208 protein-coding genes, 2 tRNA genes and 2 pseudogenes (1 of these 212 cut by a window edge) are annotated in these 230,686 nt (G+C 37.6%); 82 read left to right on the plus strand and 130 right to left on the minus strand.

What is annotated here, in order from left to right:
• The first annotated feature begins 513 nt into the window (after window positions 1–513).
• The 4 genes from thrS to rplT all read left to right on the plus strand — a co-directional run bounded on the left by thrS (window position 514) and on the right by rplT (window position 3,749).
• Entirely contained in the window at window positions 514–2,466 is a 1,953-nt protein-coding gene (gene thrS / locus ML462_RS00005; RefSeq protein WP_240711684.1) for a threonine--tRNA ligase, read from the plus strand.
• Between the two features lie 15 nt (window positions 2,467–2,481).
• Entirely contained in the window at window positions 2,482–3,039 is a 558-nt protein-coding gene (infC, locus tag ML462_RS00010) for a translation initiation factor IF-3 (protein WP_341481572.1), read from the plus strand.
• Window positions 3,040–3,075: 36 nt separating this feature from the next.
• The gene (rpmI, locus tag ML462_RS00015) at window positions 3,076–3,273 is read left to right on the plus strand and encodes a 50S ribosomal protein L35 (RefSeq protein WP_011708523.1); all 198 of its coding nucleotides are present in this window, start codon (window positions 3,076–3,078) and stop codon (window positions 3,271–3,273) included.
• A 131-nt stretch (window positions 3,274–3,404) separates the two neighbouring features.
• A complete protein-coding gene (gene rplT / locus ML462_RS00020) occupies window positions 3,405–3,749 on the plus strand; it encodes a 50S ribosomal protein L20 (protein WP_108170017.1) in 345 nt (114 codons plus the stop codon).
• Between the two features lie 55 nt (window positions 3,750–3,804).
• On the opposite strand, the gene ML462_RS00025 is transcribed toward rplT, so the two are convergent.
• The 6 genes from ML462_RS00025 to tgt form a co-directional block, all read right to left on the minus strand.
• Window positions 3,805–4,227, minus strand: coding sequence for a secondary thiamine-phosphate synthase enzyme YjbQ (locus ML462_RS00025; protein ID WP_240711685.1), 423 nt, complete (start codon window positions 4,225–4,227; stop codon window positions 3,805–3,807).
• Window positions 4,228–4,235: 8 nt separating this feature from the next.
• On the minus strand, window positions 4,236–5,447 hold the full coding sequence (locus tag ML462_RS00030) for an asparagine synthetase B (protein ID WP_240712895.1): 1,212 nt from the start codon (window positions 5,445–5,447) through the stop codon (window positions 4,236–4,238).
• A gap of 112 nt (window positions 5,448–5,559) precedes the next feature.
• A complete protein-coding gene (dnaB, locus tag ML462_RS00035; RefSeq protein ID WP_240711686.1) occupies window positions 5,560–7,119 on the minus strand; it encodes a replicative DNA helicase in 1,560 nt (519 codons plus the stop codon).
• 167 nt (window positions 7,120–7,286) lie between these two features.
• Entirely contained in the window at window positions 7,287–8,240 is a 954-nt protein-coding gene (locus tag ML462_RS00040; RefSeq protein WP_240711687.1) for an acetyl-CoA carboxylase carboxyltransferase subunit alpha, read from the minus strand.
• 98 nt (window positions 8,241–8,338) lie between these two features.
• Entirely contained in the window at window positions 8,339–9,415 is a 1,077-nt protein-coding gene (locus ML462_RS00045) for an LptF/LptG family permease (RefSeq protein ID WP_240711688.1), read from the minus strand.
• A gap of 9 nt (window positions 9,416–9,424) precedes the next feature.
• Window positions 9,425–10,555 (minus strand): tRNA guanosine(34) transglycosylase Tgt, encoded by a 1,131-nt coding sequence (gene tgt, locus ML462_RS00050; RefSeq protein WP_240711689.1) that lies wholly within the window; start codon window positions 10,553–10,555, stop codon window positions 9,425–9,427.
• Between the two features lie 167 nt (window positions 10,556–10,722).
• On the opposite strand from tgt, the gene ML462_RS00055 reads away from it, so the two are divergent.
• The 3 genes from ML462_RS00055 to ML462_RS00065 all read left to right on the plus strand — a co-directional run bounded on the left by ML462_RS00055 (window position 10,723) and on the right by ML462_RS00065 (window position 13,284).
• A complete protein-coding gene (locus ML462_RS00055) occupies window positions 10,723–11,568 on the plus strand; it encodes a transketolase (RefSeq protein ID WP_240711690.1) in 846 nt (281 codons plus the stop codon).
• A gap of 39 nt (window positions 11,569–11,607) precedes the next feature.
• Window positions 11,608–12,561 (plus strand): transketolase family protein, encoded by a 954-nt coding sequence (locus ML462_RS00060; RefSeq protein WP_240711691.1) that lies wholly within the window; start codon window positions 11,608–11,610, stop codon window positions 12,559–12,561.
• 120 nt (window positions 12,562–12,681) lie between these two features.
• Window positions 12,682–13,284 carry a porin family protein gene (locus ML462_RS00065; protein ID WP_240711692.1) on the plus strand — a complete coding sequence of 201 codons (603 nt, stop codon included), beginning with the start codon at window positions 12,682–12,684 and terminating at the stop codon, window positions 13,282–13,284.
• Window positions 13,285–13,333: 49 nt separating this feature from the next.
• On the opposite strand, the gene recQ is transcribed toward ML462_RS00065, so the two are convergent.
• The gene (gene recQ, locus ML462_RS00070) at window positions 13,334–15,529 is read right to left on the minus strand and encodes a DNA helicase RecQ (protein WP_240711693.1); all 2,196 of its coding nucleotides are present in this window, start codon (window positions 15,527–15,529) and stop codon (window positions 13,334–13,336) included.
• Window positions 15,530–15,613: 84 nt separating this feature from the next.
• Between recQ and ML462_RS00075 the strand changes: the two genes are divergently transcribed.
• Genes ML462_RS00075 through lptB form a run of 4 tightly spaced genes read left to right on the plus strand, consistent with a single transcriptional unit; the run spans window position 15,614 to window position 18,549 of the window.
• Complete coding sequence (locus tag ML462_RS00075) at window positions 15,614–16,579, plus strand: KpsF/GutQ family sugar-phosphate isomerase (RefSeq protein ID WP_240711694.1); 966 nt, start codon at window positions 15,614–15,616, stop codon at window positions 16,577–16,579.
• Window positions 16,579–17,412 (plus strand): twin-arginine translocase subunit TatC, encoded by an 834-nt coding sequence (tatC, locus tag ML462_RS00080; RefSeq protein WP_240711695.1) that lies wholly within the window; start codon window positions 16,579–16,581, stop codon window positions 17,410–17,412. Before ML462_RS00075 ends, tatC begins: the two co-directional genes overlap by 1 nt.
• Before the next feature lie 3 nt (window positions 17,413–17,415).
• Entirely contained in the window at window positions 17,416–17,763 is a 348-nt protein-coding gene (locus ML462_RS00085; protein WP_240711696.1) for a carboxymuconolactone decarboxylase family protein, read from the plus strand.
• A 45-nt stretch (window positions 17,764–17,808) separates the two neighbouring features.
• Window positions 17,809–18,549, plus strand: a complete 741-nt coding sequence (gene lptB, locus ML462_RS00090) for an LPS export ABC transporter ATP-binding protein (RefSeq protein ID WP_240711697.1) — start codon at window positions 17,809–17,811, stop codon at window positions 18,547–18,549.
• Here the strand turns inward: lptB and ML462_RS00095 are convergent.
• Complete coding sequence (locus tag ML462_RS00095; RefSeq protein WP_240711698.1) at window positions 18,546–19,298, minus strand: CDP-alcohol phosphatidyltransferase family protein; 753 nt, start codon at window positions 19,296–19,298, stop codon at window positions 18,546–18,548. The genes lptB and ML462_RS00095 overlap by 4 nt on opposite strands.
• Window positions 19,299–19,446: 148 nt before the next feature.
• On the opposite strand from ML462_RS00095, the gene lnt reads away from it, so the two are divergent.
• Window positions 19,447–21,045: an apolipoprotein N-acyltransferase gene (gene lnt, locus ML462_RS00100; RefSeq protein WP_240711699.1), complete on the plus strand. Its 1,599-nt coding sequence runs from the start codon at window positions 19,447–19,449 to the stop codon at window positions 21,043–21,045.
• Window positions 21,046–21,112: 67 nt separating this feature from the next.
• On the opposite strand, the gene ML462_RS00105 is transcribed toward lnt, so the two are convergent.
• The 42 genes from ML462_RS00105 to gmd all read right to left on the minus strand — a co-directional run bounded on the left by ML462_RS00105 (window position 21,113) and on the right by gmd (window position 66,330).
• Complete coding sequence (locus ML462_RS00105) at window positions 21,113–22,507, minus strand: sugar transferase (protein WP_240711700.1); 1,395 nt, start codon at window positions 22,505–22,507, stop codon at window positions 21,113–21,115.
• A gap of 37 nt (window positions 22,508–22,544) precedes the next feature.
• Complete coding sequence (locus ML462_RS00110; RefSeq protein WP_240711701.1) at window positions 22,545–23,555, minus strand: glycosyltransferase family 4 protein; 1,011 nt, start codon at window positions 23,553–23,555, stop codon at window positions 22,545–22,547.
• Window positions 23,555–24,568: a glycosyltransferase family 4 protein gene (locus ML462_RS00115; protein ID WP_240711702.1), complete on the minus strand. Its 1,014-nt coding sequence runs from the start codon at window positions 24,566–24,568 to the stop codon at window positions 23,555–23,557. Before ML462_RS00115 ends, ML462_RS00110 begins: the two co-directional genes overlap by 1 nt.
• Window positions 24,525–25,889, minus strand: coding sequence for an O-antigen ligase family protein (locus tag ML462_RS00120; RefSeq protein ID WP_240711703.1), 1,365 nt, complete (start codon window positions 25,887–25,889; stop codon window positions 24,525–24,527). The genes ML462_RS00115 and ML462_RS00120 overlap by 44 nt, the downstream gene beginning before the upstream one ends.
• Window positions 25,886–26,929 (minus strand): glycosyltransferase, encoded by a 1,044-nt coding sequence (locus ML462_RS00125; protein ID WP_240711704.1) that lies wholly within the window; start codon window positions 26,927–26,929, stop codon window positions 25,886–25,888. The genes ML462_RS00120 and ML462_RS00125 overlap by 4 nt, the downstream gene beginning before the upstream one ends.
• Window positions 26,926–28,032, minus strand: a complete 1,107-nt coding sequence (locus ML462_RS00130; protein WP_240711705.1) for a glycosyltransferase — start codon at window positions 28,030–28,032, stop codon at window positions 26,926–26,928. The genes ML462_RS00125 and ML462_RS00130 overlap by 4 nt, the downstream gene beginning before the upstream one ends.
• The gene (locus ML462_RS00135; RefSeq protein ID WP_240711706.1) at window positions 28,032–28,835 is read right to left on the minus strand and encodes a class I SAM-dependent methyltransferase; all 804 of its coding nucleotides are present in this window, start codon (window positions 28,833–28,835) and stop codon (window positions 28,032–28,034) included. Before ML462_RS00135 ends, ML462_RS00130 begins: the two co-directional genes overlap by 1 nt.
• A gap of 20 nt (window positions 28,836–28,855) precedes the next feature.
• A complete protein-coding gene (locus ML462_RS00140; RefSeq protein ID WP_240711707.1) occupies window positions 28,856–29,842 on the minus strand; it encodes a glucosamine inositolphosphorylceramide transferase family protein in 987 nt (328 codons plus the stop codon).
• On the minus strand, window positions 29,839–30,855 hold the full coding sequence (locus ML462_RS00145; protein ID WP_240711708.1) for a glycosyltransferase family 2 protein: 1,017 nt from the start codon (window positions 30,853–30,855) through the stop codon (window positions 29,839–29,841). Before ML462_RS00145 ends, ML462_RS00140 begins: the two co-directional genes overlap by 4 nt.
• Window positions 30,852–32,393, minus strand: coding sequence for a glycosyltransferase family 2 protein (locus ML462_RS00150; protein WP_240711709.1), 1,542 nt, complete (start codon window positions 32,391–32,393; stop codon window positions 30,852–30,854). Before ML462_RS00150 ends, ML462_RS00145 begins: the two co-directional genes overlap by 4 nt.
• A 21-nt stretch (window positions 32,394–32,414) precedes the next feature.
• Complete coding sequence (locus tag ML462_RS00155; protein WP_240711710.1) at window positions 32,415–33,563, minus strand: glycosyltransferase family 4 protein; 1,149 nt, start codon at window positions 33,561–33,563, stop codon at window positions 32,415–32,417.
• Between the two features lie 4 nt (window positions 33,564–33,567).
• A complete protein-coding gene (locus tag ML462_RS00160; RefSeq protein ID WP_240711711.1) occupies window positions 33,568–34,437 on the minus strand; it encodes a hypothetical protein in 870 nt (289 codons plus the stop codon).
• Window positions 34,437–35,756, minus strand: coding sequence for an MBOAT family O-acyltransferase (locus ML462_RS00165; RefSeq protein ID WP_341481560.1), 1,320 nt, complete (start codon window positions 35,754–35,756; stop codon window positions 34,437–34,439). The genes ML462_RS00160 and ML462_RS00165 overlap by 1 nt, the downstream gene beginning before the upstream one ends.
• Before the next feature lie 102 nt (window positions 35,757–35,858).
• Window positions 35,859–37,277: a glycosyltransferase family protein gene (locus ML462_RS00170; protein WP_240711713.1), complete on the minus strand. Its 1,419-nt coding sequence runs from the start codon at window positions 37,275–37,277 to the stop codon at window positions 35,859–35,861.
• A gap of 40 nt (window positions 37,278–37,317) precedes the next feature.
• A complete protein-coding gene (gene asnB, locus ML462_RS00175) occupies window positions 37,318–39,039 on the minus strand; it encodes an asparagine synthase (glutamine-hydrolyzing) (protein WP_240711714.1) in 1,722 nt (573 codons plus the stop codon).
• Window positions 39,039–39,731 carry an acylneuraminate cytidylyltransferase family protein gene (locus ML462_RS00180; RefSeq protein ID WP_240711715.1) on the minus strand — a complete coding sequence of 231 codons (693 nt, stop codon included), beginning with the start codon at window positions 39,729–39,731 and terminating at the stop codon, window positions 39,039–39,041. Before ML462_RS00180 ends, asnB begins: the two co-directional genes overlap by 1 nt.
• A complete protein-coding gene (gene neuC / locus ML462_RS00185; RefSeq protein ID WP_240711716.1) occupies window positions 39,731–40,888 on the minus strand; it encodes a UDP-N-acetylglucosamine 2-epimerase in 1,158 nt (385 codons plus the stop codon). The genes ML462_RS00180 and neuC overlap by 1 nt, the downstream gene beginning before the upstream one ends.
• A 30-nt stretch (window positions 40,889–40,918) precedes the next feature.
• The gene (locus ML462_RS00190; RefSeq protein WP_240711717.1) at window positions 40,919–41,911 is read right to left on the minus strand and encodes an N-acetylneuraminate synthase family protein; all 993 of its coding nucleotides are present in this window, start codon (window positions 41,909–41,911) and stop codon (window positions 40,919–40,921) included.
• 3 nt (window positions 41,912–41,914) lie between these two features.
• Window positions 41,915–42,790 carry a hypothetical protein gene (locus tag ML462_RS00195; protein ID WP_240711718.1) on the minus strand — a complete coding sequence of 292 codons (876 nt, stop codon included), beginning with the start codon at window positions 42,788–42,790 and terminating at the stop codon, window positions 41,915–41,917.
• 8 nt (window positions 42,791–42,798) lie between these two features.
• Entirely contained in the window at window positions 42,799–43,875 is a 1,077-nt protein-coding gene (locus tag ML462_RS00200) for a glycosyltransferase family 2 protein (protein WP_240711719.1), read from the minus strand.
• Window position 43,876: 1 nt separating this feature from the next.
• The gene (locus tag ML462_RS00205) at window positions 43,877–45,028 is read right to left on the minus strand and encodes a glycosyltransferase (RefSeq protein WP_240711720.1); all 1,152 of its coding nucleotides are present in this window, start codon (window positions 45,026–45,028) and stop codon (window positions 43,877–43,879) included.
• Between the two features lie 6 nt (window positions 45,029–45,034).
• Window positions 45,035–46,057 (minus strand): glycosyltransferase family protein, encoded by a 1,023-nt coding sequence (locus ML462_RS00210; protein WP_240711721.1) that lies wholly within the window; start codon window positions 46,055–46,057, stop codon window positions 45,035–45,037.
• A 1-nt stretch (window position 46,058) separates the two neighbouring features.
• On the minus strand, window positions 46,059–46,763 hold the full coding sequence (locus ML462_RS00215; RefSeq protein ID WP_240711722.1) for an FkbM family methyltransferase: 705 nt from the start codon (window positions 46,761–46,763) through the stop codon (window positions 46,059–46,061).
• The gene (locus ML462_RS00220) at window positions 46,736–47,950 is read right to left on the minus strand and encodes a glycosyltransferase family protein (protein ID WP_240711723.1); all 1,215 of its coding nucleotides are present in this window, start codon (window positions 47,948–47,950) and stop codon (window positions 46,736–46,738) included. Before ML462_RS00220 ends, ML462_RS00215 begins: the two co-directional genes overlap by 28 nt.
• The gene (locus ML462_RS00225; RefSeq protein ID WP_240711724.1) at window positions 47,947–48,852 is read right to left on the minus strand and encodes a glycosyltransferase family 2 protein; all 906 of its coding nucleotides are present in this window, start codon (window positions 48,850–48,852) and stop codon (window positions 47,947–47,949) included. The genes ML462_RS00220 and ML462_RS00225 overlap by 4 nt, the downstream gene beginning before the upstream one ends.
• A 2-nt stretch (window positions 48,853–48,854) precedes the next feature.
• The gene (locus ML462_RS00230) at window positions 48,855–49,712 is read right to left on the minus strand and encodes a glycosyltransferase family 2 protein (protein ID WP_240711725.1); all 858 of its coding nucleotides are present in this window, start codon (window positions 49,710–49,712) and stop codon (window positions 48,855–48,857) included.
• A 1-nt stretch (window position 49,713) separates the two neighbouring features.
• Entirely contained in the window at window positions 49,714–50,688 is a 975-nt protein-coding gene (locus ML462_RS00235; RefSeq protein WP_240711726.1) for a glycosyltransferase family 2 protein, read from the minus strand.
• Window positions 50,689–50,837: 149 nt separating this feature from the next.
• A complete protein-coding gene (locus ML462_RS00240; protein WP_240711727.1) occupies window positions 50,838–51,731 on the minus strand; it encodes a sulfotransferase domain-containing protein in 894 nt (297 codons plus the stop codon).
• 3 nt (window positions 51,732–51,734) lie between these two features.
• A complete protein-coding gene (locus tag ML462_RS00245; protein ID WP_240711728.1) occupies window positions 51,735–52,862 on the minus strand; it encodes a glycosyltransferase family 4 protein in 1,128 nt (375 codons plus the stop codon).
• Window positions 52,859–53,800 (minus strand): glycosyltransferase family 2 protein, encoded by a 942-nt coding sequence (locus ML462_RS00250; RefSeq protein WP_240711729.1) that lies wholly within the window; start codon window positions 53,798–53,800, stop codon window positions 52,859–52,861. Before ML462_RS00250 ends, ML462_RS00245 begins: the two co-directional genes overlap by 4 nt.
• Window positions 53,797–54,555, minus strand: coding sequence for a sulfotransferase (locus tag ML462_RS00255; RefSeq protein ID WP_240711730.1), 759 nt, complete (start codon window positions 54,553–54,555; stop codon window positions 53,797–53,799). The genes ML462_RS00250 and ML462_RS00255 overlap by 4 nt, the downstream gene beginning before the upstream one ends.
• On the minus strand, window positions 54,548–55,780 hold the full coding sequence (locus ML462_RS00260) for an ABC transporter ATP-binding protein (RefSeq protein ID WP_240711731.1): 1,233 nt from the start codon (window positions 55,778–55,780) through the stop codon (window positions 54,548–54,550). Before ML462_RS00260 ends, ML462_RS00255 begins: the two co-directional genes overlap by 8 nt.
• Complete coding sequence (locus ML462_RS00265) at window positions 55,780–56,628, minus strand: ABC transporter permease (protein ID WP_341481561.1); 849 nt, start codon at window positions 56,626–56,628, stop codon at window positions 55,780–55,782. Before ML462_RS00265 ends, ML462_RS00260 begins: the two co-directional genes overlap by 1 nt.
• Window positions 56,629–56,675: 47 nt before the next feature.
• Window positions 56,676–57,539: a beta-1,6-N-acetylglucosaminyltransferase gene (locus ML462_RS00270; protein ID WP_240711732.1), complete on the minus strand. Its 864-nt coding sequence runs from the start codon at window positions 57,537–57,539 to the stop codon at window positions 56,676–56,678.
• Between the two features lie 4 nt (window positions 57,540–57,543).
• On the minus strand, window positions 57,544–58,263 hold the full coding sequence (locus ML462_RS00275) for a class I SAM-dependent methyltransferase (RefSeq protein ID WP_240711733.1): 720 nt from the start codon (window positions 58,261–58,263) through the stop codon (window positions 57,544–57,546).
• A gap of 6 nt (window positions 58,264–58,269) precedes the next feature.
• Window positions 58,270–58,998 (minus strand): sulfotransferase family 2 domain-containing protein, encoded by a 729-nt coding sequence (locus ML462_RS00280; RefSeq protein ID WP_262914715.1) that lies wholly within the window; start codon window positions 58,996–58,998, stop codon window positions 58,270–58,272.
• A gap of 5 nt (window positions 58,999–59,003) precedes the next feature.
• Window positions 59,004–59,849 carry a class I SAM-dependent methyltransferase gene (locus ML462_RS00285; protein ID WP_240711735.1) on the minus strand — a complete coding sequence of 282 codons (846 nt, stop codon included), beginning with the start codon at window positions 59,847–59,849 and terminating at the stop codon, window positions 59,004–59,006.
• Window positions 59,833–60,705, minus strand: a complete 873-nt coding sequence (locus ML462_RS00290) for a polysaccharide pyruvyl transferase family protein (RefSeq protein ID WP_240712897.1) — start codon at window positions 60,703–60,705, stop codon at window positions 59,833–59,835. Before ML462_RS00290 ends, ML462_RS00285 begins: the two co-directional genes overlap by 17 nt.
• 20 nt (window positions 60,706–60,725) lie before the next feature.
• Window positions 60,726–63,194, minus strand: a complete 2,469-nt coding sequence (locus ML462_RS00295) for a polysaccharide biosynthesis tyrosine autokinase (RefSeq protein WP_240711736.1) — start codon at window positions 63,192–63,194, stop codon at window positions 60,726–60,728.
• The gene (locus ML462_RS00300; RefSeq protein WP_240711737.1) at window positions 63,194–63,982 is read right to left on the minus strand and encodes a polysaccharide biosynthesis/export family protein; all 789 of its coding nucleotides are present in this window, start codon (window positions 63,980–63,982) and stop codon (window positions 63,194–63,196) included. Before ML462_RS00300 ends, ML462_RS00295 begins: the two co-directional genes overlap by 1 nt.
• A gap of 301 nt (window positions 63,983–64,283) precedes the next feature.
• Window positions 64,284–65,207 (minus strand): GDP-L-fucose synthase family protein, encoded by a 924-nt coding sequence (locus ML462_RS00305; protein WP_240711738.1) that lies wholly within the window; start codon window positions 65,205–65,207, stop codon window positions 64,284–64,286.
• A gap of 10 nt (window positions 65,208–65,217) precedes the next feature.
• Window positions 65,218–66,330 carry a GDP-mannose 4,6-dehydratase gene (gmd, locus tag ML462_RS00310; protein WP_240711739.1) on the minus strand — a complete coding sequence of 371 codons (1,113 nt, stop codon included), beginning with the start codon at window positions 66,328–66,330 and terminating at the stop codon, window positions 65,218–65,220.
• Window positions 66,331–66,821: 491 nt separating this feature from the next.
• On the opposite strand from gmd, the gene ML462_RS00315 reads away from it, so the two are divergent.
• The 7 genes from ML462_RS00315 to secA all read left to right on the plus strand — a co-directional run bounded on the left by ML462_RS00315 (window position 66,822) and on the right by secA (window position 75,497).
• A complete protein-coding gene (locus ML462_RS00315; RefSeq protein WP_240711740.1) occupies window positions 66,822–68,684 on the plus strand; it encodes an ABC-F family ATP-binding cassette domain-containing protein in 1,863 nt (620 codons plus the stop codon).
• Window positions 68,685–68,824: 140 nt separating this feature from the next.
• Window positions 68,825–69,601, plus strand: a complete 777-nt coding sequence (locus ML462_RS00320; RefSeq protein ID WP_240711741.1) for an O-methyltransferase — start codon at window positions 68,825–68,827, stop codon at window positions 69,599–69,601.
• A 364-nt stretch (window positions 69,602–69,965) separates the two neighbouring features.
• On the plus strand, window positions 69,966–70,664 hold the full coding sequence (locus ML462_RS00325) for an ABC transporter ATP-binding protein (RefSeq protein WP_240711742.1): 699 nt from the start codon (window positions 69,966–69,968) through the stop codon (window positions 70,662–70,664).
• Between the two features lie 136 nt (window positions 70,665–70,800).
• Window positions 70,801–70,980: a hypothetical protein gene (locus ML462_RS00330; RefSeq protein ID WP_240711743.1), complete on the plus strand. Its 180-nt coding sequence runs from the start codon at window positions 70,801–70,803 to the stop codon at window positions 70,978–70,980.
• A gap of 124 nt (window positions 70,981–71,104) precedes the next feature.
• On the plus strand, window positions 71,105–71,677 hold the full coding sequence (locus tag ML462_RS00335) for a cob(I)yrinic acid a,c-diamide adenosyltransferase (protein WP_240711744.1): 573 nt from the start codon (window positions 71,105–71,107) through the stop codon (window positions 71,675–71,677).
• A gap of 152 nt (window positions 71,678–71,829) precedes the next feature.
• A complete protein-coding gene (locus ML462_RS00340; RefSeq protein WP_008272287.1) occupies window positions 71,830–72,051 on the plus strand; it encodes a DUF2795 domain-containing protein in 222 nt (73 codons plus the stop codon).
• Window positions 72,052–72,140: 89 nt separating this feature from the next.
• Window positions 72,141–75,497 carry a preprotein translocase subunit SecA gene (gene secA, locus ML462_RS00345; RefSeq protein ID WP_240711745.1) on the plus strand — a complete coding sequence of 1,119 codons (3,357 nt, stop codon included), beginning with the start codon at window positions 72,141–72,143 and terminating at the stop codon, window positions 75,495–75,497.
• Between the two features lie 106 nt (window positions 75,498–75,603).
• Here the strand turns inward: secA and ML462_RS00350 are convergent, their stop codons facing one another.
• A complete protein-coding gene (locus ML462_RS00350; RefSeq protein ID WP_240711746.1) occupies window positions 75,604–75,990 on the minus strand; it encodes a hypothetical protein in 387 nt (128 codons plus the stop codon).
• A complete protein-coding gene (locus ML462_RS00355) occupies window positions 75,974–76,561 on the minus strand; it encodes an RNA polymerase sigma factor (protein WP_240711747.1) in 588 nt (195 codons plus the stop codon). The genes ML462_RS00350 and ML462_RS00355 overlap by 17 nt, the downstream gene beginning before the upstream one ends.
• A 139-nt stretch (window positions 76,562–76,700) precedes the next feature.
• Between ML462_RS00355 and ML462_RS00360 the strand changes: the two genes are divergently transcribed.
• The 3 genes from ML462_RS00360 to ML462_RS00370 all read left to right on the plus strand — a co-directional run bounded on the left by ML462_RS00360 (window position 76,701) and on the right by ML462_RS00370 (window position 78,041).
• Window positions 76,701–77,051, plus strand: a complete 351-nt coding sequence (locus ML462_RS00360) for a DUF6249 domain-containing protein (RefSeq protein ID WP_240711748.1) — start codon at window positions 76,701–76,703, stop codon at window positions 77,049–77,051.
• Window positions 77,052–77,165: 114 nt separating this feature from the next.
• Entirely contained in the window at window positions 77,166–77,642 is a 477-nt protein-coding gene (locus ML462_RS00365) for a DUF4199 domain-containing protein (RefSeq protein ID WP_240711749.1), read from the plus strand.
• A 102-nt stretch (window positions 77,643–77,744) separates the two neighbouring features.
• A complete protein-coding gene (locus ML462_RS00370) occupies window positions 77,745–78,041 on the plus strand; it encodes a GIY-YIG nuclease family protein (protein ID WP_240711750.1) in 297 nt (98 codons plus the stop codon).
• A gap of 86 nt (window positions 78,042–78,127) precedes the next feature.
• On the opposite strand, the gene ML462_RS00375 is transcribed toward ML462_RS00370, so the two are convergent.
• The 4 genes from ML462_RS00375 to ML462_RS00390 are packed head-to-tail and all read right to left on the minus strand — an operon-like array spanning window position 78,128 to window position 81,369.
• On the minus strand, window positions 78,128–78,805 hold the full coding sequence (locus ML462_RS00375) for a peptidoglycan DD-metalloendopeptidase family protein (protein WP_240711751.1): 678 nt from the start codon (window positions 78,803–78,805) through the stop codon (window positions 78,128–78,130).
• Window positions 78,806–78,847: 42 nt separating this feature from the next.
• Complete coding sequence (locus ML462_RS00380) at window positions 78,848–80,245, minus strand: hypothetical protein (protein ID WP_240711752.1); 1,398 nt, start codon at window positions 80,243–80,245, stop codon at window positions 78,848–78,850.
• A complete protein-coding gene (locus tag ML462_RS00385; protein WP_240711753.1) occupies window positions 80,226–80,840 on the minus strand; it encodes a hypothetical protein in 615 nt (204 codons plus the stop codon). The genes ML462_RS00380 and ML462_RS00385 overlap by 20 nt, the downstream gene beginning before the upstream one ends.
• Complete coding sequence (locus tag ML462_RS00390; RefSeq protein ID WP_240711754.1) at window positions 80,824–81,369, minus strand: RNA polymerase sigma factor; 546 nt, start codon at window positions 81,367–81,369, stop codon at window positions 80,824–80,826. The genes ML462_RS00385 and ML462_RS00390 overlap by 17 nt, the downstream gene beginning before the upstream one ends.
• A gap of 162 nt (window positions 81,370–81,531) precedes the next feature.
• On the opposite strand from ML462_RS00390, the gene ML462_RS00395 reads away from it, so the two are divergent.
• Entirely contained in the window at window positions 81,532–82,119 is a 588-nt protein-coding gene (locus ML462_RS00395; protein WP_240711755.1) for a DUF2911 domain-containing protein, read from the plus strand.
• 11 nt (window positions 82,120–82,130) lie between these two features.
• On the opposite strand, the gene ML462_RS00400 is transcribed toward ML462_RS00395, so the two are convergent.
• Window positions 82,131–82,556, minus strand: a complete 426-nt coding sequence (locus ML462_RS00400; protein ID WP_240711756.1) for an organic hydroperoxide resistance protein — start codon at window positions 82,554–82,556, stop codon at window positions 82,131–82,133.
• 103 nt (window positions 82,557–82,659) lie between these two features.
• On the opposite strand from ML462_RS00400, the gene meaB reads away from it, so the two are divergent.
• Complete coding sequence (gene meaB, locus ML462_RS00405) at window positions 82,660–83,736, plus strand: methylmalonyl Co-A mutase-associated GTPase MeaB (RefSeq protein ID WP_240711757.1); 1,077 nt, start codon at window positions 82,660–82,662, stop codon at window positions 83,734–83,736.
• On the opposite strand, the gene ML462_RS00410 is transcribed toward meaB, so the two are convergent.
• The 5 genes from ML462_RS00410 to ML462_RS00430 form a co-directional block, all read right to left on the minus strand.
• Window positions 83,722–84,303: a phosphatase PAP2 family protein gene (locus ML462_RS00410; RefSeq protein ID WP_240711758.1), complete on the minus strand. Its 582-nt coding sequence runs from the start codon at window positions 84,301–84,303 to the stop codon at window positions 83,722–83,724. The two genes, meaB and ML462_RS00410, sit on opposite strands and share 15 nt — an antisense overlap.
• A 2-nt stretch (window positions 84,304–84,305) precedes the next feature.
• A complete protein-coding gene (locus ML462_RS00415; RefSeq protein WP_240711759.1) occupies window positions 84,306–84,536 on the minus strand; it encodes a hypothetical protein in 231 nt (76 codons plus the stop codon).
• Between the two features lie 4 nt (window positions 84,537–84,540).
• A complete protein-coding gene (locus tag ML462_RS00420) occupies window positions 84,541–85,902 on the minus strand; it encodes an MATE family efflux transporter (RefSeq protein ID WP_240711760.1) in 1,362 nt (453 codons plus the stop codon).
• Between the two features lie 84 nt (window positions 85,903–85,986).
• Window positions 85,987–87,408, minus strand: coding sequence for a M20/M25/M40 family metallo-hydrolase (locus tag ML462_RS00425; RefSeq protein WP_423738462.1), 1,422 nt, complete (start codon window positions 87,406–87,408; stop codon window positions 85,987–85,989).
• Between the two features lie 57 nt (window positions 87,409–87,465).
• Window positions 87,466–88,350 carry a PPK2 family polyphosphate kinase gene (locus tag ML462_RS00430; RefSeq protein WP_240711761.1) on the minus strand — a complete coding sequence of 295 codons (885 nt, stop codon included), beginning with the start codon at window positions 88,348–88,350 and terminating at the stop codon, window positions 87,466–87,468.
• Between the two features lie 75 nt (window positions 88,351–88,425).
• Between ML462_RS00430 and ML462_RS00435 the strand changes: the two genes are divergently transcribed.
• Entirely contained in the window at window positions 88,426–89,031 is a 606-nt protein-coding gene (locus ML462_RS00435) for a hypothetical protein (protein WP_240711762.1), read from the plus strand.
• Here ML462_RS00435 and ML462_RS00440 read toward each other — a convergent pair.
• The 7 genes from ML462_RS00440 to ML462_RS00470 form a co-directional block, all read right to left on the minus strand.
• Window positions 89,028–90,194 (minus strand): sigma-54-dependent transcriptional regulator, encoded by a 1,167-nt coding sequence (locus ML462_RS00440; RefSeq protein WP_240711763.1) that lies wholly within the window; start codon window positions 90,192–90,194, stop codon window positions 89,028–89,030. The two genes, ML462_RS00435 and ML462_RS00440, sit on opposite strands and share 4 nt — an antisense overlap.
• Complete coding sequence (locus tag ML462_RS00445; protein WP_341481562.1) at window positions 90,194–91,096, minus strand: DUF6268 family outer membrane beta-barrel protein; 903 nt, start codon at window positions 91,094–91,096, stop codon at window positions 90,194–90,196. Before ML462_RS00445 ends, ML462_RS00440 begins: the two co-directional genes overlap by 1 nt.
• Complete coding sequence (locus tag ML462_RS00450) at window positions 91,083–92,018, minus strand: mechanosensitive ion channel family protein (protein ID WP_240711764.1); 936 nt, start codon at window positions 92,016–92,018, stop codon at window positions 91,083–91,085. The genes ML462_RS00445 and ML462_RS00450 overlap by 14 nt, the downstream gene beginning before the upstream one ends.
• Window positions 92,019–92,020: 2 nt before the next feature.
• Entirely contained in the window at window positions 92,021–93,316 is a 1,296-nt protein-coding gene (locus tag ML462_RS00455) for an ABC transporter permease (protein ID WP_240711765.1), read from the minus strand.
• Complete coding sequence (locus ML462_RS00460; RefSeq protein WP_240711766.1) at window positions 93,309–94,238, minus strand: ABC transporter ATP-binding protein; 930 nt, start codon at window positions 94,236–94,238, stop codon at window positions 93,309–93,311. Before ML462_RS00460 ends, ML462_RS00455 begins: the two co-directional genes overlap by 8 nt.
• A gap of 208 nt (window positions 94,239–94,446) precedes the next feature.
• Window positions 94,447–95,559: a molecular chaperone DnaJ gene (gene dnaJ, locus ML462_RS00465; protein ID WP_240711767.1), complete on the minus strand. Its 1,113-nt coding sequence runs from the start codon at window positions 95,557–95,559 to the stop codon at window positions 94,447–94,449.
• A gap of 32 nt (window positions 95,560–95,591) precedes the next feature.
• Window positions 95,592–96,185, minus strand: a complete 594-nt coding sequence (locus ML462_RS00470) for a nucleotide exchange factor GrpE (RefSeq protein ID WP_240711768.1) — start codon at window positions 96,183–96,185, stop codon at window positions 95,592–95,594.
• Between the two features lie 153 nt (window positions 96,186–96,338).
• Here ML462_RS00470 and ML462_RS00475 point away from each other — a divergent pair, with 153 nt between their 5' ends.
• The gene (locus ML462_RS00475) at window positions 96,339–97,007 is read left to right on the plus strand and encodes a YceI family protein (RefSeq protein WP_240711769.1); all 669 of its coding nucleotides are present in this window, start codon (window positions 96,339–96,341) and stop codon (window positions 97,005–97,007) included.
• Between the two features lie 48 nt (window positions 97,008–97,055).
• Here ML462_RS00475 and ML462_RS00480 read toward each other — a convergent pair whose 3' ends face one another.
• The 3 genes from ML462_RS00480 to ML462_RS00490 all read right to left on the minus strand — a co-directional run bounded on the left by ML462_RS00480 (window position 97,056) and on the right by ML462_RS00490 (window position 99,222).
• Window positions 97,056–97,961, minus strand: a complete 906-nt coding sequence (locus ML462_RS00480; protein ID WP_240711770.1) for a TIGR01777 family oxidoreductase — start codon at window positions 97,959–97,961, stop codon at window positions 97,056–97,058.
• 72 nt (window positions 97,962–98,033) lie between these two features.
• The gene (mnmC2, locus tag ML462_RS00485) at window positions 98,034–98,708 is read right to left on the minus strand and encodes a tRNA (5-methylaminomethyl-2-thiouridine)(34)-methyltransferase MnmC2 (RefSeq protein WP_240711771.1); all 675 of its coding nucleotides are present in this window, start codon (window positions 98,706–98,708) and stop codon (window positions 98,034–98,036) included.
• 1 nt (window position 98,709) lies between these two features.
• The gene (locus ML462_RS00490) at window positions 98,710–99,222 is read right to left on the minus strand and encodes a DUF4920 domain-containing protein (RefSeq protein ID WP_240711772.1); all 513 of its coding nucleotides are present in this window, start codon (window positions 99,220–99,222) and stop codon (window positions 98,710–98,712) included.
• A gap of 99 nt (window positions 99,223–99,321) precedes the next feature.
• On the opposite strand from ML462_RS00490, the gene ML462_RS00495 reads away from it, so the two are divergent.
• Window positions 99,322–100,389 carry a branched-chain amino acid aminotransferase gene (locus tag ML462_RS00495; RefSeq protein ID WP_240711773.1) on the plus strand — a complete coding sequence of 356 codons (1,068 nt, stop codon included), beginning with the start codon at window positions 99,322–99,324 and terminating at the stop codon, window positions 100,387–100,389.
• 77 nt (window positions 100,390–100,466) lie between these two features.
• Here ML462_RS00495 and ML462_RS00500 read toward each other — a convergent pair whose 3' ends face one another.
• Window positions 100,467–100,853 carry a nucleoside triphosphate pyrophosphohydrolase family protein gene (locus ML462_RS00500; protein ID WP_240711774.1) on the minus strand — a complete coding sequence of 129 codons (387 nt, stop codon included), beginning with the start codon at window positions 100,851–100,853 and terminating at the stop codon, window positions 100,467–100,469.
• A 306-nt stretch (window positions 100,854–101,159) separates the two neighbouring features.
• On the opposite strand from ML462_RS00500, the gene ML462_RS00510 reads away from it, so the two are divergent.
• The 4 genes from ML462_RS00510 to ML462_RS00525 all read left to right on the plus strand — a co-directional run bounded on the left by ML462_RS00510 (window position 101,160) and on the right by ML462_RS00525 (window position 104,343).
• On the plus strand, window positions 101,160–102,215 hold the full coding sequence (locus ML462_RS00510) for an SRPBCC family protein (RefSeq protein WP_240711776.1): 1,056 nt from the start codon (window positions 101,160–101,162) through the stop codon (window positions 102,213–102,215).
• Window positions 102,211–102,579: a fluoride efflux transporter CrcB gene (gene crcB, locus ML462_RS00515; protein WP_240712900.1), complete on the plus strand. Its 369-nt coding sequence runs from the start codon at window positions 102,211–102,213 to the stop codon at window positions 102,577–102,579. The genes ML462_RS00510 and crcB overlap by 5 nt, the downstream gene beginning before the upstream one ends.
• 166 nt (window positions 102,580–102,745) lie before the next feature.
• Window positions 102,746–103,084 (plus strand): P-II family nitrogen regulator, encoded by a 339-nt coding sequence (locus tag ML462_RS00520; RefSeq protein ID WP_240711777.1) that lies wholly within the window; start codon window positions 102,746–102,748, stop codon window positions 103,082–103,084.
• Between the two features lie 32 nt (window positions 103,085–103,116).
• Window positions 103,117–104,343 carry an ammonium transporter gene (locus ML462_RS00525; RefSeq protein ID WP_240711778.1) on the plus strand — a complete coding sequence of 409 codons (1,227 nt, stop codon included), beginning with the start codon at window positions 103,117–103,119 and terminating at the stop codon, window positions 104,341–104,343.
• A 269-nt stretch (window positions 104,344–104,612) separates the two neighbouring features.
• Here the strand turns inward: ML462_RS00525 and ML462_RS00530 are convergent, their stop codons facing one another.
• Window positions 104,613–105,275, minus strand: coding sequence for a DUF1684 domain-containing protein (locus tag ML462_RS00530; protein WP_341481563.1), 663 nt, complete (start codon window positions 105,273–105,275; stop codon window positions 104,613–104,615).
• Window positions 105,276–105,309: 34 nt separating this feature from the next.
• On the opposite strand from ML462_RS00530, the gene ML462_RS00535 reads away from it, so the two are divergent.
• The gene (locus ML462_RS00535; RefSeq protein ID WP_240711779.1) at window positions 105,310–106,515 is read left to right on the plus strand and encodes an MDR family MFS transporter; all 1,206 of its coding nucleotides are present in this window, start codon (window positions 105,310–105,312) and stop codon (window positions 106,513–106,515) included.
• Here the strand turns inward: ML462_RS00535 and ML462_RS00540 are convergent.
• From ML462_RS00540 to ML462_RS00550, 3 genes are all read right to left on the minus strand, one after another.
• On the minus strand, window positions 106,512–107,930 hold the full coding sequence (locus tag ML462_RS00540) for a hypothetical protein (RefSeq protein ID WP_240711780.1): 1,419 nt from the start codon (window positions 107,928–107,930) through the stop codon (window positions 106,512–106,514). The genes ML462_RS00535 and ML462_RS00540 overlap by 4 nt on opposite strands.
• Before the next feature lie 105 nt (window positions 107,931–108,035).
• On the minus strand, window positions 108,036–108,236 hold the full coding sequence (locus ML462_RS00545; protein WP_240711781.1) for a DUF1328 domain-containing protein: 201 nt from the start codon (window positions 108,234–108,236) through the stop codon (window positions 108,036–108,038).
• 230 nt (window positions 108,237–108,466) lie between these two features.
• On the minus strand, window positions 108,467–108,904 hold the full coding sequence (locus tag ML462_RS00550; protein WP_240711782.1) for an Lrp/AsnC family transcriptional regulator: 438 nt from the start codon (window positions 108,902–108,904) through the stop codon (window positions 108,467–108,469).
• 117 nt (window positions 108,905–109,021) lie between these two features.
• Between ML462_RS00550 and ML462_RS00555 the strand changes: the two genes are divergently transcribed.
• On the plus strand, window positions 109,022–109,420 hold the full coding sequence (locus ML462_RS00555) for a hypothetical protein (RefSeq protein ID WP_240711783.1): 399 nt from the start codon (window positions 109,022–109,024) through the stop codon (window positions 109,418–109,420).
• 112 nt (window positions 109,421–109,532) lie between these two features.
• Here the strand turns inward: ML462_RS00555 and ML462_RS00560 are convergent, their stop codons facing one another.
• Window positions 109,533–112,988 carry a methylmalonyl-CoA mutase family protein gene (locus ML462_RS00560; RefSeq protein ID WP_240711784.1) on the minus strand — a complete coding sequence of 1,152 codons (3,456 nt, stop codon included), beginning with the start codon at window positions 112,986–112,988 and terminating at the stop codon, window positions 109,533–109,535.
• Window positions 112,989–113,123: 135 nt separating this feature from the next.
• Window positions 113,124–114,617 carry a catalase gene (locus ML462_RS00565; RefSeq protein WP_240711785.1) on the minus strand — a complete coding sequence of 498 codons (1,494 nt, stop codon included), beginning with the start codon at window positions 114,615–114,617 and terminating at the stop codon, window positions 113,124–113,126.
• Window positions 114,618–114,757: 140 nt separating this feature from the next.
• Here ML462_RS00565 and ML462_RS00570 point away from each other — a divergent pair, with 140 nt between their 5' ends.
• Both ML462_RS00570 and ML462_RS00575 read left to right on the plus strand, forming a co-directional pair.
• Window positions 114,758–115,486, plus strand: a complete 729-nt coding sequence (locus ML462_RS00570) for a DUF4197 domain-containing protein (RefSeq protein WP_240711786.1) — start codon at window positions 114,758–114,760, stop codon at window positions 115,484–115,486.
• A 138-nt stretch (window positions 115,487–115,624) separates the two neighbouring features.
• Window positions 115,625–115,822: a Lacal_2735 family protein gene (locus ML462_RS00575; RefSeq protein WP_240711787.1), complete on the plus strand. Its 198-nt coding sequence runs from the start codon at window positions 115,625–115,627 to the stop codon at window positions 115,820–115,822.
• Here the strand turns inward: ML462_RS00575 and ML462_RS00580 are convergent.
• From ML462_RS00580 to ML462_RS16035, 5 genes are all read right to left on the minus strand, one after another.
• Window positions 115,803–116,582: an ABC transporter substrate-binding protein gene (locus tag ML462_RS00580; RefSeq protein WP_262914717.1), complete on the minus strand. Its 780-nt coding sequence runs from the start codon at window positions 116,580–116,582 to the stop codon at window positions 115,803–115,805. The two genes, ML462_RS00575 and ML462_RS00580, sit on opposite strands and share 20 nt — an antisense overlap.
• Before the next feature lie 3 nt (window positions 116,583–116,585).
• Window positions 116,586–117,404 carry an orotidine-5'-phosphate decarboxylase gene (gene pyrF / locus ML462_RS00585; RefSeq protein WP_240711788.1) on the minus strand — a complete coding sequence of 273 codons (819 nt, stop codon included), beginning with the start codon at window positions 117,402–117,404 and terminating at the stop codon, window positions 116,586–116,588.
• A 216-nt stretch (window positions 117,405–117,620) separates the two neighbouring features.
• Entirely contained in the window at window positions 117,621–118,697 is a 1,077-nt protein-coding gene (gene prfA, locus ML462_RS00590; protein ID WP_240711789.1) for a peptide chain release factor 1, read from the minus strand.
• A gap of 63 nt (window positions 118,698–118,760) precedes the next feature.
• Window positions 118,761–119,459: a lysoplasmalogenase family protein gene (locus ML462_RS00595; protein ID WP_240711790.1), complete on the minus strand. Its 699-nt coding sequence runs from the start codon at window positions 119,457–119,459 to the stop codon at window positions 118,761–118,763.
• A 102-nt stretch (window positions 119,460–119,561) separates the two neighbouring features.
• Window positions 119,562–119,693, minus strand: coding sequence for a hypothetical protein (locus ML462_RS16035; protein ID WP_262914718.1), 132 nt, complete (start codon window positions 119,691–119,693; stop codon window positions 119,562–119,564).
• 187 nt (window positions 119,694–119,880) lie between these two features.
• Here ML462_RS16035 and ML462_RS00600 point away from each other — a divergent pair, with 187 nt between their 5' ends.
• Complete coding sequence (locus ML462_RS00600; RefSeq protein ID WP_240711791.1) at window positions 119,881–120,531, plus strand: ATP-binding cassette domain-containing protein; 651 nt, start codon at window positions 119,881–119,883, stop codon at window positions 120,529–120,531.
• On the opposite strand, the gene ML462_RS00605 is transcribed toward ML462_RS00600, so the two are convergent.
• The 3 genes from ML462_RS00605 to ML462_RS00615 form a co-directional block, all read right to left on the minus strand.
• Entirely contained in the window at window positions 120,528–121,706 is a 1,179-nt protein-coding gene (locus ML462_RS00605; RefSeq protein ID WP_240711792.1) for an AIR synthase related protein, read from the minus strand. The genes ML462_RS00600 and ML462_RS00605 overlap by 4 nt on opposite strands.
• Before the next feature lie 122 nt (window positions 121,707–121,828).
• Entirely contained in the window at window positions 121,829–124,015 is a 2,187-nt protein-coding gene (locus tag ML462_RS00610; protein ID WP_240711793.1) for a glutamine synthetase III family protein, read from the minus strand.
• A gap of 527 nt (window positions 124,016–124,542) precedes the next feature.
• Window positions 124,543–125,487, minus strand: a complete 945-nt coding sequence (locus tag ML462_RS00615) for a calcium/sodium antiporter (protein ID WP_240711794.1) — start codon at window positions 125,485–125,487, stop codon at window positions 124,543–124,545.
• A 129-nt stretch (window positions 125,488–125,616) separates the two neighbouring features.
• On the opposite strand from ML462_RS00615, the gene ML462_RS00620 reads away from it, so the two are divergent.
• Together ML462_RS00620 and ML462_RS00625 are read left to right on the plus strand one after the other, a co-directional pair.
• Window positions 125,617–125,979 carry a BlaI/MecI/CopY family transcriptional regulator gene (locus tag ML462_RS00620; RefSeq protein ID WP_240711795.1) on the plus strand — a complete coding sequence of 121 codons (363 nt, stop codon included), beginning with the start codon at window positions 125,617–125,619 and terminating at the stop codon, window positions 125,977–125,979.
• Window positions 125,980–126,218: 239 nt separating this feature from the next.
• A complete protein-coding gene (locus tag ML462_RS00625; RefSeq protein WP_240711796.1) occupies window positions 126,219–128,009 on the plus strand; it encodes a M56 family metallopeptidase in 1,791 nt (596 codons plus the stop codon).
• 241 nt (window positions 128,010–128,250) lie between these two features.
• Here ML462_RS00625 and ML462_RS00635 read toward each other — a convergent pair whose 3' ends face one another.
• Window positions 128,251–128,766 carry an adenine phosphoribosyltransferase gene (locus ML462_RS00635; RefSeq protein ID WP_240711798.1) on the minus strand — a complete coding sequence of 172 codons (516 nt, stop codon included), beginning with the start codon at window positions 128,764–128,766 and terminating at the stop codon, window positions 128,251–128,253.
• Between the two features lie 9 nt (window positions 128,767–128,775).
• On the minus strand, window positions 128,776–129,429 hold the full coding sequence (locus ML462_RS00640; protein WP_240711799.1) for a DUF2461 domain-containing protein: 654 nt from the start codon (window positions 129,427–129,429) through the stop codon (window positions 128,776–128,778).
• Window positions 129,430–129,619: 190 nt separating this feature from the next.
• Here ML462_RS00640 and ML462_RS00645 point away from each other — a divergent pair, with 190 nt between their 5' ends.
• The 4 genes from ML462_RS00645 to ML462_RS00660 all read left to right on the plus strand — a co-directional run bounded on the left by ML462_RS00645 (window position 129,620) and on the right by ML462_RS00660 (window position 134,560).
• Window positions 129,620–129,958, plus strand: a complete 339-nt coding sequence (locus ML462_RS00645; RefSeq protein WP_240711800.1) for a hypothetical protein — start codon at window positions 129,620–129,622, stop codon at window positions 129,956–129,958.
• A 232-nt stretch (window positions 129,959–130,190) separates the two neighbouring features.
• Window positions 130,191–133,394, plus strand: a complete 3,204-nt coding sequence (locus tag ML462_RS00650; RefSeq protein WP_240711801.1) for a TonB-dependent receptor — start codon at window positions 130,191–130,193, stop codon at window positions 133,392–133,394.
• Window positions 133,395–133,482: 88 nt separating this feature from the next.
• Window positions 133,483–134,031, plus strand: a complete 549-nt coding sequence (locus tag ML462_RS00655; protein WP_240711802.1) for a DinB family protein — start codon at window positions 133,483–133,485, stop codon at window positions 134,029–134,031.
• 22 nt (window positions 134,032–134,053) lie between these two features.
• Window positions 134,054–134,560 carry a RidA family protein gene (locus tag ML462_RS00660; protein ID WP_240711803.1) on the plus strand — a complete coding sequence of 169 codons (507 nt, stop codon included), beginning with the start codon at window positions 134,054–134,056 and terminating at the stop codon, window positions 134,558–134,560.
• Between the two features lie 5 nt (window positions 134,561–134,565).
• Here the strand turns inward: ML462_RS00660 and ML462_RS00665 are convergent.
• The 20 genes and pseudogenes from ML462_RS00665 to ML462_RS00755 form a co-directional block, all read right to left on the minus strand.
• A pseudogene (locus ML462_RS00665) lies at window positions 134,566–135,899 on the minus strand (serine hydrolase domain-containing protein).
• A gap of 105 nt (window positions 135,900–136,004) precedes the next feature.
• Window positions 136,005–137,387 (minus strand): S41 family peptidase, encoded by a 1,383-nt coding sequence (locus ML462_RS00670; protein WP_240711804.1) that lies wholly within the window; start codon window positions 137,385–137,387, stop codon window positions 136,005–136,007.
• Between the two features lie 281 nt (window positions 137,388–137,668).
• The gene (locus ML462_RS00675) at window positions 137,669–139,018 is read right to left on the minus strand and encodes a DGQHR domain-containing protein (RefSeq protein ID WP_240711805.1); all 1,350 of its coding nucleotides are present in this window, start codon (window positions 139,016–139,018) and stop codon (window positions 137,669–137,671) included.
• Window positions 139,018–139,581 (minus strand): hypothetical protein, encoded by a 564-nt coding sequence (locus tag ML462_RS00680; protein ID WP_240711806.1) that lies wholly within the window; start codon window positions 139,579–139,581, stop codon window positions 139,018–139,020. Before ML462_RS00680 ends, ML462_RS00675 begins: the two co-directional genes overlap by 1 nt.
• A 5-nt stretch (window positions 139,582–139,586) precedes the next feature.
• Window positions 139,587–141,140: a DndE family protein gene (locus ML462_RS00685; protein ID WP_240711807.1), complete on the minus strand. Its 1,554-nt coding sequence runs from the start codon at window positions 141,138–141,140 to the stop codon at window positions 139,587–139,589.
• A complete protein-coding gene (gene dndD / locus ML462_RS00690; RefSeq protein ID WP_240711808.1) occupies window positions 141,130–143,226 on the minus strand; it encodes a DNA sulfur modification protein DndD in 2,097 nt (698 codons plus the stop codon). The genes ML462_RS00685 and dndD overlap by 11 nt, the downstream gene beginning before the upstream one ends.
• Window positions 143,226–144,551, minus strand: a complete 1,326-nt coding sequence (gene dndC, locus ML462_RS00695) for a DNA phosphorothioation system sulfurtransferase DndC (protein WP_240711809.1) — start codon at window positions 144,549–144,551, stop codon at window positions 143,226–143,228. Before dndC ends, dndD begins: the two co-directional genes overlap by 1 nt.
• Before the next feature lie 354 nt (window positions 144,552–144,905).
• Window positions 144,906–145,892, minus strand: coding sequence for a hypothetical protein (locus ML462_RS00700; RefSeq protein WP_240711810.1), 987 nt, complete (start codon window positions 145,890–145,892; stop codon window positions 144,906–144,908).
• Window positions 145,864–146,241 carry a helix-turn-helix domain-containing protein gene (locus tag ML462_RS00705; protein WP_240711811.1) on the minus strand — a complete coding sequence of 126 codons (378 nt, stop codon included), beginning with the start codon at window positions 146,239–146,241 and terminating at the stop codon, window positions 145,864–145,866. Before ML462_RS00705 ends, ML462_RS00700 begins: the two co-directional genes overlap by 29 nt.
• Window positions 146,242–146,416: 175 nt before the next feature.
• The gene (locus tag ML462_RS00710; protein WP_240711812.1) at window positions 146,417–147,175 is read right to left on the minus strand and encodes a hypothetical protein; all 759 of its coding nucleotides are present in this window, start codon (window positions 147,173–147,175) and stop codon (window positions 146,417–146,419) included.
• A gap of 219 nt (window positions 147,176–147,394) precedes the next feature.
• Window positions 147,395–147,862 (minus strand): site-specific integrase, encoded by a 468-nt coding sequence (locus ML462_RS00715; RefSeq protein WP_262914730.1) that lies wholly within the window; start codon window positions 147,860–147,862, stop codon window positions 147,395–147,397.
• A 111-nt stretch (window positions 147,863–147,973) separates the two neighbouring features.
• A pseudogene (locus ML462_RS16040) lies at window positions 147,974–148,132 on the minus strand (hypothetical protein); the annotation flags it as partial.
• Window positions 148,133–148,150: 18 nt separating this feature from the next.
• Window positions 148,151–148,540 carry an Arm DNA-binding domain-containing protein gene (locus ML462_RS00720; protein ID WP_240711814.1) on the minus strand — a complete coding sequence of 130 codons (390 nt, stop codon included), beginning with the start codon at window positions 148,538–148,540 and terminating at the stop codon, window positions 148,151–148,153.
• Window positions 148,541–148,830: 290 nt separating this feature from the next.
• Window positions 148,831–148,904, minus strand: a tRNA-Arg gene (locus ML462_RS00725).
• A 143-nt stretch (window positions 148,905–149,047) separates the two neighbouring features.
• Complete coding sequence (locus tag ML462_RS00730) at window positions 149,048–149,881, minus strand: M57 family metalloprotease (protein ID WP_240711815.1); 834 nt, start codon at window positions 149,879–149,881, stop codon at window positions 149,048–149,050.
• 109 nt (window positions 149,882–149,990) lie between these two features.
• Window positions 149,991–150,266, minus strand: coding sequence for an ATP-dependent Clp protease adaptor ClpS (locus tag ML462_RS00735; RefSeq protein WP_240711816.1), 276 nt, complete (start codon window positions 150,264–150,266; stop codon window positions 149,991–149,993).
• Between the two features lie 56 nt (window positions 150,267–150,322).
• Window positions 150,323–151,156 (minus strand): 50S ribosomal protein L11 methyltransferase, encoded by an 834-nt coding sequence (gene prmA, locus ML462_RS00740; RefSeq protein WP_240711817.1) that lies wholly within the window; start codon window positions 151,154–151,156, stop codon window positions 150,323–150,325.
• Between the two features lie 2 nt (window positions 151,157–151,158).
• Window positions 151,159–151,911 (minus strand): triose-phosphate isomerase, encoded by a 753-nt coding sequence (tpiA, locus tag ML462_RS00745; RefSeq protein WP_240711818.1) that lies wholly within the window; start codon window positions 151,909–151,911, stop codon window positions 151,159–151,161.
• 144 nt (window positions 151,912–152,055) lie between these two features.
• Window positions 152,056–153,150: a BT_3928 family protein gene (locus ML462_RS00750; RefSeq protein WP_240711819.1), complete on the minus strand. Its 1,095-nt coding sequence runs from the start codon at window positions 153,148–153,150 to the stop codon at window positions 152,056–152,058.
• Window positions 153,151–153,155: 5 nt separating this feature from the next.
• The gene (locus ML462_RS00755) at window positions 153,156–153,719 is read right to left on the minus strand and encodes a DUF1599 domain-containing protein (protein WP_240711820.1); all 564 of its coding nucleotides are present in this window, start codon (window positions 153,717–153,719) and stop codon (window positions 153,156–153,158) included.
• An 89-nt stretch (window positions 153,720–153,808) separates the two neighbouring features.
• Between ML462_RS00755 and folP the strand changes: the two genes are divergently transcribed.
• Both folP and cdaA read left to right on the plus strand, forming a co-directional pair.
• Window positions 153,809–154,633, plus strand: coding sequence for a dihydropteroate synthase (folP, locus tag ML462_RS00760; protein WP_240711821.1), 825 nt, complete (start codon window positions 153,809–153,811; stop codon window positions 154,631–154,633).
• A gap of 37 nt (window positions 154,634–154,670) precedes the next feature.
• The gene (cdaA, locus tag ML462_RS00765) at window positions 154,671–155,444 is read left to right on the plus strand and encodes a diadenylate cyclase CdaA (RefSeq protein WP_240711822.1); all 774 of its coding nucleotides are present in this window, start codon (window positions 154,671–154,673) and stop codon (window positions 155,442–155,444) included.
• Between the two features lie 6 nt (window positions 155,445–155,450).
• Here cdaA and ML462_RS00770 read toward each other — a convergent pair whose 3' ends face one another.
• Window positions 155,451–157,217: an ABC transporter ATP-binding protein gene (locus ML462_RS00770; RefSeq protein ID WP_240711823.1), complete on the minus strand. Its 1,767-nt coding sequence runs from the start codon at window positions 157,215–157,217 to the stop codon at window positions 155,451–155,453.
• 3 nt (window positions 157,218–157,220) lie between these two features.
• Window positions 157,221–157,964 (minus strand): tRNA pseudouridine(38-40) synthase TruA, encoded by a 744-nt coding sequence (truA, locus tag ML462_RS00775; protein WP_240711824.1) that lies wholly within the window; start codon window positions 157,962–157,964, stop codon window positions 157,221–157,223.
• 110 nt (window positions 157,965–158,074) lie between these two features.
• Here truA and ML462_RS00780 point away from each other — a divergent pair, with 110 nt between their 5' ends.
• Window positions 158,075–158,563, plus strand: a complete 489-nt coding sequence (locus ML462_RS00780; RefSeq protein ID WP_240711825.1) for a metallophosphoesterase family protein — start codon at window positions 158,075–158,077, stop codon at window positions 158,561–158,563.
• Window positions 158,564–158,666: 103 nt separating this feature from the next.
• Here the strand turns inward: ML462_RS00780 and ML462_RS00785 are convergent, their stop codons facing one another.
• Window positions 158,667–159,077 (minus strand): DUF4293 domain-containing protein, encoded by a 411-nt coding sequence (locus ML462_RS00785; protein ID WP_240711826.1) that lies wholly within the window; start codon window positions 159,075–159,077, stop codon window positions 158,667–158,669.
• 191 nt (window positions 159,078–159,268) lie between these two features.
• Between ML462_RS00785 and rho the strand changes: the two genes are divergently transcribed.
• Complete coding sequence (gene rho, locus ML462_RS00790) at window positions 159,269–160,906, plus strand: transcription termination factor Rho (RefSeq protein ID WP_240711827.1); 1,638 nt, start codon at window positions 159,269–159,271, stop codon at window positions 160,904–160,906.
• A 401-nt stretch (window positions 160,907–161,307) separates the two neighbouring features.
• On the opposite strand, the gene ML462_RS00795 is transcribed toward rho, so the two are convergent.
• Window positions 161,308–161,380, minus strand: a tRNA-Gly gene (locus ML462_RS00795).
• Between the two features lie 47 nt (window positions 161,381–161,427).
• A complete protein-coding gene (locus tag ML462_RS00800; RefSeq protein WP_240711828.1) occupies window positions 161,428–161,880 on the minus strand; it encodes a GNAT family N-acetyltransferase in 453 nt (150 codons plus the stop codon).
• A gap of 49 nt (window positions 161,881–161,929) precedes the next feature.
• Here ML462_RS00800 and ML462_RS00805 point away from each other — a divergent pair, with 49 nt between their 5' ends.
• The 3 genes from ML462_RS00805 (at window position 161,930) to ML462_RS00815 (ending at window position 164,430) form a co-directional block, all read left to right on the plus strand.
• Complete coding sequence (locus ML462_RS00805; protein WP_240711829.1) at window positions 161,930–162,481, plus strand: ClpP family protease; 552 nt, start codon at window positions 161,930–161,932, stop codon at window positions 162,479–162,481.
• Between the two features lie 2 nt (window positions 162,482–162,483).
• Window positions 162,484–162,765 carry a GNAT family N-acetyltransferase gene (locus ML462_RS00810; protein ID WP_240711830.1) on the plus strand — a complete coding sequence of 94 codons (282 nt, stop codon included), beginning with the start codon at window positions 162,484–162,486 and terminating at the stop codon, window positions 162,763–162,765.
• A gap of 132 nt (window positions 162,766–162,897) precedes the next feature.
• On the plus strand, window positions 162,898–164,430 hold the full coding sequence (locus ML462_RS00815) for a L,D-transpeptidase family protein (RefSeq protein WP_240711831.1): 1,533 nt from the start codon (window positions 162,898–162,900) through the stop codon (window positions 164,428–164,430).
• Here ML462_RS00815 and ML462_RS00820 read toward each other — a convergent pair whose 3' ends face one another.
• Complete coding sequence (locus ML462_RS00820; protein WP_240711832.1) at window positions 164,431–165,168, minus strand: murein L,D-transpeptidase catalytic domain family protein; 738 nt, start codon at window positions 165,166–165,168, stop codon at window positions 164,431–164,433.
• A 418-nt stretch (window positions 165,169–165,586) separates the two neighbouring features.
• On the opposite strand from ML462_RS00820, the gene gpmI reads away from it, so the two are divergent.
• From gpmI to ML462_RS00850, 6 genes are read left to right on the plus strand one after another with little or no spacing between them, the layout of a single operon-like run.
• Window positions 165,587–167,104, plus strand: coding sequence for a 2,3-bisphosphoglycerate-independent phosphoglycerate mutase (gpmI, locus tag ML462_RS00825; RefSeq protein WP_240711833.1), 1,518 nt, complete (start codon window positions 165,587–165,589; stop codon window positions 167,102–167,104).
• 5 nt (window positions 167,105–167,109) lie between these two features.
• On the plus strand, window positions 167,110–167,664 hold the full coding sequence (locus ML462_RS00830; RefSeq protein WP_240711834.1) for a TlpA family protein disulfide reductase: 555 nt from the start codon (window positions 167,110–167,112) through the stop codon (window positions 167,662–167,664).
• Window positions 167,665–167,716: 52 nt separating this feature from the next.
• The gene (locus ML462_RS00835) at window positions 167,717–168,124 is read left to right on the plus strand and encodes a BT0820 family HAD-type phosphatase (protein ID WP_240711835.1); all 408 of its coding nucleotides are present in this window, start codon (window positions 167,717–167,719) and stop codon (window positions 168,122–168,124) included.
• 4 nt (window positions 168,125–168,128) lie between these two features.
• A complete protein-coding gene (map, locus tag ML462_RS00840; RefSeq protein ID WP_240711836.1) occupies window positions 168,129–168,944 on the plus strand; it encodes a type I methionyl aminopeptidase in 816 nt (271 codons plus the stop codon).
• Entirely contained in the window at window positions 168,937–169,500 is a 564-nt protein-coding gene (locus ML462_RS00845) for an HNH endonuclease (protein WP_240711837.1), read from the plus strand. Before map ends, ML462_RS00845 begins: the two co-directional genes overlap by 8 nt.
• 5 nt (window positions 169,501–169,505) lie before the next feature.
• Entirely contained in the window at window positions 169,506–170,270 is a 765-nt protein-coding gene (locus tag ML462_RS00850) for a class I SAM-dependent methyltransferase (RefSeq protein WP_240711838.1), read from the plus strand.
• On the opposite strand, the gene ML462_RS00855 is transcribed toward ML462_RS00850, so the two are convergent.
• The 8 genes from ML462_RS00855 to ML462_RS00890 all read right to left on the minus strand — a co-directional run bounded on the left by ML462_RS00855 (window position 170,271) and on the right by ML462_RS00890 (window position 177,800).
• Window positions 170,271–171,284 carry an FAD:protein FMN transferase gene (locus tag ML462_RS00855; protein WP_240711839.1) on the minus strand — a complete coding sequence of 338 codons (1,014 nt, stop codon included), beginning with the start codon at window positions 171,282–171,284 and terminating at the stop codon, window positions 170,271–170,273. It abuts the gene before it with no gap.
• Window position 171,285: 1 nt separating this feature from the next.
• Window positions 171,286–171,642, minus strand: coding sequence for a Na(+)-translocating NADH-quinone reductase subunit F (locus tag ML462_RS00860; protein WP_240711840.1), 357 nt, complete (start codon window positions 171,640–171,642; stop codon window positions 171,286–171,288).
• Between the two features lie 173 nt (window positions 171,643–171,815).
• A complete protein-coding gene (gene nqrF / locus ML462_RS00865) occupies window positions 171,816–173,102 on the minus strand; it encodes an NADH:ubiquinone reductase (Na(+)-transporting) subunit F (RefSeq protein ID WP_240711841.1) in 1,287 nt (428 codons plus the stop codon).
• 15 nt (window positions 173,103–173,117) lie between these two features.
• Window positions 173,118–173,732, minus strand: coding sequence for an NADH:ubiquinone reductase (Na(+)-transporting) subunit E (gene nqrE, locus ML462_RS00870; RefSeq protein WP_240711842.1), 615 nt, complete (start codon window positions 173,730–173,732; stop codon window positions 173,118–173,120).
• A gap of 27 nt (window positions 173,733–173,759) precedes the next feature.
• Window positions 173,760–174,506, minus strand: coding sequence for an NADH:ubiquinone reductase (Na(+)-transporting) subunit D (locus ML462_RS00875; protein ID WP_240711843.1), 747 nt, complete (start codon window positions 174,504–174,506; stop codon window positions 173,760–173,762).
• A gap of 2 nt (window positions 174,507–174,508) precedes the next feature.
• On the minus strand, window positions 174,509–175,252 hold the full coding sequence (locus ML462_RS00880; protein WP_240711844.1) for a Na(+)-translocating NADH-quinone reductase subunit C: 744 nt from the start codon (window positions 175,250–175,252) through the stop codon (window positions 174,509–174,511).
• 2 nt (window positions 175,253–175,254) lie between these two features.
• Complete coding sequence (locus ML462_RS00885) at window positions 175,255–176,442, minus strand: NADH:ubiquinone reductase (Na(+)-transporting) subunit B (RefSeq protein WP_240711845.1); 1,188 nt, start codon at window positions 176,440–176,442, stop codon at window positions 175,255–175,257.
• Window positions 176,443–176,456: 14 nt separating this feature from the next.
• Window positions 176,457–177,800, minus strand: coding sequence for a Na(+)-translocating NADH-quinone reductase subunit A (locus ML462_RS00890; RefSeq protein ID WP_240711846.1), 1,344 nt, complete (start codon window positions 177,798–177,800; stop codon window positions 176,457–176,459).
• A gap of 161 nt (window positions 177,801–177,961) precedes the next feature.
• On the opposite strand from ML462_RS00890, the gene ML462_RS00895 reads away from it, so the two are divergent.
• The 3 genes from ML462_RS00895 to apaG are packed head-to-tail and all read left to right on the plus strand — an operon-like array spanning window position 177,962 to window position 180,735.
• The gene (locus ML462_RS00895; RefSeq protein WP_240711847.1) at window positions 177,962–179,215 is read left to right on the plus strand and encodes a type IX secretion system plug protein; all 1,254 of its coding nucleotides are present in this window, start codon (window positions 177,962–177,964) and stop codon (window positions 179,213–179,215) included.
• Between the two features lie 12 nt (window positions 179,216–179,227).
• Window positions 179,228–180,346: a DUF3667 domain-containing protein gene (locus ML462_RS00900; protein ID WP_240711848.1), complete on the plus strand. Its 1,119-nt coding sequence runs from the start codon at window positions 179,228–179,230 to the stop codon at window positions 180,344–180,346.
• A 2-nt stretch (window positions 180,347–180,348) separates the two neighbouring features.
• Window positions 180,349–180,735, plus strand: a complete 387-nt coding sequence (gene apaG / locus ML462_RS00905) for a Co2+/Mg2+ efflux protein ApaG (protein ID WP_240711849.1) — start codon at window positions 180,349–180,351, stop codon at window positions 180,733–180,735.
• Here apaG and ML462_RS00910 read toward each other — a convergent pair.
• Window positions 180,720–181,439 (minus strand): NRDE family protein, encoded by a 720-nt coding sequence (locus ML462_RS00910; protein ID WP_240711850.1) that lies wholly within the window; start codon window positions 181,437–181,439, stop codon window positions 180,720–180,722. The genes apaG and ML462_RS00910 overlap by 16 nt on opposite strands.
• 139 nt (window positions 181,440–181,578) lie before the next feature.
• Here ML462_RS00910 and pruA point away from each other — a divergent pair, with 139 nt between their 5' ends.
• From pruA to ML462_RS00925, 3 genes are all read left to right on the plus strand, one after another.
• Window positions 181,579–183,222: an L-glutamate gamma-semialdehyde dehydrogenase gene (pruA, locus tag ML462_RS00915; protein WP_240711851.1), complete on the plus strand. Its 1,644-nt coding sequence runs from the start codon at window positions 181,579–181,581 to the stop codon at window positions 183,220–183,222.
• Between the two features lie 287 nt (window positions 183,223–183,509).
• The gene (locus ML462_RS00920; RefSeq protein ID WP_240711852.1) at window positions 183,510–193,616 is read left to right on the plus strand and encodes an Ig-like domain-containing protein; all 10,107 of its coding nucleotides are present in this window, start codon (window positions 183,510–183,512) and stop codon (window positions 193,614–193,616) included.
• Window positions 193,617–193,768: 152 nt separating this feature from the next.
• On the plus strand, window positions 193,769–200,791 hold the full coding sequence (locus ML462_RS00925) for a LamG-like jellyroll fold domain-containing protein (protein WP_240711853.1): 7,023 nt from the start codon (window positions 193,769–193,771) through the stop codon (window positions 200,789–200,791).
• A gap of 1 nt (window position 200,792) precedes the next feature.
• Here the strand turns inward: ML462_RS00925 and rsmG are convergent, their stop codons facing one another.
• Window positions 200,793–201,422 carry a 16S rRNA (guanine(527)-N(7))-methyltransferase RsmG gene (rsmG, locus tag ML462_RS00930; RefSeq protein WP_240711854.1) on the minus strand — a complete coding sequence of 210 codons (630 nt, stop codon included), beginning with the start codon at window positions 201,420–201,422 and terminating at the stop codon, window positions 200,793–200,795.
• A gap of 158 nt (window positions 201,423–201,580) precedes the next feature.
• Here rsmG and ML462_RS00935 point away from each other — a divergent pair, with 158 nt between their 5' ends.
• Window positions 201,581–202,768, plus strand: a complete 1,188-nt coding sequence (locus tag ML462_RS00935) for a pyridoxal phosphate-dependent aminotransferase (protein WP_240711855.1) — start codon at window positions 201,581–201,583, stop codon at window positions 202,766–202,768.
• Between the two features lie 55 nt (window positions 202,769–202,823).
• On the opposite strand, the gene ML462_RS00940 is transcribed toward ML462_RS00935, so the two are convergent.
• Entirely contained in the window at window positions 202,824–204,320 is a 1,497-nt protein-coding gene (locus ML462_RS00940; protein ID WP_240711856.1) for a TrkH family potassium uptake protein, read from the minus strand.
• On the minus strand, window positions 204,320–205,669 hold the full coding sequence (trkA, locus tag ML462_RS00945) for a Trk system potassium transporter TrkA (protein ID WP_240711857.1): 1,350 nt from the start codon (window positions 205,667–205,669) through the stop codon (window positions 204,320–204,322). The genes ML462_RS00940 and trkA overlap by 1 nt, the downstream gene beginning before the upstream one ends.
• Before the next feature lie 133 nt (window positions 205,670–205,802).
• Here trkA and ubiE point away from each other — a divergent pair, with 133 nt between their 5' ends.
• Complete coding sequence (gene ubiE, locus ML462_RS00950; protein ID WP_240711858.1) at window positions 205,803–206,531, plus strand: bifunctional demethylmenaquinone methyltransferase/2-methoxy-6-polyprenyl-1,4-benzoquinol methylase UbiE; 729 nt, start codon at window positions 205,803–205,805, stop codon at window positions 206,529–206,531.
• Between the two features lie 4 nt (window positions 206,532–206,535).
• Window positions 206,536–207,243: a type IX secretion/gliding motility protein PorT/SprT gene (gene porT / locus ML462_RS00955; RefSeq protein WP_240711859.1), complete on the plus strand. Its 708-nt coding sequence runs from the start codon at window positions 206,536–206,538 to the stop codon at window positions 207,241–207,243.
• Here the strand turns inward: porT and ML462_RS00960 are convergent.
• Window positions 207,224–207,970 (minus strand): TrmH family RNA methyltransferase, encoded by a 747-nt coding sequence (locus ML462_RS00960; RefSeq protein WP_240711860.1) that lies wholly within the window; start codon window positions 207,968–207,970, stop codon window positions 207,224–207,226. The two genes, porT and ML462_RS00960, sit on opposite strands and share 20 nt — an antisense overlap.
• A 37-nt stretch (window positions 207,971–208,007) precedes the next feature.
• On the opposite strand from ML462_RS00960, the gene tamL reads away from it, so the two are divergent.
• The 9 genes from tamL to ML462_RS01005 all read left to right on the plus strand — a co-directional run bounded on the left by tamL (window position 208,008) and on the right by ML462_RS01005 (window position 219,358).
• Complete coding sequence (tamL, locus tag ML462_RS00965; RefSeq protein WP_240711861.1) at window positions 208,008–210,572, plus strand: translocation and assembly module lipoprotein TamL; 2,565 nt, start codon at window positions 208,008–208,010, stop codon at window positions 210,570–210,572.
• Window positions 210,573–210,616: 44 nt separating this feature from the next.
• Window positions 210,617–211,684, plus strand: a complete 1,068-nt coding sequence (gene fbaA / locus ML462_RS00970) for a class II fructose-bisphosphate aldolase (RefSeq protein ID WP_240711862.1) — start codon at window positions 210,617–210,619, stop codon at window positions 211,682–211,684.
• Window positions 211,685–211,765: 81 nt separating this feature from the next.
• Window positions 211,766–212,623 carry an acetyl-CoA carboxylase, carboxyltransferase subunit beta gene (gene accD, locus ML462_RS00975; protein WP_240711863.1) on the plus strand — a complete coding sequence of 286 codons (858 nt, stop codon included), beginning with the start codon at window positions 211,766–211,768 and terminating at the stop codon, window positions 212,621–212,623.
• A gap of 111 nt (window positions 212,624–212,734) precedes the next feature.
• Entirely contained in the window at window positions 212,735–213,004 is a 270-nt protein-coding gene (rpsO, locus tag ML462_RS00980; RefSeq protein WP_240099172.1) for a 30S ribosomal protein S15, read from the plus strand.
• Window positions 213,005–213,205: 201 nt separating this feature from the next.
• On the plus strand, window positions 213,206–215,425 hold the full coding sequence (locus ML462_RS00985) for a polyribonucleotide nucleotidyltransferase (protein ID WP_240711864.1): 2,220 nt from the start codon (window positions 213,206–213,208) through the stop codon (window positions 215,423–215,425).
• Between the two features lie 330 nt (window positions 215,426–215,755).
• Window positions 215,756–216,619, plus strand: a complete 864-nt coding sequence (locus tag ML462_RS00990) for a sigma-70 family RNA polymerase sigma factor (protein WP_072552879.1) — start codon at window positions 215,756–215,758, stop codon at window positions 216,617–216,619.
• Window positions 216,620–216,846: 227 nt separating this feature from the next.
• A complete protein-coding gene (rpe, locus tag ML462_RS00995) occupies window positions 216,847–217,509 on the plus strand; it encodes a ribulose-phosphate 3-epimerase (RefSeq protein WP_240711865.1) in 663 nt (220 codons plus the stop codon).
• Window positions 217,496–218,482 (plus strand): YpdA family putative bacillithiol disulfide reductase, encoded by a 987-nt coding sequence (locus ML462_RS01000; protein WP_240711866.1) that lies wholly within the window; start codon window positions 217,496–217,498, stop codon window positions 218,480–218,482. Before rpe ends, ML462_RS01000 begins: the two co-directional genes overlap by 14 nt.
• Window positions 218,483–218,674: 192 nt before the next feature.
• Complete coding sequence (locus ML462_RS01005) at window positions 218,675–219,358, plus strand: hypothetical protein (RefSeq protein ID WP_240711867.1); 684 nt, start codon at window positions 218,675–218,677, stop codon at window positions 219,356–219,358.
• 167 nt (window positions 219,359–219,525) lie between these two features.
• On the opposite strand, the gene ML462_RS01010 is transcribed toward ML462_RS01005, so the two are convergent.
• The gene (locus tag ML462_RS01010) at window positions 219,526–219,888 is read right to left on the minus strand and encodes a hypothetical protein (protein WP_240711868.1); all 363 of its coding nucleotides are present in this window, start codon (window positions 219,886–219,888) and stop codon (window positions 219,526–219,528) included.
• A gap of 784 nt (window positions 219,889–220,672) precedes the next feature.
• Complete coding sequence (locus ML462_RS01015) at window positions 220,673–221,152, minus strand: YqhA family protein (protein WP_240711869.1); 480 nt, start codon at window positions 221,150–221,152, stop codon at window positions 220,673–220,675.
• 93 nt (window positions 221,153–221,245) lie between these two features.
• Between ML462_RS01015 and ML462_RS01020 the strand changes: the two genes are divergently transcribed.
• The 9 genes from ML462_RS01020 to ML462_RS01060 form a co-directional block, all read left to right on the plus strand.
• Window positions 221,246–222,022 carry a bestrophin-like domain gene (locus ML462_RS01020; RefSeq protein WP_240711870.1) on the plus strand — a complete coding sequence of 259 codons (777 nt, stop codon included), beginning with the start codon at window positions 221,246–221,248 and terminating at the stop codon, window positions 222,020–222,022.
• Between the two features lie 305 nt (window positions 222,023–222,327).
• Window positions 222,328–222,966: a hypothetical protein gene (locus tag ML462_RS01025; protein ID WP_240711871.1), complete on the plus strand. Its 639-nt coding sequence runs from the start codon at window positions 222,328–222,330 to the stop codon at window positions 222,964–222,966.
• Between the two features lie 114 nt (window positions 222,967–223,080).
• Entirely contained in the window at window positions 223,081–223,731 is a 651-nt protein-coding gene (locus tag ML462_RS01030) for a DUF4136 domain-containing protein (RefSeq protein WP_240711872.1), read from the plus strand.
• Between the two features lie 8 nt (window positions 223,732–223,739).
• On the plus strand, window positions 223,740–224,327 hold the full coding sequence (locus ML462_RS01035; RefSeq protein ID WP_240711873.1) for an outer membrane beta-barrel protein: 588 nt from the start codon (window positions 223,740–223,742) through the stop codon (window positions 224,325–224,327).
• A gap of 220 nt (window positions 224,328–224,547) precedes the next feature.
• Window positions 224,548–226,068, plus strand: coding sequence for an arylsulfatase (locus tag ML462_RS01040; RefSeq protein ID WP_240711874.1), 1,521 nt, complete (start codon window positions 224,548–224,550; stop codon window positions 226,066–226,068).
• A gap of 113 nt (window positions 226,069–226,181) precedes the next feature.
• Window positions 226,182–227,603: an arylsulfatase gene (locus ML462_RS01045; protein WP_240711875.1), complete on the plus strand. Its 1,422-nt coding sequence runs from the start codon at window positions 226,182–226,184 to the stop codon at window positions 227,601–227,603.
• A 5-nt stretch (window positions 227,604–227,608) separates the two neighbouring features.
• Window positions 227,609–228,310, plus strand: coding sequence for a hypothetical protein (locus ML462_RS01050; protein ID WP_240711876.1), 702 nt, complete (start codon window positions 227,609–227,611; stop codon window positions 228,308–228,310).
• Window positions 228,311–228,320: 10 nt separating this feature from the next.
• Window positions 228,321–229,355 (plus strand): HAD family hydrolase, encoded by a 1,035-nt coding sequence (locus ML462_RS01055; RefSeq protein WP_240711877.1) that lies wholly within the window; start codon window positions 228,321–228,323, stop codon window positions 229,353–229,355.
• Between the two features lie 31 nt (window positions 229,356–229,386).
• Window positions 229,387–230,686, plus strand: the 5' portion of a protein-coding gene (locus ML462_RS01060) for an MltF family protein (RefSeq protein ID WP_240711878.1). The gene runs 134 nt beyond the window's last position; the window shows 1,300 of its 1,434 coding nt (coding positions 1–1,300); the start codon lies at window positions 229,387–229,389; the stop codon falls past the right edge of the window.

Consider the following 230,686-nt stretch of genomic DNA (forward strand, 5'->3'; position numbering starts at 1 on the left):
CTCCAAAGCCGGTGCAAATATAAAACGACTTTTCTTCGCAAACCAAATAAATTCAGAAAAAAATTTATTTAATTTTTGATAGCTAATAACTCGCTATACCCCATTCCCAGTACTTTCAGTGAACTTCTCACCTCCTCTCGAAAGCGGCTGCAAACATACAACGACTTTTGCTCTCCAACCAAATAAAATTTAAAAAAAATTTTATTTAATTCTTAAGACCCTTTATCGCTTCGCAACCCTTACTATCTCTCGTGTCAGTGAACATCGCCTTGCCCTCAAAGCGGCTGCAAATATACGTCAACTTCTTTCTTTCAGCCAAACAAAATCTTTGGTTTTTTTGGAAAAATTTAAGATTTAAACATAACTCGCTATATTTCACCACTTTCAGAGATCATTTTATTCCATTCTTTCAAAATTCAGAAAACAAATTATTCAATACCTATATATATGTATATGTATTGTGCAACCAAACTCAACACCTTATCTTTGTGCCTTCGCAAAAATTAAAAACAAATGATCAAGATCACTCTGCCGGACGGTAGTATTAAAGAGTTTGAAAAAGGTAGCACTCCAATGGACGTTGCCAGAAGTATTAGTGAGGGTTTAGCCAGGAATGTAATTTCAGCTAAATTCAATGACGAAACCGTAGAAACCGTCACACCTTTAAATACTGACGGAGATCTTGTACTATACACCTGGAAAGACGATGAAGGAAAAAAGGCTTTCTGGCATTCCACTTCTCACATAATGGCCCAGGCTATCCAGGATCTTTATCCTGGTGCAAAGCTGACTATTGGGCCGGCTATCGAAAGAGGCTTCTATTATGATGTAGATTTCGGCGAAAATAAAATATCTGATAACGATTTCAAGAAGATCGAAAACAGAATGCTGGAAATTGCCCGCGGAAAGCATAATTTCCAAATGAGAGATGTATCAAAACAGGATGCTCTTGATTTTTATAAAAATGAGAACAACCAGTTCAAGGTTGAACTGATCGAAAATCTTCAGGACGGAGATATCACCTTCTGCGACCACGACACCTTTACAGATCTCTGCCGCGGAGGACACATTCCAAACACCGGTATTATCAAAGCAGTTAAATTGATGAGCGTTGCGGGCGCCTATTGGAGAGGCGATGAAAACAATCCACAGCTTACGAGAGTATATGGGATCTCCTTTCCGAAGCAAAAAGAACTGAAAGAATATCTCGAGTTACTGGAAGAGGCTAAGAAAAGAGACCACAGGAAATTAGGCAAGGAATTAGAACTTTTCACTTTCTCCCAAAAAGTTGGCCAGGGATTACCACTTTGGTTACCTAAAGGAGCCGCGTTAAGAGAGCGTCTTGAGAACTTCCTGAAAAAAGCACAGAAAAAGGCAGGTTACGAAATGGTAGTGAGTCCACATATTGGTCATAAGGATCTATATGTAACCTCAGGTCATTACGCCAAATATGGAGAAGACAGTTTTCAGCCAATCACCACACCAAATGAAGGTGAAGAGTTTATGCTGAAACCAATGAATTGCCCCCACCACTGCGAAATGTATAATGCATCTTCCTGGAGTTATCGAGATCTACCTAAAAGATTCGCGGAATTTGGTACCGTTTATAGATATGAACAAAGTGGAGAGCTACATGGTTTAACCCGAGTTCGTGGATTCACACAGGATGACGCGCATATTTTTTGTACACCAGAACAACTTGATGAAGAATTCAAAAAAGTAATTGATCTTACCTTATATGTATTCTCTTCTTTAGGTTTTGAAGATTTTACTGCCCAGGTCTCGCTAAGAGATCCGGAAAATAAAGAAAAATACATCGGCTCTGATGATGTTTGGGATAAGGCTGAAAATGCTATTATGAATGCTGCCGAAGAAAAAGGTCTTAATTATGTAGTTGAAAAAGGAGAAGCAGCATTCTACGGACCAAAACTTGATTTTATGGTTAAGGATGCCCTTGGAAGAAGCTGGCAGCTAGGTACCATTCAGGTAGATTATAACCTGCCAGAACGTTTTGACCTGACATATAAAGGAAGTGACAATGAGTCACACCGTCCGGTAATGATTCATAGGGCGCCATTCGGAAGTATGGAAAGATTTGTAGCTATACTACTGGAACATACAGGTGGAAATTTTCCTCTGTGGTTGATGCCTGAGCAGGCTATTATTCTCTCACTCAGTGAGAAATATGAAAATTACTCACAAAAAGTTTTAAGTTTGCTTGAAAATCACGAAATTCGCGCCCTTGTAGACAACAGAAACGAGACTATAGGTAAGAAAATTAGGGAAGCAGAAGTTAATAAATTCCCTTATATGCTTATAGTTGGGGAGCAGGAAGCCAATGATGGTACGATTTCTGTTCGTAAGCATAGTGAAGGTGATATAGGAACTATGAAGGTTGAAGAATTCGCAGATTTGATAAATTCAGAAATCAATAGTACCTTAAAGCCTTTTAAAACTGAAGTTTAATTTAAATTTTAAGCCATAGCAATACGTAGAAGAAAACCGAACCGATTCGGAAGACAGAAAGAAGAACAACACCGAATCAACGAGAAGATTAAAGCAGACGAAGTTCGCCTGGTGGGTGATAACGTTGAGATGGATGTTTATCCAACCAAAAAAGCTCTTTCCATTGCTCAGGAAATGGGTCTTGATCTGGTAGAGATTTCTCCAAATGCAAAACCACCGGTTGTGAAAGCCATGGATTACAAGAAGTTTCTTTATGAGCAAAAGAAACGTGAAAAAGCCATGAAAGCCAAAGCCAGTAAGGTGGTGGTAAAAGAAATTCGTTTTGGTCCGAATACAGACGATCATGATTACGAATTCAAGAAGAGAAATGCTGAGAAATTCTTAAAAGACGGTGCAAAGCTAAAGGCTTTTGTATTTTTCAAGGGTCGTTCAATTGTCTTTAAAGATAAAGGAGAAATTCTTCTTTTAAGACTTGCGCAGGATCTTGAAGAACACGGTAAAGTAGAACAAATGCCGAAATTGGAAGGTAAGCGTATGACGATGTTCATGGCACCAACCAAGAAATCGAAATAAAGAAAATAGGAGAGTTAATTATAAAAAAGGACAGCAATGCCTAAGATGAAAACAAAATCCAGTGCCAAGAAGCGTTTTAAGCTTACCGGAACTGGTAAAATCAAAAGAAAGCACGCGTTTAAGAGTCACATCTTAACAAAGAAGTCTAAGAAACGTAAGCTAGCCTTAACTCACAGTACTTTAGTACATGATGCGGATAAGGACAATGTCAAACTTCAATTACGTTTAAAGTAAATTGAAGCTCTTGAGGTTTAATTAATTTATTTAACCATGGAGTCGGGCAACACTTCGACTGCGCTCAGTGTGACAGTAGAAGCAAGTTAAAAGAGTCTTTTTAGACCGCCTGCTACAAAAAAATGTAAAATATGCCAAGATCAGTAAACTCAGTTGCCAAAAGGGCACGTAGAAAAAAAGTTTTAAAGCAAGCAAAAGGATATTTCGGACGTCGTAAAAACGTTTGGACCGTTGCTAAAAATGCGGTTGATAAAGCGATGCTTTATGCATACAGAGACCGTAAAGCTAAGAAACGTAACTTCCGTTCTTTATGGATTATGCGTATTAACGCTGCTGCCAGACAAGAAGGATTATCTTATTCTCAATTCATGGGGAAACTTAAAGCCAGTGAAATTGGATTGAACCGTAAGGTTCTTGCCGATTTGGCGATGAACAACCCAGAAGCTTTTAAAGCAATTGTAGAAAAAGTAAAATAAAACGATTACACTCTCTTATAGAAAAATCCCGCTTCTGGCGGGATTTTTTATTTTATTACTCTCCATAAGCTGTTAAGACAAGTCTTCTTGAACACCCGCGATTGCGATGCTCGCAAAGGTAGATGCCCTGCCAGGTACCTAAATTAAGTTTTCCGTTGGTGATGGGGATCTGAACAGATGTTCCGGTTAAAGAAGATTTTATATGCGCTGGCATGTCGTCAGATCCTTCCAGGGTATGTTTAAAATAAGGTTGATCCTCAGGAACCATTTCATTAAAATGGCTCTCGAAATCTTCCCTAACTGTAGGATCGGCATTTTCATTAATAGCGAGTCCGGCCGAAGTATGTTTGATAAATACATGAAGAAAACCAAAATCTATATCTTCAATTTCATCAAATTGCCCAATAATTTCATCAGTTATCAAATGAAAACCACGCTCGCGTGGTCTCAATCTTATTTCAGTCTGGTAAATTTCCATGATGAATTTTAAGTTTTCTGCTCTTTTTTCTTAGCGGCAGGAAATAAAACGTTATTCAGGATCAACCTGTACCCTGGAGAATTTGGGTGTAACTCCAATTCGGTCTTTGGATCTCCTACCCTATGCTGATAATCTTCAGGATCATGCCCCCCGTAAAAGGTAAAAAATCCCTTTCCTTTAATCCCATGAATATACCGGGCTTCACCGTTCAGTTTACTTTCTCCCATAATTAGTACTTCAGGTTTAACTGTATTAGGATCGTAACTGGTTGTTTGCCCCATAAAGCCTTTGACCAATCGGGTGTGATTTTGCGTTAACATTGTAGGAACCACATCCCATTTCGCTGAATATTCCATAAGGCTGAAATAATCATTTTCACGTTGGATCTGCCTTTTTGAGGTCATATCTATACTTGAAAACTCATAAATCATTGGGTTTCGCTCCAACTCAAAATCGGTAAAAGCAAAAGTATTCTCAAAATCTATTTTTGCCTGGTAACCTGGTTCACTTGGATCTCCGTCGAACATGGCTTCAGCAATATCTACTCCTTCTGCCGCTAGGGCAATGTCAAAACTATCGGTAGCGCTACACATAGCGAACATAAAACCTCCACCAACCACATAATCCCTGATCTTTAAGGCCACCGCAAGTTTCTCTTCTGAAACCTTGGAATAACCTAATTCTGCCGCTAATTGTTCCGCGTCTTTCTTTTCCTGAATATACCAGGGAGCAGTCCTGAAGGCTCTATAAAATTTACCATACTGGCCGGTAAAGTCTTCATGGTGAAGATGCAACCAGTCATAAAGAAGCAGGGCATCGTTTAACACTTCTTTATCATAAATAGTTTTATATGGAATTTCCGCATAAGTCAGAGCCATAGTTACAGCATCATCCCAGGGTTTATTTCCCGTGGGGCTATAAACTGCAATTTTTGGAGCTTTCTCTAAAGCTACAGATTCCTTATTTTTCGACGGACTGCTTATTTCTTCCAGAATGGAAGCGGCCATGTTATCACTTATTAGTTCAAAATCTACCCCCCTTATCTGGCATTCCTTTCTTAGTTTTTCTGTGTCGTCAATTAAAAAAGATCCACCCCGGTAATTCAAAAGCCAGTTTACACTTAACTGATTTTCCAGTGAATAATATACAATCCCATAGGCTTTTAAGTGATTGCTCTGGGTGTCGGCATCCATAGGAACCAGGATCTTCGAAGCCGACATTTTAAAACTGAAGAGTATAAAAAAAGAAAGCAACAAAGCATTTTTAAATACTTTGCTGCTTTTAAATTTATAGAAAATAGAAGTTCCCGCAGCTGTTACCAGCTTATTCATTTTAGAATGGAACATCATTATCATCATCATCAAAATTACTGTTCATAGAACTTCCAAAGGCCTCGTCGGCACTTGGGTTAGGCAAATTAAAGTTCCCAAAATCATTATCTCCTTCTCCACTATTCATACTTGAAGGAATCTCAGATGGGAAATTAAAGTCTTCTAAATTATCAAATTTACCGAGTTCTCCAATGAATTTCAACCTAATATTTTCCAATCCACCATTACGGTGTTTTGCTACAATAAATTCACCCTGACCCTGAGTTGGGCTTCTCTCTTCATCATCCCACTCCTCTATCTTGTAGTATTCGGGACGGTAGATAAAGGATACAATATCGGCATCCTGCTCGATAGCTCCAGATTCCCTAAGGTCGGAAAGAAGAGGTCTTTTACTTCCTCCACGGGTTTCCACCGCACGAGATAACTGGGATAGTGCGATTACCGGCACATTCAATTCCTTCGCCAATGCTTTAAGGTTACGCGAAATCGTTGAAATTTCCTGCTCCCTGTTTCCGCCACCTTTCTGGCTTCCACCAGCGGTCATCAGCTGAAGGTAATCAATAACAATCATTCTAATACCATGCTGTGATGCCAATCTACGTGCCTTCGCCCTCAGGTCGAAAATAGAAAGTGAAGGTGTATCATCAATGAACAATGGCGCTTTTTCAAGGTCTTTAACCTTAACGTTTAATTGTTCCCACTCATGTTGCTCCAGCTTTCCGGTTCTAAGTTTTTCCGAAGAAAGGCCGGTTTCAGAAGATATCAAACGAGTAATCAACTGTACCGAGGACATCTCCAGAGAGAAGAAAGCCACTGGTATTCCCTGGTCTACGGCAATATTTCGAGCCATAGATAATGTTAATGCTGTTTTACCCATACCAGGACGTGCAGCAACGATAATTAAATCTGAAGGCTGCCAGCCCGAGGTAAGTTCATCAAGTTTGTCAAATCCGGAAGGAACTCCACTAAGCCCTTCTTTATTTGATATTTCCTGGATCTTTTTCTTCGCCTGAATAACCAAACTCTGTGCGGTTTCAGTGGAACTTTTAATATTTCCCTGAGTAACCTCGTAGAGTTTTGCTTCTGCATTATCCAGTAGATCGAAAACGTCGGCTCCTTCGTCGAAGGCTTCTTCTATGATCTCATTTGAAATTTTGATCAAACTTCGTTGAATATATTTCTGAAGTATGATCCTTGCGTGAAATTCTATATGCGCTGAACTAGAAACTTTTTGTGTAAGCTGGATCAGGTAATAGTCGCCTCCTGCCTTATCAAATGCACCGTCTTTCTTTAATTGATTGGAAACGGTTAATAAGTCAATTGCCTCTGAACTATCGAATAATTTCTTAATTGCGCCATAGATTAGTTTATGCGCGTTCTTATAAAAAGCTTCGGGATGTAAAATATCAATGATTTCATCTACTCCTTTCTTATCGATCATCATAGCTCCAAGCACAACTTCCTCTAAATCAACTGCTTGCGGCGGAACTTTTCCTTTCTCCAAACTTACAACATTCGTTTTTTTATATGTAACGCTTTGAGGTGAGGTGGTTTTTTCCATAGCTCTAAAGTAAAAAATTTGTTAAGACATTCTTAATAAAACTGCCCTAAGTTACTTAACAGGTAATGAACAATTTACCTGTTGATAAGTATTATTTTCTGTTAATAAGATAAAAAAATCCGGGAATTAATTCCCCGGATTTTTATGATGTTGTATAAACAAAGAACTTATCCTTTAAACACACCCATGTCTAAATATTTATCCATCCTTTTTTCGACCAAAGTCTCTGGTGATAAGTTTTTGAATTCGGAATATGCTTTGGAAATCGAAGTTTTTACCGTATTGAAGATCTCTTCTTTATTACCATGTGCACCTCCCAGGGGCTCTTTTACAATTTCATCGATAAGTTTCTGCTTTTTCATATCAGAAGCAGTAAGTTTCAAGGCTTCAGCAGCGATCTCCTTATATTCCCAGCTTCTCCATAAGATCGAAGAACAGGACTCTGGAGAGATCACAGAATACCAGGTATTCTCAAGCATTAAAACCTTATCTCCTACACCAATTCCTAAAGCTCCACCGCTGGCTCCTTCACCAATTATAACAACGATAATTGGAACTTTAAGCCTGGTCATTTCGAGGATGTTCCTGGCAATCGCCTCTCCCTGTCCTCTTTCTTCTGCTTCAAGTCCTGGATACGCTCCCGGAGTATCTACAAAACATACTACAGGAACACCGAATTTCTCGGCAGACTTCATTAACCTTAAAGCCTTTCTGTATCCTTCAGGATTAGCCATCCCGAAATTTCGATATTGTCTTGTCTTTGTATTGTATCCTTTCTGTTGCCCGATAAACATGTAGCTCTGGTCATCTATCTTTCCAAGACCACCGATCATAGCTTTATCATCCTTCACATTTCTATCTCCGTGAAGCTCTAGAAATGTATCTCCGCAAATAGCGTTAATGTAATCCAGAGTATAAGGTCTGTTAGGATGTCTGGACAGCTGAACACGCTGCCAAGGTGTTAAGTTCTTATAGATCTCTTTCTTCTTTTCTATAAGTTTCTTCTCTATCTGCTTGCAGGTTGCAGTAACATCAACTTCACTTTCTTCACCAATATTACATGCTTTAGCATACTGATCTTCAAGTTCTTTGATGGGTTGTTCAAAATCTAAATACTCCATACTGGTTATGGTAATTATATTTTATAGCTTACAAATATAACAACTTTGAAAGGATAGAATTCCCCGAAAAACCTTAAATTTTGAATAGAAATCCTAAGCTAGCGTTTGGCGCGGAATAACAAGACGACTGCCAGCACACCGAATACTATGTTGGGAAACCAAACTGCAATAAGTGGTGAGAATGTAGATTGCTCCGCCATGGTGCCAAATACCTTATCAAAGAAAATAAAGATAAAGGCCAAGGTTATCCCTACAGCAAGGTTAACCCCCATTCCTCCTCTTCTTTTAAAGGAAGCTACGGCAACGGCGATAATAGTAAGAATAAAGGCCGAAATTGGAATACTCCATCTTTTATAGGCAACAACAAGGTATCTGTTGATATTCCCCGAACCTCTCCTGCTTTCCTTATCAATAAAGTCATTAAGCTCAGTATAATTTAGAGTTTCAGCGATATAAGATTCAGGGGTTAGTTCATCGAATTCAAAAGGCAGAATGGTATCCAGGGTTCTAAAGTACATGATACTGTCTTCATCCTTTCCTATGATCCTCTTATCTACTCTTGTAAGATTGTACAAACTATCCTCTTCACTATACCTGAGATTGGAAGCGCTTATCTTAAATTTCAATTCATTTCCTTCAAAATGCTCCAGGGTAAAATTCCTGGCCGACTTAGTTTTAGGTTGAAAATGGCTCGCATAGATAAATTCATTATCGTTGATCTGCCGGTAAACATCGCTGGTCTCCTGGGTTTTTTCCCCGCGTTTTAAATACTGATACTTAAATTCATTAAATCCCTTGCTGGCTTGAGGAGCAAGATACATCGCCAGGATTAGCGCTCCTATACATACTATGGTCGCTCCAATTAGATAAGGTCTTAGAAATCTATAAAAAGATACGCCACTACTCAAAATAGCTATGATCTCAGTATTCATGGCCAGTTTAGAAGTAAACCAGATCACAGATAGAAAAAGGAAGATCGGAAATAAAAGGTTAGCGAAATAGATCGTAAAATCAAGATAATAATTGGCTACCTCAATAAATGGTACTTCATTTTCCAGGATCTTATCGATCTTTTCAGCCAGGTTGATCGTAATTCCTATAGGAATGAACAATACCAGCATCATGATGAAGGTTCCTAAATACCTTTTAAGTATGTACCAGTCAAGAATTTTCAAATTCCGGAATTATAGACGTTTATCCATTTGCTTTACCATTTTATCTTTCCACTGTGGAAAATCTCCGGCTAAGATATGCTTTCTTGCCTCTCTTACCAACCAAAGATAAAAGCTCAGGTTATGAATACTAGCAATTTGCCTGCCAAGCATTTCATTTACCGAAAACAAATGACGAACATAGGCCTTGGAATACATCGAATCAACAAAACTTACTCCTTCAGGATCTATCGGTGAAAAATCGGCTTCCCACTTTTTGTTCTTGATATTGATAGTTCCATGCGAGGTAAAAAGCATTCCGTTTCTTCCATTCCTGGTAGGCATCACACAATCGAACATATCTACTCCTAACGCGATATTTTCCAGAATATTGATTGGTGTTCCCACTCCCATCAAATACCTTGGTTTATCTTCAGGAAGAATTTCAGTCACGACTTCAGTCATGGCATACATTTCTTCCGCAGGCTCTCCTACTGAAAGGCCACCGATAGCATTTCCTTCTGCGCCGGCATTGGCAATATATTCCGCAGACTGTTTTCTCAGATCTTTATAAGTACTTCCCTGAACGATTGGAAAAAGGGTTTGTTTATAATCGTAGATTTCAGGAGTTTTCGCAAGATGATTTATACACCTGTCCAGCCAGCGATGCGTCATGTGCATCGATCTTTTTGCATAGTTATAATCGCATGGATATGGGGTACATTCATCGAAAGCCATGATAATATCGGCTCCAATGGCACGCTGAATCTCCATGACATTTTCCGGAGTAAAGGTATGATACGAACCATCTATATGAGATTTGAACTTTACCCCTTCTTCTTTGATCTTTCTTCTAGCGGAAAGTGAGTAGACCTGGTAACCACCGCTATCGGTTAGAATATTTCTATCCCAGTTCATGAATTTATGAAGTCCCCCGGCCTTTTGCAGAATATCGGTTTGAGGTCTTAAATATAAATGATAAGTATTTCCTAAGATAATATCAGGATTTATATCCTCTTTCAGTTCCTTCTGATGTACTCCTTTTACCGAGGCAACTGTACCAACCGGCATAAAAATAGGGGTTTCTATCTCCCCGTGATCTGTAGTAATTTTTCCCGCACGTGCTTTGCTACCTGCATCGGTAGCTAAAAGTTCAAATTTCATAGTTCAGTTTAATCGCTGCAAAGATACTCATCTAAAATTCAATTGAAATACTTAATTAGAGAGAGCTTTTTAGCATTTTCAATAAAAAGTTAAAAACTGAGCATTTCTTACTTTGTAAAAGCCTTTTAAAAAGTTATTTTTGCGCCAATTAAACAACACAATTTAAAATGCCAGACATCAACGAATTACAAGATTTTGCTACCCAGGTTCGCAGGGACATCTTAAGGCAGGTTCATAAGGTAAATTCCGGGCACCCGGGAGGATCTTTAGGCTGTACTGAATTCTTCACTGCACTATATCAGGTTGTAATGGATCACAACAACGACTTTAATATGGACGGAAAAGAAGAAGATCTTTTCTTCCTTTCCAATGGTCATATTTCCCCGGTTTATTATAGTGTACTTGCCCGAAGCGGATATTTTCCGGTAGACGAATTGAATACTTTCAGATTGATAGATTCCAGACTTCAGGGTCATCCAACAACACATGAAGGACTTCCAGGAGTAAGAATTGCTTCAGGTTCACTTGGCCAGGGAATGAGTGTAGCACTTGGTTCAGCTCAAACTAAAAAATTGAACAATGATGACCATATCGTTTACTCACTACATGGTGATGGGGAACTTCAAGAAGGTCAGAACTGGGAAGCTATTATGTATGCTGCAGGTAATGGCATAGATAACATCATTTCAACTATTGATCTTAATGGTCAGCAAATTGATGGTAGCACGGAAACTGTTCTACCTCTAGGTAACTTAAAAGCAAAATTTGAAGCATTTGGATGGGATGTTTTGGAAATTGAAGATGGAAATGACCTGCAACAGGTTATTGATGGTCTAAATGATGCAAAAACGAGGACAGGAAAAGGAAAACCGGTTTGCGTATTGATGAATACTGTAATGGGTAACGGTGTAGACTTTATGATGCACACACACGCGTGGCATGGTAAAGCACCAAATGATGAGCAACTGGAGACAGGACTTGCTCAAAACCCTGAAACTCTTGGAGATTATTAATCGACGGGAAAATTCATTAATATCAAAATTTTAAAGACCATGAAAGAATATAAAAATACAGGAAGTAAAGATACACGTTCAGGATTTGGAGCTGGTTTAACTGAATTAGGAAAGACCAATGAAAATGTGGTAGCCCTTTGTGCCGACCTTACCGGATCATTAAAAATGGACGAATTTAAAGCAAATCACCCGGAGCGTTTTTTCCAGGTTGGTATTGCTGAAGCGAACATGATAGGAATGGCTGCCGGAATGACTATTGGAGGTAAAATTCCTTTCACCGGGACTTTCGCAAATTTTTCCACAGGAAGGGTTTATGATCAGATCCGTCAGAGTGTAGCATATTCAGGAAAAAATGTAAAGATTTGTGCTTCTCATGCCGGGGTAACTTTAGGTGAAGACGGAGCAACTCACCAGATCCTTGAAGATCTGGGATTAATGAAAATGCTTCCTGGAATGACCGTGATCAATACCTGTGATTATAACCAGACGAAAGCCGCTACCTTGGCCATCGCTGAGCATGACGGCCCGGTTTACTTAAGATTCGGAAGACCGAAAGTGGCTAATTTTACTCCTGAAGATCAGAAGTTCGAAATTGGGAAAGCTGTAAAATTATATGAGGGAACCGATGTAACTATTATTGCAACCGGTCACCTGGTATGGGAAGCCATTCAGGCGGCTGTTGAGCTTAATGAAAAAGGGATCAGCGCTGAAGTGATCGACATTCATACCATTAAACCACTTGATGAGGAAGCGATCATTGAGTCTGCTAAAAAGACTGGATGCGTGGTAACCGCAGAGGAGCATAACTTCCTTGGAGGATTAGGAGAAAGTGTTGCCAGAACCCTGGCCTTAAATCATCCAACTCCACAGGAATTAGTGGCTACTCAGGATACTTTCGGGGAAAGTGGAACTCCTGCTCAATTGATGGATAAATACGGTTTAAATGCAGCAGCTATAATCAAAGCTTCTGAAAAAGTTTTAAAACGTAAATAATATTCTGAACCTCAGAATTACAAAGGCCTTTCAGCTTACATACTGAAAGGCTTTTTTCATTTAATGGAAATAAACATTCGTTAAACCACGTTATATTAGCCTGAATTAAACATGAAAAATATGAAAAAGTTAATGTTACTGGCCTTTGTTCTTATAAGTGCAAACCTATCTGCACAAAATGCCAGTTTTGGGATTAAAGGTGGTTTGAATTTTGGAGCTACCGGAGAATATGAATCGGTAGGTGATGCATCCGGAGATTTTATGTCGTCATTTGAAGATGGAGAATCTAAAACAGGTTTTCATGCTGGTCTTTTTGCCCAATTCGAATTACTGGGAATTTTTATTCAACCTGAATTGATGTACACCGAATTGAATACTTCTTATTCTGATTTCGATTACAAATTAAGTAAAATAGATGCACCGGTTCTTGTAGGACTGAATATCCTTGGTCCATTGAATATTAAGGCCGGACCTTCTTTCCAGTATGTTCTGGACAATAAGATCAAAGGAGCCGATCTTGATATCGAAGATGTGGAGAAAGAAATCTCTATGGGTTATCAGCTTGGTGCTGGTCTGGACCTGGGAAGACTTGGGTTTGATGTACGTTATGAAGGAGCTTTTACAGATAATACAGCTTTCGGACTTGGTGAAACTGCGGAAGAGAACTTCTCTATAGATTCCAGACCTTCACAATGGATCCTTAGTGTTTCCTATGCGCTATAAAATTTAAAGTTTATAATAAAAAAGCCCCGTTCAAACGGGGCTTTTTTATTTAGTTCGCTACCTGACTAATAAATTTGATACGGTATAACCGAAGTTCTTCATCGTCATAATCTCCATCGAACTCTTCCATAGCCTCATCAATCTTGTCTGATTCAGCTTCCAGGAAATATTCATGGATCTCTTCCTGCTGGTCTTCATCAAGAATGTCGTCCAGGTAATAATCGATATTCAACTTTGTACCACTATAAACAATGGCCTCCATTTCCTTAATGAATTCAGGCATTTCCATGCCCTTTGCCGAAGCTATATCTGGCAATGGTAATTTCCTGTCTACACTTTGAATAATGAATAATTTGAGTCCGCTGTTTGCCCCTGTAGATTTTACCACAAAATCATCTGGACGCACAATATCATTATCCTCTACATATCTTTCTATTAGCTCAACGAATTCCTTTCCGTATTTTTTTGCTTTTCCTTCTCCTACTCCATGAATATTACTAAGTTCATCGATAGTCACTGGATATTTCAAAGCCATATCTTCCAGGGATGGGTCCTGGAATATCACAAATGGCGGAAGGTCTTTTTTCTTTGCTACTTTTTTCCGAAGCTCTTTCAGCATTTTGATCAGCTGTTCATCTGCAGCAGCACCTTTTTTGTTGGATTTAATGGTATCCTCTGAGGCTTCAGTATAAATATGATCCTCTGTCATCATAAAAGAAACCGGATTTTTAAGATATTCCCTTCCTTTTTCGGTGAGTTTTACAACTCCGTAAGTCTCTATATCTTTTTTCAGAAAACCGGCTACAAGAGCCTGCCTGGTTAAAGCCATCCAGTAATTCGAATCCTGATGACTTCCCTTACCAAACAAAGGATGTTCATCTGTTTTATGGGATAAGATCACTGCATTTGATTTTCCTATCAGGGTCTTTACGACCTCTTTGGATTTATATAATTCGTTGGTTTCTTTTACAGTTTTCAGTAAAAGTTCAAGGTCTTCTTTCGCTTCATGCTGCTTTTTAGGATTTCGAACATTGTCGTCCATACTTGCCCCTTCACCGCTTTCAGAATCGAATTCTTCTCCAAAATAATGTAGAATGAATTTCCTCCTGGAAACTGAAGTTTCAGCATAAGCCACCACCTCCTGCAGTAACGCATGACCAATTTCCTGCTCAGCCACAGGCTTCCCACTCATGAACTTTTCCAGTTTCTCTATATCCTTATAAGAATAGAATGCGAGGCAATGCCCTTCTCCTCCATCTCTCCCAGCCCTACCGGTTTCCTGATAATAACTTTCGATGCTTTTTGGAATATCATGATGTATCACAAAACGAACATCAGGTTTATCTATTCCCATTCCGAAAGCAATTGTTGCTACTACCACGTCTATGTCTTCCATAAGGAACATATCCTGGTGTTTAGATCTCGTTTTAGCATCTAAACCAGCATGATACGGAACAGCTTTAATGCCATTAACCTGAAGGGTTTGGGCAAGTTCCTCTACTTTCTTTCGGCTCAAACAATAGATAATCCCCGACTTACCGTCATTTTGTTTTACAAAACGGGTTATATCGGCTTCAATATTCTTAGTCTTCGGCCTTACCTCATAATAAAGATTAGGCCTGTTAAAACTCGCCTTGAAGGTTTTAGCATTCGTTATCCCCAGGTTTTTCAGAATATCTTCCTGTACTTTGGGAGTTGCCGTAGCGGTTAAGCCTATAACCGGAATATCATCGCCTATCCTTTTCAGAATATGACGCAAATTCCTGTATTCAGGACGAAAATCATGTCCCCACTCACTAATACAGTGAGCTTCATCTACAGCCAGGAATGAGATCGTCTGATCCTTCAAAAAGTCTACGTAATCTTCCTTGGTAAGGGATTCCGGAGCCACATATAGTAATTTACAGACACCGTTTCTGATGTCATCTTTTACCCGGGCAACCTCGGTTTTATTTAGAGAGGAATTTAGAACATGAGCCACGCCATGCTCTGAGGAGATGCTTCTAATTGCATCTACCTGATTTTTCATTAATGCTATAAGGGGCGATACTACAATCGCAGTACCGTCTGATATTAGTGCAGGGAGCTGGTAACATAGTGATTTACCTCCGCCAGTTGGCATTACCACAAAAGTATTATTTCCTTTTACAATGCTGGTAATTACTTCTTCCTGAAGCCCCTTAAACTGACTAAATCCAAAGTACCTCTTCAGTTCTTTGTGTAAATCAATTTCGGTCAAAGCCATTCAATTGTGTTACAATTTTACATACATTTGCATTACTAAATATACATATTTCTTTAGTACCTGCAATTCTTAATTTAATCAAATTTGAAACTTAGCGATCAAATCATTTCCTCTGCAAAAGAAACCATTTCCAACGAAGCGAATGCCATTGCGAACCTCGAAAATTTTATCGACGAAGATTTCATCAAAGCGGTCGAGATCATTTATAATTCTGAAGGCCGGGTAATAGTTACCGGAATTGGAAAAAGTGCTATTATCGCTAATAAAATTGTAGCCACCTTAAATTCTACCGGCACTCCTTCTATCTTTATGCATGCTGCAGATGCCATTCATGGGGACCTGGGAATCGTGCAGGAAAACGATGTGGTGATCTGTATCTCTAAGAGTGGGAACAGTCCGGAAATTAAGGTTTTGGTTCCGCTTATAAAGAATTTCAAAAATACCCTAATTGGCTTAACCGCAAATAAAGATTCTTTTTTGGGAAAGGAAGCAGATTATATTCTGAATTGTTACGTTGAAAAGGAGGCTTGCCCTAATAATCTTGCCCCCACCACAAGTACCACCGCACAAATGGTTATTGGAGATGCGGTGGCAGTTTGCTTGCTTAATCTGAAAGGTTTTAGCAGCAGGGATTTTGCAAAATATCATCCAGGAGGATCTCTTGGAAAAAAGCTTTATTTAAGAGTTAGCGATATTACTGCTCAAAATATGGTACCAAAGGTCTCTCCGGAAAACAATATAGCTAATACACTTGTTGAAATTTCTGAAAAGATGCTTGGCGTTACAGCCGTGATCGAGGATGAAAAGATCATAGGTATAATCACCGACGGGGACATTCGAAGAATGTTAAAGGATCATTCAGATATATCGGGATTAACAGCCCGGGATATCATGAGTAAAAATCCAAAAACCATTGATCAGGATACATTAGCAGTAGAGGCTTTGGAAGTTTTGGAAAAGAATCAGATTTCGCAATTACTGGCTACAGAGAATGGGAAATATATAGGCGTTGTGCATTTGCACAACCTAATTAGAGAAGGAATTTTATAATGGAAAAAATAGCCCCCCAGGAAGAGCCAGGAAATGAAATGTCTTTTTTAGACCATCTTGAAGAACTAAGGTGGCATTTAATCAGGGCAGTATTAGCGGTTGTGATTGCTGGAGCAATTGCGTTTGTTCTTAAAAGTTTCATATTTGATGTATTGCTTTTCGGACCCGCAAATGGCGATTTCTTATCCTATAGAGTACTATGTAAGTTTTCAGGATTATTTGGAATAGATGGAGGGTTTTGTGACCCGGAAATGCCTTTCAGGATTCAGAGTAGAACCATGGGAGGTCAATTTTCAGCCCACGTATGGACCTCGATAACTGCCGGATTCATAATTGCTTTTCCTTATGTTATTTATGAATTCTGGAAATTCGTAGCCCCGGCTATGCACAGCGACGAAAGAAAGTATGCCAAAGGTTTTATTTTCGTTACCTCACTCCTTTTCTTTCTGGGAGTATTGTTTGGTTACTATGTGGTAACTCCGTTATCTATTAACTTCCTTGGAAAGTATCAGGTAAGTGATACTGTTTTTAATGATTTTGACCTTAGCAGTTATATAAGTCTGGTAAGAGCTTCGGTTCTGGCTAGCGGACTAATTTTTGAACTACCCATCGTTATTTATTTCCTAACTAAAGTTGGGCTGGTAACTCCTCAATTTCTTAGAACTTATAGAAAATATGCATTGGTGATTGTTTTGATTCTTTCAGCAATTATCACTCCTCCAGATATTGTTAGTCAGATAATAGTTGCTATACCCGTATTGATCCTTTATGAGGTTAGTATAGTTATTTCAAGGATCATGTACCGAAAAGAAAAAGAAAAAATAAAAAATTAAGCTATGATAGATCAGGTAGATGAATTTAATTCCTACAGGGCCAGAATGAACGATAAGATCCTGGCTGAAAATAATAAAGTTCTAAAACGAATTTTTAACCTGGATACAAATGCCTTTGCTGAAGGAGCCCTGGATAAAAAAACGAAGGAACTATTAGGATTGGTTGCCTCGGTAGTCCTACGATGTGATGATTGTGTGAAATACCACCTCGAATCAAGCCACAAATCTGGTGTTAAAAGAGAAGAAGTGATGGAAACTTTGAGTATTGGAACTCTAATTGGAGGTACTATTGTGATTCCTCATTTACGAAGAGCTTTTGAATATTGGGAGGCACTTGAAGACAAAAAATAAGAAAACGGTATAATTTCTGTATTTTCAGAGTTATAAAAATGAAAAATGAAATTACGTGCTGAGAAACTTGTAAAGACCTATAAGGGTCGGGATGTGGTAAAAGGAATTTCTGTGGAAGTGAACCAGGGAGAAATTGTTGGTTTGCTTGGTCCCAATGGTGCAGGAAAGACCACATCCTTCTACATGATCGTGGGCTTGATCAAACCGAATTCAGGAAACATAATTCTGGACAAGGTAAATATCACCAAATATCCCATGTATAAAAGGGCTCAGCACGGAATTGGATATCTTGCTCAGGAAGCTTCTGTCTTCAGAAAGCTGAGCATTGAAGATAATATCATGAGCGTTCTGGAACTTACCGATCTTTCCAAAAAAGAGCGCCAGATGAAAATGGAATCTCTTATCGAAGAATTCGGTTTGAATCATATCCGAAAAAATCGTGGAGATCTTTTAAGTGGTGGAGAACGAAGACGAACCGAGATCGCCCGTGCTTTGGCTACAGATCCCAGTTTTATCCTATTGGATGAACCTTTCGCAGGAGTTGATCCTGTAGCAGTGGAAGATATTCAAAGGATTGTTGCCCAGCTAAAAAACAAGAATATCGGTATACTTATCACCGACCACAACGTACAGGAAACCCTTGCCATTACAGACAGGACTTACCTGATGTTCGAAGGAAGCATCCTTAAACACGGAATCCCTGAGGAACTTGCTGAGGACGAAATGGTTCGAAAAGTATATTTAGGTCAGAACTTCGAACTCAGAAAAAAGAAGCTTTTTGATTAGGCATTAGCAACTTTCCTATTAGAAATCATCGAAAGAACTACATAAAGTAAAAGGATTACCGGAATAGCTATAAACTTCAGGAATATTATTAGAACAATACAACTGATAATAAAAAAGTATCGCAACTTATTTTCTTTAAATCCCCAGTCTGAAAATTTCAGAGCGAATAAAGGTAATTCCGCATTTAGCAGGTAACAGCTAACCAATGTAAGCCCTACCAGAAACCACTCATTCAGTAATAATCCCGAGATAAAGGGTCCCGGCTGATAGGTTAGAATTAACGGCAAACTCAGAATTAACAGGGCATTTGCGGGTGTGGGTAATCCAATAAACGAATCTGTTTGTCTTTCGTCTACATTAAATTTTGCCAGTCTGTACGCAGAAGCCAGGATGATGAATAATCCTATTAGGGCAAATGGTTTAATCTGAATATCGAAAACTGAGGAATTCCAGTCTGCTCCCAGTCCGCCACTTGCCGGAAGTGCTTTTGTTATAAGCTGGTACATCACAATCCCGGGAACTACCCCACTGGTTACCACATCTGCCAGGGAATCCAGCTGAAGTCCAACTTCGCTTTTTACATCCAGCAATCTTGCAGCCATTCCGTCAAAAAAATCAAAAAATATTCCAGCAGCTACTAAAATTGCTGCCAGGACCAGGTTTCCCTTGACTGCGAATATTACCGCCAGGCTACCACTAAAAAGATTTAACCCTGTTATTATATTGGGGATGTGTCGTTTAATTCCCATAGATTGGTTTTAATTAGATTTTACTAATCTACTATTTTGAATTTAAAATGATTTAAAAATAATGTTATTGTAAGCCTGCCGGTCTATAATTGAATTTTGTTCAGCCGTTCAGGCAGAAGTTTCCTATTTTTGAACAGACCTAAGAACTATGAAGAACAGCTTTCTTGTAATTTTGAGCGGACTCCTCCTCGCAGTCTCCTGGCCCACTTACGGTTTTCCACTTTTTATCTTTTTCGCTTTTGTGCCATTATTACTGGCCGAGTTCAATATTAGAAATTACTCGAAGAATCAGGTCAGGTTAAAGGTGTTTGGCCTGTCCTACCTCAGCTTTTTTATCTGGAATCTTACAACCACTTACTGGATCTACTTTTCTACTCCTTTTGGTGGAATATTTGCCATTTTGGCTAATTCCCTCCTGATGTCCCTCGTTTTTTTACTTTATCATCTGGTGGCCAAAAGAACTGGATTTAGCGCAGCCTCGGCATTCTTAGTTAGTATCTGGATGGTCTTCGAAAAAATTCATCTAAACTGGGATTTCTCATGGCCCTGGTTAAATCTGGGTAATGTCTTTTCTGAATATATCAGCTGGGTTCAGTGGTATGAATACACTGGAACTTTTGGTGGCACTCTATGGATTTGGTTAGTTAATATTGCTGTTTTTAAGGCTGTCCTTCAATTTCTACAGTTTAAGGAAAAACCTATACTTTACCGTGCGGCTTTAAAGATCTCTGCCCTCATCTTTCTTCCCTTAGGAATTTCCCTATTCATTTATTATGATTATCAGGAGCCAGATAAGGGCCTGGAGGTCGTAATTCTGCAACCCAATATTAATCCCTATACTCAAAAATATACTACCAACGATTCCATTATTGGGGAACTATTATTAAAGCTTAGCCAAGAATCACTTTCAGATTCTACAGATCTCGTCCTCGCACCTGAAACGGTTTTTGCAGATGGCACGAGGCTCTCAGCCTTCAGCAATTCTGAAGCTGTATTTTATGGCGAACAGATTAGCCGGTTAAATCCTGACATGAGTTTCCTCGGTGGAATTAGCATGATTGACATATTTCAGGATCCATCTAAGGTAGCCAAACAGAGCAATAGAATACCAGATAGCAATGCCTGGTATGATGATTATAACTCTGCCTTTATCACTCGAAATAATTCCAACAATATTCAATTATATCATAAATCGAAGCTGGTGGTAGGTGTCGAGAACTTTCCCTATCAGAGCATTTTAAAACCACTTCTTGGTAATATTATGATAGACCTTGGCGGTACGGTAGCTATGAAGACCACCCAGGAAGACCGGGAAGTACTCTGGTTAAACAATGGCTTTGGCACTGCCCCCATTATCTGCTATGAATCGGTTTACGGGGAATATGTGACCGGCTATGTAAAGAATGGAGCCGGCTTTCTAAGTATTATCACCAATGATGCCTGGTGGGGAAATACTCAAGGCCATAAACAACATCTAAGCTATGCAAAATTGCGAGCTGTGGAAACCAGGAGATTTGTAGCCAGAAGTGCAAATACCGGTATCTCCGCAATAATCAATTCCAGGGGAAATGTCGAAAAACAATTAGGCTATGAAAAACAGGGAAGCTTCAGAGGAAAAGTCGGTATTAATAGGGAAAAGACCTTTTATGTAAAATACGGAGATTATCTGGCTAGAATTGCCCAGTTCCTGGCTCTGTTTATTTTCCTGTTCTCTATGGTAAAATTCAAAAGGAAAAGACCAGCTTAGCCAATGCTAAATGGATAATGGATAATCAATTTAAATTAATAATTGGGAATTTTCAACTATCAATTAATCATTGTCCTCTGAAAAATATTACCGTACTTAAAGTTTTCAGTATAATACTAAGGTCCAGGAAAATCCCCCGGTGCTTGATATAATAAAGATCATACTGAAGTTTTTCCAGGCTATCATCATGACAATCACCATAATTTGCCATCACCTGTGCCCAACCGGTTAGACCAGGTTTTATCACGTGCCTGGTTTCATAAAATGGTATAAGTTCTGATAGTTTTTTTACAAATACAGGGCGCTCTGGCCTGGGGCCTATCATACTCATGTCTCCCATAAGCACGTTGTAGAACTGAGGTATCTCATCCAGCCTGGAACGTCTTAGGAATTTACCAAATTTGGTGACACGGTAATCATTCTTTTGAGCGAATTGAGGACCTGAAGCTTCAGCATCTTTTCTCATTGTTCTGAACTTCACTATATTGAAAATCTTTCCGTTCTTCCCTACCCGCTCCTGTTTATAAAACAACTTCCCGCGATTTCCGTAAAGATTGGATATAAGAATGAAGGGAGTAACAAGAAATCCAAAGGTAATTCCCAGGATCGCCACGATAATATCAAATACCCTGAAAATAAGTAAGTAGAACTTATTTTGATTACTTCTGCTAAAAGGGAAATACCTGTAAAAATCTTTATCCACATTCTGTACCGGTATCCGCATGGTGATCTCTTCATACACCTGGGTATAATCCCTAATAGGGAAGCCCTTTTTAAGCAATTCACTTAATTGATTATAAAGCGACAACATAAGTCCCTTTTGGTACCCACTTGCTACAACTATTTCATTGATATGATGGTCTATTATAGCTTGCTGCAGATCTTCCACTTCGAAACGCAACAATTCCGACCTGTCGAATTCCGTCTTAAATTTCTGATCTGTATTGATATAACCGGCAATAATATAATTAGGATCTGTCTTTTGAAGGGACTCTGCTATCAATTTAATATCGAAGGAATCACCAACCACCAGAACTCTTTTATAAAACCTAGGAGAGGATATCAAACTGATATAAAGAGACCTCCAGACCAATAATGCCCCTGCTACCGAAAGAAAAAAGAACAGGATTTGCAATCTGTTCTCAGGCAAACTCGGAGTAAAAAATGGCGTGAGCATGTAGAAAAGTACTGTTAGGCTAGTAGTTAACAGTACATTCTTTAAAACACTGTCAAACCGATCGGCCTTCTGCAGGTCGTATAGCTCAAATATATTTCCGAAGAGGTTCAGGTAAATAAGAAATACCAATGTCCAGACCCAGTTATCACTGTCTATCCTGAAATAATCAAAATTAAAAATGATTCCTACCACTGCCAGGGCAAGCAAAACTGAGACCATATCGAATAACCTCAGTAAGACTTTACGTTCAGATATTTCGAAATGGAATAGGGGCTTCTTAGACATTTCTGATCAGCTTATCGGTACGGCTAATATAAAATTTTTAACCTAGCAATTCTATCCATTCAGCTTTCACTTTATCCCAGTCGAATTTTTCAACCGATTTTCTCCCATTCCGGCTCAAACCTTCTGCAAGCTTGGCATTACCCAATAACCTTTCAATAGCTATCCTCATGGCTTCAGAATTCTTAGGTTCGACTAGTAATCCATTTTCTCCATCATCAATAAGGAAAGGTATGCCACCAACATTTGTGGAAACTATAGGAAGGCCAAGGGCCATGGCTTCCATTACACTAACCGGGGTATTGTCGATATTGGTAGTATTGATGAAAATATCGTAATCTTTGGACAGCCGGATCCAGTCTTCTTTATCGAGTTTTCCGGTAAATACAACGGGAAGGTTTTTCTTTTCCACAAGTTCTTTAACCTCCCTGAAACTACGATCCTTTTCAGGACCTACCATATACAATTCTGCTTCCGGATAATTCTTTAATAATCCCTCTAGTACCTCAACCGCCAGTATTGGATTATAGATTTCGGCAAAGGACCGCACCCAAAAAAGTTTTGGAGACACAGAATTCCTTAATTTAAAATCATATTTAGAAAGCTCAATAGTATTGGGAATATGCTGAAGATTTTGAAGATTAAGGACTTCCAAATGATTCATCAGAAAATGAGAAGGTACCACACAAGCCTGAGCATTTTGAAATATTTTAAGGATTGATTTAGATGCTTTTTCCAATCTGAACTTAAGGTTTCCTCCGTGTAATATAAAAATATAGGGGATGGATAGCCTTCTGCAAAGGAGTCCGCTCAAAACGGCATACCAGAAATTGCTTGTACTATAGGTATCTATTAGAACTATATCCCTGGAAGAATAGTTTTTAAGTATATTCCAGAGCATATCAAGTAATCTTCGCGGTTTATTCTTTATTGAGGACACTGCTTTCAACTTAAAACCTTCTGATTCTAATGCCGGGCTTAGGGTGTCTATACTGGTTGGAGAAAACCCATGTTTTTCAAGTTTATTACCAATATAAAGTATCCTGCTCATTACCTAAGCACCTTATTCCATTCATCTTTTACTACCTCCCAGTCAAAAAGTTCTACCTTCTTCCTGGCGTTCTGGCATATTTCTGTTCCCTGGCCTGGATTCTCAATGATATTTATAATAGCATTGGCCATCGCCTTATCATCGGTCTCCCCTACCAGAATTCCGTCATGACCATTTTCAATAAGGAACGGCATTCCACCTACATTGGTACTTACCACACCAAGTCCAAGGCTCATCGCCTCAATTACACTTATAGGGGTATTATCCACTGAAGTTGTATTGATAAAAAAATCATAATTCTTTGAAAGATCGGCCCAGTGTTTTTTCCTCAATTTCCCCGTAAACCTAACCTCCAGGTTATACTTTTCAGCCAGCTTTTTACAGCTTTTCATCGTCCCGTCTTTTTCCGGGCCAACCATGCATAAACTTGCATTTGGATAGGATTGTTTAAGGATCCGCAAAACTTTCAAAGCCATAAACGGATTATACCTTTTCTGAAAGCGTCTTACCCAAAGCAGCTTAGGCCTGAATTCTGTTCGCTTTTTGAATGGATAATTTTCTGCCTTGATCGCATTGGGAATGATCTGGGTATTTTCAAAACCGTTTGATCTGAAAATATCAAATAAGAACCTGGAGGGTGCTATATTCACTTTTGAATTTCCAAAAAGACTCCGACTCAATTTCCTCGAATTCTCCAGCCTTTCCGGTAGATTTCCTCCGTGCAGAATAGGGATATATTCCAGGCCGAAAAGATCACAGGTTTTTCCAACCAGGTATGCATAATAGAAATTCATCGCTCCGTAGGTATCAATAAGCACGATATCAGTCTCATTTTTATGCTTTGCGATCAATCCTAACATTTCCGCTAGCCTTAAGGCCTTATTGTTTCTGGTGGAGGCAGTTTTGACTTTATAGCCCTCTTTCCTAAGCATCTTACTAAAAAAGGAAATATAGGTTACCGTAAAGCTATCAACCTGTAAGTCGTTTCCTATGTACAGGATTCTTTTTTTCATCTACTATATATAATAAGGCTAACCCATATACAAATGCCGGTAAAGCAATACGCATCGCTGAGTGATTAATGGTCATAAACCAGAATGTAACAAAAGCCAGGAAATAATAATTATTTTTAAATTTGAACCAAAAGGTTATTGGAACTATTACAATTATGCACAATGCTATAATTCCCAGGACACCATGTTCTGCAAGCAATCTGCTTAATTCATTATGGGTTGCTATTCCAATTCCCAAATTTTCTTCCCGGTATTCTTTTCCCTTACCCACTCCTATTCCTGTAATAGGATGATGGTAAAATGCGCTTAATTCTGTTTCAATTAATTCTACCCGCCCAGTTGTAATATCATCTTCTACCTGTCCTAGAGCGTTTCGATTGGTGTATCTGTTGCCAATTAATCCTCCTGTCTCCAAGGAGGTGAAAATCCATACTATCGTAAATATTACTACAACCCCTATAATTTTTAAATTCGTTTTTCGAACAGCTTTTAGATTTTGTTTAGTATAAAAGAAAATCAGAAAAGCAATAATACAAAGAATTGCAGTTACAATCCCCCCCCTAGAAAAAGATACTACCCCTCGATAGCCCACCATAATTAATAAAAGTGAATCTATAATATTAATTCTAAAGGATTTTATTGTGAAAAGTCTTGTCGCCAATAAAAATACCGCAAGTCCCATTACCGTTGAGATTTGATTCGGTCCAAATCCCCCTGTAGACGCGTAATTTCCCGAAAAACTAATTCGAACCTCATCTAAACTTGGGGTGTAGAAAAGAAGATAAACTGCTTGTGCAATTATGGGCATAAGCAACATTAAAAAAACCCTTTGAAAATCCTCCTTTTTAATTTTTTTATAATAGCAATATAATGCAGACACACCCAAACATACCGGTCCGGCTAGATTAAAAGCTACCTGTTTCCTAAATTCAAAATCATAACTCATTGTAAAAGTTACCATAACTACTCCAGGAAAAAGGATCAATAAATATATCCAGAAAGGCACAGTTTTAGAACTTGCACCCTTAAAAAACATTCCTATTACCAAGAAAACAATTACAGCATATTTGCCTGTTTCATAAAATATAACAGCACTTGTTTGTCGAAAAAAAACTTCCCCACCTGCAATATATGCTGCAGCCATAAGTGCTTCGTTACCTTTATTTTTTCGATCGATGATAACAAAAAGAAATGAACTAATTATACCTAATAAAACAAATTTAGCTAGGGACGGAACAAGATAAATCAATAAACCGTATCCAAAATGTAGTATTAACATTTTGAGATAAAATTGATTATTTATTTTATCAAATTTGGTCATAAATTCAAACAGAATTCTAAATAGGTCGGAATAACTTTTTCTGACGAATAATGATCAAAAATTCCATTTTTGAAATTTAAGGAATCTCTTAGATATCTTTCTTTATTAGTTAAGTATACTTTAATCGAATTCGCTAAAGCTCTATAATCATTAGTGGAAACAACTTGTCCATTATCACCTATGACATCACTACAGGCACCAACATTGGTTGAAATCACGCTAAGTCCCGCTACACCGTATTCCAATAAAGCTAAAGGTAAACCTTCCGATTTCGAACATAGTATACCAATGTTCATCTTACTTAGTATTGGTTGTGGGTCTATAATCCCACCATGAAAAATCACATACTGCCTTTTTTCAAACTCTTTTATTAAAAATGATGAATATGAATCATTTAAATCAACTCCTATTATATGTAATTTTATTCCTATTTCCTCGTATACGAGATCACAGGCTTTCAGTAGGATTGGATGATTTTTTACCGGTTTGAGATTAGCTAAACAAACCAGATTATTAAATTCCCTAGCCTTAGATTGTTTTCCTTCTGTAAAAACCACAAAATTAGGAAGATTCAAAGACTTACTACAATTTAGATGACGGTCTGCCCAAATACTCAAATCATGATTTACTGAAATAATACCATTAAAATTAGATGAGAATAATTTTAAAATACTTAAGCGATATAGAGGCATATTTTGAGAATCACCAAAGTGATTATGCCATATTATTTTTATTCTGGCTCCAGCTAGTTTAGATAGAACTGCAAAAAACCAAGATGTACCGTGTGCATGTATTATTTCTATTTTATTTTCCCTGATATAGGTCCGAAGTTTATGTAAAGCCACGAGATCTAAAGTATTCTTCTTTTTAATGTGTTTATAGAAAACCCTTGATTTTAATAGATCTACAAAATCTCCTTTTTCACGGGTAGTTACCAAAAAGGATTCATGACCAAATTCAACTAAAGAATTAGCGAAGTTAACTGCAGTCCTTTCTGCTCCACCTATGCGAAGTGTATCAATTAACTGAAGAATCCTCATAGTAAACCTTTAATTTCTGAACTCAATTTTTCCAAAGTATATTTCTGTGACCATGCCTGAGCCTTGTAAGACATTTTACTTAATTTATGAGATGCTCTTAAATATCCAGCTATTTTTTCAGTAGCAATTACAACTTCTGGCTCAATTAGAATTCCTCTTTCACCATTACCTAACATCCAAGGAACGCAGGAAATAGGTGTTCCTATTGGCACGCAACCAAAAAACATTGCTTCGGCTAAGGCTTTAGGCCAGCCTTCGCTTTTGGATGGTAGTATAGAAAAATGTGCTTTTCTATATGCCTCTTTAATTATTTCAAAGTTTTGATTACCATGAAGAATGATCTCATTTTCAAGATCATTTTTTGTAATATAATCGTTGACCTCATTAAACATTTCTCCATCACCATAGATATCTAAGCTTAGTTCATGACCTTTGTTTAGCAGTGCTTGAACAATCTTCACTGCTAATAGAGGCCTTTTCCCCTTAGTAAGAGCACCTAAAAACAAAAAATTGAATGGAGCATTAAAATCTTTTTTAAAATTTCCAATGCTGGAATTGGAAAAACTAGATGTGAAAAAGGAGGATACATTTCTGCCCTGATCCGGCCAATCTCCATAAACCAGAACCCGGGCATTCCGAGTGAGGAATTCGTTAGCTAAAATTAACTTCTGTAACTTATAGCTCCAAGGTTGAAGAGACTCATTATCCCAATTACCTGCATACTTTACGGTTTTTGATTTACCAGGAAAAAAAATCTGTAAAAAACAGGCTAAAAGTCCAATATTTCCTGGACAACGAATATGCAAATGATCGGCCTTCAACATTATTTTGAATATTCTAAATATTATGCCAGGCAATTTGATCACTGAATTTAAACTATTCGTGAAGCTCGTGAAATTTAAGGTTTTAAGAGCTAAAAATTGAATATCAGATCTCTCATACGCCTTATCAATTCTATCATACGAATCTTTGACCGGGGCAATAACAGTAATATTTTCAACATGTTCGAACCAAAGATTCATTTCTCTAACATATGGTGAATATGAAGAAAGAGTTCCTTCCTGAAGATAATGTTCAGCATGTGTAAATACTGCCAGTCGCATTAATTGGTTTTGAATTGCATTAGCATAGTTAACTGCATGCACTGAAACATATGCCTATCACTATCTTTTGAAAAACTGATATCCTCTTGATGCCATTTTTTGCTTATAGCTGATTTTTTTTCGGCTGATATTGGCAGACCATTTATTAAGAAAAGCCACTTTGTCTTTCCTAAAACCGCTTTTCTCTCCAGAATTTCAAAGTTTTCAGCATATTTATAATATACCTTTTTAGAAAATGGCCACTCCCAGTCCTTATCGCTTTGAAAAGGTCGGTATAACTTGCGTACCGTTTTTACTGGAAGACTCGTACTCAAAGGATCATAACTAATAATTTGACCATTGGGTTTCATTTTTTCCTTCAGCTTAATGATCAAATCATCAGTATCCTTAAAATGATGCAGAACCCCATAGGCATAGATCAGGTCGAAGTCCTTTTCCTTGAAATCCTCTGATAAAAAGTCAACTGCATAAACCCTGGCATGAGGAAATTTATTTAAACGCTTGCTAAGGTGATCTATGGCTCTTTCACTAAGATCAATGCCAACATATTCTTTCGAATTTTCAGCTAAGTGAAAAGAGAGTGAATTACCTTCATAACATCCGAGATCCAATACCTTCTTTTCCTTAAGTTCCCCCAGCCACTTTAAGTGAAGCTGGTGTATCTCTTCCTCAAGACCAAGCTCTTTCCGGAAAGAATTAAGTGTCCTGTTCCTTATAAAATACCAGAATCTGGTGACAAGGTTTTTTTCCTTATTCTCATAGAAAGCCTTCTGCCTCTTTATCATTTCATTACCTGCTTTCATGGAAATAGCTTCAAAATAATTTATCTGAATAAATAGTTATAAAGATCGCTTAAATTATACTTTATAGAGGAGATAATTGTAATATCAAATTCGTCATCATATCCTTCATCACCATCATACACCAGATAAAATCCTCCATTCAAAGAATTCACATTCAAATGATGCATCCCCCTATCAAACCACCTAATTGAATCAGATCTAAATAATTGGTTTTCTATTAATTTCTCGAATTTATCAAAATCTAATTTATACAATGAAACGCCTGAGCCATAACCTTCCGTATTATTCTGAAAAGGCAAATACCATTCTCCTTCCACAGAAAAAAAATTTCCCGCTGGCCTGATTTCATTCCCTTTTTGAATATTAAATGAGAGGTCTTCCTCCCAATCACCAAAAAGACTATCACTTTTAAATACCCGTTGTTTGTAGTTATCGTCGATTCCTACGATCAGGTTTAAATTATCCGAAACTAAAAGGGCCGGATCTTTTAAACTTATATTGGAGATAAGAGTATCTCTTAATTCCCATTTTTCAGGAAAATCAACCGATTCATACAAAACTACGTTATTGATAGATGCCGATTCGGGTAAAATATATTTTTTATTTCTATACTCAAAAACCTGCGGAAAAGAAAGATGGAAGGGCTCTTCAATTACAATTCCTTCAAATTCATAATTGTACCCGTCATTGGAATGAAACAAACCTATTTTCGCAGGTCCTTTCTTTTCTTGATGTTCAAAAAAAATATAAAAATTATTTTCCTCAAAATATAGAAATGGATCAGCAATAAACCGTGTATTACCGATGGTTATGGAGTTCAAAGTGTCTCTTTTTAAGATATTCGATCTTGATGGAACAAGCTTTTTTAGTGGATCATCGGTTTTCATAAAACCAATTGACCAGCCTTTGCTTTTTGAAACGAGAAAAGGATATCTGTAATTAAAGATTAGCAAAACCCCTAAAATAAAAAGGAAGAATAAGACAATATATTTTTTCCTTATAGTCATTTTTTAATTTTAGGCTTCGAAAAAATAAGACTTACAAGTCCTGCACTTCTGCCCAATGATTCATTAAATGATCGTTTGTGATCTTTTGAATTTAATATATTGCTGAATCTTATAATTAAAAGCAGTAAATTTATGATATTCCATTTAAAACTAGCCTTTAAACCTGGTTTAGGATTTTTTACCTTCCAAACATAAAACCCATTCCTTATCATCATTTTCCCGTATTTAAAATGATCAGGCCTTCCTGATGCCTCATGTAAATGATTAACTTGAGCGGCTGTGTTTACATATAACTGACCGATCCTGGATGCCCGTAGGCAAAAATCCATATCTTCATACAAACCATATCCTTCAAAGTATGCTGAAAAACCTATTTGTTGAAATAGTTCCTTCTTATATGACCCAACTCCGCCCATAAAGAATTCAACTTTATAAGATTTACCGGAAGGAGGTAAAAAACTGGTGGAAAGACCATGGGAAAATTCAGGCATATAGCCCGGTGGGTGATCAGATAATAGACCTAATCGCTTTCTTAGGTAATTCCGCTGTCCCAGTTTTCGAATATACTCATCCATTTCAAATTCATCGGCACTCAGAGTATAAGTTTCCGAAACTTTTCTCCATTGAGTTTCATCCTTTATCCAACCTCCTACTGCGATCGCATCCTGCTTTTCTAAATAAGTCTTTATCAATTCCCGAAAATACTCCCGTCCCAAAACAATATCGTCATCCAGGAAACAGATAACATCCACATTTCCACTATTGGTTATCCCGAAATTCCGTTGCCTGGTTAATCCTCGATCTTTATCCTCAACCTGGAAATACTGTAGATTAGGAAATTTCCTGTTCTCCAGCATTTCTTTGGTTTCAGATCCAATAGAACCATCTACAATAATTATCTCGTCCGGATAATGGCTCTGAACTTCAACAGATTCCAACAGTCTTTTTAAGGAATCAGCCCTTTCAAAAGTGCAAACAACCAGACTAAAAGTAAGTTTATTTTCATTTTTCATGAACCAATGACATCAACCCGCAATTCATCGCACAATTCTTCACTCTTTTTCCATCGTTTCTGCATAAGCCTGTAATACCTTAAAGGGTTTTTGATCGACTGTTTTCTATAGAATTTCAGGAATAAAGCAGCTTTATAGCCTCTTATCATTTCCTTTGTATAATGTTTTTTAATAAGATACATCATAGTTGGAGATGGTTTAGGTTCCACAACTTCTTTGTCCCATTCATTGATCCCGGTTGACCTGAATCCCCCTCGCTCAGCTTTTAGATGTGTAAAACTCAACCTCGGATGGAATATTATATCACATCCTTTTTCCCTTAATTGTAATCCAAAATCAAGATCTTCCCCAAACCCAAATTCCAGCACTTCATCAAATTTACATTGCCTGGCCAGGCGGGATTTGACTATGGATGTACCTGAACCGAAGGCGCCCCATTGTTTTATTTTTCGGAAAACCACTTCTTCTCCTGGCTGTAAACATGCCAGGTTAAGTGCATCAACCTGAAGCCTTCGCAATTCTATCACTGATTGCTCCAATAGGTTATTTGGAAGCCTGATATCATCGTCCGCTAGAAAAACCCATTTTGAACTAACCTCTTTTAATGCCATGTTTCTCGCATTACAGGCTCCGGTTTGATGTATGAATTGGTGTATAACAATGAAGGGCCAATCTTCCTGTAAAAAATCAAGTTCCGATTCTGAGGATGTATCAGGATTTTGCTCGATCAGGATCACTTTTGCTGGAGGAAGAGTCTGTTCCTTTAGATCCTGGAGCACTTGTTGAACATACTCTGGTCTCCCCAATGTAGGGATCACAACATCTAAATCTTCCTTAAGGACATTCTTTGTTTTTTTAATTTCGATCTCGCCAAGTTCAAGCTGAGCCTGAAAATAATTGGTCTTCAATAGTCCAGAAACCAATTTCTTAAGCGGTATTTCCTTTCGGTATTTTTTAAAACAATACGATAATACCCATAACCATTCTTTCTTGTAATGCTGGCCAACAAAAGCGAACAAATCAGAATTACTGGCCTGAAACTCGAGTTCCTCTCTATTTTCTAGATTTACTAGTCCGGGATCGGAATAACACAAAAGCGAGTTTTGCTGTCCAATTTTAGCTATTGAATTGATTAGATACCCAAAACCCCTTTGATCTTTTAAAAGCTGCTGAAATTTTATTGCTGTTTTTCCAAAGATTCCACCAACGTCTGTACTCATTAACCAGGTAGGATACTTTGCACCTAAATGAGGATTGATGAATGGAAGTTGATCTATATAACCTATTTCATCTGAAAAATATCGTGACCTGATAGCATAAGAGGTCATGATATTCTGATGCTCGAAGTGTTGCTTGAAATAAGGTCTATTCAGCTTTTCGAAGTGGCTTTTTTCAACCCATACTAGTATTTCACCTGAATAATTCTGTGCAAGCTCCCAGAATGCTTCCACAAGTGAATTGCTTCTTATCGGCAACTCTTGCTCTTCCCGAAAAACTTTGTCAAAAATTTTACCTTCCTGGTGTATCAAATAGATCATCTGGGACCGAATTAATTCAATCTAATTTTTCTTCTTTTCAATAAGTTCCTGATAGAACTGAATATTTTTTTCCGCTACCAACCTACTTGCAAATTTCTTTAGAACCTGTTCTCTGGCTGCTCGCCCCATTTCTTCTGAAAGCTCGGCATCTTCAAGTAATTCCAAGATCCTGCTTGCATAAAGCTTGTGATTTCGAGGATCTACCATATAACCGGTTTTCTGATCTAACATTACTTCAGGTGCCCATCCGATATTTGAGGTAACTAAAGCTTTCTCCATAGCCATAGCCTCAATCCAGGTCATAGGAAGAGCTTCGGCAAAACTGGGTAAAACAATTACACTTGCTTTTTCTATTTCTTTTCGAACCATTGAATAGTCCAACGATCCAACATATTCAGTTCGTTTTAAAGCCTCCTCGCTTAGCTTTCTCTTAAGTAGTTCCAGTGTAGAAATTTTTTCAAAAATATCAATTACATCTCTACCGGCCAGTATCAATTGTGCATCTGGTTTTTCCTGAATCAGGTTATTGAAGATCTCTGCCAATTCCAGCACACCCTTTTTCTGTATGAGGCTGCCAAAATATAATATTCTGCCTGTCTCCGGTTTTTTAGTAGAGGGCCGAAAATTTTCTACTTTAATACTATTTGGAATTACTTTATAAGATCTTTCCAGATCAAAGAGCTGCATGGTTTTTTTCCCGGTAAAATCGCTAACGGATAGAATTGAGTCTGCATTTTTAAGAGCGTTCTTTTCGAAAAGTCGGTTTTTGTACTTCTGTTGTCTCTCCTCCAGCTCGCAGAAATAGCCGTCACTACCGTTCAACCTGATCACATGTGGAATACAAAACTTCATAAAAGCTGTAATTCCGGTCCAATCAGGGGTTTCCAAGATATCAATTTGTTTCTCTTCAGTAAGCTCATTGATTATCTTTTCAAGATGTTTCCGGTAAAAATACCAGCCACCAAAAGGATATTTTCGCTGTTTTATAAGGTAGAATTGAATACCATTTTCAGAAAAATTCCGGTCGATTTCCTGGCCAAAAATTAGAACACTTACCTTTTCATCTTTTTCAACCAATGTTTCAGCCAAATTACGAATACTGGTGCCCAATCCTCCGGAAGGAGTACTTCGTTCATGTGGATATTCAGGAGTTAAGAAAGCGATGTGCATTACTCTAAAAATTATAATCAAATATTAACTGCTCTGTAAAGGCTTCGGCACCTTTATCATTCAAATGTCCACAATCATAAAAATATTCCGCATTGTTATCAAAAAGGTCATGATAATTTCTATAATTTTTAATCTTTCCGGCTAGACCCAAAGATATTTCTCTATTTTGAATATTTTGACAATAAGGAGCGGTAAAAAAATAAAGCATTCCACTTGGATATAATTTTTCCAAACCTATAACCTTGGAATTTTGATGTTTTAATGAATCGGGAAATTTGCCCCTTACAGCCAGTCCTACACCTTTAAGTGGCCTATAACCAATATTAGTATTCCTTCCATTTTTTGTTTGAAGCAATACACTAATCAATTCTCTTACTCCTAAGACTTTTTCGTTCCTCATATACTTATAAAATGGGATCCATTTATAGTAGCCATATTCATCTCTCTTCGAAAACACATGTTCAACGAATGCTTCATCCAAATAAGGAGCTAAATTTGCTAAAAAATAAGGGCTATAGTTTTCAAAATTGTAATTGTAGTCAATTTGAAAAAAAATAGTATCAAAAGTAACTCCGTTTGATTTATTGATTTCAGCCAACATTTTCATGTCCGCTAAATTTGCACCAGCAAAACCTAGGTTTACACAAGTTTTTCCAGTTAACTTTTCTATTAATTCACAATTTATATGTCTTTCGATTCTCGAAGATCCATAAAATCCAATATCATAATGTTGGTCCTTCAATTTGAGTTCATTCTGCAATTTATTCCGGGGATGCCCATTTCTATATAATTCAGTATAAATCAAATCCAAGAAATACATTAACCCATATGTAAATAGAATTATTAAAATTAAATATTTTAAAAATCTTTTCATTAAAATTGAAAATATATGAATTGCTTATAATCAAAAAACTTACCCATTACAAGCGTAATAAAAATTATGAATAGGATTTTTAGGATTCTGAATTTACCAGAGAATGGATGTTCACTATTTTTATGAAACCATTCAAATATCACAAAAAATAATATTAGACCAATTAGCTCAATATTATACCTCTCAATAGAAAGATAAGTGATTTTAAATTCCTGGTTTTGAAAAATTCTCATGAGATAATCAATCGCCTCATAAACATTTTTTGATCTGAAAAATACCCATGCCATGCAAACCATCGAAAATGTAAAACAAATCTTGAGAATGTTGGAGATATTAAGTACCAGAGGACCTGAAACTTTACTATTACTAGGTTTTAGAAAAAAAACGGGTAAAAATAAAAATGCATGTATACCTCCCCATAGAATAAAAGTCCAATTGGCTCCATGCCATAATCCACTTACTAAAAATACAATTAAGATATTTCTTATAGTGAATATCATGTTCATCTTGGAACCACCCAGCGGAATATAAAGGTAATCGCGAAACCAGGTTGAAAGGGAAATATGCCATCGTTTCCAAAATTCACTGATATTCCTAGAAAAATAGGGATAATTAAAATTTCTCATCAACCTGAAACCAAATAGTCTTCCCGTTCCTATTGCGATATCAGAATAACCCGAAAAATCGCAATATATTTGAAAAGCGAAATAAACGGTTCCAAGTATAAGAGTTAAACTATTGCTGTTATCGTAGTTTTCAAAAATTACATTTGTATAGACTGCAGCATTATCAGCAATCACAACCTTTTTAAAAAGCCCCCAGATCATTAAGTTAATTCCGGAAATGGCCAATTCGCTATTAAATTTCCTTGGAATTTCAAATTGTGGTAAAAGACTTGAAGCCCTTTCAATTGGCCCTGCAACTAATTGCGGAAAGAAGGAAACAAATCCGGCAAAGTTTATAAAATTTCTTGTTGGTTTTAATCCTCCCTTCCAGATATCAATAGTATAACTTAAGGTTTGGAAGGTATAGAAAGAGATCCCAACCGGTAGAATGATATTTAGGGTTTCAAAATTGACATTGAGTCCAATTTCTAAAAAGGATGAAGTTATTGCTGAAATGAAAAAGTTATAGTACTTAAATATTGCAAGAACTCCAAGATTGAAAAATATACTTAAACCAAGAAAAAAATTTCTGGTTTTCCTCGATTTACATTTTTCAATATGGATTCCTGTAAAAAAATCCACCAGGGTGCTAAGAAGAATTAAAAACAAAAACCTGTAATCCCACCAGCCATAGAATACATAACTGGCTAACAAAATTAGAATATTCTGATACTCTTTTGAGGACTTGAAAAAGAACCAATAAAAGATAAATACTATTGGCAGAAATATGAAGAAAGTTATGGAATTGAATAGCATTTAATCCTGTTTTTTACTAAGATTTTTATGCTGTCGTTTTAAAAGCACCTCAATTTTCCGAACAATTGTTCTCGAAGAGGAATTTATATTATTAACTTGATAAAACCACTTTTGAGAATTTTCAATTACAGTTGATCCACCATACTTCATCTGGGAGTAAATTATTTTCCCAATATCGGTTTTTTCATTGATCCAGTAAACTGATTCTTTATTTGGCATTGACTTAAAATGGGTATAAGAATATACTTCCCTTATATCCTTTTTTAAATTTTCAATTTGTGGTAAATAATTAATATATGCGCATGGTTTTCCTTTGGCTGCATAATCAAATACCATTGAAGACCCTACATTTATGACCATGAATGTATGTTCAACTATATTGGTTTGTAAAAAAAGATCTTCTTTTTTTGGTATTGCCTGATTCCAATAATCCCCCCTTGTTTCCCATTTTGGTTCAATACTTACAATCAGATTTTTATACTTCGTCAATATTCGGTTATAACGATTAGTAAAATCTACTGGACATCTTCTGAAGACGATACCAATATTAGTTCCTTTCTTATTTAACCTTTCTACTGCTTCGGCAACATCATTTAGAAATAATTCATCATGGGGGGAAGTAGTAATATCATCACCAGAAAAACACAAATATTTTTTATCAATGTCTAATCCATATTCTTTAAAAAAATGATTTTTGGCTATTATTCCTGACTTATCGTAATGTATTTCAAATTGAGGGGTCCCAGTAATTTCCACCTGGTCCTCTGTTATATGTGGATAATACTTTAACAACTCATCCTTCATATAATCGCTCCAGACGAAATAATAATCAGTTTCCAGCACCTTAGTGGCTTTGGGAAGATTATCCCATGAAAAAATGAAACATGAAGTAGGTACTTCTAGATCCTGGGCAGCAGTAATAATTGAAACAGCATTTACCGGCCTTTGACTAGTGCAGAAAACCATATCAGGCTTTTCCGCACATAATATCTGCTTGCAGTAATTGTAATAGGTAGTTCCCCTCTCCGATTCCTTCATCATTGCCCTAATTCTGGTTAATCCCTTTTCAGAATTATATATACTTATAAGCAGATCGACCAAAAGATTCTTTATCTTATTCTTCAAACCCACACTTGCCGGAGAAAACTTGAACTTCTCAAATACAGTATCATTGAATTTTCTTTGGAAAAGATCCAATTCAATATTTATTTTAGCTCTTTTAAGGAGATCTGTTTTGAAAGAAGGTTTTGGATCTAATATTATTTCCTTCAAACCTAAATCCTTCAGGACCAAAGGGGTCATATTAAGAAATATAAGCTCCCAGCCTGAATTTCTCACTTCCTCGGGGAATCGGGAATAAATAAAATTTCGTAAGCCAACTCCATCTGGAATGACTACTAAAAGTTTTTTTGAACTCAAATTCAGATTAGATTAATTAAGACTCTCCAAATATAAAAAACTAAACATCTTCCTTAATATTGGTAGCTATTAGACTTGCATTAATCCACTGCCATAGAAAAAAGCTATTACTTTTTTCTCCCGCCTGATATTTTCTTAATTCACCCATGATCTTATCATGATCAAACCATGAACTAAAAGTAGAAGTTTTCAAACTACTGAGGCTTCCTTGCACAAACCCTGAGAGCTCATTTCCTAACCATTCTCGCTGTGGGGTTTGCAAAGCTCTTTTTGGGGCCGCTGAAATCTTATCGGGAACATAATCTTTTATTATCTCACGTAAAAGATATTTTTGGACTCCTCCCTTTATCTTTAAAGATACAGGCAGTGAGAAGGCTAGTTCTACCAGCCTATAATCCAGAAAAGGTTCTCTAAGTTCTGTGCTATAGGCCATGGAAATACGATCGTTAAATCTTAATGCTCGAGGTAATTTGGTATAGAAAAGATCTCGGAATTGTAAATTTTGCAACTTATCAGTGAAAGGCTCAGGATAATGCGGTTTCTCTGAGAATTCCTGAAATTCCTTTTCCAAAACATATGATTTAAAACTTTTTGATTTTCCTGTTCCCTGCACTAGGGAAAAATCCTTTTTATTATAATAATCATATCCAGCCCACTGTTCATCCATTCCCTGGCCGTCTAGCAATACTTTAACCCCAAGGTCCCTGGCCTTTTCAAATATTTTTGCATATGCTATTGTGGGAACCCCTCCAAAAGGTTCTTCCTGGAAATTAGCAATTAGTTGTGCGTATTCGGGCACTTCTTCGGGTAAAAGCTTTACTTTTTCTAAAGGATTACCTGTTTGAGAGATCATTTTTTCTACCCACGGCAATTCATCATAACGTTGGTCTCCAGTGTAAAAGCTAAATGCCGTTATTTTTATATTTTTATGATGAGCATTAACTAGAGATAACAGTAAAGAACTGTCTATTCCTCCACTGATATTAAATCCAACCTCAACATCCGCTCTGAATCGTAATCTAAGAGATTCTTTAAGTATCGACAGGTATTGTTCCTTTATGTCCGATTTGCAAAATTCTGGAGCCAAGCTCTTTATACGATCTGGAAAATCGTACCATTTTCTGATAGATAATTGTCCTTCTATATATTCTATGAAATGCCCCGCTGGCAATTGTTCTATTCCCTCAAAAAAAGTCTCCCAAGGGAGTCCATTTGATCCAAAACAAAAGTAGTTTGCCCATACCCTTTTATTGGGATCTGCGGGTTTTACCGTCCTTATTGCCTTTATCTCACTTGCAAAAACAAATTTAGAAGATCCTTTGTGGTAGTAGAAAGGTTTGACTCCGAAACGATCTCTGGCCGCGAACATTTTTTTATCCAGACTGTCCCATATAGCGAAGGAAAACATACCATTTAATTTATTTAAGCAATCCTTACCATAGATAATGAATGCGGCAAGTAATACTTCGGTATCTGAATTGGTCCTGAAAGAATATTTCGTCCCTATTTCAGATTTCAATTCCTTATAATTATAGATCTCTCCATTAAAACTCAGGTGATACCTTCCAGAGTTATCTGAAAAAGGCTGGTTGGCATGCTTGTTAAGGTCGATAATAGAAAGACGATTGTGGCCTAGTACTGCAAATCCTTTATCCCTATAAATTCCTGAGGAATCTGGTCCACGATGTTGAATGGTTTTTAGCATTAGATTCATCTCATGTTCCTTAATTCCAGCACCTAATATTCCTGCGATCCCACACATTATTTTAACTTCCTAATAATTTTTTCTGCTCTCTCCCAGTCCGCCTGGGTATCGAGATTAACATGCTCCTGACCCATATTTTCTATAAAACCAATTCTTTCACCGTAGAGCGAATTTTCCTTTAGTATGACCTCCGTCCTAGTTAGGTAAATTGCTCCATCCCTATAATATGACTTTGGCAGGTCCTGTCTTCGAGTAATGATATTTTTCTCACCGGTAGCAATCTGAAGTTTTCCTTTCTTTTCCTCAAACACCCAGTGCGGGTTGAATTCGTGAGGGACTTCTCGTACGCTTATTAGAGAATCGTACTCTCCCGATTCAAATTCCCTGATCGCTTTATCTATAAGTCCGTAAGTTCTAAAAGGTGTGGTTGGTTGTAAAAGGCACACTGCCTCAAAATGTTCATTAAACTTTGTGTAATATGAAAGAGCGTGTTTCACCACATCTAAGGAAGGTGTATCATCTTCACTAAATTCGGCTGGACGGATAAAAGGAATTTCTATACCCAGGATTTCACCTTTTCTTATGATCTCATCAGAATCTGAACTTAAAACACAACGAGTTATTAAATTGGATTTTAGCGCTGAATCTATGGTGTATTTAATAAGTGGCTCACCTCCAAGCTTTTTAATGTTCTTACCGGGAATGCCTTTACTTCCACCCCTTGCTGGTATAATCCCAAGAATTCTCATTAATAACTAATGGTTTTGCTAAAACTAAGTTCAGAATTCGCCAGGATTTCTGCAATTTTCTTTCCAGCCTCCCCATTACCGTAAATCGATGATCCCGGATATTTATCTGAATATATTGCATCCTTCATCGCCTTATAAATTTCCTCCCTGTGATGGGGTACATCATTCACATTTTCGCCACGTATCCTTCGATTTTGACGTTTCCCTATATTAACTACCGGTACTCCAAGATAAGAGCATTCTCTTATTCCTGCGCTCGAGTTTCCAATAAGGGCTTTAGAATGTTTCAGTAACCTGAGAAAATCGAGAGGATCCATATTCTTAAAAAAATGAATATTCTTAGGTTTTCTCATTTCCCTGTAACTCCTGATCCCATTCGAGGTGCCATCTGATCCCGCATCAACATTGGGCCAGAACCAGAAGACCGGATAGCCTAAATTATCCACTGCTTCAAGGGTTTCGATAATATGCTCTCTAGCTTTCTGATATTCAGTGGTCACGGGATGTTGCATTACAACTACGTAGCCCTTCTTCCAATCCAGTTCTTCTCCAACCCCACCGTATTTTTCAATGGGATCAAAATTGAGTTTGTCTTCACTGCATATCTCTTTTACCAGATCAATGGAAGGACAACCTGTATTGATAACTTTCTCAGGATCTTCACCAAGTTTAATCACTCTTGCTCTTGCATCCTCGCTTGAAACCAAGTGAAGGTCGGCTAATTTGGTATTGGCATGCCTTACTTTCTCGTCTATGCTTCCTGTAACCTCTCCTCCCTGAATATGTACTAAAGGAATATTCTGATAGGCCGCGGCAATGGATGTTGCTATAGTTTCGAACCTGTCCGCAATTGTTACTACCGCATCAGGTTTAAGGTTATAAAAGACGTTGGTTAACTCCATCACCCCTATGCCGGTAGTTTTTGCCATGGTAGTGGGATTTTCCCCTTCTAATACCATAAATACCTTTGCTGCTGCACTAAAACCGTCCCTTTCTATGAAATCTGCAGCGTTTCCGTACCTGTCCAGCAATGCAGACCCGGCAATTACAAGCTGAAGATCCAAAGAGGGATGAACTTGAATTGCAGCAAGTGCCGACTTAATGCGACTATAAGAAGGCCGGGCAGTTACAACAATACAGATCTTACGCTTTTTCATAATCCTTGAGATATGGAACAATGTAAAAATTTAAATATGATCATGTTTTAAAAAAGACCATTTTTTAATGTCCTTGGTCAATGCCTTCCCTATAACGTTTCGGAATTCAGCCGCATTGATACCATAATTTTTAGGCTTTTTTGCCTCCAGGTCTTCAAATTTTATTTTATCCCCCTTTTTCAAACTCTTATTTACTGCCAGAGATTTTTCAAATATTTTCTTTAAGTCTGTAAATTGAGAATTATCAGTTTTATCTATAGGATTTTTTAATGCTTTATCTATATTCTTCACAGCTTCTACCAAATTTTTCACTTCGTCAATCTCTAATGACGAAGTTGCATCGGGACCAAAACTCTTTCGGCTAAAAACGGCATGAAATTCCAGAATCTCAGCACCCAAGGCCGCAGCTGCTATACAGGTTTCAGGTCTAGCAGAATGATCCGAATAACCAATGGGAACCATATACCTTTCCCTAAGTTCCTTAATAACATTCAAGCCATAATTCTCTGGCTTTGTTGGATATGAGGTAACGCATTGAAGTATGGAAAAATCAACACCTTTTTCCATTAGGAAATTCACCGTATCATCCAGCTCCGTAAAGGAACTCATGCCTGAAGACAAAATCAAAGTTCTACCGGTAGCAGCAATTTTTTCAAGAAGTAGAAAATTATTCACCTCTCCAGATCCAATTTTATAACGCTTAACTCCAATTTCCTCCAATAAATCTACCGCGGCATTGCTAAATGGTGATGCTAAGAACTCAACTTCATTTTCATCACAGGTATTTTTGATGATTTTCCATTCTTCAAGATTAAATTCCATTCTTTTCCAATAATCGAATCGTGTTTTATCCTGTTTTGAAAATTTTATTCGAAAAGGTTCATGTACACTGCTTTCTGCCTCTGCGATATGCACCTGGAATTTTATGGCATTTATGCCAGTATTCGCCAGTGCTTTTATATATGCTAATGCCATCCCAAGACTGCCTTCATGAGCCTGACCTATTTCAGCGATTATAAACATAAATTAGACTTTTAAAATAATATTGATTGCTCCTGCCATTAATTCCTCGTCCTTATAGGCTTTAAAATCATGATGCAAATTCAGATTTTTGAACTTTCTATAATATTCTGAATTTATATCGGGCACCTCATAACCAACATGAATAATCTCTAAATTCAATTTATTAAAGATATTTAAATATTGAGGCAACCTCAACCTGTTATGATAATCAAATCTAGTGTGCTTCTTTTTCCATTCATGTTCTGAATACTTTAAAAAATCCTGAAGGGATAACTCTTTGTCTACATATGCTCTGTGGTCTCCTGGGGAAATCATGTGGATAATAAAAGAACCGGCTTTTAGTTCGTTTTTAAACTTGAGATGCATGGCTTCTATAACCTCTGGTCTTACATGCTCAAGCACAAAGCGTGAAAAAATAAGGTTGCGGTCGGTTAAATCATGATCCAGAATATTGCTATTAGGAAAATATCTGATTGAGGATGGTAGCGCATACTTTGAATTTTTATCCGGATTAAGCTTTACTTCAAATTCTTTAGAAAAAACCTCATTAAGCTGTTCAATATTCTTCTTTTGATAATGGCAATGTAGATCAAATGTTTCAATGCTTTTGGCATTAGATAGAAAACTAAAAAAATAAGGCATTAATGGCAGCCAACCTGACCCTATCTCAGCAACATGCCTATTCTCAATAGATATTCCTTTTTTTTGAGTTATTTCTAGAAATGTCCTGAATGAATTATGGGAAGACCTGACCTTAAATTCAAGACTTTCCTTACTCAAAAACTCCTGTACAAAATGGTAGATCTCATTTCCCGATCTTTCAGGAAGAAAACCTAGTAGTTGAAAAAAGAGGTTTTTGAATCTGAGTTTTAAAGACATATGAAAAACTAAGAAAATTTTATAGCTACCTCTATGTCCCTACCATTATCAACTTTTATAGTATAGGGTACATTCCTATAAAAAGAAATAAGGTGCAACAATATCATATCTTTCACTTCCCTTAAGGTGTAATATTCCGGAACTTTCTTTCCCAGCATTCTTTTTACTTTATACTTTTTTGAATTTTCAAATAGATCAGGTTTAAAACTAATTTTAATGATTCCCTCATTTTTTACCGGTAACATTCCATATAAAACATCTTCCACCTGTCGTTTTTCGTTAGTGATTTCCATTGAAACTTCAGAATTTTCAAGAAGCTGGAAATCTTCCCTGCCCATTATTTCACCCCAGCCGGAAATATTAACTTTTGTAGCCTTATTTGAAATAGCATTTTTAAGATGCTGATGATTCAAAGGTAGAATTCCAGAAAGTTGTAAGTCTGCAATTGATTCATTATTCTCTAGCTTCTGAAATGATTTGTGCCACTGGTGCAAGAGTAATAATTTCTCATCATAATATTCAACCTCATTACCAGCATTTTTTAATCTAATATGCATATCGGTATCTTCCCCTCCCCAGAAATGATAAAACTCGTCAAACCCATTTAAATCCTTTAACTGAGCAACTGGAAAAAGACTTAACCCGGTTGCTTCATTAGTACTTGACCTGTAATCTGAATATTCACTAAAGGCTTTGACTTTCCTGCTTTCTGAAGAACTTAAATAACCTACCTGAAAATAAGTGGTCTGGCCTGTTTTTGTCAAATTATTAGCAATTTCCAGGAATTCAGGATGAAAAATAATATCTACATCTGCTACAAAACAATATTCTGTATCCAAATATCTAATTACTGAATTCAGGGTCCTGCTTTTATTCCAGGGTTGATGCCTGGTATAGTGATATTGATAGTGAACAAACGAATAATCCAAACATAATTCTTTTACGATCTCAGAATTAATTTTGGAAGAACCATAATCAATGAAGTAAACCTTAAAGTTCTTATGAGTCTGCCCTTCGAGGGATCGAAATAAAATTTTTATTCTTTCCGGGTCTCGATTACGATATGGAATTAATATTGAAATCAAATTATTCTGCTAATTCTTTTTCGATGTAATTATACTTTTCCAGAACAGAAGCCCTAATAAGGTCCCTATCAAACTTTGGCCTTAAGAACTCAATATTATAATTTTCAGCCTTTTCTAATAGCAGTGCATCACCTATAGCTTCTTCAATTAACAAAGTTATTTCCAAAACATATTCCGGGTCATTGATTAAAAAACCGTTTTTTCCATCTATAATAAGTTCTTCTGTGGCGCCCCCAGGATTGGACTGAATTGGAAAAGCGCCCATAATGATTGATTCGATCAAGGTATTTGGAATCCCATCTGATGCGCTATTACCAATATATATAAGTGAATCCCCCATAAGAGTTAAAACTCTGTCGTTATCAATCTTTCCCAAAACGGTAAAATTACTCCAGGTACCCAATTCAGATGTTGATATGAATTCAACTACCTCTTCATCTGCCCCAAAAACAATTAAATCAAAAAGATTTAATTTATCCTTCAATTTCATTATTGCCATTAATACTTCAATACACCTCCCATGTTTCCCTTGATACCCCTTGATAAGGATCTTTTTACGTGTGTTACGAGGCCTCAATAATTTATTTGTTTTTTCAAGATCGTATCCTCCCCTTCCCGGAAATACTCCTAAAAATTCACCGTTAAAACCAAAATTAAGTGCCAAAGAATAATCCCTCTGACAATCTGTGAACAAATAGTCCAGATGAGGAAATACCTCCATCATTTCTCGTTTTTCTTTTTCAAACCTGCTGTAGTAGTATATATCACTGCCCCATGAAGAATATATCCATTTAATCTCTTTATAGTTTTTCATTACTTGAAAAATTGGAACCGCAGATAAATACATTACAAAACTATGAACGACATCTGGCTGAATTTGTCGCACTAATTTTTCGAAGATATTACTTAAAGATCGTTCATTATATGTATTTATGAACTTGTTTAAGCCCGGTAATTTTTTTTTAATAAAATACCGTCCCGGATAATCAGCCTTATATCTCCATCCAACAATTTGCTCAACAAAATCTATGTTATTTACAATAGTTCTTGAGTCCTTCACATCTAACCAGAAAACTTCATGGCCTGCTCCTTCTAACTGGTTAACCCAATTAAAGAAATGACTGGAAAAAATAGATACCATTAATATTTTCATTGTAGGCTAATAATAAATTCTGGGATATTTTTTCATCAATCGCTTAGGAAGCCTGCAATAATGCAAAAACAACCTGTTTATCAAATAAAGTCTAAGGATCTTTTTGAATAATTTATTCTTTAAGAAATATTGAAATCGGCTTTCTTCATTAAATGATATTTTCTCAGGAATAACAGGACTGGGCTCATGTACTCTCCTATTATCACTTTGCATCCAGTCTTCCCAGACATTGCCCATATGATAAGCATAATTATTAAAGGTGGTTAATTTCCATAAACCATGTTTCATCGCCGCAGCATCCAGATATTTCTCACTGGTACCACCTAACCGAAATGGCAAATACCTGATAATATTCTTAAAAAGTTCTTTTCTGTAAGTAGCAACAAAATGGCCCGAGCCAATACAAGCTTTTAAACCATTATTTTCAATACAGAGTATAGAATCAAAATAGAAATGATCTTTATTAATATTCCATCCAATGCTTTTATAAAATTTCCACATATCCTCAGGATCTGCCACTTTCATAAATTTCAAATTACGGTTCAGGATGTTATCAAAAATTGTATTAGTACAATAATTGGAAAACATATTGAATTGTGGCACCAGACCAACTGTTCCTGCTTTAGGGAATGCATTGAAGACCTTACCAGTTTCTTCCTGCCAGCCCTGGCAAAAAAACACATCACTATCAGCTACTGTTACCAGTGGGACATCATAACCCGTCAGGCCTTTCAGAATAGCATTTAATTTACCAATATTAACCGTGTTGATCAACTCATGAATTACCCCTTTATCTAAACATTTTTCCAGAAACTTTTTAACTTCTATACAACTGCCATTGTTGATTATGGAAATAAAGGTTTTATCGTCAACTGTCTGACATAAAGAATCCAGGCATATTTTGAAAATCCTGAAACTGTCCTTATAGTAATCCTGAAAATGAGGTATATGCACAGGGATTACCACATGATGCATATAATCAGGTTTTTCTAATTCTTTATCTTTTTCGGGATTAAGTCCTACACGCATATCAGGCTGAGGTGTCCATTAAAAAGAGATTTCCTAAATCAGCATTAATTACAGATTTAGCGATCAATCTATATCCCTTACTTTCGAGGTATAATACATTTTCAGAATTAAGATCATTTTTTAAACTCAAGTCTGTTTCAATAAGAATTAATTTTGGCCTGTACCTTTCCCAGTTATTTGATTTTAAGACCTTTAGATCGTTTCCTTCAACATCTATATCAAAAAAGTCCAGGTTTTCACCCTTTGAGATATTCTGATTCAGAATCTCTTCAAGCCTCAGGCAATCAATCACCTTCTCATCAACTACCATATGCTCAACTTTCTGCTCCTTTAAAAACTGGTAATTCATCGAATTCATAGAGGTATATGGATCTTTAAGGATATAGTATTTTTCCTTTGAATTTACCTCACTAACGGCCGTATTCAGGAATGTATCCGAATTTCTATACCTTCTAAAAAGTGGTGCAATATTAGGATTCGGATCTATACAAATTCCTTTCCAACCTCTAAGATAAAAATAATATGAATTTGAAGCTTTAAAAGGATGCCAGCAACCAATATCTATGTATGTACCTGGTTTTTTATTTTTTAATAATTTATATAATTGAATATCATCTCCAGATTGAGAAAAGCTAATGTTATATCTTTTATAGAATTGTTTTTTAAGATTATAGAGCATTATTCTAATATTTTCTTCAGATGGCATTTAAAATTTTCAGGTTCAAAATAATCTTTAAAGGGACTTTCAAACACTGATCGTTCCAGACACCTGTCAATAAGGTTCTTAAGTTTGAGGCAAATTTCCTCTTTATCTGAGCAATTTGCGGCATATTCTTCAGTTCTAAGTATTCGTCTCATTTCACTTCTCTCGGGAGATAATGATAATACGGGTTTATTTAACGAAGATATAAAGGGTGCTTTACCAACCAGTATGTTACTGTGCGTGGCACAGTTTTCAAGCACGATTATGATATCCGATTCCAATTTCTGCTCCAAGGAAGACTCTGCAAAATCTACAGGTTTCAAAAATAAGATATTGTCACCGTTATATTTGTCTCTTAATTCTTTAATATTACCACCTCGCAATCTCAATATCAACTCAGTCTTAGCCTTAAGATATGAATTTTCATTTATTAGGTTCTGATAAGCATCAAGCAGAATTTGTAAATTTCTTCCTAGTTGAAGTGCCCCATGGTAAGAGATACTAATTTCTTTTTCCTTCTTCCTGATCCTTTCTTGATCTCCCTTTTCAAAAACATCTGCCCGGTATTGATGCGGAAGGGTATAAAATTTCTTTGACGATCCATATAGATGTTCAAGGTCATGGGAGAGCAACCTGGATGGGGAGATACAGACTCTGGCAGATTCCACAATATCCCATATTTCTTTAAACTGGCCGAATTCTGTCTTTCTGGGTAACCTATTAGATCCCGTGTCCCACACTATGGGATATGGATCGTGAAAGTTAACAATAGATCTTTCCAAAATTGGCAGGCCTCTTGCAGCTCGAATTACTTCAAATTCCTGACCGGAGCTTCTTATAAAAATATGATCATATTCCTTAAAATCTATTTTAGAGATTATCCTGCGGTAATTTTTTAAATGGTAAGAATCATTAAGGGAGGTACCCACAAGTCTCCACCACATTTTATTTACCAATATTACGTAAGAAGGAATCTTTTTCTCCAGGTAAAAACTTTTTATGGAATCAACAGGTAGGAGATCGAGCCTATCCTCATTATTATGGTTCCTCAAATAAACTACATCAATCCTGGATTGAGGGTATACCTGGGATAAACCTGCAAGGAAAGATCTGGATACTATGCCCTCGCTTGTTCCTGATATCCTTAGGTCCTGTGCTATGACCAAAAACTTTAATTCATCTGATCTCAATTCTGAAATGATTTTAAAAGTTTCAATCTAAAAAAGTTTATGTACTCCCCTAAAAACCCATTTCGCAACATCGTTTTAGTGAATTTGATAAAGAACAAATAGTTTTTTTTGTCATTGTTATAGCATGCTTCAAGTTTTCGAACTAGGTAATTTAATTGAAAGTGATTAAAATATTCTTTTTTATCATTGAGAAGGTAGTAATAAAACTGAAAGGAGGCTTTATTCTTTAAGGTATTCAGGTTTGAGGTACTAGTAATATTATCACCACTATTACGAAAACAAACTTTGGCATCGTTGATGGAATAGATCTTTTCTGCATTAGAAAACTCCAGAAGTGCAAGATCATCGGTATGCCAGGCCAATGGAAAATCTTTAAATTGGTTTCTTCTTACTGCTGAAATTCTAAAAACATATTCACTTAAAGAACTTCGGGTCTCCCCATTGAGTTTCCTAAATAAAAAATCTACACTGTCTTCCAATTCTGGATGCAGGAATCTCTTAGAAATTGGTTCACCAGACTTATTGATTACTACCGTCGAAAATCTAACCACATTAATTTTATTCTTTTCAATAAGATTCTGGTTTTCATAGAACTTCTCAACACAATTTGGTCCTAATAGATCATCATCCCCCAAAAACATCAACCACCTTTCGCTCCTCAAAGGTTTAAGACATCTTTCCCAGTGTGCTACCAGAGAACTGTTACCCAGATTATTTTTAAAATACCGATACTCTATATTTAGTGATCTGGAAAATTCCTTTATCAACATTCCAGGATCATCTGGACTGCCATCATTTCCAATATATACCTTAAAATCTTTATTAGTTTGATTTTCCAGGGACTGAAGACATTCCCTAAAGTATTTAATTTTATAGTAAGGTATTACAATAGCCAGGCTCATATCTATCTTTTAAGGATCTTACCAAGCTTATTGAAAAACCTCCATCCAAGATTGGATCTTAGATCTTTAATCTGATCCCTGAGACTAAAAATGGTATTAGAAGATCTTTCCACCTTAAGTTCAAGCATTCTTATATAATCTTCATCAGGTATCTCTTTACGAATATATCTTAAAGCTCCTACATAATCAATGGTCATATTCACTTTATTGGTCATATTAGAATCATGCCTCCGGTAATATGCCAGTGCTTCGGCAATGAATTGGACTGTTATATCCTTTTGAAAAAATTTGATCCACATTAACCAGTCTTCTTTTGCTTTAAGATTCTCGGGAAAACGAAATTCGTTAAAGAGATCAGAGGAAAATAAGCCACAGTGAATTGGGATCGCGAAATTATTATCCCAATTAAAAATAATATTATCATAGGTTAAAATATCTCGGCTGATCTTAAAATGTGGTTTTACAGCTTTGCCGGCAAAATCATTGTATTGTAGATAGTTTGAAATTACAACTTGAAATGTGTTCGCGTGTTGCAATAATTCAAGTGAATGACCTAGTTTATACTTATGCAAGAAATCATCTGAATCCAGAAACTGAATAAAATTACCTGAAGCCTTATCCAGGCCTAAATTTCTCGCAGAGGCCAGCCCCCCATTTTCCTTATAAAAATATTTAAAACGATTATCTTCTGAAGTCCAGGTTTGAGCGATTCTGGATGTAGAATCATTTGAACCATCATCTACCACAAGGCACTCCCAATTTTCATAAGACTGATCATACACAGACTGTAAGGCCTTATTTAGAAATGAACCCTGATTGTAACAGGGCACAATAACCGAAACCAGGGGATTGTGATTCATATTAGATTTTCAGGGAAGAAATATGTTTTCGAAGTCTATAACTTCTACCGGTAAGTTTAAATAAAATAAGTAAAAAAACTAATTTAATCTTCCATAAATTAAAAGAAGTACTTAGCTCAAGCCTTTTGCCCAGGCTATTAAATTGAGTGTAAATCTCTTTAAAATATTTAAAATGAATCAGCTGCATTATTCCAGGAAGGTATAAATTGAATGCACGTTCTTTTTCAACAGTCCTCCCCTGGAAACCACTTAAATATTCCAATATTTTTGCTCTAACCAGAAGATCAGATCTAATGGCCTCCAGATTTCCCCGGCTAAATTCCCCGGAAATAGATTCTCTGTGATCTCTTATAAAGACCAGGTTTTCGGGTAAGAAAATCACCTCCAGTTCTTTATCCCGGAGTATCCTAAAATGAAAGTCAAGTTCCTGTGCTCTTTTTAGGTTAGGATCAAATTGATGGTCCTTGATAGCTTTTTTCCTCCACAAACAGGACTGGGCATTTATATTTATCTGGCCACTTACATAGTCTGATAGCAAATCTTTACTGTTAGAACTATTATTGAAGGGTCGAGACTTGAAACCATTATCTCTAAATAACAGGTAATTACAAACGACCAGATCTACTGAAGGATCTTTAAAGACCTTAACTTTCTTTTCCAGGTAATTTTTAGTCAAAAGGTCATCACTATCCAGGCACTTGACGAATACCCCGTTACTATTTTCCAGGCCCAGGTTCCGGCAGGCATTTGCTCCTGCCGGCAGAGATTTAGGCCGGCCTATATATTTTATCCGAGAATCGACCTCGCAGTAAAAAGAAAGTAATTCTTGGGTATAATCATTAGAACCATCATCAACTACAATGCATTCCCAGTACTCATAGGTTTGAGCTAATATCGAATCTAAAGATTCACCGATAAGATGAACCCTGTTAAAGGTCGGGATAATGATACTAACCAGTGGCTTAAATTGCTGCATTATCATTTAATAAAGGACGAGAGACCTAAGTAAATCCCCTATCTCAAATTAATTGTTGTTATTCCTTGCGAATTTATAATTAATTATACATAAACCTGTCACCATCAGTGTAATTGGAAGAACAGGAAAATACCTTTAATTTCAATAAGTCACCAATCCTCTTCTTTATAAAAATAAGGCCAGATTTCAGAGGTCCCTTTCTTTATTAAGTCTATTTGGTCTGCCCTGAGATTTTCTTTCCAGTCCTTTATATTCTTCTTAGAATCCCTGGTCAGGAACTTCTTCTGAGAACCAGTAGTTGTCCTGTTTATCTTTTCCTTTACCTCCTGTGTAAAATCCAGGTCGAGTCTATCAAATAAAATCCTGAAATTATTCTCAGGATCACTAGATAGATCTTCATGTTTAACAAACAACCATTCTTCTTTATAGCGTTTTTTATAGTTGAATATCATTAAATGAAGGCAGTTCCATAATAATATTCCCTGCTCCAGGACACTGGTTTCTATAGAAGCATGCAATTCAATTTGTTTTACATACCGGGAAAGATATTTATCCATTAAAACCTCTTGGTCGAGAAAATTTTTAAAATCAAAGTTCCAGTCCTTCTTCATCAGGCTGTAAATAAAGGCGGCGGGATGCCTTACCAGGACAACAACCTCGAGATCATATTTTTCACTAAGCCAGGCTGCTGAAAATAGCGCCAGAGGATCCTTAATTACCAGGTCTTTTTTCCCTTTTAAGGTGAGGCTTAACTCACCAAGGACTGGGAATTTCTGGAATAGCCCTGCTAAAAAAGGATATTTGGTACGATAAATAAACTTATTCAAATAAACTTCTACTTTATTCCTTTGGATCTCCGGAAGGTCTTCAGATGTATATTGAAACCAGAATTTTAAAGGGGTATTATAAACCGGAATCTTGAGATTGAAGGGTTCATGAAAATATAACATTCCAGGGGAAGTTGCTATTATGTTGCCTACCCAGGTTGAACCGGACCTATGTGCACCGGTAACCAGTATTTTTTTTATTCGGCGCTTTTTCATGGATCAGGAAAGGGGCTTACTTTCTATTGCCTCATCAAATAATTCATCAAGTCTTCCAATGTGGTGGGCTAAAGTAAAATTATCAGAAATATTTATTTTACCCGCTGCTCCAAGTTCCCTTGCTGCAGACTCCTCATTTAAAATTTTCAACATGTTTCCGGCCATAGAGGCAACATCGTGCTCCGCGCTTAATAATCCGGTCTTTTGATCTATGATCACATCTGGTATACCTGCATGCCTGGTCGCTATGACCGGAAGACCAGCAGCACTTGCCTCCAGGATTGTTAGCGGTGTCCCTTCTGAATCTCCGTGTTCCGCAGTAATGGAATGCTGAACAAAAGCAATCGACTCTGTGAAATAATCTCTTAAATCCTCTGAACTTATTACACCGGGAAGGCTGATATTATTTTCTAAACCAAAAAATTTTATAAGATTTTTACAGGTTTGGAAAAGATTTCCATCTCCTGCAATAATGAGTTTAGCACGGGGAAATTCTTTCACCACTTCTTTGAAGGCTAAAATTAAATAGTACGGAGCTTTCTTGTCTACAAATCTACCTGCTGCCATAAACTGCTTCTTAGAAAAGCGGGGGGTTACTTTTAAAAACTCATCTCGAGGCCCATAGACATTATAAATCAACTTCTTTTCAGGACAACCAATTTTTATTATATCCTTTCTCATTTTCGTAGAAACAACCACTACATAAGATGCATATTCGAAAATCTCTTTATAGTTATTCGTCAATTCAAACATCTTATGGATCGAGGCATCGTAACCATGAAAATGAACTATCAAGGGTAAGTTGAGTCTTTTTAAAACTGGAAGATATGGAATAGCCGTATCCCCATATTCTGCAAGAACAACATCTATTTTTTTATCTCTGAAAGATTCTTCAATAAACCTTTCTAAAAACCGGGTATGACTTTCCCGTTTAATAAGTCTTCTTAGACGATGTTTAATTTCATCATGACCGCGAAGTTGTCCATATCCATCTAAGTGCTGATTTTCAATGCTGCCGTAATAATGGTAAACTTTTCCATTTAATAACTTTTTATGAGCCTGTATAAAGGTTTCTGAATAAGAAATGTTTGTAGGTGTTAATAATGCTATATTCAGTACATTTTTGCTCATATAAAACTCTGCTTCACAGTGTTATATATAAAGTTTAAATAAGAAGTTTTCCTTAATTTCACTTTATAAAAATTCCGGTTAAATACCGATCTCAATTTATGGATTCTAAGCCAGGTTTCATATAAATGCCCCACTTCTTCTTTCTGGTCTACCTGAAAATTATCATCCAGGTAATCTCTCACTATCCTTTCTTCATAAAGTCGCGAAAGTAATCTATATATCTCCCGATGATTCCTACTGGAATCTGTATGACCCCTAAAATAATTTAATTCCTGTGATAAAAAGCAAACTTGTGTCTTCGAGCTTAACCTGATCCAAAATAACCAGTCCCCACAGAATTTCATGTTCAGTAATTCTTTAGTTAAAACTTCAGAATCTACCAGTGTTTTTTTAAATACTACTGCGCTTGCATTTGGAATTACATTTTTAACTTTCAAATATTTATGCACAAATTGATTTCCAGGCAAACAAAAACTTTCCTTCCAGATATTGGGATTAAAACTAGCAGTATATTCCAGCCTGGAAGATATTACCGATCCCTTTTCATCGACATCCTTACTTTGAGCGTAGATAAGCCCGGGTATATTTTTATTCTCTTTTAAGAAGGCAACTATTTTCTCCAGAAAATCAGGTTTACAATAATCGTCACTTTCTGCTATCCAGATATAATCACCTCGAGCCAATTCTATTCCTTTCTTCCATTGTTTAAATGGACTTCCGGAATTGCTTTTATTCAAAAGCAATTTAGATAGTTTTGGGTGAGTACTAAATTCATCAATTACTTTCCTGCTGGCATCTGTAGAAGCATCATCAAGGATAATAACTTCAATATTTAGATAAGTTTGATTGAAAACACTTTCCAGCCGTTGTCTTAAAAATCGAGCGTGATTGTAATTAGGAACTATTACTGATATTCTGGGCCTTAAACGGAGATTCATGAATTTTGATTAACAAGTGTTAATTGCTTCTCCAATTTTGGAATGCCTAAAAATAAGGATATTAAACTAGTTATGATTCTATTCTTATTCTTGGAAAATAAACTTTCTTCTACAACTTGTTCTAATGGAATGTATTCTAGTTTTCCATCTAACATTTCATTTATTTTAGAAAAAATGGACTTATCATTATTTATGATATCGTCTATATTTACTAACAAACAATGATTGGGATTGTTTTTATAAAATGCCAAAATTCTAGAATTATAAATTTTCCAGGTTTTTAACGATCTAATAAATCCAATTTTATCAGTTTTATTTTGAGATTTAGAATATCTACGAAGTAAAGAATTTACAACCTCATTTGAACTCCTCCACACAAATAAAAATTTCAAATCAGGAATTTCCTTTTGCCAATCTTTTAGGAATAATACTGTTCTGGGATCTTTCCATCCCCAAACTTCATCCCATTTATCTTTTTTATCAATAATAAGTTTAGCTTCTGCCCTGTCTTTCTCATTGAATTGTAATTTTAAAGGTTTATTTACAATCCAACCTTTTGAGTTTGGATCATTTCTAGTTATAATTTCAGAATGTAAATTAAAAAAATCAAGATCTTCAAAATGTCCCAGTTTATTTCCTGCGCTTTCCCCCATCAGGTTTCCTTCTCCTATATCAACACCACATTTTTGAAGCCAGGATGCTGTGAGGGAAGTCCCTGACCTATGCATGCCAGTTATACATATAACCTTATTCATTGGTTTTTTTTATTATGTATTCATTGAAATTAGCTTTTAATATAAAGGGCGGCCAAACATCTACTTCGTGTTTAACCTGAAAATTCAATGCATTATTTAATCGATAAATTGGTGTATTTGAAAAAGCTTTAAAAATTGCTATATCAATTGAATATATACCTTTTGAAAATTGAATTTGTTCATGAACAACTTCAAATTCCAAAATATCGTCTTTCAAAGTCAAGTTTTTCATTTCAAGATTTTCTTCAATGATTGCTATAGGTCGCTGTTCTTTATCATAAAAAATTAATCTCAACAATGGCAACTCTGTATTTTTTACCTTGAATAATAATTTAAAATATATAGAAATAGATCCCATCCAATGAACTTGAATATTATCTGCCTTATTTACTCCAGCATCAATAAATTTTGCATCTAGTATTTCCAGGATACCCTCATCAACAATTTTGCTTTCTTCATTATTTAAAAAGCTTTTATAATAAATATCAATTCCTTCTCCAATATTTTCGCCAAAAAACTTTTCAATTCCATGATCCAACAATAAAATTTTATTACATATCCTAGTAACGAGTGGCATACTATGTGAAACGAATAAGATTGCTGTATTAGGTAACATCTCATCAATAGCTTTATAACACTTGAGCATAAAACCCAAATCACCCACTGCTAATACTTCGTCTATAATTAGGATATCCGGTTCCATTTGCGCCGCAACAGCAAAACCTAATCTTACCCGCATCCCACTGCTATAGTTCTGTACCGGCATATCAATGAATTCCCGTATCTCTGCAAAATCAATGATCTCCTCGATCTTTTCATTGATTTCCTTTCTTGAAAAGCCAAGAACGGCCCCATTATTATAGATATTTTCCCTACCGGTGAGTATAGGATTAAAACCAGCTCCCAGTTCTATTAAAGCCCCGACCTTTCCTCTCATAGTCACCTTACCTTCATCGGGATTAATAAGGCCGTTCAGGATCTTTAATAAAGTAGATTTTCCTGCTCCATTGTGACCTATAAGCCCAAGACACTCTCCGCGCCTAAGCTTAAAATTAATATCTTTCAAGGCCCAGAACTCCTTATCTCTTAATTGTCCCGACTCCCCGCCGGTCTTCCAGCCTTTAAACAGGTCCTGCACTCCATACCAGAGACTTGTTCTCAGGTCTTTACAGAACTTTTTTGACAGTCCTTCTACTTCAACCAGTATTTCGTTTTTTGTTTCCATCAAGCATTGGATCTTTCGGTGATTATCGGGATGGAGATCCTATAAAGAATAAGTCCCAGGCAAAATAGGGGTATGCTTACAACTATAAGTCCAATAAAATAAGACATGAACTGCGGTGAGTTTCCGGTGAGCAGATCCCTTAGAGTGACAATAATAGGCGTAAAGGGATTTAGCTGCATTAATGATTTCATCGGTCCGGTTTCAGGAATGGCATAGACTACCGGGGTGATATACATGATAAAGGTAAGGCCCATAGTAATGATCTTGGCAATATCGTTGTATAGCAAGCCTATGGGGGTAATAAACAATCCCAGGGTAGTGCCAACTAGTAAAGCGGCTAAAATAATTACCGGGAATAATAGTTGACTTAAATGAAAACCGATTCCTAGCAAATAGATGAATACAAACAACAGGACGATCTTTATGGCAGAATTGAATAGAAGCTTATAGAGGCCGGAAATTATAAGTGCTTCCTTTGGAAAATTAATTTTACTTAACATTCTTCTAGCCGCACTGGTACTACGCATAGGAGAATGAATCGCCTCAGTGATGATTGACCATATTAATGTACCAGAAAATGCATAGATGGGATAAGGCATACCCGTATCAGTCACCTGTACAGTCCCGGAGAGATTTAAAAATATCCAGACCGCAGCAGTTGCCAGGGGCGTAATTAATGCCCACAATAATCCAAAATAAGACTGCCGGTATTGCGCTTTAATATCCCTTTCTGCAAGCTGACGGGAAAGGAAGCGTGAATTGAAAATATCTTTCAGGCTGTCTCTTAAGAGATTAAAAAAACTTTTCTTACTCTGTTTATGATATACCCGGGTTTCTAGCTCCATCAACTTTTAAAAAGTTTCTTAAATTTTAAATTCAAACTAAACTAAAGATTTTACCTAAGTTTGTTCTCGATTTCTGCAATTAATTTCCCTGAATCATCACTGAATTTCCTGGCAAAAAAAGGTGAAAATTCTCCATATACACCATCAAATTTTATTTGGTCCCGAAACAATGCAATATGCCTTTCGGTCATCTCGGCAGGCCCCGGATCTACACTCCAGTCTGTATAGGTCAAACTGGTTTTACAAAATGATCTTATTGGGGAGTTTCCAATGATCGTTGGAATAAATGCTTCCTCGGGACACCAGCTTGTTTGAAAAAATTTGACAAATGTGGGATTATCATCTATATATTCGAGTATATATCCTATGGTTTTATGACTTAAAGCCCACCACGTAGAACCGTGATAGATTTCTTTAAAGGGATATCGATTTTTCTGGAAGTACCTGCGAAGGTGATTTTCAAATTTCAACATTAGCCTGGTCTTCCTGCTTTTTAGATCTCTACGATCAAAATGATCAAAGTGATAATATTTTATTCGGTTTTCAGGCTTATGAGTTTGAAACCCCTTGAGAAGGTTTAAATATTCTCCCCCTTTATTTAGTTTTTCATACAAAAAGGAATTAGGCCTAACAGGGTAATCTGAACCACTTAATAAAATATAATGATCGTAACCAGAATCATAAGCTGAATGCATTAACGCATTGATCGCTTTTTGATGAGACCAGCCACCCCACCAGACCTTATGACGTTTAATGAATTTCACATTTTTAAATGACTTTAGATCGTTGGGCAGCTTACTTTTAAGATCGATGTGTAAATAAAAATGAGGGTGTAACTCATCATCAAGTGCTTCTACAAGCCGTTTTAAATGTTCATAATTGGTATAGGCGGTAATAAGATAGGCGATCTTCATTATATTAAAGATTTATGCCACTTTGAGTAAATAAATAGTTCTTATTTCTTAATCCAATGATTTCATTCGGGTTGGTAAGCAGGTAATCATAGTCCAGGTCATTAATTTGAAGAAAAACCTCCTGATTGATCTCCAAATCTTTAACAGGCCCATTTTTAGGTTTTATAATTCCAAGGCCAAAATCTGTATCCAGCACCAGAACTTCGAGTTCATCTTTATATAGTTTCTTCAGGTATACAATGGTCTTCCAAACATCACCACACCATAGACCGTTCCAGCCATCAGGCTTTAACAGATTTACCTCTTGATAGGAATTAGCAGGTGTTGCTGCTGCTTTTCTGGGGGGAAAACAATCATGAACTACGACGCATCCATCTTCATGGAGATAATTAAGCGAGTTAAGAACATCTTTTAAACTGCCTTCAAAAGTGTGCAGCCCATCCACAAAAACAAGGTCAAAAGCTCCAAATGCCTTTATAAATTTCTTATGCTCGATAAAGAATTTATCACTGGTCATTTCAAAATACTTATTTCTAAAATTATAAGGTCTTTTAAATAGTTTTTTAAGCTTGTAATGAAAGTCGATCTGAAACTTGGGATCTATCGCAACCTTTTTAGGACATTTTAATTCGAGAAAAACAAATCCTTTATGAACTCCTATTTCAAGATATTTTTGGTAACCATTTTGGTCTATTAATTCCTGTAATACTTTTAAACGATCCATAGATAGTTATGCTTCGAATTGATAATTAAAATATTCTATATCCTTTTTATAGAATTCTGAAACTATTGCCTTCGTGTTGGAATTGTAATAATCCTGATATTTTGATTTGGCTTTTTGCCGTAAATTTATTCTTGAAATATATTCAGGGTTCTTTTTTAATTGTCGAGCAACGAATTTTAGGTTCCATCTGCTGTACCAATTATAATTAAGATTCCTTTTGTTTATATGCTCAAGACTCCCTACGGGGAAGGCCATATTCTTCTGAATCACTTTAAAATCTTCTTTTAGGTTTTCAAATTTCCCAACAAAATCTAACTTTTTATTTCCTTTCCCACAAAAAATATAATCATACTGAGGCATTACGAAATAGCTTCTTTCCTGCTGAAGTTTTGGAAAAATTTTAACCAAAAAATCCTCAAACTTTAGGTAACGATGATACTCGAAATATCTATAAATGGAAACCAATCTTGCCCACGGATTTCGAACAAAAGTAAATTTATAATAGGAATCGAATAATTCTTTGGTAATATATGATTTCTCTACATAATCACAGGCTGTAAGATGACCCAGCGAGGGTGGCCCCTGTTCCGGATCCTTATTATAGTTTAATAGTAATTGTGGATTCTGTCCCTCAAAGAAACTTAATCCTAACGAATCCAGAAAAGCCTTTTCAATACTCATTCCGGCAGTTTTCGGAATATGAATGAATATACATTTATGTTTATGGCTTACCATATATTTTATATTGGATTTTTATATATAATAAGCTGACTCCGTGAAAAAGAACGATTGATCGTTTTGGGAAGTTTTTTTTCTGATTTGAATGCCCACCTTCTAAATTTCCATTTATTCTCCTTTTTCTTAATTATTCTGCTAAACCGCTCTAAACTACCAATAGTTATAATTTCTACCTGTTTAAAGAATTCTCTTCCAACCAATTCCCAATGGTTCGAGCTAAAACTACGATCTGGATGAGGATCTTTTAATTTCCATTCTTTAAATGAGTTCTTCCTGAACTTTGACGGCCTACCGGGAACTGGAATATACCAACGAATAAAATCTAGAAATTTATTATTTACTGCGGGTTCAAAAAACCTGGCTTCACCATCTTTTTTTAATAATTTTGCCGTTTCCTGGAGAAATTTCTTTTCAATAGGAATAGTCAAATGATGCAAAAATGCTTTTCCTATTACAAAGTCGAATTGCTTCGCCTTTAGATCATTCTTTAAAAAGTCCCCTTTTATAAATTTGATTGGAAATCTGAAATTATACTGTTCATTTAATTTATTAATTATCAAACCACTGGCATCTGCGATATCATTAGCGTATACCTCTGCACCCAGGGCAGACATTATCGCAGCATTAGTACAGTCACCGCAGCCCATTTCCAGAACTTTTTTTCCTTTTAACCTGTTTCTTAAATCTTTCTGGTATAAAGCATTCCAACTAGTATCTGTGGCTATAGCGTCATCTAAATAAGATTCTAAATTATTTAGTTTCCAGAGAATGCTTTTTATTGAAAAATCAGAATACAAATCTTCGTAATGATTTTTATTCTTTATCTGATTTTTATCTAATGACGTCATCTAACTTTTCTAGAATTTTTTCTGATGAATGACTTAATGCTAAGGGAAATGCGTTTAAAAGACCTTTTTGTAAAGCTTGGATTATCCCTTCTTCGGGTAAATTTGGAAATTTCTCAAATAAATCCTGAATTTGAGTTAAAACTAATTCTCCGGGGGTGGTTTTAGCTATATAAGTTTGCATCCCAACAGATTCAAAATAATCTAAAAATTTGATTCCATCTCCAAATAGGTTATCGGAAAATTCAACCCAAATACTTGGAATATTATAAGCATGTGAAACTATAAGACCATGCAAAGAGGAAGAAATAGTTTTTTCACACATAAAAATTTCACGAGTAACTTGCTCAACATCTTTACAAAGTAAATCAATTACTTTAACCCCCTCCACCTCATCGAATACCTTATTAATCTCATTATAATCGGTATAATGCGGAATAATTCCTATCGGATATTTTTTCTTTACTGAGGGATTATATAGCAATGGGAGCAATATGCCGGGATCGCCATATACCTCTGGACAATTATAATTTTTGCTTAGAAGATAATCCCTGGTTCTAGGTCCTCTTACAGCTAAAAACTTTGCTTTTTGAACTAACTGCTTCTGATCAATTATTCCGCTTCCCCATACTACGCTATTACTATTAGCATGATGAATAATACTGCCGATAGCCAGATAATTCTTTTTATTAATTTTATACCACGATTGTTTTTTAGGCTGCACCCATTTTACCTGCCATCCGCTTAATTTTTCAACAATATACTTAGATAGAAGATCTCCATAATTTTCTTCGCTTCTTCCCGCAAATTTGATCTCACTCCAGTAAAACAAGGATATTTTTGACTTTTTTGCAACCATCAAGTAAACTAAAAAAATTATTATTCAAAATTCCTCATAAATTTTTTCCAGGAAAGTTTTAGCTGATGCATTCGAGAAGGGGCGGCGCCGTAATAGCCCTTGGCATACCGATTATACCCATATCCGTAGCCGTAACCATAGCCGTAACCATAGCCGTAACCATATTTTGCACTATGCACAAAATGGTTTAAAACGAAACTAATATTTTTGACTTCTTCCTTGGCATATTTTTGATTAATGGTTTCAAGCATCCCACGTTTTGTATAATCCTGTCTTACCAGGTAAAGAGTAGCATCTGCATACTTTACTAAATTTAGCGCATCAGCAACCATTCCAATGGGCGGGGTGTCAAGTATAATATAATCATATTCCTGTTTAAGCTCATTTATTAGATCATCCATTTTTTCCGTCAGCAGTAATTCAGAAGGATTCGGAGGTACCGGCCCAGAGGTTATTACATCAAGATAAGGTATCTTACTAGATTGAATTATTTCTTTCGAACTGGACTGGTCGATTAAATAATTGACAATTCCCAAATCGTTATTTAATTGAAAATCGTCGAAGATCTTAGGTTTTCTAAGGTCTACCCCTACCAGCACCGTTTTCTTTTCGCTTAAGGCAAAAACAGTAGCCAGGTTCATGGCGCAAAAAGTCTTCCCCTCTCCTGAAACGGAGGAGGTAATCAATACTGTCTTGGAGCCCACTACTCCCTGTCTTTTATACATAAACTGTAAACTGGATCTCAAACCTCGAAAACTTTCTGAAATAGAAGATTTGGGAGAGTTGAATACGGCCAAATTCGTTTCACCTTTGTTTCTCCCAATTAAACCTAAAATTGGAATTGGCGAAAGCCTTGTAATTTCCTGGGCATTATGAATATTTGTATTTAAAAAAACCAGAAGAAAAACGAAGGTCAAAGGTATTAAACCTCCAACAAGGGTAGCCATTACATAATTCAATTGAGTATCAGGTCCAATTTTTCCTCCTCCAGTATCTTTGGCTTTATCAATAACAAGAACGTCACTTACATTCGCAGCCTTGATCAATCCGGCTTCACTACGTTTTTCCAAAAACATATTATAAGTACGCTCGTTAATAGCATATTTTCGCTGAATTTTCAATAAATCCTGCTCCTCCTGGGGTAATTTTCGGACTTCCTTCTCAAGATTGTTTATTCTCACACTTATATCCTGCAATTCACCGCGGATAAGACTTTTCGAACTATTGATATTTTCAAGCAGAATAGATTTCACCGAATTGATCTGACGATCTATATCATCAAAAACCGGAGAATTATCTTTTAAAGTGTATTGATAATTCTGCCTTTCTTCTGCTAATTGGATGATTTTCTGCACTCCAGAAGAAATACTTCCTTCTTCAATTCCGGCCACCGTAGGGGCCGGCACATTGGAGTAATCCGTTCGGGTTTGAAGATAGTTTTCTAAATTTTCATAATAAGCTAGCCTCCTTCTGATTTGCTCTTTCTCAAGGTCAAGATCGGCAAGCCTACCTGATATTTCACCGCTTTCGGCAGAAATATCCATAATGGCATTTTCATTTCGAAAATCGTTCAACTCGTTCTCAACCTCTTTTAATTGAGCTGCCTGTACCGCAAGGCTGCTATCTATAAATCGAATGGTTTTAGTTGCAAATAGGTTTTTACGCTCCAGCATATTCTCACTGAGAACCCTCACAGAACCATTTAGATAATCAACGATTCTTGGTTTATTTAGTCCGGTCTGACTAAGGTTTAAAACAGAAGATCCTTGAGATTGGGGCGATATGCTAACTCCCCTGTACCGGCCAACAGCCGAATTAAATGGCATAAAACTTACATAGTAGATCTTTCCAGCATTTAAGGGATTACCCGTCCTTTCCAGGCGACCGGAAAAAAAGGGAAGATTAACATGATCTCCAATTTTAAAGTTCCTATTGAAATCGCGAGCCTCTACTGTCCTGTAATCATTTTCAACAGTTGAATAATTGGTACGACTAAGATTTCCTGGTACCTGGGCACTAATATTATAGGTGATATCATCTACCATGCTAATCTTCATGGTAACATTATTTGCCTGATAGGCGTTGGTGTCTGCGATTATTTTAAAAGGAGTAAAACCATAGGCATCTATCCTTTGATACTCACCTTGTTCCAGATAATTAATATAGAATTGAAGTTTTTCTACCACTTCTTCATTATGCGATCTGGAACTTAAAATAGTCATTGCTGTATTCACTTTATCTGAAGTCCCTCCCCAGTTAAAAGTTAAACTGGTATTGGAAGTAAAAAAGGGATTTTGATCGTCCTTGATGGAAATAGTATTTCCTAATCTATATACGGGTAGTTTCCTTACGTTATTATAATAAGCAACGGCTAAACTGATACCAACGGATAGAAGGATCAATTTCCAGTAACTAATGACTTTAAGGATGAAACCCTTAAAATCAAAGGTGGATCCTACATCTGATATGTGATCATCTTCATGTGCCATTATAATCTAGATATAGCAATGACTGACGTAACGACTGCCAGTAAACTGGCAACTGTCCTGAACACCTCAAGGCCCGTTGTTCCGAATCCAATTGCTTTTCTGGGTAATGGATTTACTACGATCATGTCATTGGGTTGAATATAATAATAAGGACTTTTTAAAGCATCTATATTGGTTACATTTATAGTATGTATTTCCTCACCCTGGGGATATTGTCTAATGATCTGTACATTTTCACGATCTCCATAATCGGTTATACCTCCTGCATTAGCGATCGCCTCCATAATGGTTACCTGATCTTTATAGATCACCTGGCTACCCTGACCTATTTCTCCTAGAGTAGTATATCTGATTCCGGCAAGTTTTACCGTCACGAATATATTAGCTTCTTCTTTGAAATATTCTTCCAGCAATTTTTTTTCAATTTTTTCCCTTACCTCTTTTTCTGTGAATCCCAGGACATTGATCTCTCCCATCGTAGGAACACGAATATTTCCGTGATCATCTACGGTAAACCCATCAAAATAAACTGCTTCTTCCGTGGTTGCATTTGGATTTTCGCTCCCAATTGGATTGAACATACCAACGATATCCTGGTCGAGCGCTTTTACCCGAATACTTAAAAGATCTCCTACTTGAATACGGTAAGGTTTGCGCAATCTCTGAACCTGGATAATGCTATCTACCTCTTCTTCATATTCCTGTAGATAAGAGATCTTTTTTGTAGATACGCATGAGGTTAAGGCTAGTACTGCAGCGAATAAAAACAATAAGGATTTGAATCGCATAAAGGGCTTCACATAGTTTTAACAAATATAGTTTTTACGGGCTAATAATAAAATAAACTGTAAAAAATCTATTCTTAAGTATACTTTTCAATGTCATGCTGAACTTGTTTCAGCATCTTTAAAACTCAACTAAAACTTTCAAATAATTAAGTCAACCACAATAATTACTCTTAAGGTTTCTATCTTCAAATAAGCGAAGGAAGATAATTAAATGGACACCTAACACTAGAAAGTTTCCATTAACCTAATACATATAATTTATCTTTTAGAAATTTCTAAATTTCATACTAGTTTTAATGAATTAACCACCGAATTTTTCCTGGTAGACCTGTTGAATTCCATCCTTGAGGTTTATCTGATGCTTCCAACCCAGTTTATGGATCAGGGATACATCTAAAAGTTTCCTGGGAGTTCCGTCGGGTTTTTCAGTATTCCACTTTATATGCCCTTTAAAGTCTGTTACTTCCTTGATAAGTTCTGCAAGGTCCTTTATCGAAATATCCTTACCTGTACCTATATTAACGCTTACATTTCCTTTATAATTCAACATTAAATAGAAACAGGCCTCTGCTACATCATCTACATGCAAAAAATCACGTTTTGGTGTACCTGTACCCCAAATCTCAACATATTCTCGATCTTCGATCTTTGCCTCATGGAATTTTCTTAGCAAGGCGGGAAGTACGTGGGAGGTTTCAAGATCATAATTATCATTGGGACCGTAAAGATTGGTTGGCATTACCGAGATAAAGTTGCTCCCGTATTGCCTGTTGTAGTTCTCACACATTTTTAAACCAGCGATCTTGGCAATGGCATATGGTTCATTCGTTGGTTCTAGCTCCCCGGTTAGTAAATACTCTTCTCTTATAGGCTGAGAAGCCATTTTTGGATAGATACATGACGAAGCAAGGAATAGTAATTTTTTCACTCCATGTACATAACTCTGATGTATTACATTATTCTGGATCATTAGATTTTCATAGAGGAATTGTGCGCGATAATTATTGTTCGCCTCAATTCCTCCTACGATGGCTGCTGCCAGGAATACATATTCGGGTTTTTCTGTTTCAAAGAAATCTATAACGCTTTGTTGATCAGTCAGGTCAAGCTCGTCTATAGACCTGTAAATAAGATTTTTATAACCTTTGCTTTCAAGATTTCTAACAATTGCCGACCCCACCATTCCGTGGTGACCTGCTATATAGATCCTTGCAGTTTTTTCCATGTACTGACTACTATTCAAAATAATTTAATGTTTCATGACCTCCATCCCTCAAGAACTTATCTTTTTTAAATAATTCCAGATCGGCTTCTATCATTTCTTTAACAAGTTCTGGAAGACTGTATTTAGGAGACCAATTTAATTCCTTCTTGCATTTGCTGGCATCACCAATGAGCAGGTCAACTTCCGTAGGCCTGTAATAATCGGGGTCTACCCTAACTACTACTTTTCCCTCTAGACTTTTGAAATCTGTATTGGAACAGGAAACTACAACTCCCTTTTCCTCCAGCCCTTTTCCCTTGAATTCGAGTTCCATTCCCAATTCTGAAAATGCCATGATGGCCAGTTCACGTACGGAAGTAGTTACCCCAGTAGCAATTACATAATCCTCTGGTTTATCCTGCTGCAGCATTAACCACATGGCTTCCACATAATCTTTGGCATGCCCCCAGTCCCTGCGAGCATCAAGGTTTCCAAGAAAAACACTTTCCTGCATCCCGAGAGCGATCCTGGCTGCGGCTCTGGTGATTTTCCTGGTTACAAAGGTTTCTCCCCTGATAGGTGACTCATGATTGAAAAGTATTCCATTGCAGGCGTACATCCCGTAAGCTTCTCTGTAATTCACCGTGATCCAGTAACCGTATAATTTCGCAACTCCATAGGGACTTCGCGGATAAAAAGGTGTTTTTTCATTTTGAGGTACTTCCTGAACCATTCCATACAATTCTGAAGAAGACGCCTGGTAAATACGTGTTTTCTCGGTTAGATTTAAAAGTCGTACTGCCTCCAGTATCCGAAGGGTTCCCAGGCCATCTACATTCCCGGTGTATTCGGGTGTTTCAAAACTTACTTTAACATGTGACATCGCCCCCAGGTTATAGATCTCATCGGGTTGTACCTCCTGAATGATTCGGGTAAGGTTCATCGAATCACTTAGATCTCCATAGTGCATTCTAAACCTAACGTCCTTCTCATGAGGATCCTGGTAAAGATGATCTACTCTCGCCGTATTGAAAATAGAAGAGCGCCTTTTCACTCCGTGTACTTCGTAACCTTTTCCTAGCAATAGCTCAGCAAGATAAGCACCATCCTGCCCGGTGATTCCTGTGATTAGGGCTTTTTTCATATCTAAATTTTGAAGATCCAGAAATTTTATGCCAATGTATTAATTTTTGAATCATCCCATATTACAAATCCTGAATTATACCTAATCTCATTAATCGTTCAACCAAAATAAAGACTAAATTTTCATCTTCATCTTCATCTTCTACCAGCTAATTCCGAAAAATTTTGACAGGTTCCTCTGAAGTATCGATCTGTCGGAGAAGTACAATATTTTCTTTTCATTTCTTTTACAGGTCAATCCAGGGTGTACTTTTCGGCTGAAAAGATTATTTTATATATCGCTTTCTCAAGATCTTGAGTCTGTCGAAGGGCCTAAATGAATTATCATAATTCGTTTATCCGTCATGCTGAACTCGTTTCAGTATGTCTAAAAGTTTTTTCATATAAAAAATGAACCCAATTCTCAATTATCCATTTTCAATGATCATTTGATAATTCTTAGTTTGTACTTTTGATGCTCGAACGGACAACACAGAACCGATAACGTATTACATGAATTACCTCTCAGTAGAAAATATAGCCAAATCCTACGGTGAACGCCGACTCTTTGAAAATTTAAGCTTCGGAATAAATAAAGACCAGAAGGTTGGTTTTGTTGCCAAGAATGGAACCGGAAAAACAAGCTTACTTAATATTCTCGCAGGATCCGATTCACCCGATGATGGACAGGTGATCTACCGGAATGATATTCGGGTGGCCTTTCTTTCTCAGGAACCAGACCTGGATCCGGAACTCACGATCGAGCAGAGTATTTTCTCCAGCGAAAACCCTACGCTTAAGATCGTTGAGCAATATGAAAAGGCGCTATTAAACCCAGATGATGCCGATGCTTTACAAAAGGCTATGGATGCCATGGAGGCTAATAACGCCTGGGATTTTGAAACTGAATTTAAGCAGATCCTTTTCAAGCTTAATCTGGAAGACCTGCAGGCAGTGGTAAAAAATCTTTCCGGAGGGCAGAAGAAAAGATTGGCATTAGCCAGAATGCTCTTAAAAAAACCTGATTTCATTATCCTTGATGAGCCAACCAACCACCTGGATCTTGATATGATCGAATGGCTGGAAGAATATTTTAGGAAGCAGGATTTTACCATTTTCATGGTGACTCACGACCGGTACTTCCTGGAAAGAGTATGTAACGAGATCATTGAACTTGAGGATGGAAAACTTTATACGTATAAAGGGAATTACTCGTACTATCTGGACAAAAAAGAGGAAAGACACCAACTGGAAGCAACCAATACCGATAAGGCCCAGCAATTGTATAAAAAGGAACTGGAATGGATGCGTCGCCAGCCAAAAGCACGAACTACAAAATCTAAATCCAGGATAGAAGATTTTCATGAGATAAAGCATAGAGCAAGCCAGCGCCGGCAGGAGCATAAAGTGCAGCTGGAACTGAATATGGAAAGACTGGGAAGTAAGATCGTAGAGCTTCACAATATTTCCAAGGAACTTGGCGGCAAGCAGCTGATGAAAAATTTCAGCTACACCTTTAAAAAAGGAGAACGTTTAGGGATTATTGGAAAGAACGGTACCGGGAAATCCACATTCCTGAATATGCTTACCGGCAACCTGAATCCAGACACCGGTAAGATCGTTATTGGAGAAACGGTGAAATTTGGGTATTACACCCAGAAGGGGATTAAGATAAAACCAGGCCAGAAGGTTGTGGAAGTCATTAAGGAATTCGGAGATTATATTCCGCTTAAAAAAGGCAGGCAGATCTCCGCGGAACAGCTATTAGAGCGATTTCTTTTTGACCGCAAAAAACAATATGACTATGTCGAAAAGCTGAGTGGTGGTGAGAAGAAGCGACTGTACCTGTGTACTGTTCTAATTCAGAACCCGAATTTCCTTATTCTCGATGAGCCTACAAACGATCTCGATGTACTTACTTTAAATGTGCTTGAAAACTTCCTGATGGATTTTCCGGGTTGCATTATCGTGGTTTCTCACGATCGTTATTTTATGGACAAGATCACCGATCACCTTTTTGTATTTGAAGGAAAAGGTGAAGTTTCTGACTTTCCCGGAAATTATACCGATTACAGGGAATATTCTGAAAGTAAAATTTCTTCTGAGCCTAAAACCGAAAAGAAACCAAAAGAGAACACCTGGCGTGACGACTCCACAGGCTCTAAGCTTACCTATAAAGAGCAGAAGGAATTCGGAAAACTTGAAAAAGAGATCAGTAAGCTGGAAAAGAAAAAAGAAGAGATACAGAAAGAATTCCTGAAAGAATTAACCGGAGACGAGATCAATGAAACTTCGGTTAAATTGAAATCTGTAGAAGATGAAATTGAGGAAAAAACTATGCGTTATTTTGAATTGATGGAAAAAATGGAGCAATAAGGAGGAATCTGTAAATTTAATTGTCAGCTTGAGCGTTCTGACCTAGTTGAAGAATCGAATACCAAATTTTAAATAATTACAATTATCCCAATTTTTGACGTCATGCTGAACTAGTTTCAGCGTCTTACCTTAAAAATAAAATGCTTTTTCAAATTAAATCATTTCTGAACTTTCTAATGAAGAGCCAAAATCAGCACGGGCTCCACTCCCCTTTTGTTTATAACCTGGTGACAAAATGCTTTTATGATAAAGGTTTTTATAAGGAATATGATCTCATCAGAAATTACCGCAATGACCTTTTAAGAAATAAGGAATTCATTGAAGTTACCGATTTTGGAGCCGGAAGCAGGGTTTTCAATTCTAATAAAAGACCTGTTTTTTCAATTGCAAAAAACGCAGGTATCACTCTACACCGGGCGAAATTACTTTACAGAATTACCAATTACCTGAAAATCGAAAACGCCCTCGAATTGGGGACTTCCCTGGGTGTCGCTTCTTCGGCTATCGCAGCCAATAAAAGGACAAAATTAACCAGTATTGAAGGTTGCCCGGAAACAGCTGGAATAGCATCGGAACAATTTCAGAAATACGCTTTAAAAAATATTGACCTTAGAATTGGCAAATTTGAAGATCAATTTGAAGAGATCCTTCAAAAAAATGAAAATTTCGACCTGATCTATTTTGACGGCAATCATCAAAAAGATGCTACCCTGAAATACTTTAAAAAACTGCTACCTGGCATTCATAACGATTCGGTTTTTATCTTCGACGATATCCATTGGTCCAAAGACATGCAGAAAGCCTGGGCAGAGATTAAAAAACATCCTTCCGTAAAGGTTACCATTGACACTTTTCAATGGGGAATTGTATTCTTTAGAAAAGAACAGGTAAAACAGGATTTTATAATTCGTGTTTGAAAAATCTTTTGAGTTTTAATCTTTGAAGCTGAAACTATTTATCACAAAATCTCAGAATCAATGTAGAGTTTAAAATTCGACCTTCGAAAATTCAGCGTAGAATTTAAATTGATAGCACCGTAAAATTTTAGGCTGTTTGAGCGTACCGAGTTCCTAAAATTTAGGCGCTGAACAATAAATTCAGCTTAATTTTCGTGAGCCTAGACCTTTTTGTTTCTTTTTCCGGCGATGGAAAAAAGAAAATTAAATAACAACCTATTTTGACTTCACTTTTTTGAACAAGCGAAAAAAGAAACATTCAGATTTTAAATATTCTGTAACAAAAAAACAAAATCCACGTCATACCATTGAAAAATTATTCTGAATGAGCAAAGTAATCGAGATCCGTAATATCACCAGAGATTTTCCATTAGGAAATGAAGTTGTAAAAGTCCTTAAAGGAATCGACCTTGATATAGATCGTGGTGAATATGTTGCTTTTATGGGGCCCTCCGGTTCGGGAAAATCAACTTTGATGAATTTGCTAGGTTGTTTAGACACCCCAACATCCGGATCTTATATTCTGAATGGCAAGGATGTGAGCCAGATGAGTGAAGATGAACTTGCTGAAATCCGGAATAAAGAGATCGGTTTTGTTTTTCAAACTTTTAATCTCCTACCAAGAACCACTGCTCTCGATAATGTGGCTTTACCAATGATCTACGCAGGTGCGTCTAAAAATCAGCGAAAGGAAAGAGCTGAAGATGTTCTAAAAAGTGTTGGCCTGGGTGACCGGATGGACCATAAACCCAACCAGCTATCGGGGGGACAGAGACAAAGGGTAGCCGTAGGACGTGCCCTGGTTAATAAACCGTCAATTATCCTGGCAGATGAACCTACCGGAAATCTCGATTCGAAAACTTCTGTAGAGATCATGAACCTTTTCGATGAAATTCATGCTGCCGGCAATACCGTGATCCTGGTAACTCACGAGGAAGATATCGCTGAACATGCCCATCGTATTATTCGGCTAAAAGATGGAATTGTTGAAAGCGATGAAAGAAAAACGGTGATCAGTCAGTAGAAGCCGGTTGGCAGTTATCAGGATTAAAATATTGAATTCTGAATACCTGATCTGAAAACAAGAATCTCAATCCTGAATTATTGTTTTTGAGCTTTTAAGAAATCTTTACTACCTTGTATCTAATAAGACACTTACAATGATCGATTTAGACCAGGAAACCTGGATTTATCTTACCATAATAGCTGTATTTCTTGCTTATTTTCTTTGGAATTCGCGGAGAGCCAAAAGGATCAAAAAGCAACGTAAAAACAGAAATTTCAGAAAAAGATATATGGAAAGAAAACAGGAAAAAGAATCCGATTCAGTCGTAAAATAGTTCCAATTCCATTCTGTCTATTTTACCCGAAATATTTTCTTGCCATTCTAATCTTCGTAACTTTAGGCTTCGAAATTTCAGGTCTGGATACTTTCGATCGAATTGAAATAATTAAACAGAATAGATGAAAATTTATACTAAAACAGGTGATAAAGGAACCACCTCATTATTTGGAGGAACCCGTGTACCTAAACACCATATTAGAATTGAAAGTTATGGAACCGTCGATGAGCTTAACTCTCATATTGGCTTACTGAGAGATCAGAAAGTCGACGAAGAAACTTCCAAAATGCTTATCGAAATTCAGGATAGGCTTTTTACCATTGGTGCGATCCTGGCTACCGATCCTGAAAAGGAAAAACTGAAGAATGGAAAGGACCGATTGAATATTCCTAAGATTTCTGACAAGGATGTAGAGAATCTTGAAAAAGCAATGGATCGTATGAACGAGGAATTACCGGAAATGACTCATTTCATTCTACCGGGTGGCCATCAAAGCGTGTCATTCTGTCACATAGCCCGTTGTGTTTGCCGCAGAGCAGAGAGACTTTCCAGCGCTTTATATGACATAGAAGCATTTGACGATAAAGTTCTTATTTATCTCAACCGACTTTCAGACTTCCTTTTTGTGCTGGCACGGACTTTGTCTAAACAATTGCAAGCTGAAGAAATTCAATGGATCCCAAAAAAATCCTGATTCCTTCCCAATTATAGAAATTCCTTTACGAAATTCGGAAAGAATTAGAATAATTGTTATGTTCTTATTATTATTGTGTAAATAATAGATTTTTTTCTTGGCTATATGGCCAAAAAAATTATTTTTGCCAAAATTTAAAACCCGATTAATCAATGTATTGGACTTTAGAATTAGCATCCTATTTAAGTGATGCTCCCTGGCCGGCAACAAAAGACGAGTTAATAGACTACGCAATCAGAACCGGAGCACCGCTTGAGGTTGTAGAAAATCTTCAGGCCATCGAAGATGAGGGCGACTCTTATGATTCTATTGAGGAAATCTGGCCGGATTATCCAACCGATGAAGATTACCTCTGGAACGAGGACGAATATTAAATTGACAACACGCAAAAAATAGGGAAAAGTCTCATTCATGAGGCTTTTTTTTTGCTTAAATTTGAACCCCTTTAAATAAAAAAACCAGTATGAGTTTTTTAAATTCTGTATTAAAAGCTTTCGTAGGCGACAAGTCGAAGAAAGATGTAAAAGAAATACAACCTATAGTTAACAAGATCAAGGCCCTTGAGTCTGAATTTGAAGCCCTGAGCCTTGATGAATTAAGAGCGAAAACTTCTGAATTCAAAGCGAAGATCACTGAAGCTACCAAGGAAGTTAAAGATAAGATTGAATCCCTTAATAAAGAGGCCGATGAAACCGACGATATCACCAGAAAGGAAGATATCTATGCGGAAGTAGATGCTTTAAAAGATAAAGCATACGAAATTTCTGAAGGCGTTCTAAACGATATTTTACCAGAAGCATTTGCAACCGTAAAGGAAACTGCAAAACGCTTTGTCCATAATACCGAACTTAAGGTGAAGGCTACGGCTTTTGACCGTGAGATCTCAGCTGAAAAAGATTATGTTACACTCGAGGACGATCACGCTATTTGGAGTAATTCCTGGGATGCAGCCGGTAAGCCGGTAACCTGGGATATGATCCATTATGATGTTCAGTTAATTGGTGGTGTGGCTATGCACCAAGGTAAAATCGCCGAGATGCAAACTGGTGAAGGTAAAACCCTTGTGGCTACCCTTCCTATGTACCTCAACGCTCTTACCGGCAACGGTGTACACCTGGTTACTGTTAACGACTACCTGGCGAAACGTGATAGCGCCTGGATGGCACCAATTTTCCAATTCCACGGACTTAGTGTGGATTGTATAGATTATCACCGCCCAAATTCTGCAGCTCGTAGGAAAGCTTATAACGCCGATATCACTTACGGAACCAACAACGAATTCGGTTTTGACTACCTGAGAGATAATATGTCTCACGCACCAGATGATCTGGTACAGAGACCACATAACTATGCGATCGTGGATGAGGTGGATTCGGTATTGATCGATGATGCCCGTACTCCACTAATCATTTCAGGACCAGTTCCAAAAGGAGATACTCATGAGTTCATGGAACTTAAACCGGCCATCGAGAATATCGTGGAAGTTCAGCGTAAATATCTGGTTAAAGTTCTTGCCGAAGCGAAAAGACTCATCAAGGAAGGTGATACCAAGGAAGGTGGATTCCAGTTACTTAGAGTATATCGCGGTTTACCTAAGAATAAAGCGCTTATCAAATTCCTTTCTGAAGAAGGTGTTAAGCAGTTGCTTCAGAAGACCGAGAATCATTACATGCAGGACAACAACCGCGAAATGCCAAAAGTTGATGCCGAATTGTATTTCACGATCGAAGAAAAAAGCAACCAAATAGATCTTACCGACAAAGGAATTGAATTCCTATCCGGAAAAGATGAACCTGATTTCTTCGTGATGCCTGAAATTGGAATGGAAATTTCCAAAATCGAAAAAGAAGGACTTTCCGCAGAAGAAGAGGCAGAAAAGAAAGAAGAACTTTTTAGAGATTATAGCGTAAAGAGTGAGCGTATTCATACGCTTCGCCAGCTATTAAAATCGTATACTTTATTCGAAAAGGATACCGAATATGTGGTTATCGACAATAAAGTGAAGATTGTTGATGAGCAAACCGGTCGTATCATGGAAGGTCGTAGATACAGCGACGGACTCCACCAGGCGATCGAAGCCAAGGAAAATGTGAAGATCGAGGATGCTACCCAAACCTTTGCTACCGTTACCCTTCAGAATTACTTTAGAATGTACCGTAAACTGTCTGGTATGACGGGTACTGCGGTAACCGAAGCAGGTGAATTCTGGGAGATCTACGAACTGGATGTGGTGGAAATTCCTACCAACAGACCGATCGCCAGAAATGACAAAGAAGATTTAGTATATAAGACTAAAAGAGAAAAATATAACGCGGTTATAGACCATGTGACCGATCTTTCTAATGCAGGAAGGCCGGTACTTATTGGTACAACTTCAGTAGAGATCTCAGAATTACTGAGCCGTATGCTGAAATTGAGAAATGTACCTCATAATGTTCTTAACGCAAAACTGCACAAAAAGGAGGCAGATATCGTTGCCGAAGCTGGTAAATCTGGGATTGTGACCATCGCCACCAATATGGCCGGTCGTGGTACCGATATTAAACTTAGCAAAGAAGTTAAAGAAGCAGGCGGTCTGGCTATTGTTGGTACAGAGCGTCATGATTCAAGACGTGTTGACCGTCAGTTAAGAGGTCGTGCTGGTCGACAGGGAGATCCTGGAAGTTCTCAGTTCTACGTTTCTCTTGAGGATAACCTGATGCGTTTATTCGGTTCTGAAAGGATCGCGAAGCTGATGGACCGTATGGGTCTTGAGGAAGGTGAAGTGATACAGCACTCGATGATCTCAAAATCTATTGAACGAGCGCAGAAAAAAGTTGAAGAGAATAACTTTGGTGTTCGTAAGAGATTGCTTGAATATGATGATGTGATGAACGCCCAGCGTGAGGTGATCTACAAGCGTAGATACCATGCGTTATTTGGGGAGAGATTACGTGTAGATCTTGCTAACATGATCTTCGATATTTCAGAATCTATTGCTGAAACTAATAAAGCTGCAGACGATTTCAAGAACTTCGAATTCGAATTGATCAGAAGTTTTTCAATGAGTTCTCCTGTAACTGAACAGGAATTCAAGAAAATGAATGCTCAAAAGCTTGCCGGTGAAATTTATAAGGCTGCTTACAAGCATTACGATGAGAAGATGGCTCATAATGCTGACCGTGCCTTCCCAGTGATCAAGCAGGTTCATGAAGATGAAAGGAATAATTTCGAAAGGATTTCCGTACCGTTTTCAGATGGAACCAAAACCCTCCAGGTAGTTACAAATCTTGAAAAAGCTTATGAGACCGAAGGTAAACAGCTAATCAAGGATTTTGAGAAGAACATCACTCTGGCCATTATTGATGACGCCTGGAAAACTCACCTGAGAAAAATGGATGAGTTGAAACAAAGTGTTCAGCTAGCCGTGCATGAGCAAAAAGATCCACTACTGATCTATAAGTTCGAGGCTTTTGAACTTTTCAAGGCGATGCTTGAAAATGTGAACCGTGATGTAATGTCCTTCCTGTTTAAAGGGGAGATACCACCCGCAGGAGCACCTAACATTCACGAGGCGCGTCAAACCAGGCCAAAAGAGCAAATGGAAACCACCAAGGAGGATATTCCTAACCTTGATGAGAGAGCAGCACAGAGCAGGGCTGCCGGAAACACTCAGCGTCAGCCTGAAAAAGTAGAAACCATTGTTAGGGATAAACCGAAAATTGGTAGAAACGATAAGGTGACTATCAAGAATGTAATGAGTGGTGAAAATAAAACTATGAAGTACAAACAGGCAATTCCACTTCTGGATAAAGGAGACTGGGTGCTTGTTGACGAATAGATGTTAGATATTAGATAAAAAAATCCTGAAGTGCTGCTTCAGGATTTTTTTATTTACGGTAGTTCGACAGGCTCAGTGCCCTAACTACTATAAAACCCTTAATTTATTACAATTGATAATTCCTTTCCATCAATCTTTTCAAAAAAGGCACCTCCAAAAAGAATAGTGCTACAAAAGCGATTGCTATCTGCATGGTTCTGGAAAGATCTATACGGGGTAATTCAATAGAGCTCAAAACACCAAAATTCAGGTCATATTCGAAAAAATAATCGGTATTGATTAAATACAATGCTAATATGGAAGCGACCACTCCTCCCCCTATTAGTATCCAAACCGGTTTCGAAATTAGCGGTTTGTAAGGTGATATTTCAGTATTTCGTGACTCCACTTTCAGCATTATTTTACTTTTAAAATCACTGGAAGGTTTCTCGGTTCCTGCTTCCTTGAGCAGACTTTTCATCAGCTCATCTTCTCTATTATATCGCTCTTCCATTTCTATCTGATATTTCTGGTTCGATATAGCCTTCTAAAAGGTTGAATAATTTCTTCCGGCTACGGTATAATTTAATTTTTATGTTGTCTTCAGAAAGGTCTGTTACCTTCGATATTTCTTTTACAGATTGTTCTTCAAAATAGTATAAAGTTATAATCGCGGCATCTTCTTCAGGTAATTTATCGATACAGGTCTTTATTATTCTGCTTCTTTCCTCTTTCACCATGAACTCCAGACCATTCTCTAAATTATCCAAACTGTCTTCGGTGATCTCTTCATTTAATTCATAGGTTCTTTGTCTGTTATTTTTTTTAACTCTGTCAAGACTCTTATGATATACTATCCGGTAAAGCCAGGTCGAAAATTTTGAATCTCCTCTAAATGTACTCAAAGAATCATAGGCCTTAATAAAGCTATCCTGGGCTACTTCTTCTGCCTCTTCACTCACTTTCAATATTCTTATCGCGATGGTAAACACAAAATTCTGATATCTGTCCACTAATTCTCCAAAGGAATTTATGTTCCCTTCGAGAGTACGATCTATTAAATATTGGTCAGTGTTTTTGGTCATTTTGCATTATGACGATCATTTCAGAACATCGGTTACATATTTTCCCTAAAATAAATTTACATTTTTTTGTAACCGGTTTGGAAAACCTGGCGTCATAAAAACAAACGAACATTATTTTCACACTAAAAAACAAGAAATTATGGGATCAGAAGTAGTCATCATGCCAATTATCTTTGGAGTTATTTTCGGGATATTTTATCTCTACATCTCGGCCAGGAACCGGGAGCGCCTTGCCCTAATTGAGAAAGGAACAGATGCTAGCATCTTTTACAGTCGTAAAAAAAGCTTTACTCCAATTTGGAAAGTAATCGTTATTAATCTCGCGTTGCTTTTAGTAGGTATTGGAATTGGAATATTCCTGGCAGAAATCCTTAGAACAGTTTTAGGAGTTAACGAAGACATCGTTTATCCGGGAACTATTTTCCTAATGGCCGGTTTAGGTCTATTCGCAGGGTTCTTCGCTACTAAAAGGCTAAACGAAGACGCCTGATAGGTTTACAGAAAATTATCATCAAATCCCGGATCCACTATCCGGGATTTTTTTATTCAGGTGACAATAGGAGAATTTTACTAATTTTAACCTGACAACCAAACTAACTCACCAATGAAAAAGTTTTCGATTGAAATTAAATGGGGAATTATCTTCAGTATAGTATCTCTAGCGTGGATGTTCCTGGAAAAAGGCCTGGGCTGGCATGACCAAAATATAGCGCAACATGCCATCTACACTAATTTTTTTGCCGTTGTGGCCATCGTGATATATGTGCTCGCATTACTAGATAAGCGTAAGAATTTTTTCAATGGCAGAATGACCTGGAGTCAGGGATTTATTTCAGGAATAGTAATAAGTATTGTAGTGGCAATTTTATCTCCTATAGGTCAATATATAACCCACAATTTCATTACTCCAGATTATTTTAATAATGTCATAGAGTATTCTGTTGAAAGTGGAACAATGGAAAAAGAAGCTGCAGAGGAATACTTTAATCTTACCTCTTATATTATTCAATCCTTCTTTTTTGCCCTTGTGGTAGGAGTGGTAACCTCAGCTATAGTTGCTTTCTTTGTGAAGAGAAAATAAATCTGATGGCTTATTGAGATTTCTCAGTCACTATGATTCTTCGAAATGACTCAGGAATAATCAATAATCTAAAGTCATTTCGACCGAAGGGAGAAATCTGTTATGAAAGATTATTATGTATATATCACCACTAATCAAAAGAAAACAGTACTCTATATCGGAATGACTAATAATCTAACTATTCGCTTAGATGAACATTTTCAGGACAGCATTCGGTCAAAAAAATCTTTTGCTGGAAAATATAATTGCTTTCATCTTATTTATTTCGAGAAACTTGATAATCCTAAAGAAGCGATCAGGAGGGAGAAAGAAATCAAAAAATGGAGTCGGAAAAAGAAAACTGCTTTAATTGAAAGCCTAAATTCGGAATGGAACTTTCTTGAACGTGATTTACTATAAAATAGATTTCTCAGTCGCTTCGCTTCTTCGAAATGACTCCTATATTAATTCAACAATTTAAGGTCATTTCGACCGTAGGGAGAAATCTAAATTTTCAACAATAAATTAGGATCTGGACAATTCTTTAAGTAGTTGTCCAGGTCTTCTTTTTTAACCACACCTGGATAATCACCCTTTTTATCATGTATATTTTCCATTACCTGGAAATGTAAATGTGGTGCATAGTCACCATTCTCTTCAAAATCACCTAATTCAGCTATCTTTTCGCCCTCTTTAACCGGCGCTCCAATTTCAATTTCTTCTAAAGATTTTCGAGAGAGATGTCCGTACAATGTATAAAATTTGCGACTATCTTCTATATGCTCCAGGATGATAGTTGGTCCATAATCTCCAAAATTTTGATTATCCCTGAAACTATGTACTTTTCCGTTTAGCGGACTTAAAATTTCTGAATAGGCAGGAACCCAAATGTCCAGGCCAATATGAATATTACGATTAGCTTCAACATTATTAAAGAGCTCACTTCGGTTATACAGAGTCCTTAATTCATTATAACCACCGTAAGCTGCCTTCTTATTTCTGTTCCTTAAGAATTCATCTATAAATACAGAAAAAGCTTCCGAAGAAGCAACTTCAAGTTTTAAAAGATCTGTATTATTTCCAGAGAGATCTATGTAAGCAAAATCCTTTTGTTCATAATCGCCCCCTATTACCGGTGTATAACCAGAGGTAAGTGAAGAAATAAATATTGAAAAATCCTGCATGTGATTCAGCTTCTTGAGGAAGCCAAATGTAATAGCTAGATCTTAATTTATCAATACATCACTAAAATTTGCCTTTATAGTGATATTGGAATCTCCTTCCCTGGATTTATAATATCCGTTAAGGATCTCATTATCGTAGGACTTGGTAGATTTCAACTTAAATCCTGAAGGATGCTTTATGGAACTTTGCATGCCGTTAAATGTAAAATTAAAGGCTGTATCTGGAACGTTCAGTTTAAGGTCGCTGTTCTCGAGGCTAATGTTAAGTGTTTCAAATCCAGATCCTAGATCATTGATATCCAGTTTACCAAAAGAACCGGTTAGAACACCTGTTTTCTGAAGTTCATTTATCACAATATCACTAGAGTTAGAATCCAATTTGATACTTACCACCTTATCCAGGTTACAGTTCTTAACGAATTCTGTAGAAAGGATTCCATACTCCCAGTAAGCTACCTTAACCGGCGTATATGCCGCCTTAATATTGGTGTTTCTTCCGGAAATGCGGTTGGCTGAAAGCCGACTGTGAGACAGATCGGCTTTCAAGTTTTTAATATTACTACCAAGTTTTAGTTCTCCATGACGCACATTGAGTTCTAACTTAGCATTCTTTGGAATTTTCAATTTAATGGTCTTTTTGGACTTTGCAGCTTTCCCGCTTTCAATTACATAAACATTGGGACCTTCACCATTTTCAAACTGAGCTTCAAATTGCTTACCAAATTCTTCTCCCCAGGCTTCCATTTTCTTGCCGAATTCTTCTCCCCAGGCTTCCATATCCTTTTCAAAATCCTTGCTCCAGGCGTCCATTTTTACCTCATACTCCTTCTCCCATTGTTCGGAATTCTTTTCTACTTCCTTGGCCCATTTTTCCATCTTCACTTCGAACTCCTTACCGAATTTCTTTTCGAAATCTGCTTCCCACTTTTCAAGATACTTATCGCCATCCTTCTCGTAGGCATCATAATCGAATTTCATTCCTTTCATATCTTCTGCAAAACCTGGTGGCAGTGGATTTTCTGAGATATTCATCAATATAGGACCAACAAGATCAGTCATTAAAGGCTCCAGCAGACCAGGCAATTCTGAAAGAGATCCCTCCAAAGCAGCCATATCTATATCCATATTGATATTCATGTTGTTGCCTCCAGAAGATTTGATCTTGATCTTTCCATTTGATGCCGAAGTCTCCAGGTTCCAGGCATCAAGAAGTTTCTTTGTGGATTCCTTGTCACCTGTATCCCCTTCTAGGTAAGCTTCGATCTGTACCTCGTTCCTGTCCCAGTTTTCGATGATGATGTTGGTGTGACGGGAATCGAGTTCTACATTCACATCTGGAGAGGTATTATAGCTTTTACTCAACTTTTTGGTTTGAGCAAAACTCCCCGCAGTGATAAAAAGCAGTGACAGAATCACATATTTAAGCTTGATAGTTCTCATATCTGTTGTCTTTTGATTGTTCAATTTCGTTCAACTTTGTTTTCAATTTTTTAAGGAGGTCCAGTCTTAGCTGTAAGTTCGCGATCATGGCTTCAACCGTTTCCTCATTAATACCGGTTTCCTGAATTTCGCCGTTCAAGGCTATGTATTCTTGATTCAGGGTTTCCAGCTTCTTCATAAATGCATCTATAAGTTCTTTGTTCTCTGGAGTCATATCCAGTTTGGCCAGCTGTATATTTACACTTGCCATATAATAATCTTCGATCTTTTTAAATTCAGGTGAAACATCGCTCAACCTGTACTCTGTAGTTGGAACGTTATCTTCTTTTACAGGCTCCTCAACAGGAGTTTCAACGATTTGATTATTATCCTGAACAGGATTCCCGTCATTATTGAACAGGAAGAATGCTCCAATTCCCAGCGCAACTACTATCACTGCTGCGATTTGGAGGAAGCTGCCGTAATTTCTTCTTTTCTTCTGAACCGGCAGAGCTTCCTCAAGCCTGGCTTCAAATCTTTTTTGATGTCCTTTGCTTAGCTTTCCTGTACCTAGATGCTCGTCATTGCGAAACATCTCTCTAATATCCTGTCCCATTACTTAAAGTTTTAAGTTCGTCCTGTAATTTCTTTTTTCCTCTATGCACCAGGGTGCGTGACGCTACCTGGGAAATGTTCAATATTTCACTAATTTCCTCATGGTCATAACCTTCTATTAGGTAAAGCATTAGAGGATATTTATATTTTTCTGGCAGATTCTCCATTTTCTCCTTCACCTCCTCTATTCCAATTCCGTCATCTACCTGCCAGTTGTTCTCTTCTTCCACTGTTCCCAGGGTTTGTTCATTGATGGCAACCAGTTCCATTTTCTTGGCCTTTAGCTTATCTAAACACTTATTAATGACGATCCTTTTTAACCAGGCCCCGAAGGTCACCTCTCCGTTAAACTGATGCAATTTTGCGAATGCTTTCACGAAGGCTTCCTGCATGGCATCTTCCGCCTCCATAGAATCTTTCATGAATCTTAATGCCACGTAATACATCCCGTCACAATATTTGTTGTACAGCTTGAGTTGAGCCCTCCGGCTGTTCTGTTTACAAGCTTCTATTAGCTTATGCTGTATCAATTTAAATTGTTTTTGATGGGTTAGTTACTTTAAAGACGAGTCAAAACAACCCGCGTTGCAAAATTTCTGAAAAAAAATTCAGATTCTCATTTATATTCACAATATTCACTGAATTAAGCCGTTGTGGCCGGCTTTTTGAAAAAATAAATCTAAAGAGACCCTATGAACAGTAATACAAAGCTTGGTTTAAAGATTGGTGGTATTGTTATATTTCTCTCCATCGTTCTTTTACTCATCTTCAGGTATACCACAAAAGCTCATAGCCCTGAAGATACCGTAACATTCAACCAGGATGGTTTGAAACTTGAAGTTTTCTACAATCGGCCCTATAAAAGAGACCGGGAGATCTTCGGTAATATTGTTCCGTATAATGAAGTATGGAGAACAGGAGCCAATGAAGCTACTACCTTTGAGACTAACAAGGATATACTGGTAGACGGAAGTAAATTGAAAGCAGGCAAATATACTCTTTGGACTATTCCCATGGAAAATAGCTGGAAGATCATGTTCAATTCAAAAATGTACCCATGGGGTATCAACCTCGAGAAGGAAGCTTATCGCGATCCAAGGTTCGATTCTCTGGTTTTGGAAAGACCTGTTGAAAAAACTGAAATAATCCGGGAACAATTCACTATTCTATTCGAAGAATCTGGAGAATTTGTAGATATGATCCTTGCCTGGGATAATACCAGCATAAGCATTCCTATAAAAAAGGAAGAGGCACCGAATGGCACCTCTTCAAATGAATAATATCTTATAAATTACTCGTCTAATAACAAGTTTAAAGTTACATCTATATTATCGCGTGTTGCTCTGGAGTAAGGACAAACCTCGTGTGCTTCATTTACCAGTTTCTCTCCGGTTTCCACATCAACTCCTGGAAGGTAAGAGTCAAGAATTACTGAAAGCTGAAGGTTACCTGAATCGGTTTCACCTAGTTTTACCGTAGCAGTAACACTATAATCCCCGAGGTCTACTTTATGTTTTTTTGCAACTGCTTCAAGAGCGCTACCGTAGCAAGCCGAATATCCGGCTCCAAAAAGTTGTTCCGGATTTGAATGATCCCCACCTTTACCACCAAGACCTTCCGGTTTTTTAAGTTCCATGTCCAGAATTCCATCCTCACTTCGAGTGCGACCATTACGCCCACCATGGGTAGTTACCTTAGTTTTATACAAATTCTTCATTGCGTGAAATAATTTAAGTAATTTAGTTTTTATCAATATACCAAGCATTTCATGATGCCTGAAACGCGAATTCATAAAATTGTCATAAATATTCCTCCCAAGTTTGAATAAAAAACAGCAAAAATCAGCCTTAAGCGAGTCTCAAAGTAAGCCATTATCAGGAAATGTAAGTCCCGAATCAGCAAAACGCATTAGAGGTTTCAGGAAGAATAAGTTTTCTGAAAAGGACCTATTGAAAGAATTGCTCAATGGAAATAAAACCGCCCTGGGAAAAGGTATCACTTTAATAGAAAGCAACCAGAAAACGCATCAGAAGCAAGCTGAATATCTAATCGAAGGGGCTCTCCCCTATGCGCATAAATCCATACGAATAGGAATTACAGGGGTGCCCGGAGTTGGAAAAAGCACCTTCATTGAAAGTTTTGGATCCTATTTAATAGACCAGGGGAAAAGAGTGGCCGTACTTGCGGTTGATCCTAGCAGTTCTGTCTCTCATGGAAGCATACTCGGGGACAAAACCCGAATGGAAAAACTGGTTACTAAACCAGAAGCCTTCATACGTCCTTCTCCTAGTGGAGATTCTTTGGGTGGTGTAGCACGTAAGACTAGGGAAAGCATTTTGCTCTGTGAAGCTGCTGGCTTCGATGTAATCCTTATTGAAACTGTGGGCGTAGGCCAAAGCGAAACCACCGTTCACAGCATGACAGATTTTTTCCTGCTCTTAAAACTGGCAGGAGCCGGTGATGAACTACAGGGTATTAAAAGAGGAATTGTTGAAATGGCCGATGCGATCGTGATCAATAAAGCAGATGGTGATAACCAAAAAGCTGTCAGGGACGCGAAACTGGAATTTAATCGAGCATTACAATTGTACCCGCCTAAAGAAAGTGAATGGAAGCCTGAAGTTAAATTATGTAGCGCACTTTATAATGATGGTGTTGAGGATATCTGGAAGATGATTAAAGAATTCAAGGTGAAGGTTGATGATAATGAATATTTTCATCATAACCGCTTAGAGCAAAACAAATTCTGGCTTTTTCAAACCATCAACGATTACCTTAAAAGCCGGTTTTATGAGAATCCAAAAATCAAGGACGCCCTAAAGGAGCAATTAAAAATGATCGAGGAGAATAAAACTACTGCCTTCGCCGCGGCGAAGCATTTGCTAAGCCTGGCTTAGATCTTTCTTGAGGATCTTAAGAGTGGTAAATTTCCTTAAATGATGAAATAAAAATCCGAAGATCAACCCTATGATCATCCCCGTTATCACGTCACCAGGATAGTGCACACCCAGGTAAATTCTGCTGTATGACACGACTACAGCCCAGAATATTAGAAAAATGACCAGTTTAGGATAATGTTTTTTGAATAATAGACTTAAAAATACAGCCACTCCGGTTGAATTCGCTGCGTGCGCCGAGAAATAACCGTATCTGCCACATCTTTCTGCCACGTAACGAGCATATTCCATTACTCCTTCCTGCCGGCATGGCCTAGGTCTTTCAAAGCCGTGTTTGAACAAATTTGCCAACTGATCTGTAGCAGTAATTAAAAGCGTTACCACGACCATGGTAATAATGGTAGACTGCCAACCAAATTTTCGAAATATCAGGTATAAAAGAAGTGCATAAAGTGGGATGGCCATCCATTTATCACTAATTGAGATCCACAGCCAGTCCCATGTTTCCATTCCCAGATTATTCAGGTACAGGAATAACTCCCGGTCTAATTCGGCTAGTTTTTCCATTTTTATCCTTCTTCGTATCGATTTACTTCCCGATCATAGAACTCGTTGGCCTGAGTGATAAGGCTTTCTGCCTCGCTGGAAAGCTCTTTTTCATCTTCCTTATCAAAATCTTCTAACCATTCAACTTCATCATCTTTAAGGTCGATAATAAAACGAGGAAATTCTGTATGTATGACGAATATTGAATCTGGTAAATCGGTGTTATCACCTAGTATAAATTTTGGAAGCTCCATATTTTTAAGCTATTAAAGGTTCTTTAGTTCTAATTAATTTTCGGCTTAGATAATTAAAGCGGAAATATAATAATAATGCCGAGGATGTCAATCCCGCCAGCAATCCCATCCAGATTCCCATGCTTCCCATTCTTTCCGGCTGACCGAAGTAATAACTTACGGGGAAGCCGATAACCCAGTAAGCTATAAAACAAATAAGGGTAGGAAGTTTTACATCCTGTAATCCTCGCAATGCTCCCAGAATCACTACCTGCATCCCATCGCTTAACTGGAATACAGCCGCAACGATGAGCAGTTGAGCGGCAAGGTTTACCACTTCAAAATTATCAATATAAAAGCCCGGCAAAATATCTTTCAGCAAAATGAAAAGCAGGGCGAAGACACCCATTATAAGGAAAACCAACAAGAAAATTGAAAAACTTATTCTCCTTAGCTCTCGATAAGCTTTTAACCCTACCTGGTTCCCTACTCTAATAGTTGCGGTAACTCCCAATCCTACCGCGATCATAAAGGTCATCGAAGCTAGATTTAGCGCGATCTGGTTAGCCGCCTGCGGATTGGTTCCTAGGTTTCCGGCAAGGAATACGGTAGCTGTAAAAATAGCTACTTCGAAGAACATTTGTAAAGCGGTTGGAAAGCCTAAAGCCAGCAATCGCTTGAAGATAGTCCATTTGATCATCTCTTTTTTAGACCACTTAAAATATTCTACAAATTTCGATTTTCGACGTAGTATTTCCCAAATGAACCATAACATGAAGAACCTTGAAATTAGAGTTCCTATAGCAGCTCCTTCGAGTTCCAGCCTCGGGAAGATCCAGATTCCGTAAATAAGCAGGTAGTTGAAAACTACATTCACCACGTTAGAAAGCAAGGTGGCATACATAGAATACCGGGTTTGGGACAAACCATCTGCAAACTGCTTAAACGCCTGGAAAGCCATTAATGGCAGCATGGAAAAAGCTACAATATTGAGATATGGAATGGCCAGTTCAACCACTTCGGGCGGTTGATCCAAATAATAAAGTAAAGGCTTTGCTATTAAAAGCATGATAAAAAGGAAAAGTCCGCTCAGACTACTTAAAATAAGTCCATGATGAAAATAGCTACGACCACCTTCCAGGTCATCTGCGCCGTCTGCTTCTGCAATTAGGGGAGTGATGGCGAAAGAAAAACCAATCCCCAGAGACATGGTGATAAAAACCAGGGCATTTCCAAGGGATACAGCCGCGAGTGGTGCCGCTCCCAGCCTACCTATCATCAGGTTATCTACAAGACCAACCATCACATGACCTAACTGACCCAACATCACCGGGTAGGCGATATTAAGGTTCTTCTTGAATTCTTTGGTATAGGCCGTAAGCTGCAAAACGATTTTTTAGGTTTGCAAAGGTAGCCTCTTTAGATTTCTCTGAAAGGGATAAGCTTTAATAAATTTATCAGCTATTGTAGATTAATCTGGTAACTCTGCCGAGTCATTGCTAATATTACCAAGACCGTATTTATCAACAAGATAAACCAGCGAAGCCATGGTAGCGGCACCTAATTCCAGTTCTCTTTTATTTACTGCATCAAAAGTATCGTTGGCCGCATGATGGTGATCAAAATATCTCTGAGAATCTGGTCTTAGTCCTGCCAGAACCGTATCTCCTCCTTCAAGTGGTCCGATATCAGCACCGCCACCACCTTTTTTAAAATAATGGATCAGGTAAGGTTCAAAAAGTCCTTTCCAGGATAAGATTTTATTAAATTGCTGATCTGTAGCCGTGATTCCAAAACCTCTTGGAGTAAATCCGCCAGCGTCGCTTTCCAGTGCAAAAATGTGCTCTTCAGATTTGGAAGCAGCAACCTCAGCATACTTCTTACCTCCACGCAGACCATTCTCCTCATTCATAAAGAGTACAACCCTAATAGTTCTTTTGGGCTCATACCCAATTTCCTTGAATAACCTCAATACTTCCATAGACTGAACAACTCCGGCTCCGTCATCATGTGACCCGTCTCCAAGATCCCATGAATCCAAATGCCCTCCAACCACCATGATCTCATCGGGATATTTAGTACCTGTGATCTCTCCAATAACGTTGTAAGACTCTACATCTTCATGTTGCTCACAATTCATTTTGAAATAAAACTTCAGATCTTTCTGGATCTTTAGAATTGAGCTAAGATATTCCGCATCATTTGTAGAAATTGCCGCTGCCGGAATTCTATCTTTCACAGGAGTATCACCGTAGCTCATGGAACCTGTGTGAGGAAGATCGTCCATTCTCAGGTTCATCGACCTTACAATAACTCCAACGGCACCATATTTAGCTGCCTCCTTTGCACCAGAATATCTCTGGTCTACACAACCACCGTAGGCATCAAAAGTCTGAATATGGTCTGCACGCATAGGACGGTTATAAAAAACTATTCTTCCTTCAATATTCTCTTTTCCGTATTCCTTTAATTGTTCGATTCCCTGAACCTCAATAACTTGAGCCTTTGTACCTCCTTCTCCAGTGGCTACTGAACCTCCTAAAGCGGTAATATTCACATTACGGGTTTCTCCCGGGCCGGTTTGAACGTAGGCAAACTCTCTCCCTCCCCTGGTCCATTTTGGAACCATCACCGGTTGCAACCATACTTTATCCAGGCCTAATTTTTCCAACTCTGCTTTTGTATATTGCACCGCCTGTTCTGCACCGTAGGAACCTGAAAGGCGGCTTCCAATCTCATTCGACAAATGATCTAACCAGTCATAGCTTTTCCCGTTTAAAAGGGACATATCATAAACCTTTCTAATGTTCAATGAGTCTGTGATAGTATTAGATTGAGAGTGCATCATTAACCCCGAAAATAGGAGTAACAGCATAGAACAAAATGATCTCATGGAAATTGCTTTTTGCTGCTAAATAACAGTATTTTTTTTATTTATGCGAACCGAATCTCAATTCTTTTCCCGGCTTAGCTGCTCACGATAATCGGCTAAATTCTTCTTGATGTCTGGATCCAATTCTGGCTCTTTCACATCCTTATATTGGATAAGCTCCTCATAGAGGATCTTTGCTACCAGTAAGCGGGCAGTATCTTTATCATCTGAAGGAATAATATACCACGGGGCTTTTTTGGTGGATGTATTATTAATGGCGTCCTGGTAGCATTCCTGATAAGTATTCCAAAGCTTACGTTCTTCAAGGTCACCCGGAGAGAATTTCCAGTTTTTATTCGGTTTATTCAGTCTCCTCAGCAATCGTTGGCGCTGTTCTTCTTTAGAGAGATGAAGAAAGAATTTAAAAATAATGGTACCATTATTTGCAAGGTGCTCTTCAAATTTTTTGATGCTATCAAATCTTTGTTCCCAAAATCGAGTATTCACATCTTCTATAGATTTTATTCCTGGTAAATTTTCGTTTAGTAAATACTCAGGATGCACTCTTGTAACCAATACATTTTCGTAGTGCGTACGGTTAAAAACTCCAAATTTTCCACGTTCGGGCAGGAGTACATAATGCCGCCATAGATAATCATGTTTTAGTTCTCTACTGGAGGGCGTTTTAAAACTATGCACCACCACACCCCTGCTATTAAAATCTTTGAAAACTTCTCTAATTAAACTATCCTTTCCTGCAGTATCCATTCCCTGAAGACATATTAGAACAGAATATTTCCCGTGGGCGTATAATTTATCCTGCCAGTCTCCGAGATCTTTTCTGATCTGCTTCATCTTATTTTTAATATCCTCTTTAGATTCATTTAACTCCATACGGGTTCTAACTCCGGAAAGTTCAATTTTCGAGGTTACCTTTAATTTGGTGTGATCAATTTTCTCCATACTTAAAATATCTTAGCCCTAAGATACAATCTTTAGAAGAGTTAAATTTTTTATCTTCGCGCCAAAACAATCGCATTGGATAAGTTAGAGAGAAAAGATATCATCGATAAGGTAACTACGCTATTAAAGGAGATCCCTTCTTCTATGGATATCGTAAAAAAGGGAGGAAATCGTGACGCGCGGTTTAGGTATCTTGCTACTCATATGGTAGATAAAGCCATTGAAAAAGATGCTCTTATCTTATCTGAAAACCGCCAGGGAATAGCTATTCTTTTTAAAACCAGTAAAAAAGATGACAATATCTGGAAGGAGCTTTGGACTCAATTAAAACTGGTTGCGAATGTTACCGGGGTTAAGAATGCCCTTGATATTTTAAAAACTCAGAAGTACATCAAGAATCAGAGACCGCAGGAAGGGGAATATTTATATTGCTGGTTCTGGGGTATCCTTAAGGAGTACCGCGGTGCAGATACTCAAGTTGGGAAAGAAATGAAAGACGAATTCTTCAAAATAGCGCATGATACCGGACTGGAGCTATATGCAGAAACCCGTGGCAGAACAAATGCCATTGTCTACCAACGGGTTGGTTTTGATCTTTTTCATGAATGGGATCATCCAAGTGGTGACACCATGTATTTCTTAAAATATAATCCTAACAATCCAAGAAATAAGCGGCCTTAGAATCTGCTACCGAAAAGTTCTACATCTTCTTCAGTAATTTGTTTTCCACCTAGAATGAAGAGACGTTCTACTACGTTTCTCAATTCTCTTACGTTTCCTCTCCACTCGCTTTCTTTAAGCTTTTCCAGGGCAGCTTTTGAGAATTCTTTTTTATTGGTTCCCTGTTCATTGGCGATCTTCTCGCTGAAGTAATCTACAAGTAGCGGAATATCATCTTTCCTGTCTTTAAGTGCTGGAACCTCGATAAGTATAACTGCTAACCTGTGATAAAGATCTTCCCTGAAATTATTTTCCTCAATTTCTTTTTTAAGATCTTTATTGGTTGCGGCAACTACCCTTACATCTACCTTTATATCCTTGTCGCTTCCTACTCGTGAAATTTTATTTTCCTGAAGTGCACGTAGAACCTTTGCTTGTGCAGAAAGGCTCATATCACCAATTTCATCCAGAAATATTGTTCCTTTGTTGGCCGCTTCAAATTTCCCGGCCCGGTCTTTATTTGCCGAGGTAAATGCACCTTTCACATGACCGAATAATTCACTTTCAATTAATTCTGAAGGTATAGCGGCACAATTAACTTCCACCATGGGACCTTTAGAGCGGTCGCTTTTCTGATGAAGCCAGTGAGCTACCAATTCCTTACCCGTTCCATTTGGACCGGTAATCAATACCCGCGCGTCTGTATGCGCAACCTTTTCTATCATCTCTTTGATATTCTGAATCTCTTCAGATTCTCCTATCATTTGGTAATTCTTGCTAACCTTCTTCTTCAGGCGGGTATTCTCTACTACAAGTTCCTTTCTGTCCAGGGCGTTTCTTACCGTGTTCAGTAACCTGTTTAGATCTGGTGGTTTGGAGATATAATCAAAAGCACCCATTTTCATAGTGTTAACTGCCGTATCTAAATCTCCGTGACCGGAAATCATTACTATCGGAATTTCAGGTTTTATCTTTTTCACCGCTTCAAGCACCTCAACTCCATCCATTTTCGGCATTTTGATATCGCATAGGATAAGGTCGAAATCTTCATTTTTCACCAGTTCAACCCCAGCAAGACCGTCCTCTGCTTCAATCACTTCATAATCCTTACTTTCTTCGGTAAGTATTTTATTTAAAACTCTTCTTATCGACGCTTCGTCTTCTATTAATAAAATTTTTGCCATTAGAATATTGTGAATTTTAATCCACTTCTACCATAAAAGGTATTAGTTTCATTTATTGTATAAACATCATCCTGATTACTGTCTCGTAACCTTATATCATTTCTTATTGTATGTCCTCCGTAGATATAAAACTTGAGGTGATCTGTAAGGCTAAATTCATAACCCAGCCCGCTTAGAACTATAGTCATGGAAATATTTTCTGCGATATTATCATTTCCGGTATTTGAAGGAGTAGCATCAAAATTTTCCTGAATATTCGCAAAAAAACCATCCAGGGTTACGAAGGCCTGGACTTCATGCCTGGAGTTAAAATAGTATTTTAAATTGGATTTTGGTGTCCCAACCGCGAAAGACCATTTCTCATCCCAACGCTTATAATAATTTACTATGGGTAAAGGAAATGGGAACCCGGCTGTGGTTGAATATCTCAATCCCAGTATCCAACGTGTGGCATCATCATTTACAGGATCTTCTTTTCTTCGTATAAATATTACCGTTCCTGTATAAATGAGATCATCGCTAATAATATCTCCTTTAGAGAAGTTTGATGCGATCTTCACTCCCGTTTCAGCTCCAAATCTCCAATATTCCCCAATCTTAAAAGTATATCCGAGAGTTGCCGTAAAAGACTGAAAACGGTCCAGATCACTCGTATCAAAAACTTCTGGGTCATTATATTTAAAATTAACATTCCTGTATTCCAGGCTGGGCACTAAATAAGTGCCTTCTTTTTTCATTCTTATGGGAAAAGCAGCAATAGCCCGGGCCCTTCTAAATGAATTATCTGAATTCTTCTGAGGAAAATAAGTATACTCTATCCTGGCCAGATCTGTTTGTTGGGCAATCCCTGCCTCACAAAAAAATAAAATCAGTAAAAGCAATAAAATTTTACGCATCATCATTATCCTCAAATTCTTCCTGTTTTTGAATATTGTTAGGGTAGAACATATGTACATCTCTTTGCGGGAAAGGAATCGTAATGCTGTTCAGCCTGAATTTATTATTGATCTTAAACCTGAGTTCACTCTTTACTTTGGGATCTACAAAACTATCTGAAACATAAAAATGCAGTCCAAAAAGCAAAGCTGAGTCCCCAAAATCTTCAAAGAGGATAAAAGGCTCGGGTTTCTTCAGAATTCCTTTTTGTTCACGGGCACATTCCAGTAGTACCTCTCTAACCTTCTCCACATCGCTTCCATAGGAAACGCCTACCTTAACTACTTCCCTTGTGGTCTTATGATTCTGTGTGTAATTAAAAACGGTATCACTAATGAACTTGTGATTCGGGATGATCATGACCTTATCATCCCTGGTTAAAGCCCTGGTTGTTCTAAGCTTAATTTCAAAAACCCGTGCAACGCGACCATCCATTTCTATCACATCTCCAACTAGAAGTGATTTATCAAGTATGATGAATATACCACCTATCACATCCTGAAAAAGTTCCTGTAAGGCAAGCCCAAGTCCAACAAAAAGAGCAGCAGAAGCAGTAAGTAAAATTGTGACATCTACCCCTGTGGAACTCAGTGTAATTAATATTACGGTAAGATAGACGAAATATTTTATGAACTTAAAAACACTTATAAACTTCATTTTATCTTCATCCATTAATTTGGATGTGATAAATGACCTGGTAATTCGAAGAACCACACTTGTTATCAAAAAGGCCAGAATGATGATAACAATAAGGCCTACTGTGATCTTAATTTCCTCTCCACCAATAGAATAACTAAATCCTGCATTCCATATTTCCTTAATAAGCCCCCAGATATCCTGCTCGATAACTTCTGTCACCTTTTCCTTAGCCGATTGTTCCTCCTGCATACTTAATATTTAAGCCATTTAAACAATTCTTTATAGGTGGGTTTCTTTCCATACATAAGAATTCCAACCCTATAGATCTTAGCCGATATCCATAATACTCCAAAATTGGTAGCTATCAAAATACTGATGGAAATAGCAATTTCCCACCATGGCACCCCAAAAGGAATGCGCATTAACATTACGATAGGAGAAGTGAGCGGTATAATGGAAAATATTGTAGAAACAGTGCCGTGTGGATTTTCAACGACTGAAAAGAATCCTACATAAATCCCCAGAATTAAAGGCAAAATAATAGGAAACATGAATTGCTGGGTATCGGTCTCACTATCTACCGCGGCACCAATTGCAGCATAAATAGCGCTATAAAGAAAATATCCACCTAAAAAATAAATTACGAAAAAGCTAAGTAAACTGGCATAAGGCAGCTTCATTATATCTATCACCAATTGGTTGATCTCCGGCTGGGCGGCACCATTAATAGCTGCGGAAGCTGGTGTTTGGGCCTGGGCAGGGTCTATTCCTAAAAATGAAGAAACCCCCAGTAAAAGCACAGTCCCCAAAATGATCCAGACCGTAAACTGGGTTATTCCGGCAAGTGAAGTTCCCAATACCTTCCCTAATAAAAGTTGAAATGGCTTAACGGATGATACAATGATCTCGATAATTCGATTTGTTTTTTCCTCGATCACACTGCGCATTACCATGTTCCCGTAAATAATTATGAACATCATGAGCAGGTAGCCTGCTGCTCCCCCAAAAAACATTTTTATATAATTAGACATTTTGGAGCTCTGTTCTCCGGAAAAGTTCTGTATCTCTACGTCGATACTGGCTTTCGCTTTGTCTATTTCAGAAATATCGATGCCCTTAGCGATTAGTTGATCCCTGGTGAGTTTATCTGAGATCGTTTTTTCAATATTTTCTACGGTACCAAAACCTGGAGAATCTTTCCCTAAAAATTCAACTTCGGGTTTTCCAGTTTCTTTATCTAATTCAGAAATATGTATAAGGCCGAAATATTCATTTTCCAGTACTTCCTTTCGGGCTTCGGCGAGAGATTTTTTAGAATAATCCAGGTATTGCACCTGTTCAGCATCTTTAAATTCGGCCACGAATATCTCGCTTTCATCATATATTCCAATAATCTTTTGTTCGGTACTGTTCAGCATGCTTAAATATGCTATCAAAATGATCATCCCTACGAATATAAGAGGACTCAGAAAGGTCATAATGATAAAGGTCTTATTTCTAACCCTTGCCAGGTATTCCCGGTTTATTATAAGCCTTAGGTTACGCATTTTGGGTAACGGTTTTAATAAAAATATCGTTCACAGAAGGGATAACTTCAACAAAATGGTTGACTCTTGCCCTTGGCATAAGGTATCTCAACAAATCATTTGAGGTTTCATTATCTTTAAGTTTGATAGTGAGCTTAAGGTCATCTTGGATACTTTTAAATTTAGCAGGGGCTATGGCGAATCTGTTCTCGAGATCACGGTGCAAGCTGGTTTCATCATCTGCATCTATCCCAACTTCATAGGTATTGGATTTATATTCTTTTTTTATTTCGGAAACCTTACCATCCAGCAGTTTATTAGACCTGTGGATAAGTGCAATATAATCGCATAATTCCTCAACGCTTTCCATTCTATGCGTAGAGAACAAAATGGTGGCACCTTCCTCTTTTAGTTGCAGAATTTCGTCCTTGATAAGATTTGCGTTCACTGGATCAAAGCCACTAAAAGGCTCGTCAAAAATCAATAACTTCGGTCTATGAAGTACGGTTATGACAAATTGTACCTTCTGAGCCATACCTTTTGAAAGTTCCTGGATCTTTTTATTCCACCAACCCTCCATCTCAAACTTTTTAAACCAATACCGGAGTCTCTCCTTTGCTTCAGATTTGCTTAACCCTTTAAGCCTTGCCAGATAAAGCGCCTGCTCTCCAACTTTCATTGATTTATACAAACCTCTTTCCTCCGGAAGATATCCAATATGTGCAACATCATTAGGGTGTAAAGCTCTACCATCTAGATAAACCTTTCCCTCGTCTGGCATGGTGATTTGATTGATAATACGAAGAAGGGTGGTCTTTCCAGCCCCATTGGGACCTAGTAATCCAAAAATGCTTTGTTTGGGAATATTTATTGAAACGTTATTAAGAGCAGTGAAGTTTCCGAAGCGTTTATAGATATTCTCGGCAACCAAAAGATTTTCCATATAGTCATTTGAGAAGTGTTAAAGATATAGAAATAGGCAGAGACTTGCAGTCGATTAAGAAGATTTTATAATTTACAAACCTCTCTAAAAATAAAACCCACCCTTAATTAGATTAAGGATGGGAAAAAAATTGCTATGAAAAAGAAAAATTATCACTAAAAGAATTAGTGATTCTCAAATATATAAATTTTTTCTTAAAACCGGCTTTTTAAGAAAACATATCTTTAACTTTTTCAAAGAATGATTTATCACTTTTTTCGGGATTTGGCTGGAAATTGTCATCCTCAGCCATTCTTTCGAAAAATTCTTTCTGCTCCCTGGATAGTGTTTTTGGCGTCCAAACGTTCACATGCACAAGTAAGTCTCCCTTACCATATCCATTGATACTGTTTATACCTTTTCCTCTAAGTCTTAAGATCTTTCCAGATTGCACACCTTCTTCCACTTTTATACGCACCTTCCCGGTTACGGTGTCGATCTCTCTGGATGTACCTAGAGCGGCTTCAGAATAGCTTATATACAAGTCATAATGCAGGTTATCACCTTCTCTTTGTAGACTTGGATGTTCTTTTTCCTCAATGGCCACCAAAAGGTCTCCGGCAATTCCATTTCCAGGAGCATCATTACCTTTTCCAGAAACTTTCAATTGCATACCGTCTTCAACTCCTGCCGGGATTTTAATAGATACGGTCTCTTCTTTCATTACCAGACCCTGAGCATCTGCTCCATCTGGTTTTTTATCGATCATCTGTCCGCTACCACCACAGGTAGTACAAGGGGATGCCGTTTGCATTCTACCAAGAATGGTGTTCGTCACTCTGGTCACCTGGCCTGTTCCATTACAGGTATTACAGGTTGTGTAAGTAGTTCCAGACGCCTGGACCTTTCTCTTCACCTTGATCTTCTTTTCGCAACCATTTGCGATCTCTTCCAGAGTAAGACTTACTCTTATTCTAAGGTTACTTCCTTTTGCACGACGCTGGCCACCGCCAAAGCCTCCAAAACCGGAGAAGCCGCCTCCAAAACCGCCACCAAAGATATCACCGAACTGGCTGAATATGTCGTCCATATTCATGCCACCTCCGCCGAAGCCACCACCTTCAAAGGCCTGGTGACCAAATCGATCATATTTGGCTCTCTTTTCCTGATTTCCTAAAACTTCATAAGCCTCAGCAGATTTCTTGAACATTTCCTCGGCCTTAGGATCCCCTGAATTCTTATCTGGGTGATACTTTAAGGCCATTTTCCTATATGCCTTTTTTATTTCGTCTGCTGAAGCATCCTTGCTTATGCCTAATATTTCGTAATAATCTTCTTTCATGTTGGGTTTTTACAAATTTGTAAAAGCTGTTCTTATTTTCCGGTAACTACTTTTGGAAATCTAATGATTCTCTCACCTAGTTTATATCCAGGCTCAACCACATCAACAATCTTGCCTTTAAGTTCATCTGAAGGTGCAGGTACCTGGGTAATAGCTTCATGAATTTCTGAATCGAAATCACTACCCTGCTCTACTTCCATCCTTTCAAGACCTTTAGCTTTGAGGGTTTCTTTAAGCTTGTTATGAATAAGCTCGATCCCTTTTAATAAGTTTTCATCTCCAGATTTTTTTAGTTCATTCAAAGCCCTGTCAAAATCATCCATAACTGGCAGCATAGCTGTCATTACTTCCTGATTGGCAGTCTTGAATAATTCAAGTCTCTCTTTTGAAGTTCGTCTTTTATAATTTTCGAATTCAGCGAAAAGCCTGAGAAATTTATCCTTTTCTTTCTGAAGATCTTCCTTTAGCTGCTCCTCTTCGGTAAACTCGCCATCTTTGGTACTGGTTTGCTTCTGAGTACTTTCATCATTTTCATCTACCTCATCTATGGCATTGTCTATAGCCTCCTCTACCTGATCTTTAAGATCGTTATTTTCGTCTTTTAATTTATCTTCTTTCCGACTCATCTCTTTAATTTTATCTTACACGCACAACGGGACAAAATCATTGCCAATTCTAACCAGATGTCAAAATGTCACAAGATATTTTTAGTAAATTATTATGAATTGCCGAACCGGATTACTCTTACATTTGCTGCCGAACTTTTTAAAACTTAAATAATGAAAAGAATTTTTCTAAACGCATTTGTAATTGCTGGTCTTGGACTGGGGCTTACCGGATGTAAAAACGACAATAAAGAAGCTGAAGTGTCTGAAGCAAAAGAAGCAGCTTCTGCTGAAGCGGAAGCAATGAGCTTTACTGTTGATACTACCGAGTCTGTAATCAAATGGCAAGGTGAAAAACCAACCGGAACTCATACCGGAACGATCAAAGTTGCTAAAGGATCTTTTAAAGCTAACGATAGCGTAATTGAAAGTGGAACTTTTGTGATCGACATGCAGTCTATTGAAGTTACAGATCTTGAAGGAGAGGAAAAAGCTAACCTGGAAGCTCACTTAAAAGGTACCGTTGAAGGTAAGGAAGGTGACTTTTTTAATGTTAACGAATTCCCTAAAGCTACTTTCGAAGTAACCGGCATCACCGAGGAGCAGGGACAATCTATGCTTCAAGGTAACCTTACCATGAAGGAAGAAACTAAAAACATTTCTTTTCCGGTAAGTATCTCTAAAGACGGTGAATCTATTTTGATCACTAGCGAAGAGTTTACTATAGACCGTACCAAATGGAACGTAAACTACGGTTCTAAGTCGGTTTTTGAAGGTCTTGGAGATAAATTTATCAACGATGATGTTTCCTTAAAAATCAATCTGAAAGCTAAGAAGGCTTAATAGATATTTTTAATATGAAAGTAGCCCTGCATGAAAATGCGGGGCTTTTTATTTGGTTAGATCTCCCAACGCCCTTGCCAGGCTGGTGTAATTGAAATTATATCCTAATTCTTCAATTTTTTTGGAGCTTACCAGCTGACTGGAGAGCACGATTTGGGACATTTCACCAAGTAACGCCTTTAACGCGATCTTCGGAACATTGGGTAGCCAGACAGATTTCCCCATTTGTTTGGCGAGATCATGAGTAAGTTCCTTGTTAGTTACAGGATTTGGTGCCACCGCATTATATACACCCGTCAGCTCATTTTCAATTGCGTAGAGAAAAATTCCTGCCAGATCATCAATGTGGATCCAGGATTGCCACTGTTTTCCTGAACCAAGTGCTGCTCCCATATTCAGGGAAATAGGTTTTTTGATCTTTTCCAGCATTCCGCCATCTTCTGCTAGCACTAATCCAACTCTTATTTTAGCAACATCCAGCCCGAGTTTTTCAAATCTATCGGCAGCAGCTTCCCATTTCTTAACCACTTTACCAACAAAATTATCGGCTACAACTTTATCATCTTCAAAATATAGCTTTTCAAGGGAACTAGGATAAATCCCGATTGCGCTGGCTGAAATAAAATTTTCTACCTGGTTGGGTTCACTTTCCAGAGTTTCATATAGTAGAGCTGCAGTTTCTGTACGGCTCCTTATTATTTCCTTTTTATAAGAATTAGACCAGGGTTCCGCAATACTGGCACCGGCAAGATGTATGATAGTCTTTACACCTTCGATGCATCCCTTCTCGATCTCTTTAGTAGATGGGTCCCAATAAAATCCCTGATAGTTTTCCTCTTTTTCTATTTTGGATTTACTCGTGGTAAGATAATTTACTTTTATACCTTTTTCCCGGCATAAACTACTCAACTTTGAACCTATAAGTCCTGTTGCACCTGTAATTAAAACCCGCATACTTTTTATTGTTAAGATACATAAGACAATACGGGTGCGCTTTATTTTATAACAGGTTTAACTCGCAGTTCTCTATATTTTAACAGCCCTTAACATTTCACGCTTTCCGGGAGGTCCGGGTAATTTTTCAACCTGAAAACCGTTAGCTATCATTGCCCGGCGAACACTTCCTTTTGCTGCGTAAGTCACAAGAACACCATTCCTTTTTAATGCCTTATGCATTATAGAAAATATTTCCTCTGTCCATAATTCCGGCTGAACTCTGGCCCCAAAAGCATCAAAATAGATAAGTTCATATTGCTCGTTATCGCTGATCTCCTCGAACTTTTTCTCTTGCTTTTCCAGTTTGAAATTTTCTGAAATCTCAAAGCTTTTTCCCCATGGAATAGTATGAAGTTTTTTGAAATAAGTTTCCTGTTCTTCAGCCTGAGCTGACAGGGGATAGTTTAATTGATCGACTTCTAATACAGATACAGGATAAGCTTCAACACCTGTATAATCGATATTAATTGGAAGTTTTTCCGCTTCTAAAAAGGTAAGAAAAGCATTTAATCCTGTTCCAAAACCAATCTCTAGAATTGATATTTCTTCCGGCTTGAACTTTTCCAGAAAATAATATAATCCCATCCTTAGGAAAACATGACGTGCTTCCTGAACTGCACCATGTTTCGAATGGTACTGCTCGTTCCATTCTGGTAAATGTATGGTAACAGATCCGTCGCCGGTCTTTATGATCTTTCGTTCCAAATTATTGTTTTATCAGAACACCGTGGGCTAAGAAACCAGTTGATTTCTTTGTCTCCTTAATAGCATCGATCTCATCTTTAGATCTGCCGGCATCTTTAGCAAAATGCTTTTGATCTTCCACTGAGGTTTCTTCGATAAAAGCAATGCCTTCAACTACTACAGAACTTCCTTCTATATCTTTAGGAACAAAAAATCCATAATCTTTGAATTTAACCATGGGTTCTTCATCTGAACCGGGTAATTCCAAGGTCATCCAGCAACCTTTCATTTTACATACACTATTAACCGTAGTAGAGAATTTGGCCATTATAGTATCTCCCGGTTTCAAAGCTTCATATTTAAGTTTCATTTCTTCTGCAGAAATACTGTTTAAAGCAGAAATCTGCTCCCCAAAACTCTCATATTTCTCCTGCGGAACTTCCAGTTTTGCCAAATCATTTTGCTCTTGATCTGCGGGTTGTTTACAGGAAAAAAGTCCGAGCATGACCAAGCATAAATAAAAGTATTTTTTCATGTTTTATAGGAATTATACGGCTTAAAGATTCAAAATTACCAAAATTTTAGATTTTGATTCTGCTTTTAATTAGGTAAATTTGTGGCTAATCAAATTTTTATGAAAAATCTCACTTCAATGATAGACATTCAGAAATCTCCCAATTCTAAATTAAGCCAAACTAATTTTGACAATCTTGTATTCGGGCAGGTTTTTTCAGATCATATGATGGAGTGCGATTATAAGGATGGAGCCTGGCAGAACCCGGTTATTAAACCTTACGGCCCTATTACCCTTCAGCCATCGGCCAGGGTATTTCATTATGGGCAGGCAGTTTTTGAAGGAATGAAGGCCTATAAGGATAAGGAAGATAAGATCTGGCTTTTTAGACCAGATCAGAATTTTGAAAGGATCAATAAGTCAAGTGAACGACTTGCCATTCCAGAATTCCCGAAAGATTACTTTTTTAATGCTCTTGAAGAATTACTTAAACTCGATAAAGACTGGATCAAACAGGGATTTGGGAATAGCCTTTATATAAGACCATTTGTTATAGCTTCTGAAGCCGGAGTTTCAGCTTCTGCCGCGAAAGAATATAAATTCATGATTATTTGCTCTCCAGCACAGGCATACTATAGCGGTGAGGTGAGAGTAAAATTTTCAGAAAAATTTAGTCGTGCAGCAGATGGTGGAGTTGGATATGCGAAAGCTGCCGGTAACTACGGAGCTCAATTCTATCCTACCAATCTGGCAAAAGAAGAAGGATTTCAGCAAATTATCTGGACCGATGCCAATTCTCATGAATATTTAGAAGAGGCCGGAACCATGAACATATTCTTCAGAATTGGTGATAAATTGGTTACCGCTCCAACCAACGACAGGATCCTGGATGGTGTTACAAGAAAAAGTGTTCTAACCCTTGCCGAAGAATTCAACATAGATACGGAAGTGAGAAGGGTGAGTGTTAAGGAAATTGTTGAAGCTGCTGAAAAAGGAGAACTTAAGGAAATGTTCGGGTCTGGAACTGCCACGGTAATCAATCCAATTGTTGGATTTGGCTACAAGGGGAAAAAGTATGAGTTACCGAAAATGGAAGACTCTTATGCGAAATTCTTCAAGGATAAATTAATGAAGATTCAATATAACGAGGCTGAAGATAAATTCGGCTGGAGATATGAAGTAAAATAAGAATATTTTTACTCTATGAAAGATCCCGGAAATCCGGGATTTTTTATTGCATTAAATTTCCAAATTATCAAAGCTATTTATTTACCTAAAATCTTTTCGATATTCGGTTTAAAATAATTAGGACCTTTAAGCACTTTACCATCATCACGAAAAACGGGCTTTCCATCTGCCCCAAGTTTGCTCATATTGCTTGATTGGATTTCATCAAAGACCTCTTCTATTTTATGCTGCATTCCGTGTTCGATTATGGTTCCACAGAGTATATAAATCATATCTCCAAGAGCATCTGCAACTTCGGTTAGATCATTATTGTTGGCCGCTTCGAGGTACTCTTCATTTTCCTCCTTCATAAGATTAAATCTCAGCAGGTTTTTTGACTTTCCCAGATTGGCTACAGGTTTTTCCTCAATCCCAAGCCCAAATGCTGAATGAAATTCTTTAACTGCGGCAATTGGCTTCTTCATATTATTTAAAGCATTAAAAAGTTAACTTTGCATCAAAAATAACCAAAAATGTTTTCAACCGGACAGCTGATCTTTGCAGGTCTATTTCTTGTTTCTTTTATTTTAATAATGATTTTTAGTTACAGGAAAGACATTCGCCTGCATCAGAAATATTACAAGGGCAGTATTTATGTTTTACTTGGTTTTATCCTTTTTATACTGATCTTATTATTCATTAAAACCAGACTCAATCACTAGTCCCATAGGAATTAACTTACGCCAATTTCGTATTTTAATTATATTAGCAATAACTAATATTAACCAAACATGAAAATTTTTAAATACCTACTATTCCTTTTTCTCATTCTCATTATAGGCGCATCCATTTATATTGCTACAAAAGATGGGAAATTTCAGGTGGAGCAGGAAGAATTTATAGCAGCCCCACAGGAGCTTGTTTTTAATGAAGTTAATGAATTTACATCATGGAAGAACTGGGAGCCATGGTCAGAGGAATCAGACAATATGGTTATAAATTACGGCGAAAAAACTTCTGGAGATGGAGCGTCCTATTCATGGAGTAGTGAGGATATGGGAGATGGTGAGATTCATACTGTGAAGTCTAACCCTTATACCAGTATAGATCAAAAAATAACTTTCAAAACTCCTTTTGGAGAATCTACAAGTGACGTTTACTGGGAATTTGAAGAACAAGGTGATAGCACCAGAGTGGTTTGGGGTATGCAGGGCGAACAGAGCTTTATGGAAAAAGCAGCCTTTCTCTTTCAGGAAGAAAGCCTGAATGATATGATGCAACCTATGTTCAAAAAAGGTTTGGATAATCTACAAAATGAGATCAGGAAAAAGATGGAAGTTTATTCTGTGAACGTGGATGGTATCACCCAACATGGCGGAGGATTCTATATGTACCTTACAACTGCCAGTAAGATAAGCCAGGTTACCGAAAGAATGCCTAAAATGATTAGTGAGGTTGAAGATTATATGAAACGTAATAATATAGAAAAAGCTGGCAATCCTATGGTTTTATATAACCAATGGGACGAAGCTGCGGGAACAGCAATATATTCTGCAGGGTACTTTACACCAAGTGAGGTGATCACCCCTGCCCAAACCACTGTTCTGAACGGTTTTCTTCCGAATCAAAGAACCCTGAAGACCACTCTAAAAGGAGACTACAAAAACCTTAGTGAGGCATGGGATTCAGCATACCGATACATTCAGGAAAATGGTTTGAGCACTAAAAATGATGCTCAGGCTTTTGAAGTTTATGTAACCGGACCAAAGGATGAACCTAATCCGGCAAACTGGATCACGAATCTTTATATACCTATAGCCACAGAAACTTCCGATCTTAATGATTAAAAATTTTCTTCTGGTATTTATCGGAGGTGGCCTGGGAAGCAGCCTGAGATTTCTAATTAGTAAATATCTCAATGCAGGGCATCTTATACCCTGCGGAACTTTCCTGGTTAATATATTGGGAAGCCTTTTGCTGGGAATTATCCTGGGATGGGCCATTAAGAACAATGCCTTGAATACCCCAGTCAATTTGATTCTGGCTACTGGTTTTTGCGGAGGTTTCACTACTTTTTCTACCTTTTCTTTCGAAAATTTCTCACTTATTAAATCTGGAGATTATTCAAGTTTCGCCTTATACTTTTTTGGAAGCCTAATCCTCGGAATACTAGCAGTCTTCGTTGGTATTCTTATCTCGAAGCTTTTCTGAACGAGATTTAAAATATTAAATAACTAAAAATTACAATTTTAAATAAACACCCCTAAAAAAATAGGGGTGTTTATTTATTATATGATAAAAATATACACATACCCGTGTTTTTTCAGGGGTACATCTTTCACTTTTTATAAATTTATCCAATTCTTAATACTAGATAATGAAAAAAATAGAAGCGATCATTCGTAAATCAGAATTCGATGAAACCAAGGAAGCTCTTCATAAGATCGGGGTTACCTTTTTTAGTTACTGGGATGTTACCGGAATTGGCAATGAAAAAGTTGGCCATGTATATCGTGGGGTAAGCTACAGTACTGCAGATATTCAAAGAAGGTATCTGTCTATCGTTGTTACAGATTCCTTTGTGGAAAAAACAGTGGAAACCTTATTAAAGGCCGCCCATACTGGTAATGTTGGTGACGGAAAGATCTTTGTTTCCACCATAGATGAAGCCTACAGGATTAGAACTAAAGAGAAAGGTTCAGAATCCCTTAAGTAAATTATTGAAAGACGCTCTCACTAAAAAATATTATGGAAGGACTACTAACAGTAAATAATGTATGGATGATGATCTGTACAGGACTCGTCTTCTTTATGCATCTTGGGTTTGCATTTCTGGAGATAGGTCTCACGAGACAAAAGAACACGATAAACATATTATTTAAAAACCTATTTATTATCACAGCAGGATTACTTCTTTACTGTTTAATAGGATTCAACCTTATGTACCCCGGAGAGTTCAATGGATTTATAGGATTCGCCGGATTTGGACTTCAAAGTCCATTGGTGGATGGGTCTCTAGATCTTGCCTACAACGAAGGTTATACCTACTGGACAGATTTTTTATTTCAGGGTATGTTCGCGGCAACTGCGGCTACCATAGTCTCTGGAGCCGTTGCCGAACGAATTAAGATCAATAGCTTTATGATTTTCGTAATCCTATATGTTGGCCTGGTTTACCCTATAGCCGGATCCTGGAAATGGGGAGGCGGTTTTCTGGACGAAATGGGTTTCTATGACTTTGCCGGATCAACCCTTGTTCACTCTGTAGGTGGCTGGGCGGCACTGGTCGCAATCTGGCTCTTAGGTGCAAGAATTGGCAAATTCAAGGATGGAAAAATAGGAGCCTTTCCTGGACACAGTATGCCATTTGCGACAGCTGGGGTCATAATACTATGGTTAGGATGGTTTGGATTTAACGGAGGTTCAGTTCTTTCGGCAGATCCGGAACTCACCTCCTTAACACTGGTTACTACTAGCCTGGCTGCGGCAGCGGGAGGAGTATCTTCATTTATAGTTTCTACGATTAGATATAAGAATTACGATATTACCATGTTCCTAAATGGTATTCTGGGAGGCCTTGTGGGAATCACTGCAGGCGCAGACCAGATGTCTCCAACAGATGCTATTTTAATTGGAACGGTTGCCGGAGTAATCATTGTATTTGGTGTTGCCCTAATAGACCGGATTAGATTGGATGACCCTGTAGGTGCAGTAGCTGTTCACCTTATATGCGGAATTTGGGGAACCTTGGCCGTTGGGATCTTTGGCAATCTTGCAGGGTTCGATCAGTTCATTAACCAGTTAATTGGTGTAGCCTGTTATGCTGCGATCTGTATCATTGGATCTTTTCTCATTTTTTATCCTCTAAAAACTACGCTCGGAATTCGTGTTTCTGCCAAAGAAGAAACGGAAGGATTAGATATTCATGAACATGACATGCAGGCTTATCCAGACTTTGGGATAAAACAAAATTAATCGAAGTAAGTATGTTAAACTAATTAACGGAGCGTTTTGCAGAGCGCTCCGTTTATATTCTTTCAACATCAGGTCAACTCAGTCGCTAATCATGTAGTTCAACCGAACTATTTTTCATCTTGATTGTGAAAGTCAATACACCTCAAAATTTCGTGAAATTTATATTTTACTATCGGCATCCCTAATTTCTAGCCCTCTTTCCGAAAAGAGGGGCTTAATAAACATATAATTTAGCATCTTTTATATTGGTTTCTATCAATGCCTTTTAATCAATGCTTATCAAATGATTTTACCCCGGCAAATATTTCAATATCCAGGTCATTTTCTTCTGGAGGCACAGGACAGGAATATTTGCCATTATAGGCACAGTAGGGATTATAAGCTCTGTTAAAATCTAAAATCACTTTTTTTGATTCCGGAATTCTGAAATCTATATATCTCCCTCCAGCATAGGTTTGATTTCCATTAGAAAGGTCGGTAAAAGGCAAAAAGAGATAATCGAAATATTCCGGATCCTTTACTAATTCCTGGTTCTGATAAAGATTGAGCTTTAACTTCTTCCCCTTCAGCTCAAAATACAGTTCGCCATATTTCACATAAATCGGCATCCTATCGGTACTTGTCTTCATGGCAAAAGGGGACTCAGCCGGTGTCCTAACAAATTCAGCCTCTACAATATATTCCGGGTCTATTTCAAAGAAATCAAGGCCTTCAAAAGTTTTCAGGTCCCTTTTTTCCAAAGGTGATTCCTTCGGATTAGCATACTCTGCATTCAGTTCATTTTGATACTCCCTAGCTGCCTCAACCAATTTAGACTCCTGAGCCAGGGAAGATCCATTGAATCCTAAAATTATGCTTAGCCATATAAGATATTTCAACATTTTCTTTAAAGATCTTAATAAAGCATCCAAAATTAATAATAAAACAGCCAAAAATTAATTTAATTTTGGTCACTTATCAGCATTCATGAATAACTTACTAAAATCATATTTTGGTTCCTTTGGGGGATTAAGAAAAGAGATATGGCTTCTGGCATTAATTACCCTGATCAACCGAGCCGGAACCATGGTTATTCCATTTCTATCCTTATATCTTACCAAAAACAGAGGATTTACCCTTGAAGAGGTTGGATGGATACTTACTTTTTTTGGCCTGGGATCGGTGACTGGTTCATGGCTTGGTGGTAAAATGACCGATAAGATTGGTCATTACAGAACCATGGCCATCAGTTTGATCGTTTCGTCAATATTATTCGTGCTGCTTCAATTCCCTGAATCTTTTTGGCCCATATGCCTCGGGATCTACCTGGTGATGACGGTTGCTGATATTTTCAGGCCCGCAGTATTTGTGGCCATTAGCGCCTACAGTAAACCGGAAAACAGAACCAGGTCTGTAACTTTAATAAGGCTGGCTATTAACCTCGGGTTTTCAGCAGGACCTGCGGTTGGAGGTCTCATTATTGCAACCGCGGGCTATAGCGGACTATTCTGGGTAGACGGTATAACCTGCCTGGCTGCAGGGATTTTACTGCTTAAGCTTTTACATCCTAAAAGATCTATCCCTGAGCCAGAAGATATCGTGGTAAATGCCAAATCTGCCATGAGCGATAGGCTTTACCTGATTTTCATTTTTACCATGGTGATTTTTGGCTTTATTTTCATTCAGTATTTTTCGACCATGCCGTTGTATTATGCTGAACATCATAAGCTGGATGAATTTGAAATAGGGCTTTTATTAGGTTTGAATGGTCTAACCATCTTCCTATTTGAAATGCCCCTAATCAAGTTCATGGAAAACCGAAGACATACGGCCATCTACTATGTGATTCTGGGAACAGTTTTAACCGGAATTAGCTTTTTGGTAATTAACCTCAGTAACTGGGTGGGAATCCTGGTTATTGGTATGCTTCTGGTAACTATAGGTGAAATGATAGGTTTTCCATTTTCAAACAGCTTTGCCTTAAATAGATCTGACGGAAAAAAACGAGGTTCTTATATGGCTCTTTACAGCATAGCCTTTTCTATCAGTCATATTTTTGGGCATAACTCGGGTATGCAGCTAATAGATAATTTCGGATTCGATTTTACCTGGTATTTTATGATGGCATTGGCCTTATTTGCCTGTATCCTGTTATTTATTCTGCAAAAATTTTTGAACAGGGAGACTGATTAATTTGGTTCTTCATTGAAGAACTTAGACTCGCCAAGATATTCCTTGACAATCTTGTTGTATTCCCTGGTAAATTGAAGTTCTAGTGCTCCTTCTATACTATATAGAGCTTCCATATCTGAATATCCCAGTTTTAAAAGATCTTCCAGGTACAACAATGCCGTTTCCTGGTCTCCATCTGCAGCCGCCAGAGAAATAATATTTAAATATGCCTCCGGATCTTCTTTATTGATAGCAGTCCTAAGGACACTTATAAATATTTTGATATCGATAGGAACATTAGCTTCCATTATCTTGTCATATTCTCTCTTGGTAACAAAATCTAAATAACCCAGTAAACGATAAGCCATATTAGATTTGGCCTCGTTATCACCTTCTTTTAATTTTTCCAGTTCATCTACCTGGTATGCCCACCATCCTATATTCTGAAAATTATTGGTCATAATATCTGAGCGCAACAAATATTCATATTCCTCTTGTTGTTCCTTTTCATATGATATCGCCCTGTTGAAATCACTCTTTTGTGACCTGTACCCCTTTATTTTCTTAATCTCCTTTTGCTTTTCTTTTATGGCATCCTCGAAACCGAAATCTTCATATTTATCCTCCATTCGGTCTAACTTTTCATAAGCCTCATAATAATTTCTGGTTCTTCGTAAAGTCTCAGCGTATTCTAGTTCAGATTCAAATAGACTCTTAATAAACTGTTTATCCTTTTGTCGATTTCCTTCCTTTATAGCTTGCAGGGTAAAACCAGTTATAGCATTAGAAATAACTTTTGCTTCAGGCCATTCATCTTCCTTTCCATCGAAGTAATACACATCGGTTGGAAAATCAAGATCGTCAAAAAACCTAAGATAGTTCTCCATTTCATAGACCATATAATCTTTGTTTCCGGCAATACCTATGAACATGTATGGATTGTTCTTATTTAGATATTGCGGGTTTACAAATGAATTACCTACAGCAAGCACACCGGCCAGGTCCTTATATAATAACGGCAGGGCAGATCCTATTTGAGCTCCTTCGCCCATTCCCGCAGTATAAACAAGTTTCTCGTCTACCGGGAATGCCTGCAGCACGGCATTTATCATTGAAGTGGCTGTATTCACAATACTGTCTAATGGCTCTTCCTTCAGCTTGATATTTGAAGAGGCAACCATATATTTTTGATTTTCGGCTGCCAGTTTGAACAGGTTAGCAGTAGTAGCTCCACGCCCCTTAGGATCGAAAACGAAAATTAATGGCCAGTTTTTTTCTGGTGTATAATCTTTGGGTACATAGATACAATAAGTATCACCCTGGCTACCTGGAATTGGAAGTGAATCTGTCACACCACCTTTAAAGATTCTATACTCCTGGGCGTTTAAATTGATCCAGAGAAATAACGCAATAACCGTGAATAGTAGTTTTTTCATAAATTAAAAAGAATAGACTTAAAGATATAAATTGCTGCATAAAGTATTCCATAAAAAAAGCCCCAGGAATTACCTGAGGCCAGTTTCTTTTATTGGTTTACAATTTTAGTCTTTCTTTACTGGCTGATATTTCAATTTCGGCTTGTCGGGAAAAAACAGTTTAGCCATAAGAGAAATGATCAGTAAATCTGCAAAAATCAGGAACATTACTCGCACTACCTCAATACCTGAAAACGATAATCCGGTAAATCCAATCAATCCTGTAATTAATGCAAGAACTAGAAATAATAACGCCTTCTTCTTCATAACTCGATTTTTACTTTCAAATTTTAAAGCAAATTTAAGTACAGATTAGACGTGAAACTCCTAAGAAAATTACAATTAATCTGAATTTAACTAAAACAAAACAACCTGGTAACCAGTTGTTAATATTCAGCCTTTGAACAATTATTTTTAACAATCTATTACAGAATGATCAGTAATAGTTCTTGAGTAGCGGCAGGCATTGACCCTATTCAAATTATATATCTTTCTTATTATATATTTTTCTTAACCGGACCATCCTTCACAATATTTGATAAAACGATATGGGTTCTGGTTTCGCCATAGGTAATAAGTTTATCTATTAACTTTTCTAGATGCACCTGGTCCCTCAGGATTACTTCCATAATAATATTTTCATTCCCGGTTATGCGATAACAATTCACAACTTCCTTATAATCCTTTACCGTTTCCAGAAATGCTTTTAACCTACCTGTAAATGCTCTTAACGTAATTATGGCCCTAAGCTGGTAGCCTATCTTCTGATGCGAAAGATTTACCTTATAGGAATCAATAATACCCATATCTTCCATTTTCCGAACTCTTTCTGTTACTGCTGGTGAAGTAAGGCCGATTTTTCTGCCGATTTCTGAAAAAGAAATTCTAGCATTTTTTTGTAATTCTTCCAGGATGGCCCAGTTAAGTTTATCCACGTTTTATTAAAGTTTTAAAACCAAATATATTTAATTATTAATTTAAATTAGATTTCTGACTTTAAATTTTAAAGTAAAGTAATCTAAGGGCTTAGTAAATTAGTAGAAAATTTGCTAGTGAAATATTTTACAGGAAAAGATAATAATAGGAATTCAGCTTTATATTTTAAGGCTCAGGAGATCATGCAGATTTCCCGCAGAATTTCAGATTATTTAATTCCTGATCTGGCCACTTTAAATGAGAACGGAACAGAAGATAAACGCATCTATTTTACCGGTGATATCATTAGAAATTCTCATTCCTTGATCGCGAATATTCAAAAAGCAGAAACTGAATTTTTTCAGGATTCAAGGATGCAATATGTCGCCAGTGTAAGCAGACTTACAGAAAGATTACACAAAAGTTGCGAAAGGCTGGAATATGTTAGCAGTAACGGAAGAGATTTTCTAATCGTTCTACGCAAAGAAATTCAAAAATTCAGGATGTTACAGAGGTCCTGGAGAATATCCCTATAAGACTGAATTCAATTGAAGAAAAAAAACCGGTTCCAATGGATCCGGTTTTTTTATAATATCTAATAAACAGCATGCCAGCTTCTCATTTACTTCTGAAAAGCCGGCGACCTGCTTACATATTTCTTCGGTACTGCCCTCCTACTTCAAATAAAGCATGAGTGATCTGCCCTAAGGAACAAACTTTCGTCGCTTCCATTAGTTCCTCGAAAAGATTCTCGTTGTTCACTGCTGCTTTCTGAATTCTCTCAAGTGCAGCATCAGCTTTGGATTCTTTGGCTTCATGAAGAGTTTCCAGTGTTTTTATCTGATTTTCCTTTTCTTGCTTAGTTGCTCTAATCACCTCACCTGGAGTCACTGTTGGCGAACCTTCTGAACTTAGAAAAGTATTAACCCCGATAATTGGGTAATCACCATTATGCTTCAGCGTCTCATAATAAAGACTCTCTTCCTGGATCTTACCTCGCTGATACATGGTTTCCATAGCACCAAGCACTCCACCTCTTTCGGTAATGCGGTCGAATTCCGTTAGAACAGCTTCCTCAACCAGGTCTGTCAGTTCTTCAATAATGAAAGATCCCTGAATAGGATTCTCATTTTTGGCAAGACCTAATTCCTTGTTGATGATAAGCTGAATAGCCATCGCACGCCTTACGGATGCTTCCGTAGGTGTGGTAATTGCCTCATCATAAGCATTCGTATGAAGCGAATTACAGTTGTCATAGATCGCATATAGAGCCTGAAGAGTGGTTCTAATATCATTAAAATCGATCTCCTGAGCGTGCAACGAACGCCCAGAAGTCTGAATATGATATTTCAGCATTTGGGCTCTTGGGTTTGCTCCGTATTTATGCTTTAAAGCTTTAGACCATATTCTCCTGGCCACACGACCAATTACCGCATATTCCGGATCTACTCCGTTAGAGAAGAAAAAGGATAAATTCGGTCCGAATTTATTTATATCCATTCCCCTACTCAGGTAATATTCTACGTAGGTGAAACCGTTGGCCAAGGTAAATGCAAGCTGGGTAATTGGATTCGCCCCTGCTTCGGCGATATGATAACCGGAAATAGAAACCGAATAGAAGTTTCGAACTTTCTCATCAATAAAATATTCCTGAACATCACCCATCAGTCTCAAAGCAAATTCCGTAGAAAAGATACAGGTATTTTGTGCCTGATCTTCCTTCAGAATATCAGCCTGTACGGTACCTCGAACTACACTTATGGTTTCGGCTTTTATCTTTTCGTAAACATCTTTCGGCAGAACCTGGTCTCCGGTAACGCCTAACAACATTAAACCAAGGCCGTTATTCCCTTCTGGAAGTTCACCTTTATAAGAAGGTCTATCAATGTCGTTATCATCGTAAAGCTCCTTTAGTTTAGCCTCAACTTTATCTTCAAGTTTATTCTCCTTAATATATTTCTCACAATTCTGGTCTATGGCCGCGTTCATAAAGAACCCGAGCAACATAGGAGCCGGACCATTAATGGTCATACTCACCGAGGTCATGGCATCGGCCAGGTCGAAGCCTGAATATAACTTCTTGGCATCATCCAGGCAGCAAATTGAAACTCCGGAATTACCAATTTTACCATAAATATCAGGTCGATGATCTGGATCATTTCCATAAAGGGTAACAGAATCGAAGGCTGTAGATAGACGTTTTGCCGGAAGTCCCTGACTTACATAATGAAAACGCCTGTTGGTTCTTTCCGGACCTCCTTCTCCAGCAAACATCCTGGTTGGATCCTCTCCGGTTCTTTTGAATGGATAGAGTCCCGCAGTATACGGAAACTCTCCCGGAACATTTTCCTGAAGGCACCAACCCAGGATATCACCCCAGGCTTTATATTTTGGAAGTGCCACTTTCGGGATCTGTGTATGAGAAAGTGATTCCGTATGAGTTTCAATTTTTATCTCTTTGTCACGAACCTTGAAACTGTAAATAGGTTCTTTGTATTTAGTTACTTTTTCATTCCAGGCCAGGATCATTTCCCAGTTATATGGATCAAGATCCATTTTTACTTTATCGAATTCAGCAAATAGAAGCTTTAGAAAATCTTTCTGAGAATCATCGGTGTACTCATAGATCTCATCCTGACCGATCCCATTTTTATCTAAATATTTATGCTGATCTTTTCCAAACTCGGTTTTGATTTCTGCGACCGTTTCTATGGTCTTATAAATTCCGTAGAGTCTTTGGGCCACCTCAACCTGGGATCTCGCTTTTTCATCGTAACTACGGTTATTTTCAGCGATTTCAGAAAGATACCTGGTTCGTTTTGGCGGAATTACAAAGATCTTCTCGCTCATTTCCTTCGAAATTTCGAAAGTTGAAGACAATCCAGATTTGGTTTTTTCCTCTACGGTATCCATAATACTCTTATAAAGGGTATTCATTCCAGGATCGTTGAACTGTGAAGCAATAGTTCCAAAAACCGGCAGTTTTTCAGCATCTTCATGCCATAATTGATGATTACGCTGATACTGTTTTTTCACATCCCTAAGCGCATCCTGAGCTCCTCTTTTATCGAATTTATTGATCGCCACAAGATCAGCAAAATCCAGCATATCGATCTTTTCCAACTGAGTCGCCGCTCCAAATTCAGGAGTCATTACATATAACGAAACATCTGAATGATCCAGAATCTCTGTATCACTCTGCCCGATTCCTGAAGTTTCCAGAATAATAAGATCGAAACCAGAAGCTTTTAAGACCTCAACGGCTTCAGCAACGTGTTTAGAAAGCGCGAGGTTCGCCTGTCTGGTCGCCAGGGAACGCATATACACTCTTTTGTGGTTAATAGAATTCATACGAATCCTATCTCCCAACAAAGCCCCGCCAGTTTTTTTCTTGGAAGGGTCTACCGAAACGATCCCGATATGTTTTTCAGGAAAGTCCATTAGAAACCTTCTAACCAGCTCATCAACCAGACTTGATTTTCCGGATCCACCGGTTCCGGTAATTCCCAATACTGGCGTAGAAATATTTTCAGATAAAGATTTATCAAATAATTTATCGAATTCGTCGTGACGATTTTCAGCTAAGGAAATCAAACGAGAAATAGTATTAACATTCTTATTTTTGAGGTTTTCCTTTAGTTTTTCAGGATCCTGAAGACATGGAACTTCATTATCTACATTTTTGATCATATCATTGATCATTCCCTGCAAGCCCATTTCTCTTCCATCATCTGGAGAATAGATACGGTCTATCCCGTAATCCATTAATTCCTTGATCTCTTCCGGAAGGATCACTCCTCCTCCACCTCCGAAGATCTTGATGTGCCCTGCACCTTTCTCCTGAAGCAGGTCATACATATATTTAAAATACTCGGTATGGCCACCTTGATAAGATGTCATTGCAATTGCCTGTGCATCTTCCTGAATGGCACAGTTCACTACTTCTTCCACGCTTCTGTCGTGGCCCAGATGAATCACTTCAACACCTGTGGCCTGAATGATACGTCGCATGATATTTATCGCTGCATCGTGACCATCAAAAAGTGAAGCGGCCGTTACAATTCTTATTTTATTTTTAGGTTTATAGGGAGTTTGTTGTTCCATTTTTAATACTATCTAAAATTTGGACTGGCAATTTACGAAAATCGCAATGAAAAAGAGATTTTTAGAACCTTATAGAAATTAAAAAAGTCACCTTTAGTAAGATGACTTTTTTATTGATTATTTTGAAGCCACTTTTTAGGCTTTTGCAAACATGCTTTGGTCTATTTCTACACCTAAACCATCTGCAATTCTCGATCCCAATTCAGGATCGGCTCTGAACCAGTGACACAATTGTCTCATGGTAATTTCTTCTTTTTTCTCACCATCTATCTGGCTCATCGATCCAACCGTATTGTTTACCAGGTTGGTTTTAGCCTGATCGCTCATGAGTCGGTATAGATTACCTGGCTGAGTATAATGGTCATCATCTCCGGCAGCAGGATCATTTCTATCATACCATGCGGCTTCGTCATCTTTCACCTCAGGTGCTTTCAATTTGTGATCCTGGTCTATGCTTATGTCGTCGAAACTGTTAGGAAAATAATTTTCAGCTCTTCCATGATTACCATCTACCCTCATAAAGCCGTCTCTTTGATAATTATTTACCTGGTAAGGACAACGGTTCACCGGAATTTGCTCATAGTTAGCACCAAGCCTATACCTGTGTGCATCTGGATATGATAACAATCTACCCTGAAGCATTTTATCGGGTGAATAGCTTATTCCATCAACGACATGAGCCGGTGCAAAAGCCGATTGCTCGATCTGTGCAAAATAATTGTCGGCGTTTTTATTCAATTCCATCTTACCAACCTCGATCAATGGATAATCTCCATGAGGCCATACTTTAGTAAGATCGAAAGGATTCCATTTGTAATTCTTAGCTTCCTCTTGAGGCATCACCTGGATCTTCAAAGTCCAGGATGGATAATCTCCCTTTTCGATATGCTCAATAAGGTCCTGCTGAGAAATATCCGGGTTTTTCCCGGCCATCTCTGTGGCTTCCTCATCGGTGAAATTCTTAATTCCCTGGTCTGTCTTAAAGTGGAATTTGACATAAAAACGTTCATCCTTCGCATTGATCATGGAAAAAGTATGAGATCCATAGCCATTCATATGCCGGTATCCATAAGGTGTTCCCCGGTCGCTCATCAAAATAAGCACCTGGTGCAGGGATTCTGGGTTCAATGACCAGTAATCCCAACGCATGGTCTGGGATTTCATATTGGTAAAAGGATGCCTTTTCTGAGTATGGATAAAATCACCAAATTTCTTAGGGTCTTTTATAAAAAACACCGGTGTATTATTTCCAACGAGATCCCAGTTTCCTTCTTCTGTATAGAATTTCAATGCAAAACCCCGAGGATCACGATCACTATCAGCCGAGCCTTTTTCACCTCCAACAGTAGAAAAACGAGCGAGCATATCGGTCTTTTTTCCAACTTCTGAAAACATTTTAGCTCTGGTGTACTTGGTAATATCATTGGTAACAGTAAAAGTACCGAAGGCGCCTGAACCATTGGCATGAACAACCCTTTCAGGGATTCTCTCCCTGTTAAAATGAGCCATTTTTTCGTGCAGCACATAGTCTTCCAACAATAAAGGTCCGCGTCTTCCTACGCTTAAAGAATCTTCATTTTCAACATAAGGTCTGCCCGACGCAGTTGTTAATTTCTTTTTTTCGGACATAATTCAATTTTTAGGTAATTAATCAATCGGAAAGTTAGGTTTTCGATTCCTGGAATAGAAAAAGATTGTTTTAATCTTTTTATAACTTTTTGCCATGCTGCGTTAAAATTTTAGCTTTTATATTTGAGCAAATTCGAATTATGAAAAAAATCATTGCTCTTGCCGGTTTATTAATTTTTTCTTCTTGTGCAGAATTACAACAAATTGCCACCCAGCTTCCTAATGGCGGTTATAGGGTTAGCGATTCTGAGATCAATAATGGCTTAAAGCAGGCATTGCAATTTGGAATCGATAAAGAGGTCACAAAACTGGCCAAGGAAGATGGTTTTTTCAGCAATGATCTGGTGAGGATCGGGCTTCCGCCTGAACTTCAAAAGGTAGACAAAACCCTAAGAGATGTTGGTCTGGACGCACTGGCAGATGAAGGATTAAAAATACTAAACCGTGCTGCCGAAGATGCCGTGAGTGAAGCTATCCCGGTTTTCGCTGACGCTGTGACCCAAATCACATTCACCGATGCAAGAAACATCCTTTTAGGTTCAGAGGATGCTGCAACGGTGTATTTGAATAACAAAACTGAACAGGAATTATATTCCAGGTTCAATCCTATTATCAGCAATTCACTGGATAAGGTGGGTGCTACCCAGGTATGGAAAAATATTATCCAAAAATATAATTCGCTTCCTATCACTTCTAATGTGAATCCAGACCTTCCAGATTATGTAACTAATGAGGCTCTAAACGGAGTTTTCTTTATGATCGCTGAGGAGGAAAAGGAAATAAGGAATAAGGTATCTGCAAGAACCACAAATCTTTTACAACGAGTATTTGCGCTTCAGGATTCCGCCAAATTTTCCTACAGACCCTAATATTTTAACATTATCATTCTGATTCCGAAGGTATTTTAAAACAAACTTAACTACGTGTTATCAAACTATAAAGCTTTATGACTGTAGCTTTGTACAAGATGAAATGATTAATGACGAAAGAAAAGATTACTATTTAGCATGTTTAGAATTTTTGATAATAAAACCAGGGAAGAAAAACTTTGTGAGAAGTATTCAAGATTAATGCATCGATCTTACAAACTTGCACTTACAGACAAGGAGAAGAGCGATCAGTTGAATAGCAGAGCAAAGAAAATTCTTGCAGAATTAAGAAGAATGGATTGTGATCTGGTAGAATCTAGGAGTGAAGTCGCTTAAAATATTCCATAGCTTCTAAGAGCCTGCTTCCATACCAACTAAAATACTCACCGTTTACCAATTCCACTTTTTCAGATATTTTCTTGAAGTCCTTTTTATGATCTTTTGTAAATGGGAAAGGTTCAGTGGATAAAAGACAAATATCAATCTTAGACTTCATCAACTCCTTGAAATTCGTTTCAGGATATCTCTCTTCTAACAGAAAATTTTCAAAATTATTCAATTGGAGCATTTCATTTATAAAGGTCCCCTGACCGGCTGCCATTAATGGTTTGTTCCAAATAAAATACACCACCTTACGCTTAGGTAGATCTTTTACCAAATGTTTTAAGTTTTCGGCTTTTTTAGCCATGGAATTGATCATGACTTCTGCTAGTTCTTCACAATGAAAGATCTTACCATAATCTTCCATTAAATGATAAGCGTCATGCAAAGTTTTAACTTCTGACACGTGCACTGGAGCAACTTTCTCCAGTTCCTGTACCATTTCCTTTGTATTCTCTTCTTTATTGCAAAGAATAATATCAGGTTCAAGGTCGCGAAGCTTTCTCATGTTCACCTTCTTTGTGCCACCAACACTGGTTTTGACCTTTTTCAAATATTCAGGATGCACACAATAATGAGTGATTCCAACAATGTATTCTTCCAGTCCAAGATCAACTAAAAGTTCGGTCTGGCTGGGCACCAGGGAAATTATCCTTTTTGGGAATTCTTTCAGTTCAATTTTTCTACCTAACTGATCCTGAAATTCTATAGACATTGTTTACAATTTTTCGAGTTCTTCCGCCATCTGCACCTGCATAGCTTCGGCTTTAGCTGCCGCGATCTCTGCGAAGTTTGAAGAATCTGAGGCATAAATAATCTTACGTGAAGAATTAACAAGGAGCCCGACGTTCTTGGTGATACCATACTTGCATACCTCTTCCAGGCTACCTCCCTGGGCTCCCACTCCCGGAACCAGTAAAAAACTTTCAGGAATTATCTTTCTGATATCAGCAAGATATTCCGCTTTGGTAGCTCCAACCACATACATCAGGTTTTCAGAATTGTTCCATTCTTTTGAAGTTTTGATCACCTTTTTGTAAAGATCTTCATCATTTGTCTTCAAAGTTTGAAAATCAAAAGCGCCTTCATTTGAGGTAAGAGCAAGCAAAATCGTATGCTTATTGTTAAATTCCAGAAAAGGTTCAACGGAGTCCTTTCCCATATAAGGCGCTACAGTAACCGAATCAAACCCAAGGTCATCAAAGAAAGCCTTGGCATACATTCTTGAAGTATTTCCAATATCCCCGCGTTTAGCATCTGCGATAGTGTAAATTTCCGGGTAATCTGAATGCAGATAATCGATGGTCTTTTTTAGGGATTTCCAACCATCTACACCAAGTGCCTCGTAAAATGCGATATTGGGCTTATAAGCCACGCAATATTCATGAGTAGCATCAATGATAGCCTTATTAAAACTGAACACAGGATCCTTTTCAGAAAGCAAATAGGTAGGAATTCTATCCAGATCGGTATCCAGTCCTACACATAAAAAAGATTTCTTCTTGAAGATTTGTTCGGTTAATTCCTGTGCAGTCATTATTCAGTTATCAGTTATCAGTTATCAGTTATCAGTTATCAGTTATCAGTTATCAGTTATCAGTTATCAGTTATCAGTTATCAGTTATCAGTTATCAGTTATCAGTTATCAGTTATCAGTTATCAGTTATCAGAAAATAAAATTTTTAAATTACATTTTAAAACCTTCTGAAAAAATCTAACATCTAATTTCTTAATTCTTAAATCTAACTCCTAATTAAAGCATATCTGAATTCTCCTTCAGTTTTTCTGTATTTTCAGCTAACTGAAGTTCATCAATGATCTTCTGGATATCACCATTAATGATATTGGAAAGATCATACAGGGTTAAATTTATCCTATGGTCGGTAACACGACTCTGCGCGTAATTATAAGTCCTGATCTTCGCACTACGGTCACCACTGGAAACCATGGAATTTCTTTTAGCGGCATCGGCTTCCATTTTTTTGGCAAGCTCCATTTCATATAATCTTGAACGGAGTACACGGAAAGCTTTTTCCTTGTTCTTATGCTGAGATTTTTGATCCTGACATTGAGCCACCAATCCGGTTGGTTCGTGCGTTAAACGTACTGCGGAATAAGTCGTGTTCACCGACTGACCTCCAGGGCCTGATGAACAGAAATAATCTATTCTTACATCTTTCGGGTCGATCTCCACATCAAATTCTTCGGCCTCTGGCAATACCATCACGGTTGCAGCTGAAGTATGTACTCTTCCCTGAGTCTCGGTTTGCGGAACACGCTGGACACGGTGAACTCCGGCTTCAAACTTCATGGTACCGTAAACATCTTCCCCGGAAACTTCAAATATCATCTCCTTGAAACCACCACTGGTCCCTTCACTAAAATCTACTATATTATGGCTCCAGCCTTTGCTTTCAACATATTTGGTATACATTCGGTATAGGTCACCAGCAAAGATACTTGCCTCATCCCCTCCGGTTCCGGCACGAATTTCAATAACCACGTTCTTAGCATCTTCCGGATCCTTGGGAATAAGCATCATTCTTATCTTTTCCTCAAGTTCTGGAAGCTGCTCTTTAGCTTCTTCAAGCTGAAGTTTTGCCATTTCAGTCATTTCAGGATCGCTCCCGTCTGAGATGATCTCTTCTGCTTCTTTAATATTATCGGTCAAGCTGATGTATTTCTCACGCTCGTCCATCAAAGCCCGAAGGTCTTTGTACTCTTTATTTAGTTCAATATATCGCTTCTGGTCTGAAATAACATCCGGCTGAATTATCAAATCGTTCACTTCGTCAAACCGCTGTTTTACGATATTAAGTTTCTCAATCATATAATGCTACAGATTTTAGGATAGCAAATTTACGATAATTTGCCTGAAATCTCAGATAAAGCTTTAAAGGCTTTCCAATTCTGCTACAGCCTTATGACTGCGACCCATGGTAATGAATTTTATAAGCCCGGCCAGGCCAAGTATATAGAAGATCCTGTCTGGAAAATAAAATTCATAGAACTCAAGATAATAGGCAATAAAAGAGCTAATGTCTGAAAATACCAGGCACAACGTTGCTGCCGTATAATAAAATGAAGTCTTATCTGAATACCTGTTGCTATAGGAGATCGCGGCGATCACCATAGAGATCATTGAAAATCCATAGATATAGAAAAGTATATTCAATCCCGGATAAACAAACCTATCTGGCACCATTCCCACCAACATTTGCAACATTGCAAGATTAAGGGTGAACACTGTAATAAAGATCAATTTCTGAAACAGATTGGCTTTAAGTTTTTGCAATTCTGGTGTTACAACTAATACCAGAAGTAAATACGAGGTAATCCTCATCAGGAAAGTTCCACTATTTACGAAGGGATCTTCATACTGGAAAAGTCCGAAATCTGAAATCCATAAAAAAATAAAGGCAGCCAGCATTTTCCTGTTTTCAATCCTCTTAAAGAGAAGAATAAATAAAAAAACAGTTGTACTAATTAATCTTGCCCAACGACTTAATTCCAGATCGAAGGCAACTATAATATAGAAGTTAGCCAGTAGCAAGATGGCAGTTATTACTGCTAAAAAATTCCTAGGTAACATTTTTAGTTTGATTGGTTAAAACACCTACGCAAAAATTAAAAGTCTGGTTTTCAAAGAGTCAAAAGACCTGACCTCACCTAGGTTATTTAACAGGTAATTTTCCTAAATTGAGACCATATATGATCTTTTTTCAAGAATTAATCCTCCGGCTTCAATTATCATTTCATTTCTATAGAAAGTTATTGATAACATCATTATTCCTGAGTTTAATATTGGCATTTCTGAAGTATCCATTTGAAGCGATCATTTTCATCAAGATTCTGCTAATAAGTTTCATTTTTCTATACCAGCGGTTTTTCAGTACTAAAGATGCTCTTCTGTTTTACAGGAATTTTAAACTTACACCTCTAATATTATTCCTGTATTGTATCATTTTTGACCTATGCTTAAGTATCCTCGTTTTTAAATTCCCTGCCTTGCTATGATTTTTGAACTCGACAATGTTGAATTAAGTTTTTCAGGGAAAGACGTGCTTTATGGAGTCTACATAAAAGCTGAAACCGGAAAGATCACCGGTATACTTGGTTCTAATGGATGTGGCAAAACGAGTCTTTTGAGGATATTCTTCGGAAATCTCAAATGCAACAATAAACTGGTACGCATTGATCAAAAAAGTACTTTAAAAGACCTTTATACCTTCGAAAAGGTGAAATTTCTACCTCAAAATGATCTTTTACCTAATAATATTTCTCTTAACCGATTATTTAGAATTTATAAAGTTTCATGGTCTGGTTTTCTAAGCAAGTTCCCTGATTTCAAGAATTACAGAAAGTCCAAAATGAGCGAACTTTCAGGTGGTGAAAAAAGAGTTATTTCCATCTGGCTAACTCTAAAATCTGATTCCAATCTTATATTGCTTGATGAACCTTTTACTCATTTAAGTCCTTTAAATATTGAGATCATAAAAAAAGAGTTAGTTCTGGAGAAAAAAAATAAAGCCATCATCCTAACCGATCATTTATACAGGCATCTTCTGGAAATTACCGATGATCTTTATTTTATTCAGGATGGTTGTTCTAAAGAGATAAAGGATCCTGAAAAACTGAAGGAGATTGGCTATGCTGTATTTTAGTATTCAAAAGTACCGTGAGAACTTTTAATGGTAAGTTTCTTAGTTTCTGAAGCTTCTACCCTACCTATTATCTTTGCATCCACATTGAAAGATCTTGAAATTTCGATAATTTCTGCAGCTATACTTTCATCTACATATAGCTCCATACGGTGCCCCATATTGAATACCTGGTACATCTCTTTCCAATCAGTCTTACTTTCCTCCTGGATTAATTTGAAAAGTGGCGGAGTATCAAAAAGATCATCTTTGAAAATATGATTTTGCTCTATAAAATGAAGAATCTTGGTTTGTGCACCACCGCTACAGTGAACCATCCCATCTATCTTTTCATTCCCAATATACTTTAGGATTTTCTTGATAATTGGCGCATAAGTCCTGGTTGGAGAAAGCACAAGCTTTCCAGCGTCGATTGGACTATCCTGAACCTCATCGGTTAACTTTTTATTTCCTGAATAAACAAGATCTTCAGGAATAGAGCTATCAAAACTTTCAGGGAATTTTTCAGCAAGAACTTTAGAAAATACATCGTGACGAGCAGATGTCAGGCCATTACTTCCCATGCCTCCGTTATATTCCTTTTCGTAACTAGCCTTCCCAAATGAAGCCAGTCCAACAATTACATTCCCGGGTTTAATATTGGCATTATCAATAACATCTTTTTTAGCCATTCTCGCCGTAACCGTAGAATCTACAATGATCGTACGCACAAGGTCTCCAACATCGGCAGTTTCTCCTCCGGTGGAATGAATTTCCACACCAAAATCCTTAAGTTCAGAGATTAGTTCTTCGGTACCGTTAATGATTGCAGAGATCACCTCTCCTGGGATCAGATTTTTATTTCTGCCAATGGTTGAAGAAAGCAGAATATTATCTGTAGCACCCACACAAAGCAAGTCGTCTATGTTCATAATAAGCGCATCCTGGGCAATTCCCTTCCAAACCGAAATATCTCCGGTCTCTTTCCAGTACATATAAGCCAGTGATGATTTGGTTCCTGCACCGTCGGCATGCATAATGAGACAGTGATCTTCACTTCCGGTTAGATGATCTGGAACGATCTTGCAAAAAGCCTTTGGAAAAAGGCCTTTATCTACATTTTTAATGGCATTATGCACATCTTCTTTCCCTGCGGAAACACCTCTTCCTGAATATCGCTTACTTACTTCTTTACTCATGACTTTTTATTAGAGGTTTCAAAGATAATTAGTTTAAATATTTCTGGTAAATAATCGAGATGTTTTAAAAGAAAAAAGCCACGCTTTTGGCGTGGCTATTTAATTTTCAGTTTAACAGAAACTTATTTAGTAAATAACATTTCTCTGTATTTGGTCAATGGCCAAAGTTCGTCATCTACCAATAATTCAAGTTTATCACAGTGATACCTTATCTCTTCAAAGAATGGCTTCACATCATCGCAGTAAGCAAATGCTTTCTTCTCAGCATCTTCGATCTTATTAGCTACTTTTCTCGCCTCGATCATCGCGTTCACGTTAGAATTGATGCTGGCAATATGAGCAGAAATACTTTCAATGATCTCTAATTGCTCCTTCGCATGTCTTGCGAATTCATCACCATAAATAGACTTAAGTCCGGTTACATTCTTAATTAAAATATTCTGGTAACGAATAGCCGTTGGGATCACATGATTTCTGGCAATATCTCCAAGGATACGACCTTCGATCTGGATTCTCATTGCATACTCCTCAAGTTCAATTTCATGACGAGCCTCGATCTCGGTCTCGTTCATAACCTCAAGCTCTTTATAAAGAGATTTGGTTTGTTTGCTTACCTGAGCTTTAAGAGCCTGTGGAGTAGTTCTGTTATTGCTCAATCCACGTTTTTCAGCTTCCTTCTCCCAGGCTTCACCATATCCATCACCTTCGAAACGGATCTTTTTAGACTTCTTGATGTATTCTCTAAGCACATTAAAGATCGCATCGTCCTTCTTCATTTTCTTATCCTTGATAAGCTTATCAACCTCAACTTTAAAGTCTTTCAGCTGCTTAGCAACGATACTATTCAATACGGTCATTGCTCCGGCACAGTTCGCAAGTGAACCAACCGCACGGAATTCGAATTTATTTCCTGTGAAGGCGAAAGGAGAGGTACGGTTTCTGTCTGTATTATCAAGTAGAATTTCCGGGATCTTACCTACTACATTTAATTTAAGTTCAGTTTTCTCCTGTGGAGAAAGTTTTCCATTTGTCACTTTTTCAAGTTCATCAAGAACTTTGGTCAACTGGGAACCTATAAATACTGAAAGTATTGCCGGTGGCGCCTCGTTAGCACCTAAACGGTGATCATTCGATGCACTAGCAATAGCAGCTCTTAATAATTCTTCATGATCGTAAACAGCTTTAATGGTGTTTACGAAGAAAGTAAGGAACTGAAGGTTCTTCATTGGAGTTGAACCAGGAGATAATAAGTTTGTACCGGTATCTGTAGCAAGTGACCAGTTATTATGCTTACCACTACCGTTAATACCAGCGAAAGGTTTCTCATGCATTAATACGGCAAGGTTATGTCTTTCCCCTACCTTCTTCATCACATCCATAATTAATGAATTGTGATCTACTGCAAGGTTGGCCTCTTCAAAAATTGGAGCAAGCTCGAACTGGTTAGGAGCAACCTCGTTGTGACGGGTTTTAACCGGAATACCCAGTTTCATACATTCTATCTCAAGATCCATCATAAAAGCGATTGCTCTTGAAGGAATAGAACCAAAGTAGTGATCATCTAACTGCTGCCCTTTTGCCGGAGAGTGTCCAAGAAGAGTTCTTCCCGTAAGAGTTATATCAGGTCTTGAAGCTACAAGAGCTGAATCGATAAGAAAATATTCCTGCTCCCATCCCAGAGTAGCATTTACTTTCTTTACATTTTTATCAAAATATTTTGCAACGTTCGTAGCAGCACTATCAACTGCCTGAAGCGCTCTTAACAATGGAGTTTTATTATCCAGCGCCTCACCTGTGTAGGCTACGAATACAGTCGGGATGCATAAAGTTGTTCCCCAGATAAATGCCGGAGAAGTAGGATCCCATGCCGTATAACCTCTAGCTTCAAAAGTATTTCTAATTCCTCCGTTAGGAAAACTGGAAGCATCAGGCTCCTGTTGTACTAACTGCCCTCCACCAAACTTTTCAATAGCAAGACCTTCTCCGAGAGGCTCAAAGAATGAATCGTGCTTTTCAGCAGTAGCACCAGTTAGAGGCTGAAACCAGTGCGTATAGTGGGTAACTCCTTTAGAGATCGCCCATTCTTTCATTCCGGTAGAAATATGATCGGCTACGTTTCGGTCTATTTTCTTACCCGTACGCATAGCTTCGGTCACATTTTCATAAGCTTCTTTCGTTAGAAACTGTCTCATTACAGTCTCGTTGAATACATTACTGGAGAAGATCTCAGACCTTCTTGCAGGTTCATCTACCTTGACAGCTTTTCGGTTTAAAGTTTCTTTTAAAGCTTGAAATCTTAAAGTTGACATATATAATATTTAAGTTGTGTTTTCGTCTTAATCACTCTTCTAAAAAATAATAGAAAGCCGTCGATCAAATAGTTAGACGGCTTGAAGGTGCGAATATAGGATTTCTACATTGAAAATTTGAAAATTTAAAGCTTAAAAATTGCTAAAATTTTATTTTACCCCTATTTAAAAGGGGTATCCTCAAAATTTAACTCCTTTTTATAATTTCACACCCCTATTTATAAAGGGGTTTAAGATTAAATTAATATTTAACCAAAAAATCCTCTTCAGCTTTACCTTTATATAAAATCTACTAATGGGTAATCTGAGTTTAAGGTTGGAAGCTAAACCATATAACAGGCTTCGATAAATCAACTCAGGGATTATACCAGCTGAAGGGCCAGAGATCTATATCAAAGTCAGATAATATTAAGGTTACCGGAAAAAATTTATTTAAACAGTGGAATCTTGTTCGGTGTGAGCTTATATTTAAACCTAAGATGATATTAAAATTAAGGGCCGTCGATAAAAAGCTTTAATTTTTAAGATTATATAAAAGCCAGTAAGATAAAGACTGAATAACCCGCCAGTAAAACAAAGCCTTCTTTGCGTCCCATCTCAGAATATTTTGGGATAAGCAACATTGGTAACAAAATAAAGGCCATACCCAGCATCCAAAACATATCGTTGCTAAGTATTTTAGAGGATTGAACTACCACAGGCTTTATTAACGCTGTAAGACCTAGAACCGAGGCGATATTGAAAATATTAGATCCTATAAGATTTCCTAAAGATATTGCCTTTTCCTTTTTTATTGCCGCGATCAATGAAGCTGCAAGTTCAGGAACACTTGTCCCAACCGCAATTACAGTAACAGAAACCACCCGCTCACTAATACCTAGTTGGGTAGCAAGATCTACCGCACCTTTAACTAAAAGCTCAGAACCTCCCCAAAGCGCAAAGATCCCAATTATTAACCATATGGACATTTTAAAACCGGTAACTTCCCGAAGTGATTCATCCACTTCCTCTGCGATTACATTATCTTTCCTTCTGGAACGTTTAATTAAAATAAATAGATAGACCACCAATCCTAAAAGCAAAGCACCGCCTTCAATCCTTGTGAGTGTATTATTACTTAAAAGGAAAAAATAAAGAACAATGGAAAACACCATCATTATGGGCCAGTTAATTCGGTAAAAGTCACGATCTACCATAAGTGGCGAAACCATGGCCGTTATGCCAAGCACCAAACCTATATTCGCGATATTAGAACCAATCACATTCCCCAAGGAAATATCTGAGAATCCATCAATAGCTGCCTGAAGACTAACCAGTAATTCTGGCGCCGAGGTAGCAAATGATACTACGGTCAATCCAATCACCATCCTGGAAATGTTCAATTTCAAGGATAAAGCTACTGATGACCTCACCAGGAACTCCCCTCCTATTACCAGCAACACAAAGCCAACGAGTAGATAAACAATGCTCATAAAACAAATTTTGGCGAAGATAGAAGAAATGCCTTAAAAATCAGCGAGATTAAAAAACAACTACTTTTATAGTTTATCAACTATTTTTTTCGTTATATTTGAAAATAATTAGACAGAAAGTATATTTCCATGGAAAAACTTACCAATAAAGAAGAGGAGATCATGCGAGTCCTTTGGGAGCTCGAAAAAGCCTTCGTGAAGGAGGTTCTGCCAGAATTAAAGGATCAAAAGCTACATTACAACACAGTTTCCACGATCATAAGAAATCTCGAAGAGAAAGGTTATGTATCCCATAAAGCTTTCGGAAATACACATCAATATTTTCCGCTGGTAAGCAAAGAGAAATACCGGAAGCAATTCATGAATATGGCCACTAAAAGATTCTTTGATAATTCTTTTAAAAATGTAGTCTCCTATTTCGCCAAGGAAGAAAAGATAAGTGCAGATGAACTAAGGGAGATACTGGATATTATCGAAAAAGGAAAAAAATAATGGAAAGCTTGCTCATATATTTTTTTAAAGCCTCTGCCCTGCTCTCGATCTTTTATCTGAGTTATGTTTTACTGCTAAAAAGAGAAACTTCTTTTCAGTTAAATAGAAAATTCCTTTTATCAGGATTGCTTTTTTCAGCGATACTCCCTTTAATCTATTTTACTAAGAAAGTCTATATCGAGGCCAGCCCTAGTAACTATAATTTTATCACAGAAACTGGGGTGAGCAATCAAATACCTGTGGAAAATACGATTGACTGGTGGCAAATTGGCGGAATTACTTATATGGTAATTACAGTTTTTTTTCTACTTAGACTTTTCCTTCAATTTGGCTCTGTTCTCAAAATAATTTTATCGCATAAGTTTGAAAATAAAGCTGGCATTAATTATTTAAAAACTTCAGATACTAAATTACCGTTTTCGTTTTTTAATTACGTGGTCTTTAATCCGGAAAAACATTCAATTAAGGACCTGGAACTAATTCTTGAACATGAGAAAGTTCATGCCAGGCAGTTTCATTCAGCAGATATTTTATTTGTGAACTTAGCAACTTGCATTATATGGTTCAACCCCTTAGTATGGCTTTATAAAAAAGCTATTGAACAGAACCTGGAATTCATAGCAGACCGCGAAACGGTTAACAATAATGCCGATTTAAAGCAATACCAGCATGCGCTGGTACAAGTTTCAATAGCCGATTTTACTCCGGCACTCACTAATCATTTTTATAAATCATTTATCAAAAAACGAATTCTTATGTTAAACAAAAAATCATCAACACAAAGTCCGGCATGGAAGTTAGGCCTGGTTATGCCCCTAATCCTTGCTTTCATGCTACTTTTTAATGTTAGAACCGAAGCACAGGTAGTTGAGACCAAGGAGACCAAAAACATCAAAGAAGCGCCTGCTCCTGAAAGGGTTGAGGAATTAGAAATTGAGGAAGTAATCGAACTCGATGACGAGCTTGCAACAAATGAAGAAGTTAATATAGAAATTAAAGAAGCTCCTCAGGAAAACTGGATCCTTAGAAAATCTCCAAGATCTGAAAATCCTTCAGCCAACTTAGGTAAGGATCTGCTCTACGTTCTAAATGGAAAAAGCTATAAGGCTAGAAAATTAAAAGGAAAATACATCGCTTTGGAAAGTAGACCAAAGATACTAACCGGTGAAAAAGCGGTCTCCCAGTATGGTGATAATGCTGAAAATGGTGCTATCATTATTCCGAAGGCAGATATAATCAGGAATTTTGATAAGGTTATGGACGAAGCTGAGGGAAGGACCGAGTTCTCAGGAAGATATATCATGGTAGATGAATATGGAAAACCAAATTATGTAAGGCTTAATTCTTCTACTAGTGCTCCTCGGCAACAAAGGATATTCCAGGGAGGAAATCACGCCCAGGTCAGAGTCTCCCCCGCAATGAATAATCACTATGTAGTAAGGAGTTCGAGCCCGAAATGGAATTCAGATAAAAATATTGTGTATGAATTCAAAACAGATGGTAAAAAGAATGGTAAGAACAAAAATAAGGTCAGGGTTCGTAGAATTTCCAATGACTCAAATAAGATAAGTATTAATACACAGGAAGCAGAGCCTATTTACGTGGTTGACGAAGAGATCCAAACTAAAGATTATATCCAACTAATCGAGCCTGAAGAAATTGCTTCTATAAATGTTCTTAAGGGTGGAATGGCGATCAAGGAATATGGAAATAAAGCTAAGAATGGAGTGATTATAATAAAGACCAAGGAATTCTCGGGAGAAAGCAAAGCAGCGATTTTTCAGATTAAAAATTCTTTTACTCCAGAACAGATCGAAGCACTAAAGAATGAGGTTAAAGCCAAAACCCAATATACCCTTGAACTTAAGGACATCAAAAGAAATGAAGATGGCATTATAACCAACATTAATGTGAGGTTTTATAATAGTAAAAGCATGGTTAATTCCCAATATAACAACGAGAATGGGATACCAGATATTCTTGTAGGCTTAAGACCAGGGGGTGGACTTACAATTTCAGCCTCGGAATAATAAAAAATTTGAATGCCATTAAAAAACCTGTCAATCTTATAGTTGACAGGTTTTTTGATACTTTCTTTATCTTTGGTTTAAATCAACCAACCATGAAAAAGAAATTTTTTAAATTTTTATCCAAGTTGAATAAGAAGTTTTTACCGAGTTATTCTAAACAGAAATTGGATCTACGAAAAGCCAGCAAAATTCAAATGGCTCTTATAGGCTGGAAACTTTGGGTTACCAAAAATTCGCTGGATTAGGAATACTTTATTAAGGACGACACATCGTATTTTGAAATCCTATCGGCCCCTTTAAGAAAACCTAGCTCCACGAGAAAATTACATTGCACAATTTCTCCTCCGCATTTTTCTATCAGCTTACAGGTAGCTGCAGCAGTACCCCCTGTGGCCAGTACATCATCGTGAAGCAAAATCTTTTCTCCTTTTTTAATAGCATCTTCGTGTATTTCCAGTGTATCGCTTCCATATTCCAGTTCATAATTCTCAGAGTGGGTCCTATGGGGTAATTTTCCGGGTTTACGAACCGGAATAAATCCCGCATTAAGCTTATCAGCCAGAAGAGTGGCAAAGAAAAATCCTCTTGACTCTATACCTACGACCTTATCAATATTCGTGTGTGGCAAGTTATCTATAAACATTCCCACCGCAAGTTGCATCGCTTTTGGATCAAGCAAAAGTGGAGTTATATCCTTATAACTAACACCTTTCTTTGGAAAATCCTGTACGTCCCTTATGAATGATTCTAATTCCATGTTTTTATTTTAAACAGTTATCGCGTGATTCAGATAATTTCTGAATGGTAACATTTTTTTATAAATATCAACCAGCTTTTCCTGAAAATCATCTTCCATGATCTCTTTTTGGGTAAGTTCATGCATCACCGCAAAGCTTTTATTTCTAAGAAGATCTATGTGCTCATGGTCTTGAGAATATCCTTTAGGGGCAGTCTTTAATTTTTCTTCTTCCATGAGTCCCCCAAAGGTTTCCTTAAAAGACTTTTCTCTCAGAATCTTTTTAAATTCATTTCCATTATAATCTATTGCCGCCCTAATACTGTCCAGAATCTGCTTTTTCGGTTTATAGAATCCTCCGGCTACAAAACTACCATTGATACCAATATGAATGTAAAAGTCACCTTTGCCCTTTTCCTTATCCAGGCCTGCACCGAAATGATCTTTGTAAATGGGTTTATCAGGATGAAACAGTAAATTATTATTGATGCGGTTTATAGCCTGTTTCCCGGTAGTTGGGGAATAATCTGGATCTACAGCTGCCAGTTTTATATCCATTTCATTCAGCCACTTAATATAAAAATCCCTCACCTCGTGGTATTGTTTTCTGTGCTCGTCCATCCACTCTTTATGGTTATTCTTATTGAGGTTTCTTAGAAACTGAAATAACTTGTTGAAGCTCATATTTTTCTTTTAAAGATATTAAACGGATAAGAAAGGTAATATTCCACACCGTAATTAGGAATAATTCAAAACCCTAAAATATCATAAACTTTTATTAATCAACGTTTTGCATTCATGTAAAAATCATTTGAGTTAATCCCAAAACTCATTTCAGGGTATATTTAATTGCTTAACCACTAAATTTAAGGCTATGAGTTATAAAAAACTGGGAGAAGACGTCTATCTTCCGAAACAGCAAGGAAAACCTCTTCAGAATATTAGGGATATCAAATTCAATTATTATTTATCTAGCAGGATCGATGGTGCAAAAATATACCTTGATATCACCTCAAAAATTTTTGGATCTGGTAATACATATATCAGAAAATCCTGCTATAGGGTGAACTTAGGAGAAATGGAAGATTGTGTAAAAAGAAATATAAAGGAGCATATGTTACATTTAGGTATTCCCCCAAACTTTATTCCTAAATCGTTGAAGAATGTGAAGAAAATTAAAAACCAAAACCTGTATTCAGAGAAATCATTTTAAAGCATTTTTTTCATACTTCTCCAGATGAACCCTGCTATTTTCAGCAGGGTTTTTTTGTTGAATTAAATCTATACAAAAAAATAACTTTTTAAATAAATTCTAAAAACCTGTATTTCATTAATTTATGTTTTAAAAATTGAAACTAATAACTCAAAAATTTAATATTACACTTAAATAGGAAATAGTACTTTTGCAGAAATTTAAGATTAACTTAACACAACACAAATCAAACATGAAAAGATTATTACTGCTATTTACAGTAGCATTACTTACAGGATTAACCGCTACTGCTCAGGTAACGACAGCAGAGATTAGTGGAGATGTTTTTTATGAGGGCAGCACCCCTCTTCCCGGAGCTAATGTTACCGCAGTGCATACCCCAACAGGAACTACATACGGAGCTGTTACTAATTTTGATGGAGGATTCAACCTTTTAAATCTTAGGGTTGGTGGTCCATACAAGATTTCTGTTAGTTACGTAGGATTTAAAACTTCAGTAATTGAAGGTATTAATCTTAATCTTGGACAAACTTTCAATGTGGAAGTGGAGATGGTATCTGATGCTACTCAACTCGATGCAGTGGTTATCAATGCTACCAGAAACCAGATCATTAACAGTGATCGTACTGGTGCCGAAACCAATATTGGAAGGAGAGAATTAAAATCTCTTCCAACTATTTCCAGGTCTGCTTCAGATTTTTATCGATTAGAACCTACTGCTTCAAGTAATGGGTCTTTTGGAGGAAGAAATGACCAATTCAACAACTTTAGCCTTGATGGATCTATCTTCAATAACCCATTCGGGTTGGATGCAGCTACTCCTGGAGGTCAAACCAATGCGCAGCCAATTTCGCTAGACGCGATAGACCAAATACAGGTTTCTACTGCTCCTTACGATGTTACCCAGGCTGGTTTTACTGGAGCTTCTGTAAATGCAGTTACTAAAAGTGGTAGTAATGAAATTGAAGGTACCGTCTACGGATTCTACAGAAACGAAGAAATGACAGGTGATAAAGTGGGTGGTGATGATATAATCGTACCAGACCTTAAGCAGGCGCAATACGGATTCAGCATAGGAGCTCCAATTGTAAAAGACAAACTATTCATATTTGCCAATTTTGAAAAAGACGACCGTGAAGACCTTGGATCTAACTTTGTTGCCGGAAGACCTGGATTAACGGGAGCTAATGTTTCAAGAGTTTCTGCTGAAGACCTTGATTATGTGAGAACAGAACTGGCTAACTTAGGATATGAGACAGGACCTTATGAAGGTTTTACACATGAAACTGCTTCCACAAAAGGTATTTTAAAACTTGACTGGAACATCAACCAGGATCATCGTTTGGCGTTCATCTATAACTTCATGGATGCATCCAGAGATCTTCCTGCTCACCCGGAAGCTGGTGGAAGAAGAGGACCAGACTTTACTACGCTTCAGTTCAGAAACTCTGGTTATACCATCAACAATAAGATCGACTCGTGGTTAGTTGAACTTAACTCTAATTTTGGAAACAACATATCGAATAAATTCCAGGCAGGTTACACTTTCTTCGATGACAGCCGTGATCCTTTTTCTACTCCTGCCCCTGCAATGAGCATACAGGAAGACGGGACTCGTTATATTATTGTTGGGCACGAGCCATTCTCGATCAATAACAGGTTAGAACAGAATGTTTACCAGATCACCAATAACCTAAACCTGGTATCTGGGAATCATACCTTTACATTTGGAGGTAGCTTTGAAAAATTCGAATTCGATAACTCTTTTAACCTTGGAGCTTATACCTATTTCAATGAAAATGGCGGAGTTGGTTTTTTTGCGCCAGATTTTGCAAGTGTAAGAACCAATCCTGCAAATCCAGGTGGAAGTTTCCAGGAGGCTATAGAAAACGGGCTTATTGCTGAATCATTAACGAATGCTCAAAACGTATTCGACATGAATAATGAGAACGGCAGCTGGGCACTTGCCGAGACCAATGTTGGTCAGCTTGCATTTTATGCTCAGGATAGATGGAAGATCACTGATGACTTCACCTTCACTTATGGTCTTCGGGTTGACAAACCGTTATATTTTGACACTCAGGAAAAGATCCAGGAGAATATCGACAGACTTGCTGGAGGAACTTTCCCTGATGGAGATTACCAGCCAGGGATCACTTATTTTGATGAAAACGGCGACCCAACCAACCTTAGCAGTTTAGACCTTCCTTCTAAAGACCTACTTTGGTCTCCAAGACTTGGTTTCAACTGGGATGTTTTTGGAAATAACAAGTTGCAGGTTCGTGGAGGTACAGGGATCTTTACAGGTAGACTTCCATTCGTTTGGATTGGGAACCAGGTTGCCAACCCGGCATTCTATTTCTACCAGACTACTGCACCAGACTTCCAGTTCCCACAGGTTTGGAGAAACAGTTTAGGAGCAGATTATAGATTTGAAAATGGTCTTGTGGCTACTACAGATTTCATTTACACAAAGGATCTTAATGCGCAAATGGTAAGAAATTATGGTCTTGCTAATCCAACTGGAAATCTTAACGGTGTAGACAATAGACCAGTTTACCTTGACAGCGACAGAGCAGTTAACGAATTTGGTGGTATCACCAACGCTTATGTATTCACAAATACTGACGTAGGATATTCATTCAACTGGTCTACGAAACTTGCTAAAAGTTTTGAAAATAATTTTTACGCCAGTATTGCTTACAATTACCTGAAAGCTGAAGATGCCAGCTCCATCGAAGCTGAAATTTCCAGTGATGCTTATGATCGTAATCCAGTACTTGGAAATACTAACGAAGCGGTTAGCACTCCATCCAGATATGGTGACAAGCACAGAATCGTTGGTCAGTTAAACAAGGAATTCAACTACGGAAAAGATAACAGATGGAGAACCTCTATTGGAGCATTCTATGAGTATGCTCAGGGAGGAAGATTCTCTTATACTTATTCTGGGGATATCAACAATGACGGTTCTGGACTAAATGACCTTATTTATATCCCTACCCAGGAAGAACTTCAGCAATATACTTTCACAGGAACGCCTGAGGAACAGGAAACTCAGAGACAATCTCTGGAACAGTTCATTCAGCAAGATGATTATCTTAACGAAAACCGCGGGGATTATGCTGAAAAATACGGAATTCTTAGTCCATGGAGAGGTCGTTGGGATGTAAAAATTCTTCAGGACTATAACTTCAAAGTGGGAGAAAAAACGAATACTATCCAGTTAAGTTTAGATATACTTAACTTCGGAAATCTATTGAACTCAGATTGGGGTGTAATTGAACTGCCTGTAAATGATCAGCCAATTGGGGTGAATGTAGGTGAAGACAATACACCGGTATACACTTTTGGAGACCAGACCAGGACTTTTACCAATGATTTCAGTCTTGATTCAAGATGGCAGGCCCAAGTTGGTTTACGTTATATTTTCTAATATTACTTACCACATAATTCCAAAAAAAGCAGTCTTAGAAATAAGGCTGTTTTTTTTTATCTTTAGTTTTCACCCGACAATTACTTCGATGAATAAATGGACCGAAGAGATCGATAAAATAACCGGTAGATTTGTAAACTCTTTCAGTATGCTTTCAGAAAAAGACCTGAACTGGAAACCTTCACCGAAAGTATGGAGCATTGCCGAAAACATTGATCATCTAATTACTTTAAATGAAACATATTTCCCTGGTTTCAGCAAACTAAAAAAAGGCACCTACCAGCTGCCCTTTATCTCCAGGTTTGGTTTCGTGGTTAATTTCTTCGGAAACATGATCTTAAAATCAGTTCAGCCAGATAACCTGAAGAAAACTAAAACCTTCCCTATCTGGAGACCGAAAAAAAGTGAATTCAGCAAGAATATACTTAACCGGTTTGAGGAACATCAAAAAAGATTAAAAGAAGAGATAGAAAAGATAGAAGATAAGGTAAAGGAGAATGCTGTTATATCGTCTCCTGCCAATAAAAATATCGTATACAGGCTTGAAACTGCATTTGACATTCTGGTTGCTCATGAAAAACGGCATTATTTACAGGCAGAAAATGTATATAAGCTATTAAAGACCGAAAAAAGTTAAGTCTTCAACTAAAATTTTAAAAATGAAATATCTTTTAAGCCTGGTAATTTGTTTTAGTATTCATCTCGTTAGCTTTTCTCAGACACCGGAACAAAATCTTGAAAAATTGGGTATCGAATTGCCTGAAGTGACCACACCTGTAGCTAATTATGTGAAATGGCGCCAGGCAGGAAATCTTCTATTTTTAGCTGGAGACGGCAGCGAAGTAAAAGGTAAATTAGGCAAAGACCTTTCTATAGAAGAAGGCTATGAAGCAGCCAGGCAAACCGGTATCGATATTATCAGCACTCTAAAGGCAGCGACCGGAGACCTCAGCAGAATCAAGCAGTTCGTAAAAGTTAGAGGCATGGTGAATTGCACTCCAGATTTCTATGATCAGCCCAAAGTGATAAATGGTTTTTCAGATCTGATGGTAGAGGTTTTCGGCGAAAAAGGAAAACATGCCCGGGCCGCCGTAGGACATTGCTCCTTACCATCCAACATTGCAGTGGAGATCGAAGTTGTGGTAGAGCTGGAAGGTACACCTTAATTTTTTCACATTTTAATACCTTTTATCTCATTTCCATTAATATTGATTATCATATCATTTCCATCAAATTCTATGCGGAGTTCACTGGTATAGGTTAACTTCAAAAAACCATCTGAAGCGGCAAGGAGTTCGTCGTCAAGAAAAAGTCGGCCATCAAATTCCTGTAATTTCAGCTGAGAACGGTCTATGCCCAAATGCTTTTTAAGTTCTGCTTTACTAAAAGAGTACCAGCCCAGATTCTGACTGTAGTTATCTGGTTTGGCAAGTTCAGCTTCAGCAGGTAAATTTACAGATTCTCCCTGTGTGACCAGGTAAAGATCTCTCAATAATTGCAGGATAGGCGTATTTCCCCAATTAGAAGTAATACCTATAAAACCACCAGTATCAGGTATCCGAATAATCACACTTTTAGTTCCATAACCACTACCCGCGGCAAAATAGATTTTCTCTTCCCCAAATGATTTGATGCTCCAGGCATAACCTTCGGCATCGGTTTCCCCGCTTTGAATATGTGGCTGAAACAGAAGTTCAGAATACTTTCCATCAAGAATGATCTCATTTTCTATTCCTCTGATATACCTGTACAGATCATTGGGATTAGAATATAAACCGCCTCCGGCATTGTCTCCCAAATGCTTACTCCTTTGAGCAGATTCAAGACCTTTCGAACTAAGTCTATAGGGTACCGCCTGATTTTCAATAACATTCTGCCCGTCATAATAGCCAATATTTACCAGCTGTAAAGGTTCCAGAATATTCTCTTTAAGATATGCTTTATAACTTTGCCCGCTCACCTCTTCTATAATTGCGCCAAGGAGAATAAATCCTGGGTTAGAGTATTCGTACCGCTTCCCAGGCTCGAACATCAAGTCAATTGTTTCAATCATTTTTAATTGCTGTGCAAATGTCTTTTCATGATGAGCCTGTATTCCAGACTCCCTGGGAAGCCCCGAGCTATGGGTTAATAAATGATGAATGGTCACTTTGTCTTTCCAACTGGCATTTAATTTGGCAGGTATAGAGCAATAGGCTTATGGAGCTCTAACCTAGAATCCTGAGCCAGCCTGAGGATCGCGGTTGCGGTGAAGGTCTTTGAAATAGAATTAATTGAAAATCTGGTTTCAGCAGTATTTGGAATGCCAAAACTTCGGTTCGCCAGTCCAAAGCTATCCTCGTAAATATCTTCATTATTCAAAACAACTTTAACATTGCCTGAAAACCCATAGATTTTCTGGTAAGATTCGCACACCTGTTTAAACTGTTGAGTGGTAGAACCTGGCTGGGCAGAAAATTTTAAAAGGCATCCAAAAAACAGGGCAATGATTAACGTATGTTTCATAGTTTAAGGTATTAGAAGAAACCGAATTAAGGTCATTTCAAGGATGGTTGAAATTTGACTTTATTGAGATATTTTTCTATAAATATCAATTGTTGGAATTCGGAATTATGATTTACCATCTATAATCTCATGAAGGCCTTCCAGAATTTCATCATTTTCATCCAAAAGATGATCTTTTATTTTGATATCAGGTATAACTCCTTCTGCTTTTCTACTGCCGTTCACCCGAACAATATATCCTTTTGAAATATTCACAACGATGCCGGTTTCGGGTAACGTATACTGAAAAATGGAAGCATACAATGAAGGATATTCTCCGGTTTCCTCTCCTACAATAGTTCCGAAACCATAATCCTGGATCTGGGCCGCTGTAACTGCAGATTGGGAATAGGAATGCCGGTTTACCAAAACATAGACCTTTCCGAAAAATCTTCTACCTAAAGGCTGAGGTTGTTTTTCTTCAAAATCGTATGTGTAGATTTCACCGTTTTTATGATCAAGAATACTTTTCCAGAAGCCCTGGGTAGTATCATAACTTTTGCGGACATGATCTTTCAAGACCTCACTCGTCTTCAGGGAAAATTCTGAATTCCACTTAAAATTTTTATCGGCTATATATGAAACCAGGTAATCACTAAGTGCATCATCCCCACCAGGATTGTTTCTTAGGTCGATAATAAGGTTCCTGCTTTTTATTTTATTGATCTCGACAAATGAAGAATCTATAAATTTTTGAAACTTCTCTTCTTCACCGCTAAATCCGCCTGGGTTTAAATACGCGGTTCGGCCTAAAAATATTAGTTTTCTCTGCGAATTTAAAATATCCACCCTCCTGTACTCGAATTCCTCCATTGCCTTAATTGCCGGTAGCCTGTATATTCTGTTTTCTCCCTTAGAGCTTATTTCCACTTCGAAAACGTCTTGTTGCCCGTAAACCTGCCAGTAATAACGCGGAAAAGCAAATAATTCAATCTTTGCATCCTTAAAATAAGGCCTTTCCGCAGAAACCTGGAGATACATTTTTCTTTTAATTCCGGAAATGGATTTACCATTAATGCTCAAAACTTCTGCACCATGAACAATGGAGTCTATCCCAGACCAGTTTTTTCTTACCAGGGCCTTATCGTCTTCAAAGGCGATCTCCAGGGGAAAGACCTGTCCCCCATTTTGCGCAAACTCTATATAGGATTGCGCCGGAAAATCTATCCAGGTATGTCCATTATTTGCTGCAGAAGTGAGCTGCTGATAGAGATTTATTGTTTCCAGAAGGCTAAAACTATCTTTGACTACAGAAGATCTCAGCTTTTCATATTGGTTTGAAAATTCATCTTCAGAAGTGTAGGCATAAAGATTGTAATGCGCTTCCTTAAGCGTCTCATTCAAATTTTGAAGGTCATTTAAAACCTGTGCATTGGAAAAACATGGTTTCTGCCCGAACACCTGAAGACTTAAAAATAGGGCAAGAAATATAATGTATTTTGATCTCATATTCCAGACTTTGCTTTATAGACGAGACTATAAATTAAGTGTTGCAAAAACGTTTGGATGGAATTTAAGAAAAAATTGCATTGCGAGATAAAGTTCCTTAGCCTTAGCTCCGGAAAGGTTGGAAAAATTACATAATAAAAAACCCTAACTAACAATTCAATAGTTAATTAGGGTTCACTTTGTGACCTCGCCAGGGTCGTTACTTAAAAAGCTATTATCCACACTTTTCGATAGTTCACAAACAATTTTAGTTACCAGAGGGATAATTATAGGGATAATTTTTAATCATTTGCTTCTAACTCTTTTAGAGCTAACACCCTGTCATCGTCTAAGGTCTTTGGCGGCCAAATCGCCAAATGCATATCTAGATAAAAATATTTCTTACCCCTTTGATTAAACGAGTATCTATTAATATCACTAATGTTTAGATTCGATAGTTTAAATAAGAATTTACCATAAAAAATATCATCAGCGAAACCATAATCAATAGGATGTTTTATGGGAAATTCCATCAAGATATCATCTAGAATATTCATTAATGCATCATAACCCACTGAAGTTTGTAAAATATTCTTTGGTACCTTTTTTTCGAAATCCCAATATGACAACTCCTCATCATTAGTTTCTTTGAAGATAAATACCTTTCTAATTTCATAAAAATAGTAGAATAAAATATCTGAAATAAAAAAATCATTATCCGTAGCATAGTAATTCCTAAACGGTAAAAACTTTTTAGAACCCGATGATCTGTTTAGAAGTTTTTTTCTTTCCTTATATCTATCATTTTCTGATTCTCTTAAATTTTCTGATATACGAGAAACTATAGACTTAACCATTGCGGCTTGAGTTAAAGGAGGATTTTCTCTTCCCCGATAACTTTCACCGTAAAGTTTAATTCGCTTATAAAAAGGTGACTTACTATGTCCATTTAAACTTAAAACAACTTGAAGAGCAGTTTTCTGAGGTGTATCTGTGGTGTCTAAGCCAAATAAGCTATAAACTAAATTCTGGGAAACTCTTTTTTGTGTTCTGTTGATAGTAGAAAATATCATGGCCTGATATTCTAATGTTTTATCAATGAAAAAAGTAACTACCAATTCTATCTCTCTTAAATCTTCTAAACGATTTTGATACTTTTTTAATTGAGCTTCCAAATCGTCGGAATGATTTTTTCTCAGAGTTCTAATTAATGTATTGATTTCTTCTTCTAATCTCGCAATAGCTACTTCAATACCACGAATTCTGTGTTGACCATCAATTATAGTAATAAAAATATTACCATCTTTTTTATCTAATTCCTGAAAAACTCTGGATTCCAATTCAATTTCAACTTGACGATCATTATGAACTTCATAATTTTCTATAACCTCTCTTGGTATATGAAGCACAATATTGGTAGGAAACGTTGCGTCCGGATCATGGATTAAAAAATCCGCAATTTTTTGGACTCTCGAATTTTCAATATTTCTTTGAATTTCTCGATTATAAATCGGGTTTTCTTCTTCATCATATCCTACAATCAACCTTTTAGTATAACGAGTGAATTTAAAAATGTTCTCGATAGAATATACACCTATCAAAAAATCTTGTTTATTCTGCCTAACCGGAATTGCCTTTATATTCTCACTCATTAGTTCCAACCTTTACCATGTTTTTTTCCGCCATCTTTTCTTATGTAATCATCATAAGTTTCTAATTCGTAAGCCTTTTGATACATTTCATCCCTAATAATGAAAATATGAGAACCTACTCGAATAGAAATACCCAACACAATTAGACCTATAATTAAAATTAGAATTAATTGAAATAAATTATCTGGCTTATAAAATGCAGGAAGAAAATATAATACTGTACCTATCAATATTAATGTGATCTTGTAATCACTTAACTTTTGAAACAAATTAATAGCATCTTCCTTTAAATTATCATTCTTATACTCTTTCTTTCTTATTAAATAGCTGGACATTGCAAAAAGAATATTTATTCCTAATAGAGATATACTCCCACCAATTAGATGATTTTTGAACTCTTGAGCATTTCTAAAAACCAATATGAAAAAAGCCGAAAGAATTATTATTCCAATAGGGAACCATAAATTGTGAAAGAACCATTTCTGAAATTCTGGATTATTTTTCTTCTTACATCGATCAATTATTTCCCTTTGTTTTTCAGTATACTTAAAATGTCCAAACATTACTTTTACTTAGTATTAAAAATTTTTCCAAATTCGAATTCATCAATATTGGAAATAGATTGTCTAGGTTTTATCTCTTCCATAGATCGATTAACCTTGGTTCTCTGTTTTTCTCCTGCACCTAAAAATTTGCTTATAGCTTTCCAGTTATTTCCATCTTTTATAGACATTAGAAAGGCTGACTGGCACATAGAAGAAAAATCAAATTCAGGTTGATTGAACTCTTCAATTCCTTGAGAAACAAGCATAACAGCCACACCTTGTGACCTAATTTCTCTTAAAAGTTTTTCAAGAATTTCCTGAGATTTTTTCTCCTTAAATACATTATGAGCTTCATCAATTAGCAGAACATATCTAAGGGCGCTATGATCTTTCTCTATAGCAACTTTATCCATATTCATGAAAGTGTTATAGAGATAATATATTACAAGAAAAGTAGCAGTAAATCTAACCTCTTTACTTAATTCACCTGAAAGACTGAAATAATAATTATTATTGATAAAATCTCCCTTCTTCTCATTATCGAATAATTCAATTTCGGTAAGACCTATTAATATTTGAGTAAGACTTGAAGGCTTATCTCCAGCTATCTCATATACATTCTCCAGAATTTCTTTGATCGTTGGATAAGAACCATCCTTATGGTTCTCAAATGAGGATATAGTAGCATCCTTTAAATTTTGTTTCTGAACGTTTCCAAGATTAGCATATTTTGAAATTATATCAACAAAACGTCCAATACCTACAATCTTATTCTTTTCATTAACATTATCAATAAAGGACAAGGGATTAACAGGAAAAGATTTTTGAGGTGTATCAATTAATTCTGCATTAGTAACATTAAAAAAACTTTTAAAGTCATCATTGTCTTTATCACTCTCATTTAAACCCTTAAAATCCAGGTAAAGAAAATTAACTTTACCCTTACTTTCCTGAACAATTCTTTCTAAAATTTTTCTGGAAAAGTAAGATTTTCCGGTTCCAGAATTACCGGCGACGGCAATATGGCAATTATTATATTTAGAAGTGTTATTAGGTGTGAAGTATATTTTTTCTGCTTCTTCGGTTTCTCCTACGAGTATTTTTATTGGATCAGCATAACCTTCTTTATCCTCAATGTAGAAATTATTATTTCTGGAAAACTCGAATCGATCATCCACATTTTCCATTTCTTCAATACCCAATTCTATATTATCGAGTAAAAACTCAAAACCCGAGAAATTTGAATTCTCTTCAAAAAAAGTATTAATCAATTCTAGTCCATGATCAAGATGCATTTTGATATACTTCCTGATATTAGAATCATCCTTATGTAGAGAATACTTTTGACATATTAAAGCTATATAATAATCTCGATAATTACCGAATAGAGTTTGATCTTTATATTCTTTTCCACCGAATGGTTTCAGATCATTTTCTAAACTTAACTCATGAGATTTACTTATGGAATAAGCTATTGCTATTCTGGATATATGATTTTCAGTACCTAAACTCAATCGATTTGTTAATACCTTAACGAATGGTTCAGTTTCTGGCGCAGTACTTATATTAAATTGCATCTACTTTTTCTTTTTGAAAAACTTCGAATAGTTCTGAAGCTGGATCTACATTAAAGAAGGAACTATTTTCGTTACTATAATTCTGAATTAGATATGCCTTATTCACTTTAGGTAGTAAAATATTATACTCTTCCTCCGACATTTCTTTTTTCAGGAGAGGAAAAATTATGACTTGATCTGAAACCTCAGGATAAAAATGCTTAACAATACTTGAAGAGTGATCAACATCAAATTTCTGCATTGGAGAGTCTATAAATACTGGAAAATCAATATTCGACTCTTCCACTAGTCCTTTAAGTAATGCGGTAGCGTAGAGCTGTTGCTCTCCTTTAGAAAGAGAATCTTTATTTATTTCTTTTCCTCTAGAATCAATTAAGTTTATCTCAATATTTTCTCCTAAAATTTCAACGCTAACGTCATCAATAAAACTTTTCTTATGAAGTAATAAATCAAGCCCTTCTTTTATTCTTTTAGCTAAAGATTGCTTTTTCTCTAATTTGAATTCAGCAATAAAAGTTTTTAAATATTGTATAGACTTCTCTACCTCCTGGCTTATCTTTTGCTTATCTTTCGAGACTTCTAATTTGTCGGAAATTCTTTTTATTTCCTTCGTAGCATTATTTATGATATTTCTATTCTCCTCAATATCGCCAGAAAGAGCACCCATTGTTCGCACCTTCTCATCGTATTCTTTTTCTAATTGAGCTTTTTTCTCTCGATCGGCTTTAACCAGAGCATCTTCTGCTTTTTCCTCTGCTAATTTGATTCTCTTAGAAATATCGTTTAATTCATTCTTGGCGGTTAAAAACTGGGAATTAATTCTATTAAAGGTTTCTTTAAAGGAAAGTTTAATATTATTCACAAATGCATTTAACTCTGCTTTTTCAGACTCGGAGAAATTATGAATTATTTCTAATTCTTCATTCTGATTAGAATCATGAGATAAATGCTTTTTAAGCAACTTTTTTAAATTTTCCACATAGAACCCTTGCACTTTATGATTAAATACTAAATCAGCAGGCTTAGGCACCGATATAAGGTCATTGATAATATCGTCTGTTAATCCATCTATTTTTTCTGAGTCAAATTTCTGAAGGATAATTTCTCGCTCCTTTATAACCTGCTCCAAAACTTTTGTCAATAAATTGCCAGCGATAGCAAATGGTATAAACTCGTAATGCGTTTTTAAATCGCTATTCAAGGTTGCAACATTGGATTCTAAAGTCTCTTTACGAGATTTTAATTCATTTAACTCCTCGACTGTAATTAAACTACCTTTACTGATAAGTTTTTCTTGCAGCTGGTTAATATCAAATTTTAAAGCAAGCCTATCCTCTTCTAGTTCCGAAATTTCATCCTTTATCTCGATGATTTTCTCTTCAGCATTTTCTGTCTCAACCTTTAACTCTCTTAGTCTTCTTTTTTCTTCTGCATTAGCAGTATCAGATTTCAACTTCGTTAAATAGTTCCCGAGATCATCTTTTAGATTTTCATACTGCTTAATTCCTAAAACTTCAGAATATGCTTTACTTAGTTTTAATCTTTCCTCTGCGGTATGAATTTCAGCTAAAGAGACTATTTTTTCCGCATCAAAGAAGAAAAATTTAGCAATCTCTTTTGGCATTATAAAATCACGGATAAAATGCTCTTCAGTTACATCTTTAACTAATTCACTTTTGTGATTATCGATTAAAACTTCAATTTCTTCATCCTTATTACCTTCAGTATAATAGGTTCTTGTAACCTTTAACTCATTGCAAGTTACATCTGGGATATTTACATTACCAAAAGTAATAGAAACGGAAAATTTTGTTTCTCCTTCATGGGCTGCTAACCTATTTAAACTATTCCTTATATATTGACGATAATTTCCGCTACTTTCTATCTCTTTTTTGTAAATATCATCAACGTCGCTCATTTGCCTTCCGTAAAGACACCATACTAACGACATTAGAAAAGTGGTTTTACCAAAACCGTTTTTACCACTAATTACAATGATATTATTTTCTTCATTTACTGAAAGGTCAATTGAATTTTCACCCTTGTAAATTCTGAAATTATTGAGCTCGATACTTTTAATTATCATTAGGCTGAAATATGTTTTTTATAAATGTTCTCAATATCCTCTATAAGACCTCTTCTCCTCATCATAATAACTTTTGATTTTTCGAGTTTTATTAGATCTTGAATAAGTTTAAATTGAGACTTGTCCCCACCACAAGATGATAACAACAATTCTTCTTCTTTTTGAATTGCGTGATTATGCTCCTTCATATCGAGAGTTTTATTAAAGACTTTATTGTAAATATCGGAAACTTTATAATCAAAAAACAAATCCCTATACCAAGTAACTTGAATTGCAATTAACTCTTGATTATTAATGAGTTCAATCTTATGGCCCAAATCATTAATTTCTTTCTGCGCCAAAAAGATTCTTTCTAATATTTCTGCTCTATGTTTCAATTTTACAACACCACCATTCGGAGTTGCGGCTTTATTACCGTTACGCCTAAAATCTGATCTATTTTCAGGTTTATTCCTTTCATCTTGAATCCAATTTCTTAGATCTCTCAATGGAATTAACCAATCATTACCGTTCTCAATTTGGGCTGAAATAGATTTATCTTTATTTACTACTGTACAAGTCCAACATCCAAATCTACTTTGTCCGCAAGATTTATGAGATTTATTTGCTACCATTGTGGGACATTCATAATCATCCGCACTAGCATCAGAATAAATGCTAAATAACTCCGAATTATCTGCACCCCAAGGAGATTGAAAAGAATTGATAATGTACCATACTTCTTCCAGCTCTAGATTTTTAATAGGAGAATATACAAATACATTTTTTTGCAAAGGATGCTTCGTAAGCCTTTTACCCTTAACTTCATGTTTCTTAATAGATTTTGCTCTACTAGCACTTTCACTTTTTCTCGTTCCGACTAATATTATTGCCTCATCTTCTGGTTTTAAAGTTTCTTCAATAAATCTTGAAGTAGGCTTAATTTTCAATCTTTCGGTACACCACCTAAATGAATTGTTCGGCGCAGGATAACCCTTTCCTATTAAATTTACCCAAAACGAATCCTCTAGTCTAGGTTTTGTAGTCCTAACCTTTACGGGTAAAGAATGCTTTAATGCCGCTTTCTCTATTTTCTCTAAAACCCCATAAACATAATTTGTAATTATGGGATTTTCAACTAGTGTGTCATTGCAAACAACCCACACTTCTCTCTTTAAAAATTCTTCTCCAAAATGTTTTTTAACCTTTAGTAGATTCAGCCAGACTAAGGTTAACAATACCGTTGAATCTTTTCCTCCACTAAAGCCAATAATCCAAGGACGATTATTATCATCTATTAAGTATTGGTCAACCAATTCGTTGACAATATGGTCAGCTTTTTTCATATCCTGTAAAGAAAGCACTTATACAATACACTTTCAAAAAGAATTAAATCAAAAATGAAGTTTTTTTTAACAATTTAATTCACGATTAATAGCTCATGTTCTATGAACTTATTAAATTAAAATTAAGATGTAATAAACCTTATTTAAGTTATTACCAGCAATAGGTGTTTCAAAAGTTTTTAAAGTCATTAGAAAGTGATTAAAATGTGGAAGAGAATACAAGTAACCAGTTTTCAAACCAGTACGTGTATCCCCGTGTTTAAACCTATTCTAATTTTTACTTTATCCCGTGTGAAATTCGCCTTTAAGTATATATATATCTATAGTACAATAATCGTAGTAGTCTTCTCCTTATTAAGTAGAATAATTTTTAATAAGTAGGCTATCCTTTTTATTACTAACTGCAATTAAAACATTATTATAAAAATGCCATTTATCACCCTTCGTAAAATGTTCGTGTAACTCTTGAATATAATTAACCATTTCACTTTTACGATTCTTAGAAAAATATTGAAATGTATACAGAGCACGGTCGACACCTACTTTTTTAGTAAAAAGAAAATTATGATAGTTTTTAGTCTCAAGTGGATTTAGTTCATTTCTTTCGACACGTTTCGAATCAGAAAAAAGGTCGCATATTTTTGCTTTATAAAAGCTAGATTTCCAATCTTCAATTAAATCGTTCCAATTATCCTTAAAGCTTTTAAAGGTTCGAATCTCTTTTTTCTTCCGATAACCTGATTTAGCATTTATTTTAATTTCAAATCTTAATATAAAAAGATGCTTTCTCAATCTATCTGCTACTTTTCCTGAAATTATACGCCTATCCTTCATCTCAAGCAATTTATCATAAAAAATCAATCGATACTTTGCGCCTTTAAAATAAACAGAAGAAGCACTCCATCTTTCAATTGTTAATTCTGGGTAGCTTGTCAAGCAGGGGATAAATCTGTCGTATGCACTTGGCAATTTAATATTACCTCCAATTTCGATGTAATTCAATTCTAATTCGTAAATAAATTTCGAATCTACACCTAATCTTTTTGAAATCAATTCCACACACTCGCAATAAGCTGAATATGACAAATCATTAACTGCATTTTTGCCTCCATATTTCCATTTTCTCAAATTCCCTTCAAGGAATATTTTACATCCATTTGGAGTTTGTTTAATTTTTACCTCTAAAATTTCTGTTAGATTATGATTATAGATTTCTATAATCCAAACCTTACCTTCTTTATTTTTATTTCCATATATCAATTTTACGTTACAGTATGGATCTAAATAAAATTCTGGTATTTCCCCTTTTGATTTAAAATAGTCCATCATAGCCTTTCTCATTTAGATAAATTTCCAATTCTTCTCTTTTTACTCTGATAGATGAGCCCGGACTTCTTTGCATAGTCCTTAGACCGTCATTAGCCCAACGATCAAAAGTTTTACGAGAAATTTTTAACTGGCGCTCAATCTCTTTTGGCGTTAGAATATCATCCTTTCTTTTAATTTCATAAAGTTTCGTTTTGAATGAATCCCTCAAACTTTCGATTTCTCTTTTGAGTTCTTGATCAAATTTCTCTTTATATTTCTCTCTAAATTCTTTGTTTTTTCTTTTATCCTCATTTGATCGATTCAGAATAAAAATTTTAAAATTTTTGATACTCTCTTTAGAATTGTAATCTAATTTTTTCATCTTTTTTTGTATTAAGTTTATATCTACCTAATACACGTAAACACTTTTATTGTACAGCAGAATCCTGTTAAAAAAAAGTTAAAACAAAAAACCGCCCAATCGGCGGTCTCTTTAATCTAAAAATTGAAGGTTTGGTATGTTTTTTATTCTATCTCTGCTATAATTATTGATCTTCTTAAAATCTATCTATTCGTGGCACATTAAATTCTAAAAGATGACGGTAATCAGATTCTTCAAGTTTAATTTCATCTAAAACATCGACAAAGTCAAATCTTTTTGACGTTCCCTCAATATCAATCATAGGACTAACCATTTCAGGAATAGAAAAATTAATTTTTATCTCTTGACCATCCTCATTGACTAAAATCGCTTTACCTTCATAATCATTACAGGTTTTAGCTATATAACTCTTCTCCTTATACCTTATTCTTAACAAACATTCATCTGAATCTATTTTTCCAGCTATCAAAAATTGAAGTTCACTATTTTCATTTTCCAGTACCCATCCTTGAATATATCTAAATTTATTTTCAGATATCTTCTCAGTTTTTTCTTCGGGAATTTCAAAATAATTTTCGATTATATAATTTGACCAATATTTAGCTTGATCAACATTTCTGGTTATGGCATAAAGATTTGGCTCACAGTTATCAATGTAAATACACAAATCTTCAGCAATTCCACTTAAGATCTTATCTCTGACGTTCCTATTATTTGGATTAGTAAATTCTGGAATAATCTTCTTAAACTCATTCTCTGTACTAATATTTAGCCACTCAGCAATCTTTTCAGTCATACCTCCATATCGATAGAATTCATCAATAAGGTCGAAGGAGAATGCTACAACCTCCTCTCTATTTAAGCCATTTTCATAAGATTGTCCAAAACCCTGATAAAAATTTAAACAAATAAGTAATATTACAAGTTTTTTCATTTTATAAATGTTTAAAAAAAAGCGTGGAACTGAATCCTACGCCCTTCAAGTACCGCCAAGCACTCATCCGACAAATAGGAACAGCCCACGCCGTAGCGTGAGCGTTCAACTATTACATCTGTCGGAATTCTAAAATTGGCGGTTTTGAAGGGACAAGTAAAAGCTAACGCTTCTTAATATGTTCTTTATACATTATTTCATAAAGCTAAAATAGATAATTTATTCAGTAAAGCTTACGCTCATTACAGACTTCTCTAAAGTATCATCATCACTATTCAAATACCTTCCAGTCATATCCATACTCCCATGCCCCATAAGTTTCATAATATGAGAAGCTGGAACATTATTATTAGCCAATAATGATCCAAAGGTATGACGCCCTGTATGAAAGCTTACTCTTTTATTTATTTTAGACCATCTTGCCAAAAGTTTCAAATCTCTGTTAACCGCAACATTAGATCGATAAGGAAAAAGCGTTTTACGATAAGAACTTTTGTATTTCATTATCAAAGCAACCACTTCACTTTTAAGGAAAATCTTTATTTTCTTACTGGTTTTTTTCATCCTTAATTCAATATAATTATCTTTAAATTGTTCTTTATTAATTGAAATTACATCGGAATATCTTAACCCTGTATAGCAACTAAATAGAAATAAATCCCTAGTTAAATTTAATCCTGGCTCCATAGAACCTATATTAAGATCGAGCTTCCTTAAACGTGAAATTTCCTTTACATCCAAATATTCCTCTCTAACATTTTCCTTTGGCTTAGGAATAAGTTTACAGTAATTTTTGCTTAGCAAGTCTAAACGAATAAATTCCTCTAAAGTGCATATTAGGGTTTTTCTTCTAGTAGCTATTCCACTTGGGCCAATTCCTTCATCCTTTAAGTACTCGAAAAAATCTGAAAAGAATGCATAATCCAAATCACTAACACTTAGATTAGCTTTATATTTCTTTAGTTGCTTACCTAATTACTTATAATGATATTGAGTTCCCGGTTTAATAGTTCTAAATTTCTTTTTACAGAACTTTTCAAAATGAACATAAAAATCCTTTGTACCGCTTCCATTATAGAAATTTTTAATCATCTCTAGACTAATATCCTTATCCTGTAATTCACAGTCGGTTATAAAGTCTTTAAAAGATTGTTCTCTCTTTTCTAAGTTACGTTTAAGCTTACTGAGCTTCATCCCCTTTGGATAAGATTTTTTAGAATCCCAATCAGTTGGCTTCAAAGATTTTCCTACTGGCAATCTCAACAAATCAGAATTTAGAATAATTTGGTAATACAAGGGGCATGTACCATCTTTCTTCGTTTTGTCCTTTCTCAAAATCGTTTTTACAGAATAAGAATATTTCATAGTATAAATTTTACGTTCATCTTACTTATACCTCGGAACGTTTTTTTTCTTCACACTAAAGTTCTACGAATATTTACAAAATTCAAAGCAATCCCAGTGGCAATAAGGGTTTTGGGGAAATGTTAAAGTTTAAAATTATAAGAATTTTCCCGGTTTTGGGAATCGAAGGGATAACTATAGGGATAATAATTTTGACGTAATTTGACGTAATTTGGGTAAACTAGAAAACAAAAAACCCCGCTTTTAGCGAGGTTTTATAGACTTGAATAGTCAAATTTAGTATTTCGTTGTGACCTCGCCAGGATTCAAACCTGGAACCTTCTGAGCCGTAATCAGATGCGCTATTCAGTTGCGCCACGAGGCCTTATCAATAAAGCTTTACTATTCTGCAAAGCGGGTGCAAATATAAATCATTATTCTAAAACTAAAAACCCTTTTCAGAAAAAAGTAAATAAAAAAATAAAGGCGGGGTTACCGCCTTTATAATAAGTACCCGGGTTATTTTATTTAGTATAGGTAGTTAAGGGCTGTAACATCATTAGATCCAAATTCTCCATCTTCATTGGCTCCAAAACAGGCAAGCATAACAGAAGTTGAATCATATCCTGTTGGGGTTCCAGGAATATGTACAGCTCCATCAGGATTTGCACTTTCACCAGACTGTCCACAACTTTGTCTGCTAAACCAGTCGGTATGACGAAGCCCAACAGAATGTCCAATTTCATGTGTAATTACATGCTCATTAGTATTGGTACTGTATGCTTCCATACCTGAATAGATCTGAACGTACTTGTAAGGATTTCCATTGCTAGGGAAACCGGCAACTCCGCCAGCCTGTTCGTTAGGGTTCTGATATACAACGATATCATAAGGGCCATAATTGGTTCCAAAAGTTAGAGTAAAAGTGATCCCGATATTAAGAGCATTATAATTATCGATAGACCAGCTTAAAGCATTTCTTTGTTTATTGGTTAAGGCCTGAGAACCGCCAGTGTACCCAATAACATTTACTGTTCTGGGTGTACTAACCAGGTTGTAGGTACGATACTGCTTATCTGTTATTGAAGCAGATGACATGGTATTCATTTGCTCCTGGGACATGGCAATATCACCTTCAATTAGATAGTTTTCAATAAAGCTTCCATCAGGTAATAACATATTGTTCTTTTTAATATGCTTTGAATTGAAATTAAGATCAGAAACTTTTTGGCGTAACTGATTCGAAATTTCTGGTTCCTCCTGCACCATATTATCTGAAGTTATTTCAGAAACCTGGTCTTTTTCACAAGAAGAAATTACGGCAACCGCCATAAACAAGGTAAATAGTTTAATTGTTTTCATAAGTAAGTTTAAGTGTTTGGGGTACTTATGACAACAACTTAGTAAAATCTATGGGTTTGATAGGGTAACAAAAGTTAAATTGTAAGAAAATACTTAAAAACGTTAAAAATTAAACGATTTCTGCACTTAAACCGGCATCTAGTATTTTAGAACATCTGGGCTTTAAATCTTCGTAAGAACCGGTTTTTACCGTACATTTTCCTTTATAATGAACCAGGATGGAACATTGTTCTGCCTGTTCTGGAGTATGGTCACAGGCATAAATAAGTGTTTCTATAACATGATCAAAAGTGTTATAATCATCATTATATAATACAATCTCGTTTTGTTTTTTCTTTTTGGTCTTTACTTCAACCTTCTCTAATAATTCTTCTTTCGTGCTCATCTTCCAAACATTTCTCTTTCAAAAAAGTCTAAATATACAAATTAATGATAAAAATTTCAGCGTGAAAATTTTGCAGCGATCCATTCATTTTTTTCAAAATTTTCTATATACTTCAAACCAATCTTTTCACAGGCTTTTTTTATAGCAGGTAGATCTCCTTTATAGAAACCACTCAAGTACAGATCTCCTTCGGCCTTCAGGCTGTTACCATAAACCGGCAAATCCCGAAGTAGAATATTACGGTTAATGTTAGCAAGGATCACATCATATTCACGCCCTTCGAGCAGCTCTGCTCCGCCCTCTTCCACATTAATATGCTCACAATCATTCGTGCTGATATTTTCCAGAGTATTCAAATAACACCAGTTATCGATATCAATGGCATCAATGGTTTTAGCCCCTTTCATCGCAGTAAGAATGGCCAGTACACCGGTACCACATCCCATATCCAGGACAGACTTTTCTGTCCATTCATTTTTAAGGATATGCTGAATCATCATATGAGTGGTCGCATGATGTCCAGTCCCAAATGACATTTTAGGCTCTATAACAATATCGAATTCTGTATCTGGCTTTTCATGAAATGGCGCTCTTACGCTACAAATATCCTCTACAAGGATCGGTGAAAAGTTCTTTTCCCATTCTTCATTCCAGTTCACCCTTTCGATCTCCTTTAGATCATAGGTGATCTTGAAATCTTCAGACTGCAGTATATGTACTCCTGCCAGGATGTCCTCTTCATATTCTTCTTCAGGGATATAAGCTGTAATACCATCTTCGTTTTCCACAAAACTTTCAAAGCCGAGGTATCCAAGTTCGGCAATCAGAATTTCAGAAGCGGGCTGAACCGGCTCTATATTAAAATGAAATTCAAGATAATTCCCTGCCATTATTAGAATGAATTTACAATCTGAACAAAATCTACTGCGTTAAGGCTTGCTCCTCCAATAAGACCACCGTCTACATCTTCCTTCGCAAAAATCTCTTTCGCATTATTCGGTTTCACACTTCCCCCATAAAGAATAGAGGTATTTGAAGCTACTTCCTTTCCAACATTTTTCTCAAGCAGGTTTCTAATATGCTTATGCATTTCCTGAGCCTGCTCCGGGCTGGCGGTTTCTCCTGTTCCAATTGCCCAAACCGGTTCATAGGCCAGGATAATATTCTTCCAAGCACTCTGCGGAAGATTAAAAAGCGCCTCTCTTAACTGAGTCTCTACCAGGTCAAAATGCTTTCCACTCTTTCTATCTTCAAGCTCTTCACCGAAACAGAAAATTACCGTCATTTCATTATCTATAGCGGCATTTACTTTCTTGGCCAGGATTTCCCCATTTTCATTGAAATAAGCCCTGCGCTCACTATGTCCCAAAATCACTGTGGTTACACCAACACTTTTAAGCATTGCTGCTGAAACTTCGCCGGTGTAAGCTCCCTTATCATTTTCATGCATATTCTGGGCAGCCACTATTACAGGAGTCCCTTTCAAAGCCTGAAACGTAGGATATAAATTGGTGAAAGAAGGTGCTACCATAACTGTAGCTTCAGGATCTTTTACCATCTGAAGTTTTAATTTACCAAGTAATTCTTCTGTCTCGGCAAGATCGTTATTCATTTTCCAGTTTCCGGCAACTATTTTATCTCTCATAATTGTAATTTTTGGTTCGATAGTAATGTTCATTGTGTCTCTAAACACAACGCTAGCAAATATAAGGAAAGGAGAAATGATTGACTCTTAAACCAAAGCCAAACCTTATATTTTTAGTAAGTTTTTAAAAGTTCCTGCTGAAAATTATAATTCGATATCTGAAGCGTCGAACCAGTGTTTTTTCTGGGTTATCGTACCCTGATTCAAAGTAAGAAAACCTGGATTGGATCTCACGATGGTCTTTAAGGCGGTCTCATCTGTTTGATAAAAATCGAAGTTAAGATTAAATTCCTTTTTCAATTTTTCCTGAAGATCGGTTCCGGAAGCAGTAAGCCCTATAACCTTATAACCTTTTTGCAAAGCTTCTTCGCTTAAAGATTTTACGGCATCATAACCATCTATTTCAGTAACTCTTAGGTTATAAGTAACGATCAAAAGCACCTTTTCAGCAGAAAGCACTTCCTGGGTGATATCCCCTTCGTCTCCCTCGATCACAAAATCATGAATGGGAGGAATGGCGTTTTCACCGGTCTGGGAAGTTTCCACTCCTACGAATTCTCCGTCTACCTGTGGATATGCGCCATTGTTCTGAATGACCTTTTCTTCGCCATTCACATTAAATTTCCAGCTATAGATCACTTCGGCTTTTTCTGCTCCTTCCGGTAATTGCATCTTTTCAGGAATATTATTTCCAATTTTATAGGGTCTGAAATCCATCATAGGCAAATGCATCAGTACGTGATAACAAAAGGCAAAGCAGGCCATGAAAGAAGCAAATATTACCCACTTGTGATACTTCACCGGAAAGATAGGATTGATATATTTTTGATTGAAGAAGATCACAAGGATGAGAACTAGAAGAATTACATCCTTATAAAAGGACTCCCATGGAGTTAACGGGATCGCATCCCCAAAACACCCACAATCGGTCACCTTATTATAATATGCTGAATAAAAGGTAAGAAATGTAAAAAAGACGATCATTAAAAGCAGGCTCCAACTCGTAAATTTCGGAGCATAACCAATGAGCAACATGATCCCCACAACAAGTTCAAATATCACGATCAAGATCGCTATGATAAGGGCGAAGGGAATGAGGAAAGTGATATCCAGGACCGGTTCGCTGAAATATTCCTGCAATTTATAAGAGAAGCCAACAGGATCGTTAAGTTTTATAAATCCTGAAAAAATAAAAAGAACTCCTACCAGTATTCTGGCAATACTTACAATTGCTTTCATTTATATTAGTTTTTGGCTGCGGTATTTTCTTCGGCCTCGCTAAAATGGATCATGGCAAATACCGAATAATTGATCATGTCCTGGTAGTTGGCATCTATACCTTCGCTAACCAGAGTTTTACCTTTATTATCTTCGATTTGTTTTACTCTGAGCAGTTTTTGAATAATAAGATCGGTTAATGAACTAATTCTCATATCACGCCAGGCTTCACCATAATCGTGATTTTTGTTCATCATTAATTTTTTAGTTTCAGAGATCTTCTCATCATATAGCTTAATAGCATCTGCGGGCGAAAGATCCGGCTGATCGGCGATTCCTTTCTCCAGCTGGATTAGCGCCATTACAGAATAATTGATGATACCTATGAATTCAGATTTTTCATCTTCATCTACTTTTCGCACTTCACTTTCCTGTAATTGCCTAATACGCTGAGCTTTTATAAAGATCTGGTCGGTAAGAGACGGCAACCTTAAAATTCTCCAGGCACAGCCGTAATCTTTCATTTTATTTAGAAACAAACTGCGGCAAACTGCGACCACCGCATCGTATTGTTTTGAGGTATCCTGCATGAAGTAGATGTAATTTGCGTAAATTTCGGGCAAATATTTCAGATAGTCAAAAGTTAATTTCCAGGCTCACGAAAAACCTAAATACCGAAATGCTCATTAACTGTAAAGGAAATCTCATCGACCTGTCGAAACCTAAGGTTATGGGAATCATAAATATCACGCCCGATTCGTTTTATAGCGGAAGCAGGTCCAATTCAGACCGTGAAATCCTTGAAAACACAGAAAACATGCTGAAAGAAGGAGCGACCTTTCTTGACCTGGGAGCTTACAGTTCAAGACCTGGAGCCGATGATATTCCGGTAGAGGAAGAATTGCAGCGAATGATGCCGGTTATAGAACTTATCTTGAAAGAATTTCCAGATGCGATCCTTTCCATTGACACCTTTAGAGCTGAAGTTGCCGAAAAAAGCCTGAATGCTGGTGCCGCGATCATTAACGATATTTCGGCAGGTCTACTTGATGACGGAATGCTAGAAATTATTGCTAAATATCAGGTTCCTTATATCATGATGCACATGAAAGGCACTCCGCAAACCATGAAAAACCTAAACCAGTATGAAGATCTCACTGCCGATGTGCTTATCTATTTTTCTGAAAGGATAAAAGCTGCCAGAAATATTGGCTTAAATGATCTAATAGTTGATCCCGGATTTGGGTTTGCCAAAAATGCCGACCAGAATTTTGAGCTTTTGTCAAAACTGCAACTGTTTAGAATTTTAGAGCTACCAATACTCATCGGGATATCCAGGAAAAGTATGATCTGGAAAAAATTGCAAATTTCAGCAAATGAAGCCCTAAACGGAACTACTGTTTTAAACACTTTAGCATTGCAGAAAGGAGCAAATATTTTAAGAGTTCATGACGTTAAGGAAGCTATGGAATGCATCAAATTAACCAGTGAATTATCTAACTAATTTTAGTTTTTCTATTTTTACATAAAACCCCCGCAATTTGGACATCATAGATCTTCGAATTCTCGATATTCTGGATATTGTTTTTGTAGCACTACTACTCTACTATGTTTATAAACTTGTACGTGGTACTGCGGCCGTGAATATTTTCATAGGAATTGTAGTGATCTACCTGGCCTGGCTCCTTACCCAGCTGCTTCAAATGGAATTGTTGAGCAGCGTTTTAGGCGAGTTCATTGGGGTGGGTGTGTTTGCCTTAATCGTAGTTTTTCAGCAGGAGATCAGGAAATTCCTGTTGATGATTGGTTCCACAAATTTTACCCAGAAGGGAAAGTTCTTTAAGAGTTTTAAGTTTAGTCGTGAAGATTTCGACTCGAAAACAGATATAGATGCGATCATCGATGCCTGTGAGGCTATGGGTAAAACCTACACCGGCGCATTAATGGTCATTCAAAAAAATAATAAGCTCGATTTTGTAAAGAATACAGGTGATGAAATGAAGATCGAGCTGAACCAGCCCATCATAGAATCTATTTTTTTCAAGAACAGTCCGTTACATGATGGCGCCATGATCATCGAAGATAATAAGATCACGGCTACGAGGGTGATTTTACCTGTTTCGAATGACAGGTCCATTCCGTTGAGATTCGGTTTAAGACACAGGGCTGCCGTTGGAATTACCGAAAAGACAGATGCGCTTGCACTTATAGTAAGTGAAGAGACCGGGCAAATCTCCTATGTTAGGGACGGGCAGTTTGTAATGTTCGAGACCAACGAGGAGCTAAAGGAAAAATTAAAAGAAGATCTTAGTTAAATTCTTTTATAAAGCCTCCTCAGCCTTAAACTGAACTTCATAAAGCTTGCGGTAATAACCATCGGTTTTTTTGAGCAGCTCTTTGTGGCTTCCTATTTCCACAATTTCACCTGCATCCATAACTATGATCTTATCTGCTTTTTTAATGGTAGCCAGCCGGTGTGCGATCACTATCGAAGTCCTTCCTTCCGTGATCCTATCTGTCGCATCCTGTATAAGTTGCTCGCTATAGGAATCTACAGATGAAGTGGCCTCATCCAGGACAAGTATACTAGGGTTACTCACGTAGGCACGTAGGAATGAAATTAGCTGTCGTTGACCGGAAGAAAGCATGGCTCCTCTTTCCTTGACGTTGTAATAGTATCCGTTAGGAAGCGAACTAATAAATTCATGAATTCCTATTTGTTTAGATGCCCTAATCACATCCTCATCCTTAATATCAGGATTATCAAGATTGATATTGTTCATGATGGTATCTGCAAAAAGAAAAACATTTTGAAGCACCACCGCAATTTGCTCTCGTAAGGAACTTAGCTTGATATCCTTAATATCTGTACCATCTACCAGAATAGAACCGCTATTTATTTCATAAAACCTGCTAAGCAAATTAATAATGGTCGATTTCCCAGCACCTGTTGCTCCTACGATAGCGACGGTCTCCCCTTCTTTTACTTTGAAAGAAATACCCTTAAGAACTTCTTCATCTTCAACATAACTAAACCTTACATCTTTAAATTCAATGTCTCCTTTCAAATTATCAATCTCCAGTCTTCCTTTATCCTCGATACTGGCTTCCGTATCCAGAATTCCGAAAACTCTGTTCGCCGCGACCATTCCCATTTGCAGGGTATTAAATTTATCAGCGATTTGTCTTAACGGCCTAAAGAGCATTTGGGATAATTCAATAAATGCTACGATAATACCAAGAGACATTTCATCTCCTGCCACTACCCTTAATCCACCAAACCAAACGATCAAACCAATTGTAATAGAAGAAGACATTTCAGCAATAGGGAAGAAAATCGAGTTATACCAAACCGTTTTTACCCAGGCTTTTCTGTGTTTATCATTGATCTTTCTGAAATTATCATATTCAGTCTTTTCTCTGGTAAACAACTGAACAATCTTCATCCCTGTAATTCGCTCCTGAACAAAGGTGTTAAGGTCGGCTACCTGAGTCCTCACATCTTCAAAAGCCAGTTTCATTTTCTTCTGAAAGACGCGTGTGGCATATATAATGAATGGCAATACTGTTAACACCAGTAAAGTTAATTCCCAGCTTTTATAGAACATCACTCCAAGAACTACAAGCATTTTTAGGAGGTCACTAATGATCATGAACAATCCCTGACTAAAAATACTGGCAATGGTCTCAATATCACTCACCGCCCTGGTAACAAGCCTCCCTACGGCAGACTTGTCGTAATACTTCATTTTAAAGCCGAGCATATGCTCGAAAAGCTTCACCCTTATATCTCTTACCACACTTAGTCCAAGCCAGTTGGCGTAATAAATAAAGCAGAATTGAAAGACCACCTCAAGAACCAGAACACCAAGCATAAGGCTTACATAGTAAATGAGACTTTCAAAATCTGAAGTCATCAAGGCTTCATCTATGGTTTCCTGTAAAAGTATAGGTCTTAAAACAGCAAAAAGAGATACCAGGATCGCCGCAACCCCAACGAAATAAAAAATTCGCTTATAAGGATTGGTATATTTAAGCAAGCGCTTAAAAAGATCCATATCGAATGCATTTCCCGTCTTTGATGCCATCTGCTATATTCTAATATTTTCAGGATATTCTATCCTGGTTAAATATAATCCATGGGCCGGCACCGATGTCCCGGCTTTTCCACGATCTCTGCTTTTAATCACTTCATGAATATGAGATTCCGGATATTTTTCCTGGCCAATTTCAATAAGTGTTCCAACCACTGCCCTCACCATATTCCTTAGAAACCTATCGGCGGTAATATGAAAAACAAGCCTGTTACCATCTAATTCCCACCTTGCCTCTTCTATTTTGCAATTATAGGTCTTTACATCTGTTCTGCTTTTGGAAAAACATTTAAAATCTGTGTATTCCTTCAGTTCAGATGCCGCCTTATTCATTTTTTCAAGATTCAGTTCATGCTTTAAGAACCAGGCAAAATCAACACTAAATGCATCTTTTTCCTGAATAATATGATATTCGTAACTCCTGGAAACAGCATCGAACCTTGCATGAGCCTCATCCTTCACCTTGAAAATATCAGAAATGGCGATATCTTTTGGCAGCATGGAATTCAACTTATATTTCAGCAATTTCGTATCGATCTCTTCTTCATAATCGAAATGTGCGAACATCTGTTTTGCATGCACTCCGGCATCGGTTCTTCCGGCACCAACAATATCGATCTTTTTTCGAAGTACCTTGCTAAGATTCTGCTCCAGAACTTCCTGAACGCTTATCGATTCTGGCTGATTTTGCCAGCCATGATATGCTTTTCCAAAATATGAGAGTTCTATAAAATACCTCAAGCTCCGCTTTCTTTTTATATTAGCGAAATGCAAAGATAAGGCAATTATAACAAGGATAAAGCCTTTAAAGAACCTGCTTTGTTAAACGAATTTTAAATGTTGATCTCAATTTGAAAAAAATACTTCTACTTAGTGATACCCACGGACACATGGACGATCGAATTCTTCATTATGCTGAGCAGGCAGATGAAATTTGGCATGCTGGAGACATAGGAAACCTGGAAGTCACAGATAAACTTAAGATCATTAACCCTTTAAAAGCGGTATATGGAAATATCGATAATGCGGAAATTAGAAAGGAATTTCCGTTGAATAATAGATTTATGTGCGAAGACGTGGATGTTTGGATCACCCATATTGGCGGTTATCCAGGTAGGTATTCACCAGCCATTAGAGAGGATATCAGGAAAGACCCACCAAGGATCTTTATTTCCGGTCATTCTCATATTTTAAAGGTGATGAACGATAAAAATCTAAATTTATTACACATGAATCCCGGAGCAGCAGGAAAGCAGGGGTTTCATAAAAAACGAACCATGTTGAGGTTTAAGATCAACGGAAAGGACATAAGTGACCTTGAAGTAATTGAACTGGAATAGAGGATAAATTTTAATTCAATTTCTAAGTCCATTTTGAGGTATTAAAAAACCCGAAGCTTTCACTTCGGGTTTTTCACGCACTAATACTACTAAGATGATAGGCTTATCGTAATCGGTCTACAGATTTTACGAGATCTTCGTCCTTTTTGATGGCCTTATTGGCCAGAACAAGAAAAACGATAGAAATAATAGGAAGAAACATCCCAATACCCTTCTCTGAAATATCCATTTCTCCGGGTAAAGTTAGAGACCAATAAACAAACACTCCTAGTAAAAAAAGGTTCAATATTATATTAAGTCGGCCCAGAACAAACTGAAGCTTTCTATTCTTAAACATAAATATACTTACCAGTGAAATTGCCGCCGATGCTATAAACATCCCAAAAGCGATCAACTCATCCTGGGCATATATAGACTCACCTACAGAATTCTCCCAAAGCGAAAATACGAAAATAAGTCCAGCACTCGTTATAGCTGCTAAAAGTAAGTAAATAGTCTGTATTCTTTGAAGCATATTTCTTGCGATTGCGGGACAAAAATAAAAGATTCTTTTTAGAATTACAGAGTAAAAGTTCAAAATAAAGTTGTATTATTGCAGGAACAATTCGTAACCCGTTCAACGTTGGTTACTTAAGTCTCCAAACTTTTTGTTCTTCCTCGAGAAGTTTTAAAATCAACCCAAACGAAAATTATTTTAACGCATACATGTTTGAAATTTCAGAATTAAAAGCTAAAAAGCTTCCTGAACTTAAGGAAATCGCTGAGACCCTGAATGTTCCTAAGTACAAGACATTAAAAAAGCTAGATTTGGTATATCAGATACTCGACTACCAGGCATCAAACCCAAAAAAAGTCAAAGAAGTTCTTACCGATGATAATCAGGAGCCAGAAAAAGCTAACAAACCAGCGAAAGTAGGAAGCGAAAAGAGGCCTCCAAGATCTTCTTCGCCAGGAAAGTCTTCACATTCCAAGCCATCAGGTAAAGATTCTTCTTCTCAGAAAGACGACAAAAAGAGTAGCGCCCCGGCTAAGAATAATAATAACCGGGACAGAAATCAGTCTAATAAAAAAGACAATCGAGGTGGTCGTAATGACAACAGGAACGACAATCGTAACGATAACAGAAATGATAATCGCAACGATAACCGTAATGACAACCGCAATGACCACAAAAAGAATAATGGTAATCGCGATAACAGGAATCGTTACCGTGAGCCAGATTATGAATTTGATGCGATCATAGAGAGCGAAGGAGTACTGGATATCATGCAGGACAATTATGGTTTCCTAAGATCCTCAGATTACAACTACCTTACGTCTCCTGACGATATTTATGTATCTCAATCACAAATAAGACTTTTCGGTTTAAAGACCGGGGATACAGTACAGGGACAAATTAGACCTCCTAAAGAAGGAGAGAAATATTTCCCTTTAATCAAGATCAATAAGATTAACGGACTCGATCCACAGGTGGTTAGAGACCGTGTTTCCTTTGAACACCTTACACCTCTATTTCCTAAAGACAAGTTCAACCTGGCAGAAAAGCAAAGTTCTCTTTCTACCAGAGTAATGGATCTTTTCGCTCCTATTGGAAAAGGTCAGCGTGGAATGATAGTTTCCCAACCTAAGACAGGTAAAACAATGTTACTAAAGGATATCGCTAATGCAATTGCAGCGAACCATCCTGAAGTATACCAGATCGTTCTTCTAATTGATGAAAGACCTGAAGAGGTAACTGACATGCAGCGAAATGTAAAAGGTGAAGTTGTAGCTTCAACTTTTGATAAGGAGGCACACGAGCACGTTAGAGTTGCAAACATCGTATTAGAAAAAGCAAAACGTCTGGTAGAATGTGGGCATGATGTAGTGATCCTTCTGGATTCAATTACCAGACTTGCCAGAGCATACAATACTGTGCAGCCTGCCAGCGGTAAGGTATTGAGTGGTGGTGTTGATGCCAACGCTCTACATAAACCAAAAAGATTCTTTGGGGCAGCCCGTAATATTGAGAACGGAGGTTCTTTATCAATTATAGCAACTGCATTAACTGAAACTGGTTCTAAAATGGACGAAGTTATTTTCGAAGAATTTAAAGGAACCGGTAACATGGAGCTTCAGTTAGACCGAAGAATTTCCAACAGAAGAATATTCCCTGCGATCGATCTTGTTTCATCAAGTACACGTAGAGACGATCTTCTTTTAGATGACAATACGATTCAAAGAATGTGGGTGCTTAGAAAATATCTTGCAGATATGAATCCTGTAGAAGCCATGGAATTCATAAATGACAAAATTAGAAACACTCGCAACAATGAAGAATTTCTAATCTCCATGAACGGTTAGATATACTGTTAAACCCTACTTATAAAAAGCCGGAAATAAATCTTCCGGCTTTTTTAATGGGATTAATCCAACAAGTCTATTTTTAGCAATTTCATAATTTCGAAATTTCTTTAGAAGAAGCTGAAACAAGTTCAGCTTGACGTGAATCACCAAAATGTTGCTTAGATAAAGAGATGAGCTTTAAAAAGACCAATTCTCAGTAGATACCACTAATATGGGACAACATTAAACAATCTGAAATATCAAATGTTAGGTATAAAAAAACTCCATCTTTCGATGAAGCTTTTTGAGCGGGAGTTTCCGCCAAAACTTTACGACATTTTTCTTTGACTGAAAATAAATACGTTAGCCTACCTTAAAATTCACAATAAAAAAAGCCCCATCTTTCGATGAGGCTGTTGAGCGGGAGACCGGGTTCGAACCGGCGACATTCAGCTTGGAAGGCTGACGCTCTACCAACTGAGCTACTCCCGCCTGTGGCTGCAAATATAATCTGATTGATATTCAAAAACCAAAAAAAATCACAGCTTTTTTAAAAAATGATAGCCTCTGATTATATACCCAAGATTCATGTAAAATTTGTGAGAACTAAAATTCTCTACATAGGAGTTCAACTCCACTGTCTCACAACCTTTTGACTCCGCGTACTCATGCACGAACCGAAACAATGCTTTTCCAACACCTTTCCTCTGAAATTTATCCTCAATGTAAATGTGATCTGCCTTACAGCATCTTCCAGCATAGTGCCGGGTCATAAACCAAAGACCAAAAACCCCTATTAATCTATCTTTTTGATAAATACCAAAGCATTCATAATTCTGATCGAACATTTCCAGAAGTCTTTGTTTTAAAATATACTCTGCAGGTGGCTTTGAATGTAGTTTCTTGAGATAAGGTAAAACTTCGGCAAAATCTTCCTTTAAAATCTTGTTAAATGCCACTTCCATGATTCTGTTTTCTGCTAAAATAGTCATATTTTTAGCTTCGACTTAAAAAAGAAATAACACATCATAAACCTATTTCATGAAAAATAAAGACGGTAAGATTCAGGATTTAATCGACATCAAATTACTTGAAAAAAGAAAGATCTACATGTGGGGCGAGGTTAATGATAAAACTGCCAAATATGTGATTGACAGGTTGGAATATCTGGATCTTGAGGGTGATGGTGAAATTCAGTTATTTATTAACAGCCCAGGAGGCTATGTAACCGATGGGTTTGCAATTTATGATACAATAATGAGTTTGGGTGCTCCGGTTTCAACTATTTGCACGGGACTGGCCGCCTCTATGGGTTCAATTCTACTATCTGCCGGTAAGAAAGGCAGAAGGTTTATCCAGCCACATGCAAAAGTAATGATTCACCAACCTAGTGGTGGCGCGAGGGGGCAGGCTTCGAATATTGAAATTGCTGCGAATGAGATCCTTAAAACAAAACATCTTAGTGCAGAGATACTTGCTGAAAATTGCGGACAAACAGTAGACAAGGTTTTAAAGGATTTTAACCGGGATTACTGGATGGATGCAAAAGAATCCCTGGAATATGGAATAGTTGATGATATTTTTAAAAAATAGGTATGGATATAAAGCATAAAGAAAATGATAGCCGGGGGATGTTTTACATCCAAAATGAAAAGGGTCTAATTGCTGAACTCACCTATCACAAAAGCGAAGAGAACGTTATTACGATAGACCATACCGAGGTTAAAAGAGAAATGGAAAACCAGGGTATTGGCTCCAGCCTGGTAAAGAAGAGCGTGGAATTTGCTCGTGAAAACGATCTGAAGATAGACCCACTTTGCCCCTTCGCCGAAGTTCAGTTCGAAATGAACGAATCTTACGCAGACGTTAGAGCATAGCTAGTTTATTTTCTGAGTTAAGGTTTCATAATGCGCAGCCCCAATCTCCTGTTCATAACATTTTTTCTACTTTTCAATTTTGGTTGTAAAGAAGAAAATATAAGGAAAGAGGGTACCTCGAAAAAACTCGCTATGGAGGTCACTCAACTTACAGATGCGGGAAATATTGATGACTTTTTTGAGGTTAGCCCAGAGAAGCAAGAAATTGAATTTTACGATCTTCAGAAAGTTGGTGAGTTTTATAAGGAACGTAATTTTGAGCCGGTTTGGAACCATAAAGAGTTAAGGGACGACCTTTACAGGAATATTGAAAATATTGAAGAGGAAGGTTTATTTTTTGAAGATTATCATGGAGAAAAAATTCAGGCCCTTTATAATTCTTTGGATACAAATACCGAAGAGGAGAACAACCAACTCGAAATTCTTCTAACCGACGCCTTTTTAAGACTTTCTGAAGACCTTGCCACCGGAAAATTGAATCCAAAAGAGATCTACGAAATTTGGGGAAGTCCGTTGAATGAGATAAATTCTATAGAGATATTGAATTCGGCAATTTCGGAAAGGGATATAAGCAAAGCATTAAATTCCCAAAAACCTGATCACATTGTCTATAAAGGTCTCAAAAAGGCCCTGGCAGAATACAAACGAACAGATTGGCGGAATATCGAGGAAACTCGAATCTCAGAGGGGAAATTGATTAGGCCGGGAGAGGACGACGAAAGAATACCTGCCATTACCAAAAGATTATCGGAACTCGGCTATTACAGTCAACGGATAGATTCACTAAATTTCAACTACAATAAAGATATTCAGGAGGCTCTTAAAGATTTTCAAAAAGCTCATGATCTGCAAGTCGATGGATTACTGGGTAATACAACCGTTAAAAACCTGAATTATACAAAAGAAGACAGGCTTCACCAGATCCTTGTTAATTTGGAAAGGTGGAGATGGCACCCTGGAGACCTTGGCGAACATTACATCATTATTAACATCCCAAATTACCAACTCAGTGTGGTTAAAAACGGGGACACTATTAGAACTCATAAAACAGTAGTTGGTACTCGCCATAGAAAAACACCGGTTTTCTCTGATGAAATTGATTACATTATCTACAACCCTACATGGACTATCCCTCCTACTATTAGAAAAAGAGATGTTATTCCCGGTGTTCTGCGGGATAAGGAATACCTGAGTAAAAAGAATATTGAGATCTTTGACAGGAATGGAGATATGGTAGATCCATCCACCATAGACTGGAACAGCAACGAACCAAAATTATACACCTATAGACAACCTGCAGGAGTCACAAATCCTCTGGGCACCGTCAAGATCATATACCCAAACAAGTATATGATCTATCTTCATGATACGCCATCAAAGAACCTTTTTAAAAATAATGCCAGAGCGCAGAGCTCGGGCTGTGTAAGAGTAGAAGATGCTCAAAGTCTCGCGAAATACCTTTTGAATGACCAGGAAATCTATGATGATGAAAAAATTGAAGAGATACTTCATTCGGGAGAAACTACTGAGATCTCAGTAAAACAAAGAGTACGCGTGCATCACTTTTACTGGACAGCCTATCAAAAAAAAGATACCACCAAATTTATTGATGATATCTATGATCTAGACCAGGAACTTTGGGCTTTACTTTCGCCCGAAACCTGATTATACGTTTAACAGTTCAGAATTCTCAAGATAGTTCTTATCATTTTTATGAATATAAACTACAGATTTACCCTTGATCTTATGGATAAGCTCCTTGGCAATTTTATTAGGTACTGCCGGGCATCCATAACTTCTCCCGAGCCTCCCTACTCTATTGATGAACTCAGGTTCAGTATAATCGGCACCGTGAATAACTACATAGCGGTCACGCGCATTTGAGTTGAATTTTTTTTCCATTCCGTCTATAAAAAGGGAAAGTCCGTTTTTTCCGTAGTAAGTTTCACCGGTAACATAAAAACCTAAAGAGCTCTTATGAGATTCAGGAGTATTTGAAAAGTTTTTAGCAAACTCCACTCCGGTATTTTTTCCATGGGCTACAAAGGTGTTAAAAATCACATCGTTCGTTTCCATATTCAGGATCCACATCCTTTTCTTTTTAGAAGATAAATTGAAATCTATAACCGTAAGAAGAGAATTTGAAACTTTTCCCTTTTCCGCTAGTTTCGTATAACCAGTGATCGCCTTTTCAAACACAGTTTGATTAGGCATGGAAGCATTTTTATTTAAAAAGGTGTTATAAAGTTCGGCTACTTTGGCTTTTTCCGACTTTTCTTCCTCTGGAGAGGTTGATGAATTTAAGGTTATTTCGGAATCTTTAGAATTGTTTATTTCAGCGGTGCTACTAAAAGCGAATGAGAAAATTAATACTCCAACAACAGTAAGGATTCTATATTTCATGTATTACTTTTTTTAATTCTGTTAATAAAAACCAAAAGTCCTGCCAACATACAAAATTTCAAAAAGAAATTTCAAAATTGACCAATTTTAACAATTCATGCACCTAATTAACTAATAATCAAACCCATAATATCTACGGGAGGTAGATTTAAAAACGACAAACTTTTATAGATATTATGGAATAATATTATTTCCCAGTGTTAAATTTTTAAGTAACTGACTATATTGCAGTTAGAACGATTTGTTAAAATGATAATTGAGAATTTGATAAAATTTGTCATGGATTTTTAAGCTTATGAGTAAGAAGAGGTCTATTTCAGGTTCCAAAAAGTGAAATCCATATTTAATAAAACATTATACCCTAGGCTCTGGCATTAAATTCAATTGTTTTTATCTTTAACCCCAAACTAAATTCGCAATGAATAAGAAGGTTCTTTTAATGATATTGGACGGCTGGGGAATCACTCAAAATGAAGAGGTATCTGCAGTTGCAAAGGCAAAGACTCCATTTATGGATTCGCTTCCAAATAAATTTCCACACGCAACTTTAAGAACAGATGGAATGAATGTTGGGCTTCCAGAGGGTCAAATGGGAAATAGTGAAGTTGGCCACATGAATTTAGGAGCAGGACGAATAGTTTACCAAGATCTTGTAAAGATCAATATGGCTGTTGAAAAAGACACACTAAAAGATGAGCCGGTTCTGGAGGAGGCTTTCAGCTATGCTATAAAAAATGATAAGCCCGTCCATTTTATGGGATTGGTAAGTGATGGCGGAGTACATTCTCATATTAACCATCTTAAAGGTTTACTTTCCGCAGCAGAAAAATTAGGGGTAAAAAAGAAATATGTACATGCATTTACTGATGGCCGTGACGTAGATCCACATTCTGGAAAAGGTTTTATTGAAGACCTTACCCCCCATTTAAACGAAACCAATTCTGAACTCGCCTCCGTTATCGGCAGGTATTATGCAATGGACAGAGATAAAAGGTGGGAACGGGTAAAAAAAGCATATGACCTTATTGTAAAGGGGGAAGGAAAAAAAACTACTGATGCTGTCGCAGCGATTCAGGAAAGTTATGATGAAGGTATTAGTGATGAATTTATCAAACCCATTGTACTGACTGATAGTGCGAATAATCCGGTTGCCACTTTAAGTGAAAGGGACGTAGTTATATATTTTAATTTCAGAACAGACAGGGGAAGACAACTTACCCAGGCCCTTTCTCAGGATGACTTTCCGGAATATGACATGAAAAAACTAGCATTATACTATGTCACCATGACCAAGTATGACGACAGTTTTAAAAATGTAAATATCATATTCAAAAAATCCAATATAAAGGCCACGCTTGGAGAGGTACTGGAATATGAAGGTAAAAAACAGATAAGAATCGCAGAAACTGAAAAATACCCTCATGTCACTTTCTTTTTTTCCGGAGGACGAGAAGAACCATTTCAAGGTGAAAAAAGAATCATGTGTAATTCTCCTAAGGTTGCCACTTATGATCTTCAGCCAGAAATGAGCGCTTTCGAGATCAGGGACAAGATTCTTCCTGAACTCGAAAAAGAGTCTGCAGATTTTATCTGTCTGAATTTTGCCAATCCAGATATGGTTGGTCATACCGGAGATTTTGATGCAGCCATTAAAGCATGTGAAACCGTAGACACCTGTGCTAAAGCTGTAGCTGAAAAAGCCTATGACCATGGATATTCAGTAATAATTATTGCCGATCATGGCAATAGTGAAGTCATGAAGAATCCAGATGGAAGTCCTAATACTGCCCATACAACCAATCCGGTTCCCCTAATTCTTATGGATAAGGATAAAAAGAATATCAAGGATGGTAAGTTAGGCAACATTGCTCCGACTGTTTTAAAACTGTTGGGAATCTCCCAGCCAGATCTAATGACAGAAGACCCATTAATTTAACCACTATGAATAAAATCTTAATTTTAATTGCGGCTATGACGATTAGTTGTGGCAATACCGTAAATAAACCTTCAGTTAAACCAGATCCAATTGCAACTAAAAAAGAAACCATTCAAAAAGATATGCTCTTAGGCAGTTTTGAAAAAGAAGATTTGCAAAAAAAGCCTTTTTCAAAATGGTTTGAACCGAGGTATGAGAAATTTTCACCTGAAAAAGAATCAATGGAAACCATATGTGATCACATTGGGGAATATAATATCAAAGTTCTTATGGGAACATGGTGTGCAGATAGCAAAAGGGAAATACCCAAACTTCTAAAGATCCTGGATAACTCGAAATATAACTATGAAAATCTTGAAATGGTGGCCGTAGATTATAATAAGAACACCCCCTCTAAAATAGAAGAGGAATTGTCTGTACATCGCGTACCTACCATTATCTTTTTTAAAGATGGAAAAGAAGTGAACAGGTTCGTTGAATACTCACAGGCAGAAAGTATCGAGGAAGATATCGCAAAAATTGTTAGCGGTAAAAAGTACAAAGATTCCTACGCGAACTAACTTAAAGTCCAGCTTAATCTTTTAATTAGAAAATATTAACTAATTTCGCATTATGCCCAATTCTCTTACGTTAGCAGTTGATTTTGACGGGACTATAGTAGAGAACAGATTTCCAGATATAGGAAAACCTATACTTTTTGCTTTTGAGTCCCTCAAGAAATTACAGGATGAAGGTCACCGCCTTATTCTATGGACCTATCGTCATGGTGAACACCTTGAAGATGCCGTAAATTTTTGTGAAAAAAATGGGCTTAAATTTTATGCAGTCAATAAAAGTTATCCTGAAGAAGAATTTGACGATACAATTAGTAGAAAAATCCTGGCAGATATTTTTATTGATGACCGTAACCTCGGAGGCATGAAGGGTTGGGGTGAGATTTACCAAATGCTCAGCAAAGATAAACCTCTAAGTAACAAAAAGAAAAAGAAAAGATCCGGTATATTCGGAAGATTGAAGTAATACTATGATAATACCTAAATCCAGAGAAGAAATAGAATTAATGCGCGAAAGCGCGCTCGTTGTTTCAAAAACTCTAGGAATGCTAGCACCAGAGATCAAGCCTGGTGTGACTACATTACAACTGGATAAGATGGCGGAGGAATTCATCAGGGAGCAGGGTGCAGTACCTGGTTTCCTTGGATTATATGATTTCCCCAATTCACTTTGCGTAAGCCCCAATGCCCAGGTAGTACATGGAATTCCAAATGATACTCCTCTAAAAGAAGGCGATATTATTTCAATTGACTGTGGAGCCATAAAAAATGGCTACTACGGAGATCATGCTTATACCTTTGAAGTGGGTGAAGTTGCACCCGAAGTAAAGAAATTATTAGAGGTTACCAAGGAATCCCTTTATGTTGGGATTAGAGAATTCAAAGCCGGAAACCGTGTTGGTGATGTAGGTTACGCAATTCAAAAATTTACTGAAGATCACGGTTACGGCGTAGTAAGGGAACTTGTAGGTCATGGTATTGGAAGAACCATGCATGAAGATCCTGAGATGCCTAATTACGGTCGAAGAGGAAGAGGGAAAAAGTTTGTGGAAGGAATGGTTGTTGCCATCGAACCCATGATAAACCTTGGAACCAAAAGAATCAAGCAATTACCAGACGGATGGACAATTCTGACTGCCGACAATAAGCCCAGTGCTCACTTTGAGCATGATGTTGCGCTGGTTGACGGCAAGCCGGAATTACTATCCACATTTAAATATATTTATGAATCTTTAAAAATCAACTTAAAAGAAGAAGACGAATTTAGAGCCAAAGTTTATGATTAAAAGTTACAGACAGGAAATCTGGAAGACCCTACACAAAGATTCCTGGGAAGACCGCTTTATCTATAAGGTCTCAAATTTCGGAAGAATGATCAGTTATCTGAAAAATCCCGAAGGAGACTTAATGAAAGGCGGAAAAGTAGGTGGATATTTAAACTTCGCGGTAAAATTGAAGAATGGTAAGCACAAAACTTACTACATTCATCGCATTATTGCAGAAATGTTTTTAGAGAAGAAAGAAGGCGACCAGTACGTGATTCACAAGAATTTCGTGAAGAATGACAATCGCGTTTCTAATTTGGCATGGGCCACCAAAGACGAATGGGTCCAACATCAGTACAACAGTCCTAAAGTTCAGGAAAATAAGAAGAAAAGAAAGCTTCGAAAAGTGACTTCTTATTCCAAACTTACCTATGCACAGGCTGTAATACTAAAGAAAAAACTTTTAGATCCAGATAGAAAAACCCGGATCAAGGTACTTGCCAAACAATTTGGCGTATCCGAAATGCAATTATATCGCATCAAGTCGGGTGAAAATTGGGGAGATATCGAAGTATAGATATAATGAGTAGTCTTTTTAAACTGGCCTTAAATTCAATTCCCAGGCCTGTTCTTATTAGAATGAGTTACCTGGTAAGGCCGTTTTTAAAGATCTACCTCAAAGGAGATCGGTATACCGACCCTATTGACGGGAGCGGTTTCAAAAAGTTTCTTCCTTACGGATATGAAGACCAGCGGGAAAACGTTCTTTCCCCGTCTACCCTCTCGCTTGAGAGGCACAGGCTTCTATGGCTTTATTTGAAGAATGAAACCGATTTTTTCAGCAATCATCATAAGGTATTACATTTCGCTCCCGAACAGGCGTTTTATAAGAGATTCAGAAATCTTTCGAACCTTGAATATGTCACAACAGACCTCAATTCACCTCTGGCTGATGTCAAGGCTGATATTTGTGCCCTGCCGTTCGAAAATGAGAGTTTCGACTTTATTTTATGCAACCACGTTCTGGAGCATATACCTGATGACAAGAAAGCCATGGAGGAGCTATATAGAATACTAAAGCCTGGAGGAACGGCAATTTTACAGATACCTCAGGATCTAAATAGGGCTGAAACCTTTCAGGATGATTCTATCACAGATCCAAAAGAACGCGCAAAGATCTTTGGTCAATATGATCATGTTAGAGTCTATGGAAGAGATTACTTCGATAAGCTAAGAGCTATTGGCTTCGAAGTAGAAGAAGTAGATTTTACTTCAGAATTATCTGCTGCTGAAATTAATAAATACCGACTGGCAAAGGGAGAGATCATCCCGGTTTGCCATAAATAACTATTTTACCAGATTCTTCTCAAATCCTGAAGTGCTGAATATTTCCATTCCACCATCTTCTTTAGAATACATGATATAAGCCTCGACGCCATTAATTCTTTCCAGCATCGCTTTGGTTTTATCCAGTCCCATAGCCATAAATGCCGTAGCATAACCATCTGCAAGCATACAGTTTTCAGCAATTACCGAAGCACTTAGAATATTACTTCTTTCGGCCTCCCCTGTCTTGGGATTTATAGTGTGTACAAACTTCTGCCCGCTTATAGAGTCTGTTCTGTACTTTCGGTAATTTCCAGAAGTAGCCATGGCCGCATTGATCAATTTAACCTTAGCATATAGTTTTCTTTTACTTCCTTGATGGTTTGGATCATCAACACCTACCAGCCAGGACGCTTCATTTTCTAAATTGTTACCCTTGGCCCTTAACTCTCCTCCAAGTTCGATCAGGTAATTATTAATACCCTTAGAATCCAAATATTCTGCAACAACATCAATAGTATAGCCCTTAGCAATCGCATTAAAATCTAAATATATTGCTGAATGTTCCTTTTGAATGCTATTATCTTCCTCTATTCTGATCTTATCGAATCCAACCAGGTTTTTAAGCGAATCCAGTTGGATGCTATCGATTTGTTTTAGCGACTCACCAGGACCAAATCCATAAGCATTTACGAGCACACCTACCGTAGGATCAAAAAAACCATCACTCTCCCCGAAAATCTTATCTGAAGCATTGAAAACTTTTTTGAAATGTTCATCCACTACTACGGAACTATCTCCCCTGTTAATTTTAGAAATATCAGATTTAGTGATATAAGTGCTCATCGAAGAATTTATCTCATCAATAATACTGTCCATTGCTTTTTTGAACTGAAGCTCTTCATCAGCAAAATATTGAACCGAATAGGTCGTCCCAAGAGCTTCGCCGTAATATTCGTGCTTTTTGACCTCAGTCTCTTTATTACATGAGAGCAATGTAATTACAGATACAATTAAAATAAGTGTTCTTTTCATATTAAAATTCCTTCCAGCCTGAATAATTGACCACATAATCTTCATCACTGGTGATTGGTTTTTCATAATCATTTGAATTCGCCAGGCCAACCCCGGCGTAAAAGGTACGGGCATTAAATTTTTGAGCATGCTCTTTGATCTCCTTCATAAAAGCGGGATCAAAGGCGTTTGGATCATCTGGATAGGTAATTGCTCTAACGATCACAAAATGTAGTTTTGTTGCCTTTAAAGCAACAAATTGCGGATTTCTTTTGAGCTTAGAGTTAACTCCAAGAAACTCGTAACCATTATCCTCCAGATCTTTCCCCACGATGTTCATGGCCAGATTATGCAATTCCTGTTCATTTAATTTCGACATAGCGCAAAGATAAAAATTAGCTGATTGAAAATAGGTTCTGGCCTGGATGAACTTGTTTCAGCTTATTGAATTAAATCTTATAAAGATCCTGAACCAAGTTCAGGATGACGTAAAACATAATTTTAGAACATTATATAAAAAAAAATCCCGCCGAAGCGGGATTTCTGTATTTATTATCCTCCGAAATCATCGAAGCGAATATTCTCTGGCGGGATTCCAAAATCCTCTCCCATTTTCTGAACGGCCTTGTTCATTAATGGAGGTCCACAGAAATATAGTTCAATCTCTTCTGGTTCTTCGTGATGAGACAGGTAGTTATCGATCACTACCTGGTGAATGAATCCTACGAATCCGTCACCTTCATCATCAAGACTTGATTTCACTTTCCAGTTATCTTCTTCCATCGGCTCTGAAAGTGCCAGGTAGAATTTAAAATTAGGAAAATCTCTTTCTAGTGCTCTAAAATGTTCTGAATAGAATAATTCACGCTTAGAACGACCACCGTACCAGTAAGTCACTTTTCTACCGGTTTTCAGGGTTCTGAATAAATGATATAAGTGAGATCTCATTGGTGCCATTCCGGCTCCACCACCTACGTAAAGCATTTCCGCTTCACTCTCATTGATAAAGAATTCACCGTAAGGTCCAGAAATTGTTACTTTATCTCCCTTCTTAAGACCGAAAATATAAGATGAAGCAACACCCGGGTTAACATCCATCCATCCATCTTTAGCTCTATCCCATGGCGGAGTAGCAATACGTACGTTCAGCATGATCTCACGCCCTTCAGCTGGATAAGAAGCCATAGAGTAAGCTCTTTCAACCGTTTCAGGGTTTTTCATAACCAGTGGCCAAAGATTAAACTTGTCCCACTCGGCTTTAAATTTATCTGGAGTTTCGTGCTCTTCAGGGTGAGCGGTGATATCCATATCTTCAAATTTCACCTCACATTTTGGAACTTCAATTTGAATATATCCACCTGCTTTATAGTCCATATCTTCAGGAATCTCAACAACGAATTCCTTAATGAACGACGCCACGTTATAGTTTCTAACAACCGTAGCTTCCCATTTCTTAATTCCGAAGACTTCTTCAGGAATGGTAATTTTCATATCCTGTTTCACCTTCACCTGGCATCCCAATCTCCATCCATCAGCGATCTCTTTTCTGGTAAAATGAGGCTCCTCTGTAGGAAGAATTGCACCACCACCATCTTCAACGATACACTTACACTGGATACAGGTTCCACCTCCACCACAGGCAGAAGGAAGGAAAAGTTTATTATCACCCAGGGTTGAAAGAAGTGTTCCACCTGAACCTACTTCCAAATCTTTTTCATTATTAACATTGATAGTCACAGGTCCTGACGGAGTCAGTTTTGCCTTGGCTCCCAAAAGGATAGAAACCAATAACAAAATAAGAACTAAAAATACTACTATACTCGCTATTATAACTGTCATAATCTTTCTTTTCGATTATAATTTAATTCCCATAAAACTCATAAAACCTAGTGCCATTAATCCGGTAATGATAAAAGTGATACCAAGACCTTTTAATGGAGCAGGAACATTTGAGTATGCAATTTTTTCTCTAATGGCCGCAATTGCAAGAATTGCCAGGAACCACCCAATTCCACTTCCTAAACCGTAAGTAACCGCTTCTGAAATTCCGGAGAAATCTTTTTGCTGCATGAAAAGTGAACCACCAAGGATTGCACAGTTCACCGCGATAAGAGGAAGGAAAATACCTAACGCACCGTATAATGCCGGAGCGAATTTTTCGACGATCATTTCTACGAGTTGTACCATGGAAGCGATCACCGCGATAAACATGATAAAACTCAAGAAGCTAAGATCAACCTCGGCATATTCCGCACCTAACCAACTTAGGGCTCCCGGTTTTAGCAGGTAATTATCAAGTAAAAAGTTGATAGGTACAGTTACAACCAGTACGAAAATTACGGCAGCACCTAAACCAACAGCTGTTTTTACAGTTTTTGATACCGCCAGGTAGGAACACATTCCCAGGAAGTAGGCGAATATCATATTTTCAATGAAAATACTTCTTACAAATAGATTAACTAATTCCATTCTTTATACTTTTTTGCTATTCAGCTATTAGTTTTCTTCAATTAGTTTACGGTTTCTTGCACGCTGCACCCAAATGATAACTCCTACCACGATAAGAGCCATTGGAGAAAGCAACATTAAACCGTTATTCTCGTAGCCTAGTGAATAAAGACCGGTGGATTCAGCAAGGGTCGCTCCTTTATGACCAAGAACTTCAAAGCCGAATAATTTTCCAGAACCTAAAAGCTCTCTGAAAAATGCCACTATGATCAGTATAAGTCCATAACCGGCAGCGTTACCAATTCCGTCAAGGAAGGATTTGTAAACTCCGTTTCCAAGAGCAAAAGCTTCCAGACGTCCCATTACGATACAGTTAGTAATAATAAGACCAACGAAAACCGAAAGCTGCTTACTTACGTCGAAAGCATAGGCTTTAAGAACCTCACTTACCAGGATCACAAGTGATGCTACCACCACAAGCTGAACGATAATACGAATACGGCTTGGGATAAGGTTTCGCAACATAGAAATGATCATGTTACTAAAGGCCATTACCACCATTACCGCGATCGCCATAACTATTGCCGGTTCTAACTGAACCGTAATCGCCAGTGCCGAACAGATACCTAATACCTGTACCGTAATCGGGTTGTTATCATCTAAAGGATCTGATAATAATTTTCTATTCCCTTTGGAAAGAAAATGCTCTTTTTCTTCAGAATCTGAAAGAAAAAGGATCATTTCCTGTTTCTTCTCTTCCTCTTTAGCAGAGTTGAATTTTGTCTCTTTAGCCATAATTATTTTATTGCTACTTTAATATCCTTTTGCTTCTCGAAATAAGGCAAATAACGCTTCAATCTTTCAGAGATCATATCTGAAACTCCGTCTCCGGTAATTGTTGCTCCGGAAATCGCGTCTACTTTATTATCATCCTTATCTGAAACATCAATGTTTCCTTTTACTACAGATACACCAACAAGATTTCCATTAGAATCAAAGATTTTTTCATCTTCAAATTTCTTCTTGAACCATTCTTTAGTGATCTCTGCTCCAAGTCCAGGAGTTTCTCCCAGGTGATCGAAGGTTGCACCTTTAATAGTATTGATATCGTCCTTTAGAGAAATGTATCCAAAGATCGCGTTCCAAAGTCCGTTTCCTCTAAGTGGAACGATATAGTACTTAGAACCCTCAACCTCTGCAACATAAAGAGGGAATACCTGTTCAGATACATCCTTCTTAAGTTCTTTAGCAAGGTCAACCTTAAAAGCATCTACATCTTCGGCTACTGAACCATCTTCTTTAAGTGCGATTTGATCAACGATATACTGGTCATATAATTCTTTCGCTCCAGCTCTATCTGTTTCGATACCCACAGTAGCTAGAATATTCTGCATTTTTTCCTGACGGATATTCTCCTGCTGTGTAGGTTGAAGTGAGGTCGCAGCAAACGCAAGTACTGCAGCAACTACAACTACCATGATCACGGCAAACATAAATGTATAACCGTTACTATTTGTTTTATTTACTGATTTCTCTTCCATAACTATGCTGTTTCTACCTGAGTATTAGCCTTTTCAAGTCTTTTCTTTCTTCTCTTCACATTCGCCTCGATCACATAATGGTCTATGGTAGGTGCAAATACGTTCATTAAAAGTATTCCAAGCATTACTCCTTCTGGATAAGCCGGGTTAAAAATACGTATCATCACAGAAAGGAATCCAATAAGGAATCCATATATCCATTTACCTTTCATAGTTTGAGCCGCTGAAACTGGGTCTGTCGCCATAAAAACGATACCAAATGCAAGTCCACCAACAATAAGATGTAAGTACCATGGGAAGTTTGTCAATGCGTTTCCTTCTACACCAAGTGAAGGAAGAGCGTTGAAAATAAGTCCCATTACGGCAGCACCAATAAAAGCACTAAGAATAATTCTCCAGCTTCCAACTTTGGTCAAAATAAGTATTAATGCACCTGCAAGAATACAAATTACTGAAGTCTCGGCGATTGATCCCGGGATCATACCAGAGAACATATTCATTGCTGAATAACCAACTTCATTTCCTGAAGCCAATGTACCAAGAATTGTTTCTCCTGAAACCGCATCTACTTCAGAAGCATTGCTTACCCAAACCGCATTACCAGACATATAAGTAGGATATGCGAAGAAGGCGAATGCACGAGCAGTAAGAGCAGGATTCAGAATATTCATTCCGGTTCCTCCAAAAGCTTCTTTACCTATAAGAACTGCAAATACTACAGATAATGCCACCATCCAAAGAGGAATATCGATCGGCATGATCATGGGAATAAGCAATCCTGTTACCAGATAACCTTCATTCACCTCATGACCTCTAAAGATCGCAAAGGCGAATTCGATCCCTAAACCAACTGCATAAGAAACAGCGATCATAGGAACGATCTTTAATGCACCTTCAATGAATGCATCCATAAAAGGAACACCGTTTGCATATTCTGGCAATTGGTGCAGGTATTGATAACCTCCATTCCACATTCCGAAAATAAGCGCCGGAACAAGAGCAAGAACCACGGTGATCATGGTTCTTTTAAGGTCTACCGCATCACGAATGTGAGCTCCTTTTTGTGTTGTATGATTGGGAGTAAAAAGGAATGTATCCAGGGCATTGATCGCCGGGGCATACTTTTCTAGTTTTTGTCCTTTATTAAAGGGCTCCCTTATTTTATCTAATCTTTGTCTAATCCATTCCATAGTTCTTCAGCTTTTTAACCTACTTCGGTGATCATTAAATCCAGACCTAATCTAATCACTTCCTGAATTTCTATTTTAGAAGTATTCACATATTCTACCAAAGCAAAATCTTCAGGAGCTACTTCATAGATCCCTAAATTTTCCATTTTTTCGATATCACCAGCCATACATGCTTTTATAAGCTGCATAGGATACACATCCATTGGCAGAACCTCCTCCATTTCCCCTGTTACTACTAAGGCACGCTCTTCACCGTTTAAGTTGGTTGTAGGAGTATATTTTCTCTTTGGAAATAACCAGGATAGAGAAGTCTTGGAATTAGAGTGAATGTTATTGTAAGTAAAAGGCAACCAACCGAACATGCGGTAATTATTACCTTCAGGAATTAAAGTAACTTCATTATCGAAGAAGCCTACATATTGATTATTGGAAAGCTGAGTTCCCGTCAATACATCCCCTGAGATAATTCGAACATCATCTGACGCCTGACCAATAAGGTCTGATACATTGCATCCAATCTTGGTTTGATAGTACTTTCTATCTTTAGCCTCACTACCTGTTACAGCTATAGTTCTATCTGCAATCACATTTCCAGTTAGGAAAACATTACCTATAATAGCCACATCCTCTACTCCAACTGTCCAGGCTCTTTCTCCCCTGTTCATAGGATCGATCTTATGGATCTGAACTCCCACATTACCAGCCGGATGATCTCCTTTCACATGGTGCAACTCAACACCTTCTATATTTTTAAGGTATTGTGCTGAACTCTCATCTACAGAAAGATGAACTTTCCCAGGGGTAAGCTTTCTTAAAGCATTGATACCTTCCTGGAAAGCCTCCAGCTTATCTTTAATGATAAAACCTTTATCAGCCGCAAGAGGCGCAGTACTTACTGCAGATATAAAGATAGCTTTAGGAGTATCCTTTGGATCGGCAACGATATCATAAGGTCGCTGATAGATAAAAGCTCCACAACCACTTTCAAGGATTCTTTCCTTTACATCTTTAGCTTCAGCTTTTGCAGCGTCCATTTTACCAAAATCACGATAAGAATCTTCAGCATCTGCCTCGATAATTACTTCAAGGATCCTTCTTTTGTCTCCTCTTTTGATTTCTTTAAGAACACCACTTACAGGTGTGGTAAAGCGAATTTGTTCTGTATATTTTGAGTAGAAAATCTCATCACCGGCAAGAAGTTTTGCTCCTTCTTTAACAACCATTTTAGGTACAACAGTGTGAAAATCTGGCGGTTTGATCGCATAGGTCTTGGACCTTGGAGCCTTAACAAGCTCTTTTTCCGCCTCCCCTTCTAATCGCAGAGATAATCCTCTTTTAATTCGAATGTCTTTTGACATAGGATGGAGTGTATGTTAAAATTTTTAGTTTAAAGTCGTGCAAATTTATGAATTTTCACTCCATTTATCCCAAGAAATAATAGAATTTTACTTTCATCAACTGTTAAAATAAATTGACCTAAAACGCTATTTTCTTTTAACTTTGTCTATTATCATATTTTATGAAAGGCTTATTACTATTTCTATTCCTGGGAGGAATTGGTTTCTCGGCCTTAGGCCAGCACGCAAAAGAAATGACCCCTCCCGCTTTTATCAAAACGATTATTTTTCAGGGTGAATCTAATGAGAATTATGGTAATCCCGTAGTAAGACTTGGCGGAACTTTAAATTTAAGTTTCGACGATATTATTGGTGATGAAGCCGACTATTATTACACCATAGAACATTTTAATTTCGACTGGACACCGAGCCAATTGAGTAAAAATGAATATTTGGATGGCTTTGACAATGTGAGGATTCTCAATTTCACTAATGCCCTCAACACCATTCAACCCTACACTCATTACGAACTCAGCATTCCAAATAAGAACGTTAAGCGATTAAAGGTTTCAGGGAATTATATTTTAAGCGTTTTCAATTCAAACCGTGAATTGGTGTTCTCAAGAAAGTTCATGGTTTACGAACCACTTACTCAGGTTGCTGCTGAAATTAAAAGATCCAGGGACCTGAATTTTATTGACGAAAAGCAGATCGTGAATTTCAGCATAAACTCACCAGATCTTTTACTGAAGAATCCGGCGCAAAATGTGATGGTGAGTCTCATCCAGAATTATAATTATAAGCTGGCTATAAACAACCTGGAACCTCAATACACAATTGGAAATGAACTTATTTATAGGTATGACGCCGAATCTTCTTTCTGGGGAGGCAATGAATTTCTCCAATTCGATAATAGGGAGTTGAGGGTTTCTACTGCAGATATAGCAAGCGTGGAACTGGAAGATCTTTATCATCATTACCTGTTTTTGGATTTCAACCGTAATAATGAGCCTTATACATATAATCCAGATATAAATGGCGGATTCGTAGTGAGAAACCTCCAGGCTCAAAATTCAAATATTGAGGCAGAATATGTCTGGGTTCATTTCCGTTTGAAGAATTACGAGAACATAGGAAAATCAGAATTTCACATTTATGGCGGCTTCAATAATTTTGAACTCGACGAAAGTACACTTCTTAAATATAACCGGGAAACGGGTTATTATGAAGGCGCCAGGTTATTTAAGCAAGGATATTACAATTATAAATATGTGCTTCTAAACCAGGATGGCAGTATTGATGATGGTTTTAATAGTGGAAACTTTGATGAGACAGAGAATATATACAGCATCCTGGTCTATTACAGTCCGCCAGGTGCGAGATTTGACAGGATGATTGGTGTTGGCTATGCAAATTCTGAGAATATTCGAAACTAATATTCCTCCGCCATGCTGGAAAAATATAATACGAAAGACGCACTTTATAAGTACCGGGGAAAAACCTGTTTAAATTGTTATCTCCCCCTGGAAAAGAGCGACCATTTCTGTCCCAATTGCGGACAAAAGAACACCACTAAAAAATTAAGTTTTGGTGATTTTTTTGTTGAATTCTTCTCAGGCCTATTTAATTATGATTCCAGGTTCCAAAGAACTTTAAGGGTTCTTCTTTTCAAACCCGGAAAGATCTCTAAAGATTTTATCAACGGTAAGAGAATGCGATATGCGAATCCTTTCCGCTTTTACCTGAGTGCCTCAATTATATTTTTCCTTATCGCGGGACTTTCAAATCGATTTGAAGGAGTGAATTTTGCAGAACAGGAGCAAGGTTTTGAGAATCAGGTAAATAAAATAGGACAGGACAGTATTTTAAAATCTGAATTAAAAGAAATCCCAGCTATAAAAGAGAATAACATTCCGGTGGATTCAATTTTTCAGAATGTAACCCGGGGAAAAGATACCGTAAAAGAAACCTACCAGGACATATATTTCACACAGGCACAAATGGACACAATGAGTTTTCCGGAAAGAACCGGTAAAAAACTCACCATTTTCTACAGGTATTACAAGGAAAATAAGAACCCGATTGCGGAAGAAGTCCTTAAAGACCTGAACTATGAAAATACAGCCTGGAACCAGTGGTTATATAGGAAAGCTGTAAAATTTGACCTATTCTACAATAACCCCAAGCTCTTTGCAGATTATTTTACCAATAAACTGCCTTTTATAATATTCTTCTACCTACCAATTTTCGCCCTTTTCATATGGCTAATTTATATAAGGAGACCGTTTAATTATATGGAGCATCTCATCTTTGCCTTCCATGTTCAAACCACCCTGTTCGTTCTCTACATTATTGGTTATTCTGTAGATTATTTACTTCAATCAGATTGGGGGTTCACCCTTGCTAATACGGTTTTTGTTTTCTATTTGTATAAGTCCATGAGGAACTTTTACGAACAGGGCCGTGTTAAAACGATTTTAAAGTTCATAATTCTAAACTTTATATTTTTTACTTTAGCAACTATAGCAACAATTATAGCGGTAATTGTTTCTTTTTCAATTTATTAGAAATGACACATCAGGTCACTAAAGGCATAAAAATTTCTGTCGATACACATTTCGAAGGGATGTTCTACAAGAACTATAAGATGCATTTTGCCTTTGGTTATCAGATTACCATAGAGAATCGTAGTAACGACCCTGTTCAATTAAAATCTAGGTTCTGGCAGATTCATGATTCACTTAATGATATAGAAACCGTTTCGGGAGAAGGTGTGATTGGCAAAAAGCCAGTAATACAACCAGGAGATAGTCATAGTTACCAAAGTGGATGTTTACTTACCGGACCTTTCGGTGCCATGCACGGGCATTATAATATGGTGAACCTTACTAGCAAAGGGAAATTCAAGGTAAGAATACCATCCTTTAAACTTAATGCTCCTTACGCGTTGAACTGAAAATACTCTTTAAAAGTTTCCTTTGTTTCCAAATCTTTGTATTCGAACTCCAGTTCTTTTTTTGAATTGAAAACCTGGCTAACGCTTCGTGTTTTTAAAAAGCCCCTGTCTATGATTAGGTCGTATTCCTTGTTCCCTACTCCAGCATTAAGATGAAAGTTTAATAGGGAATCTGGGGAGAAACCTTTAGATTCCTTGAGATCTTTGAACCATTCTACTCTTGAGGTTTTCATTTTTTCAGAATATAAAGGAGAAGACGACCAGATATGCTCTTTTAGGGGCAGCTTGGTTACCTGCCTGTTCTCACCATCCCAAAGCAGCTCATAAAAGATCAAACCATTAGACCAGTCCACAATAACCATGGTAAAAGGCTCAATCCCATCCAGCTCATATTTCTTGAGAGAATTTTTCAATTTTTTCTCGCTAAGAAAATCGAGAACCACCACACCCCTGCTTTTCCTGTAATCTGGCTTTCTCACATGAGGCTTCCTGGCACCGTTCATCAGGCAAACACATCTCAAATGCTCGCTAACACCAATCCAGGTGCCACCGGCCTTTGCGTCCTTTGGAAAATATAATTTAGTTTCAGCGTAGATCTCAGACCTTGGCGGAAGTGTTTTTCTGCTTACAGCCTCATCACGGTTTGAGGTAAGAATAAAACCGTTCATCGAATCTGGATGCGGAACTAAAGTAATCGTACACATGGGTGAATTTCAAAATTTTAAGGAAAATTACAAAAAAAGTTAAGCTTTCGTGAAGGGTCCTTTCTCCTACCTGAAAATCGCTTTATTTTTTTACCTTTAGCGCAATTAAAATACAATCGAAAAAAGCAAAAATATAATTATGGGAAAAGGATTTTTTCACGTTCCTTTAGCAGTTAACGAACCAGTTAAAAGTTATGCTCCAGGAACCCCAGAAAGAGAAGAAGTATTACTTACTTACAAGGATCTATGGAACGCAAATACTGAAGTTCCTCTTTATATAGGATCTGAAGAAGTCAAAACAGGAGATACCAGGACAATTAATCCTCCACATGATCATAAACACGTGGTTGGAACTTATCATATTGCCAAGAAAAAGCATGTTGAAAAGGCCATTGAAGAGGCTCTTGAAGCCAGAAAAAAATGGGCTAAATTGGAATGGGAACAACGTGCGGCTATTTTCTTAAAAGCTGCCGACCTTATCTCCGGACCATACAGACAGAAGATGAACGCTGCTACCATGATTGGGCAGTCCAAGAATATTTACCAGGCTGAAATTGATTCTGCAGCAGAAATTTGTGACTTCCTGCGCTTTAACGTAGAATTCATGTCTGAACTTTATAATGAGCAACCAATTTCTTCTGATGGTAACTGGAACCGTGTTGAGTACAGACCACTTGAAGGATTTGTATATGCCATAACTCCTTTCAACTTTACCGCGATCGCCGGAAACCTGCCATCTAGTGCAGCTCTTATGGGGAACGTTGCTGTTTGGAAGCCAAGTGACAGCCAGATGCTATCAGCACAGGTGATCATGGAAGTGTTTAAGGAAGCTGGACTTCCAGACGGCGTAATTAATATGGTAAATGGTGATCCAGAAATGGTGACTGATACCGTATTAGCAAGTCCTGATTTCGCGGGAATTCACTTTACCGGAAGCACTAATGTATTTAAAGGTATCTGGGCGAAAATTGGTAATAATATTAATAAATACAAAAGCTACCCAAGAATCGTTGGGGAAACAGGAGGTAAAGACTTTATCCTTGCGCATCCAACGGCGAATCCAAAACAGGTTGCTACGGCCATCTCAAGAGGAGCATTTGAATACCAGGGACAAAAATGTAGTGCAGCTTCCAGGGTATACCTCCCAAAAAGTCTTTGGCCACAGATCAAGGATTACGTAGTAGAAGATGTAGAGTCTTTCAAAATGGGATCTCCCGAAGATATGACCAATTTCATTAACGCAGTTATTCATGAAGGTTCTTTTGATAAACTTGCAAGTTATATCGATAAGGCTAAAAAGGATAAAAATGCTGAAATAGTAGTTGGTGGTAATTATGATAAATCTAAAGGTTACTTTGTAGAACCAACGGTGATCCTGACTACAGATCCTCATTACACTACCATGGAAACCGAATTATTTGGTCCTGTGGTAACGATCTATGTTTATGACGATAAGAATTTTACCGAGAAGAAATGGGCAGACATCTGCGAAACTGTAGACAACACCAGTATTTACGCATTAACCGGAGCTATTTTATCCGGTGACCGTTATGCCGCGGCCCAGGCCACAGATTTACTTCAAAATGCTGCCGGTAATTTTTACATTAACGACAAGCCTACGGGAGCCGTTGTTGGTCAGCAACCTTTCGGAGGTGCCAGATCCAGTGGTACAAACGACAAAGCAGGATCTAAGATGAATCTTATGAGATGGGTCTCAGTAAGATTGATCAAGGAAACCTTTGTTCCCGCAACAGATTACAGATATCCTTTTATGGGAGAATAGACAGAATTCTTGGTAATTCTTAAAAGCCGCCTTATTTGGGCGGCTTTTTTTATTACACTGATTTAAAGCAGGTTATAAATACCAGATTTTTCACCTACTGATTTCATCGACTATTAACGTTTTTTAGCGAAAATTTAGGATAATTTAAATAATTTCAGTTAATTTTATTTACTATTTCGCTTACCCCCAGCAGTTTGCGAAGTGTTTTTATTGCTGCCCCACAGCGTTTTTTACCCCTTTTATCATATCCCTACTTTACTATTTATTGTAATTAAACCTTGATAACTATGGTTCAAAAATTACATGGGAAATTTTTATGGTTCTTATTTTTCCTCCCTGCACTAGTATGGGGGCAAGCTTGTCCTACGTCTGTCCCTATTTCAGCTAACCCAGGGAATAATGTTTGTGATGGGACTGAAGTTACTTTTACGGCAACCTCTAGTGGCGGAACAGGAACTTTATCTTACCAATGGCAAATTAACAGTGCAAACCAGGGAAGTGCCAGTTCTTCAAATACTTTTACGCCTTCCAGCTTAAGCAACGGGGATAAAATTAGAGTAATCGTCACTTCTTCAGATGATGCCAGTTGTTCTAGGAGCAGCAGTCAGATTACGATGACTATTAATTCACTTAAAACTCCAACCGTAAATATAAGCTCCTCTCCTTCTACTAAATGTGTAGGTGAGAATGTAACTTTTACTGCGGCTAATACTAATGCAGGTTCTAATCCTACCTATTCCTGGTTTGTCAATGGCAATGCTACCGCTGCACAAACTTCTTCGTCGAACACATTTTCAACTTCCGGTCTGCCAGTTGGAGCCAATAGTATTCGGGTAGTTCTAAGCAGTAGCCTAACTTGTGTTACATCAGCAACTGCCGAAAATACAGCCAATATAACGATAACTGATAATGCAAGTATCAATACTCCTGGAAATAAAGACCAGGCTAATGTTTGCATCAGTACACCAATAGATCCAATTGTTTTTAATATTGGAGGTAGTGGAAATGGAGCTAGCGTTGTAGGGCTTCCTCCGGGAGTTAGCGGAAATTATAGCAGTGGAAATTTCACCATAAGCGGTTCTCCTTCTACAACTGGAACCTTTAACTATACCGTCACCACCAGTGGATCTTGTGAATCTGTTGCTGAAACTGGCTCCATCACAGTACTGAACAATGCAACGATCAGTCTCTCTTCCTCTAATAATGTGCAGGAAGTTTGTCAGGATGAAGCTATTCAGGCTATAAACTATAATATTGGTGAAACCGGAACAGGAGCTAATGTTACCGGCCTACCTGCTGGAATTTCAGGAAATTTCTCTGGCGGAGTTTTTACTATTTCCGGATCGAGTTCAGTTACAGGAACCCATAATTACAGCATTACCGCCACCGGAACCTGTGGAGATTCCAATACTCTTAACGGTTCTATTTCGATCAACGAAAACCTGGAGCCTTCGGTTAGCATTACCTCATCTGATGCTGATAGTACTATATGTGCTGGTACTGAGGTTACTTTTACGGCCAATGCCACGAATGGAGGAAGTTCTCCTTCGTATCAATGGCAAATCAACGGTGCAAACGCGGGCACGAACAATTCATCCTTTACTACCAGTTCATTATCCGATGGCGATACGGTTACCGTTATTCTAACTTCTGATGAAACCTGTGTAACTCAGTCAACGGTAACCAGTAACACAATTGCGTTTACCGTAAATCCTAATTTGACTCCGAGTGTAACAATCACAGCCAGTGACAGTGATATTTGTACAGGAGACACTGTAGATTTCAGTATAGATTTTATAGAAAACCAAGGAACGAATCCAACATATCAATGGAAACTGGATGGTGCCAATGTAGGAGGTAATAGTGACACCTTCTCTACATCAAATCTTACAGATGGCCAGGTCGTATCACTGGTAATTACATCCAGTGAAACCTGCTTGGCAACAGCTACCGCAACAAGTAATGAAGTTGTTACTATTGTTAACCCAAATTTAACTCCTGAAATTACCATAGTTTCCAACGATGCAGATAATATTATTTGTTCCGGATCTAACATAACTTTCAATGCCACTCCAGTTTATGGAGGGTCAAACCCATCCTATCAATGGTATGTAGATGGGAGTCCAGTAGGATCTGGAGGAGCTTCATTTAACACCGCAGGTTTAACTGATGGCCAAACTGTAAAGGTCTTAATGACTTCTGATGAGGAATGTCTTGCTTTAAATACAGCTGAAAGTAATGAAATTACTGTTCAGGTAGATAATTCGATAACCGGTATTACCCCCGCTTTCGACACTACGAATCCAGCTCATAATAGCACTGCAATTTGCCCGGTAACAGAGGTTGTTTATAAAGTAAATCCAATTCCCGGTGCTAGGTCTTATAATTGGACTTATCCATCTGGATGGACTGTTGTTTCCCAAAACGGTAATTTAATCACTCTTAAAGCAGGGACCAATGCTCAAAGTGGAAATATTTCAGTTACCGCTGTTAATAATTGCGGTAACTCTGCTACTCTTACTGAAAGCGTTAGCACTGGTACCGTTGTTTTAGTGGATGCAGGACCAGATCAAAATGTTTGTATTGGAACCAATCAAGTCAATTTAGCCGGGCAAATTGGTGGAGTAATTACAAAATCTAAAGATTGGAGCTGGAGTGCTAGTGTTTCTGGAGGATCATTTTCAAATGGTGGTAATAACCTAACCGGAACTTATTCTCTGCCTAATTCCATTAGAAACAACGGAGGAACGGTAACCATAACCATAACTTCAATAGACCCAAGTGGACCATGTGGACCCAAAACTGATTCTATGGTGTTAACAGTGGTAAAAAATGCCACGATTTCAAACCCATCCAATAAAAATCAATCCGTCTGTGTCGATAATTCAATAACTAACATAGACTTCAATATCACCGATGCCGGGACCGGAGCTACTGTTTCTGGGCTACCCGCAGGAGTAAACGGATCTTTCAATGCCGGAATTTTCACTGTTTCAGGCACCCCTACGGAAGCAGGCGTCTTTAATTATACGGTGAATACTACAGGTAATTGTACAGGTCAACAAACTTCACAAAGTGGAACTATTACGGTTTCTCCAGATCATACGATCAGTGATCCTGCCAACAAAGTTCAGGAAATTTGTATTAATACAGCCATTGAGAATATTCTGTTTACAACGAATGAATCGGTCACAGATGCAAGCGTTTCAGGACTTCCAGCCGGGCTTTCCGGTGTTTTCGCTTCCGGAACTTATACCATTAACGGAACCGCAACAGAAGCGGGAACTTTCGATTATACAGTGACCACCATTGGAAATTGTAATTCCACTTCACAAACGGGAACAATTACAGTAAAACCAGACCCAACTATAGATACTCCGGTCAATGTGGACCAGGAAGTTTGTATCAATGCAGCAATCGACAATATTCAGTTCAACATTTCTGAACCTGCTACCGGAGCTAACGTAACCGGCTTACCAGCAGGCTTAACCGGGAACTTTAACAACGGGGTATATACAATCTCAGGTTCTCCATCTGAAGATGGTGAATTTATTTACGAAGTGGTTACCACAGGTGGATGTGAGCAGGTTAGCTCAGGAGGAACTATAACCGTAATACCAGACCCAACAGCCACCATAGTATATCCGGGAAGTATTTGTACTTCGATAACTGGTAGTGTAAATGTTACCCTGGATGGTACTGGAGACTATCAGGGCGGAACTTTTTCAGCAACTCCGAATGGTCTTACCATAAGCCCGAGTTCGGGAGCGATCACTCCTGGGTCTAGCACACCAGGTGAATATACTATTACTTATACCGGTCCAGACATCTGTGAACCGGCTATAGCAACTGCTGAAGTAACTATAAATGCAGTACCTTACGCAGAACTATCCTATGAAGATCCATTCTGCACATCAGATGAGAACCTTCAAAACCCTATATTTACTAATGGGGTTGGTGATTATGAAAATGGTGTATTTTCTTCTTCCGAACCAGGAGGACTTGAGTTAGATCCTGTTAACGGAATCATTTACGCCAAAACCAGCAGCCCTGGAACCTATGATGTTTTCTACACCATAGCAGCAGATCCCGATGGAACAGGATGCGGTGAGGTTATATTACAAACTGAAGTAGTAATAACTCAAAGTCCGCAGGTAATTATCTCCTATCCAGAAACCATTTGCTCTACAGAAACTGTTGGAGTAACAATTAATGGAGAAGCTGGAAACTGGGAAAACGGTACATTTTCTGGAACTAATGGATTGGCTATAGACTCTGATGGAAATATAGATGCAACTTCGAGTTCGCCAGGCCCTCATACTATAACTTACACCATAGAATCTGCTTCCGGCTGCGAAGAGGTAATTTCAACGGCCGATATTATTATAAAAGAAACCCCTGTGATTACAACAAATCCGGTAAATACGGGCACCTGCTCAAACAGTCCGGCAGAATTTGAGGTGATCGCAACCGGGGATGATCTTAATTACCAATGGTATAAAATTGTGGGAGGAACTCCAGAGGCGATCCCTGGAGAAGATGAAGCCGTTTTATATTTCTCAAACGCAACGTCAGTAGATGCAGCAGAATATTATGTAGTAGTTTCTGGGGATGACGCCTGTACTGAAGCTACATCGGAAACGGTTACCCTGAATGTAGACGAAGATATCGTAATTACTGAACCTACAGAAGATATTACAATTTGTGAAGATGAGGAAGAGGAAATAACTTTTGTATTTATGGGGTATGCCAATGGTGCCCCACTAACCTTCGATTGGATTAAGGATGGTGAGATTGTTACGGAAATCCCTGGTAAAATAGATATAGATGTTTCAGGCCCTTCAGGTACGAATGGAGAATACACTGGAACGCTTACTATAATAGACCCACAACCCGGAGATGATGGTGATTCCGGGGTTTACTGGGTTTCTGTAGACGGCCCTGATTATTTCACCTGTCCGGAAGCGACTTCAAAAACTTTCACTTTTAGGGTGGAACCCAGACCAGAACCTCCCACAGTAACCAGTAATCAATACTGTTTAAATGAGGATGCCGGAAATCTTACAGCTGATGGAGAAGCAGGTAACGAGATCAAGTGGTATACCTATGATTCTTCAACATCAGAGTACTCCTATATTGGTGATAATATTGAAATTGACACCGATTCACCAGCTGTATTTGAATATTATGCTACTCAAACCAGGGCAAATGGTTGTGAAAGTGATTATTCTGAAATGATGACCATCACCATTCTGGATACTCCAGATCCTGTTTCAGATACTACCCTGGAATTTGAATTCTGCAAGGATGAAGAGGTAACAGAAGCACTTTCGGTTACGCCTGCTGATGGAGCTACTTTAAACTGGTACGATTCGATAGATTCTGATACAGCCTTAGGTTCAGCACCTGTGCCTGAAACTTCCAGTGTTGGGAATACCACTTATTATGTAAGTCAGACGTTTTCTTCTACCGGTTGTGAAAGTGACAGAACTGCGGTAGATATAAATATTAAGCCATTGCCTAATGTGGATGTTCAAATTTCGGGAGATGCGAGCACTATCTGCCTGGGTAGCACTGTTACCCTGAATGCATCAGGTGCAGACAGCTATACCTGGATGCAGGGAGAAATGGAATTATACTCGGGCACTGATTCCAGTTATGATATTACTCCTACCGAAATTGGAGAAAACATTTACACCATTATCGGAGAGATAAATGGCTGTACAAATACTTATAATATTACCATAAATGTTGATGATACTTCAGTCGCCGGGCTACTTACACCAGATTCAGACAGAGTTTGTATCTCAGAGGGGGAGGTAAGTATCACTTTAGAAAGCAGAACCGGAGCTATAACCAAATGGGAATATAACAACTCAACTACCGGAGGAATTTGGGTAGAAACAGAAGATGTTGATCTAAACGACACCAGGACCTTCTCTGGTTTAACTGAATCCACTTCATATAGGGTTACAGTTAAAAATGGTGTTTGCGATGAAGTCACTGCCGAAACCACTATAACTGTAGACCAGTTACCTGAAGGTGGAAAAGCCCTTTGGGCCAAAAACAACGACAGATTATTCCTTACCTGTCAAAACCCGGTTCCTGGATTTGCCAGCAGGCTAAATCTTAGTGGATATACTGGTGAGATTATTCGCTGGGAATATCGAGGTGCTTCAGACACCTCTTGGCAAACAATTAACGGCACTACAGCTTATCTTACACCTGAAGAAATTGAAAGCGTGATTACCGATGAATCTACCGCTTTCAGGGCACTCATTGCTAACAATTCTTGTGATAGTGGTATTTATTCAGAAACTGCCATCGTAAGTGTAATCGTGGCAGATATTAAACCTGCTCCGGTAGAAGTTGATAAAGATGTGATTTGTATTGGCGACCAGATAACCCTTAGTTCAGAAACCGGATATAGCGCAGAAGGCGGAAAATTCGATGGCGGAGCTTTTGATAACGCCGGTATAAAAAATCATGGTTGGGATTTCACAAATCCTGATGGAAGTAAAAATGATTTTGATTCAGCAGCTAATAATGGTAGGGCAGATCACTGGTTGAGAATGAACCCTCATGGCAATAATCCGAATCCTAATGAAAAAGTTTATACCGCTCACCTATTTCCAATAGCTGATCAATCTCCAACTAATGGATATAGGGTTAACTTCAGAACTTTCTCAACAAATGCAGGAAATAAAGGATTTGCCCTGGTTACCGGTGATAACAGTTCCCTTATGGAAACCCCGGTATTCTCGCTTGGTGGCCTGGATGAAGCTATTCTAACCTGGGACCAGGCGTACAACCTTACTGAAGGTGCTAGGATACAGGTTGAAATTTCTACTAATGGAGGTGGAACCTATGATCATGTGGTGTTTGATACTATTGGAACCGCTACAAGTGGCAATTATGATAATTTTGGAGATGGCACACCCGCCACCAGACCGTTGAACAAAATGGTAGTTGACCTCGGTGACTTCCTTGGAATGTCCAATCTTAGAATTAGATTCAATTATGTAGGAACCATTGATGGAGATGTTTGGGCAGTAGACAACATCGAAGTTCCTGAAGGTCCGCAGGACATCTTATTACAATGGTATTATGATGATGACCTGAACGACCCGGAAAACTACCTTGAGCCCATTGGGGAAGTGAATCAAGGAACAGTCACCTTTGAACCAAGAAAAATTGGCTGGAACGATTTTGAAGTTCAAACCAGAATCATCCTCGATAGTAACGGAGATCAATGCCAGAGTATTGATAATTTTGAAACTATAAGAGTTTGGGCGTTTGACAGGTATACAACCGAAGTTACAGCTGAAGTAGGAGCTTGTGGTAGCCTAACAGTTTCTCTAAACGCTACAGTGACTGCAGATTTCCAGGCAACCACAATCACCGAATATCCTACCCTTGATGGCTATGTAGGTAGCTGGCAGGTAGAAGACCTTGATGGAAATGTTGTTACCACAGGCTTCGAAATGACCAATCTTGATCCAGATAGCACTTTGGATCCCATGGAAGATCCTCAGGCTATTTTTACTGCAGAAAGCTTAGGAGAATATAATTTTAAGTGGATCCTTACCCCTACTGCGGTAGATGAAAATGATAATTTGATCGACAACTCTGGTTGTCCTCCAATTGAGAATCCAAATAATGTTACGTTGATAGATTGTACTACTCTGGATTTTGATGGAGATGACGATTATATAGATCTGGGCAATAATTATAATGGTAATTATTTCATCGAGGCATGGATAAGACCGTTTGACAGGCCTATTGATGGTGGAGGAACTACCGATGCTAATACAGGAGTTATTTTCAGTAGTTCAGGATTTGAAATTAGCATGGACAACCTTGCCTCGAAAATCACTAAAAATGATAGATGGTATCATATTGCAGTTGCAAATAATGGACAACTTTGGGTGGACGGCATTCCCTCTGGCTCAATAAGCACCAATGGATCAGGCATAAATAATACAAGTATTGGAGCCAGGTATAACGCAAATACCAAGACCACTTCAAATCATTTTTCAGGATGGATCGACGAATTAAGGATCTGGAACGGAAATAATCCACCAGACCTTAAGGAGTTACGCTTTATGATGAATCAACGTATTAAACTAAACGATGCGGCAACAGCTGGTTCTTTAATTGAAGGGGAAGTGGTGCCTAATTTGGAAATGCAAGATGGTATAAGCAGTTATTATACAGATGGCACTCATAACCTGGACCAGGACGGAGACCAATTCTACAATCAAACCTGGGGTGACCTTGCAGGTTACTATAGGCTGGTCTCTGATGATCCAGATCCGGCAGGTTTAACCGAATGCGCAACCTTTGCTGATAACTTAAAACCTCTTGGTGGTTATACTCCAGATCATTCGATAAACGCAGTTCCGGGAAGGCTAGTGAATATTACAACCAACCAGGAAAACACTTCCCCTACGCCATATTGCTCAGGAGCAGATGCTACCTGGGCTAACAAAAATACGTGGGCACGTCCAACAGTATGGGATTACCCGAATAGTACTTATGACGGAACTGCAATAGAATGGAATATTGCCCGTGTAAATCATAATATTACCTCTGGCGACAAAGATATCACCATGCTGGGACTGCTTTCTGAAACGGCTGGAAAGGAATTGAGTATAATTCCAGACCATTTTATCAGGATCTCGCATTATCTTTTACTGGATGGCAATATGGATCTCGAGGGAGAATCCCAATTATTGCAGGATCACGGAAGTTTACTGGATAATTCCAGTGGTGGTTGGGCTCAGGCAAATCAAAAAGGTAGGATGAGTAGTTATAATTACAACTACTGGACTAGTCCTTTCACCAATCAGGGTGCAAATAATAACTCCGGGTTTAAACTGAATGAAGTTTTATATGATGGGGATAAAGAAAAGGATCCTGATAAAGTGAATTTCCAAAATGGATATTTCGTAGCTGATAAACCTAAAACTTCACCTATTACCATAAGTAATGAATGGATCTGGGATTTCAGGGGTGGTGATGCCGATATTTATGGTGATTGGTTATTCCTAGGATCAGATTACCCGGAAATTGTAGGAGCCGGTTATTCAATGAAAGGTACAGATGGAACGGTAGCACCAAATGCAATGCATCAGAAATATACCTTCCAGGGAAAACCTAATAATGGTAATATTCCTACCACAGAATTATACCTTCAGAATAATCAAAATTTCTTAGTAGGGAATCCATATCCATCAGCAATTGATGCAATTACCTTCTTAAAGGAGAATCTGGTAAATGTTGGAACCGGGTCTGGAAACAATGAAAATGGTGAAAATGTTTTCAATGGTACGCTATATTATTGGGATCATTTCTCTGGAAGTACCCATATTCTTGAAGATTATATTGGTGGCTATGCCACATATACTTTAGCAGGAAATGCACCTGCTATTGCCAATGACTGGAGAATTAGCGCTGGAGCTAACCCGTTAAACAAGCTACCAAAACAATACATACCAGTGGCACAGGGCTTCTTTTTAAATAGTGCTCCCGTTGGATCCCAAACCTTTGGTGGTGAAATCATTTTCAAGAATACACAAAGAGCTTTTGTTATGGAAACTGAAGCAACATCAGAATTTCTACAACAGGAAGACGAGATCGTAAAAGGTCAAATCAATAAAACTGGTGAGGATGACAGGATGAAGATCCGCGTAAAATTTGAATCTCCGAAAGGATATCACCGTCAGATCCTGGTAACCAGGGATGAGAATACATCTAATGGCTTCGATATTGGCTATGATGCACCACTTATTGAGAATAATATGGAGGATATGTACTGGTGGTTTGGCGATCACGGTTTCGTTATCCAGGGAGTTCCTGATTTTGAAAAGGATCAGATACTACCATTAGCCATCAAGACCAATGCCGGAGGAGAATTCAAAATAAAAATTGATGAAACCGAAAACTGGCCAGAGGGAAAAGAATTGTATTTAAAAGATAAGATTTCAGATTCTATACACGACATTCTAAAAGAAGACTATTTAGGTAACACTGAAGACGCAGGCGAAATTGTAGACAGGTTTGAACTTATTTTCTTCAAGGAACAGGCTGAAGATCCAATAGACGATCTGGATCCGGATGATATTCTAAATCCAGACCTTCCTGTAATTGACGGCCTTGTAGGAATAAGCTATAGTACATTTAGCAAACAGGTAATGATCAGCAATTTTGATCTTCTCGAGGTTGAAAGAGTTATGATCTTCGACATAGGTGGAAAACTGATCCAGGAATATGATGAATTGCCTACCGAGAAAGAGATTAGACTAGGTATGCGTCCAGTACGGTCGGGTATTTATATTGTTAAAGTATTCTCAGAAAATGGAATAAGCAATAAGAAGATCATTGTAAAATAGGATTCATTTGCTGCTTTCTAGAGACTAAAATTTCTTATCGGAATAGCTATTTTATTGAATAGAAGTCAGTTAAATAGTAATTTTTCAGCATTTTTTGCACCGTTTATCGATTTTATGTGTATTTTTACCGATGAAAATCTAGATCGGTGCCTATGCAAAACTCTACTTTTGGACCCCGAATCCAATATGTTAAGGCGTTTTTTATAATAATACTAACTTCCTTTCTTTGGACTGGGACTGACATATATGCTCAGGAAATTACCTTTATTTCTGAAGATCCAACCTGTTCAGACGCTTCAGATGGTTCTATAGACATCTCTGTTTCCGGAGGAACCACCCCTTACTCCTATTCATGGAGTGGGCCTAACGTAAATTCTGTTACGACTCAGGACATTAACAATCTTATTGTAGGAACATATACAATTACCGTGACCGATGCTTCTTCGTCGACTGCTCAAAAAACGATCACTCTTAACTACGATGATAATATTTCACCGACAGCGGTTGCTCGAAACCTTACTATCCAGCTGGATAATTCGGGACTGGCCTCTATAGCTCCATCTGACATTGATAACGGTTCAACAGATAATTGTGCTATAGATTTTCTAAGCCTGAATATTAGTGATTTTTCTTGTAACGATGTGGGTGCTAATAATGTCATTCTAACCGTAACCGATGTAAATAATAATACAGATACCGCTACAGCCACTGTAACCGTTGAGGATAACGTGAATCCTGTAGCCATAACGCAAGACATCACGGTTCAACTCGATAATTCAGGGAATGTAAGTATCGCAGAAGATGCAGTAAACAACGGGTCTACAGATGCTTGTGGAGGATTGACTTTTGATACCAATATTACCGATTTCGACTGTAACGATGTAGGACCAAACACCGTTACTCTTACCGTTACCGATGAAAATGGAAATACAGATACCGCTACAGCCACTGTAACCGTTGAAGATAATATTAACCCGGTGGCTATAACGCAAGATATCGTGGTTCAACTGGATAATTCAGGGAATGTAAGTATCGCCGAGGATGCAGTAAACAACGGTTCAACAGATGCCTGCGGAGGATTGACCTTTGATACCAATATTACCGATTTCGACTGTAATGATGTGGGACCAAACACCGTTACTCTTACCGTTACCGATGAAAATGGAAATACAGATGCTGCAACCGCTACAGTAACTGTTGAAGATAATATTAACCCGGTGGCCATACCGCAAGACATCACGGTTCAGCTGGATAATTCCGGGAATGTAAGTATCGCAGAAGATGCAGTAAACAACGGGTCTACAGATGCTTGTGGAGGATTGACTTTTGATACCAATATTACCGATTTCGACTGTAATGATGTAGGACCAAACACTGTTACTCTTACGGTAATTGATGAAAACGGAAATACAGATTCTGCAACCGCTATTGTAACGGTCGAGGATAATACAGCCCCTACTGTCATTACAAAAAATATAACCATTCAGTTGGATAGTTCCGGAAATGCAAGTATTACTGAAGATGCTGTTAATGATGGCTCTTCTGATATATGTGGAGGTTTAATCTATGATACTGATATTACAGAATTTGATTGTTCAGATGTTGGAGACAATACCGTGACTCTTACCATTATAGACGCAAATAATAATTCTGAAACATCAACTGCAATTGTAACCGTTGAGGATGATATTATTCCAGTTATTACAGCAGGAGGAACAATTACAGGAACCAACGACACCGGTTTATGTGAAGCAGGTATGAGTATTGCCCCAGCAACTGCTACCGATAATTGTAATATTGGCTCACCAATTGGAACCAGGGACGATGGGTTAAACCTAAATGATCCCTACCCCGTGGGGACAACAATTATTACCTGGAATGTTCAGGATGAAAATGGAAATGTAGCTGAAAGCGTAACTCAAACCGTAATTGTTGAGGATAATGAGGCGCCTGCTCTACCCGACCTGGAGGATATTACCTGGGGATGTGAATACACTGTGGAAACTCCGGTAGCCATAGATAATTGTGAAGGTGAAATTACTGGTGTGCCAGACAGATCTACTACCTTTAGTTCTTCAGGCACTATCATCTGGACCTTCACAGATTCCAAAGGAAATGAAAGTCAGGTGCAGCAAGAAATTACCATAGTTCCAATTGTTGCTGAAATCACCTTTGAAGATATTGAGTGTAATGGTTTCGATTCAGGGCAGGCAAGTGTTGAAGCTACCGGAGGAGTTGGAGTACTTCAGTATGAATGGGCTGGACTATCCGGATCTGGATCTACTCAGGACGACCTTGCCCCGGGAGATTATTCGGTTACGGTTACCGATGCCAATGGATGTTTTGAAACTCTTGACTTCAGCATAACCGAACCTGACGCACTGGAAATGACCGATCCATCCAGTACCCCTGCCACTTGTTTCGATGGCAGTGATGGAAGTATTACTGTTGGAAATATGAGCGGAGGAACACCTCCTTACCAATTTTCACTTGATAACGACATTTTTCAGTCAGAGCTAACTTTCGAAGATCTTGCAGCTGGAAATTACACCATTTTCGTAACGGATGCTAACGGTTGTGCTATGCAGAAAACTGTAAGCGTAAGCCAGCCAGAGCTCATGGGTGCAGATCTTAGTAAGACAAATGTTACCTGTTATGAGAATACGGACGGTACTATAACCGTTTCCAATCCTGAAGGAGGCTCCGGAAATTACAGGTACAGTCTGGATGGAACTTCCTGGCAGGATTCAAACGTCTTTTCAGATCTTGCGCACGGTTTTTATTCGGTTTACATCCAGGATACCAGCAATCCAGATTGCCAGATCATTATTAATGACAATTACGAAATTACAAGGCCTGAAAATCCATTAGAAGCAACTGTTACCACTACCAATACCACTGAATTTGGTACTCCTACCGGATCTGCAACAGCAAACCCTACAGGAGGAACAGCTGGTTACACTTACGAATGGAGAGCCTCCGGAGAAGCCACGGTAATAAAAAATACAAAAACGGCGAATGAACTACCGGCAGGGGATTACACGGTAACCATTACAGATTCAAAAGGTTGCTCCATTGAAAAAACAGTAACAATATTAGAAGTTCTATTTGCAGCTATCTCGCCTAAATCTATTTGTGAAGGGGATACTGATACTACCAGAACTTCATATTACACCGTAGATGGCGGAACAGCCCAGGGAGGAATTGGACCATATACCTATTCCTGGGATTTCGGAACAGGATCCACCCTCGCCCCTACTTCCACTACCGATGGTTCGGAAGAGTTTCGGGTAGATTATAATGATGAGGGTGTTAGAACTATCAGTTTAAAGGTAACTGATGAGGGTACAGGTAATTCCAAGACCTTCCAGATCGAGCAATATATAGGAACCTGTTTCAGAAATGATTGTGGGTCTAACGATATTGATGTAACCGACTTCTATATTGGTGATGAGAATGGAAATGAAATTGGTCCTTTGGACTGTACTTCTTTGGTAGATAAATATTTATACCTGAGTTTTGAGGGAGCTCCAACCAGGTATAGTTTGTATATAGAAGTAAAATATGTAAAACAAAATGTACTATTCGGTGGTAGCCCTGAAGCCTTACAAGGTGGAGGAAACTATTATTGTAAAGAAGCTATTCCAGATAAAGCACGTTTATTTAAAATTGATAACTGGAGTTGTGGTGAAGAAATCAAAGTTCAAAATGTCTACTTAACCTTTCAAAACAATATTAAGCGTGACTGTGGGTATAGCCAGAAACCAAAATGCTACGGTAATAATAGTGATACCCAGGTTAACACACCTCTTGTTGCGCTGGCAAAGCCAAATGAGATCTTATGTAATGGTGCTGAAACCGGTACCGTGAATGTGACCGCTGCCGGTGGGGCATTCCCATATGATTACTTTCTGGAGAATGTAGATACTGGTGCGCAATTTGGCTATCAATCTACCGGTACTTTTAGCAATCTACCAGCGGGAACTTATACTGCCACAGTAAGAGACTCTAAGAACACAACCTTTGAAACAGATCCGGTTACCATAGAACAACCAGATGAAACACTTTCAGTAGTTCCAACTATTACTACCGATATTGCCTGCTATGGAGGTTTTGCTGAAGTGAATGCAGCTGCAACAGGTGGAACCCCATTTACAGATGGTGATGGCAATCCTTACTATGAATATTTATGGAATGACCCGGAAGAACAAACAACCGCGACAGCTACAGATCTGCCTGCAGGAAATTATACGGTTACAGTAATAGATGCCAATGGATGCCAGGTGATTGCAGATGTAGAGATTACAGAACCTGAACAGCTAACAGTGGCAGAAACTGGGGATGATCAATCGTTTAGTTGTGGTTATAATTCTACCATTCTTGAAGCGAACACGCCGGAAACCGGAACCGGAACCTGGACAATAATTTCTGGTAATGGAGGTAACCTAACCGATCCGAATGATCCTAATACAGGCTTTACCGGATCTAACGATACTTATGTTTTGCGATGGACCATAGCCCACGCCGACGGCACCTGTGAAACCTATGACGAGCTTTCTGTCACCTTCGAAAATGAATGCAGCACTCTTGACTTCGATGGTTTGGACGATCATGTTCTACTGGATGATAATTACGGATTCAATTCCGGTTCTTTCAGTATTGAAGTTTGGGTAAAGCCAAAATCTGTGAATGGTATTAGAACCATTCTATCTAAACGAGATGTTTCCTCTCTTGGATCTGGTGGTTATGATCTTATTATCAATAATGGCGCACCGACTTTCAGATATGGAAACAGTTCAGTTTCTACTTCAAGTAAGGTTTCAACCGATAGATGGTATCATATTGCTGTCATCTACAGAAACGCGAAGGTCCTTCTTTTTGTAGATGGAATCCAGGTTGGAAATAAAAATACATCTAACCCTGCAAGTATTACGGCACCTGCAGTAATTGGAGCCATGTATGATTCAGGATCGCCTGATACACCTAAAAACTATTTCCATGGCTGGATTGAAGAACTTAGGATCTGGAATACTTCGCTTACAGACGAACAACTGCGTTATATGATGAACCAAAGGGTAGATTCCAACAATGGTTCAGTAAAGGGAGATGTCCTCCCTATGGATGTACCCGGAAATCTTCTTTGGTCAAATCTGCAAGGTTATTATCGAATGATGGCAGATGAAATAAATAATGGTGAAACACCAGATATTTCTTCAAGTCCACTTAATGGTTACCTCCGCAATATCGAAACCAGCCAGGAAAATACGGCTCCACTGCCCTATATTTCCAATGCAAACGGATCCTGGAGATCAAAAAATTCTTGGTTACGGCCATCGGTTTGGGATGTTCCTAATGCAAAAGGGATCAATAATGAATATATAAACTGGAATATTGTACGCACAAATCACGATCTCAATTCCGGTTCAGAAGATATCTACCTTCTAGGCCTACTTTCAGAATCAGGCGAAATAGAAATGACCGGAAACGTTAATATGACTAGCGGAAAGGGAAGTGGAAATGGTTTAACGATTACACATTATCTTAAACTAGATGGGGTTATAGACCTTAATGGTGAATCGCAGCTGGTTCAAATTGAAGGCAGTGAACTAGCCTCGCAAAGTTCAGGTTATATAGAAATTGATCAGCAAGGAACTGCAAATAGTTTTAATTATAACTACTGGACACCTCCAGTATCTTTAACAGGATCTACGAATAATTCCGGGTTCAAGATCGATGAGATTCTAATGGACGGAACAAACGCTACACCACAAGGAATTAATTTCAATTACCAGTTTCATTGGGCAGATGGAAATTATTCCGGAAACAAAAGAATTAGCACCTATTGGCTGTATGTTTTCCAAGGCACTGCAGATGACTATTTCCAGTGGCAACAGATCTCCGAAAGCGAGGTTATAGATCCTGGAATTGGCTATAGTATGAAAGGGACCCAGGGTTATGTTCCTGTTAGTAATAAACAGAATTATACCTTTAGAGGAAAACCTAATAATGGCAATATTTCTGTTTCGGTTGGACAGGATCAGAACCTGCTTACCGGTAATCCCTATCCATCTGCTATAGACGCTAATCTCTTTATTCAAGAAAATCTTTCAAATTTCAACGGAAGCATTTATTACTGGGATCATTTTGGACCAGAAAACTCTCATTATCTGGAAGAATATGTGGGTGGGTATGCGGTATATAACCTGTCTGGTGGTATTACCTCTGCTTCTTCTATAGATTCACGTATCAACGATAATAACGATAGAAGTAATAAAGATGCTCCCGGGAAATATATTCCTGTTGGCCAAGCCTTTTTTATTAATACAATTGGAGTATCAAACCCTCAAACGGTCACCTACAAGAATAAGTATAGAGCCTTTGTTCCAGAATCTACGGGAGATTCTCAATTCCATTCCCAGGAGGATCTCACTACAAAAAAGGGGGAAAACTCCAATGTTTATAAGAAAGACAGCAGGTTTAAAATCAGGCTGAAATTTGAATCCCCAAAAGGTTATCATAGGCAGATCCTTGCTACAGCAGATGGTAATAGCACCAACGGTTTCGACCTTGGTTATGATGCGCCGCTTATCGAGAATAATCTTGAAGATATGTACTGGCTTATCGATGAGACTGAATTTGTAATTCAGGCCGTTCCGAATTTCAACCTTGACCAGGTATTACCGTTCGGCATAAAGGTTTCTGAACCGGGAGAATATAAGATCAAGATCGATAAACTGGAAAACATATATCCTGAATTCAATGTTTATCTATTTGATAAAAAGACTGAAGAATATTTCAATATTGCCAAGGAAGATTATACAACGGAAACTGAAGAAACAGGCTTTATTAATGACAGATATCAACTAGTATTCAAAAAGCCCCAGGTTGAAAAACCGGAAGACAAAATTGAAGAACTTCTTCCAGAAGATACTATTCTTGGATTACAGTACCTAAAGGATTCTGATGAGATCTCCCTTCTAAATCCAGACCTCATGAAACTGGATTTTGTGGAGCTTTACAGTATTTCAGGACAGAAGATCAAGACCTTCACCGATGTCCCAAATAAAGAAAAGATCTTTTTAAGAATAGAGCGTAAATTGAGTTCGGCAGTTTATATAGTTAAAGTTTATTCAGGTAGCAGATCTTACTCTAAAAAGATAATAATCACAAAATAGATTAACCTTTATATTTCATAGGTAGATAAACTACCTTTTTAGTATCAAAGAATTCCTCTTCATAAAAATCTGATAGCTCAAAGATTTCCGCGGTGCGGTAGTCTTTGAGTTCTTCAGTTAAATCACCACCTTTTAAATAAAGTATACCATTCCTTCTTTCGTGGTGACTATCCTTGGCTATTTTTCCTTTTACCCATCTCACGAAGGTAGGCATGATGGCTACAGCACGGCTTACAATAAAATCATAATTCCCATCCAGTTCTTCCACTCTTTGGTTATATGATGTCACGTTTTCTAAACCAAGTCCTTCGCTAACCTCATCTACTACTTTTATCTTTTTCCCTATCGAATCAACAAGGTGAAAAGTACTTTCTGGAAAAAGAATAGCTAATGGTATACCAGGAAAGCCTCCACCAGTACCAACATCCAGAATTTTTGATCCAGGTTTAAATTCCTGTACTTTGGCTATACCTAAAGAATGAATAACATGTCTCAGGTAAAGCTCATCAATATCTTTTCTTGAAACCACATTTATTTTGAGGTTCCAGTCCTTATATAACTCTTCAAGTTTTTTAAATTTTGAAAATTGATCGTCGGTTAATTCCGGAAAGTATTTCTTGATTAATTCCAAAGCCTAATATTTTGTGCAAAAGTAGTTATTTTTTATTGCTATTTTTTCCGTAAAATCTGAATAGCGGAAATTATAAAATTTTAACTTTGAAGCTGCCTCTCCTAAACAGGAGCCACGCGCAAAAAAAATGGGCTAAAAGAAAATTTAAAACCAACATTATGCAGGAAAAATTATCAAATCGCATCAACTCAATGGCAACTTCTCAAACCCTGGCCATGGCCGCCAAGGCGCGTGAATTAAAAGCAGAAGGTAAAGACATTATTGGTCTGAGTCTAGGAGAACCAGACTTTAACACACCAGATTTCATAAAAGAAGCGGCTATAACAGCAATCAACGAAAATTACAATTCTTACACCCCTGTAGACGGATATGTTGAATTGAAAGATGCAATTATCAATAAATTCAAAAGGGATAACAACCTATCCTACGACAGGTCACAGATCGTTGTCTCTACTGGCGCAAAACAATCTCTGGCTAATGTTGCTATGGTGGTTCTGAATCCTGGTGACGAAGTCCTTCTACCCTGTCCTTATTGGGTTAGCTATGCGGAAATTGTAAAATTAGCCGAAGGAGTTCCGGTTGAAGTACCAACTTCGGTAGATACCGATTTTAAAATTACCCCGGAACAACTCGAAGCTGCCATTACGCCTAAAACGAAAATGATCTGGTATAGTTCACCATGTAATCCTAGCGGAATGGTGTATAGCAAGGAAGAACTAAGAGCACTTGCAGATGTTTTGAAAAAATATCCAGACATCATCGTGGTTAGTGATGAAATTTATGAGCATATCAATTTTGTGGGAGACCATGCTTCTATGGCTGGTTTTGAAGATATGTATGACCGAACAGTTACCGTAAACGGTGTTTCGAAAGCATTCGCTATGACGGGCTGGAGGATCGGTTATATTGGTGCTCCTTCCTATATCGCCAGGGCCTGCAATAAAATGCAGGGCCAAATTACCAGCGGCGCCAATTGTATCGCTCAAAGAGCAGTGATCACGGCCCTGGAAGCTCCGGTAAAAAAGATCAGTCATATGATCGATACTTTTAAAAGTAGAAGAAAACTGATCATAGATCTTTTAAATAAGATCGAAGGATTTGTCACCACTGAACCCGAGGGAGCTTTTTACGTATTCCCAAATGTTTCTTCATTTTTCGGAAAAACAATAAAAGGACATAAAATATTGAATGCAACAGATTTCAGTATGTTTCTTTTAGAAGAAGCGAACGTAGCTACAGTTACCGGTGATGCTTTCGGAAATCCTGAATGTATCAGAATTTCATATGCTGCCAGCGAAGTTCAAATCACTGAGGCACTAGCCAGGATCAAAAAAGCTCTGTCTTAGAAGAAGGATATAATCAAAAAAACCGGCCTAGGAGCCGGTTTTTTTGTTTTCAATTTTATCTATTTCTCCAGAAAAATGGGGTTAAAATGATAAGAACGGTAAAAAGTTCAAGCCTTCCTATTAGCATTAAAAAAGAACACCACCACTTCCCAAAGTCTGGAAGCATATCAAAGTTATTCACGGGGCTCAATCCGCCGAATGCAGGACCAATATTTCCCAGAGATGATGCTGCACCACCGATAGCCGTTTCAAAATCCAGACCTAAGGACGCCAGAACTACTGCGCCTATGATAAAAGACAGCATATAAAGGATAAAAAATCCTAGAATATTAAAAACAATCTCCTTACTAATAGACTTACCATTAAACCTTACAGGAAGAATCGCATTCGGGTGTAAGGTTCTCTTAAACTCGATAATACCGTTTTTTATCATGATAATATGTCTCATTACCTTCACTCCACCGGCAGTAGATCCGGCAGATCCACCAAGGAAAAATAGTCCAAAGAACAGGATTGTAAGGAAAGGGGTCCACATAGTATAATCTGCAGAAACGAACCCTGTAGTTGTAATTACCGCAAGAACCTGGAACAATGAATGCCTGAAAGCGCTTTCACCTTCACCCCAAACCATAGGGTGATCTATTGAAGAAATACTTACATCGGCTTGAAAATACACGATCAACGAAGAAATTGCAGTAAAAGCTGCAATAAATATTATATACCACTTGAACTCATCATCATGTAAAACCTTGCTTATCTTACCTTTAAAAGAAAAGTAGCTCAATACAAAGTTGCTACCGGCAAGCAACATAAAAATGATGACAATATACTGGATAATGGGATTATCATTCCAAAAGGCCAGGCTGGCATTTTTAGTACTGAATCCACCTGTAGAGAGAGTACTAAAGGCATGATTGATCGCATCAAAGAAGGTCATTCCGGCAATCCAAAGTAAAATGGTTTCGGCAAGGGTATAGGAGACATAAATAAGCCATAACCTTTTTGCTGTATCCCGAATCCGCGGTTTTAGTTTATCTGCACTAGGTCCCGGAGATTCAGCTGTAAAAAGCTGCATCCCTCCAATTCCTAATAGTGGTAGAATAGCAATGGCAAGAACGATAATTCCCATCCCTCCAATCCAGTGCGTAAGACTTCTCCAAAATAGAATACCTTTAGGAATTGCTTCTATATCGTTCAAAATAGATGCGCCGGTAGTGGTATAACCAGACATGGTCTCAAAAAAAGCATTGGTGAATCCGGGAATAGATTCACTTATAACATAGGGTAAGGCTCCACTTAAAGCCATGAATATCCACCCAAAAGTCACAATAATATAACCCTCCCTAATTTTCACCTCCTTGCTATGCCCACGGGTAGTGAACATAAAAAGAGTACCAATAAAAAGAGTAATTAAAGCTGCGGTAGAAATTTCTAAGGTGACACCATCTTGGTAAAACCAACTCACAAGTGTTGCTAGCAACATAAAGCCACCGTTGCAAAGCAACAGTAAACCCATTACGTGTAGAATTATTTGATAATTCAGTCTGGGCATTAAAGGAAAAGTTTTTCTACTTTATTAATAGATCTTGGCAAACAACAAACCACAATACGGTCTCCTGGTTTAATTAAGAAATCACCAAGAGCGATAAGCCCTTTACCATTCCTTATAATTCCACCAATAATAGCAGATCTTGGAAAATCAAGGTCTTTAATCTTTTTACCGCTCACCTGAGACTTTGGTTTTACGATAAATTCCAGTAATTCGGCGTTCATGTTATTCAGCTTGGTCATGGCAACTACTTCACCCTTCCTTACAAATCTGAAAATATTATTCGCAGCTAATAATTTTTTATTGATAAGCGTATCTATTCCTATAGAATGGCTCAGCTGAAAATAATCCATATTTTCAACCAGAGAAATGGTTTTTTTAACGCTTTTTGATTTTGCTACCAGGCAAGACATAATATTGGTCTCAGAATTTCCTGTTACCGCGATAAAAGCATCCATATCGTGGATGTTTTCTTCTTCAAGTAACTCCACATTCCTACCATCACCATTAATAATCAATGTTTCCGGTAACTCATCTGCCAATTCATAAGCCTTATCCCGATCCTTTTCAACCAGCTTTACCTTAAAATTATTCCGGCAAAGGTCCTGAGCGGTTTTCCTACCGATCTTACTTCCACCAAGAATCATAACATTTTTTATTTCCTGCCTGACCTTGCCAGTTAATTTATATAATTCTTCCACCCCGTTTTTCAGCGTAATGAAATAAACCTGGTCTCCATCCTTGAATTGAGTATCTCCCCTTGGAATTAGAGTATACTGTGTCCCAAATCTCTGAATAGCAATAGGCACAAAATTCAATTCAGGAAAGATCTTAGCCGCCTCCTTAACAGTTTTTCCTACGAAAGTTGCTGTTCTGGAAAGACTTACCCCAATCATCGTTAGGGCTCCTTCTTCAAATTCATAACTATCATTAAATGCAGATTGGTTCAGCAGCAATTCGATCTCCCTTGATGCTAGAGCTTCCGGAGAAATCAATTCATCAATTCCAAATCTGGTGAATCCGAGTTCACCTTGATTTTCAAGGAACTCCGTATTCGATATCCTGGCAATAGTTCTTTTCGCTCCTAACTGTTTTGCTAGCACACATACAGTAATATTGGTCGCCTCACTGGAAGTAACGCTGATAACCATGTCTGTGTATTTTACCTGGGCTTCCTTAAGAATTTTAATCGAACTCGCATCACCCTTTACGGTTCTAATGTCCAAATGAGTATCTGCATAGGCCAGATTATCTCTGTTGGGGTCAATTAGCGTGATATCCTGAGATTCAAAGGAAAGTAATTTAGCTAAATGAAATCCTACTTCACCTGCACCGGCGATAATTATTTTCATATAAAAGCTTCAAATTGCAGCTGCAAAGTTAAGGTATTTTAGAGAAACGAAAAATCACAATTCTGAAGATAAATATTTATTGATTCTCAATGATTTTTAAGCATATCGGTTATCTTTGACCCAAAATTTTAGCATGAGCAAAAAGGTGACTCCATACAAGGATTCCAAACTCACGAAAAAGAAGCAGGTAGAGAAAATGTTTGATAATATATCAGACAATTATGATGGTTTGAACAGGGTGATTTCACTAGGAACTGATGTTAAATGGAGAAAGAAGGTAGTAGCAGCTGTAAAAGCTACTAATCCTGATAGTATTCTTGATATCGCCACAGGCACCGGCGACCTGGCCATACAAATGGCAGAAACAGGCGCGACCCGAATTGTTGGACTAGACCTTTCTGAAGGTATGCTCAGAGTTGGCCGTAAAAAAATTGCAGAAAAACAGATTGAATCAAAAATTGAAATGATACAGGGAGATTCTGAAAATCTTCCCTTTAAAGACAATTCGTTTGACGCCATTACAGTGGCTTTCGGAGTTCGAAATTTCGAAACTTTGGAAAAAGGCCTTGAAGAAATTTACAGAGTTTTGAAACCCGGGGGTATTTTCGTAGTATTGGAAACTTCGGTACCCACTAAATTTCCCTACAAGCAGGGTTACCGTTTGTATTCAAATCTAATATTACCAGTTATCGGAAAGATCTTTTCGAAGGATAAAGATGCCTATTCATATTTAAGTGAAAGTGCAGCTAATTTTCCATACGGGATAACCTTCAACAATATTTTGAAGAAAATTGGGTTTATAGATGTAGTAGATTTACCACAAACATTTGGCGTATCCACCATATATACTGCCTCAAAGTAGTACTATGAAGAAAATTTTTGCCTTTACCCTTATGATGTTTTGCCTGCATACAACTCAGGCACAGTTATTTTCAGGAGAACGGGTATTGAATCAACAAAATTTTGATCAGCAACGTTGGTCCTGGGGTTACTTCCTTGGATTAAATAGCTATGATTTTAATTTCGATTATAAAGAATATGACCCTAGCCCTGTAACAGGTCAAGACTTTGCAGTTGAAACCAGGACAGGGTTTAATGTAGGGCTAGTGGGGAACCTGAGATTAAACAACAATTTTGACCTTCGTCTTGAACCTGGAGTTAATTTTAACACCAGGGGATATCAGGCTCTAAGGGCCGATGCTGATACTTACCGGGAAATTAGTTCTACTTATGTACACATTCCTCTATTAGTGAAATTCAATGCGAACCGGCTCAATAATTTCAGACCATTTGTTGTAGGCGGGGTCTCTACTTCGATTAATTTAAGTAGTAACGAGAATAATCCCGATGATAACAGCGCAGGGCAGTTTCGAATGACGACAAATTCTTATTATTACGAAATAGGTTTTGGAATTGATTTATACCTCTATTATTTCAAATTATCTCCCTCAATTCGCGGTGTTTTTGCAATTAACGATGAATTGATAAGAGATGCTGACCCTAATAGTCTTTATACAGGAAATGTGGACAAGATGTCTTCCAGAGCCGTATTCATCAATTTTGTTTTTCAGTAAAGGAAGACCGTCGAATTTCGCTTAAAATTATTGAAGTGGCTGTAGCCACATTTAAACTTTCAGTTTTTTTAATTTTCCCGAACTGTGGAATATGGATTCGTTGATGCAAGAATTTTCCGATCTCGGGTGAAATACCATTAGCTTCATTTCCAAAAATCACAATACCCTTCTGAGGAAGTTCAGATAAATAAACATTCTCCCCTTCAAGCATAGTACCCATTATGGAAGAAGAATTGTGTCGTGTAAGAAAATCTTCCAGATCAAGATAGGTAACATTTACTCTCGCCAAAGAACCCATCGTTGCCTGGATAACTTTCGGATTAAAACAGTCTACGGTATCGCTTGAACAGATTAACTCCTCCACTCCAAACCAGTCACATAATCTTATAATGGTCCCTAGATTCCCTGGATCGCGAATTCCATCCAGAGCGACAACCAGATCATTGAGCTTCACTTCCTTGTTAGCAGGAATTTCAAATATCGCAAGTGCTTTTTGAGGGGTCTTAAGAGAACTGATTTTTTTCAACTCTTTCTCGTCGATTTCAACTACTTTTTCAGGATCGACTTCAAAACTTTCTCCTGTTGTATATAATGTAACCAATTCAATCTCAGAATTCAAAAACTCTCCAATCCCTTTTATTCCCTCTACTACAAAGAGTTCATGAGTATTTCTAAACTTTTTTTGAGTAAGGCTTTTTATTAACTTAATCTGGCTTTTGCTTAGCATTAAAAAAATGTATTTTTGAGCCTCTAAACGCTACTGTTTGAAACGGCTTATCGCAAAAATATTATTATTTTTTATAACTCCTGTCTTAATAATTAGCTGTAATGCCGTAAAAAGACTAGAACCAAATGAAGACCTTTTGGTGAAAAATGAAATTTTCAGCGATGGAGAAAAGGTTAAAGACTCCAGGATATATAGCAGACTTTACCAGGAACCTAACACCAGGATCCTGGGATTTCCATTAAAATTGCATTTCTATAATCTTGCGAGACCTAATATTGATAGTATACTGGCTACGAATTACCTGGAAAATGAAAAAAAGAATAAGTTCTTAACCGGTTTGCTTTCAAGGAAACAGTTCGAGAAATATTTACACTCAAGGGTTGAATTCAACAAATGGCTAAAACGAACAGGCGAAGCCCCAGTTTTGGTAAACGAAGAGGAGAAACAAAAATCTGAAAACCGGCTTAAATCCTGGTATTGGAACAACGGATGGTTCAACGTAGAAGTTGATTCTGAGATCATTCCAATAGAAGATGAGGAAAAAAGAGCTAAGGTAGAATATTACGTAACCCCCAAGACCCCTTACGTGATAGATTCACTTAAAACAGAAATTTCTTCCACAGCCCTGGATTCATTATACGAATTGAATAACACCGAAAGTAACATCAAAAAAGGCAAGCAGTATAATACGCTTGATTTTAATGAAGAACGCGATCGACTGTCCCAGTTATTCAGAAATAATGGTGTTTATAATTTTGACCAGGAATATATAAGTTTTGATGCTGATACTGTTGATACAGACCATAAGGTCAACACTACCCTAATCATCAAGAACAGGAGAAATAATGAAGGTGACAGCATAACCAGGACACCTTTCAAAATACACAATATTAGTAAGGTGAACATTTTTACCGATTATGCATATTCCCAACGCAACAATCTACTTACTGATAGTGCACGTTATGAAGGTTATACGCTTTACAGCTTTGATGAGATGCGTTATAAACCTGAGGCCATAAGCGACGCTATTTTCATAAAGCCCGGCACGATTTACACTGACACAGACAGAACCAGGACATACAACAGACTTAACGCTTTAAGAGTTTTTAGATACCCAGATATTCAATATACTCCAGATCCCAGCGATTCAACCGGCACAGATCTGGTCACTAACATTTTCCTCTCTCCTCTTCCAAAATATTCTCTGGGATTCGATTTTGATGTTTCACAAAGTAATATCCAGGAATTCGGGATAGGGTTTGGAGGTTCTTTTTTGATAAGAAATATTTTTGGAGGTCTTGAAAATCTTGAGTTTTCAGGAAGAGGAAGCATCGCATCATCAACAGATGCTGCAGCAAGCCGGGACGAAAACAGGTTTTTCGATATAACCGAGGTTGGTGCAGACATGAAACTAAGTCTTCCTCGTATTTTTTTACCGTTTAATACGGAAAAGATCATCCCGAAATACATGTCACCATTCACCAGTATGAGCCTGGGATTCAGCACTCAAAGAAATATTGGTCTAGACAAACAAACTTTCTCTGGGATACTTAATTATAATTGGAAACCTTCGAAAAAACTCTCCAATAGTTTCGACTTTTTAAATATTCAATATGTTCGAAATCTAAATCCGGAGAATTACTTTAATGTCTACCGTAATTCTTTCGAGGAGCTTAATAATATCGCCCAGGACTCTAATTTTGATTTTAATGACCCAAACGAGGATCCGGTTCTGGAGATTCCCGATGAGGCAGACGAATTTATTGATTATGTAATTTCAGATGAATTCCCTAACACAGGTCTTACCGGAGAAGATTTTTTCAATGTACTGGACATTTATGAAAGAAAACTTAGACTCACTGAGAACAACCTGATATTTGCAACTAATTTCACTTATTTATGGAATACCCGGGAAAGCTTGTATGATAAGGAATTCTCAAGATTCAGGTTTAAGGTGGAGACGGCAGGTAATTTGCTTTCAGCCTTGTCTGGTGTGTTCAATTATGAACAGAATGACCAGGGCTTCGATAAAGTAATTGGTGTAGCTTATTCTCAATACATCAAAACTGAAATCGATTTTATTAAACACTGGGACCTTGGAAGTGACCAGATATTTGCTGCCCGTGCATTTGGCGGAATTGCCATTCCCTATGGAAATTCCAATAGTATTCCTATCACCAAAACATTTTTTGGTGGAGGACCCAATGACAATCGTGCATGGCAGGCATACGATCTGGGACCGGGAAGTAGCGGAAGTATCCTAGAATTTAATGAGGCTAATATGAAACTGGCTTTTAATGGCGAATATCGCTTCGGACTTATTGATGAATTTAAAGGTGCTCTTTTTGTTGACGTTGGGAACATCTGGAACGTATTGGATAATGTAAATGTTCCGGAATACAAATTCGAAGGAATTGAGGACCTTAAAGAGCTAGCTATTGGAAGTGGTTTTGGAATTAGATACGACTTTAACTTTTTCGTTCTAAGATTCGATATTGGTTTTAAAACCCACGATCCCGCCCAACCGGCCGGTAAGCGTTGGTTCAGAGATTACAATTTCTCACATGCGGTATATAATGTAGGAATCAATTATCCTTTCTAAGCCAGTTTATTTTCTTATTTTTGTAAGCCTAATCAACAAAAGTTATGAGTCATAATATTAAACCAGGCGTTGCCACAGGAAAAGAAGTTCAGGAAATTTTCAATTATGCCAAAGAGAAGGGTTTCGCACTTCCCGCGGTAAATGTTATAGGTTCTAGCAGTATAAATGCGGTACTTGAAACTGCTGCAGAATTAAACTCTCCGGTAATTATTCAATTTTCTAATGGTGGAGCTCAGTTTAATGCAGGAAAAGGTCTTTCGAACGATGGTGAACGTGCTGCAGTTGCCGGTGGTGTTGCAGGTGCAAAACATGTACATGAATTAGCCAAATTATATGGGGTTCCTGTGATTATGCATACAGACCATTGCGCTAAGAAATTACTGCCATGGATCGATGGATTACTTGATGCCAGTGAAAAACATTATGAGCAATTCGGGAAACCTTTATATAGCTCGCATATGATCGATCTTTCTGAGGAGCCTCTTGAAGAGAACATGGAGATCTGTAAAAAATATCTCGAGCGCATGTCTAAAATGGGAATGACCCTTGAAATTGAACTAGGGATCACTGGTGGTGAAGAAGACGGTGTAGATAATACAGATGTAGATTCTTCAAAACTATACACTCAACCAGAAGAAGTTGCATATGCATACGAAGAGCTTAGTAAAGTAAGTGATCAATTCACCATTGCAGCGGCATTTGGAAATGTACATGGAGTATATAAACCAGGTAATGTAAAACTTACCCCTACCATCCTTAAGGATTCACAGGAATATATCACCAAGAAATATAATGTAGAGAAAAATCATATTGATTTTGTTTTCCATGGCGGAAGTGGCTCAACTGTAGAAGAAATTCGTGAAGCTATTGGTTACGGGGTAATTAAAATGAATATAGACACAGACCTTCAATACGCATATATGGAAGGTGTTCGTGATTATATGGGAAGCAGAAAGGATTATCTTGCGAACCAGATTGGAAATCCAGAAGGAGAGGATGTACCAAATAAAAAATATTACGACCCTAGAAAATGGGTTCGTGAAGGAGAATTGACTTTTAAGGCCAGATTAAAAAAAGCCTTTGAAGATCTTAATAACGTAAACACACTATAAAATAAAATAACAGTCTTTCCTTTCGAAAGGCTATTTTTTATTGCCATAAGTTGACCATCGAAAGATAAAAATTGAAAGAAAATGGCTTGGTTTAAAAGAACACAAAAAGGTATACAAACACCTACAGAACAAAAAAAAGATGTCCCTAAAGGTTTATGGTATAAATCCCCTACAGGCAAAATAGTTGATGCTGAACAATTGGAAAGCAACTTCTATGTGAGCCCGGAAGATGGTTACCATGTTAGAATTGGGAGCAACGAATATTTTAAGATCCTTTTTGACGATAATAAATACAAGGAACTTGATAAAGGAATGACTTCTAAAGATCCTTTAAATTTCGAAGACACCAAGAAATATACAGATAGGCTAAAAGCCGCTCAGGACAAAACAGGACTAAAAGATGCTGTGAGATGTGCCGTTGGAAAATCCAAAGGTAAAGATCTGGTTATAGCCTGTATGGATTTTAAATTCGTTGGAGGAAGTATGGGATCTGTTGTTGGTGAGAAAATTGCCAGAGCTGCAGATCATGCTTTAAAGAATAAAATTCCTTTTATGATCATCTCAAAATCTGGAGGTGCCAGAATGCAGGAAGCCGCTCTTTCTTTAATGCAGTTAGCTAAAACCTCGGTAAAACTTGCTCAGCTGGCAGATGCTAAAATACCTTATATTTCCTTAGCAACCGATCCAACTACTGGGGGAACAACCGCTTCTTTTGCGATGCTGGGAGATATTAATATTTCTGAACCCGGAGCTTTGATAGGATTTGCAGGACCGCGTGTTGTAAAAGATACTACAGGAAAAGATCTTCCGAAAGATTTTCAGACTGCTGAATTCCTTAAAGAAAAAGGCTTCCTGGACTTTATCACCAAAAGATCTGAATTGAAAGATAAGGTAAACCTTTACCTGGATCTAATTCAGAATCAGCCGGTAAGAGCATAAAATCCACTGAATAAAAAAAGCAGTTTAAGTAGGTAATTTTCAAATTAGTAGTATCTTTGCCGCCTGACAGAAAAACTGTCAATACATAAAAATCATTTAAATAATATTGGAATGTATTTAGCAAAAGAGAAAAAAGAAGAGATCTTCGCAAAGCACGGTAAAGGAAAGAACGATACCGGATCGGCTGAAGGACAGATCGCATTGTTCACTTACAGAATCGCTCACCTTTCTGAGCACCTGAAGAAAAACCGTAAGGATTTCAATTCAGAGCGTTCACTGGTAAGGCTGGTTGGTAAAAGAAGAAGTCTTCTAGACTACTTGATGAAGAAGGATATCATGAGGTATCGTGCCATCGTTAAGGAACTAGGATTAAGAAAATAATTTTCAGGGGCGCATTAGCGCCCCTTTTTTTATATATTAGATTGGCCTGTAAAGGCATTCAAAAATTGTCGCCCAGGGGGTAGTTTTTCATTGGTCAACACACAACTACACACAACACACAACCCGGCCGTCCGGATGGCGGAGACCTTTGTTTAACTAAATGATCTGGTTGAAGTTATTCAGATCAAATTCGAAATTATTATGATTCCACAAACATTTAAGGAGGTTATCGATCTAGGAGATGGCAGAACCATTTCCCTCGAGACCGGAAAATTGGCAAAACAGGCTCACGGGTCGGTTGTTGTTCAAATGGGTAACGCTATGTTACTTTGTACGGTAGTGTCTTCATACACTCCTACCACAATGGATTTCTTTCCATTAACATTAGATTATCGTGAAAAATTTGCTGCTGCAGGTCTTTTCCCTGGAGGTTACTTTAAGAGAGAAGCGAGACCAAGCAGTGAAGAAATTTTAGTAATGCGTTTAGTAGACCGTGTACTTCGTCCACTATTCCCTAAAGACTATAAATTTGAAACCCAGGTAATGATCCAGTTAATGTCTCATGACGATGAAGTTATGCCAGACGCATTAGCAGGACTTGCCGCATCTGCCGCTATTCAGTTATCTGACATTCCTTTTGAAACTCCAATTTCAGAAGCTAGAGTTGCCAGAATTAATGGCGAATTTGTGCTTAACCCAAGCAGAGAAAAACTTGCTGAAGCAGACATGGATATCATGGTTGGTGCTTCTGCAGACTCGGTTATGATGGTTGAAGGACAGATGGACGAATGTTCTGAAGAAGAAATGGCCGAGGCTATTAAATTCGCACATGAAGCTATAAAAGTTCAGTGTGAAGCTCAGACCAGACTTGCTGAAGCATTCGGTAAAAAAGAAACTCGTGAGTATGAAGTAGCAGAAACTGATGAAGATCTTGAAAAGAAAATTCATGAAGCAACTTATCAGAAGGCTTACGATATCGCGAAAAGCGGAACTAGCAAAAAAGAAAGAAGTCAGGCTTTTTCTGATCTGAAAGATGAAGTAAAGGCGATGTTTTCTGAAGAGGAACTAGAAGAGAAAGGTAAAATGATCTCTGGTTATTTCGCTGCTGCACATAAAAATGCGGTACGTGATCTTACTCTTAAAGAAGGAATTAGACTTGACGGTAGAAAGACAGACGAAATTCGTCCTATCTGGTGTGAAGTAGATTACCTTCCATCTACACATGGTTCAGCGATCTTTACTCGTGGAGAAACTCAGGCGCTTGCTACGGTAACCCTGGGAACTTCAAGAGAAGCTAACCAGGTAGACCTTCCAACACAACAAGGAGAAGAGACTTTCTATTTACATTATAACTTCCCTCCTTTCTCAACCGGAGAAGCTTACCCAATTAGAGGTACTTCAAGACGTGAGATCGGTCACGGAAACCTTGCTCAAAGAGCATTAAAAGGAATGATCCCTGCTGATTGTCCTTATACTGTACGTGTTGTATCTGAAGTTTTGGAATCTAATGGTTCTTCTTCTATGGCAACAGTTTGTGCGGGAACAATGTCCTTAATGGATGCAGGTGTTCAACTTAAGAAGCCAGTTTCTGGTATTGCCATGGGACTAATTTCTGATGGTGAAAATTATGCGGTACTTTCAGATATTCTTGGTGACGAGGATCACCTTGGTGATATGGACTTTAAAGTAACCGGAACTGAGGATGGTATTACTGCCTGCCAGATGGATATCAAGATCAAGGGACTTTCTTACGAGATCCTTGTGAATGCATTGAAACAAGCAAGAGCAGGAAGACTTCATATCCTTGAAAAACTTACTGAAACCATCCCTGCTCCTAGCCAGAATGTAAAAGCACATTCTCCAAAGATCATTACCAGAAGAATTCCGAACGAATTTATTGGTGCATTGATCGGGCCTGGTGGAAAAGTGATTCAGGAACTTCAAAAAGAGACTAAAACAGAGATCGTGATCAATGAAGATCCGGTAACGGAAGAAGGTATCGTTGAAATTCTTGGAACTCAGCAGGAAGGAATCGATAAAGTTCTTGCGAAGATCGACTCTATTACGTTCAAGCCGGAAAAAGGGAGCGTATACGAGGTAAAAGTGATCAAGATCCTTGATTTTGGTGCTGTGGTAGAGTATGTAGATGCTCCGGGCAACGAAGTTTTACTTCACATTTCTGAATTGGCATGGGAACGTACCAATGATGTAAATGATGTGGTAAAAATGGGAGATGTGATAGATGTGAAATATTTCGGTATGGATCCTAAAACGCGTAAGGAAAAAGTTTCAAGAAAAGCTATTCTTCCAAAGCCGGAAGGTTTCAAGGAAAGGGCTCCAAGAGACAACAATCGCGGCAGAGACAATAGAGGTCGTGACAATCGTCGCGACGACAGAAAACCAAGGGAAAAAAGAGATTAATAAATCTTCTTTTTAATAATTTTCAAGCCCATGTAAAATGCATGGGCTTTTTTATTTGCAATTTTTTTTGAGTCCATGAAATTATCCTGAAAATATTTCGACTACCTGCCTGCTGAGTTAAATAAAGATTTTTTTGTCCATGAATTTTGCGTTAGGGATTGTAGGGAAAAGCCCACAGCGACTGGAAGGAGCGAGGACTTGAAGCGTAAAGCCCGGCACGAAGTGCAACGTCCAGAATAAATTTTTTAAAGTTTTTGTAACATTAAGAGTACTTCTTACGTATAACCATGTACAAGAGCTATGCACAATTAAAATCCAAGTAGAAGATAGATGAGACAACTGAAGATTACGAAGCAGGTTACCAATCGTGAAACCGCTTCGTTAGACAAGTATTTGCAAGAAATTGGAAAAGTAGACCTGATCACCGCTGATGAAGAGGTAGAATTGGCACAAAGAATTAAAGCGGGTGATAACCGTGCCTTAGAGAAACTTACCAAAGCGAACCTTCGTTTTGTGGTTTCTGTAGCAAAACAATATCAAAACCAGGGATTAACCCTTCCCGACCTTATTAATGAAGGAAATTTAGGACTAATTAAAGCCGCGAAACGTTTTGATGAAACTCGTGGTTTTAAATTTATATCTTACGCTGTATGGTGGATTCGTCAATCTATCCTGCAGGCGTTAGCTGAACAATCGAGAATTGTTCGTTTACCATTGAACAAAATTGGTTCAATAAATAAGATTAACAAGACTTTCGCTTTCCTTGAGCAGTCACATGAGCGTCCGCCAAGTGCAGAGGAAATTGCGAAAGAGCTTGATATGACGATCAACGACGTTAAGGAATCAATGAAGAATTCCGGGCGTCACGTATCTATGGATGCTCCGTTAGTAGAAGGAGAGGATTCTAACCTATATGACGTATTGCGTTCTGGGGAATCTCCAAATCCTGACAAGGAGCTATTGCACGAATCTTTAAGAACAGAGATCGAACGTGCATTAGAGACTCTTACTCCACGTGAAGCTGATGTAATTCGATTATATTTCGGACTGGGAGATCAACATCCTATGACATTGGAAGAAATTGGCGAGACTTTTGATCTAACCAGAGAAAGAGTACGCCAGATTAAAGAAAAAGCCATAAGAAGGTTAAAGCATACGTCTAGAAGTAAAATTTTAAAAACGTATCTTGGCTAAGATATTTAAAGTAACAACAGTTTAGTGACGGCGTGATGAACCGGCATGAAAATAACTGTTCGTTTTTTGATTGATGAATGACCCCGGAGTGATGACCGGGGTTTTTTCTTGCTTTATTTTTAGCATTTCTATCAATAGTCTTAATAAAAGCATACTTCCCATTTATAGAGAAAGGAACGGGTAAACCTTTTTTTCTTCCTATTTTTGCTCTATAACAATAAACAACTATGAGCAACACACTTATTGCCCCTTCCATACTGGCAGCAGATTTCGGAAATCTTCAGCGGGATATTGAAATGGTTAACAACAGCGAAGCAGATTGGTTCCATATAGATATTATGGACGGTGTCTTCGTACCAAACATCTCTTATGGGATGCCTGTACTTAAAGCCATTACCAAACATGCAAAAAAAACCATTGACGTTCATTTAATGATCGTTGATCCAGACAGATATATCAAAGAATTTGCCCAGTTAGGCGCAGATATTCTTACCGTACATTACGAAGCATGTACTCATTTACACAGAACCATTCAGGCGATTAAGAATGAAGGTATGAAAGCAGGTGTAGCTATTAATCCACACACAAATGTAGACCTTCTAAAAGATATTATAAACGATATCGACCTGGTTCTTGTAATGAGTGTAAATCCTGGATTTGGCGGGCAAAGTTTTATTGAAAATACTTATAATAAAATTCAGAGGCTTAAAGAGATCATTACCATGAATAATGCAGATACTCTTATTGAAATTGATGGAGGCGTTACAGATGAAAATGCAGCAGAATTATCCAGAGCCGGAGCAGATGTTTTAGTTGCCGGTAGTTTTGTTTTCAAATCTGAAGATCAGCCTGAAACCATTAAAAACTTAAAGCAAGTTGCAAACTCCTAATAACAAATACGAGATCATTATTATTGGAGGCGGCCCTATAGGGATTGCCTGCGCCCTTGAAGCTGAAAAAAAAGGCCTTTCCTATCTTATTCTGGAAAAGGGTTGCCTGGTAAATTCGCTTTACCACTACCCTACCAATATGACCTTCTTTTCTACCTCTGAAAAACTTGAGCTGGATAATATTCCTTTTATCAGCAATAATCCTAAACCGGTTAAACGGGAAGCATTGGAGTATTACAGGAGGATCGCTACTAATAACGAGGTCAACATTCATTTATTCGAAAAAGTAAATTCGGTAAATACAATAAATGAGAATAAACATATCGTTAAAACTCCAAGAAATACTTACGAGACTGAAAATGTCATTGTTGCTACAGGATTTTACGACATTCCTAATTATTTAGGTGTACCAGGCGAAGATCTTCCGAAGGTATCACACTATTACAACGATCCGCATTACTATGCCACGCAAAAAACCATAGTGGTAGGTGCAAGTAACTCAGCAGTAGACGCAGCCCTCGAAATTTATCGAAAAGGAGGTGATGTGACTATGGTGGTTCGGAAACCGGAAATTGGAGAACGAGTTAAGTACTGGGTGAGACCAGATATAATTAATCGGATTGAAGAAGGAAGCATAAAAGTACATTTTGAGTCTTCGATAAAAGAGATAAAGGAGTCTGAAGTTGTAATTGATACTGCGGAAGGCGAATTGACCCTTGAAAATGATTTCGTTCTTCTTTTGACTGGCTATCGTCCAAACTTCAAGTTCCTCCTGGATATGGGTATAGAATTATCTGATGATGGCAGGAAAATTCCGAAGTATAACCAGGAAACCATGGAAACAAATGTTCCCGGAATATTTCTTGCTGGGGTTATTTGTGGTGGAGTTGAAACTCATAAATGGTTTATTGAAAATTCCAGGGTTCATGCAAAAATGATCATGGAACATCTAAGGTCTAAGGAAAAAGTTTAAAATATGAAGGCAGTCATAATTATTGACTGCCTTATTTTTATCCTATTGAACTTTTGATCCCCTAACCTATTCCCGCAAGTTGTTTTCTACAGAACAATTAAAATTTCAATTGCACCACTGTGAGAATTAATTTATAGTATATTGGTATTAAATATTTTATACAGATTCACCCTGTTAAGCAAATAAAATACCATGAAGAAATATTTCCCTTTAATCCTCCTGTTTTTTTCAATTTCACTCCTTACAAGTTGTTCTAGTGTTAAAGTCTTAAACTCCTGGAAAGCCAACCAGGAAACTTTAAATGATTTTAAGGATAATAAGATTCTAGTGATCGCCAGAACTGCAGACAAATCGGCTAGAATCGCCTTTGAACAGGCAATTGCCGACAAATTACGAGCAAACGGACTAGATGCTACTGAAAGCTTCTCCAGAGTACCCGTAATGCACATGGAGAAGGAAATGACCGACGAAAGGATGGATATGATTCGAACTTTGATGAACAGTGAAGGCTATAATGGGGTGGTATTAACCGTTATAAAACAGGATGAAAAACATACCAGAACTAAACACAGTGGTGTTTATGCTTCAGCAGCCTATTCAAACTATTATCCTGGTTATTACGGAAATTTTTATAATTATTATGCGACTCCGTATGCTATAGGCCCATATTATTCAGCTTTTGGAGGATATGTTCCTATGTCTACATCAACAGAATCTTATTCGAATTATATCCTTGAAACAGTGGCCTTCAATCTTCAATCTGAGGGTGATGACCAATTGGTTTCTGTTGTGAGTACCAGCTTAAAGGACCCTAAGGACGCGTATAAATCTGCCGATGAATTCATGGAGGCCATTTCCAAAAGCTTGAGTCTATGATTCAGAATGCAGGCTTATATGGATAATGGCGCCATAGGGAGCAATTGAAAACAATCAATTCTTTTTGATAATTTGAAACGAAATATTGGAAAGCTCAAAGACGAGAAATAAAAAAAGGCAATTTTTAAATTGCCTTTTTGTTTTATATTATTTGATCACGAAAACATTTATTCCATCAGAACTACAGAGTTAGAACCAATTCCTTTTCTTCTACCTATTAACTTACCATAGAACTCAAGGTCTTCATGATTATTCTTAAAAGAATAATCCACTTTTTTTCCAACTTCTTCCAGAGGAAAGGTATAAATTTCGATTTCAGGGTAACCCTCGAATTTATCAGATTTACTTATACCAATTTCAATGGTATTATTAGCCTTATTATATACCACAAATTCCGCTAGAAAATTATGTTTTAGAAGATCCATACAATCCTGGGAAAGCACTTCACATTCCTTACATTCATTAATATACATCTTCACTAGTTCCTGCAGAGAGGATCTCAATTGGTTAGAGTTGAAATATGCCGCCATAGGTATTAATTTTTATACTTTGAAAAATCGAATGTACCCGTTAAACTGCCTAAATAAAACTATTTAAATAAGATTTAACGCTCAGGCTTAAAAAAAACCTAATTAACCTTTGATTATCAAATATATGCATTTAACTGATATTCAATTGTTTAGACAGCAAAAAATTTAAAAAATTTCTAAAGGTCAGTAGGGAATGATTCAGGCATACTGGTAAATCTGCCACAACCTATTAGGGCTACTAGGTAAGATATTTAAAAACTATATAAACCGCCAGTATAACACTTAGGCCTAATATGATATTTCGATATACGTTACTATAATCCTGTATCATGAAATTAGTTTTTTATTAAGCATAAATTAAAGAAGATCGAAAGCATAAAATATGGGGGCTATCCCCTATTTTTATACGCGAAATTTTCTGCAAAACTAAGCCATATTATATGGAATGACGAAGTTTCCCTGGGTATATAGTCCAATTATTATTCTATTCCTTATATATAAATTGAATACCGTTAACTTTAATTTCGATTGCATCAAATGGCAAAGAATATTCTGAGTCTTAAATGGATGGAAAGTTTGAAGAATTCATATAAAAGGTAATTTCTATATTGAATGAAAAATCAAAGGAATTAGCGAAGTACATTTTACCAAAGAAATTGAGGCTTTAATCTGAAATCCTGGAAGGGCGGGCTTCAGTTTCACTGATTTAAGTGACAATATTTCGGCAATTTACTCTGTATTACTCCTGAATATATATTATTGCGAAGTAAAAGGATAGGGGAAATTATTTCAAATTTTCGAATTTGTTTATCACTGCCATACTTATAGACAACATTAAAATGGCTGTAGGGATAATTAGAAGGTTCCAGCTCATCTCATCGTTTTTTTCAAATAATTGATCTACAAAGAAAATTACCAGGGAAACTAAAATGGTTTGCCAGAGCAGCATTTTAAGTTCCAAAAAGTTTTTGATCCTTAACCATTTAGGCAAATCCTCATCATTCCCATTTTCAATAAGCTTACCCAGGAACAATTTAGTAAGACCCATACTAAAAATTAAGAAAACCAGGCCAATTAAAAATAGGTCTATAGATTCCAGTATTTCAACAGGTGCGGGCTTTTCAGATTCATAGCCAAAAAAGACGATTCCATAACCATGAAACGATCTCTTGGCCGCCAAAAATATTAGAATTAAGGAATTGATAAAGGTAAAAAAGACTATGATTACGACCAGATACCTGAGCTTCAAAAAATGTTTTAGCATGAGTAGTTTTATTTTATAAACTGATAATCAATTTACTAAAAGATTTTATAAGTATCTTACTATTAGTTTTCAATCGTTTCAATCAGGTTTAGAATGAGTGTGAACTTTTTTCAGTCGTTTCCATTCTGGGGTATCTATATCTCAATATTCATCCTTATCCTTATTTCAATAGGATTTGGAATTACATATTATAAATGGAGACAAAAAAAAGTAGCCCATGAAGATGAAGTAGCTATAAATACGTTGGTAGGAGCTACTTTAGGTCTTCTTGCCTTTATTCTTGCATTTACTTTTGGACTAAGCTCTTCGCGATTTGAAGCGAGGAAGCAATTTCAACTTGACGAAGTAAATGCCATTGAGACAGCCTGGCTTAGAGCCCGTTTGCTGGAATCACCTTATTCAGAAAAATTTCAAAAACTTTTGGTTGAGTATACCGAGGTTCGCATCTGGTTCCTTGAAAATAAAGACAAGGTAGCAGAAGCGATTACTAAATCTGAAAATATCCAGAACGAAATCTGGTCTTTAACCGTTAGGATGAATCATGAAAATATTGGAAAACCTCCAATAAATTCCCTTTTTATTTCTGCTGTTAATGATATGTTCGACCTTCAAACCAGCCGGATCTCAAAAGGGGTAATCGATCATATTCCCGGGCTAATTTGGATTTCACTTTTTATTCTTGTTTCCATTTCCATGTTCGAGGTTGGATATTTGATGGGAAAATCGAAAAAAAAGAACTGGGTACTTATATTGGCACTGTCACTCTCCTTTTCAGCGATTATTCTTTTAATTGTAGACCTGGATAGTTTTGAAGGGAATATTTCCCTGGACCATCAGGTGATTTATGATATGTATAATAGAATAAATTAGCCGCATACTCTGCTTTAAAATATTTATTCTTATGAATGTTGTATTAAACAATCGTTAAATAACTGAAAATTAACACGTTATATTTAAGCGAATTAATTTCGCGTAAACCCTTTTAAAATATACCTGTTCGGGAATTTTAAAATCCAATATTAGCTTATTTTATTACCACAAAATTATCCAATTTACTGGGAAGCAGATATTTGAACCAATTTGTTCACTATATTTAAGGGAAGGATTTGTAAATCCCCCCAGCAAATTCTCAAAGTAGGGGTTTTACAAGATATATTAATTAAAACCCTGATAGTATGAAATTTAAAATTTTAGTACTTCTAATTATTTTAGGAGCAATTTCTTGTGGAACTAACACCCAAATAGTTGGAGCCTGGACCAGTGATGATTTGCCTCCTGGAAATCCATATGAGAAAGTATTTATAGCTGCGATAACTCCAAATACAAATGTTCAAAACGCAGTGGAAAACAATCTCGCGTCTGCCGCTAGAGAACGTGGAATTGAAGCATCTACAAGTGCTACCACTTTTGCTAAGAGTTTTACCAAATCCAATCAGCCATCAAAGACGGAAATACTGGATAAGGTAAGGGCTGAAAATGCTGATGCCATTTTCACGGTCACTTTGCTGGATAAAGAATCGGAAACCCGGTACGTCCCTGGGTCTACTTATTACAGTCCTATGAGCTATGGCGGATATTATGGCAGCTTTTACAGTTACTACAATACGGTATATCCAATGACCTATGATCCGGGCTATTATAAAACTGATAAAATATACTTTATCGAAAGCAATTTATATGATGCTAATACGGAAGAACTCATCTGGTCTGCCCAATCTAAGACCGTGAATCCTTCTAACATCGACTCTTTTGCCAGAGATTATACCCAGGCTATGATAGATGAGCTTATTAAAGACGGAGTCCTGAAGAAATAAATTTTATCCCTGATTAAACTTCATTAAGAACTATAGAACTGAATAATTAACCCTGCTGAATTTTTGATGTTAAGGTTGTTTACTGAAAGAATGGCAATGACAAAATTAGTGACAATGAAAAATGTAAAAACAAAGTATAAGATCGGTTTTCGGCATACTGGAATGATGATCTTTTTATCCCTGCTTTTAACTGGATGTTATCCAGATCAGCCTGAACGTGTAGAAGATTATGATGTCAGCTACACGAATTACTCACCTGAATTTGATTTCAGTGTCGACCGATCCTATTCTTTACCCGAAAGAGTGATTCTGATAGATGATGGAGACTTCAGTAGTGATGAACCGGAATACCTGGACGATATTTTCGCCGATGCTATATTAAATAATATACGTCAAAACTTGAATTCCCTGGGATGGACCGAAGTTGAGGAGGAAGATTTGCCAGATGTGGTTATGTTACCTTCTGCCTTCGATCAAACCTTTCTTTATTATTACGATTTTGGGTACTGGGGATGGTATTATCCAGGTTATTTTCCAGGTTGGGGCTGGTACTATCCGGGATATAGCCCGGGTTATGTTAGCGGGTATCGCGTAGGTACAGTGTTAGTACAAATGACGCTTCCGATAGAAAATGAGGATGATGAGATCCCGGTTGTTTGGCTGGCAACATTTGACGGATTGCTGGAAGGATCAGACCGTTCCATTTCTGAAAGGATCGATAGAAATCTAGACCAGGCATTTAGCCATCCTCCATTTAATAATTAAAATCGAAGATGATGAAAAAGAGTTTTATAGTAATGATTTTAGCATGCCTATTCTCAGCAAATGTTGATGCTCAGAGTAAATTTGCAATCAATTATAGTTTCGGAATACCTACCTCTGAAACTTCAGATCTATTCGGTGAAACTAGTTGGAGAGGTGTGAACCTGGATTTTTCCTATTTTTTAGAGGAAAATATAGCTATCGGTTTTAGTGGAGGATGGCAGGTCTTCGATGATGGTCTGGGTTATGTAACTGAGACCGATGGAACGGAAACAATATCAGGACAGAGATATAATTATCTTAACAGTGTCCCTTTATTTTTTACAGGTAGCTACTACTTGAATACAGATGCCTTCTCCCCCTATTTGTCACTTGGGATTGGAGGGGTGTATAATCAATTAGAAGAGGATATAGGACTTTTTAGTTTTGAAGAAGATCAGTTGCAATTTGCGCTGAGGCCGGAATTGGGATTGGACTATGAGTTCTATTATGGTTTCGAGATACGTGCGGCAGTTCGATATCATTATGTTTTTGAAGGAGGCGATTTGCCCAACCTCTCATATCTAGGTATAGTACTGGGTTTGGTCTGGTCTAATTAGTCGGTGCTCGTTTGGTATTTAACTAATAACCAAACCCTTATGATTAAGTTGGTTTACTGGAAATTTTTCCGAAGATTTTACTCAGAAACTATTGTGAACAATGAATCAATTTTTCGAAAAAATTTTATACAACTGAAAATCAGTATTTTAATAAGTATATTGTAATCCTTGTTAACTATTCTAACGATACATTATTTAATAACCACTAAACACTTTAACTATGAAAAAAAATCCATTTAAATCCATTTTCATATTTGGAATTTTAATTCTTTCAATTTCTGTTCAGGCCCAGGACAAACCAAATATTCTGGTTTTATGGGGAGATGATATTGGCTATTGGAACATTAGCGCCAATCATAGAGGAATGATGGGATATCAAACTCCAAATATCGATAGAATTGCAAATGAGGGAGCCTTATTTACAGACTGGTATGCACAACAATCCTGTACCGCTGGAAGAGCAGCCTTTATTTTAGGTCAGCATCCCTTCCGTACCGGTTTACTTACTATAGGGATGCCCGGAGCAGAACAGGGAATTAGAGATGACCAGCCCACCATAGCTGAGCTTTTAAAGCCCCATGGGTATACCTCAGGACAATTTGGGAAAAACCACCTGGGAGATCGTGATGAACATTTGCCCACCAATCATGGGTTTGATGAATTCTTCGGAAACCTTTATCATTTAAATGCCGAAGAAGAACCGGAAACCTATTACTATCCGGATGATCCACAATTCCGTGAAAAATTTGGACCACGTGGAGTAATTCATTCCTATTCCGATGGTCGAATTGAAGATACCGGCCCATTGACCAAGAAAAGAATGGAGACCGTAGATGAAGAATTTACCGCAGCTGCACTGGAATTTATTGAAAAAGCGCATGCCGAGGGTAAACCGTTCTTTGTTTGGCTAAATTCTACAAGGATGCATGTTTGGACCCACCTTAAAGAAGAAAGTGACGGAGTTACCGGTATAGGTCTGTATCCAGATGGGATGGCCGAACATGATAAAGCCATAGGTACGGTGCTGGCAAAACTGGAAGAACTGGGAATCATAGATAACACGATTATCATGTATTCTACAGATAACGGTGCCGAAAAGTTTACCTGGCCTGATGGTGGGACAACTCCATTTGCAGGTGAAAAGGGAACTACCTGGGAAGGCGGGTTTAGGGTTCCGGCCGCAATAAGATGGCCAGGTGTAATTGAGCCGGGAACTGTTTATAATGACATTTTCTCACATGAGGACATGATGCCAACACTGGTTGCCGCTGCTGGTGAACCAAATATTAAACAAAAATTGCTGAATGGCTACCAGGCGAATGGCAAGAATTTCAATGTTCATCTGGACGGTTATAACATGATGCCCTATTTTAAAGGCGAAGTTGATGAATCACCCAGAAAGGAAATATTCTACTTTGATGCGGGTGGCAATTTAAATGCTATTCGTTACCAGAATTTCAAAATTCACTTTGCTATTATGGAAGGGGCAATTAATGAGGCCTATAGAAAAACTCCTAGCTGGCCCGTTGTAATTAATTTAAGAGCAGATCCTTTCGAAAATTCTCATGAATCTGCAGGCTATTTAAAGTGGTATGCAGATAATATGTGGATGTTCGTTCCGGCTCAACAGTTGGCAGCTAATTTCCTAAACTCATTTAAGAAATACCCGCCGGTTGAAGGTGGATCCCTTTCGGTAGATAAGGTAGTGGAGCAACTACAAACACAACCTGCCAGAAATTAAGGTTCTGTTTAAGATCAATTTTAATTCGGGATAAGTCTTTTAATACACTTGTCCCGAATTATTTTAACAAACCAAAGGTTTGACTAACCAGTTATGCCAATATCATTTTTCCAATGAAACTTAAAGACTTTTTTTTTCTAATCATTTTTTCCATTTTATACTTTCCAGGCCAGGCTCAGGAAAAACCTAATGTGGTTCTAATCGTCATGGATAACCTGGGATGGGGAGAAATTGGAGCTTATGGCGGTGGTATCTTAAGAGGAGCTGCTACCCCCAGGCTGGATACTCTTGCCAAGGAAGGGATGCAACTGCTTAACTTTAATGTAGAACCTCAATGTACTCCAAGCCGCTCAGCTTTAATGACAGGGCGCCACCCTATTCGCTCAGGAACCACTAAAGTAGTATGGGGATTGCCTTATGGTCTCGTAGGTTGGGAAAAAACCATGGCTGAACTATTTAAGGAGGCGGGCTACTCTACGGCCATGTATGGTAAATGGCACCTGGGTGATATGAAAGGTCGTTTCCCTACAGACCAGGGATTTGATGAATGGTATGGAATCGCCAATACCACAGATGAATCTGAATACACTTCCCAAACCGGATTTGACCCTGAAGTAGTTGAACCGCCTCAAATTCAGCAGGCAACTGCAAACCAAACTCCTACTTCAGTAAAAGAATATAATGTTCAAACAAGACGCACTATAGATGCTGAGCTGACCGATAAATCTGTAAATTTCATGCAAAGACAGGTTGCAGAAGACAATCCGTTTTTTCTCTATTTGCCATATACCTTAGCACATTTACCCACTCTACCTAATCCAGATTTTGAAGGGAAATCAGGGAACGGCACCTGGGCAGACGTTCTTATGGAAATAGATCATAACACCGGCAGGATCCTGGATGCTATAGATAATCTGGACATACGAGAGAACACCATTGTAATATGGATGAGCGAAAACGGTCCGGAAGAAGCACCAAACTGGTTCGGAACCGCAGGTTACTGGAGGGGTCATTATTTCACGGCACTCGAAGGTTCTTTACGGACTCCTTTTCTTATTAGATGGCCCGGAAAAATTCCTGAAGCTAAGCAAACCAATGAAATGGTACATATCACCGATTTGGTTCCAAGCCTTGCCCAGGCAGCAGGATACTCGGTGCCTGAAGATAGAATAATTGATGGCGTTAATCAAATGCCATTGTTCACCGGTGAGATTAAAAAGACCAAAAGAGAAGGTTTTCCTGTATATAATGGAGATGAAATGTTCGCCTATAAATGGAGAAATTTTAAGGTGCATTATATCGAACATGAAAGCATGTTTGATAAACCTAGAAAACACAATTTTCCTCGCGTACATAACCTTTTGAGAGATCCCAAGGAACTATTTGGGGTACATGGTGGTCATGAAACCGGAGCACAAAATCTTACCTGGGTGCTACCTGCAGTTACTAAAGAGGTGATTCAATTTCAGCAAACACTAAAAGAAGAACCTCCAATTAAACTAGGAACACCAGAACCATATACTCCCAAAAACTAGATATTATGAAAAAGGTTTTAATTGTTCTTAGTGTTATTATTTTATCACCCTGGATGGCTATTTCTCAAGACGCGAACAACCCGATAGATCCCAGCCCTACTGTGGGTTTATGGAACCGGTTTTATAGCGATGAACAATCCCGGTTGCAAATTCTAGCCAATGTGACCCTGGGTAAATGGTTCTACCGGTTTACCGCTGAATATGAATTTAATTATCCAGATACCAATGAAGACTTCTTCAATTATGATGAGGAAAACCGGCCAAATGAAGACCATTTTAACAGCACCAATTTTATGGTCGCCAGGTTGTTTCAATCGAAGAACGGAAAACATCAATATGGTGTTGGAGCTGTGGTTAGTTATTTCCATGAGAGAAGGTTTGCCGGGGGAGTAAATTTTGTTTCAGTGAGTAAAATTAATGGATGGAAATTTATCACGCTAACAACCCTCCAGGGAGGGAAAGAAGTATTTTCGATGGAATTTCAGCCCGGTATATACCACGATATTTCTACTAATGGCTGGTATTTTAGAAGTCATCCCAGAATGCTTTTCAATTTCAGAACCGGCCAACATGAAGTTCCACTGGGCGCAGGTATTGGAAAGATTTTCAGTACAGAAGGTGGGGCTATCAATATCTTTTTTGAACCTCAATACGATATTGTAAACTCACTACCTATGCTTTATACAGGAGTTAAAGTGTTATTTTAAAATTTTCAATATGAAATCTATAAATCCAACTTTTTATATACTCATTTTCGTTTTAGCCGTTTTCGGTTGTAAGGATAATAAATCAAATGATTCAATTCAGGAAGATGAAGTGATAACTTCGAATAGCAATAAGGTTAATGATTTAGCAGCCTGGGCAGACGCACCGAAAGAAAGGATCATGAACTGGGTTGAAAAAGTTACCGATTCCACTAATTCAGATTTTATTCCCGAAACTGATCGAATCGCCGTGTTCGATAATGATGGCACTCTCTGGCCTGAACAGCCTGCTCCTACTCAATTGCTTTATGTTCTGGACTTTCTGAAAAAGGAATATCAAAACCAACCGGAATGGAAAAATGATCCGGTAATAAGTGCTGCCGTAAATGGCGATTATGGTCCGCTTAAAGAAAAAGGTGCAGCTGGAATTCTGGATATGGTAAACAAATCATACGATTCCATGAGCGAAGAAGATTACAAGGAATCTGTAAGAGAGTGGATGGATACTACCAAAATTGAAAAATTTGATATGACCTATAAAGAGGCCGTGTATCTGCCAATGCTTCAATTGCTGGAATATCTAAGGGCCCACGATTTTAAAACCTTCATTGTAAGCGGTGGAGGTGCCGATTTTATGCGGGTCTGGACTGAAGAAGTCTACGGTATCCCACCCAACCAGGTTATAGGCAGTTACGGAGAGGTGGCTTTTGATAATACCGATGGCAAGGCTACGGTTTATAAAAAGGAAGGTGATTTCTTTTTTGATGATAAATCCGCTAAACCAGAAGCCATTCATCGCTTTATTGGTAAAAAACCGGTACTTGTTGGGGGAAACAGCGATGGAGATCAGGCTATGATGGAATACGCCAGCAATGCAGAATATCCCACACTTTGTATCATTCTTCATCACACCGATGCTGAAAGAGAATATGCCTATGATACCAAAACTTTAAGCGGTCACTTAGAAACAGCCCTGGAAATGGCGAAGGAAAAGAACTGGCTGGTAGTAGATATGAAGGAGGATTTTAAGCAAATTTTTCCGGATTAAACATCAATTTGATTTCTTATGTAAAACATACATGCAAGCCTATATAAAATATACGATCTTACTATTCAGCTTTTTCTTTATTCAGATAAATTCTGGATCTAGTAATGTTGTAGCTGAAGAAGTAAATCGAAATAGGTTTTATAAAAAATCTGCTGAATCTTCTCCCAAAAAACTAAAAGCTTTGGTGGTTTACAGTTCCACGAGTTACTTCCTGTATCGTGGGAAAACCATGGGTTTTGAATATGAGCTATTGGAAAGGCTGGCAAACAACCTTGATAGGGAACTGGAAATAGTGGTTTCTCCTAATATAGACAGCTTGATTCCAGACCTCCTGGCCGGAAAGGCAGATCTTATTGCTCACGGGTTAGCTATAACCCAATCCCGAAAAGAGATGGTCTCGTTTACCGATGAACTGTACCAGGCTTCTCAGGTTCTCGTTCAGAAGAAACCTAGCAACTGGAGAAACATGACCCTTGATGAAATAAACAGGATTTTAGCCAGAGATCCCCTGGATCTTGTTGGGGAAACCGTTACCGTAAGGATAAATTCAGCGTACAGGGAAAGGTTGGAAGATATTAATCGTGAGATTGGAGGCGGAATTTTTCTAAATGTTCTGGATGGCACCTATTCTACAGATAAGATCATTGAAATGGTTAATAATGAGGAGCTGAAATACACCGTAGCAGATGACTACCTGGCCAGGATCAATACCTCTTATATGCCAGATATCGATATTAAAACCGTGATTAGTACCAGGCAGCAAATTGCCTGGGCGGTGAGACCGGAATCCAAAGACCTGCTGAATACCCTGAACCAGCAGCTCAAAAGAGCAAAGAAAAAGGTAGACTATTATGTGATTTATAACAAATACTTTAAAAACAGGTCTTATTTCAAAAGAAGGATAAGAAGTCCGTTTTACAGTCTTAAGAACAACCAGATAAGCGAGTTTGATGAAATTATAAAAAAGGAAGCATCCAGGATTGGTTGGGACTGGCGTCTACTTTCATCCATCATTTACCAGGAATCCAGGTTTGATGCTACAGCTGAATCCTGGGCAGGGGCGGTTGGATTAATGCAATTAATGCCTGAAACGGCGAAGGCCCACGGACTAACCAACCCTACAGATCCTGAAGCAAATATTAGGGCTGGAACAACTTATTTAAAGCAGATCTATGATCATATTGAAGGGATTGAAGATCCTGATCAGAGGATTAAGTTCACCCTGGCCTCCTATAATTGTGGATATGGGCATGTACTGGACGCAAAAAGGCTTGCCCAGGCCGAAGGATTGCAATCTAATAAATGGGATAATAATGTTGAACTCATGGTTT

The organism is Christiangramia lutea (assembly GCF_022489035.1).
GTDB classification, from domain to species: domain Bacteria; phylum Bacteroidota; class Bacteroidia; order Flavobacteriales; family Flavobacteriaceae; genus Christiangramia; species Christiangramia lutea.

Excerpts from the sequence above, each read along its gene's own strand:
- gmd (WP_240711739.1), bottom strand. The coding sequence starts at position 66,330 with ATGAAAAAAGCCCTAATCACAGGAATCACCGGGCAGGATGGTGCTTAT.
- pruA (WP_240711851.1), top strand. The coding sequence starts at position 181,579 with ATGGGAAAAGGATTTTTTCACGTTCCTTTAGCAGTTAACGAACCAGTT.
- ML462_RS00125 (WP_240711704.1), bottom strand. The coding sequence starts at position 26,929 with ATGAGGATTCTTCAGTTAATTGATACACTTCGCATAGGTGGAGCAGAA.
- ML462_RS00935 (WP_240711855.1), top strand. The coding sequence starts at position 201,581 with ATGCAGGAAAAATTATCAAATCGCATCAACTCAATGGCAACTTCTCAA.
- ML462_RS01015 (WP_240711869.1), bottom strand. The coding sequence starts at position 221,152 with ATGCTAAAACATTTTTTGAAGCTCAGGTATCTGGTCGTAATCATAGTC.
- ML462_RS00145 (WP_240711708.1), bottom strand. The coding sequence starts at position 30,855 with ATGAAAAATGAAAATAAACTTACTTTTAGTCTGGTTGTTTGCACTTTT.
- ML462_RS00205 (WP_240711720.1), bottom strand. The coding sequence starts at position 45,028 with ATGAAAATATTAATGGTATCTATTTTTTCCAGTCATTTCTTTAATTGG.
- ML462_RS01030 (WP_240711872.1), top strand. The coding sequence starts at position 223,081 with ATGAAAAATGTAAAAACAAAGTATAAGATCGGTTTTCGGCATACTGGA.
- ML462_RS00120 (WP_240711703.1), bottom strand. The coding sequence starts at position 25,889 with ATGACCAAATTTGATAAAATAAATAATCAATTTTATCTCAAAATGTTA.
- ML462_RS00720 (WP_240711814.1), bottom strand. The coding sequence starts at position 148,540 with ATGAAATATTCTTATTCTGTAAAAACGATTTTGAGAAAGGACAAAACG.
- ML462_RS00235 (WP_240711726.1), bottom strand. The coding sequence starts at position 50,688 with ATGCAGCAATTTAAGCCACTGGTTAGTATCATTATCCCGACCTTTAAC.
- ML462_RS00730 (WP_240711815.1), bottom strand. The coding sequence starts at position 149,881 with ATGAAAACAATTAAACTATTTACCTTGTTTATGGCGGTTGCCGTAATT.
- ML462_RS01025 (WP_240711871.1), top strand. The coding sequence starts at position 222,328 with ATGAAATTTAAAATTTTAGTACTTCTAATTATTTTAGGAGCAATTTCT.
- ML462_RS00525 (WP_240711778.1), top strand. The coding sequence starts at position 103,117 with ATGGAAGGACTACTAACAGTAAATAATGTATGGATGATGATCTGTACA.
- ML462_RS00370 (WP_240711750.1), top strand. The coding sequence starts at position 77,745 with ATGAAAGATTATTATGTATATATCACCACTAATCAAAAGAAAACAGTA.
- tatC (WP_240711695.1), top strand. The coding sequence starts at position 16,579 with ATGGAAAAAATAGCCCCCCAGGAAGAGCCAGGAAATGAAATGTCTTTT.
- ML462_RS00105 (WP_240711700.1), bottom strand. The coding sequence starts at position 22,507 with ATGTCTAAGAAGCCCCTATTCCATTTCGAAATATCTGAACGTAAAGTC.
- ML462_RS00255 (WP_240711730.1), bottom strand. The coding sequence starts at position 54,555 with ATGAATAAGGTTATATGTATAACTGGCATGCATAGGTCAGGGACTTCC.
- ML462_RS00705 (WP_240711811.1), bottom strand. The coding sequence starts at position 146,241 with ATGAAAAAATTAGATTACAATTCTAAAGAGAGTATCAAAAATTTTAAA.
- ML462_RS00155 (WP_240711710.1), bottom strand. The coding sequence starts at position 33,563 with ATGCACATCGCTTTCTTAACTCCTGAATATCCACATGAACGAAGTACT.
- ML462_RS00085 (WP_240711696.1), top strand. The coding sequence starts at position 17,416 with ATGATAGATCAGGTAGATGAATTTAATTCCTACAGGGCCAGAATGAAC.
- secA (WP_240711745.1), top strand. The coding sequence starts at position 72,141 with ATGAGTTTTTTAAATTCTGTATTAAAAGCTTTCGTAGGCGACAAGTCG.
- ML462_RS00030 (WP_240712895.1), bottom strand. The coding sequence starts at position 5,447 with ATGTCGGCTTCGAAGATCCTGGTTCCTATGGATGCCGACACCCAGAGC.
- prmA (WP_240711817.1), bottom strand. The coding sequence starts at position 151,156 with ATGGCAGGGAATTATCTTGAATTTCATTTTAATATAGAGCCGGTTCAG.
- ML462_RS00240 (WP_240711727.1), bottom strand. The coding sequence starts at position 51,731 with ATGAAAAAGCGCCGAATAAAAAAAATACTGGTTACCGGTGCACATAGG.
- ML462_RS00855 (WP_240711839.1), bottom strand. The coding sequence starts at position 171,284 with ATGAAAAGAACACTTATTTTAATTGTATCTGTAATTACATTGCTCTCA.
- ML462_RS00875 (WP_240711843.1), bottom strand. The coding sequence starts at position 174,506 with ATGGCTAAAGAGACAAAATTCAACTCTGCTAAAGAGGAAGAGAAGAAA.
- ML462_RS00580 (WP_262914717.1), bottom strand. The coding sequence starts at position 116,582 with ATGTCTATAGAATTTCAGGATCAGTTAGGTAGAAAAATTGAACTGAAA.
- trkA (WP_240711857.1), bottom strand. The coding sequence starts at position 205,669 with ATGAAAATAATTATCGCCGGTGCAGGTGAAGTAGGATTTCATTTAGCT.
- ML462_RS00150 (WP_240711709.1), bottom strand. The coding sequence starts at position 32,393 with ATGATCTATTTGATACACCAGGAAGGTAAAATTTTTGACAAAGTTTTT.
- ML462_RS00635 (WP_240711798.1), bottom strand. The coding sequence starts at position 128,766 with ATGGAATTAGAATCATTCATAAGGGACGTACAGGATTTTCCAAAGAAA.
- ML462_RS00940 (WP_240711856.1), bottom strand. The coding sequence starts at position 204,320 with ATGCCCAGACTGAATTATCAAATAATTCTACACGTAATGGGTTTACTG.
- ML462_RS00805 (WP_240711829.1), top strand. The coding sequence starts at position 161,930 with ATGAAAAATAAAGACGGTAAGATTCAGGATTTAATCGACATCAAATTA.
- ML462_RS00675 (WP_240711805.1), bottom strand. The coding sequence starts at position 139,018 with ATGAGTGAGAATATAAAGGCAATTCCGGTTAGGCAGAATAAACAAGAT.
- ML462_RS01035 (WP_240711873.1), top strand. The coding sequence starts at position 223,740 with ATGATGAAAAAGAGTTTTATAGTAATGATTTTAGCATGCCTATTCTCA.
- ML462_RS00430 (WP_240711761.1), bottom strand. The coding sequence starts at position 88,350 with ATGGAGAAAATTGATCACACCAAATTAAAGGTAACCTCGAAAATTGAA.
- fbaA (WP_240711862.1), top strand. The coding sequence starts at position 210,617 with ATGAGTCATAATATTAAACCAGGCGTTGCCACAGGAAAAGAAGTTCAG.
- ML462_RS00360 (WP_240711748.1), top strand. The coding sequence starts at position 76,701 with ATGGGATCAGAAGTAGTCATCATGCCAATTATCTTTGGAGTTATTTTC.
- lnt (WP_240711699.1), top strand. The coding sequence starts at position 19,447 with ATGAAGAACAGCTTTCTTGTAATTTTGAGCGGACTCCTCCTCGCAGTC.
- ML462_RS00140 (WP_240711707.1), bottom strand. The coding sequence starts at position 29,842 with ATGACTATAAGGAAAAAATATATTGTCTTATTCTTCCTTTTTATTTTA.
- ML462_RS00210 (WP_240711721.1), bottom strand. The coding sequence starts at position 46,057 with ATGCGTGTAGGACTTAATCCCGAAAAAGATAAAGAATTAGAAAAACCT.
- dndC (WP_240711809.1), bottom strand. The coding sequence starts at position 144,551 with ATGAAAAAAGCTGACCATATTGTCAACGAATTGGTTGACCAATACTTA.
- ML462_RS01010 (WP_240711868.1), bottom strand. The coding sequence starts at position 219,888 with ATGGCGGCATATTTCAACTCTAACCAATTGAGATCCTCTCTGCAGGAA.
- tpiA (WP_240711818.1), bottom strand. The coding sequence starts at position 151,911 with ATGAGAGATAAAATAGTTGCCGGAAACTGGAAAATGAATAACGATCTT.
- ML462_RS00895 (WP_240711847.1), top strand. The coding sequence starts at position 177,962 with ATGAAAGGCTTATTACTATTTCTATTCCTGGGAGGAATTGGTTTCTCG.
- recQ (WP_240711693.1), bottom strand. The coding sequence starts at position 15,529 with ATGGCTTTGACCGAAATTGATTTACACAAAGAACTGAAGAGGTACTTT.
- ML462_RS00260 (WP_240711731.1), bottom strand. The coding sequence starts at position 55,780 with ATGGAAACAAAAAACGAAATACTGGTTGAAGTAGAAGGACTGTCAAAA.
- ML462_RS16035 (WP_262914718.1), bottom strand. The coding sequence starts at position 119,693 with ATGGATACTTCAGAAATGCCAATATTAAACTCAGGAATAATGATGTTA.
- ML462_RS00285 (WP_240711735.1), bottom strand. The coding sequence starts at position 59,849 with ATGACGTCATTAGATAAAAATCAGATAAAGAATAAAAATCATTACGAA.
- ML462_RS00605 (WP_240711792.1), bottom strand. The coding sequence starts at position 121,706 with ATGAGTAAAGAAGTAAGTAAGCGATATTCAGGAAGAGGTGTTTCCGCA.
- ML462_RS00985 (WP_240711864.1), top strand. The coding sequence starts at position 213,206 with ATGATTCCACAAACATTTAAGGAGGTTATCGATCTAGGAGATGGCAGA.
- ML462_RS00500 (WP_240711774.1), bottom strand. The coding sequence starts at position 100,853 with ATGAAGAAGCCAATTGCCGCAGTTAAAGAATTTCATTCAGCATTTGGG.
- ML462_RS00920 (WP_240711852.1), top strand. The coding sequence starts at position 183,510 with ATGGTTCAAAAATTACATGGGAAATTTTTATGGTTCTTATTTTTCCTC.
- ML462_RS00290 (WP_240712897.1), bottom strand. The coding sequence starts at position 60,705 with ATGGTTGCAAAAAAGTCAAAAATATCCTTGTTTTACTGGAGTGAGATC.
- pyrF (WP_240711788.1), bottom strand. The coding sequence starts at position 117,404 with ATGACTGCACAGGAATTAACCGAACAAATCTTCAAGAAGAAATCTTTT.
- rpe (WP_240711865.1), top strand. The coding sequence starts at position 216,847 with ATGAGCAACACACTTATTGCCCCTTCCATACTGGCAGCAGATTTCGGA.
- map (WP_240711836.1), top strand. The coding sequence starts at position 168,129 with ATGATAATACCTAAATCCAGAGAAGAAATAGAATTAATGCGCGAAAGC.
- ML462_RS00770 (WP_240711823.1), bottom strand. The coding sequence starts at position 157,217 with ATGGCATCAAAGACGGGAAATGCATTCGATATGGATCTTTTTAAGCGC.
- ML462_RS00225 (WP_240711724.1), bottom strand. The coding sequence starts at position 48,852 with ATGAGCCTGGCTATTGTAATACCTTACTATAAAATTAAATACTTTAGG.
- ML462_RS00480 (WP_240711770.1), bottom strand. The coding sequence starts at position 97,961 with ATGCGGGTTTTAATTACAGGTGCAACAGGACTTATAGGTTCAAAGTTG.
- ML462_RS00615 (WP_240711794.1), bottom strand. The coding sequence starts at position 125,487 with ATGAGCATTGTTTATCTACTCGTTGGCTTTGTGTTGCTGGTAATAGGA.
- ML462_RS00350 (WP_240711746.1), bottom strand. The coding sequence starts at position 75,990 with ATGGAAGAGCGATATAATAGAGAAGATGAGCTGATGAAAAGTCTGCTC.
- asnB (WP_240711714.1), bottom strand. The coding sequence starts at position 39,039 with ATGTGTGGGATCGCAGGAATATTAGGTGCTGGAATTAAGGAACATGAG.
- ML462_RS00305 (WP_240711738.1), bottom strand. The coding sequence starts at position 65,207 with ATGGAAAAAACTGCAAGGATCTATATAGCAGGTCACCACGGAATGGTG.
- ML462_RS00535 (WP_240711779.1), top strand. The coding sequence starts at position 105,310 with ATGAATAACTTACTAAAATCATATTTTGGTTCCTTTGGGGGATTAAGA.
- ML462_RS00330 (WP_240711743.1), top strand. The coding sequence starts at position 70,801 with ATGATCGATTTAGACCAGGAAACCTGGATTTATCTTACCATAATAGCT.
- ML462_RS00470 (WP_240711768.1), bottom strand. The coding sequence starts at position 96,185 with ATGAGTCGGAAAGAAGATAAATTAAAAGACGAAAATAACGATCTTAAA.
- ML462_RS00815 (WP_240711831.1), top strand. The coding sequence starts at position 162,898 with ATGGAGGTCACTCAACTTACAGATGCGGGAAATATTGATGACTTTTTT.
- dnaB (WP_240711686.1), bottom strand. The coding sequence starts at position 7,119 with ATGGAAAAAACCACCTCACCTCAAAGCGTTACATATAAAAAAACGAAT.
- nqrF (WP_240711841.1), bottom strand. The coding sequence starts at position 173,102 with ATGACAGTTATAATAGCGAGTATAGTAGTATTTTTAGTTCTTATTTTG.
- nqrE (WP_240711842.1), bottom strand. The coding sequence starts at position 173,732 with ATGGAATTAGTTAATCTATTTGTAAGAAGTATTTTCATTGAAAATATG.
- ML462_RS00410 (WP_240711758.1), bottom strand. The coding sequence starts at position 84,303 with ATGGAAAAACTAGCCGAATTAGACCGGGAGTTATTCCTGTACCTGAAT.
- ML462_RS00190 (WP_240711717.1), bottom strand. The coding sequence starts at position 41,911 with ATGTTTATAATCGCTGAAATAGGTCAGGCTCATGAAGGCAGTCTTGGG.
- ML462_RS00785 (WP_240711826.1), bottom strand. The coding sequence starts at position 159,077 with ATGCTTCAAAGAATACAGACTATTTACTTACTTTTAGCAGCTATAACG.
- ML462_RS00565 (WP_240711785.1), bottom strand. The coding sequence starts at position 114,617 with ATGTCCGAAAAAAAGAAATTAACAACTGCGTCGGGCAGACCTTATGTT.
- dnaJ (WP_240711767.1), bottom strand. The coding sequence starts at position 95,559 with ATGAAAGAAGATTATTACGAAATATTAGGCATAAGCAAGGATGCTTCA.
- ML462_RS00180 (WP_240711715.1), bottom strand. The coding sequence starts at position 39,731 with ATGAGAATTCTTGGGATTATACCAGCAAGGGGTGGAAGTAAAGGCATT.
- ML462_RS00960 (WP_240711860.1), bottom strand. The coding sequence starts at position 207,970 with ATGCTAAGCAAAAGCCAGATTAAGTTAATAAAAAGCCTTACTCAAAAA.
- ML462_RS00385 (WP_240711753.1), bottom strand. The coding sequence starts at position 80,840 with ATGGGACAGGATATTAGAGAGATGTTTCGCAATGACGAGCATCTAGGT.
- ML462_RS00445 (WP_341481562.1), bottom strand. The coding sequence starts at position 91,096 with ATGATGATGCGTAAAATTTTATTGCTTTTACTGATTTTATTTTTTTGT.
- ML462_RS00040 (WP_240711687.1), bottom strand. The coding sequence starts at position 8,240 with ATGGAGTATTTAGATTTTGAACAACCCATCAAAGAACTTGAAGATCAG.
- ML462_RS00315 (WP_240711740.1), top strand. The coding sequence starts at position 66,822 with ATGAATTACCTCTCAGTAGAAAATATAGCCAAATCCTACGGTGAACGC.
- ML462_RS01050 (WP_240711876.1), top strand. The coding sequence starts at position 227,609 with ATGAAAAAGGTTTTAATTGTTCTTAGTGTTATTATTTTATCACCCTGG.
- ML462_RS00670 (WP_240711804.1), bottom strand. The coding sequence starts at position 137,387 with ATGAGATCAAAATACATTATATTTCTTGCCCTATTTTTAAGTCTTCAG.
- ML462_RS01055 (WP_240711877.1), top strand. The coding sequence starts at position 228,321 with ATGAAATCTATAAATCCAACTTTTTATATACTCATTTTCGTTTTAGCC.
- ML462_RS00520 (WP_240711777.1), top strand. The coding sequence starts at position 102,746 with ATGAAAAAAATAGAAGCGATCATTCGTAAATCAGAATTCGATGAAACC.
- ML462_RS00890 (WP_240711846.1), bottom strand. The coding sequence starts at position 177,800 with ATGTCAAAAGACATTCGAATTAAAAGAGGATTATCTCTGCGATTAGAA.
- ML462_RS00250 (WP_240711729.1), bottom strand. The coding sequence starts at position 53,800 with ATGAATCTCCGTTTAAGGCCCAGAATATCAGTAATAGTTCCTAATTAC.
- ML462_RS00475 (WP_240711769.1), top strand. The coding sequence starts at position 96,339 with ATGAAAAGAATTTTTCTAAACGCATTTGTAATTGCTGGTCTTGGACTG.
- ML462_RS00115 (WP_240711702.1), bottom strand. The coding sequence starts at position 24,568 with ATGAAAAAAAGAATCCTGTACATAGGAAACGACTTACAGGTTGATAGC.
- ML462_RS00575 (WP_240711787.1), top strand. The coding sequence starts at position 115,625 with ATGTTTAGAATTTTTGATAATAAAACCAGGGAAGAAAAACTTTGTGAG.
- ML462_RS00680 (WP_240711806.1), bottom strand. The coding sequence starts at position 139,581 with ATGTTTGGACATTTTAAGTATACTGAAAAACAAAGGGAAATAATTGAT.
- ML462_RS00095 (WP_240711698.1), bottom strand. The coding sequence starts at position 19,298 with ATGGGAATTAAACGACACATCCCCAATATAATAACAGGGTTAAATCTT.
- neuC (WP_240711716.1), bottom strand. The coding sequence starts at position 40,888 with ATGAAAAAGCGTAAGATCTGTATTGTTGTAACTGCCCGGCCTTCTTAT.
- ML462_RS00570 (WP_240711786.1), top strand. The coding sequence starts at position 114,758 with ATGAAAAAAATCATTGCTCTTGCCGGTTTATTAATTTTTTCTTCTTGT.
- ML462_RS00065 (WP_240711692.1), top strand. The coding sequence starts at position 12,682 with ATGAAAAAGTTAATGTTACTGGCCTTTGTTCTTATAAGTGCAAACCTA.
- ML462_RS00395 (WP_240711755.1), top strand. The coding sequence starts at position 81,532 with ATGAACAGTAATACAAAGCTTGGTTTAAAGATTGGTGGTATTGTTATA.
- porT (WP_240711859.1), top strand. The coding sequence starts at position 206,536 with ATGAAGAAAATTTTTGCCTTTACCCTTATGATGTTTTGCCTGCATACA.
- ML462_RS00425 (WP_423738462.1), bottom strand. The coding sequence starts at position 87,408 with ATGAGATCATTTTGTTCTATGCTGTTACTCCTATTTTCGGGGTTAATG.
- ML462_RS00620 (WP_240711795.1), top strand. The coding sequence starts at position 125,617 with ATGGAAAAACTTACCAATAAAGAAGAGGAGATCATGCGAGTCCTTTGG.
- ML462_RS00450 (WP_240711764.1), bottom strand. The coding sequence starts at position 92,018 with ATGCAGGAGGAACAATCGGCTAAGGAAAAGGTGACAGAAGTTATCGAG.
- ML462_RS00490 (WP_240711772.1), bottom strand. The coding sequence starts at position 99,222 with ATGAAAAAATACTTTTATTTATGCTTGGTCATGCTCGGACTTTTTTCC.
- ML462_RS00830 (WP_240711834.1), top strand. The coding sequence starts at position 167,110 with ATGAATAAAATCTTAATTTTAATTGCGGCTATGACGATTAGTTGTGGC.
- ML462_RS00610 (WP_240711793.1), bottom strand. The coding sequence starts at position 124,015 with ATGTCAACTTTAAGATTTCAAGCTTTAAAAGAAACTTTAAACCGAAAA.
- ML462_RS00495 (WP_240711773.1), top strand. The coding sequence starts at position 99,322 with ATGAAAAATCTCACTTCAATGATAGACATTCAGAAATCTCCCAATTCT.
- dndD (WP_240711808.1), bottom strand. The coding sequence starts at position 143,226 with ATGATAATTAAAAGTATCGAGCTCAATAATTTCAGAATTTACAAGGGT.
- ML462_RS00280 (WP_262914715.1), bottom strand. The coding sequence starts at position 58,998 with ATGGTAAGCCATAAACATAAATGTATATTCATTCATATTCCGAAAACT.
- ML462_RS00130 (WP_240711705.1), bottom strand. The coding sequence starts at position 28,032 with ATGCGACTGGCAGTATTTACACATGCTGAACATTATCTTCAGGAAGGA.
- ML462_RS00540 (WP_240711780.1), bottom strand. The coding sequence starts at position 107,930 with ATGAAAAAACTACTATTCACGGTTATTGCGTTATTTCTCTGGATCAAT.
- tgt (WP_240711689.1), bottom strand. The coding sequence starts at position 10,555 with ATGAAATTTGAACTTTTAGCTACCGATGCAGGTAGCAAAGCACGTGCG.
- accD (WP_240711863.1), top strand. The coding sequence starts at position 211,766 with ATGGCTTGGTTTAAAAGAACACAAAAAGGTATACAAACACCTACAGAA.
- ML462_RS00215 (WP_240711722.1), bottom strand. The coding sequence starts at position 46,763 with ATGCCATCTGAAGAAAATATTAGAATAATGCTCTATAATCTTAAAAAA.
- ML462_RS00055 (WP_240711690.1), top strand. The coding sequence starts at position 10,723 with ATGCCAGACATCAACGAATTACAAGATTTTGCTACCCAGGTTCGCAGG.
- ML462_RS00320 (WP_240711741.1), top strand. The coding sequence starts at position 68,825 with ATGCTTTTTCAAATTAAATCATTTCTGAACTTTCTAATGAAGAGCCAA.
- apaG (WP_240711849.1), top strand. The coding sequence starts at position 180,349 with ATGACACATCAGGTCACTAAAGGCATAAAAATTTCTGTCGATACACAT.
- ML462_RS00400 (WP_240711756.1), bottom strand. The coding sequence starts at position 82,556 with ATGAAGAATTTGTATAAAACTAAGGTAACTACCCATGGTGGGCGTAAT.
- ML462_RS00735 (WP_240711816.1), bottom strand. The coding sequence starts at position 150,266 with ATGAGCACGAAAGAAGAATTATTAGAGAAGGTTGAAGTAAAGACCAAA.
- ML462_RS00545 (WP_240711781.1), bottom strand. The coding sequence starts at position 108,236 with ATGAAGAAGAAGGCGTTATTATTTCTAGTTCTTGCATTAATTACAGGA.
- ML462_RS00380 (WP_240711752.1), bottom strand. The coding sequence starts at position 80,245 with ATGAGAACTATCAAGCTTAAATATGTGATTCTGTCACTGCTTTTTATC.
- ML462_RS00160 (WP_240711711.1), bottom strand. The coding sequence starts at position 34,437 with ATGAAAAGATTTTTAAAATATTTAATTTTAATAATTCTATTTACATAT.
- folP (WP_240711821.1), top strand. The coding sequence starts at position 153,809 with ATGCTCATTAACTGTAAAGGAAATCTCATCGACCTGTCGAAACCTAAG.
- ML462_RS00415 (WP_240711759.1), bottom strand. The coding sequence starts at position 84,536 with ATGGAGCTTCCAAAATTTATACTAGGTGATAACACCGATTTACCAGAT.
- ML462_RS00340 (WP_008272287.1), top strand. The coding sequence starts at position 71,830 with ATGTATTGGACTTTAGAATTAGCATCCTATTTAAGTGATGCTCCCTGG.
- ML462_RS00060 (WP_240711691.1), top strand. The coding sequence starts at position 11,608 with ATGAAAGAATATAAAAATACAGGAAGTAAAGATACACGTTCAGGATTT.
- ML462_RS00365 (WP_240711749.1), top strand. The coding sequence starts at position 77,166 with ATGAAAAAGTTTTCGATTGAAATTAAATGGGGAATTATCTTCAGTATA.
- ML462_RS00820 (WP_240711832.1), bottom strand. The coding sequence starts at position 165,168 with ATGAAATATAGAATCCTTACTGTTGTTGGAGTATTAATTTTCTCATTC.
- ML462_RS00460 (WP_240711766.1), bottom strand. The coding sequence starts at position 94,238 with ATGGAAAATCTTTTGGTTGCCGAGAATATCTATAAACGCTTCGGAAAC.
- ML462_RS00640 (WP_240711799.1), bottom strand. The coding sequence starts at position 129,429 with ATGAGCTTCAACAAGTTATTTCAGTTTCTAAGAAACCTCAATAAGAAT.
- thrS (WP_240711684.1), top strand. The coding sequence starts at position 514 with ATGATCAAGATCACTCTGCCGGACGGTAGTATTAAAGAGTTTGAAAAA.
- ML462_RS00355 (WP_240711747.1), bottom strand. The coding sequence starts at position 76,561 with ATGACCAAAAACACTGACCAATATTTAATAGATCGTACTCTCGAAGGG.
- ML462_RS00295 (WP_240711736.1), bottom strand. The coding sequence starts at position 63,194 with ATGGCACATGAAGATGATCACATATCAGATGTAGGATCCACCTTTGAT.
- ubiE (WP_240711858.1), top strand. The coding sequence starts at position 205,803 with ATGAGCAAAAAGGTGACTCCATACAAGGATTCCAAACTCACGAAAAAG.
- ML462_RS00860 (WP_240711840.1), bottom strand. The coding sequence starts at position 171,642 with ATGTCGAAATTAAATGAACAGGAATTGCATAATCTGGCCATGAACATC.
- ML462_RS00645 (WP_240711800.1), top strand. The coding sequence starts at position 129,620 with ATGAGTTATAAAAAACTGGGAGAAGACGTCTATCTTCCGAAACAGCAA.
- ML462_RS00710 (WP_240711812.1), bottom strand. The coding sequence starts at position 147,175 with ATGAAAAAACTTGTAATATTACTTATTTGTTTAAATTTTTATCAGGGT.
- ML462_RS01045 (WP_240711875.1), top strand. The coding sequence starts at position 226,182 with ATGAAACTTAAAGACTTTTTTTTTCTAATCATTTTTTCCATTTTATAC.
- ML462_RS00135 (WP_240711706.1), bottom strand. The coding sequence starts at position 28,835 with ATGAAAGCAGGTAATGAAATGATAAAGAGGCAGAAGGCTTTCTATGAG.
- ML462_RS00845 (WP_240711837.1), top strand. The coding sequence starts at position 168,937 with ATGATTAAAAGTTACAGACAGGAAATCTGGAAGACCCTACACAAAGAT.
- ML462_RS00715 (WP_262914730.1), bottom strand. The coding sequence starts at position 147,862 with ATGGAGCCAGGATTAAATTTAACTAGGGATTTATTTCTATTTAGTTGC.
- ML462_RS00755 (WP_240711820.1), bottom strand. The coding sequence starts at position 153,719 with ATGCAGGATACCTCAAAACAATACGATGCGGTGGTCGCAGTTTGCCGC.
- ML462_RS00685 (WP_240711807.1), bottom strand. The coding sequence starts at position 141,140 with ATGCAATTTAATATAAGTACTGCGCCAGAAACTGAACCATTCGTTAAG.
- ML462_RS00025 (WP_240711685.1), bottom strand. The coding sequence starts at position 4,227 with ATGGAAATTTACCAGACTGAAATAAGATTGAGACCACGCGAGCGTGGT.
- ML462_RS00195 (WP_240711718.1), bottom strand. The coding sequence starts at position 42,790 with ATGTCTTTAAAACTCAGATTCAAAAACCTCTTTTTTCAACTACTAGGT.
- ML462_RS00300 (WP_240711737.1), bottom strand. The coding sequence starts at position 63,982 with ATGCGATTCAAATCCTTATTGTTTTTATTCGCTGCAGTACTAGCCTTA.
- ML462_RS00375 (WP_240711751.1), bottom strand. The coding sequence starts at position 78,805 with ATGCAGGATTTTTCAATATTTATTTCTTCACTTACCTCTGGTTATACA.
- ML462_RS00455 (WP_240711765.1), bottom strand. The coding sequence starts at position 93,316 with ATGCGTAACCTAAGGCTTATAATAAACCGGGAATACCTGGCAAGGGTT.
- ML462_RS00245 (WP_240711728.1), bottom strand. The coding sequence starts at position 52,862 with ATGAGCAAAAATGTACTGAATATAGCATTATTAACACCTACAAACATT.
- rho (WP_240711827.1), top strand. The coding sequence starts at position 159,269 with ATGTTTGAAATTTCAGAATTAAAAGCTAAAAAGCTTCCTGAACTTAAG.
- gpmI (WP_240711833.1), top strand. The coding sequence starts at position 165,587 with ATGAATAAGAAGGTTCTTTTAATGATATTGGACGGCTGGGGAATCACT.
- ML462_RS00700 (WP_240711810.1), bottom strand. The coding sequence starts at position 145,892 with ATGAGAAAGGCTATGATGGACTATTTTAAATCAAAAGGGGAAATACCA.
- ML462_RS00510 (WP_240711776.1), top strand. The coding sequence starts at position 101,160 with ATGAAAATTTTTAAATACCTACTATTCCTTTTTCTCATTCTCATTATA.
- ML462_RS00230 (WP_240711725.1), bottom strand. The coding sequence starts at position 49,712 with ATGAATCACAATCCCCTGGTTTCGGTTATTGTGCCCTGTTACAATCAG.
- ML462_RS00325 (WP_240711742.1), top strand. The coding sequence starts at position 69,966 with ATGAGCAAAGTAATCGAGATCCGTAATATCACCAGAGATTTTCCATTA.
- ML462_RS00660 (WP_240711803.1), top strand. The coding sequence starts at position 134,054 with ATGAAATATCTTTTAAGCCTGGTAATTTGTTTTAGTATTCATCTCGTT.
- ML462_RS00880 (WP_240711844.1), bottom strand. The coding sequence starts at position 175,252 with ATGGAAGAGAAATCAGTAAATAAAACAAATAGTAACGGTTATACATTT.
- ML462_RS00885 (WP_240711845.1), bottom strand. The coding sequence starts at position 176,442 with ATGGAATGGATTAGACAAAGATTAGATAAAATAAGGGAGCCCTTTAAT.
- ML462_RS00600 (WP_240711791.1), top strand. The coding sequence starts at position 119,881 with ATGATTTTTGAACTCGACAATGTTGAATTAAGTTTTTCAGGGAAAGAC.
- ML462_RS00595 (WP_240711790.1), bottom strand. The coding sequence starts at position 119,459 with ATGTTACCTAGGAATTTTTTAGCAGTAATAACTGCCATCTTGCTACTG.
- rplT (WP_108170017.1), top strand. The coding sequence starts at position 3,405 with ATGCCAAGATCAGTAAACTCAGTTGCCAAAAGGGCACGTAGAAAAAAA.
- ML462_RS00560 (WP_240711784.1), bottom strand. The coding sequence starts at position 112,988 with ATGGAACAACAAACTCCCTATAAACCTAAAAATAAAATAAGAATTGTA.
- ML462_RS01020 (WP_240711870.1), top strand. The coding sequence starts at position 221,246 with ATGAGTGTGAACTTTTTTCAGTCGTTTCCATTCTGGGGTATCTATATC.
- ML462_RS00900 (WP_240711848.1), top strand. The coding sequence starts at position 179,228 with ATGCTGGAAAAATATAATACGAAAGACGCACTTTATAAGTACCGGGGA.
- ML462_RS00750 (WP_240711819.1), bottom strand. The coding sequence starts at position 153,150 with ATGAAAGCAATTGTAAGTATTGCCAGAATACTGGTAGGAGTTCTTTTT.
- ML462_RS00110 (WP_240711701.1), bottom strand. The coding sequence starts at position 23,555 with ATGAGCAGGATACTTTATATTGGTAATAAACTTGAAAAACATGGGTTT.
- ML462_RS00275 (WP_240711733.1), bottom strand. The coding sequence starts at position 58,263 with ATGGATCGTTTAAAAGTATTACAGGAATTAATAGACCAAAATGGTTAC.
- ML462_RS00990 (WP_072552879.1), top strand. The coding sequence starts at position 215,756 with ATGAGACAACTGAAGATTACGAAGCAGGTTACCAATCGTGAAACCGCT.
- rpmI (WP_011708523.1), top strand. The coding sequence starts at position 3,076 with ATGCCTAAGATGAAAACAAAATCCAGTGCCAAGAAGCGTTTTAAGCTT.
- ML462_RS00850 (WP_240711838.1), top strand. The coding sequence starts at position 169,506 with ATGAGTAGTCTTTTTAAACTGGCCTTAAATTCAATTCCCAGGCCTGTT.
- ML462_RS01040 (WP_240711874.1), top strand. The coding sequence starts at position 224,548 with ATGAAAAAAAATCCATTTAAATCCATTTTCATATTTGGAATTTTAATT.
- ML462_RS00655 (WP_240711802.1), top strand. The coding sequence starts at position 133,483 with ATGAATAAATGGACCGAAGAGATCGATAAAATAACCGGTAGATTTGTA.
- prfA (WP_240711789.1), bottom strand. The coding sequence starts at position 118,697 with ATGATTGAGAAACTTAATATCGTAAAACAGCGGTTTGACGAAGTGAAC.
- ML462_RS00925 (WP_240711853.1), top strand. The coding sequence starts at position 193,769 with ATGCAAAACTCTACTTTTGGACCCCGAATCCAATATGTTAAGGCGTTT.
- lptB (WP_240711697.1), top strand. The coding sequence starts at position 17,809 with ATGAAATTACGTGCTGAGAAACTTGTAAAGACCTATAAGGGTCGGGAT.
- ML462_RS00270 (WP_240711732.1), bottom strand. The coding sequence starts at position 57,539 with ATGAAGATCGCCTATCTTATTACCGCCTATACCAATTATGAACATTTA.
- ML462_RS00440 (WP_240711763.1), bottom strand. The coding sequence starts at position 90,194 with ATGGCAAAAATTTTATTAATAGAAGACGAAGCGTCGATAAGAAGAGTT.
- ML462_RS00650 (WP_240711801.1), top strand. The coding sequence starts at position 130,191 with ATGAAAAGATTATTACTGCTATTTACAGTAGCATTACTTACAGGATTA.
- rpsO (WP_240099172.1), top strand. The coding sequence starts at position 212,735 with ATGTATTTAGCAAAAGAGAAAAAAGAAGAGATCTTCGCAAAGCACGGT.
- ML462_RS00810 (WP_240711830.1), top strand. The coding sequence starts at position 162,484 with ATGGATATAAAGCATAAAGAAAATGATAGCCGGGGGATGTTTTACATC.
- ML462_RS00910 (WP_240711850.1), bottom strand. The coding sequence starts at position 181,439 with ATGTGTACGATTACTTTAGTTCCGCATCCAGATTCGATGAACGGTTTT.
- ML462_RS00335 (WP_240711744.1), top strand. The coding sequence starts at position 71,105 with ATGAAAATTTATACTAAAACAGGTGATAAAGGAACCACCTCATTATTT.
- ML462_RS01005 (WP_240711867.1), top strand. The coding sequence starts at position 218,675 with ATGAAGAAATATTTCCCTTTAATCCTCCTGTTTTTTTCAATTTCACTC.
- ML462_RS00800 (WP_240711828.1), bottom strand. The coding sequence starts at position 161,880 with ATGACTATTTTAGCAGAAAACAGAATCATGGAAGTGGCATTTAACAAG.
- ML462_RS00835 (WP_240711835.1), top strand. The coding sequence starts at position 167,717 with ATGCCCAATTCTCTTACGTTAGCAGTTGATTTTGACGGGACTATAGTA.